The sequence below is a fragment of the Pedococcus sp. P3_C7 genome (assembly GCF_056402615.1).
The window spans coordinates 1-183,915 of record NZ_JBFUHC010000002.1; the positions used below are offsets into that span (position 1 = coordinate 1).

At 70.0% G+C, this 183,915-nt stretch carries 152 protein-coding genes, 4 tRNA genes and 1 pseudogene; 105 read left to right on the forward strand and 52 right to left on the reverse strand.

Annotation, left to right across the window (positions count from 1 at the left end; genetic code table 11):
- Window positions 1–160 precede the first annotated feature (160 nt).
- A tRNA-Arg gene (locus AC1DS4_RS03255) sits at window positions 161–236 on the reverse strand.
- A 228-nt stretch (window positions 237–464) separates the two neighbouring features.
- On the opposite strand from AC1DS4_RS03255, the gene AC1DS4_RS03260 reads away from it, so the two are divergent.
- The 13 genes from AC1DS4_RS03260 to AC1DS4_RS03320 all read left to right on the forward strand — a co-directional run bounded on the left by AC1DS4_RS03260 (window position 465) and on the right by AC1DS4_RS03320 (window position 18,898).
- Window positions 465–1,367 (forward strand): SDR family oxidoreductase, encoded by a 903-nt coding sequence (locus AC1DS4_RS03260; protein ID WP_477632974.1) that lies wholly within the window; start codon window positions 465–467, stop codon window positions 1,365–1,367.
- A 252-nt stretch (window positions 1,368–1,619) separates the two neighbouring features.
- On the forward strand, window positions 1,620–2,291 hold the full coding sequence (locus AC1DS4_RS03265) for a hypothetical protein (protein WP_477632975.1): 672 nt from the start codon (window positions 1,620–1,622) through the stop codon (window positions 2,289–2,291).
- 375 nt (window positions 2,292–2,666) lie between these two features.
- A complete protein-coding gene (locus AC1DS4_RS03270) occupies window positions 2,667–3,245 on the forward strand; it encodes an OsmC family protein (protein ID WP_477616052.1) in 579 nt (192 codons plus the stop codon).
- A 69-nt stretch (window positions 3,246–3,314) separates the two neighbouring features.
- Window positions 3,315–4,637 (forward strand): NAD(P)-binding domain-containing protein, encoded by a 1,323-nt coding sequence (locus AC1DS4_RS03275; RefSeq protein WP_477632976.1) that lies wholly within the window; start codon window positions 3,315–3,317, stop codon window positions 4,635–4,637.
- Complete coding sequence (locus AC1DS4_RS03280) at window positions 4,634–5,857, forward strand: NAD(P)/FAD-dependent oxidoreductase (protein ID WP_477632977.1); 1,224 nt, start codon at window positions 4,634–4,636, stop codon at window positions 5,855–5,857. The genes AC1DS4_RS03275 and AC1DS4_RS03280 overlap by 4 nt, the downstream gene beginning before the upstream one ends.
- Window positions 5,858–5,892: 35 nt before the next feature.
- Window positions 5,893–9,030: an ATP-binding protein gene (locus AC1DS4_RS03285; RefSeq protein ID WP_477632978.1), complete on the forward strand. Its 3,138-nt coding sequence runs from the start codon at window positions 5,893–5,895 to the stop codon at window positions 9,028–9,030.
- A gap of 207 nt (window positions 9,031–9,237) precedes the next feature.
- On the forward strand, window positions 9,238–9,996 hold the full coding sequence (locus tag AC1DS4_RS03290; protein WP_477632979.1) for a matrixin family metalloprotease: 759 nt from the start codon (window positions 9,238–9,240) through the stop codon (window positions 9,994–9,996).
- A gap of 406 nt (window positions 9,997–10,402) precedes the next feature.
- The gene (locus AC1DS4_RS03295) at window positions 10,403–10,882 is read left to right on the forward strand and encodes a hypothetical protein (RefSeq protein WP_477632980.1); all 480 of its coding nucleotides are present in this window, start codon (window positions 10,403–10,405) and stop codon (window positions 10,880–10,882) included.
- 125 nt (window positions 10,883–11,007) lie between these two features.
- Complete coding sequence (locus AC1DS4_RS03300) at window positions 11,008–11,541, forward strand: hypothetical protein (protein WP_477632981.1); 534 nt, start codon at window positions 11,008–11,010, stop codon at window positions 11,539–11,541.
- Complete coding sequence (locus AC1DS4_RS03305) at window positions 11,538–12,002, forward strand: hypothetical protein (RefSeq protein ID WP_477632982.1); 465 nt, start codon at window positions 11,538–11,540, stop codon at window positions 12,000–12,002. Before AC1DS4_RS03300 ends, AC1DS4_RS03305 begins: the two co-directional genes overlap by 4 nt.
- Window positions 11,999–13,084: a hypothetical protein gene (locus tag AC1DS4_RS03310; protein ID WP_477632983.1), complete on the forward strand. Its 1,086-nt coding sequence runs from the start codon at window positions 11,999–12,001 to the stop codon at window positions 13,082–13,084. Before AC1DS4_RS03305 ends, AC1DS4_RS03310 begins: the two co-directional genes overlap by 4 nt.
- A 111-nt stretch (window positions 13,085–13,195) precedes the next feature.
- Window positions 13,196–14,428, forward strand: a complete 1,233-nt coding sequence (locus tag AC1DS4_RS03315) for an MFS transporter (protein ID WP_477645991.1) — start codon at window positions 13,196–13,198, stop codon at window positions 14,426–14,428.
- Between the two features lie 87 nt (window positions 14,429–14,515).
- Window positions 14,516–18,898, forward strand: a complete 4,383-nt coding sequence (locus tag AC1DS4_RS03320; RefSeq protein ID WP_477632985.1) for an AAA domain-containing protein — start codon at window positions 14,516–14,518, stop codon at window positions 18,896–18,898.
- A gap of 109 nt (window positions 18,899–19,007) precedes the next feature.
- On the opposite strand, the gene mscL is transcribed toward AC1DS4_RS03320, so the two are convergent.
- The 3 genes from mscL to AC1DS4_RS03335 form a co-directional block, all read right to left on the reverse strand.
- Window positions 19,008–19,367, reverse strand: coding sequence for a large conductance mechanosensitive channel protein MscL (gene mscL, locus AC1DS4_RS03325; RefSeq protein WP_477632986.1), 360 nt, complete (start codon window positions 19,365–19,367; stop codon window positions 19,008–19,010).
- Between the two features lie 88 nt (window positions 19,368–19,455).
- Window positions 19,456–20,055 (reverse strand): SAF domain-containing protein, encoded by a 600-nt coding sequence (locus AC1DS4_RS03330; protein WP_477632987.1) that lies wholly within the window; start codon window positions 20,053–20,055, stop codon window positions 19,456–19,458.
- 119 nt (window positions 20,056–20,174) lie between these two features.
- Complete coding sequence (locus AC1DS4_RS03335; RefSeq protein WP_477632988.1) at window positions 20,175–21,011, reverse strand: S-methyl-5'-thioadenosine phosphorylase; 837 nt, start codon at window positions 21,009–21,011, stop codon at window positions 20,175–20,177.
- Here AC1DS4_RS03335 and AC1DS4_RS03340 point away from each other — a divergent pair.
- Entirely contained in the window at window positions 21,010–21,354 is a 345-nt protein-coding gene (locus AC1DS4_RS03340; RefSeq protein WP_477633117.1) for a hypothetical protein, read from the forward strand. The genes AC1DS4_RS03335 and AC1DS4_RS03340 overlap by 2 nt on opposite strands.
- A 14-nt stretch (window positions 21,355–21,368) precedes the next feature.
- On the opposite strand, the pseudogene AC1DS4_RS03345 reads toward AC1DS4_RS03340, so the two are convergent.
- Window positions 21,369–21,569, reverse strand: a pseudogene (locus AC1DS4_RS03345) (FmdB family zinc ribbon protein); the annotation flags it as partial.
- Window positions 21,570–21,657: 88 nt separating this feature from the next.
- Window positions 21,658–23,232, reverse strand: a complete 1,575-nt coding sequence (locus tag AC1DS4_RS03350) for a potassium/proton antiporter (protein WP_477624272.1) — start codon at window positions 23,230–23,232, stop codon at window positions 21,658–21,660.
- A 47-nt stretch (window positions 23,233–23,279) separates the two neighbouring features.
- Here AC1DS4_RS03350 and AC1DS4_RS03355 point away from each other — a divergent pair, with 47 nt between their 5' ends.
- Entirely contained in the window at window positions 23,280–25,904 is a 2,625-nt protein-coding gene (locus AC1DS4_RS03355) for a penicillin acylase family protein (protein ID WP_477632989.1), read from the forward strand.
- Between the two features lie 2 nt (window positions 25,905–25,906).
- Here the strand turns inward: AC1DS4_RS03355 and AC1DS4_RS03360 are convergent, their stop codons facing one another.
- Window positions 25,907–26,551, reverse strand: a complete 645-nt coding sequence (locus AC1DS4_RS03360; RefSeq protein ID WP_477632990.1) for a 5-formyltetrahydrofolate cyclo-ligase — start codon at window positions 26,549–26,551, stop codon at window positions 25,907–25,909.
- Between the two features lie 29 nt (window positions 26,552–26,580).
- Between AC1DS4_RS03360 and AC1DS4_RS03365 the strand changes: the two genes are divergently transcribed.
- Genes AC1DS4_RS03365 through AC1DS4_RS03390 form a run of 6 tightly spaced genes read left to right on the forward strand, consistent with a single transcriptional unit; the run spans window position 26,581 to window position 31,788 of the window.
- Complete coding sequence (locus tag AC1DS4_RS03365) at window positions 26,581–27,999, forward strand: UTP--glucose-1-phosphate uridylyltransferase (protein ID WP_477632991.1); 1,419 nt, start codon at window positions 26,581–26,583, stop codon at window positions 27,997–27,999.
- Window positions 27,996–29,216 carry a molybdotransferase-like divisome protein Glp gene (gene glp / locus AC1DS4_RS03370; RefSeq protein WP_477632992.1) on the forward strand — a complete coding sequence of 407 codons (1,221 nt, stop codon included), beginning with the start codon at window positions 27,996–27,998 and terminating at the stop codon, window positions 29,214–29,216. Before AC1DS4_RS03365 ends, glp begins: the two co-directional genes overlap by 4 nt.
- On the forward strand, window positions 29,213–29,716 hold the full coding sequence (gene moaC / locus AC1DS4_RS03375) for a cyclic pyranopterin monophosphate synthase MoaC (protein WP_477616033.1): 504 nt from the start codon (window positions 29,213–29,215) through the stop codon (window positions 29,714–29,716). The genes glp and moaC overlap by 4 nt, the downstream gene beginning before the upstream one ends.
- The gene (locus AC1DS4_RS03380) at window positions 29,713–30,186 is read left to right on the forward strand and encodes a MogA/MoaB family molybdenum cofactor biosynthesis protein (protein WP_477616032.1); all 474 of its coding nucleotides are present in this window, start codon (window positions 29,713–29,715) and stop codon (window positions 30,184–30,186) included. Before moaC ends, AC1DS4_RS03380 begins: the two co-directional genes overlap by 4 nt.
- Window positions 30,186–30,848 (forward strand): GNAT family N-acetyltransferase, encoded by a 663-nt coding sequence (locus AC1DS4_RS03385; RefSeq protein ID WP_477624268.1) that lies wholly within the window; start codon window positions 30,186–30,188, stop codon window positions 30,846–30,848. The genes AC1DS4_RS03380 and AC1DS4_RS03385 overlap by 1 nt, the downstream gene beginning before the upstream one ends.
- Window positions 30,849–30,858: 10 nt before the next feature.
- The gene (locus AC1DS4_RS03390; protein ID WP_477632993.1) at window positions 30,859–31,788 is read left to right on the forward strand and encodes a hypothetical protein; all 930 of its coding nucleotides are present in this window, start codon (window positions 30,859–30,861) and stop codon (window positions 31,786–31,788) included.
- An 89-nt stretch (window positions 31,789–31,877) separates the two neighbouring features.
- On the opposite strand, the gene AC1DS4_RS03395 is transcribed toward AC1DS4_RS03390, so the two are convergent.
- On the reverse strand, window positions 31,878–32,315 hold the full coding sequence (locus AC1DS4_RS03395; protein WP_477632994.1) for a DUF2231 domain-containing protein: 438 nt from the start codon (window positions 32,313–32,315) through the stop codon (window positions 31,878–31,880).
- 130 nt (window positions 32,316–32,445) lie between these two features.
- Between AC1DS4_RS03395 and AC1DS4_RS03400 the strand changes: the two genes are divergently transcribed.
- The 3 genes from AC1DS4_RS03400 to AC1DS4_RS03410 all read left to right on the forward strand — a co-directional run bounded on the left by AC1DS4_RS03400 (window position 32,446) and on the right by AC1DS4_RS03410 (window position 33,960).
- A complete protein-coding gene (locus AC1DS4_RS03400) occupies window positions 32,446–32,958 on the forward strand; it encodes a sigma-70 family RNA polymerase sigma factor (protein ID WP_477616028.1) in 513 nt (170 codons plus the stop codon).
- Window positions 32,955–33,824, forward strand: a complete 870-nt coding sequence (locus AC1DS4_RS03405; RefSeq protein ID WP_477632995.1) for an anti-sigma factor family protein — start codon at window positions 32,955–32,957, stop codon at window positions 33,822–33,824. The genes AC1DS4_RS03400 and AC1DS4_RS03405 overlap by 4 nt, the downstream gene beginning before the upstream one ends.
- 60 nt (window positions 33,825–33,884) lie before the next feature.
- Window positions 33,885–33,960 (forward strand) — tRNA-Ala (locus tag AC1DS4_RS03410).
- A 112-nt stretch (window positions 33,961–34,072) separates the two neighbouring features.
- Here AC1DS4_RS03410 and AC1DS4_RS03415 read toward each other — a convergent pair.
- Window positions 34,073–34,243, reverse strand: coding sequence for a hypothetical protein (locus tag AC1DS4_RS03415; RefSeq protein ID WP_477616026.1), 171 nt, complete (start codon window positions 34,241–34,243; stop codon window positions 34,073–34,075).
- 139 nt (window positions 34,244–34,382) lie between these two features.
- Between AC1DS4_RS03415 and AC1DS4_RS03420 the strand changes: the two genes are divergently transcribed.
- A complete protein-coding gene (locus AC1DS4_RS03420; protein ID WP_477616025.1) occupies window positions 34,383–36,359 on the forward strand; it encodes an amino acid transporter in 1,977 nt (658 codons plus the stop codon).
- A 150-nt stretch (window positions 36,360–36,509) separates the two neighbouring features.
- On the opposite strand, the gene AC1DS4_RS03425 is transcribed toward AC1DS4_RS03420, so the two are convergent.
- A complete protein-coding gene (locus tag AC1DS4_RS03425) occupies window positions 36,510–37,106 on the reverse strand; it encodes a TetR/AcrR family transcriptional regulator (protein ID WP_477616024.1) in 597 nt (198 codons plus the stop codon).
- A 128-nt stretch (window positions 37,107–37,234) separates the two neighbouring features.
- Between AC1DS4_RS03425 and AC1DS4_RS03430 the strand changes: the two genes are divergently transcribed.
- Window positions 37,235–37,912, forward strand: a complete 678-nt coding sequence (locus tag AC1DS4_RS03430) for an NADPH-dependent F420 reductase (RefSeq protein WP_477616023.1) — start codon at window positions 37,235–37,237, stop codon at window positions 37,910–37,912.
- 230 nt (window positions 37,913–38,142) lie between these two features.
- Here AC1DS4_RS03430 and AC1DS4_RS03435 read toward each other — a convergent pair whose 3' ends face one another.
- Complete coding sequence (locus tag AC1DS4_RS03435) at window positions 38,143–39,234, reverse strand: LacI family DNA-binding transcriptional regulator (protein WP_477632996.1); 1,092 nt, start codon at window positions 39,232–39,234, stop codon at window positions 38,143–38,145.
- A gap of 290 nt (window positions 39,235–39,524) precedes the next feature.
- On the opposite strand from AC1DS4_RS03435, the gene AC1DS4_RS03440 reads away from it, so the two are divergent.
- From AC1DS4_RS03440 to AC1DS4_RS03470, 7 genes are all read left to right on the forward strand, one after another.
- The gene (locus AC1DS4_RS03440; RefSeq protein WP_477632997.1) at window positions 39,525–40,523 is read left to right on the forward strand and encodes an SIS domain-containing protein; all 999 of its coding nucleotides are present in this window, start codon (window positions 39,525–39,527) and stop codon (window positions 40,521–40,523) included.
- A gap of 2 nt (window positions 40,524–40,525) precedes the next feature.
- Window positions 40,526–41,551, forward strand: a complete 1,026-nt coding sequence (locus tag AC1DS4_RS03445) for an SIS domain-containing protein (RefSeq protein ID WP_477632998.1) — start codon at window positions 40,526–40,528, stop codon at window positions 41,549–41,551.
- Between the two features lie 11 nt (window positions 41,552–41,562).
- On the forward strand, window positions 41,563–42,417 hold the full coding sequence (locus AC1DS4_RS03450) for a PfkB family carbohydrate kinase (RefSeq protein ID WP_477632999.1): 855 nt from the start codon (window positions 41,563–41,565) through the stop codon (window positions 42,415–42,417).
- Complete coding sequence (locus AC1DS4_RS03455; protein WP_477633000.1) at window positions 42,414–43,769, forward strand: ABC transporter substrate-binding protein; 1,356 nt, start codon at window positions 42,414–42,416, stop codon at window positions 43,767–43,769. Before AC1DS4_RS03450 ends, AC1DS4_RS03455 begins: the two co-directional genes overlap by 4 nt.
- A gap of 129 nt (window positions 43,770–43,898) precedes the next feature.
- A complete protein-coding gene (locus AC1DS4_RS03460; protein ID WP_477633001.1) occupies window positions 43,899–44,786 on the forward strand; it encodes a carbohydrate ABC transporter permease in 888 nt (295 codons plus the stop codon).
- Window positions 44,786–45,736 carry a carbohydrate ABC transporter permease gene (locus AC1DS4_RS03465; protein WP_477633002.1) on the forward strand — a complete coding sequence of 317 codons (951 nt, stop codon included), beginning with the start codon at window positions 44,786–44,788 and terminating at the stop codon, window positions 45,734–45,736. Before AC1DS4_RS03460 ends, AC1DS4_RS03465 begins: the two co-directional genes overlap by 1 nt.
- 41 nt (window positions 45,737–45,777) lie before the next feature.
- Window positions 45,778–46,452 (forward strand): HAD family hydrolase, encoded by a 675-nt coding sequence (locus tag AC1DS4_RS03470; protein WP_477633003.1) that lies wholly within the window; start codon window positions 45,778–45,780, stop codon window positions 46,450–46,452.
- A 338-nt stretch (window positions 46,453–46,790) separates the two neighbouring features.
- Here the strand turns inward: AC1DS4_RS03470 and AC1DS4_RS03475 are convergent, their stop codons facing one another.
- Entirely contained in the window at window positions 46,791–47,075 is a 285-nt protein-coding gene (locus tag AC1DS4_RS03475; protein ID WP_477633004.1) for a TraR/DksA family transcriptional regulator, read from the reverse strand.
- A 241-nt stretch (window positions 47,076–47,316) separates the two neighbouring features.
- Window positions 47,317–49,071: a hypothetical protein gene (locus tag AC1DS4_RS03480; protein ID WP_477633005.1), complete on the reverse strand. Its 1,755-nt coding sequence runs from the start codon at window positions 49,069–49,071 to the stop codon at window positions 47,317–47,319.
- Between the two features lie 626 nt (window positions 49,072–49,697).
- Between AC1DS4_RS03480 and AC1DS4_RS03485 the strand changes: the two genes are divergently transcribed.
- Window positions 49,698–50,255, forward strand: a complete 558-nt coding sequence (locus tag AC1DS4_RS03485) for an NYN domain-containing protein (protein WP_477633006.1) — start codon at window positions 49,698–49,700, stop codon at window positions 50,253–50,255.
- Between the two features lie 174 nt (window positions 50,256–50,429).
- On the opposite strand, the gene AC1DS4_RS03490 is transcribed toward AC1DS4_RS03485, so the two are convergent.
- Window positions 50,430–51,368: an acyl-ACP desaturase gene (locus AC1DS4_RS03490; RefSeq protein ID WP_477633007.1), complete on the reverse strand. Its 939-nt coding sequence runs from the start codon at window positions 51,366–51,368 to the stop codon at window positions 50,430–50,432.
- A gap of 371 nt (window positions 51,369–51,739) precedes the next feature.
- Here AC1DS4_RS03490 and AC1DS4_RS03495 point away from each other — a divergent pair, with 371 nt between their 5' ends.
- Window positions 51,740–52,267, forward strand: a complete 528-nt coding sequence (locus AC1DS4_RS03495) for a cupin domain-containing protein (RefSeq protein ID WP_477633008.1) — start codon at window positions 51,740–51,742, stop codon at window positions 52,265–52,267.
- A 176-nt stretch (window positions 52,268–52,443) separates the two neighbouring features.
- On the opposite strand, the gene AC1DS4_RS03500 is transcribed toward AC1DS4_RS03495, so the two are convergent.
- Window positions 52,444–53,010, reverse strand: coding sequence for a GNAT family N-acetyltransferase (locus tag AC1DS4_RS03500; protein WP_477633009.1), 567 nt, complete (start codon window positions 53,008–53,010; stop codon window positions 52,444–52,446).
- A gap of 1,131 nt (window positions 53,011–54,141) precedes the next feature.
- Between AC1DS4_RS03500 and AC1DS4_RS03505 the strand changes: the two genes are divergently transcribed.
- Window positions 54,142–54,354: a hypothetical protein gene (locus tag AC1DS4_RS03505; protein WP_477616008.1), complete on the forward strand. Its 213-nt coding sequence runs from the start codon at window positions 54,142–54,144 to the stop codon at window positions 54,352–54,354.
- Window positions 54,355–54,434: 80 nt separating this feature from the next.
- Here the strand turns inward: AC1DS4_RS03505 and AC1DS4_RS03510 are convergent, their stop codons facing one another.
- Both AC1DS4_RS03510 and AC1DS4_RS03515 read right to left on the reverse strand, forming a co-directional pair.
- The gene (locus AC1DS4_RS03510; protein WP_477633010.1) at window positions 54,435–55,931 is read right to left on the reverse strand and encodes a glycosyltransferase family 39 protein; all 1,497 of its coding nucleotides are present in this window, start codon (window positions 55,929–55,931) and stop codon (window positions 54,435–54,437) included.
- Between the two features lie 184 nt (window positions 55,932–56,115).
- Window positions 56,116–56,667, reverse strand: coding sequence for a carboxypeptidase-like regulatory domain-containing protein (locus AC1DS4_RS03515; protein WP_477633011.1), 552 nt, complete (start codon window positions 56,665–56,667; stop codon window positions 56,116–56,118).
- 75 nt (window positions 56,668–56,742) lie between these two features.
- Here AC1DS4_RS03515 and AC1DS4_RS03520 point away from each other — a divergent pair, with 75 nt between their 5' ends.
- The gene (locus AC1DS4_RS03520; protein ID WP_477633012.1) at window positions 56,743–57,465 is read left to right on the forward strand and encodes a DUF72 domain-containing protein; all 723 of its coding nucleotides are present in this window, start codon (window positions 56,743–56,745) and stop codon (window positions 57,463–57,465) included.
- Between the two features lie 30 nt (window positions 57,466–57,495).
- Here the strand turns inward: AC1DS4_RS03520 and AC1DS4_RS03525 are convergent, their stop codons facing one another.
- Window positions 57,496–58,494 (reverse strand): molybdopterin-dependent oxidoreductase, encoded by a 999-nt coding sequence (locus AC1DS4_RS03525; protein ID WP_477633013.1) that lies wholly within the window; start codon window positions 58,492–58,494, stop codon window positions 57,496–57,498.
- A complete protein-coding gene (locus AC1DS4_RS03530; RefSeq protein ID WP_477633014.1) occupies window positions 58,491–58,763 on the reverse strand; it encodes a Smr/MutS family protein in 273 nt (90 codons plus the stop codon). Before AC1DS4_RS03530 ends, AC1DS4_RS03525 begins: the two co-directional genes overlap by 4 nt.
- A gap of 241 nt (window positions 58,764–59,004) precedes the next feature.
- Between AC1DS4_RS03530 and AC1DS4_RS03535 the strand changes: the two genes are divergently transcribed.
- The 3 genes from AC1DS4_RS03535 (at window position 59,005) to AC1DS4_RS03545 (ending at window position 61,665) form a co-directional block, all read left to right on the forward strand.
- Window positions 59,005–59,448, forward strand: coding sequence for a hypothetical protein (locus AC1DS4_RS03535; RefSeq protein ID WP_477633015.1), 444 nt, complete (start codon window positions 59,005–59,007; stop codon window positions 59,446–59,448).
- 739 nt (window positions 59,449–60,187) lie between these two features.
- The gene (locus tag AC1DS4_RS03540) at window positions 60,188–61,132 is read left to right on the forward strand and encodes a hypothetical protein (RefSeq protein ID WP_477633016.1); all 945 of its coding nucleotides are present in this window, start codon (window positions 60,188–60,190) and stop codon (window positions 61,130–61,132) included.
- Entirely contained in the window at window positions 61,129–61,665 is a 537-nt protein-coding gene (locus AC1DS4_RS03545; RefSeq protein WP_477633017.1) for a SigE family RNA polymerase sigma factor, read from the forward strand. Before AC1DS4_RS03540 ends, AC1DS4_RS03545 begins: the two co-directional genes overlap by 4 nt.
- Window positions 61,666–61,982: 317 nt before the next feature.
- On the opposite strand, the gene AC1DS4_RS03550 is transcribed toward AC1DS4_RS03545, so the two are convergent.
- Window positions 61,983–62,264, reverse strand: coding sequence for a winged helix-turn-helix transcriptional regulator (locus AC1DS4_RS03550; RefSeq protein WP_477633018.1), 282 nt, complete (start codon window positions 62,262–62,264; stop codon window positions 61,983–61,985).
- Window positions 62,261–62,665: a VOC family protein gene (locus tag AC1DS4_RS03555; RefSeq protein WP_477633019.1), complete on the reverse strand. Its 405-nt coding sequence runs from the start codon at window positions 62,663–62,665 to the stop codon at window positions 62,261–62,263. The genes AC1DS4_RS03550 and AC1DS4_RS03555 overlap by 4 nt, the downstream gene beginning before the upstream one ends.
- A 458-nt stretch (window positions 62,666–63,123) precedes the next feature.
- On the opposite strand from AC1DS4_RS03555, the gene AC1DS4_RS03560 reads away from it, so the two are divergent.
- Entirely contained in the window at window positions 63,124–63,705 is a 582-nt protein-coding gene (locus AC1DS4_RS03560) for a hypothetical protein (RefSeq protein ID WP_477633020.1), read from the forward strand.
- Between the two features lie 161 nt (window positions 63,706–63,866).
- Window positions 63,867–64,499 carry a class I SAM-dependent methyltransferase gene (locus tag AC1DS4_RS03565; RefSeq protein ID WP_477633021.1) on the forward strand — a complete coding sequence of 211 codons (633 nt, stop codon included), beginning with the start codon at window positions 63,867–63,869 and terminating at the stop codon, window positions 64,497–64,499.
- A 549-nt stretch (window positions 64,500–65,048) separates the two neighbouring features.
- Here the strand turns inward: AC1DS4_RS03565 and AC1DS4_RS03570 are convergent.
- Window positions 65,049–66,128, reverse strand: coding sequence for a glycerophosphodiester phosphodiesterase family protein (locus AC1DS4_RS03570; protein WP_477633022.1), 1,080 nt, complete (start codon window positions 66,126–66,128; stop codon window positions 65,049–65,051).
- Window positions 66,129–66,246: 118 nt separating this feature from the next.
- Here AC1DS4_RS03570 and folE point away from each other — a divergent pair, with 118 nt between their 5' ends.
- From folE to AC1DS4_RS03595, 5 genes are all read left to right on the forward strand, one after another.
- The gene (folE, locus tag AC1DS4_RS03575) at window positions 66,247–66,891 is read left to right on the forward strand and encodes a GTP cyclohydrolase I FolE (RefSeq protein WP_477633023.1); all 645 of its coding nucleotides are present in this window, start codon (window positions 66,247–66,249) and stop codon (window positions 66,889–66,891) included.
- 85 nt (window positions 66,892–66,976) lie between these two features.
- A complete protein-coding gene (locus tag AC1DS4_RS03580) occupies window positions 66,977–68,200 on the forward strand; it encodes an ROK family transcriptional regulator (RefSeq protein ID WP_477633024.1) in 1,224 nt (407 codons plus the stop codon).
- A 70-nt stretch (window positions 68,201–68,270) separates the two neighbouring features.
- Window positions 68,271–69,272, forward strand: coding sequence for an ROK family protein (locus AC1DS4_RS03585; RefSeq protein ID WP_477633025.1), 1,002 nt, complete (start codon window positions 68,271–68,273; stop codon window positions 69,270–69,272).
- On the forward strand, window positions 69,269–70,195 hold the full coding sequence (locus AC1DS4_RS03590) for a 1-phosphofructokinase family hexose kinase (protein ID WP_477633026.1): 927 nt from the start codon (window positions 69,269–69,271) through the stop codon (window positions 70,193–70,195). The genes AC1DS4_RS03585 and AC1DS4_RS03590 overlap by 4 nt, the downstream gene beginning before the upstream one ends.
- Window positions 70,192–71,028 (forward strand): class II fructose-bisphosphate aldolase, encoded by an 837-nt coding sequence (locus AC1DS4_RS03595; RefSeq protein ID WP_477633027.1) that lies wholly within the window; start codon window positions 70,192–70,194, stop codon window positions 71,026–71,028. Before AC1DS4_RS03590 ends, AC1DS4_RS03595 begins: the two co-directional genes overlap by 4 nt.
- 62 nt (window positions 71,029–71,090) lie before the next feature.
- On the opposite strand, the gene AC1DS4_RS03600 is transcribed toward AC1DS4_RS03595, so the two are convergent.
- On the reverse strand, window positions 71,091–72,647 hold the full coding sequence (locus AC1DS4_RS03600) for a dolichyl-phosphate-mannose--protein mannosyltransferase (RefSeq protein ID WP_477633028.1): 1,557 nt from the start codon (window positions 72,645–72,647) through the stop codon (window positions 71,091–71,093).
- A 50-nt stretch (window positions 72,648–72,697) separates the two neighbouring features.
- On the opposite strand from AC1DS4_RS03600, the gene rsmI reads away from it, so the two are divergent.
- Window positions 72,698–73,621, forward strand: coding sequence for a 16S rRNA (cytidine(1402)-2'-O)-methyltransferase (gene rsmI, locus AC1DS4_RS03605; RefSeq protein WP_477633029.1), 924 nt, complete (start codon window positions 72,698–72,700; stop codon window positions 73,619–73,621).
- On the opposite strand, the gene AC1DS4_RS03610 is transcribed toward rsmI, so the two are convergent.
- From AC1DS4_RS03610 to AC1DS4_RS03620, 3 genes are all read right to left on the reverse strand, one after another.
- Window positions 73,614–74,384, reverse strand: coding sequence for a CPBP family intramembrane glutamic endopeptidase (locus AC1DS4_RS03610; RefSeq protein WP_477633030.1), 771 nt, complete (start codon window positions 74,382–74,384; stop codon window positions 73,614–73,616). The two genes, rsmI and AC1DS4_RS03610, sit on opposite strands and share 8 nt — an antisense overlap.
- Before the next feature lie 46 nt (window positions 74,385–74,430).
- Window positions 74,431–75,030, reverse strand: coding sequence for a DUF4126 domain-containing protein (locus tag AC1DS4_RS03615; RefSeq protein ID WP_477633031.1), 600 nt, complete (start codon window positions 75,028–75,030; stop codon window positions 74,431–74,433).
- A gap of 168 nt (window positions 75,031–75,198) precedes the next feature.
- Entirely contained in the window at window positions 75,199–75,834 is a 636-nt protein-coding gene (locus AC1DS4_RS03620; protein WP_477633032.1) for a hypothetical protein, read from the reverse strand.
- 203 nt (window positions 75,835–76,037) lie between these two features.
- Here AC1DS4_RS03620 and AC1DS4_RS03625 point away from each other — a divergent pair, with 203 nt between their 5' ends.
- The 3 genes from AC1DS4_RS03625 (at window position 76,038) to AC1DS4_RS03635 (ending at window position 79,898) form a co-directional block, all read left to right on the forward strand.
- Complete coding sequence (locus tag AC1DS4_RS03625; RefSeq protein ID WP_477633033.1) at window positions 76,038–78,152, forward strand: sensor histidine kinase; 2,115 nt, start codon at window positions 76,038–76,040, stop codon at window positions 78,150–78,152.
- A complete protein-coding gene (locus tag AC1DS4_RS03630; protein ID WP_477633034.1) occupies window positions 78,149–78,826 on the forward strand; it encodes a response regulator transcription factor in 678 nt (225 codons plus the stop codon). The genes AC1DS4_RS03625 and AC1DS4_RS03630 overlap by 4 nt, the downstream gene beginning before the upstream one ends.
- Before the next feature lie 217 nt (window positions 78,827–79,043).
- Window positions 79,044–79,898 (forward strand): glycerophosphodiester phosphodiesterase, encoded by an 855-nt coding sequence (locus tag AC1DS4_RS03635; RefSeq protein ID WP_477633035.1) that lies wholly within the window; start codon window positions 79,044–79,046, stop codon window positions 79,896–79,898.
- Between the two features lie 110 nt (window positions 79,899–80,008).
- Here the strand turns inward: AC1DS4_RS03635 and AC1DS4_RS03640 are convergent, their stop codons facing one another.
- Both AC1DS4_RS03640 and AC1DS4_RS03645 read right to left on the reverse strand, forming a co-directional pair.
- Window positions 80,009–80,572: a hypothetical protein gene (locus tag AC1DS4_RS03640; RefSeq protein WP_477633036.1), complete on the reverse strand. Its 564-nt coding sequence runs from the start codon at window positions 80,570–80,572 to the stop codon at window positions 80,009–80,011.
- Window positions 80,573–80,628: 56 nt separating this feature from the next.
- Window positions 80,629–81,378, reverse strand: a complete 750-nt coding sequence (locus AC1DS4_RS03645; RefSeq protein WP_477633037.1) for a hypothetical protein — start codon at window positions 81,376–81,378, stop codon at window positions 80,629–80,631.
- Window positions 81,379–81,425: 47 nt separating this feature from the next.
- Between AC1DS4_RS03645 and metG the strand changes: the two genes are divergently transcribed.
- The 4 genes from metG to rsmA all read left to right on the forward strand — a co-directional run bounded on the left by metG (window position 81,426) and on the right by rsmA (window position 86,569).
- Entirely contained in the window at window positions 81,426–83,303 is a 1,878-nt protein-coding gene (gene metG, locus AC1DS4_RS03650; RefSeq protein WP_477614650.1) for a methionine--tRNA ligase, read from the forward strand.
- Entirely contained in the window at window positions 83,287–84,153 is an 867-nt protein-coding gene (locus AC1DS4_RS03655; protein ID WP_477633038.1) for a TatD family hydrolase, read from the forward strand. The genes metG and AC1DS4_RS03655 overlap by 17 nt, the downstream gene beginning before the upstream one ends.
- Before the next feature lie 286 nt (window positions 84,154–84,439).
- Window positions 84,440–85,567, forward strand: coding sequence for a ubiquitin-like domain-containing protein (locus AC1DS4_RS03660; RefSeq protein WP_477614652.1), 1,128 nt, complete (start codon window positions 84,440–84,442; stop codon window positions 85,565–85,567).
- A gap of 132 nt (window positions 85,568–85,699) precedes the next feature.
- Window positions 85,700–86,569 (forward strand): 16S rRNA (adenine(1518)-N(6)/adenine(1519)-N(6))-dimethyltransferase RsmA, encoded by an 870-nt coding sequence (gene rsmA, locus AC1DS4_RS03665; protein ID WP_477614653.1) that lies wholly within the window; start codon window positions 85,700–85,702, stop codon window positions 86,567–86,569.
- Window positions 86,570–86,584: 15 nt separating this feature from the next.
- On the opposite strand, the gene AC1DS4_RS03670 is transcribed toward rsmA, so the two are convergent.
- Window positions 86,585–89,080, reverse strand: coding sequence for a DUF4153 domain-containing protein (locus AC1DS4_RS03670; RefSeq protein WP_477614654.1), 2,496 nt, complete (start codon window positions 89,078–89,080; stop codon window positions 86,585–86,587).
- Window positions 89,077–89,766: a response regulator transcription factor gene (locus AC1DS4_RS03675; RefSeq protein WP_477614655.1), complete on the reverse strand. Its 690-nt coding sequence runs from the start codon at window positions 89,764–89,766 to the stop codon at window positions 89,077–89,079. Before AC1DS4_RS03675 ends, AC1DS4_RS03670 begins: the two co-directional genes overlap by 4 nt.
- A gap of 110 nt (window positions 89,767–89,876) precedes the next feature.
- Between AC1DS4_RS03675 and AC1DS4_RS03680 the strand changes: the two genes are divergently transcribed.
- Window positions 89,877–90,812 carry a 4-(cytidine 5'-diphospho)-2-C-methyl-D-erythritol kinase gene (locus AC1DS4_RS03680; protein ID WP_477614656.1) on the forward strand — a complete coding sequence of 312 codons (936 nt, stop codon included), beginning with the start codon at window positions 89,877–89,879 and terminating at the stop codon, window positions 90,810–90,812.
- 10 nt (window positions 90,813–90,822) lie between these two features.
- Complete coding sequence (locus AC1DS4_RS03685; RefSeq protein ID WP_477645992.1) at window positions 90,823–92,637, forward strand: ABC-F family ATP-binding cassette domain-containing protein; 1,815 nt, start codon at window positions 90,823–90,825, stop codon at window positions 92,635–92,637.
- Window positions 92,638–92,735: 98 nt separating this feature from the next.
- Here AC1DS4_RS03685 and AC1DS4_RS03690 read toward each other — a convergent pair whose 3' ends face one another.
- Window positions 92,736–93,236 (reverse strand): MarR family winged helix-turn-helix transcriptional regulator, encoded by a 501-nt coding sequence (locus AC1DS4_RS03690; RefSeq protein ID WP_477633039.1) that lies wholly within the window; start codon window positions 93,234–93,236, stop codon window positions 92,736–92,738.
- 63 nt (window positions 93,237–93,299) lie between these two features.
- Here AC1DS4_RS03690 and AC1DS4_RS03695 point away from each other — a divergent pair, with 63 nt between their 5' ends.
- Both AC1DS4_RS03695 and AC1DS4_RS03700 read left to right on the forward strand, forming a co-directional pair.
- Window positions 93,300–94,121 (forward strand): methyltransferase domain-containing protein, encoded by an 822-nt coding sequence (locus tag AC1DS4_RS03695; protein ID WP_477614659.1) that lies wholly within the window; start codon window positions 93,300–93,302, stop codon window positions 94,119–94,121.
- 68 nt (window positions 94,122–94,189) lie between these two features.
- Window positions 94,190–94,528, forward strand: coding sequence for a VOC family protein (locus AC1DS4_RS03700; protein ID WP_477614660.1), 339 nt, complete (start codon window positions 94,190–94,192; stop codon window positions 94,526–94,528).
- A 35-nt stretch (window positions 94,529–94,563) separates the two neighbouring features.
- Here the strand turns inward: AC1DS4_RS03700 and AC1DS4_RS03705 are convergent, their stop codons facing one another.
- Together AC1DS4_RS03705 and AC1DS4_RS03710 are read right to left on the reverse strand one after the other, a co-directional pair.
- Entirely contained in the window at window positions 94,564–95,217 is a 654-nt protein-coding gene (locus AC1DS4_RS03705) for an O-methyltransferase (RefSeq protein WP_477614661.1), read from the reverse strand.
- Between the two features lie 10 nt (window positions 95,218–95,227).
- Window positions 95,228–95,827 carry a TetR/AcrR family transcriptional regulator gene (locus AC1DS4_RS03710; RefSeq protein WP_477615295.1) on the reverse strand — a complete coding sequence of 200 codons (600 nt, stop codon included), beginning with the start codon at window positions 95,825–95,827 and terminating at the stop codon, window positions 95,228–95,230.
- A gap of 83 nt (window positions 95,828–95,910) precedes the next feature.
- Here AC1DS4_RS03710 and AC1DS4_RS03715 point away from each other — a divergent pair, with 83 nt between their 5' ends.
- Window positions 95,911–96,687: an N-acetylmuramoyl-L-alanine amidase gene (locus AC1DS4_RS03715; RefSeq protein WP_477614662.1), complete on the forward strand. Its 777-nt coding sequence runs from the start codon at window positions 95,911–95,913 to the stop codon at window positions 96,685–96,687.
- A 9-nt stretch (window positions 96,688–96,696) separates the two neighbouring features.
- On the opposite strand, the gene AC1DS4_RS03720 is transcribed toward AC1DS4_RS03715, so the two are convergent.
- Window positions 96,697–97,674 (reverse strand): acyl-CoA desaturase, encoded by a 978-nt coding sequence (locus tag AC1DS4_RS03720; protein ID WP_477614663.1) that lies wholly within the window; start codon window positions 97,672–97,674, stop codon window positions 96,697–96,699.
- A gap of 154 nt (window positions 97,675–97,828) precedes the next feature.
- On the opposite strand from AC1DS4_RS03720, the gene AC1DS4_RS03725 reads away from it, so the two are divergent.
- A tRNA-Gln gene (locus AC1DS4_RS03725) sits at window positions 97,829–97,910 on the forward strand.
- A gap of 4 nt (window positions 97,911–97,914) precedes the next feature.
- On the opposite strand, the gene AC1DS4_RS03730 is transcribed toward AC1DS4_RS03725, so the two are convergent.
- Together AC1DS4_RS03730 and AC1DS4_RS03735 are read right to left on the reverse strand one after the other, a co-directional pair.
- Complete coding sequence (locus AC1DS4_RS03730) at window positions 97,915–98,691, reverse strand: maleylpyruvate isomerase N-terminal domain-containing protein (protein WP_477614664.1); 777 nt, start codon at window positions 98,689–98,691, stop codon at window positions 97,915–97,917.
- Window positions 98,692–98,758: 67 nt separating this feature from the next.
- Entirely contained in the window at window positions 98,759–99,382 is a 624-nt protein-coding gene (locus AC1DS4_RS03735) for a hypothetical protein (protein ID WP_477614665.1), read from the reverse strand.
- Between the two features lie 292 nt (window positions 99,383–99,674).
- Between AC1DS4_RS03735 and AC1DS4_RS03740 the strand changes: the two genes are divergently transcribed.
- The gene (locus AC1DS4_RS03740; RefSeq protein ID WP_477614666.1) at window positions 99,675–99,941 is read left to right on the forward strand and encodes a PspC domain-containing protein; all 267 of its coding nucleotides are present in this window, start codon (window positions 99,675–99,677) and stop codon (window positions 99,939–99,941) included.
- 87 nt (window positions 99,942–100,028) lie between these two features.
- Here AC1DS4_RS03740 and AC1DS4_RS03745 read toward each other — a convergent pair whose 3' ends face one another.
- The gene (locus tag AC1DS4_RS03745) at window positions 100,029–100,616 is read right to left on the reverse strand and encodes a glycoside hydrolase family 12 protein (RefSeq protein ID WP_477614667.1); all 588 of its coding nucleotides are present in this window, start codon (window positions 100,614–100,616) and stop codon (window positions 100,029–100,031) included.
- 13 nt (window positions 100,617–100,629) lie between these two features.
- On the opposite strand from AC1DS4_RS03745, the gene AC1DS4_RS03750 reads away from it, so the two are divergent.
- The 3 genes from AC1DS4_RS03750 to AC1DS4_RS03760 all read left to right on the forward strand — a co-directional run bounded on the left by AC1DS4_RS03750 (window position 100,630) and on the right by AC1DS4_RS03760 (window position 104,078).
- Entirely contained in the window at window positions 100,630–100,899 is a 270-nt protein-coding gene (locus AC1DS4_RS03750) for a hypothetical protein (protein ID WP_477633040.1), read from the forward strand.
- Window positions 100,900–101,619: 720 nt separating this feature from the next.
- Window positions 101,620–103,101, forward strand: a complete 1,482-nt coding sequence (gene glmU, locus AC1DS4_RS03755) for a bifunctional UDP-N-acetylglucosamine diphosphorylase/glucosamine-1-phosphate N-acetyltransferase GlmU (protein WP_477633041.1) — start codon at window positions 101,620–101,622, stop codon at window positions 103,099–103,101.
- A complete protein-coding gene (locus AC1DS4_RS03760) occupies window positions 103,098–104,078 on the forward strand; it encodes a ribose-phosphate diphosphokinase (protein WP_477633042.1) in 981 nt (326 codons plus the stop codon). Before glmU ends, AC1DS4_RS03760 begins: the two co-directional genes overlap by 4 nt.
- Window positions 104,079–104,195: 117 nt before the next feature.
- Here the strand turns inward: AC1DS4_RS03760 and AC1DS4_RS03765 are convergent, their stop codons facing one another.
- Both AC1DS4_RS03765 and AC1DS4_RS03770 read right to left on the reverse strand, forming a co-directional pair.
- The gene (locus AC1DS4_RS03765; RefSeq protein ID WP_477633043.1) at window positions 104,196–105,119 is read right to left on the reverse strand and encodes a hypothetical protein; all 924 of its coding nucleotides are present in this window, start codon (window positions 105,117–105,119) and stop codon (window positions 104,196–104,198) included.
- A gap of 124 nt (window positions 105,120–105,243) precedes the next feature.
- Window positions 105,244–105,798, reverse strand: a complete 555-nt coding sequence (locus AC1DS4_RS03770) for a CGNR zinc finger domain-containing protein (RefSeq protein ID WP_477614672.1) — start codon at window positions 105,796–105,798, stop codon at window positions 105,244–105,246.
- Between the two features lie 87 nt (window positions 105,799–105,885).
- On the opposite strand from AC1DS4_RS03770, the gene AC1DS4_RS03775 reads away from it, so the two are divergent.
- The 21 genes from AC1DS4_RS03775 to AC1DS4_RS03875 all read left to right on the forward strand — a co-directional run bounded on the left by AC1DS4_RS03775 (window position 105,886) and on the right by AC1DS4_RS03875 (window position 139,974).
- Window positions 105,886–106,860 (forward strand): EamA family transporter, encoded by a 975-nt coding sequence (locus AC1DS4_RS03775; protein ID WP_477633044.1) that lies wholly within the window; start codon window positions 105,886–105,888, stop codon window positions 106,858–106,860.
- A 151-nt stretch (window positions 106,861–107,011) separates the two neighbouring features.
- On the forward strand, window positions 107,012–107,704 hold the full coding sequence (locus AC1DS4_RS03780; protein ID WP_477633045.1) for a 50S ribosomal protein L25/general stress protein Ctc: 693 nt from the start codon (window positions 107,012–107,014) through the stop codon (window positions 107,702–107,704).
- An 82-nt stretch (window positions 107,705–107,786) separates the two neighbouring features.
- Window positions 107,787–108,389, forward strand: a complete 603-nt coding sequence (pth, locus tag AC1DS4_RS03785) for an aminoacyl-tRNA hydrolase (protein WP_477614675.1) — start codon at window positions 107,787–107,789, stop codon at window positions 108,387–108,389.
- Window positions 108,390–108,448: 59 nt separating this feature from the next.
- Entirely contained in the window at window positions 108,449–109,105 is a 657-nt protein-coding gene (locus AC1DS4_RS03790; protein WP_477624255.1) for a NeuD/PglB/VioB family sugar acetyltransferase, read from the forward strand.
- Between the two features lie 334 nt (window positions 109,106–109,439).
- Window positions 109,440–110,999, forward strand: a complete 1,560-nt coding sequence (locus tag AC1DS4_RS03795; RefSeq protein WP_477633046.1) for a sugar transferase — start codon at window positions 109,440–109,442, stop codon at window positions 110,997–110,999.
- Between the two features lie 131 nt (window positions 111,000–111,130).
- Window positions 111,131–112,225: a Gfo/Idh/MocA family protein gene (locus AC1DS4_RS03800; RefSeq protein WP_477614678.1), complete on the forward strand. Its 1,095-nt coding sequence runs from the start codon at window positions 111,131–111,133 to the stop codon at window positions 112,223–112,225.
- Window positions 112,222–113,214, forward strand: a complete 993-nt coding sequence (locus AC1DS4_RS03805; protein WP_477633047.1) for an NAD-dependent epimerase/dehydratase family protein — start codon at window positions 112,222–112,224, stop codon at window positions 113,212–113,214. Before AC1DS4_RS03800 ends, AC1DS4_RS03805 begins: the two co-directional genes overlap by 4 nt.
- Entirely contained in the window at window positions 113,211–120,044 is a 6,834-nt protein-coding gene (locus AC1DS4_RS03810; protein WP_477633048.1) for a DUF4082 domain-containing protein, read from the forward strand. Before AC1DS4_RS03805 ends, AC1DS4_RS03810 begins: the two co-directional genes overlap by 4 nt.
- Before the next feature lie 48 nt (window positions 120,045–120,092).
- The gene (locus tag AC1DS4_RS03815; RefSeq protein WP_477633049.1) at window positions 120,093–121,226 is read left to right on the forward strand and encodes a glycosyltransferase family 2 protein; all 1,134 of its coding nucleotides are present in this window, start codon (window positions 120,093–120,095) and stop codon (window positions 121,224–121,226) included.
- Window positions 121,227–121,263: 37 nt separating this feature from the next.
- Window positions 121,264–122,400: a DegT/DnrJ/EryC1/StrS family aminotransferase gene (locus AC1DS4_RS03820; RefSeq protein ID WP_477633113.1), complete on the forward strand. Its 1,137-nt coding sequence runs from the start codon at window positions 121,264–121,266 to the stop codon at window positions 122,398–122,400.
- 97 nt (window positions 122,401–122,497) lie between these two features.
- Window positions 122,498–123,613: a DegT/DnrJ/EryC1/StrS family aminotransferase gene (locus tag AC1DS4_RS03825; protein WP_477633050.1), complete on the forward strand. Its 1,116-nt coding sequence runs from the start codon at window positions 122,498–122,500 to the stop codon at window positions 123,611–123,613.
- Between the two features lie 34 nt (window positions 123,614–123,647).
- Complete coding sequence (locus AC1DS4_RS03830) at window positions 123,648–125,165, forward strand: lipopolysaccharide biosynthesis protein (protein WP_477633051.1); 1,518 nt, start codon at window positions 123,648–123,650, stop codon at window positions 125,163–125,165.
- A 229-nt stretch (window positions 125,166–125,394) separates the two neighbouring features.
- Complete coding sequence (locus AC1DS4_RS03835; protein WP_477633052.1) at window positions 125,395–126,717, forward strand: nucleotide sugar dehydrogenase; 1,323 nt, start codon at window positions 125,395–125,397, stop codon at window positions 126,715–126,717.
- Complete coding sequence (locus AC1DS4_RS03840; protein ID WP_477633114.1) at window positions 126,717–128,003, forward strand: glycosyltransferase family 4 protein; 1,287 nt, start codon at window positions 126,717–126,719, stop codon at window positions 128,001–128,003. Before AC1DS4_RS03835 ends, AC1DS4_RS03840 begins: the two co-directional genes overlap by 1 nt.
- Window positions 128,004–128,005: 2 nt before the next feature.
- Entirely contained in the window at window positions 128,006–129,922 is a 1,917-nt protein-coding gene (gene asnB / locus AC1DS4_RS03845) for an asparagine synthase (glutamine-hydrolyzing) (RefSeq protein WP_477624248.1), read from the forward strand.
- Between the two features lie 76 nt (window positions 129,923–129,998).
- Complete coding sequence (locus AC1DS4_RS03850) at window positions 129,999–132,182, forward strand: bi-domain-containing oxidoreductase (RefSeq protein WP_477624247.1); 2,184 nt, start codon at window positions 129,999–130,001, stop codon at window positions 132,180–132,182.
- Window positions 132,179–134,254 carry an alginate lyase family protein gene (locus AC1DS4_RS03855; protein ID WP_477633053.1) on the forward strand — a complete coding sequence of 692 codons (2,076 nt, stop codon included), beginning with the start codon at window positions 132,179–132,181 and terminating at the stop codon, window positions 134,252–134,254. The genes AC1DS4_RS03850 and AC1DS4_RS03855 overlap by 4 nt, the downstream gene beginning before the upstream one ends.
- Entirely contained in the window at window positions 134,251–135,831 is a 1,581-nt protein-coding gene (locus tag AC1DS4_RS03860; RefSeq protein WP_477633054.1) for a hypothetical protein, read from the forward strand. The genes AC1DS4_RS03855 and AC1DS4_RS03860 overlap by 4 nt, the downstream gene beginning before the upstream one ends.
- Window positions 135,828–137,507, forward strand: a complete 1,680-nt coding sequence (locus AC1DS4_RS03865; RefSeq protein ID WP_477633055.1) for a GumC domain-containing protein — start codon at window positions 135,828–135,830, stop codon at window positions 137,505–137,507. The genes AC1DS4_RS03860 and AC1DS4_RS03865 overlap by 4 nt, the downstream gene beginning before the upstream one ends.
- The gene (locus AC1DS4_RS03870) at window positions 137,504–138,754 is read left to right on the forward strand and encodes an O-antigen ligase family protein (protein ID WP_477624243.1); all 1,251 of its coding nucleotides are present in this window, start codon (window positions 137,504–137,506) and stop codon (window positions 138,752–138,754) included. Before AC1DS4_RS03865 ends, AC1DS4_RS03870 begins: the two co-directional genes overlap by 4 nt.
- On the forward strand, window positions 138,751–139,974 hold the full coding sequence (locus AC1DS4_RS03875) for a glycosyltransferase (RefSeq protein ID WP_477633056.1): 1,224 nt from the start codon (window positions 138,751–138,753) through the stop codon (window positions 139,972–139,974). Before AC1DS4_RS03870 ends, AC1DS4_RS03875 begins: the two co-directional genes overlap by 4 nt.
- A gap of 39 nt (window positions 139,975–140,013) precedes the next feature.
- Here the strand turns inward: AC1DS4_RS03875 and AC1DS4_RS03880 are convergent, their stop codons facing one another.
- Complete coding sequence (locus AC1DS4_RS03880) at window positions 140,014–141,162, reverse strand: glycosyltransferase family 4 protein (protein ID WP_477633057.1); 1,149 nt, start codon at window positions 141,160–141,162, stop codon at window positions 140,014–140,016.
- A 214-nt stretch (window positions 141,163–141,376) separates the two neighbouring features.
- Between AC1DS4_RS03880 and AC1DS4_RS03885 the strand changes: the two genes are divergently transcribed.
- Window positions 141,377–142,072, forward strand: coding sequence for a phosphatase PAP2 family protein (locus AC1DS4_RS03885; RefSeq protein WP_477624242.1), 696 nt, complete (start codon window positions 141,377–141,379; stop codon window positions 142,070–142,072).
- Window positions 142,069–143,655, forward strand: coding sequence for a right-handed parallel beta-helix repeat-containing protein (locus AC1DS4_RS03890; RefSeq protein WP_477633058.1), 1,587 nt, complete (start codon window positions 142,069–142,071; stop codon window positions 143,653–143,655). Before AC1DS4_RS03885 ends, AC1DS4_RS03890 begins: the two co-directional genes overlap by 4 nt.
- A gap of 82 nt (window positions 143,656–143,737) precedes the next feature.
- Here AC1DS4_RS03890 and AC1DS4_RS03895 read toward each other — a convergent pair whose 3' ends face one another.
- A complete protein-coding gene (locus AC1DS4_RS03895; protein ID WP_477633059.1) occupies window positions 143,738–144,388 on the reverse strand; it encodes a hypothetical protein in 651 nt (216 codons plus the stop codon).
- 290 nt (window positions 144,389–144,678) lie between these two features.
- Here AC1DS4_RS03895 and mfd point away from each other — a divergent pair, with 290 nt between their 5' ends.
- The 3 genes from mfd to AC1DS4_RS03910 are packed head-to-tail and all read left to right on the forward strand — an operon-like array spanning window position 144,679 to window position 149,859.
- Window positions 144,679–148,275, forward strand: coding sequence for a transcription-repair coupling factor (gene mfd, locus AC1DS4_RS03900; protein ID WP_477633060.1), 3,597 nt, complete (start codon window positions 144,679–144,681; stop codon window positions 148,273–148,275).
- Between the two features lie 36 nt (window positions 148,276–148,311).
- Window positions 148,312–148,836, forward strand: a complete 525-nt coding sequence (locus AC1DS4_RS03905; RefSeq protein WP_477614698.1) for a SurA N-terminal domain-containing protein — start codon at window positions 148,312–148,314, stop codon at window positions 148,834–148,836.
- Between the two features lie 6 nt (window positions 148,837–148,842).
- Entirely contained in the window at window positions 148,843–149,859 is a 1,017-nt protein-coding gene (locus AC1DS4_RS03910; RefSeq protein ID WP_477633061.1) for a MazG family protein, read from the forward strand.
- On the opposite strand, the gene AC1DS4_RS03915 is transcribed toward AC1DS4_RS03910, so the two are convergent.
- The 5 genes from AC1DS4_RS03915 to AC1DS4_RS03935 all read right to left on the reverse strand — a co-directional run bounded on the left by AC1DS4_RS03915 (window position 149,817) and on the right by AC1DS4_RS03935 (window position 167,366).
- Window positions 149,817–153,983: an nSTAND1 domain-containing NTPase gene (locus tag AC1DS4_RS03915; RefSeq protein WP_477633062.1), complete on the reverse strand. Its 4,167-nt coding sequence runs from the start codon at window positions 153,981–153,983 to the stop codon at window positions 149,817–149,819. The two genes, AC1DS4_RS03910 and AC1DS4_RS03915, sit on opposite strands and share 43 nt — an antisense overlap.
- Window positions 153,984–154,073: 90 nt before the next feature.
- Window positions 154,074–154,598 carry a 2'-5' RNA ligase family protein gene (locus AC1DS4_RS03920; RefSeq protein ID WP_477614701.1) on the reverse strand — a complete coding sequence of 175 codons (525 nt, stop codon included), beginning with the start codon at window positions 154,596–154,598 and terminating at the stop codon, window positions 154,074–154,076.
- A 17-nt stretch (window positions 154,599–154,615) separates the two neighbouring features.
- Complete coding sequence (locus AC1DS4_RS03925) at window positions 154,616–158,842, reverse strand: nSTAND1 domain-containing NTPase (protein ID WP_477633063.1); 4,227 nt, start codon at window positions 158,840–158,842, stop codon at window positions 154,616–154,618.
- A gap of 4 nt (window positions 158,843–158,846) precedes the next feature.
- Window positions 158,847–163,040: an nSTAND1 domain-containing NTPase gene (locus AC1DS4_RS03930; protein ID WP_477633064.1), complete on the reverse strand. Its 4,194-nt coding sequence runs from the start codon at window positions 163,038–163,040 to the stop codon at window positions 158,847–158,849.
- Between the two features lie 147 nt (window positions 163,041–163,187).
- Entirely contained in the window at window positions 163,188–167,366 is a 4,179-nt protein-coding gene (locus AC1DS4_RS03935) for an nSTAND1 domain-containing NTPase (RefSeq protein ID WP_477633065.1), read from the reverse strand.
- Between the two features lie 150 nt (window positions 167,367–167,516).
- On the opposite strand from AC1DS4_RS03935, the gene AC1DS4_RS03940 reads away from it, so the two are divergent.
- From AC1DS4_RS03940 to AC1DS4_RS03975, 8 genes are all read left to right on the forward strand, one after another.
- The gene (locus AC1DS4_RS03940) at window positions 167,517–167,828 is read left to right on the forward strand and encodes a hypothetical protein (protein WP_477633066.1); all 312 of its coding nucleotides are present in this window, start codon (window positions 167,517–167,519) and stop codon (window positions 167,826–167,828) included.
- A gap of 31 nt (window positions 167,829–167,859) precedes the next feature.
- Entirely contained in the window at window positions 167,860–168,228 is a 369-nt protein-coding gene (locus AC1DS4_RS03945; RefSeq protein WP_477633067.1) for a hypothetical protein, read from the forward strand.
- Between the two features lie 172 nt (window positions 168,229–168,400).
- Window positions 168,401–169,552: a PfkB family carbohydrate kinase gene (locus AC1DS4_RS03950; protein ID WP_477633068.1), complete on the forward strand. Its 1,152-nt coding sequence runs from the start codon at window positions 168,401–168,403 to the stop codon at window positions 169,550–169,552.
- On the forward strand, window positions 169,549–170,472 hold the full coding sequence (locus AC1DS4_RS03955; RefSeq protein WP_477633069.1) for a pseudouridine-5'-phosphate glycosidase: 924 nt from the start codon (window positions 169,549–169,551) through the stop codon (window positions 170,470–170,472). Before AC1DS4_RS03950 ends, AC1DS4_RS03955 begins: the two co-directional genes overlap by 4 nt.
- A gap of 236 nt (window positions 170,473–170,708) precedes the next feature.
- Window positions 170,709–171,998 (forward strand): phosphopyruvate hydratase, encoded by a 1,290-nt coding sequence (eno, locus tag AC1DS4_RS03960; protein WP_477633070.1) that lies wholly within the window; start codon window positions 170,709–170,711, stop codon window positions 171,996–171,998.
- 58 nt (window positions 171,999–172,056) lie between these two features.
- On the forward strand, window positions 172,057–172,725 hold the full coding sequence (locus tag AC1DS4_RS03965; RefSeq protein WP_477633071.1) for an FtsB family cell division protein: 669 nt from the start codon (window positions 172,057–172,059) through the stop codon (window positions 172,723–172,725).
- Entirely contained in the window at window positions 172,722–173,261 is a 540-nt protein-coding gene (locus AC1DS4_RS03970) for a DUF501 domain-containing protein (RefSeq protein ID WP_477633072.1), read from the forward strand. The genes AC1DS4_RS03965 and AC1DS4_RS03970 overlap by 4 nt, the downstream gene beginning before the upstream one ends.
- Window positions 173,262–173,266: 5 nt before the next feature.
- Complete coding sequence (locus AC1DS4_RS03975) at window positions 173,267–174,211, forward strand: Ppx/GppA phosphatase family protein (RefSeq protein ID WP_477633115.1); 945 nt, start codon at window positions 173,267–173,269, stop codon at window positions 174,209–174,211.
- A gap of 25 nt (window positions 174,212–174,236) precedes the next feature.
- Here AC1DS4_RS03975 and AC1DS4_RS03980 read toward each other — a convergent pair whose 3' ends face one another.
- Window positions 174,237–174,899, reverse strand: coding sequence for a TetR/AcrR family transcriptional regulator (locus AC1DS4_RS03980; RefSeq protein WP_477633116.1), 663 nt, complete (start codon window positions 174,897–174,899; stop codon window positions 174,237–174,239).
- Window positions 174,900–174,954: 55 nt separating this feature from the next.
- Between AC1DS4_RS03980 and AC1DS4_RS03985 the strand changes: the two genes are divergently transcribed.
- Window positions 174,955–176,496 (forward strand): flavin-containing monooxygenase, encoded by a 1,542-nt coding sequence (locus tag AC1DS4_RS03985; RefSeq protein WP_477633073.1) that lies wholly within the window; start codon window positions 174,955–174,957, stop codon window positions 176,494–176,496.
- Window positions 176,480–177,349, forward strand: a complete 870-nt coding sequence (locus AC1DS4_RS03990) for an SDR family NAD(P)-dependent oxidoreductase (RefSeq protein ID WP_477633074.1) — start codon at window positions 176,480–176,482, stop codon at window positions 177,347–177,349. The genes AC1DS4_RS03985 and AC1DS4_RS03990 overlap by 17 nt, the downstream gene beginning before the upstream one ends.
- A 78-nt stretch (window positions 177,350–177,427) precedes the next feature.
- Here the strand turns inward: AC1DS4_RS03990 and AC1DS4_RS03995 are convergent, their stop codons facing one another.
- From AC1DS4_RS03995 to AC1DS4_RS04010, 4 genes are read right to left on the reverse strand one after another with little or no spacing between them, the layout of a single operon-like run.
- Window positions 177,428–177,889: a hypothetical protein gene (locus AC1DS4_RS03995; protein ID WP_477633075.1), complete on the reverse strand. Its 462-nt coding sequence runs from the start codon at window positions 177,887–177,889 to the stop codon at window positions 177,428–177,430.
- A gap of 12 nt (window positions 177,890–177,901) precedes the next feature.
- Window positions 177,902–178,207 (reverse strand): hypothetical protein, encoded by a 306-nt coding sequence (locus AC1DS4_RS04000; RefSeq protein WP_477633076.1) that lies wholly within the window; start codon window positions 178,205–178,207, stop codon window positions 177,902–177,904.
- Entirely contained in the window at window positions 178,204–179,790 is a 1,587-nt protein-coding gene (locus AC1DS4_RS04005; protein ID WP_477633077.1) for a radical SAM protein, read from the reverse strand. The genes AC1DS4_RS04000 and AC1DS4_RS04005 overlap by 4 nt, the downstream gene beginning before the upstream one ends.
- Window positions 179,787–180,581, reverse strand: coding sequence for a prolipoprotein diacylglyceryl transferase (locus AC1DS4_RS04010; RefSeq protein ID WP_477633078.1), 795 nt, complete (start codon window positions 180,579–180,581; stop codon window positions 179,787–179,789). The genes AC1DS4_RS04005 and AC1DS4_RS04010 overlap by 4 nt, the downstream gene beginning before the upstream one ends.
- Before the next feature lie 83 nt (window positions 180,582–180,664).
- Between AC1DS4_RS04010 and AC1DS4_RS04015 the strand changes: the two genes are divergently transcribed.
- Window positions 180,665–180,739: transfer RNA gene (locus AC1DS4_RS04015), tRNA-Leu, on the forward strand.
- 48 nt (window positions 180,740–180,787) lie between these two features.
- Here AC1DS4_RS04015 and AC1DS4_RS04020 read toward each other — a convergent pair.
- On the reverse strand, window positions 180,788–181,579 hold the full coding sequence (locus tag AC1DS4_RS04020) for a hypothetical protein (protein WP_477633079.1): 792 nt from the start codon (window positions 181,577–181,579) through the stop codon (window positions 180,788–180,790).
- A gap of 237 nt (window positions 181,580–181,816) precedes the next feature.
- On the opposite strand from AC1DS4_RS04020, the gene AC1DS4_RS04025 reads away from it, so the two are divergent.
- The 3 genes from AC1DS4_RS04025 to AC1DS4_RS04035 form a co-directional block, all read left to right on the forward strand.
- Complete coding sequence (locus AC1DS4_RS04025; RefSeq protein ID WP_477614719.1) at window positions 181,817–182,683, forward strand: Bax inhibitor-1/YccA family protein; 867 nt, start codon at window positions 181,817–181,819, stop codon at window positions 182,681–182,683.
- A gap of 52 nt (window positions 182,684–182,735) precedes the next feature.
- Window positions 182,736–182,966 (forward strand): hypothetical protein, encoded by a 231-nt coding sequence (locus AC1DS4_RS04030; RefSeq protein WP_477614720.1) that lies wholly within the window; start codon window positions 182,736–182,738, stop codon window positions 182,964–182,966.
- 140 nt (window positions 182,967–183,106) lie between these two features.
- Window positions 183,107–183,915: DUF222 domain-containing protein (locus AC1DS4_RS04035; protein WP_477645993.1), on the forward strand; the 809-nt coding region annotated here is incomplete at its 3' end.

Below are 183,915 nucleotides of genomic sequence, written 5' to 3' on the forward strand. Positions count from 1 at the left end.
CAGACAGAACCGCCTTGTACCGCTGCTCAGCCACGCTCATCTCCCTCATCAAGGGAGTGTCAAGGATCAGCCGAAGTAGGTGTCAACCATCAACCGAAACACTGTCAGGCATCAACCGAAGCCCAAACGTCAAGCATCAGGCGAAGTCGTACAAACGTGGTGGTGCCCTCGGGCAGATTCGAACTGCCGACACCCGCTTTAGGAGAGCGGTGCTCTATCCCCTGAGCTACGAGGGCGGGGCATGGCCGAAACCGTCGCTGTAAGACCCTGCTTAGAGATACAGCAGTCGAGGCCATGCGAGAGGAAGGTTAGCCCAAGCGAAGGGATGCTTGTCCGCCGGTCACCTAATGCGTGGACCGGCTGTGGCCGGCTAGCCCCCTGGCGGGTTGACCTTGGTCGTTGGCCGGGTCGATCCTGATTCGAACCGTGTGATGCCATCACAGGCGATCCAGGGAGGCCGTTCGATGATCCTCGTGGTGGGTGGCACAGGTGACCTTGGCGGCCGGATCGTGCGTCGCCTCCTCGACGCCGGCCAGCAGGTTCGCTGCCTGGTGAGGGCGGGCTCGGACGGGTCTGCCCTTCGCGCTGCCGGGGTCGATGTCTTTCAGGGCGACCTGACAGAGCCGGCCTCGCTGCACTCGGCCTGTGAGGGAGTGGACGTCGTAGTCGCCAGCGCGACCGTCATCGGCCGACGGCTTGCGGGGGCCAAGGGGCCCAGGATCCGTGAGGTCGAGGAGCAGGGCATGGCCGCCCTGATCGACGCCGCCGAAGCCAGCAGCGTCCGACGGTTCGTCTATGTCTCCTATGCCGGCCTTGATGGATCGCCGGACATGCCCATGGCACGGGCAAAGGCCGCAACCGAGCGCCGGCTCGCGACATCGCCGATGCGACGAGTGGTCGTCCGGCCTGACGCCTTCCAGGAGCTTCACCTCGCGCCGCTGGGGCGCTTCGACCTGACGGCCGGCAAGGTCGCCACCTTCGGCAAAGGGGACACGAAGCATCGATGGGTCGGGACCGAGGACGTCGCGGCCCTGGTGGCGGCGGTCGCCACGGAGTCCGACCCGCCTGAGCTCATCGAGTTCGGGGGGCCGGAAGCCATCAGCCGCAACGAATGCGTAGCCGTCGCCGAGCGGGCAACCGGCAGGTCGATCACAGTCCGGCGCGCGCCACTGCCCGTGGCGCGGCTGGTGATGAAGCTCCTCGGCCGTCGTGGCGACGCCATGGCGAGCGTCATCGGTCTCGGCGTCATGATGGACCAGTTCGAGATCACCTGGGATGACGCCCCATTGCGCGAGCGTGGCATCACACCCCGCTCAGCCAGCGACTGGATCAACCAGCAAGCCGCCGCCCTCCCGCCATCGCGCTAGCCAACGGCATACGTCCGGGCAAGGGCCGCGAATATCGGTGACAAACGGCGCGGTTGGCGCCTCAAGACTCACCAGTCACAGCCGAACGTCAAGAAACGACAAATAAGCCACGCAGTCGCAGGGCGTCGGATCATGCTGGGGTCATCGACGGATCGGACGGGGACGCCGACTCGATCCACTTCTGAGCGGGGCAGTCGTGGGGCCCTCTCTCACTCCTGCCATTTTTCATGCCTTGCACGGAGAGGGACCACTATGCGTCTTACCAAACGGACCGCCATCATCGCTGTCGCCGCCGTCGTCGGCCTCGGACTTTCGGGAGGCACGGCCTATGCCGCTGGCCTCATCCCGGGCTCCGACGGAGTCATCCACGCCTGCTACAACAAGACCAACGGCAACCTCCGGGTCGTCGCGGCCGGCACCAACTGTCGCCACCCCGAGAAGACCCTCGCCTGGAACCAGACCGGACCCGTGGGCCCGCAGGGCCCCGCGGGTCCCCAAGGCCCGACGGGCGCCACCGGCGCAACGGGTGCGACCGGGGCAACCGGTGCAACCGGCGCGACTGGACCGGCCGGACCCACCGGTCCTCAAGGACCCGCAGGTGACGACGCCCCGAAGACGTTCGCCGGTGAGTTCCAGGGCGCCAGCCTCGCGATCTGGTCGGGCACGGCTGCCTTCACGGTGACGCACGTGGGCACCGGCTCGTGGCAGATCCACATCCCGGCGGGGACGTTCCCCACCGGCTCCGGCGTCGGCAACGGGTGCCCGATCCCGATGGTCCAGGCCCTTGTGCCGGGCGGTCAGATGATCATCGACCAGAACCTCTGCGGGCCGATCACCGGTGACGGCAGCGTCCGGCTCGACGTGCGCAGCGCTGACGGCAGCGACAACCACTTCGTGAGCTTCGTGGTGACCGCAGTCGGCTGACCCTCGACCGACCAGTCGATCGGCTCCCGGGCAACAGTTGCCCGGGAGCCGATAAGCCGGTCGACCACCGGGACCACCAGTGCGAACGGCCCTCGAGTCGTTTCGCGAGCGCCAGCTCGTAAGCCATCTGCCGCGCCGGGTGAAGGGCCTCCTTGGCCGCCCGGCGGTGTTCTTCGAGCAGAAGCGTTGTCAGCTCAGACATTTCCTCTCCTTGGTTGGGTGCCAAGAAGAGTGACCCCGGGGCCTTCCCGCAACCTTCCGCCCCGGCGGCCTGGCAAGAACGCCACCGGAAGGTCCGCGGAAGGTGCCGTTCCTACCGTCTCTCCTCACATCAACAACCGAGCCCGACCAAGGGCTCACCGGAGGAGAAACACCATGAGCAACACGGCATACGCAACGCGGGCACCCCTCAACGGCGTGGACGTGGCAACGCTTTTCGCCACCCTCGACGCGATCAAGGGGCAGAACGACATCGCGACGTTCCAGTTCCGCGCCGAGAACACCTGGCTGTCCGGCGCCCACAGCCAGTCGCGGATCCACGGCTTCTACGGCGCCGGCCAGGAGCTGGTGCACAAGACTGAAACCGTCGTGGACGCCGACCACCCGGTCGTCCTCACCGGCGCCGACAACGCCCCGACGCCTGTGGAGTACCTCCTCCACGCGCTGGCCGGCTGCCTCACGGCGGGGATCGCCAACATCGCCGCCGCCAGGGGAGTGACCCTCACCAAGGTCACCTCGACCGTGGAGGGCGACATCGACCTGCTCGGGATTCTGGGCCTGTCCGACGGCTCGGTCCGCAACGGCTACCAGGACATCCGCGTCACCTTCCACATCGAGGGCGACGCGGACGACGAGACGCTGCGGGGGATCGTCGAGCAGTCGCGCCGCCGCTCCGCCGTCTACGACGTCATCACCAACCCCACGCCCGTCACCGTCACCGTCGTGACCGGCTGAACGAACCACCCCGGGAACGCCCCCGGGCCGGCGATCCCGGCCCGGGGCGCGACCAGAAGGAGCACCATCATGTCCGCCATCGACACCGTCGTCATCGGCGCCGGTCACGCAGGCCTCGCCGTCAGCAGGCTGCTCGCCCTCGAAGGCCGCGACCACGTCGTCCTCGACCGTGGCCGCGTCGCCGAGAGCTGGCGCACGGCCCGCTGGGACTCGCTGCACCTGCTCACCCCGAACTGGATGGCCCGCCTCCCCGGGTGGGTCCACGTCGGCACCGACTCCGACGGTTTCATGAGCGCCTCCCACTTCGTGCGCTACCTCGAGAGGTATGCCGCGAGCTTCGGTGCGCCCGTCCTGTCCGGTGTGCGCGTGGTGGAGGTGAGCGCCGCGGGGGAGGGCTACCGCGTCGTCACCGACTCGGCGACGTGGCTGGCTCGTCACGTGGTCGTGGCGACCGGGCCGGGCGGGCAGCCGCGCATCCCGGCGGCGGTGGAAGATCTGGACGCTGGGGTGCACCTCACCACCGCGGCCGACTACCGCAACCCCCGGCAGCTCCCCGCAGGCGGAGTGCTGGTGGTTGGCGCGTCGGCCTCCGGCGTCCAGATCGCCGACGAGCTCGCTGCTGCCGGCCGGGAGGTCGGAGTGGCCGTGGGGCAGCACAACCGCATGCCGCGCCGCTACCGCGGGATGGACATCTACTGGTGGCTGGAACGCACCGGTCGCACCGCTCGCACGATCGAGGAGGTCCGCGACCCCGACGCTGCGCGACGCGAGCCGTCCATGCAGCTCGTCGGGCGCAGGGGCCACCAGAGTGGTCCCCGCGACCTCGACCTGGGCATCCTGCAGGCCCGGGGAGTCCGCCTGGCGGGTCACCTCGTGGAGGCGCAGGGGCAGAAGTTGCGGTTCGCCGACGACCTCCTCGACTCGGTGGGTCGCGCGGACAACCGGATGCACCGGTTCCTCGACGTCGTCGACCGGCACATCGAGGAGAGCGGTCTCGTCAGCGAGGTCTGGCCAGCCGAGCGTCCACGAAGCATTGCGCTGCAAGGCAATCCGACAACACTCGACCTCGCGGCCGAAGGGATCGGCACCGTCCTGCTCGCCACGGGCTACTCGCAGAGCCACCTCTGGCTGAAGCTGCCCATCACCGCACCCGACGGCTCGATCCGTCAGCACCGCGGCCGCACCGAGGCGCCCGGCGTCTACGTCGTCGGGCAGCGGTTCCAGCACCGGCGGGACTCGGGGATGGTCGACGGCGCGAGGCACGACGCCGCGATGGTGGTCTCCGACCTCGTCGGAGCGAGCGCGGGTGCCGGCGCCGCGTCCTCAGCCTCGTCCGGATCTGCCGAGGGCCCCGAAGCCCTCGACGAGCGGCTCGAGGGGTGGGCGTCGTGAAGACCTACGACGCCGTGGTCGTGGGCGCCCGCGTGGCGGGCGCCTCGACCGCCCTTCTGCTCGCCCGGGCCGGGGCGAAGGTGCTGCTCCTCGAACGAAGCCCCTATGGCTCCGACACCGTGTCGACGCACGGCCTCATGCGCGCCGGGGTGTTGCAGCTGTCCCGGTGGGGCCTGCTCGACGACGTCGTCGCGGCGGGCACCCCCCCGATCACCCGCACGCTCTTCCACTACCCGGACGCCGCCCCGGTACGGATCTCGATCCGTGCCAGCCAGGGCGTGACCGCCCTCTACGCGCCACGTCGCCAGGTCCTCGACCGGATCCTCGTCGACGCCGCCGCGCAGGCAGGAGCCGAGGTGTGGCACGGGGTCACCGTGACCGAGGTGCTCACCGACACGGTTGGGAGGGTGACGGGGGTGCGCGGGGTGGACGCCGCGAACGGCACGTTCACGGCATACGGGAAGCTGACGATCGGCGCCGACGGGATCAGGTCGACGGTGGCCACCGCTGTGGACGCCGCCGTCGAGCGGCGCTCGCGGGCGCGCGGAGCGGTGCTCTACGGGTACTTCGACTCAATGCCCACTGAGGGTTACGAATGGGCCTACGGCTCGGGGGCCGCGGCGGGGCTCATCCCGACCAACGACGGGCAGACCAACGTCTTTGTCGGGACGTCCCCGGAGCGGCTGCGGCACGTGCGCCGAAACGGTCCGGAGGCAGCCTTCACCGAGCTCTTCGGCACGGCGGCGCCACGACTGCGGCGCCGCCTGCGGGCCGCGACGCTGGACGGGCGGCTGCACGGATGGAGCGGTCAGCACGGCCACATCCGTCGGTCGCACGGCGCGGGCTGGGCCCTGGTCGGTGACGCCGGCTACTTCCGGGACCCCATCACCACCCACGGGATGACCGACGCCCTGCGTGACGCGGAGCTGCTCGCCGACGCCCTGCTCTCGACGTGGGCGGGGGACCAGCCCGAGGCGATCGCCCTCGCGGGGTACCAGGCGAGGCGCGACGCGTTGTCACTCCAGCTCTTCGAGGTGAGCGACCGCATCGCCGGGTACGACTGGGGCGCCACCGAGATCCAGCAGCTGCTGCGCGAGGTCAGCTCGGCCATGAGCGACGAGGTCAGCCTGCTCCAGAGCCTGCCCCCGCGTCCGGCTCGCCCGGTTGCCACCGGTTTGGGCGCACTTGTGTTGGCTGACATGCCCGGCACCGGTCGCTAGCGTTGAAGGCCATCTCGTTGAGATCGGCACCGGCCATGGACGCGCGCATCAGCCTCCTCGGGGGTTTCTCGGTATCCGTCGGCGGCTCCGCGGTCACGGACCAGCAGTGGAGCCGCCGCAATGCCAGCGCGCTCGTCAAGCTGCTCGCCCTGGCCAAGGGACGGCGGCTGCACCGCGAACAGGTGATGGACGCCCTGTGGCCCGACCTGTCGGCGGACCTTGCCGGGCCCCGCCTCCACCAGGCTGCCCACTACGCCCGGCGGGCGCTGGAGGCCGCGGGGAGGGGCATCGTCCTGAGCCATGACTTCGTCGAGCTCCTGCCGGACGACGAGGTCACCATCGACGCCGTCGACTTCCGGGGCGCGGCCGAAGCCGCGCTCGCAGGACACAGCGCCGAGGCAGCCGCAGCCGCTCTCGACCTGCACACCGGGGTCCTGCTTCCCGACGACGTGTACGAGCCGTGGGCAGAGGAGCACCGCGAGTCACTCGAGCAGCTCCGCCGCGAGCTGCTGCGCCTGACCGGCAGGTGGGAGGAGCTGCTGGAGGTCGACCCCGCCGACGAGCAGGCACACCTCGCGCTGGCGCGGTCCCATGCCGACCGGGGTGACGTCAGGGCCGCCATGCGTCAGCTCGAACGACTTGAGCTGACTCTCCGTCGAGAGCTCGGCACCGCCCCGGGCGCGGAGGCCGAGTCGCTGCGCGCCGAGCTGGCCGCGCCGGCGACGCCACCCGGCGCTCCGGCAGCGGGCAGCGAGCAGCGTCGACTGGTCGGACGGCGCGCGGTGGGTGACCTCCTCCGCGAACGGCTGGCGACTGCCCAGGGCGGCCACGGCGGCGCGGTCCTGGTCACCGGACCACCCGGCGTGGGCAAGTCCAGCGTGCTCGACCTCTCCGAGGCGCTGGCCCGGAGGGCGGGCTGGCGGGTCGCCCGCGGCACGGCCTCGGCAGTCGAGGGGCCGTGGCCCTACGCCTCGGTGCTCGAGGCGCTGGGAGACCTCTGCCGCAGGCACCCCGCCCTGTTGGACGGGCTCGACGACCGCTACCGCGAGGAGCTCGACCGAGCCCTCTCGGAAAGTCAGGTGACGTGGTCCGGGGAGAGCGCCCACCAGCGACTCTTCGTGGCCGCGGCCGAGCTGCTGCGGCTCGGCGCCGCGGGGCGCGGGCTGCTCCTCGTCGTCGACGACATCCACGAGGCCGACGAGGCGTCGCTGCGGCTCCTGCACTACCTCGCGCGGTGCGCCGTGACCGACCAAGTCTTGCTGGTGCTGGCGCACCGCACCGCCCACAACGCGGCCCTCGAGGAGGTCCACGCCAGCCTGGTCGCGAGGGGCATCGGCTCGCGGATCGAGGTCGCGCCCCTCCCCGAGGCGGCCACCCTGCGCCTGCTCCAGGAACGCTTCCCCGACCTCGACGAGGCCACCCAGCAACAGATCTGGGCCGTCAGCGGCGGCCTTCCCTTCACCGCCCTCGAGCTCGGCGCGGCCGCGGCCACCGGTCGCGAACCGGCGGCCATCGCCAGCCTGCCCCCCGACGCACTCCGTGCCCTGCAGCGCGCCGCGCTGCTCGGCTTGTCCTTCACCACCGACGAGTTCCTGGCCGTGGCCGGCGCCGACGAGGCGCAGGCCTACCAGCACCTCGAGACCGCCCAGTCCAGCCTCGTGATCGAGTGGTCGGAGACCGGCTACCAGTTCCGCCACGCCCTGGTGCGGGAGGCGGTGCTCGACGCCATGGCGCCAGCGGTCCAGAGCGCAGCCCGGGTCGAGGTGGCCCGGGAGCTAGCCCGGCTGGGCGCCCCGCCCGCCCGGATCGCGCACCAGTACCTCGCGGCCGGCCAGCCGCGACAGGCGATCTCCTACGTCCTCCCCGCCGTCGAGACCGCCGGAGCGCTGGGCGCCTACCGAGACGGGCTCAACCTCGTCGATGCCGTCCGCGAGTACGCGACGGGCGAGATGCTCGGCCACCTGATGGCACGCCGCGGCGACCTGCTCACGGCCCTCGGGGACCCGGCCTCGGTCGCCAGCTATCGCGCCGCGGTGCCGCTGACCACCGGGGTCGAGCACCGGCTCGTGCGCGCGCGACTGGCCCGCGCGGCGTGCTTCGCCAGCGACTTCGACACGGCCCGCTCAGCGCTCGCGGGGCTGGAGCTGCTGGGCGACGACGCGGACGGACCCATCCTGCTGGCCCGGGGCAACATGGCCTACTTCAGCGGCGACATCGACGGGGCGTGGGACCTGGCCGTCGAGGCACGCGAGTCCCTGCTCACCCCCAAGGACCCGTGGCGCTACGTCGACCTCGTGGCGCTGCAGGGACTCATCGCCCACCAGCGCGGCGAGTGGTTCGAACGCTTCCGCATCGAGCTGCGGCGCACCCTGTCCGACGCAGGTCTGACCACCGCCCTCTTCGACGCGCACCTGTGCGTCGCCGAGTACCTCCTCTACGGAGGGATTCCCTACGCCGAGGTCATCGAGCTGGCCCGGGGCCTCCAGCGCCGGTCGCAGCAGTTCGGCGCCCTGCGCGGGGTGGCCTTCTCCACGGCCCTGATCGGGGAGGCGGCGCTGTTGATGGGCGACCTCGACCTCGCCGAACGCGAGCTTCAGGAGGCTGTCGACCTCCACCGCGACGCCGATGCACCGGCGGGAGAGGCGCACGCACTCCAGCGACTGGCCGAGGTGCGACTGGCCCAGGGCGACCGACCCGAGGCCACCAGGTTGCTCAGCCAGGCCTTGCCGCTGGCGCGGTGGTCGGTGATCGGTTCGCACCTGTTGCAGCGCATCCACGGCGCGATGGTCCTCGCCGCCCCCGACCCCGTCGCCGCACGCATCGCGGTCGAGCGGGCCGAGGACAGCATGGGCGACTCCGACTTCTGTCCCTTCTGCACCGTGACCTTCGAGATCCCGGCCACCATCGCCTGCGCGGACGCGGGCGACCTCCCCGCTGCCGAGCGTCACCTCGCGGCAGCGGAGCTGTCGGCCGCGAAGTGGGAGGGCACCGCCTGGCCGGCCGCTGTGAGCGAGGCCAAGGCCCACCTGGCCGCGGCCCGTGGCGACACCGGCGAGGCCCTCAGGCTGCTCGCCGAGGCGGCCGAGCTCTTCCGAAGCGCTGGTCAGGTGCTGGACGCAGCCCGGTGCTCGTCCGGGGCCAGCCTCCCGCTGACGCCGACACCCGTCCGCTGACACCCGTCCGCCGACGCCCGACCGTTGACGCAGGTGACACCTGTCCCGTGACGTCGGCGACACCTCGAGGTCGAACGTCACCGCCATCTGGCTAGGTCAGCCTCAGCCAAATGGATGAGGTCGCACCGTTTCCACCTCCTCCACAGGACGTGCGCTCCTAGGTTCATGCCCGCAGCGTCACGTCCGTGGCGCTCGTACGGAGGTTTCATGCGCAAGCCCATCGCCGTCCTCGGGGCCGTCCTCGCCCCGGCGGCCCTGGCAACCGCTGTGGTCGCCGCGGCGCCGCAGACCGCGGATGGCGCGATCGCGACCTACAAGCTGACGTACGCGTCGCTGCCGGACGGGTCGAAGCGGGTCGTCCGCTGGAACGGCTGCCAGAAGGCGATCACCTACAAGGTGAACCTGGCGGCAGTACCGAGCTCGTTGCGCTCCACGGTCCTGGCCGACACCAAGGTCGCGGTGGCGAAGATTGCCGCGAACACCTCCTTCGTCTTCAGCTACAAGGGGACCACGACCGAGGTCCCCCGCGTGGGGTCGATGGCCTCGCAGTCCGCCGAGCTCGTCATCGCCTTCACCACGCCGTCCAGGACGAACTACTCGCTCGCCGGCTCGACGCTCGGCCAGGGCGGCCTCTACTACGGCTACGTCTCCCGCACGGTCAGCGGCCGGACCACCTACACGGTGGCGGCGCAGCGCGGGTTCGTCGTCATCGACACCCCCCAGGCGCTCCTGCAGACCAAGGGCGGCACCGGCACCGGACTCCGACGCAGCAACCTGCTCGCCCACGAGCTCGGCCACGCCGTCGGGCTCCAGCACGTCACTGACACCCACCAGCAGATGTACCCCTCGATCCGGACGAGCTCGCCCACGCTCTTCTACAGCGGCGACCGCATTGGCCTCGCCAAGGTGGGCAAGGCCTCGGGCTGCATCAACACGGCATACATGCCGTTGAGGGACCTCAGCTAGCCACGACACCAGCGCGGCACCCACGGTGCCCACCACAGACTGCCCGGCGTCACGACCGCCTGGCACACAGACTGCCCGTTCGCCCACCAGCGAGCGGGCAGTCGTTTGTGTATGCCGCGTGCTTGCCGGGACGGGCCGACGGGGGCGAGCCCTCGTGTGTCCACGGGTTGTTCGCGGACGCCAACCAAGGCCCCTGCGTGCGTCTCGCGCTTATACACCACGAATGGCAACTACAGGGGGTTCTTTACCAAATGCAGACCCAACCGGGGGATTTCCAGTAGAACCAATGACCCTTTCGGGGTTCATATTGCTCGATGTCCCGTCCTGAGCCTGTTCGACGCGATCGAATCATCCTCACAGGGGCCACGCACCAGGCCGGCCACCGTCCACGAACAGAGGAACCCCGATGCAGTTCAACCGCAAGCGCGCCGCCGCCGTCGCGACGGGCGCCGCCCTCACGTTCATCGTCGGCGGGGTCGCCTTCGCCTACTGGAGCACCAGTGGCGCGGGCACCGGTTCGGCCTCCACAGGCAGCGTGGTCGCGGTCAAGATCAACGCCACCAGCGCAGCCGTGACCGGCCTCTACCCGGGTGGCCCCGCGCACGACGTCTCCGGCGACTTCGACAACACGAACGCCGGCTCCGTCTACATCAACCAGGTGACCGTTGCCGTGGCCCCGGGCTGGTCCAAGCAGGCCAACGCCCTCAAGCCCGCCTGCACCGCGAGCGACTTCACCATCGTGCCGCCGGCCGCGACGGCCCACGAGATCGCGTCCGGCTCCGGCGTCGACGCCTGGGGTCCGGCCACCATCGCGATGAACAACCTGTCCACCAACCAGGACAACTGCAAGAACGTCACCGTCGACCTGGTCTTCTCCAGCAACTGATCGTGACGTCGCGCCCCTGAACACCGTCCGGTGGCATCAACCCCCCCGATGCCACCGGGCGGCCGGGCCGCCCCTCGACTGCCAGCAGGACCACCGCGCTCATCATCGCCTCGGGAGACAACCTCATGACCACCACCTCGCGTCAGCGCCGCATCCTCGCGGTCGCGATCGGCGTGGTGGTGCTCCTCGGCCTCCTCGCCGCCTGCGGGCACTGGCGCACCAAGGCCGAGCCCGCCCGCCAGCCGGGCGCGCTGCGCGTCGTGGCGAGCAGCGGTGCGGGTCTGGCCCAGAGCCCGCCCGGGCACGCTCCGTTCGCGGCCGTCGGCAACGTCAGTCAGCTGCGCCCCGGCCAGATGCAGACGCTGCAGGTGAAGGTCACCAACCCGGACGCCGTGGACTACAAGGTCCTCGAGCTCACGGCCACGCCCCAGGATGCGAACGGCTCCTGCTCCGGCTCCACCAACCTTGTCGTCAGCAGCTACCAGGCGACCAAGCCCGGCGCGCGCACCTATCTCGTGCCGCGCAAGTCGAGCATCATGATCCCCCTCACGATCATGATGCTCAACACCGCCACGTCGCAGGACGGCTGCAAGAACGTCTCGTTCCCGCTCGCCTTCGGTGGTCTGGCCACCCAGGGTCAGGGCACCGGCAACTCGTGACCACGCACCATCGCTGGCTGCGCCGCCTCGCCGCTGCGTGCAGCGGCACCACGGCCCTCCTCATGGCCGGCGGCATCGCGTATGCCGCGTGGTCCGCTCTCGGGGCCGGCACCGCCACCGCTGCGAGCGGCATACCCAAGGCTCTGGGTGTCTCGGCGACGGTGGCCGGCCTGCTGCACCCTGGTGGCGCCGCGGACGTCCTCGTCACCGTCAGCAACCCGAACTCCGCCGCCGTCACCGTGACCTCGCTCGCGCTCGCCGGGTCGGTCACCGCCAGCGCCGGGTGCACCACGCCGGGCGTCTCGGTCTCGCTGAGCGGCTCCACGTCCCTAGTCGTGCCGGCCGGTGGCACCGCCTCGCTCAGCCTCGCCAACGCCGTGAGCATGACGACCGCGTCGTCGTCGGACTGCCAGGGCGCCACCTTCACCATCCCGATGCAGGCCGACGGACGGCTGCCGTGAACCCGGCCCAGCGACCCACCCGCCGCCTGACCCGTCGTCGCCCGGTGCGCGTGCTCCTCGCCGCCGCCGTCTGCCTCGCCCTCGGTGCCATCCCGGCGTATGCCGTGTGGTCGGTCATCGGCACCGGCAGCACCACCGCGACGGCCGCCTCGCTCGTGACCCCTGCCGCGCCCAGCGTGGGCTCCCCGACCGCGACCTCCCTCGTGGTCAGCGGCACCCTTCCCAGCGGCCAGCTCCCCTCGACCACCTATGCGGTGCATCGCGGTGCGACCACGATCTGTGCTCCGGTCGCCTCTCCGTGGTCGTGCACCGACACCGGTCTGGCCTCGGCCACCACGTACAGCTACTCAGTCGTGGCATCCATCGGCTCGTGGACCGCGTCGTCGTCGTCGACGTCCGGCACCACTGGCTGCACGGGCCCCGACACCTACACGGTCTCCACAGCTGCTGCGACCGCCGGCACCGCCCTCAACGTCACGCTCACTGCGAAGAAGTGCGACGGCACCGTCGACTCCGCCTACGCGGGGAGCAAGGTGCTCACCTGGGCCGCGGTCGCCGCCAGCCCCTCGGGCAAGGCCGCCGTCCTGCCTGCGAGTGCGACCTTCTCCGGGGGCGCCGCCACCGTCTCGGTCACCCTCCATGCCGCCGGGAGCGCCACCCTGACACCGAGCACGGGCACAGTCACCGGCTCCGCCACCACCACCGTCGCCGCCGGGGTCGCCAAGAACTTCGTCCTCAGCGCCGTGACCAGCAAGCTGATCGCCGTCACCGTGACCTGTCAGGCCCTCAGCGAGCCGCCGGCGGCCCGGACCTGCACCGCGAGCAACCCGGCCGTGAACGGCAAGCGTGACTGGGTGGCCACAGCCAACCTGCTCGACACCTGGGGCAACCCGGCGACCACGCCGACCGCCCTCCTCGTCACCGCCACGAGGTCCGGTGCGACGAGCACGGCCACGATCGCTGCAGGCACCGGCGCGACCGCGACCCAGCTGACCATCGCCATCGCCAACAACGAAGCGCCCGTCAGCATCGCCTTCACGGCCACCGGCATCGCGACCCTGACCGTCACCAACGCCACCTGAGGAGTCCGCCCGGTCAGGGGGCCGGGCCCCACGCCCGACGCGAACGCCCCCGACAGGTCGGTCCAACGGCGCACCATCAGCACCCTGATCGGCACCCAGGTCCTGGTCGGCGTGGGGGTGTCCGCCGGGGCGGGCGTCGGCGCCCTGCTCGCCGAGGACGTCGGCGGATCGGCCGACCTCGCCGGACTCGGGGGCACGTTCCAGGTCCTGGGTGGCGCGCTCATCGCGATCCCCATGGCCCACGTCATGGCCGCGCGCGGGCGCCGCTCGGGCCTGCTGGTCGGCTACGCCCTCGGCATCATCGGCGCGCTGACGATGATCATGGCGGGCGCGATCCGCAACTTCCCACTGCTCCTGGCCGGGACCGCCCTGTTCGGGGGGTCCAACGCCGCCAACAGCCAGGCGCGCTATGCCGCGGCAGACCTCGCCGACGAGGCCCACCGCGGGCGCGACCTGTCCACCGTCGTGTGGGCCACCACGATCGGCGCCGTGTTCGGGCCCAACCTGGCCGGCCCGGGCGAGCCCGTCGCGAGGTTCCTCGGCATTCCGGCCCTGACCGGTCCCTACGTCTTCTCCCTCGGTGGCCTGGTGCTCGGCGCCGTCCTGCTGTTCACCCGGCTGCGTCCCGACCCCCTGCTCCTCGCCAGGGAGCGCGCCGCTGCCATCGCCACCGAGCCGCTGGAGCGCCAGCACGGTTCCATCGTCCGCGGGTGGCGCACCCTGCTGGCCCACCCCGGCGCCCTGCTCGGCCTCGTGACCATGGCCCTCGGGCACACCGTCATGGTCAGCGTCATGGTGATGACGCCCCTGCACATGCACCACGGCGGCGCCAGCCTGCGGATCATCGGCCTCGTGATCAGCCTGCACGTCCTGGGCATGTTCGCGTTCTCGCCGCTCACCGGCCTGGCCGTGGACCGGTTCGGTGGCCGGTCGTGCGGCCTCGCAGGTGCAGTCATCCTCGTGGTCGCGGGGCTGCTCTCCGCCCAGGCCCCTACGGGGTGGTCGGCAGGGCTGGCCACCGGGCTGTTCCTGCTGGGCCTCGGCTGGTCGTTCACCCTCGTCGCCGGCTCCACGCTGGTCGTGAAGTCGGTTCCACTCGCCGAGCGCGCCGGAGCCCAAGGCGCAGCCGACCTGGTCATGGGGCTGGCGGCCGGTGGCGGCGGTGCGCTCGCGGGCGTCGTCGTCGGCCACCTCGGGTATGCCGTGCTGGGCGCCTGTGCGGCCGGCCTCGCCGCCGTCGTCGCCCTGGTGTCGCTGCTCATCCGCGTGAACGGCACCGACTCGGGTCACGCCACGTCGATGTCACCTGACCCGGTCCTGCCCGAGACCGTCCTGCCCGAGTGACCGCGGGCTGAGGCGCGGCGTGAGGCTTTCCCGTCCCACCCCGTGTTGCCCGACCGTGGGCACGAGCAGGTTGGTTAGCCTGCTTGGGTGACCCCGCCGACCGACGAGACCCGAGCAGCGCCGCAGCCCAGCGGCGACTCGCTCCCGCCCACCCGGCATACCGAGCAGGAGGGTGCACCCACGGTTGACGCCGACCCGCGCGGCACCCGCGTGGCGGAGGCGGTCAAGGTCTGGCAGCGGCACCTCGTCGACCTCGGCGGTCGCAACACGTTGCTGTGGTACCGCGACCTGCCCAGCGGCACCCTCGACCTGACCACCGCGCACCCCGGCGGGCTGGCCATGCTGCTCGCCGGCCGCCCGACCCGGCTCTCCGACCTGGTCCGGGAGGCCGCGGCGCTCGACGAGGCCCGTCGCCGTGCCCGCATCATCCGTGCCAAGACCCTCGAGCTGTCGGAGGAGCGCGGCATCGCCGCCGGGTTCATCGCGATCGGGATGGCGAGCTGGACCGTGCGCGGCGCCTCGCGCGCCCCCGCCGCGCCGGTGCTGCTGCGGTCCTGCGTCCTCAAGCCGACCGGCGCCGCCCGCGAGGACTTCGACCTCGACCTGGGCAACGACGTCGAGTTCAACCCGGTCCTCGAGCACTACCTGCGCTCCGAGCAGGGGCTGGAGCTCGACACCGGTGCCCTCGAGGAGATGGCCAACGCGAGTGGCGCCTTCGACCCCCACCCCGTCTATGCCGCGTTGACGGAGCTGTGCGCCTCGGTGCCGGACTTCTCCGTCTCGCCGCGCCTCGTGGTCGGGACGTTCTCCTACGCCAAGCTCCCGATGGTGGCTGACCTTGCGGCACAAGGAGATTCGCTGGCCGACCACGACGTCGTGGCGGCACTGGCGGGCGATCCAGGAGCGCTTCGCGCGGTCAGGACGTCGGTGCCGGACTCGCCTGCGGACTCGGACCCGTCCCACGAGCTGCTCATCCTCGACGCCGACTCCACCCAGCAGGCAGCGATCGACGCGGTCCGCTCCGGAGCCCACCTCGTCATCAAGGGCCCGCCCGGCACCGGCAAGTCGCAGACCATCGCCAACCTCATCGCCAGCCTCGCCGGAGAGGGCAAGCGGGTGCTGTTCGTCGCCGAGAAGCGCGCGGCGATCGACGCGGTGCTCTCGCGCCTCGACGGGGTGGGCCTGGGTGACCTCGTCCTCGACGCCTACGACGGCGCGAGCAACAAGCGACGCCTGGCCCAGGAGTTCGGTGCCGCCCTCGACCGCGGCACCCAGGTGCAGGACCCCGACACGAGCGAGATCGAGCACGCCCTCGTCGACCGGCGCGCCACCCTCGTCGCGCACGCTGCCGCCCTGCACGAGGTGCGTCAGCCGTGGGGGGTCTCGGCCCACCAGGCACAGGAGGCCATCTCGAGGTTGGGCAGCCTCGCCCACCCGCCCACCTCACGCGTGCGGGTCAGAGGCGAACAGCTCGCCGGCCTCGACCGACAGAGGGTGCAGGAGCTCGGCCGCCAGCTGACCGAGGCCGCCTCTCTGGGGGCCTGGTCCACGCAGGAGGGGGCCGACCCGTGGTTCGGGGCGCGGATCGCGACGTCGGAGGAGGCGGTGCGCGCCCGCGACATCACCAGCAGGCTCAGTCAGGGCGGTCTGCAGGACCTCGAGCAGACGATGCACGACGTCTTCTCGGAGGTCAGCCTGCCGCAGGCCGACCGCGTGGGGGACTGGGGCCACGTGCTCGACTCGGTGGGCCGTGTCCGCGACACCCTGGAGGTGTTCCGGCCCGAGATCTTCGACATCCCGCTCGGCGACCTCGTTGCGGCGACCGGTGGCAAGGCCTACCGCGACACGAATGGCGTTGCCCTGGGCTGGTACTCGCGGTGGCGCCTGCGCCGCCAGGCTCGATCGCTGCTGCGCCCCGGCCCGCCCCCGCCCGACCTGCACGCAGCCCTGCTCGACGCCCAGGTCCAGCGAAACGCCTGGGCGCAGATGGCCGGAGCCGGTGGCCGGCCCGAGATCCCGGTCGACCTCGACCGGGCGCGCACGGCGTACGCATCGGTGGCCTCGGACCTCGCCTGGTTGGAGGGCAGGCTCACGGCGACCCACCGGGGCGGTGACCTCTTCAGTGCGCCGCTGGTCGAGCTCCGGGAGCGGCTGGCCGAGCTCGACAGCCGCCCCGACCGCCTGACGGTCGTGCCCCAGGTGCTCGGCACGCTCGACGCCCTGCGGGAAGCGGGCATGGGAGCCTTTCTCGACGACGTGGCCCGCCGCGGTGTGGAGCCCGACGACGTCGCTGCCGAGCTCGAGTTCGTCTGGTGGACCTCCCTGTCCGAGGACCTCATCGTGCGCGACCCGAGCTACGGCGCGCACGACGGAGCCCAGCTGCAGCGGGTCGCTCGCGAGTACGTCGCCGCCGACCACGCCCACCTGCGCGCAAGCGCCGACCGGGTGCGCGCCGGGGCCGGGCGTCGCCTGCGCGAGGTGCTGGCCGACCACCCCGACCAGGAGGCGCTGGTGCGCGCTGAGGCGGGCAAGTCCCGCCGGCACCGCCCGCTGCGCGACCTGCTGCCCAAGGCCGCCGAGACGCTGACCGCCGCGAAGCCCGCGTGGGCGATGTCGCCGCTCGTGGTCGCTTCGGTGCTGCCACCCGGGCGCTGGTTCGACGTCGTGATCTTCGACGAGGCCTCGCAGATCCCGCCTGCCCAGGCCGTCTCGGCGATCTCGCGGGCGCACCAGGTGGTGGTGGCCGGCGACGAACGCCAGCTGCCGCCGACCAGCTTCTTCACCGCCGCCGTCGACGAGGAGGGAGCGCCGGAGACGGACGCGCTGACCGAGGGTTTCGAGTCCGTCCTCGACGTGCTGACCGCTGCGCTGCCGACCCGCCGGCTCTCGTGGCACTACCGCTCGCTCGACGAACGCCTGGTCGCGTTCGCCAACCGCGAGATGTACGACGGCTCGCTGGTCACCTTCCCGGGCACCGGCACCGACGCCGTGGTGACCCTCGAGTCGGTCGAGGGGTCGGGCATCGTCCAGGCCGGTGAGGAGGCCATCGAGTCGACCGAGGCGGAGGTGGCCCGGGTCGTCGAGCTCGTGCTCGAGCACGCCCGAACCCGCCCGCACGAGTCGCTGGGCGTGATCGCGCTCGGCATCCGGCACGCCACCCGGCTCGACGACGCCCTCCGACGCGCCCTGGCCTCCGACGCGGCCGACGGCGTCGGTGACTTCTTCGACGAGGACCGGCCCGAGCGGTTCTTCGTCAAGAACCTCGAACGCGTCCAGGGCGACGAGCGCGACGCCATCATCCTGTCGGTCGGCTACGGCAAGACCCCCCACGGGCGAGTGCTTCACCGGTTCGGTCCGCTCAACCTCGAGGGCGGCGAACGTCGCCTCAACGTCGCCATCACCCGCTCCCGCCGTCGGATGACCGTGGTCTCCTCGCTGCTCGCCAGCGACCTCGACCCCGCGCGGCTCAAGTCCCGCGGTTCGGTCATGCTCCGTGACTTCCTCGCGTATGCCGCGGACGGCACCTTCCCCGCGCCCGTCACCGACGATGGGGTCGCCCGAGAGGGTGGCACATCGACCTCTCCCGCGGCTGAAGGGTCGATTTCCCGCCCCGTCGGTGCCGAGGTCGACCCGCTGCGGGCCGAGTTCGCCCGCCGACTGCGTGACTCAGGACTGGTGGTGCACGAGGCCTACGGTTCGGCAGACCAGCGCATCGACCTCGCGGTCGAGGACCCGGACCACCGCGGTCACGTGCTCGTCGCCGTCGAGACGGACGGGCCTGCGTATGCCGCGATGCGCAGCAGTCGCGACCGTGACCGGCTGCGCGGCGAGCAGCTCGGCAGGCTCGGGTGGATGCACGTCCGGGTCTGGACGACCGACCTGTTCCGCGATCCCGCCCGCGACGTCGCCCGGGTGAACGCTGCCGTCCAGCAAGCCGTCGCGAACCGCCAAACACAGGAGCCGATCGTGGCGTCGACTGTGAGTCCCGCGGCCCCAGCGGCCGTAGCGGACAGCGCGGCTCCCGTGCCTCCAGCGGCCCAGGCTCGCGGCCACGGTGGGCAGCAGATGCTGCCCATGGGGGACGAGTCCGAGAGGACGGACGGGGACGACGAATTGGCCCCGTCGGACGCCAGCACGACCCAGGACGAGTTCAGCCCGACCACCGACGAGGGTGCCCGTCAGCGCCGCGCCCGTGGCCGCAGGGCCAAGCGCGGCGCAGGGCCGACGAGCGGCCAGCTGACCGAGCCTGAGCCGGCCGAGCCTGAGCCGGCCGAGCCTGAGCCGGCCGAGCCTGAGCCGGCCGAGCCCGAGCCGGCCGAGCCCGAGAAGAGCAGGCCCCAGAAGGCCGAACGCCCGAAGCCAGAGCAGACCAAGGACGACACCGATGTCGGCTGGGGCGAGCAGCACGAGGAGCTCGCCTACGACCGCTGGCTGCGCGAACAACGCCCACCCCACTGGGGTTCCGACTGACCCGCCCTCCCGATGGACGGTGGTGTCACACGACGAAGGCGCCCGTCCCCTCAGGGCCGGCGCCTTCGCGCTGTGTCAACGGGTGAAGCTCAGGGTCAACGGGTGAAGCTCAGGCGCGGCCCTGGAGGGCGTCGCGGATCTCGCGGAGCAGGATGATGTTCTCGTCCGGAGCGGCGTCCTGCTCGACCTCGGCGTAGCGCGCCTTCGCCACCTCGTACGGCTTCACCACGAAGAAGTACACGACGAACGCGACGATGAGGAACGACACGAGTGCCGTGAGGAAGACGCCCACCAGGAGGCCTCCTGGCTTGTAGGCGCTGAAGTCGGGCTTGCCGCCGATCTTGCCGATGATCCCCATCAGCACGTCGGTGAAGCTCTTGATGACGGTGCCAAAAGCACCGGCGATGATGAAGGCGACGGCAAGCTCCACGAGGTTGCCCCGCATGACGAAGTCCTTGAAACCCTTCATGGGTGTCGCGACCTTTCCCTAGAAGTTGGTCCTACGGCCAACACGCTAGCGACCTCGGCAGTCGATCTGCGGGGGCCAGAACGCGGATTCAGCCGGTTTCGGGCCAGTCATGGGTGAGCACGAGCTCGAGTTGGGGTCGGCCCAGGGCGTCCTCCGGAACGGCGAGGATGCGTCGCGCCTCTTCCTGACCTGCGGAAACGACCACGCCACCCCCATCGAGCGCGTAGCCGCTGGACGACCCCTGACCCTGGATCACCGACCCGAAGTCGGTGGTCGCGGATTGGTCCACACTGAGCACGACGACCGCGCGCGCCACCGGCCCGTCGGAGCTCCACAGGTCGATCCTGTCGCCTGCTGAAACCATCGACACCGCACCGTGATCGGGCACCGTGACATGCACTGCGACCCTGTCGACCGGCTGGCCGGCGAGCAGGGAGCTGCGGTTGACGCGAGCCCTGGTCACCGGTTCGCCAGGAGAGAGGGGCGCCGTCATCGGTCGCCCCACCACCTCGGCAAGCGTGTGGATGCTGGTCGGCGGAGCCAGCTCGGCGGGCCACCAGACCTCGCGCAGCGAACCGGGGGAGGCCACCTCGCCGACAGCCATGGGCCGGGCTGCCACCACGATGCGCACCATCGGACGAGAGTCGGCGGAACGGGCCACCGCGAGCACGCCGAGGGCGGCCCCCATCGCGCAGAGGATGGCGAGCACACGCCGGACCACGCGACGCCGCCACTGCCGTCGCCGGCCCGGACCGTACAGCCACCCCACCGCGCCAGCCACCCGCCCAGCGCCTGCCATCGCGCGGCCTAGCCCGGTAGCGCGAAGGGCAGGGTGATCCCGTCGAGCGCGCGACGGCACCCACAGGTCGCGCCGGCATCCGACTCCTGGGCGGGCATGGCGCCCAGAGCCGAACGCAGCACCTGCTTGAGCCCGTCGACGTTCTGGGCGAACACTGCCAGGACCTCCTCGTGCGTGACTGCCTCGCCACCGTCGACCCCGGCGTCGTGGTCGGTCACCAGGGCGATGGTCGTGAAGCACATCGCGAGCTCGCGGGCGATGGACGCCTCCGGCATGCCCGTCATCCCCACCACGGTCCAGCCGGCCTGCTGATGCCATGTCGACTCGGCCTTGGACGAGAAGCGCGGCCCGTTGATGACCACCAGGGTCCCGGCGTCGGCCACGGACTTGCCTGCGGCAGTAGCGGACTCGACGGCCACGGCCCGCCCGCGCGGACAGTAGGGATCGGCGAAGCCCACGTGCACGACCGGCCCCTCCGCGGCATACACGGTGTGCTCGCGGCCCCAGGTGCGGTCGACCACCTGGTCGGGTACGACGATCGTGCCCGGTCCCAGCTCGGGGCGCAGCGAACCCACCGCGCACGGCGCGAGCACCTGACGCACCCCGACCGAGCGCAGCGCCCACAGGTTGGCGCGGTAGTTCACCCGGTGCGGGGGGAACCGGTGTCCCTGGCCGTGCCGGGCGATGAACGCGACGCGCCGCCCGTCGACCTCCCCGATCACGAGGTCGTCGCTCGGCTCGCCGAACGGGGTGCTCACGCTCACCCGCTCCGCGGCGTCGAAGAACTCGTAGAAGCCGGAGCCTCCGATCAGTCCGAGGTCGGCGCGGGGAGTCGTCGAGGTCATGTCAGCAGACTACGCAGCGCCGGGCCGCCCGCGCCTGTGCGTCACCGGCGCCTGTGGACGGCACCACGACGACGCCCGCCCCTGTGGACAGGGACGGGCGATGTCGGCGTATGCCGCGTGGTCGCCGCGGCACCAAGGGTTGGGTCAGGCGGCCGAACCGTCAGCGGACTTCGACGCGGACGCGGCGGACGACGTGCTCTTCGACCCGGACCCGCTCGAGGTGCTCTTCGACTCGCTGGAGGAGCTGCTCGACGACTCGCTGGAGGAGCTGCTCGACGCACCCGACGCACCCGACGGGGCCGGGACGGAGGCGGACGAGCTGCTCCGGGAGTCGGTGCGGTAGAACCCGCCACCCTTGAAGACGACGCCGACGGCGTTGAAGACCTTGCGGAGCCGGCCGTCGCACTCGGGGCAGACGGTCAGGGAGTCGTCGGTGAACGACTGCACCGCGTCGAAGCGGTGGTCGCACTCGGTGCAGGCGTAGGAGTACGTCGGCACGGGTTCCTCCAAAGGGGCGTTCTGGCTGGCGGTCGCGGGCCGCGACGCTGGCACTGTCATGGCTCGACTGCCAACTATAAGGCCGCGCGAGGCCTGCTTCTTCCCGCTGGACCCGTGAGGAGCCCCCGCCACGGGCCGGTCGGGGCGGCTACTTCTTCCCGCCGCCGTCCTTCCACCCGGCCAGCCGGCCGTGCTGGCTGACCGAGCGGACCCGCTTCTCGGCCCGGCTCCTGGCCTCGGCGGTCGAGACGATGAGCAGCTGGTCGCCGCGGCGGATCACCGTGTTGTTCTCCGGCACGAAGCCCTTGCCCGCGCGCACCACGAGCGTCACGTTGGCGCCTTCGGGCAGCCGCAGCTCGAACACCTCGACCCCGTGTAGCCGGGACGCCGGTCCCACGGTCACCTGCATGAGCTCGGCCTGGAGCTCCTCGAGGGGCGTGGCCTCGACGGCGAGGTCGAGGGTGGCGTAGTCCTCGACGATGCCCAGCCTCTGGGCGACCCACGGCAGCGTTGGCGCCTGGACGAGGGTGAAGATGACCACGAGCACGAAGACGAGCTCGTAGATCCAGGGGACGTTCTTCGCGCCCACGGTGAGCGGCACGGTCGCGAGGACGACGGGAACGGCACCGCGCAGGCCGGCCCACGACAGGAAGACCTGGTCGGGCCACCGGAGCCGAAAGGGCGAGACCGACACCAGCACCGACAGCGGTCGCGCGACGAGCAGCAGCACGAGGCCGATGACGATGGCCGGGACGATCTGGTCACCCATCTCGCCCGGCGACGCCAGCAGTCCGAGCAGCACGAACAGCCCGATCTGGGCGAGCCAGCCCAGGGCGGTCGAGAGCCCGAGGACCGCCGGCCCGTGGGGGAGCCGCAGGTTGCCCAGCACCAGGGCCGCGAGGTAGCAGGCGATGAAGCCGCTGGCGTGCGCACTGGCCGCCGCGGCATACGCAAGGACGGTGAGGGCGACCACCCCGATGCTGAACAGACCCGAGGAACCAGAGGCCGCTCGCCGCATGAACTGCCCGCCCGCCCAGCCCACGGCGAGGCCGATCGCGGCACCGGCGCCGAGCTCGGCGACCGCCTTGAGCGCCAGGGTGACCCAGCTCTCTGCGTCCGCGGGGTCGGCCGACCGGGCGGCGAGGGCGGTCACGAGGATGACCACGGGGGCGTCGTTGAAACCGGACTCGGCCTCGAGCATCCCGGTGATCCGCCGGGGGAGTGGCACGCGGCGCAGCACCGAGAACACCGCCGCGGCGTCGGTCGAGGACAGGATCGCGCCGATGAGCAGGGCGGTGTTCCAGTCGAGGTGCAGGACGAACCGCGCAGCCAGCGCGACCACGCCCACCGACACGATGACCCCGACGGTCGACAGCACGGCCGCAGGCCCGATCGAGCGGCGGATGCCCTCCCACCTGGTGCTGAGACCGCCCTCGCTCAGGATGAGGATGAGGGCGGCGTAGCCCAGCACCTGGGTGAGCTCGTTGGAGTCGAATCGGATCTGGATGAATGGCCCGGCCTCACCGATGGCCAGGCCGATGCCGAGGTAGATCAGCAGGGAGGGCAGTCCGGACTTGAGGGAGAGCCGCACCGCGGCCACCGAGACGAGCAGGACGACCGAGCCGATGAGCAGCGCCGGGGTGAGGTCGTGCAGCGTGAACGAGCCCGACGCGTCGGACGCGATGGACCACGGCAGCCCACTCGGGGGGATCGCAGCGCGCACGGCCCGTCACGTCCTTTCCCTCGGTGTGGTGCGGATAGTCTCGCAGGGTGTCTCGCGCCCTTCTTGCCCGCCGCATTGCCGTGGCTGTGGCAGCCCTGCTCGTCGTCGTCATCGGAATTGTCGCGGTACTCGGGGTCACCTGGGTGCGTCGTCCGTTCCCCACGACCGAGGGGGAGATCAAGGTCCCTGGGCTGACCGGCAAGGTGAGCGTCCTGCGCGACGACCGCGGCATCCCGCAGATCTACGCCGACAGTGCCGACGACCTGTTCAAGGCAGAGGGATTCGTCCACGCTCAGGACCGGTTCTTCGAGATGGACCTGCGCCGCCACATCACCGCTGGACGGCTCTCCGAGCTCGTCGGCCAGGCCGGTCTCAAGACCGACCTCGTGATCCGCACCCTCGGCTGGCGGCGGGTCGCCGAGGCCGAGCTGCCGACCCTCAAGCCCGAGACGCGCCGCTACCTGCAGGCCTACGCCGACGGGGTGAACGCCTACATCCACCGGCAGGGCAGCCCGTCGAACATGTCCCTCGAGTACGTCGTCCTCGGCCAGAAGGTCAACGACTACCGGGTCGAGGACTGGACACCGGCCGACTCCCTCGCGTGGCTCAAGGCGATGGCGTGGGACCTGCGCGGTGACTACAACGCGGAGCTGATGCGGGCGCGGCTCGCGGGCTCGATGTCCACGGCCCAGATCAACGAGCTGTTCCCGCCCTATCCCTACGACACCAACAAGCCGATCCTCTCCCCCCAGGACTGGTCACCCAGCAGCTCCTCGACGTCGGCGAGCTCGGCCGTCCCGGCCGGCGACCTCGCCAAGGAGACCAGCAAGGACGCACAGCGCGCGTATGCCGTGGTGCAGCGTGCGCTCGCGGCGGTCCCGGAGACCATGGGTCGCGGTGACGGGATCGGGTCCAACTCGTGGGTCGTCGGCGGGAGTCGCACGAGCACCGGGAAACCGTTGCTGGCCAACGATCCCCACCTCGGCGTCTCGATCCCCGGCATCTGGTACCAGGTCGGTCTGCACTGCCGGTCGGTCAGCAGCAGCTGTCCCTTCGACGTGGCCGGCTACTCGTTCTCGGGGCTGCCCGGTGTGGTCATCGGCCACAACCAGTCGATCGCGTGGGGCTTCACCAACCTCGGACCCGACGTGAGCGACTTCTTCCTCGAGCAGGTGCGGGGCAACACCTACCTGCGCGACGGCAAGCAGGTCCCGCTCACCATGCGCACCGAGACGATCAAGATCGGTGGCGGCGGTGAGCAGACCATCACGGTCCGCAGCACCGTCCACGGCCCGATCCTCTCCGACGCCCTCGAGAGCGTCGCGAGCGCCGGTGAGAGTCCACCCGTCAACGGGCGCCCGAGCCCGGGGTCCTACGAGGTCGCGCTGCAGTGGACCGGCATCGAGGTGAGCCAGACCGCCGATGCGATCTTCGGTCTCAACACCGCCCAGAACTTCGACCAGTTCCGCACTGCCGCAGAGCAGTTCGCCGTTCCCGCGCAGAACCTCCTCTACGCCGACACGGCCGGCAACATCGGCTACCAGGCGCCGGGGCGGGTCCCGATCCGCAGCCGCTACATGGAGGCCGCTCCGGGCTACTGGATCAGGCCGGGCTGGGTGTCGTCGTGGGACTGGCAGGGCTACGTGCCCTTCGACTCGATGCCTCACACCTACAACCCGTCCGAGGGTTTCATCGTCGCGGCCAACCAGGCCGTCACCGAGAGCGGAAACCCCTTCCTCACGACCGAGTGGGACTACGGCTTCCGGAGCCAGCGCATCCGCTCACTCCTGGAGAAGAACACCAAGGTCACCCCGGCCACGATGTCGTCCATCCAGGGCGACACCCGCAGCCAGTTCGCACCCACCCTGGTCAAGGCGCTGCTCAAGGTCGACCTCGGGCGCGACGACTTCACCAAGCAGGCACAGGAGCTGCTTCGTGGCTGGGACTACACGAACCCGGTGGGGAAGAGCGAGTCCGGCGCGGCTGCCGCCTACTACAACGCGGTCTGGTCGAGCCTGCTGGACCTGACGTTCGACGACGAGCTCCCGAAGGACCTGCGCGCCGATGGTGGCGACCAGTGGATGCAGGCGGTCTCGGTGCTGCTGAGCAAGCCGCGATCCGCCTGGTGGGACGACAAGCGCACCCCCGGGGTCGCCGAGGGCCAGTCGGAGATCCTGCGCAAGGCGATGGTCAAGGCACGGCTCGACCTGACGATGGAGCTGGGCAAGGAGCCCGGGGAGTGGCAGTGGGGCCAGCTGCACCAGCTCACCCTGACGCACCAGGTGCTCGGCGGCGAGGACGTGCCCGGCATCGTGGCCAAGCTCTTCAACCGCGGACCCATCAACATGCCGGGGGGTTCGGCCATCGTGGACGCCAACGGCTGGAACGCCGCCTGCACCACGACCGAGCCACCCGAGGACTGCACGAAGGGCCAGGGCTACGGCGTCGACTGGGCGCCGTCGATGCGGATGGTGGTGGACCTGTCCAACCTGGACAAGTCGCGCTGGGTCAACCAGACCGGCAACAGCGGTCACGCCTTCGCCGACCACTACAACGACCAGACCGACGCCTGGGCCAAGAACGAGCTCTTCGACTGGCCGTTCAGCGAGAAGGCCGTCCGGGATGCCGGTGGCGACGAGCTGAGCCTGGTGCCCAGCGGCTCGTCGAGCTGAGCTCAGTCGCCCGACTGAGCCGGCAGCGTGGGCAGGGCCCTCGAGGTCCCCGGTCCGACTTCGACGACCCCCGTCTCGGCCGTCATGACCGCGTGCACGCGGCGGTCGTGCGGCTCGCTCGGCAGGTCTTCGTCCAGCAGCTCCCACGGGTGGACCACCGCGACCAGGTGCGCGCTGGTCCGGGGGATCACCCGGTCGTAGCAACCCTTGCCCCGCCCGATCCGGGTCCCGGACCGGTCAACCCCCTGGGCCGGCAGGAACACCACGGCGGCCCGGGCGATGGCCTCCTTGCCGAGCGGCTCCTCCGCGCCCCGGGCCTCCTCCGCGCCCTGGGCCTCCTCCGCGCCCTCTGCCTCCTCGTTGCTCACCTGGCGCCAGTCCAGGTCCCAGTCCTCGAGGGTCACGGGCACCATCACCCGTATGCCGCGCGCGGACAGCGCCTCGATCATCGCCTCCGTGGGCGGCTCCAGCGGGGTGGACTCGTAGGCGGCGACCCAGTCGCCGCGAACCAGCCCACCGGCATACACGAGCTCGAGGGCGGACAGGGCGAGCTCCTCCGCGTCGCGGGCGCGGTCGCGCCCGGGCACGCGTTCGCGCCGCAAGGCGCTCAGGCGCTGTCGCACGGCGGTCTTGGTGGACAGGGGCACCTCCAGATCGTCCCACTAGGCTGCCCGTCATGAGCAAGGAAGGGTTGGCGCAGGCGGTCGCACGCATGACCGAGCGGGGGGTCGACCCGATGGCGATCCACGTGTTCGAGGACGCCTACGCCCAGCTCGAGGCGGGCAGGACCGGCCTGATCGCTGAGGACGACATCGAGCCCCTGGGCGACGTGACGACGCTCGAGAGCATCACCGCCGACCCAGCCGACCCAGCCGACGGGGACGAGGTGACGGAGGCGCTGTCCCACACGGCCGTCATCAAGCTCAACGGTGGCCTGGGCACCAGCATGGGGCTGTCCGGTCCGAAGTCGGTGCTCGAGGTCCGCGACGGGCTGACCTTCCTCGACGTCGTGGCCCGGCAGGTGCTGGCCCTGCGCGAGCGGCACGGGGTCAAGGTCCCGCTCGTCCTGATGAACTCCTTCCGCACCCGGGACGAGTCCCTCGCGGCCCTGGCGGGCTACCCCGACCTCGCCATCGACGGGCTGCCGCTCGACTTCCTGCAGAATGCCGAGCCCAAGCTGCGGGCCGACGACCTCGCGCCGGTGTCGTGGCCCGACGACCCCGACCTCGAGTGGTGCCCTCCCGGGCACGGAGACGTCTATGTGGCCCTGGTGGCGAGCGGTGTGCTCGCAGCGTTGCGGGACAAGGGATTTCGCTACGCGTTCCTGTCCAACTCCGACAACCTCGGGGCCACGTGCGACCCCGCGATCCCGGCCTGGATGGCACGGGAGTCCATCCCCTACGTGTCCGAGGTGTGCGAGCGCACTGCCAACGACCGCAAGGGTGGCCACCTGGCCCTGCGTCGCAGCGACGGCAGGGTGGTGCTGCGCGAGAGCGCCATGGTGGCACCGGAGGACCAGGAGCATTTCCAGGACACCCAGAGGCACTCGCTCTTCCACGCCAACAACCTGTGGGTGGACCTCGACGCCCTCGACGCCCAGATGTCGGCCAGGGACGGCGTCCTCGGCCTGCCCATCATCGTCAACCGCAAGACTGTCGACCCAGGTCGCAAGGACTCGACCCCGGTGATCCAGGTCGAGTCGGCCATGGGGACCGCGATCGAGGTGTTCGACGGGTCGCGCGCCCTGCACGTGCCCAGGCGCCGGTTCCGACCGGTGAAGACGACCAACGAGCTGCTCATGCTGCGCTCGGACCTCTACGGCTTCGGTGACGGGTTCGACGTGGTGGCCCAGTCGCCGCGACCCGACCCGCGGGTCGACCTCGACGACCACTACACGCTGATCCACGAGTTCGACTCCCGCTTCCCCGGCGGCGCCCCCTCCCTGATCGAGTGCACGTCCCTCACGGTGCGCGGTGACGTGACCTTCGGCGCGGGGATCCGGTGCGTGGGCGACGTGGTGGTCGAGGCGGACGAGCCGCGCACCATTCCCGACGGCAGCACCCTCCCTCAGGCAGAAGGAGCGACCACCCCGTGATCAGCGTCGAAGAGCACCTGGACCGAATCCTGAGCACCGTCAAGGTGATCCGTCCGTTCGACCTCGGGGTTCTCGACGCCCAGGGCTGCATCCTCGCGGCCGACGTCGAGGCCCGTGGGTCGCTGCCGGGCTTCACCAACTCCGCGATGGACGGGTATGCCGTGCACGCCGCGGACATCGCGACCGCCAGTGCCGAGTCCCCGGTGGTCCTGCCCGTCGTCAACGACATCGCGGCGGGCAACACCAAGGCGTGGTCGCTGGCCACCGGCCAGACCATGCGGATCATGACCGGCGCTCCGATGCCCCACGGCGCAGACGCCGTCGTGCCGGTCGAGGCGACCGACGGTGGGGTGGTGCGGGTGGAGATCCGGGAGCGCCGTCCCGTGGGTTCGCACGTGCGCGAGGTCGGTGAGGACGTCGAGGCCGGCAACGTCGTCCTGCGCCGGGGCACCCTGCTCGGTCCCGGACAGATCGCCCTGCTGGCGGCGGCCGGGACGGCGCGCGTGCGGGTCGTCCCGCGGCCGAGGGTCGTCGTCATCTCGACCGGGGACGAGCTCGTCGAGGTGGGTCGGACTCCGGGTTTCGGCCAGATCGTCGACTCCAACTCGGTCATGCTGACCGCCGCCGTGACCGCTGTGGGCGCCACTCCGTTCCGGGTCGGCGGGGTCCCGGACGACGCCCGGACGCTGATGGAGACCCTCGAGGGCCAGCTCGTCCGCGCCGACGTCATCATCACGACTGGCGGCGTCTCGATGGGAGCCTTCGACACCGTCAAGGAGGTCCTGTCCCGCGTCGGCACGATGCAGTTCGACAAGGTCGCGATGCGCCCCGGCATGCCCCAGGGCTTCGGGGTGCTCGGCGAGGAACAGGTCCCCGTGTTCACCCTGCCCGGCAACCCCGTGAGCGCACTGGTGTCCTTCCACGTGTTCGTCGCACCGGCGCTCCGGGCCATGGCCGGCCGCCCCGAACCGTCCTACCCGCCGGGCTACGTCCCCGCCGTGGCCGCCGAGCCGTTCGGCTCGGTCAAGGGCAAGATGGAGTTCGTGCGGGTGATCCTCGATGACGACCGGGCCCGACTCGCCGGTGGCCAGGGGTCGCACATGCTCGGTGCGCTCGCAGCGGCCGACGCGCTGGCTGTCATCCCCGAGGACGTCGTCGACGTCGCAGCGGGCGACGAGCTGATGTGCCTGCCACTGCTGGGCCGGGAGGGGATGTGAGCCTCGACCCCGCTGAGCGTCCGCAGCCTCCTGGGCTGACGCACGTGCGACCGGACGGGTCGGCGCACATGGTCGACGTCTCCGCCAAGGACGTGACTGCCCGACAGGCCTCGGCAGCGGGTCGGGTCCTGCTGTCGCCCGAGGCGGTCGCAGCGCTCCGCGGCGGGAACGTGCCCAAGGGTGACGCGCTCGCGGTCGCGCGGATCGCCGGCATCCAGGCCGTCAAGCGCACCCCTGAGCTGATCCCGCTCGCCCACCCGATCGCCGTCCACGCGGTCGAGGTCGACCTGGCGGTGGCCGACGACGGCGTCGACATCGGCGCCACCGTCCGCACCGCCGACCGGACGGGCATCGAGATGGAGGCCCTGACCGCCGTCGCGGTCGCGGCCCTCGCCCTCGTCGACATGGTCAAGGCGGTCGACAAGCACGCCCGGATCACCGACATCCGTGTCACCGCCAAGTCCGGCGGCCGTTCCGGTGACTGGGTGGAACAGCCGTGAACACGGCGGTCGTCATCACGTGCTCGACCCGCGCCGCTGGTGGCGTCTATCCCGACCGCGGCGGCCCCCTCATCGTCGAGGCGTTGCGGCAGTGGGGATTCGAGGTGGGCGACGCCGTGGTCGTGCCTGACGGCCCAGCGGTCGGTGAGGCGCTCGCGGAGGCCCTGGCCGGCATACCTGGGGTGATCGTCACCACGGGTGGCACGGGGCTGTCGCCCACGGACCGCACCCCCGAAGCGACGCGGGCCGTGCTCGACCGCGAGGTGCCCGGGTTGGCCGAAGCCATCCGCGGCGCCGGGCTCGCGGGCGGCGTGCCGACGGCGGCCCTGTCGCGCGGCCTGGCGGGAGTCGCGGGCAGCACCCTGGTGGTCAACCTGCCCGGGTCGACCGGAGGGGTCCGCGACGGGCTGGGGGTGCTCGAAGCCGTGCTGCCGCACGCACTCTCGCAGATTCGCGGCGGCGACCACTGATGGCCGTCTGGCCCGTCGAGCTCCGGGGAAGGACCCCGGGCGGGGAGCAGCTGCTGCTCGACCCGCTGCGTCGTCGGGACCGGGCCGAGTGGACTGAGGTGCGCAGCCGCAACCGCGAGTGGTTGGGGCCCTGGGATGCGACCTCGCCCAGCCAGGAAGCGCACTACGTCTCGTTCGCCGGGCTGGTGCGGCACTACCGCACAGAGGCGCGGGCCGGGCGGATGCTGCCGCTCACGATCCGGCTCGAGGGTCGCATCGTGGGTCAGATGGTGCTGTTCGGCATCTCCTACGGGTCACTGCTGTCGCTCTCGGCGGGGTACTGGGTGGACGAGTCGGTCGCCGGGCGCGGCGTCGCCCCGGTGGCCCTGGCCCTGGCCGGCGACCACGCCCTGGGCTCCATGAAGCTGCACCGCATCGAGGTCAACATCCGCCCCGAGAATGCCAATAGCCTGGCCGTCGTGCGCAAGCTGGGCTTTCGCGACGAGGGCGTGCGGGCGGCATACCTGCACATCGACGGGGCGTGGCGCGACCACCGCACTTTCGCCCTGACGACCGAGGACCTGGGCGGACAATCCCTGCTCGAGCGATTGCACACCAACCACACCAGTCACATTGGCGACACACCGCCCCACGTCCCCGGTGCGCCCGCGCAAGAGACCTAGCCTCGTATCCGTGCAGCCCAGCAGTCTTGTCTTCCTCGTCATCATCGCGGTTTGGGCTGCCTATTTCGTGCAGTACTGGGTCCGTCGTCGCGAGCACCTCGCCACCGCGCGCTCGGTCGACCAGTTCTCCGAGTCGATGCGGGTCCTCGAGCGCCGCAGCCCACTGCCCGCGACCAACCTCTCGACGCCGCAACCGCGTTCGTATGCCGTGACTCCCGCGCGCGCCGCGCGTCCCCAGGTGCTCGTGAAGCGTGCCGAGACCGCCCACGTCGAGGTGCCGACCCCACCGGAGGCCGAACGCCCGGCTCCCAGGACCAACCCCGCAGTGGCCCGGCGCAACCGGGCCCTGATCATGCTGGGCGCCCTGTCGACGGTCGTCGTGGCCGTGCCGCTCGTGGCGCTCTCGCTGCTCCCGCTGCTCACCCTGCTGGTGCCGCTGGTCTCCGTCGGCGGCGCCGTGGCCTGGGCCCGCTCCGCGGCGCAGGCCGAACGTCGCTCCCGTGTCGCGTCCCGCCCCGCCCGTTCGGAGCGCTCTGAGCAGGTGCAGCGTCCGGTCCAGTCGCGACCGATGGCTTCCCACGCGGTCGACGCCGTCGAGGTCGACGTTGCCGACCGCGTCGACGTCGAGGCGGTCGTCGACGCCGAGCCCGTCGCCGCGCAGCCGGCCAAGCCGGAGCTGTTCGACTTCCAGGCAGGCACTGTGGAGGTGGCCGCGCCCGCCGCGGTCACGCCCGAAGCCGGGCGCGTCCCGGCCCGCATGCTCGTGGACGAGGACGACATCCCGCTGACCTGGGATCCCGTGCCCGTGCCGCGTCCGACCTACACGATGAAGTCTCGCGTGACCCGTCCCGCCCCCACGTCCGCGGACCTGGTCGGCGACGCGGACACCGAGTACGCGGCATACGAGGACCTCCCCGAGCGCCGGGTCGCCGGCGCCTGACCCGCGCGTCGCCTGACCCGCGCGTCGCCTGACCCGCGCGTCGCCTGACCCGCGCGTCGCCAGAGGCGCTGCGGTGGGGGACGGGTGGACTACCTGTTGCCCCACACCGCCTGCGCGCCCGAGTCGCCGGTGAGGACCACCATGGTCCCGGTGCCCACGGCGCTGGCGACCACGAGGACCCCCAGCAGGGCCCGCGGCACCGTGGCCGTGCCACGACGCAGGTAGAGCCACTGGGCGAGCGTCGTCACCGCGAGGGCCGCGGCCCAGGGGAGCACCTTGTCGCCGTAGTTCTCGTGCTCCTTGAGGAAGGGCGGGTTGCCGAGCTTGGCGGCGAGGTCGTTGCCGGCCCGGGTCGTGACGGGCACGGCGAGCGCGCCGATCACGGCGCCGAGGGGGACCAGGAACGTCAGCTTGCGCTGGGCGGCAGGCCAGGCGCTCACGAGCACCGCGGCGGCGGAGGTCAGCGGCAGGAGCACGACGACGAGGTGCACGAGCAGGACGTGGGCCGGAAGTCCGTTGATCTCCATGACCGAGGAACGTAGCCGAGCCCCCCGGGGTTCACGCGCTGAACCACGCGCCTCGCTGTCTCGTCCTTTACGGCGAGTCCCCGGTGCGGGGAGGATCGGTGGTGTCGACTGGGCGGGAGGAATGCCGGACGTGGCGACGAGTCAGCGGGAAGTGGCTCTGCAGGGCCTGCACGACCGCCATGCGTCGGAGCTCTGGCGTTTCGCGCTGCGGCTGACCCGGGACCCACAGGTCGCCGAGGACGTCGTGCAGGAGTCGTTGCTGCGTGCTTGGCGCGACCCCGGGCTCGGCACCCGCTCGGAACAACAGGCGCGAGCCTGGCTGTTCACGGTGGTTCGCAACCTGGTGGTGGACCGCTGGCGCAGTGCCGCGTCACGGCACGAGGTCGCGGGAATCGACTTCGTCGAGCCGGGCGTCGGCGACCGGTCCGGTGAGGTCCTGGACCGCTGGCTGCTCACCGATGCGCTCTCCTCCGTCTCACGCGAGCACCGGCAGGTCATCGCTGCCGCCTACTACGAAGGGAGAACCGTGGCCGAGATCGCGGCCGAGCTGAAGGTGCCGGAGGGGACCGTGAAGTCGCGGCTCCACTACGGGTTGCGCAGCCTGCGACTGGTCCTGCAGGAGAAGGGGGTGACCGGACGATGAGCGCCCCCGACGAGTACACCGACTGGGATGCCGCCTACGTGCTGGGAGCCCTGGCCGTGGCGGAGCGCCGCGAGTACGAAGAGCACCTCGCGGGCTGTCCCGCCTGCCGTGCCGCGGTGGCCGAGCTGGCCGGGCTGCCGGGCCTGCTCGCGCAGCTGCCACCCGGCGAGGTCCTCGCCATGGACCTTGGCGGCACAGGAGGTTCCGGAAGTGCCGCCGGCGTGGATGCCGATCGCGACGTCCTCAACCTCGAGCCCCCGGCCTCATTGATGCCCGCCCTCCCGACCCGTCCCACCGGACTCGGTCGCAGCACCTGGTTGGCTCCCGTGGCCGCCGCAGCGGCCGCCCTCCTCATCGGAGGCGTCGGCGGGTATGCCGCCTCGAACGCCTGGCGGGACGGCCCACCTTCCGGCGGCACCGGTTCGACGACCGGGTCGACCCTGCCCGGGGGTGCGGTGGCGGGGCGGTTGGCGTTCACCGCGGTCGAACCGTCCCTGATGACGGCCGTCGTCGACGTCGTGCCCATCGCGAACGGTACCGAGCTGCGTGTCGAGTGCCAGTACGCCCGCCTGACGGGCAGTGCAGGGAGCACGACCGGAACCGGCAGCCCGAGCGGCACTCGGACCTCCAGCAGCTCCGGTGGTTCAGGAGGCGCTGCTGGTTCCGGTGGTGACTACCGCATCAACTACGCGATCTGGGTCGTGGACCGGGCCGGGCGAGCCACCGAGCTGCGGGACTGGACCGCACGGCCGGACCGCATCATGCACCCGGTCGGGGTGTCCACGCTTCGGGTGGCGCAGATCGCGGCGGTGGAGATCCGCCAGGTCGACACGGGTCACACGGTGATGCGAGCGAGCCTGACCTGAGCTGCGGAACGACCGTTTTCCGTCGCGCGCCGTGCGGGTGTTATTGTTTCGTCCGCATCAGGGGCTGTGGCGCAGTTGGTAGCGCGTCTCGTTCGCAATGAGAAGGCCAGGGGTTCGAATCCCCTCAGCTCCACCAAGAGGTGACGACACAAGGTGTCGTTTTCACCGACAGAAGGCCCGGCCCGGTTCACCCCGGCTGGGTCTTCTGCGTTCCCCCGGCGGCAACGCGGGCTCGGGCTCAACGCCGTCTACACGGACAGGGCGACGGTGATGTACACGGCGAGCAGCGCCACGCCGACGCCGACGGTCATCGGCACCGACATCCGCTGGTTGTCCTCCCGGGCCGAGGCTGCCCTGCCGATGGCGAGCGTTCCGAGAGCTGCCGCGACGGCCAGAACCAGACGGACTGCCGTGCTCATGCTTGCTCAGCCCTTCGCCTCATGCCGCGAACGTAGCAGCGCTGCCGTGGCGCAGTGCGGGCACCGTGGCGGGCGGCACTGGCCACAGCCCCGTCGCCCGTAAGGTGGCCCCGCCCCACCTTCACAGCTGAGAGACGACATGAACGCTTCAGACCCGCTGGTCATGCCCGCCCGCGTGCCAAGTCCCGCCAAGCCCGCGGCCTCAACCAGGCCGGGAGCCAAGTGGCTGCTCGAGCACCGGGTGCAGCCGGTCGGGCCGGAGTCGGGCGAGGAGCACGCGAAGCCGCACGCGTGGTGGAAGGTGATGACCCTGACCGGGGTCGACTACTTCTCCACCTTGGCGTACCTGCCCGGCATCGCCGCACTGGCCGCCGGGGCTCTCTCGCCCTTGGCGACGCTGCTCATCGTCCTGCTGACCCTCCTCGGGATGCTGCCGATGTACTCCCGCGTCGCCAAGGAGAGCCCGCACGGCCAGGGGTCCGTGGCAATGCTGGAGGACCTGTTGCCGTTCTGGCGCGGCAAGGTCTTCGTGCTGGTCCTGCTCGGTTTCGTGGCCACGTCCTGGATCATCACCATCACCCTGTCCGCCGCGGACGCGTCGGTGCACGTCCTGGAGTCCCCGTTCTTCCCCGACGCCCTGCACGGGCACGCCGTGGCCATCACTGTGTTCCTCCTGCTGGTCCTGGGTGGGGTGTTCCTGCTCGGCTTCAGCGAGGCTGTCAGCGTTGCCATCCCGCTCGTGGCCGTGTTCCTGGCCCTGAACGCTGTGGTCGTCGTCAAGGGCATCGTCGAGGTCTTCACCACCGACGGCGCCCTGTCCGCCTGGACGTCCGCCCTGTCAGACAGCGGCGGCCTGAGCGGGGCGATCGGGCCCGCCGTCATCGCGTTCCCGCTGCTGGTGCTTGGCCTGTCCGGGTTCGAGACGGGGGTGTCGATGATGCCGCTCGTCGCTGCCGACGGCGAGAACGCCAAGGAGAAGCTGGCCTCTCGGATTCGCAACACCCGCAAGCTCCTCGCAGGTGCCGCGCTCATCATGTCCGTCTACCTGCTGTCGACCAGCTTCGTCACGACGGTGCTCATCCCGGCGGAGGCGTTCAAGACGGGCGGGGAGGCCAACGGGCGCGCCTTGGCGTACCTGGCGCATGAGTTGTTCGGTGACGGGTTCGGCACCGTGTACGACATCAGCACCATCCTCATCCTGTGGTTCGCCGGCGCGTCCGCCATGGCGGGGCTGATCAACATCGTGCCCCGCTACCTGCCGGCCTACGGCATGGCGCCGGAGTGGGGCCGGGCCGTGCGCCCGGTGGTGCTTGTCTACACGGTCATCTGCATCGTCATCACCTTCGCGTTCGGCGCCGACGTCAACGCCCAAGCGGGCGCCTACGCCACCGGAATCCTGGCCATGATGGTCTCCGGCGCCGTCGCCGTGACCATCTCCGCCTACCGGCACGCCCAGAAGGTCGCGGGAGCGGGGTTCGCGGTCCTGACTCTCATCCTGCTGTACGCGCTGGTGGAGAACATCCGCGAGAAGCCGGACGGCATCGCCATCTCCGGGTTGTTCATCCTGGGCATCGTGGTGGTGTCGCTGGTGTCGCGAATCAGCCGGACCACGGAGCTGCGGGTCGATCACATCGAGTTCGACGAGGACGCGCGCCGATTCATCGAGGAGTCCGTCGCCCATGACGGTTTGCTGAACATCATCGCGAACAAGCGCCAGGCCGGCGACGAGGCCGAGTACGTCGCCAAGGAGGCCGAGCAGCGGTCCATGAACCCGGTTCCGGGCCGTTCGGACGTGCTGTTCCTGGAGGTCGACATCGACGACCCGTCCGACTTCGCTGACGTGCTGCGGGTGCAGGGCGTCGAGGTGGCCGGCTACCGGATCCTGCGGGTGGCGAGCCCGGCGGCGCCGAACGCCATCGCCGCCGTGCTGCTGGCCTTGCGTGACGCGACCGGGTTGCACCCGCACTGTCACTTCGAGTGGTCCGAAGGGTCCCCAGTCGTACACCTGCTGCGCTACCTGCTTCTGGGACGGGGTGACACCCCACCTGTGGTCCGCGAGATCATCCGCAAGGTTGAACCCGACCCGACCCAACGGCCCAGCATCCACGTCAGCTGACCGCTACCCGGGGCACGCGGCCACCCGCTCTGCCCACACCACGGACACGACCGTGGCCGACACCTTCGGCATGGTCACCAGGAACACCAACTGGCAGCTGGCCAGCAAGCTGAAGCTGAACTTCCCCACACACCTTCTGACGGTTGGCGGTCAGTCGGCGCGGCCTGGCACAACCGCAGCATCGACCAGTGCTTGTGCCGAAGCCTTCGCTGCCTCAGGCGCGTCAGGGCTGGCGTCGAGGGCGCCGCTGGCCAGCCCGCCGTCGAGCAGCAGGGTGAGAGAGCGAGCCAGGCTGTCGGGGTCGCGCGCCCCGGCCTGCTCGGCCAGCCCTCGCACCCACGAGAGGACGGCCGCCTTGTGGGCCACGGTCCGGTCGTGGACCGGGGTGCCCGGTTGCGACTCGGCCGCGGCGTTGATGAACGCGCAGCCGCGGTAGCCCTCCCGGCGGCACGCGCTGCCCAAGGCGTCGAACAGGCCGACGAGCTGATCGGCAGGGTCGGGGCCGGCTGCTGCGGCTGCGTCGTGGAGCTGCCCGGACCACACGTCGTCGACCTTGCCCAGGTAGGCGACCACGAGGTCGTCCTTGGCTGGGAAGTGCTTGTAGAAGGTCGCCTTGGCCACCCCCGACTCGGCGATGATCAGGTCAACCCCCACGGCCCGGATGCCGCGGGCGTAGAACAGCGCGAAGGCGGAGTCCAGGATGCGCTCGCGAGCAGCGCTGGGGCGCGTCGGGGTGGCGATGGACATCGGGCTCCTCGTGCGGCGGTAGGGGCGTGTCACAGCATACCTTGCAAGTAGACAGATCTGTCTGTTAGGTTCCGTGGCGAGGTAGACAGATCTGTCTATGAAGCACGCAACCGCTTCCAGGAGTCATCATGAACATCGCAGTCCTCGGTACCGGCATGGTCGGACAGGCCCTCGCAGGCCGCCTCCTCGAGCTCGGCCACGACGTCGTCGTCGGCACCCGCGACCCCGAGGCCACGCGCCTCCGCGACGAGGCCGACGGCATGGGCAACCCGCCGTTCAGCACCTGGCTCGCAGCACACCCTTCGGCCGGACTGGCCACGTTCGCCGACGCCGCCGGCGCGGCAGAGCTCGTCGTCAACGCGACCAGCGGCTTTGGCGCCCTCCCCGCCCTCGAGGCCGCGGGTGCCGACAACCTGGCGGGTAAGCCGATCCTCGACATCTCGAACCCGCTCGACTTCTCGGCCGGCTTCCCTCCCACCCTGTGGGTCAAGGACACCGACTCGCTCGGCGAGCAGATCCAGCGCGCCTTCCCGCAGGCGCATGTCGTCAAGACCCTGAACACGCTCACCGCCGCGCTGATGGTCAACCCCAAGGACCTCGGCCAAGAGTCGTCGGTCTTCGTCTCGGGTAACGACGAGGCGGCCAAGGCGACGGTCACCGAGCTGCTCAAGAGCTTCGGCCACACCGACGTCATCGACCTCGGCGACATCACCACCGCGCGCGGCACCGAGATGCTGCTGCCCGTCTGGCTGCGGCTCATGGGCGCCCTTGGCACTGCCACCTTCAACTTCAGAATCGTCCGCTGAAGTTGTAACCGCCGCACGGCCGGGGTTCGACGATGGAGCACACGGCCGCAGAACCTGGAGCGAACAGCTCGCGCGGCAGCCCAACGAGCGCTCCTGACATCACACGTAGGACCGCACACGAATGACGAAGCGTCCCCTGCCCGACAATGCGGGCAGGGGATGCTGTGGTGCAACCGTCTTGCCATGTGACCGCTAGGCGGTGTGTCCCCATCGCACCCCGAGCTCGCCCCTCAGGACGAGGGCCAGGGGCCTACCGAGCCGCGTTCGATGAGCTCGGTCGGCAGCCGTCGATGCGCCACCGCGCCCCCTGCTCCCTCGATGCGTGACAGCAGCAGGCGGCACGCCGCCACCCCGATCTCGTAGGTCGGCTGGGAGACGACAGTCAACGCCGGGCTGACCAGGTCAGCCCACTCGGTGTCGTCGAAGCCGAGCAGGGACACGTCCTCCGGGCAACGAATCCCCGCGCGCGCTATGGCGTGGAACGCCCCGAGCGACTGCATGGCGTCGAAGGCGAGGATCGCAGTGGGCCGGTCCTCCAGTGCCAGCAGCCTGGCCGTCTCAGCCTCCCCGTCCTCGCGTCGGTAGCCACCGGAGGAGATCAGCTCCGGTCGGATCGGGACACCTGCCGCCGTCATCGCGTCGCGGAAACCGGCCGCGCGGGCGCCGACAGTCGTTGCCGACGCCCGCTCGACGCCCTTCATGTCGGGACGCAGCATGCGTTCCAGCATCGCGTGCGTCCCACCCGTGAGGATCGCGATGTCGCGGTGGCCATGGGCCAGCAGGTGCTCGGTGGCAGTTCTCGCGGCCTTGCGGTTGTCGATGCCGACGGTGTCGGCCTGCAGTCCGGCCACGCTCCGGTCCAGCAGAACCACCGGTATGCCGGCCGCGATCACTTCGCTGAGATGTGACCTGTCGCCGCCGTCAGCCGGGCACACCACCAAGCCATCAACTCGTCGCTCAGTCATCACCCTGACAGCGGTCTCCTCCTTGTCGAGCTCCTCGTCGGTGTTGGCCAGCAGCACCTCGAACCCCTGAGCCCGCGCCGTGTCGGCGATGCCGCGCAGTGAACGACGAAAGAAGGGGTTCTCGATGTCTGACATCACGACGCCGAGGGTGCGCGTCGACCCGGTGATCATGCTGCGCGCCAGGCTGTTGGCTCGATATCCAAGCTGTTCCGCGGCGGCCAACACCCGCTCGCGGGTGCTCTCGCGCACGGAGCCGTAACCGCCGAGCGCCCTGGCGGCGGTGGCCGTGGAGACTCCCGCTTCACGCGCGACATCTGGCACCGTGGCGATGCCGCGCGGTTCCACGCTCCTGCTCACAGCGCTCCTTCGAATGCGTGTCGTACCAACGGTTTTGGCGTTCTGTCGAGTCATCCGGTATGCCGGTCGGCCGCCGCGAGCGCGCGGGTCCCGGGTGGCCCGTCCGCGGCTCACGACCGACGACTTCCTGGCCTGACCTTAGCCGGTGTCGGACTGCCTTGACGCAGGGGATCTGACCAATTTCCGGGAACCCTCTTGACAGGAGCCGAGTGGATTGAGAACGTTCTCACTCATCAGGTTGAGAACGTTATCAAAAGCGAGCTACTCGCGGATTGGAACCAGGAGCACCGATGACCGAAACCCTTCCCCTCAAGCCGATCGACGCCGACATCGTCGACAAGCTGACGGCCACCGTCGCGGAGCGCGAGGCGATCGCGACCGTGGTCCGCGACGTCGTGGAGCGCGGTCTGCGCAACGTCTACTTCGTCGGCGCCGGCGGCTCCATCATCTGCAGCTACCCGGCCCACTACCTGCTCCAGCAGAAGGCGTCGTTCCCTGCCTTCCAGGTCCAGAGCGACGAGCTGAACACCGCCGTCCCTGCACTCATGGGTCCCGGCTCACTGGTCGTGCTGGCGTCCTACACCGGCACGACCAAGGAGACGGTCGCCGCCGCCAAGACCGCCAAGGCCACCGGCGCGACGGTCATCGCTGCGGCCAAGCCCGGCAGCCCCCTCGCCGAGGCGGCTGACAAGGCGTTCACCGGCAAGAGCGACCTGTTCGAGCTGGTCGTCGCCTTCGAGCTGCTCGCCGCCACCGGCGCCGAGCTGAACACCGACGCGGTCGACCAGGCCCTTGCGGCTCTGCCCGCCGCCGTCCGGCACGCGGTCGAGCAGGCCGAGCCGGAGCTCGCCGACATCGCCGACGCGTTCAAGGACGAGCCGATCACGTACGTCCTGGGCTCCGGACCCAGCTACGGCTGGGCCTACGGCCTGGCGATGTGCTTCCTTCAGGAGATGCAGTGGAAGCACGCGGCAGCGTTCAACTCCGGTGAGTTCTTCCAGGGCGCTTTCGAGATGGTCGACGACGACACCGCCGTCCTGCTGTGGGTCGGCGACGACGCCTCGCGGCCCATGGGGGAGCGGGCCAAGGACTTCCTGGACCAGTACTGCAAGAAGGCGCAGTACGTCGACGTGCGCGACCTCGAGCTGCCCGGCATCCCCGAGTCCGTCCGAGGCGACGTCTCGCCGATCGTCGTGGGTGCGCTGGCCAACCGCCTCGCCCAGCACTACGAGTCGGTCCGCGGTCACGACCTCGAGACGCGTCGCTACATGTTCAAGGTCGAGTACTGAGCATGACCGCTGACCTGCTCAACTTCGACCCGGCACGCTACCTGCGCATCCAGACGGGTGCCGTTGGCCTTGCCGAGCAGCTCGACGCCGTGGTGGCTGACGCCCTCGGCTCCGGCGTGACCAACGTGGTCTTCGCCGGAGCCGGCGGCGCGGGCATCCTCATGCAGCCCGCTGCCGCCCTGCTCCGCGACCGTTCGACCTTCCGCGCAGACGTCGTGCTGCCGGCCGAGCTCGTCCTGACGGGCTCGGCCACGGTGGGTCGTGACACCTTGGTGGTCATCCCGTCGCTGTCCGGAACCACCGCCGAGAGCATCGCGGCCCTCGAGTTCGTCAAGGCTGCCGGCGCACGGGTGCTGGTCCTCACCGGCCACCCGGACACCCCGCTGGGCATCAAGGCCGACGTCAGCCTCGTGAACTTCGCCGAGGACGACACGTCCTGCGAGTCGTTCTACCTCCAGTCGCTCCTGCTGTCGCTGTCGATCCTGGCGCGCACGGGCATGCTCGAGGACCACGCAGCCGTCGTCGCCGAGCTGACACGTCTGCCCGAGCTCCTCCTCGACGCCAAGGGCGCCTTCGAGGGGCGAGCGTCCGCGTTCGCCGAGGCGATCGCGGCCAACCCGTGGCACATCGTCACCGGGTCGGGCACCACGTGGCCCGAGGCCTTCTACTACGGCATGTGCATCCTGGAGGAGATGCAGTGGATCCGGACGCGCCCCGTGCACGCCTCGGACTTCTTCCACGGCACCCTCGAGCTCGTCGAGGCTGAGGTGAGCGTCATCCTCCTCAAGGGCGAGGACGTCACCCGGCCCCTGGCAGACCGGGTGGAGCGCTTCGTGTCGGGCCTCACCGAGAAGCTGCTCGTCCTCGACACGGCTGACGTGGAGCTGCCCGGGATCTCGCAGACCACGCGGGGCCTCGTGTCGCCGGTCATCCTGGCTGCCCTGCTCGAGCGGGTCAGCGCCCACCTCGAGGTGCTCCGTGACCACCCGCTGACGACCCGCCGCTACTACCGCCGCATGGCGTACTGAAGGACGGCCTCATGAACGTCACCCTGCTCACCCTCGGCGACAACGTCGTCGACCGGTACCTCGAACGGGGGGTGCTCTACCCCGGGGGAAACGCGGTCAACGTGGCCGTGCACGGGCGTCGGTGCGGCGCCGGCGCGGCATACATCGGTGCGGTTGGCACGGACCTGGCCGGGCGCGCCGTCCTGGACGCCCTGGTGGCCGAGGGGGTGGACACCTCGATGCTGAGGATCGTCGAGGGCCCGAACGCCTCGGCGGACGTGCGGGTCGTCGACGGGAACCGCGTCTTCGACCACGGGGACCCCGGGGTGTCGAGGTTCCTGCTGACGCCGGCGGACTTCGCTGCCGTCGCAGCGGCGACCATCGTGCACACCGGGGAGTGCTCCATGGTCGAGGGCCAGCTGGCCGACATCTCCGCCGCGGCGCCACGGCTCTCGTTCGACTTCTCCGAGCGCCCGCACGACTACATCGCGGAGTACGCACCGCTCGTCGACATCGCCATCCGCTCACTGCCCTTCGCCACTGTCGTCGAGGCCGTCGACGAGGCCCGGCGCATCCGGGACCTCGGCCCGAGCCTCGTCGCGGTCACGATGGGCGCCGGCGGTGCGGTGGCACTCCAGGGCGAGCAGGTGGTGCACGCCCAAGCACCAGCCACTCCCGTCGTCGACACCCTCGGAGCCGGAGACGCCTTCATCGGCCGGCTCCTCACCGGCCTCATCGCCGACACGCCGCTCCCGATGCTCCTGAGCGCCGCGACGGCATACGCCTCAAGCACCTGCGCCACCTTCGGCGCCTTCGGGTACGAGACCTCACTCGAGGGACTCACTGCACCGCTCAACCCCATCCACAAAGGAGTGGACCTCACATGAAGCACACCACGCGCAGCGCATCCTTCGCCGTGCTCGCCGCCGCGACCGCGGTGGCCCTGGCCGCCTGCGGCGCGCCCGGGACGGCCAACCCTGGTGCGGGAGGAGCCAGCAGCCAGAGCCTCACCGCACCAGCCGAGAAGTCGGGCACCATCACCATGGTCACCAAGTTCGCCGACCCCAAGTACGCCCCCTACTTCGAGAGCGTGACCAAGGCCTACGAACAGGCCAACCCCAAGGTCACCATCAAGCTCGAGCAGGTCGGCGACCAGCCCTACAAGGACAAGATCCGGGTGCTCTCGGCGTCCAAGCAGCTGCCCGACATCTACTTCTCGTGGGCCGGTGACTTCGCCAACAAGTTCGTCCGTGCCGGTCTGGCCGCCGACCTGACGTCGGTCATCGGGCCCGACACCGAGTGGGGCAAGACCTTCTCGCCGGCCGCCCTCAAGGCGTTCGAGACCAAGGGTAAGAACTTCGGTGTGCCGATCGACCTCGACGCGAAGTACCTGGCCTACAACAAGGCAGCCTTCACCAAGGCCGGGATCAGCGGCGCTCCCGCCTCCCTCGAGGAGCTCATCGGGGCCTGCGACAAGCTGAGGACGGCGGGCTACACGCCGATCGCCTTCGGCAACCAGTACGGCTGGCCCGCGATCCACTACATCACCCAGCTCAACGCGTACAACGTCGCACCAGCCACCCTCGCCAAGGACTACGACCCGGCCACGGGTGCGTTCACGGATCCCGGCTACGCCAAGGCGGTCGACCAGTTCAAGGACATCGTCACGCACTGCTCCAGCAAGGACGCCAACGGCGTCTCGCACGAGGCCGGGCAGGCGAACTTCCTCAACGGCAAGGCCGCCATGCACTACCTGGAGTCGGTCGAGTTCCAGGTGCTGACCGCCAAGGGCGGTGCCCCGAAGGAGCTGGCCGACAACTGGGACTTCATGCGGCTGCCCGCACCCCAGGGGGCGGCCGGTGACGTCGGAGCCCTGACGGGCGCACCGGACGGGTTCATGGTCAACGCGCAGAGCAAGAACGCGGCGCTCGCCGTCGACGTCCTCAAGTTCATCACCACCCAGCAGAATGCCGCGAAGCTCACGGCTGACATCGGCTGGCTGAGTCCCGTCCAGGGCTCGGCGACCTCGGCGAACTCGTTCCCGCAGCTCCAGTCAGCACTCGCCGACATCAGCAAGGCCAACCAGTTCGCGATCTGGCTCGACACGGTGACCAACGCTGAGGTGGCCAACGCCTACCTCTCCGGGATCGAGGGCGTCATCTCCGGCTCGAAGACGAGCAAGGACGTCATGACCGGCGTCCAGGAGGCCGCTGCCAAGGCCAAGAAGCAGGCTGGCTGACCTCACCCCCCAGGTGGGGCGGGCGGATCATGGGACCTGCCCGCCCCACTGACCGAGGACCACCCGGTCCGACCTCGACACGGTTGGTCAGCGTCGACCGACCAACGCCCACCCCGAGGAGGGCATGACATGAGCACCACGTTGATGCGATGGCGGTCGCTGGCCTGGGTCCTGCCCGCGCTGGTCCTGCTGCTGGTCTTCGTCTACTACCCGATCGTCGACAACCTGCGGCTGAGCCTGTTCTCCTGGAACGCGTTCTCGGTAGCGCCGACGTTCGTCGGGCTCGACAACTACCGCACGGCGTTCCACGACCCGATCTTCTGGACGGCACTGCGGAACAACACCGTGTTCGCGATCGTGTCACTGGTCTTCCAGGTCGGGTTCTCGCTCGTCCTGGCGGCCCTGCTCGAGGAGTTCGTGCACGAACGACTGCGGGGCATCCTCCGCACGATCTACTTCATCCCCGCTGTCATCTCGATCACCGTCGCGGGCATTCTCTTCTCGTTCCTCTACAACCCCGAGATCGGGCTCGTGAACCGCCTGCTCGGCGCAGTGGGGCTCGAGAGCTGGCAGCACTCGTGGCTCGGGGAGCCCGCCACCGCCATGGGCAGCATCATCGCGATGAGCCAGTGGCAGTCCATCGGCTACACCGCGATCTTGTTCGTTGTCGGAATCCAGCGGATTCCCAAGGAGTTCCACGAGGCTGCGAAGGTCGATGGCGCTGGCCCGATCCGGAGATTCTTCTCGGTGACCGTGCCCATGGTCCGCGAGATGACGACGCTCATCATCATCCTCACCGTCTCCGGCGCCTTCCTCGTGTTCAACGAGGTGATGGTCATGACCGCAGGTGGGCCCTCGAACTCCAGCCAGGTGCTCGGCACCTGGCTCTACCGCAACGCGTTCCTCAACGACGACATGGGATATGCGTCCGCCATCGCCACGGTCATCTTCGTGATCACGCTCGCCATCGGCGCCATCCAGATCGTCGTGAGCCGCCGACGGAGGATCCAATGGTGATGTCAGCCTCCAGCCCGACCCCGACCCCGAGCCCGACCCCCACCCCCACCCGCCGGAAGGCGGCTAGTTCGACCCCGGCCATGTCGGCGGACACCCCGGCAGTGCGGAGGTCGACGCGGGCAGCTCGTCGCGTCGGAGCCCGCGCAACGCGCCTGGCCGTGTGGCTCGGGCTCGCACTGCTCGTCGTCGCGGTCCTCTATCCCTTGCTGTGGATGGTCTTCAGCAGCTTCAAGAGCAACCAGGAGGTCTTCGCGAGCCCATGGGGCCTGCCGGGCGAGCTGCGCTGGGGCAACTTCGGCAGGGCCGGCAGCGCCGGGGTCGTGCGCTACTTCGTCAACAGCGTCCTGGTGACGTCCGCCTCGATCCTCACCACGGTCCTCCTCAGCGCCTGGGCTGCCTATGGGCTGGTGCGTCTGCGTGTCCCCTTTGGGGGGGCGATCCTCGGGCTCCTGCTCGGCGGGCTCATGCTCGCACCGACCGTGGCGCTCATTCCCCTCTTCGGCCTGCTGCAGCGGCTGCACATCTACGACAGCTACTGGGCACTCATCGTGCTCTACACCGCCTTCCGCATTCCCTTCACGACCTTCCTCATCCGGGCCTACATGATCGACATCCCCTCCGAGGTCGACGAGGCGGCCACGTTGGACGGATGCTCGCCCACCCAGGCGTTCTGGCAGGTCATCCTGCCGATGTGTCGACCCATCCTCGTCTCCGCGGCACTGTTGCAGGCGCTCTTCGCGTGGAACGAGTTCGTGTTCGCCCTGGTCTTCATCAGCACCGGAGATCTCAAGACGCTGCCGGTGGGGCTGATGGACATGCAGAGCCGGCTGCTCACCGACTGGCCGGTGCAGTTCGCCGGGCTGACCATGGCCGCGCTGCCCATGATCGTGCTGTTCCTCATCGGCCAGCGGCAGTTCCTGCGCGGGCTGACCGACGGCATCGGCAAGTAGCGCCCCGTACACCACTCCGAGACTGAAAGGGCCGCCTGGCTGTGGACCTGGTCATCTTCGACTGTGACGGCGTGCTCGTCGACTCCGAGCCGATCGGGGCGCGGATAGGTGCCACGGTTCTGACCAGCCTGGGGTGGGAGCTCAGCGCCGACCAGGTGATGCAGCGGTTCCTGGGCTGCTCGGAGGCGTACTTCCAGGCGGAGGTCGAGCGGGAGCTTGGCCGACCGCTCCCGAGCGGCTGGGACGACGAGTTCGAGTACCTCTACGACGCCGCCTACGCCACCGAGCTCGAACCGGTCGAGGGCATCGTCCCGCTGCTCGACGAGCTGACCGACAGGGGCATCGCCACCTGTGTGGCCTCCAACGGCGGCCATGACAAGATGCGGCGCACGCTGGGCGCGACGGGACTGCACGAACGCTTCCAGGGGCGGATCTTCAGCGCCCAGGACGTGCCACGCGGTAAGCCCGCACCGGACCTCTACCTCCACGCCGCCCGCACCATGGGAGTGGGGCCAAGCGGGTGCGTGGTGGTCGAGGACAGCCCGCCCGGCGTCGCAGCGGCCCGGGCAGCAGGCATGCGCTGCATCGGGTATGCCGCCTCCACGCCGGCCGAGCGCCTGGCCGGTCCGGGGGTCACGGTGTGCTCGACGATGGCGCAGGTAGGGGACGAGCTGCTGCTCGCAGCGGGCCTCGGCAGCCGCTCAAGTGGGGCCTAGCGGGAAACGGGCATGAACTCCGCGATGCTGCCGTGAGCACGCATGGCACGGATTCGTTCACCGACAAGGTCATAGGCGACGCAGTAGGGGATTCGGCCATCTCCCGTAGCAGCCGCGCCGCTGCCTTCGATGTAGGCGGCTCTCTCAGCGAAGACCAGTTGGGAGGTCCGCAAGTCCTGGAGTCGAGCGTGGAGGACGTTGATCGCGTCCTGAACTGCCTCGGGTCAGCAGTCACTGCTCTCTCCATCGCTCCTGAAGATCGTCCGATTTCTCCCGCCAAGATTGTCCCTGGTCTCGAGATCGGCGCCCACCAAAGGACTCAGCTACCAGCGTCTCCCTCAACCTCTGATGGGCGCGGCGTGCTGGATGCAGGTTCGTGCGGTTGGTCTGGCGTCCAGCCGCGCGGCGGGAATGGGTTCCTGGCACACCTCACAGATCCCGTAGGTGCCCTGCTTTAGTTGGAGCATGGCGGCCTCGATGCCGGCGAGATGGTCCCGCGCCCCCTCAATGAGCGCCGCCAATTGTGAGCGTTCGTAGGCGATGGTTTGACCCTCGGGGTCGTGTTCGTCATCGGCATTCGAGTCAGCCGATGCGGCGAAGAGGGATTCGAGATCCGTTGTCATGCTTGCAAGTCGGGCGCAGACTTCGTCCCGCTCCTCGCGCAATCGCTCAGCAGCGGACCCAAGCTCAACCTCCGGCCTGGTGCCACCGGGGGCGCGTTCGACTGAGGAATCGTCAGGTGGGTGGCCCATCTCCACAGCCTCCCCCAACGAGTCATCCGACGCCATCGCCATCAGCGGGTGGGTTGGAGCCCCGCCCGAGTGGTGCAGTAGTCGGATGTTGTGCCGCAGGGGCGCCCGGGTGTCAACAGCCGGGCAGCTTGAAGCTGGCGATCCGAGTCGTCCACCCGTTTCCGTTAGGTGCCGACGCCGCGCTGGCCGCGGTGTAGTACTCGTTGACGTACCAGAACGTGCAGTCGTCGACGGGGTCCACGGTCAGGTCGGAGTAGTCGCCCCAGCGCGAGTTGGCTGTGGTCTGGGCTGCGGTCCCGTTGACGATGGTGCCTTCGCCCAGTGGCATCTGGCCGAGCGGGTCAGCCGCCATCCGCCCGGTGTAGCGAATGCCCGGAAACACATTGGTGCCGTTGACCACGCTGTAGCCCAGCCCGAAGTTTCCGTTCTTGTCGGCCGCGATGCTCCCCATCCACCGGTGGACGCCGTCGGCGGGCGCGTAAGTGCCCTGCTGGCGCACGCTGTAGACGCCGTTGGTGCGCCGGATCTCATACCAGCGCACGCCGGCAACCCCCGGCATGGCCTCGACCGACTGGTTCGTCAGCAGTGACTCAGAGGTTCCGAGGTTGCGGTAGGCCAGCCGGAAGGTCGGCCGCTGTCGGTAGGACAGGATGTCGAGGTACTGCGCCGTGTTGGTGATGCCCGGCTGGGGGAGGCAGTCCCTGGAGCCGAAGCCACCGATACACGGGAAGTCCGAGTCGAACGAGGCGACAGGCAGCTGCGTCTTGAGGACCATCGACGCCGTCGGGGTCGAGCGCCACTTGACGTCGAACTCCCAGATGTTGAGCGCGTCGAAGGTCGCCCCATAGGGAGCGTTGTCGTCCTGGGTTCCTACAATCGGCGCGGGGGCATCGTTCTTGGGCTTGGCCTTTCCGTCCACGTCCGGTGGCAGCAGCCCGTCGCCGATCAGGTTGAGCGGCACGGCGCTGTCGGTCATCAGGAAGCTCACCGCACGCGCGCCTGGATCGCCCAGGATCATCTTGTTGCGCTCGAGCCCGTAGACGCCGATGCCGTAGATGCTCGGATCGAGAATGCCGAACTCGCGGGTGGTGATGATGTACGAGTCCTTCCACACGCCGTACTTGGGGTAGTCGGGGAAGTTGAACCCGGTGGTAAACGCGTAGCGGTAGTACGAGCCGGTCGGGTCAGGACTCGTCGAGACGGCAACGCAGTTGTAGAACTGGTTGAGCGGCTCGTCCGGGTAGTCGATCCCGCGCGTGGTGAACTGGGTCAGGATCCAGCGGTCGGCCACCTGGTCGTACATGACCACCGGGTCACCGGACGGCTCCGTGCACTCGTCGATCGGGAAGTTGTTCCACAACGTGCCGGTGTCCACGGGTCCCAGCAGCCGCGTGCCGCTCTTGGAGTAGACCGCGAAGACGAGGTTGACGATCTCCACGTAGTGGTTCGGGCCGACCTCACCATTGGGATCGGGTGGGTTGACCCTGCCGCCGAAGACGTCGAAGTTGTCCTGGTTGCTCAGACCTTCGAAGTTTGCCTGGGTGCCCGGGATGGCGAGGGCGCTGGGCGAGGCGTCGGACTGCAGCGCCCCGTCGGCCGCGCTGCCCCGGGTGATAGCCGACCTCAGGTTCGGGTCTCGGCCCACCACGTCGGGCCGCGCTGCGCCGTGCTTGGCGGCCTTTGCCAGTTCACGAAGTGACGGCGACACGTCGAACGCCGCTGCGTTCGTGAACTTCGGCTTCAGCTTCTCGGGCGCCTTCGCCGAGGCGGCCTGTGTCGTGGCCCCGGGCAATACCAGGGCCGCGACGAGCGCAGCCGGGACGAACAGCCATAGCGGCCGACGGACGAAGTGCGGGGCGGCGTTCATCGACGATCCTCCCGATCCAGCCTGCCAGCGCATCCTCCCGCGAAGGGATGACCCGCACCTCCAGCAAACTGCGTAGCTCTGCCCCACACTCGCGCTCACCGGTCTCGATGACGGTTCAATCGATCGCTGAACCCGTGCATCCGTCAGACCCCCAGCCGACACCACCTTTCACTCGAGGGGTGGATCCTCGACCAGCGCCTCGCCGCAGCCAAAGCCAACCTGGCACTTCGAGGCTCACTTCCGAGCCACGTAAGGGCTTACCCACACCGACTGGCGCGTCGCCAACGGCTCGCCGACGTAACCCGGATTCCACTCACTTTCGACTCTTCGATGAGTTCTTCCGTCTCGCCGGCGAAGGTCGGGTCAACGCCAGGGGGATGCCTTAGCTCCCGATCACCGCTCGACTGGGTCTCGCTCACGACATGTACCTGGCGGGTCCGCCCGTGCCTCTGCATCGCACTGTCTTTCGGGTGCTAGCAACGACGGAGAGACTGCTTCCGCGTTCTGGCTCCTGAGCGGCCAGAACGCGGGGGTATGACGCGGGGTGCAGGACTCGTCCAGCTGTCTTATCAATGAATCATCGGATTCCCAAGCGCTAAGCCAACGGGCACCCGTAGCCTCGATCCATGCCCGAGGAACCTCGCCCGACGTACGTCCTCGTCGACGGGGAGAACATCGACGCCACCTTGGGCTCCATGTTGGGACGGCGTCCCCGCCCTGAGGAACGTCCTCGGTGGGAGCGTCTTCTGGAGTTCGCGCGGGAGCGATGGGGACATCCCGCGAACGGTTTGTTCTTCCTTGCCGCGAACGGCGAGCTTCCGATGGCCTTCGTGCAAGCCTTGCTTGCGATGGGTTATCGACCAATTGCGCTTTCCGGCGACAGTGCCGTGAAGGTTGTGGATGTCGCCATTCAGCGAACCCTTCGAGAACTTCGCAAGCGCGACGCGGATGTGCTCTTGGTCAGCAATGACGGGGATTTCGTCGAGCAAGTGCACGACCTGCTCGACGGCAGACGGGTGGGCGTCGTCGGCTTCGTCGAGTTCCGAAGTCTCGCATTCTCGGAACTGCGCGAGAAAGGGCTCGAAACCTTCGACCTGGAGTACGACGTACGGGCCTTCAACGAACGGATGCCACGCGTCCGCATCATCCCCATCGAAGAGTTCGACCCGACTCAATTCCTGTAGATCCCAGAGGAGCCGGTCTGCGATGCCAGTAGGCACCAGGGATCCGTCTCCGGACAGCTCGTCAGCAGCGCCCTAGTGTCGCCTGTCTCGCGACGAAAAGACCCACCTCCGGGGGGCCTGGTCGACATGCATGGACGCCATTGACCGTGGTTGCTCTGAGCACCCACAGCGACACTAGGCCCCCTGGCGGGCCGCCAGCTTCGCCGCACGCTCCTCGCGGCGGGCGACGAACCGACCGGCCTCCTCATCGAGGGAGGCGACGGCGGCCGCGAGCTCCTCCCGGGCCTGCTCACCCGCGGCGTCAAGGCCCTCAAGGTCCCAGACGCCCCACTGACGCAGCATCGGGGCCACGATGTCGTCGTGGTGGATGCGCAGGTCGTAGATGCCAGCCATGGCCATCTGCACGGCTTTGCGTCCGAACCCGGGGATTATCGAGCCGGGCATCTGGAACGTCACGACCTCGTCGGTGATCGCCCGCATGGTTTGGCTCGGCGTCAGCTCCAGCGCCGCTTGGACGAGGTTCCGGTAGAAAATCATGTGGAGGTTCTCGTCCTTGGCGACCCGCGTGAGCAGCTTCTCGGCGATGGGCTCTTCCGTGTAGCGGCCCGTGTTCCTATGCGAGACACGGGTGGCCAGCTCCTGGAACGAGACGTAGGCGCAGAGGTTAAGCAGCTGCTTGTCGCCCGAGTCGTAACCGGTCTCCATCGTGTCCATCCGGGCCCGCTCGAGCTCGTTGGGGTCGACGCCTCGGGTGACGAGCAGGTAGTCACGGATGCAGAACGCGTGTCGCCCTTCTTCGGCGGTCCAACGGTTGACCCAGGTCCCCCACGCGCTGTCGCGGCCGAAGGCCTGGTCGATCACCCGGTGGTAGCTGGGCAGGTTGTCCTCGGTGAGGAGGTTGACCTCCAGCGCCGTCCGGGCGATCGGCGAGAGCTGCGACTGGTCCGGCGACCACGGGTCGCCCCCAAGCTCGGCGAAGTCGCGGCCGCGCGACCACGGGACGTACTCGTGCGGCATCCAGTCCTGAGCGGCTTCGAGGTGACGGTTGAGGTTCTCCTCGACGGTCGGCTCGAGGGCGGCGAGCAACTGGGTGCTGTCGAGTGCGGCGGCCACGGGGTCCTCCTCGTTAACGAGCGCGTAGTCGCGCCCACCCCTGCTTACACCCTCCGAGCTCGCCGATACACAGTTGTGAGCAGGGCCGTGATGGCCGAACGTCAAATTCGTCAGTCGGTGGACGGCGGGACGAGCGCCTGGCAGCTTCGGATGGATGCCGGGGAAGTCGTCGGACGTCGCGTTCAGCGCGTCCACGGGCATGCCAGCTGCACACGCCAACGTCGCCTCGGCAGGGAAGGACGCACGCGGCGGTTAGACGCACGTCGTCGTCGTGCAGCCTTGGGGCATGGAACGCTTCCTGAAGTGCCGTACCCATGGGGCAGCGCCGCATCCGCCGAGCGGGTACGACCGGCCTCTGTTACGTTCCGATGATGGTCAATGTCGGTGATGTGATTGAGAACCCGGTCACCGGGGAGCGGATCACGTTCGTGCGGACGAGCGAACAGACCGGTGGTGCGCTCGCGGAGCTGGACCTCGAGTTGAGCCCCACGGCCTTCTTGGCAGCGGAGCACATCCATCGTTCGCAGGAAGAGAAGTTTCACGTCCTTGAGGGCCGCATCCTGCTGCGGTGTCGCGGTGAAGAGTCGCTGAGCGGCCCAGGGGACACCGTGGTCGTGCCTGCGGGCGCCCCGCACGCGTGGGCGCCGCACGGCGGCGCGGCGGCCAGAGTGCGCATCACCTTCACTCCAGGGGCCGGCATCGAGCAGTTCTTCGATGAGTTCTTCCGTCTCGCCCGCGAAGGTCGGGTCAACGCCAGGGGGATGCCCTCGCTCCCGATCACCGCTCGACTGGGTCTCGCTCACGACATGTACCTGGCCGGTCCGCCCGTGCCCCTTCAACGCACTGTCTTTCGGGTGCTAGCAACGACGGACAGGCTGCTTCACCGTTCTGGCTCCTGAGCGGCCAGAACGCGGCGGAAAGGCGCAACCCCTGGATCGCAGCAAAAGGGTGCCTTGCGTTGAACACCTTCAGGAAGTCGGGTAGACGATCGACGGAAGGTGACTGCGCGTTGCCAGCGCGGCAGCATCCTGCTTGAAGGCGCTGGATCGGCCGCGCAGGTTCAGGTCCGGCAACATCATCGCCGTGCCCACTGCTCTCTCGTAATCTCGAACCGGAAGCCACCACGCTCCGCGCCCTCGACGCCCTGCATGTCGTCGGGCGTGGGGATCGACTCGACGACCGACATGCCGACCTTCTCCATCACTCGCTGTGAGGAGACGTTCAGCGCCATGGTCTCGCCCCAGATGGTGCTGACATCCAGCTCCGAGAAGCCTTTGTCCACAAGGGCATTCGAGCCCTCGGTCGCGTACCCCTTCCCCCATGCGTCCCGGCGGAGCCTGTAGCCGAGCTCGACCTCGTCCAGCGGACCGGTGCGCTGCGGGCGCAGGCAGAACCAACCGATGAAGGCGCCGGTCTCCTTCTCGTAGGCCGCGAACAGGCCGAACCGACCGTTCCACCGCTCATACGCGGCGAGGAGGCTAGGTATGACCTCGTCACGAACGACGTCGTCCGACAGCGACGGCTCGCCACCGGTGAGGTACCGCATCACTGCGGGGTCGCTGTCCAGCTCGATCAGCAGGTCCGCGTCCTGCGCTGTGAACTGGCGCAGGACCAGGCGCTCGCTCTCGACGTAGTCGCTCATGCTGGAAGCATGCCCAGGGCGATCCGCATCGCCAAACGAGTTTCGGTCGGGCCGGCCCTTCCCCCGTCCCTCGCAGGGATGGCTGGGGGCGATCAGACACCGGTTCGCGGCGGAATGACGCATCCCACCGGTGGAGGCTTCTCCGCATTTCTCCTGTTCGCCTTCGGCTACCGGTTCTTTGACGGACTAGCGCACCGCGTCGCGCTGGGGTGAGGGATAGCGGTCGCCTGCTGCGTCATCAACTGACTCGAGCCAGGAAAAGGGTCACTCCTGGGGTCGTGAGCGTGCATCCCCTGGGGCAGTATCTGCGCACCTCGGCGGCCACGATGCCGTGCTCTACGACATGCAGGTTCGTGCCGCACTCGGGGCACGGCGTCACAGTGACTCGCACATGGTTGGGCATGTGCACGAAGCTACTTCGTAGGCGGGACAGAAGCCCCCCATAGATGCAGTAGCCCGTCCCCACACCATCTGACATAGACCGTTCCCACGACGACTAGGCAGACACGTAGGCCCGGGGACCGAAGCTCTCTGTGATGGAAAGTCGCAAGGAACTGCCCGACACAGCTGTGAAGCCGGCTCAAACAGCCCGAGAAGGTTCCACCGTTCGGATGAGTCCGTGTCAGCTAGATAGACGATGAGCCATCACCCGAACGGCCTGTATATTTGGGGCAATCGGGACAGTGAGGGATCTGGCTTTACCAAGCCTTTACGCGATGATGACTGCTTCTTGACCAGGCACTAGTGTTCGAGATGTGCCCGCAGGACGATCTTGGGGAAGGTCGCCTCGGGGCCAAACAGGGGGTAGGGCTTTGGCTGGTCTGGTCGCTGCAGGGGGATCGCGACCAGACCAGCCAAAACCCGAAATGGGGAAGCTCCGCAGCCGCTGAAGGTCTGGCGAGGGACATGCGAGTCCATGTCACCTCCCCGCCAAGTGGGCTTGGGCACCGGATCGCGGAATGCTAGGACGGTGACTTCAAAGTCGTGCACGGACGCCTCGGCGCCTCTCCAGTCTGGCGCGCAACCATCCGTGTGGCTGAAGCACAGTTTCGCCTGGGCAGGCCTGGCGTAAACTGAACCGGCGGACATGCGCGGGCCGCGGTCGATCTAGCTGGATCGTGGGGAGGGCCGATGGCGGACAACTTGTTTGAGGGATTCTTCATCGTCGCGTTCGCGGTCGGAGTCGTGTCGTTTCTGTGGTTGGCGATTGCCGGAGTGGTGTCGCGGCACCGCGATCACCGGACGGCAGAGGAGCGTTGGGCTGACGATCACGGGGACGAAGACCCCGACAAGGTGAAGCTGTATGGCGGGCCGAGCTGGACTGGTCCTGGTCCAGGCTTCTGATCTCTGACGGCAACCAGGCCTCTAGCAGGTTTCTGGGTGAAGCCATGTCGGTGATGAGTCCCCCGTCGCGGGTGGGTCGCTCAGTCGTAGTGCTGCAGGGTCGGCCACAGGGCGGCCCACCCGGTGGAAGGGACTCGGCATAGGGCGACCACGCTGCCCTGCTCCTCGTTGTCGACCCCAACACCGTTGTCCATGGTGTCCATCCACTGACAATCGTCGAAGTGCCTGTTCAGGTCCGCGAAGTCCTCGGTCCAGGCGAGCACGACGTCACGGTTGTGGGGCGGCGGCCCTTGGAAGTACAGCTCGTTCTGACCGCTGAAGACGGGGGGCAGGTCGCGCCCGTATCGCGCGACGGCTCCTGCCTCACCGTAGTTGCCGGTGAAGACCACCACTCTGGGGCGCTGCCCGGGCGGGATCCGCTCATAGGCGGCACGCAATGTGTCGACGTATGCCGGCCAGCCGACTTGGTCGCCGATCGTCGGGTTCAGCGCGGCTTGGACGCTGACGTGTGACAAGGGAAGGAGCGGCAGCGCAATGAACGCGTTCACGGTGCCGTTGAGGGCGACCGCAGCGACGAGCAGCCAGGTGGGGCCTCGGTCAGTCGCCCAGCCGGCGGCCAGGACGAACGCAAGCAGCCCGAAGGCGTAGTAGATCTGCCCCCCGGCCAAGAAGGTGACGGCCAGCGCGACCAAGGTAGCCAGCGCTAGGCCTCGCAGCGGCCGCCAGGCGGAACGGCGCAGCAAAGAAACGAAGCCGAGGACTACGACCCCGAACAGCGGTGGCCCGATCAGCAGAACCTGGTAGGGGATCAGCTGTGCTCGGACGTCGCTGGCGTTGTTGTGGTTCAGCGCGCGAGCCATGGTCAGCTGCGGGAAGTGATGGGTCGCCTGGTAGAGCAGTGTGGGCGCGGCCAGCACAAGGGCGATGACCACTCCGGCGAGGAGATGGTGTGAGCTGAGGACCGACCGTGGTCCCAGACCCAGGATTCCGGCCGCCAGGGATAGCAGCAGGATCGCGACGAGCAGCTTGTTGTCGGCTGCGACGCCGAGGACGGCTCCCGCAGCGAGCCACCACCGGGAGTCGCGCAGCAGCGCGCGAGTCACCGCCAGCAGTGCGGCCGCCCAGAGGGTGAGGTCGATGGTGCCGGTGACGAAGTAGTGGCCGCCCAACAACGGCAGCGCAGTGGAGGCGTAGCCCCAGGCGGCCAGCCCCTGAGCGCGGCGACTTCCGCCGAGCTCACGCGCGGTCAGGGCCGCCAGCACGACACCTACGGCGGTGACAAGTGGCGCCAGTGCCCGCAACCCGAAGACCGTGTCACCAAACAGGCGGATCGACACTTTCGCCAACAGCGGAGTGAGGAACGGCTGGTCTACGTAGCCCCATCGCGGGGGCAGCATCCGGAAGTACAGCTCGTCGCGGTGGTAGCCGTATCGCGACAGGGTGGCGTAGAGCAGGGCGCAGACAACGGCTACCGCCGCCGCGATCCAGCGCCATGGTGGGGGCGTCAGGTCGGTGACGATCGCATCACCGCCGCCGTCTGCCGACCGTGCCCCACCCGACCAGGACGTCATAGCCATACTCGCCTCGCCGCCTAACGGGTTTCCGGCGCAGAGCCTAACCGGCACAACCGAGTCCTGCGTCGTCCGGACGCGCCGAGCTCACGCTCCCCACGGCGATAGCTCGCCGACGGGCGGCCAGGGCCGCCGGATACCCCTCCTCCACCAAGCCGTCCCGGCGCTCAAGCTGATGCTCACCCGACGGTCAGCGAATGCCTGTGTCGCAGGAAATGTCGACCTTCGAATACGCACCGGCCCCGACTCGCGCGTCCTTCCGCTCGCAGGACATGCCGGCGTCGGCTGTGACGACGTACTTCCCCGGTGCCACGGCGACGCGGTAGCTGCCGTCCGCGTCGGTCGTGGTGCGCGCCACCACTTCGCCACCGGCATACGAGTCGCCGGGCCGCTGCTTGGCAACGGTGACCTTCGAGCCTGCGGCCGGCTTGTCTTCGCATGGCTCACCCTCGGTCTCGACGGGACACTGAGGCCCCAGGTGGACGCGGCCAATAACGCCCGACTGGTCGAGAGTCGTCCCGGGGCTATGGTCGCCGCAGCCGGCGAGAAGCAACCCGGTAAGGGCAACGGTGAGTACTCCGCCTACGCGCACGTCGATGAGACGTTCAAGCGCACACTGACGCTCCACGAACGAGGTCCGTGACGGCGACAAACCGCGGGGCGCCTCAACAATGCAGGCGAGCGAATGCGGGCGGATTGACGCACCCCCGCCGGTGGCGACGACGTACCCAGTCGCGATCACGGATACTCGGACGTATGGCCCCCTGTAACCCTGTGCTCCGGCCGTTCACTCACCACGGCCAGGGCCGGTAGCAGAGTGGACGTTCGCGTCGGGCTGTGTGGGTGGACGGTCTCCCAGTCGTCGTATGCGCGTCGCTTCCCCGTGGTCGAGGTGCAGCACACGTTCTACGATCCGCCAGCGGACGCCGTGCTGACGCGCTGGCGGAGCGAGGTGCCGGCCAGTTTCGAGTTCACCATGAAGGCATGGCAGGTCGTGACCCACGAGTCCAACAGCCCCACCTACCGACGACTCAAGAAGCCTCTGCCGGACAGCGCACGCGATCAGGTCGGCGGCTTCCGGACCACGCCCCAGGTTCTCGCGGGCTGGCAGCGCACCCTCGAATGCGCCCGGATCCTGCGAGCCACTGCCGTGCTGCTGCAGTGCCCGAAGAGCTTTAACCCGACGACCGAGAACGTCGCCCGGTTGCGGACCTTCATGGGGCAGGTCGAGCGGCCAGCGGGGCGGCTGCTCTGGGAGCCGCGGGGTGAGTGGCCCACGAACTTGCTCATCGAGCTGTGCGCCGAGCTGGACCTGGTGCACGTCGTCGACCCCATGCAGAGCGAGACCGTGACGCCAGAGCAGACCTACTACCGGCTGCATGGGACCACGGGCTGGCGGCACGTGCATACCGATGACGAGCTGCGCCGGCTGCGCGACCTGGTCGAGGGCCGGCCCTCGCCGTACGTGATGTTCAACAACATCCCCCGCGCAGGCGACGCCGACCGGTTCATCAGCCTGCTTCGTCATCAGGGTGCGTGACCGCGGCAGGTTGGCCAGAGGCGGACCGCGTCAGTGCAGCGGCAGAGGCGGCTCGGCCCACCATGGGCGCTCGTCGTGGTTGATCCGAACGACCCACTTGACCCAGTGGAAGCCGCGGCGACCAGGGACCACCAGGCGGACCGGCGACCCGTGGGCTGGGGAGAGACTTTCGCCGCTGATGCCGGTTGCCAACAGGAGCTTGTCGGTCAACGGAAGCCGTCGCGAGTATCCCGTCGCGCTGGTCACCTCGACGGTTCCCTTGGCCTCCGGTGGCAGCAGTCGGCTCAGGCGCACACCCGACCACTCCTGCTCGGTCCACCACCCGCCCGTGCAGTCCAGGACCGCCACCTGCCGGTCGTCCCACTGGGCGAGCTCAGCCAGTGACCAGTCGCGCGACGAGCCGCCCGTCGCCACGGTCAACCGCCAGCGCGCCGCGTTGAGAGTGGGCACCTGGTCGAACAGCCACGACGTGGCGGGGATCGCGGTGACTGCGGACGAGGTGAGCTGGAACGATCCGGTCGGCCGACGTATGCCGGGCTGCGCCGTGAGCGCGCCGGTCGCCTGGACGCTCGCCTCGAGCGCGGCTGCCACGGAGGTCAGCACCGTCAGTCGAACGAACGAGCGACGCGACAGGTCAGTCCGGCGCGGGCGGACCCGGCGCTGCCGCGCGTGAGCAACCGTGAGGACCCCGGCCAGGACGCCGGCACCCACGTGCACCTGCATGGTCGTCAGGGGCGAGCTGGCGAACAGCACGCCGGCCACGTGCGCGACGCCCGTGATCAGGGCGAGCAGCACGCCGAAACCCAGAACTATCGACGTGACCCGCCCACGCCGCCCCGGCCGCCGTAGCCCTCTGCGGACGACCATCGACTTCCATGGCACGAGCACTACCACCAGGAGCGCGACGACTCCGTGGATGATGGCGACCGGCCAAACCGGCCCACTGCCCAGCACGAACATCGTGAACCCGGTCGCGACCGCCAACGGGACCGCGACCAGCAGGGTCAGGTTGGCCAGGCGACTGCTCATCGGCGTCGGGCCGGGCCCTTCCACTTGAAGTGGACGAAAATTCGGCCGTGGTTGTCCACGTCCTTCTCGACCCGGTGATAGAGCGCGCGGATCTCCTTCTGGTCGAGGAAGCGCAGCACCCGCTTCTTCAGCGCCCCAGACCCCTTGCCCGGGATGATCTCCACCAGGGGAGCCTTCTTCGCCACGGCTTCGTCCATGACGGCACGCAAGGCGCGGTCGATGTCCGTGCCGCGGTTGTAGATGTCATGCAGGTCGAGCGAAAGCTTCACCCTGCCATCCTGCACCCGACCCTCGCGGTCGACACCATCCCCGGCTGCCCGACTCCTTCCGATGAGCGATCCGCAGATGCCCGCCTCGCGGCGAAATGACGCGCCTTCGCGACAATTGCTTGACTGGGCGGATCACGCCCGGAGCAAGGATGGAGTCCACTGAGGCCCTTCAGCACAGGACTGGGCGGTCAGCTCGATCACCCAGCCCGGGTTTGCTAAGGGTCGACGTCAAGGAGGAGCGATGCGCAGCCAGGCCATGGAGCGTTTGAGTGTCCTAGTCGGACCGTGGCGGACGACGATGCGAAATGCGTGGTTCCTCGAGCCGGCGGGATTGGAGGTGCCAGGCTCGGCGACGGTCGAATGGCTCGGCGACGCGTTTGTGGTTTTCCGCTGGACAATGGAGGGCGATGTCGGAAGCGCAACGAGCGAGATGGTCCTCGTTCTCGGTCGTAGTGACGCGCGCGAGGCGTACACGGCCCTCTATCACGACGAGCGAGGCGTCTGCCGGGTCTTCGCAATGACCTTCGACGACTCGCAGTGGGTCCTTAGTCGCGAGGACCCCGACATGTTCCAGCGATTCACCGCTGACGTAGGGCCGCATCGAGTAGTGGGTCGCTGGGAGGCGTCCGAGGATCACGGGGCCACCTGGCGCAAGGACTTCGACCTCATCTTCGAGCGCGCGTAGGAACTCTTCGCGCGTAAGCACTTGGTCATCCGATAAGTCAGGGCTAAGCCGCTACGCGGCGGGAAGAAGCGCATGCGGCCAACCGCTGGGTCAAGCCCACACGCGCAGTTCAGCGCAAGAGCAAGTTTAGCCCGACCGTCAGCACGACCGAGAGAAGCACTGACACGAGGATCATCGTGAGGCAGCCCGCAGTGCCCCCGAGGGGCTGGACGTCGACACCTCCCATACGCATGCGGCCTCTATACCCCGCCATACCTACATCCACACAAGTGCGCCTAAGTCGGGGAGCCCGGTGGGCACCGTCACGGCTGCGGTCGTCCTCCAGCGGAGGCTTGCCCTAGCTGCCCCTACCGCGGCGGTAAGACGCGCCGCGCCGCTCAGAGCGTGGCATGGGCGGACGCTCAGATGGCGGGACATGGGCGCCCATCTTCGGCTGGCCCGCGACGGCACCCTTCGGCCGTGCCGTTCACTGGCTCTCAGGCTCGGCGAGCCACCAGCCGCAACCCCTGTGACTGCGAGGACTGTTGTTTCGGGTAGCGCACCCCTCCGAATGCCTCTCCCGTGGCGTGTTCCTGGGTGAGACTCTGGATCGGAGAAGCCCATGGACACGTTGCGCGACCTACTGTTGGACCTGGCCGACGATGCACCGACGGGAGGTGCGCCACCGGCGGAGCTCTGGGCGCGCGGAAAGCGGACTCAGCGCAGGCAGCTCGTGGCCCTCACGGCCGCTGCCCTGGTCGTGGGCACCATCGGCACGGGAGTCGGTCTACGACTCGGCGATCGCGATCAAATCGACCTTGTGCCGGCGACGAGCGTTGCCTTTCCGCTTCCGATCCAGTACCCGACGGGGGCGGTACTGCCGGAGCTCGGCGAAGCTCCGGGACCGCTGGCCGCAGTCTGGCTGGTCCCGCACGAGGGTGGCGGCTCGCCCGAGGCCGTCGGCCTGGTCGCCCGGACCGGGAGGTTCGGCAAGCTCTCGATCGACCTGCCTCGTGACGATCCCGAGGCGCTTGACAGAGTGAGGGTCGCGCTGTCGCCCGACGGACACAGGCTGGCCTACACGCACCTGACGTCGCGTCCGGGGGCAGAGGATGTGGTCCTGCAGCCGGTCGTCCGCGACCTGGTCAGCGGCCAGACCCACACGTCCGCGTTCGGGTTCGGTACGCGCGTGGGGGGTCTGTGGGTCGACAACAACCACCTTTACGGCCTGGTCGCGGGAGGCAGTGACGGCGACGGATGGCTGTGGGAGCCGGGTAAGGCGCCCACCCGAGTCAACCCGTATCGGTTGCCCTACAGCGGTTCTGACGTTGCGGTCGCCAGTTGGCCCGCGCAGGGCCCACCGACGAACTTCGGCGACGACTCGAAGTCATGTTCAACGCTCAACGTCTATGACGCCAAGACCCTGAACAGTTCGCCGGCTGACGTACCAGCACTCTGCAACCTCCTCGGCGTCATCGGTCCCGACACCCTGCTCGGTCACCGGAAGGACCCGACGAATGGCGAAGTCACAGTGGTTGCCGAGGAGTTCCACGCCGCCGTTCCGTTCTGCCCCTCGATCCAGCGCTGCGAACTGCCGGTCAACGATGCGAACCGTCGTCTGGTGGTCGCATCGGGGGCTCCCGATCGGGTCAGCTTCGCCACCGCCCTGATCGGTCAGGCGCTCCGCACGGGCGGCCGGTCATGACCGGCTACGGCAACTTCGAGGAATTCGTGGTCGCTCGCCGAGGAGCCCTGCTGCGGACCGCATACCTGCTGACCGGGAACCATCACGATGCGGAGGACCTCGTTCAATCAGCCCTGATCAAGGTGGTGCCCAAATGGCAACGGATCGAGGACCGACCGGAGGGCTACGTCAGGCAGGTCCTCGCGCGTGAGTCCGTGAACCGCTGGCGCAGTCGCCGCTGGCGCGAGGTCCCGACTGACCTGATGCCCGAAGCGTCGTCCCACGCCAGCGACGAGAACCTTGACCGCATCGCACTCCTCGACGATCTCCGCGGGCTGTCGCCGCGCCAACGAGCGGTCCTGGTACTGCGCTATTTCGACGACCTGACCGAGGCCGAAACGGCTGTGGCTCTCGACATCTCCGTGGGAACGGTCAAGTCACACGCCCGGGAGGCGTTGGCACGCCTGCGCAACCAGCCATCGGGCCAGCAGGAGGCTGCGGTCACGCCGTCAAGCGCCGCATCCAGTCGTCCAGCAGCCTCGGCTACTCCCTAACTGCCGGTGAATCCCATCGATCACCACGCCCAACCTGGGGGGCGCCGAAACGTCCGAACCCCTTCACGCCCGGGGATGGTCGACCACCCCAGTCGGGAGCTGCGGTTGGGGGGCACCGTCACGGGCTTCGGCCGACCTCGGTCCGGCAGCCTGCCCGGACCGGTCCTAGGCGGTGGTAAGACGCACTTCACGCATGGTGGCATGTCCGATGAACGGAGCGCCGGCTATCGAGTCAGAATGGAAGATCACCTCAACACGCCACCGACCGTGTCCCCCGGGCGAGGAGACCGGTTTGGGTGGGAGGGCAAGGTGCCGGACTAATACCGTTCGGCACCCCAACTTCCGAGTTCAGTGATCGCCTCGCGCAATGCGAGCCCTCGATCAGTTAGGGCATAAGCGCGTGTGTTGTGCCGAAGGGGCAGGCGGATCAGCACTCCAGCGGCTTCCAGCTCGCGCAGGCGGGTCGCAAGCATGTTCGTCGGCGTTCCGAGGTTGCGCTGTAGGTCGCCGTAGCGCTGTGGCCCGTCGAGCAGCTGCTCCACAATCAGCAGTGCCCACCGGCTTCCGACGATGTCGAGGGCCGCGGCGAGGCCGGTCACTCGGTGGAATCGGTGTTGGGCTTCATCCAAAACGGCGAGTAGTGGTAGCCGTCCGGATCGTCGAACTGGCGCTGGTACATGAAGGGGTAGTCGTCGATGTCGCCGATTCGCCCACCCGCAGCAGCGGCGCGGTCGACCAGATCGTCGACCGCCTCGCGGCTGCCGAGGTCGAACGAAACCGTGACCTTTGAGGGCGTATCCGGTCCGCCGATCAGCTCCTCGACGCCGCCGACGCTGGCGTACATCTCGCGGCTGCCAAGCATGAGGTACTGCTCGGGCGCGATAGCGAAGCACGACACGTTGTGATCGGACATCTCCGCGTTGAGCGTCCAGCCCAGGGCGGTGTAGAAGGCGGTCGCACGCTCGACGCTCTGGACGGGGCAGGTGATGAAGAGGCTCATGCGGGCATACTTGCAAAATGCAAGTGAGCCGTCAAGACCTTGATAGCCCGCAGCTGCTGAGTAGGAGCGGCGATCACAAGGGGCTGACCTTCGACCTGTCCGATTTGGCGGCTGTGGCAAACGATCTGATGCGTTGGGAGGGGGAGCAGCGGTGGCCCCGTTGGCCGCGATGGGTCCTCGGTATGTTCGGCGGCAAGGGCCCGCCTCAGGTGTAGCCACGCTCCACGAGCACGCAACCGTACGCACTCATTTCGGCGTGAGCGGAGGTTATTGACTGGTCGACAGGCGGCGGAATGGCGCTCTTTCGTGAACCGACGCAATGCTCACGGTGCCAGTGAGGCTCTCGACACAACGCCGGCGCCCTGTCAGGCTCGGCTCACCACGCAGTGGCTCGCCAAGGCGTGAACCGGGTGGCAGGGCCGCGGCCGAGAACGTCATAACCCCGAGTAGGAGAGCTCATGGCGGAGTACGTGGTGGCGGCACAGATCAGCGTTCAACCAGACGTCGATTGGGCTCCGCAAGACGGCATCGCGAGCGACCCCACTTACCTGAAGCACCTTTCGTACGAGAGGGCTGCCGGCACCTACGTGGAGGTCGAGGGCATAGGCGAGGTGGTCTTCGACGCCCGCGGCCGACAGCAGGACGCGGACGCCAACCCGTGGGCGCGGGAAGTCGTCCATGGCCTGCCCCCGATCGTGGAGGAGTGGGGCCCGGATGACTGGGCCTTGGAAGCTCCAGCCGATGCGCGGGGGCGGTGGACCGTTCCGGTGTCCGGGCGACCGGTCGTCCTCCTTGCCGTCGCTGGCGGCAACCAGGTCTTCGACCACTGGGAAGGTGAGGCGTGTCGCGGCCAAGGCGCTCGCTGCGAGGTGGCCGAGCCCGCGGGACGCAGTGAGATCTACTCGATCGACGTCGAGGCCAAAGCCGTGTTCCTCAAGGCTCCGGAGACCAGTGATCCACGAACGGAAACCCTGGAGCAAGCCCTGGCCGCGGGCATGACCAATCCGAGGGTCCGTCGCCCAAATCCGCTCGGTGGCTGAGCCCGGTCCCCCGGAAGGCGTTGCCACACCTCGGTAGGGCCCAAGGGCGATCGCGGCGGAATGGGACAGGCGAGTCGAGAGCGATTGGTGGATCAGCCCCATGCCTCTCCTCTCTGGTCTGTACTGGTGCCTTGAAACAACATGGTCGGTAGTCTCGAGCGGTGACGAGCGAGCCATTCGGCATGTTCGAGGGGATGTACGCCGGCGCGGAGGCGGGCGGGGCCAAGCCGCCCTGGGACTACGGCGCCCCTCGTCCACAGCTCGTGGCGTGGGCTGAGGCGCAGAACCTAGCCGGGGGTGGCCGCGAGGCGCTGGTCGTCGGGTGTGGCTACGGAGCTGACGCCGAGTACCTTGCCTCGCTGGGATATCGCACCACCGGGTTCGACTTCGCGCCGACCGCGATCGCTGGAGCGCGGCGGAAGTATCCCGCCAGCGAGGTGAAGTACCTCGTTGCCGATGTCCTGGATCTTCCTGGTGAGTGGCGGCGTCGGTTCGACTTGGTCGTAGAAAGTCTCACCGTGCAATCGATGCCGCCAGAGCAGCACACCGAAGCTGCGCAGAGGATCGGCTCGCTAGTGGCACCAAAAGGCACGCTACTGGTCCTTGCGACCACCCGGGACGAAGGGGCCGAGGTGAAAGGACCGCCGTGGCCGCTGTCCCGCGTGGAGCTTGAGGACTTTGCCCACGGCGACCTCATCTTGCGCCGGGTCGAGCGAATCGAGGGCGGCGCTTGGTGGCGAGCCGAACTCTCAAGAGGAGAGGCACATTCGACCAATAGCGCGGGCGGCTCATAGATCGGCTCCTGCCTGTGGTCACCTCGCGGCGGAGTGCCGCATGCAGAGGGCATCCCCTCTAGTCGTACGGGTGTGCTCGAAAAGGCGCCGTCTGGCGTCGAGTGTCTGAGGGGGAGCGCGGTGTAACTCGCTGGCGAGCCGAGAATCCGAAGGTAGGAGGACGGCATAAGCCGGTCTGTCAATCCGTCCTGAAGCGCAGTGCCTGGCGAGCCGGGGCGCAGTCTCGGCGTGCCGGTTTGCTCCCGCGCTCCGACGCGATGCAGCCCGTGCACCCCATGCACGCGCACTGAGCACGTCGCCACTGCTTGGCTTGACCCTTGGAAGCCTTGGCAATGAGAAGGCCAGGTCTTCGAATTCCCTCAGCTCCACCTACTGGAACCTCGTCTGACCACCGCAAACGTGCTCGGTCGGGCGGGGTTCTTCCGTCGTCATTCGGACGCCACCGCCCGCCTGCCGATGACACCGCCGCGTGGCCCGGAAAGGGAAGCACATGAATGACAAGGCGAGGCACCTCCAACCGCAAGGTGCCCCGCCTCGACTCGACCAGGATCAGGGAGCGGGATAGGCCTTCGGCAGTCGCATGCCGCGCTCGGCCATGATGTCTCGGACATGGTTCGGGTAGTCGGTGATGATGCCGTCGACACCCAGATCCATGAGCGCCTCGATCGTGGCGTTGTCATCGCACGTCCACGGGATGACCTTCAGGCCGCGCTGGTGCGCCTCGGAGACCATCTCCTTGTCCGGGTAGAAGCGGAACATGGGGTCGCTCACCGTGCCGTTCTGCGGGAAGCCGTAGTTCGGCGACACCGCCGTCAGACCGGGTACCGCAGCCTCGGCCGTCTTGACCAGGTCACCTCCGTAGGTATCGGAGTCGACGCCGCCCAGCCACGGAGAAGCACCAGGCTTGCCGACCTGCAGGAAGTCGTAGTTCGTCAGGGCGACGAGCGGCCAGGTCGGGGCGAGGGTGTGCATCAGCTTCAGTGCACCCCAGTCGAAGGACTGGATGGTCACCTGTCGCTCGATGCCAGAGGCGTGGATCTCCTCGTAGACCCGGCGGACGAACTGCTCACGTGGGGCCGTCTGCTCAGGGGCACCGGCTTCCACCTTGGTCTCGATGTTGAGCTTGACCTGGTTGGCCCGGTACTCCTTCACGAGGTTCAGGACGTCCTTGAGCTCCGCCATGCGCCAGCCCTTGATCTGCTCCTGCTGTGGGAAACCCGGCAGCTGCTGGTAGCCGCAGTCCATGGTCCTGATCTGGGCGAGCGTGAGGTCCTTGATGTACTTGCCCACGTAGGGATACGTCGGGTCGCCCGGGAACGCCGGCGCAGTGTCCTTGCACTTCTGCGCGCTGATCTGCCGGTCGTGGTTGACCACGACCTTGTCGTCCTTGGTGACGTGGGTGTCGAGCTCCAGGGTGCTCACGCCCAGCCGCAGCGCCTTGGCGAATCCGGGCAGGGACTCCTCCGTGGTCATGCCAATGCCGCCACGGTGGGCCTGGAGGTCGAACTGTGTCTTCTGTGGCAACACGCCCAGGCCAGCGGTGTCGGGAGTGGCCTGGGCCACGCCAGTGGCGGACAGACACAGGCCAGCCGCAATGGCTGTGGTCGCAACAACTCGTAGTGCTCTCATGCCCCGGACGCTAAGCGGACAAATCGACGAGTTCGCTACCCCTGGGTGAACCCCGGCACAACCAGCGGTGTCCCGGTGCCGCATTGCGCTTTCGTGCATCATCTTCTAATGTCTAATCATGTCTCTTTTAGAATCCGTCGCAGCGCGGGACGCCGATCAGGACGACCACCCCCCGGCGGGCCGGCTACGGGTGGTCCACGAGCGAACAGCCGTGGACCTGGGAGCGGCCGAGCGAGCGGTGGCGGACCTGCTGCTGGCCCTCGGAAAGGACCCGGCGTCGGTGCACCTCACTGACACGCCGCGTCGCGTGGCCGCCTCGTATGCCGAGCTGCTCACCCCTCGCGAGTTCGAGCTGACCACCTTCCCCAACGACGAGGGCTACGAAGAGCTGGTCCTGGCCAGGGGCGTCCCGATCCAGTCCCTCTGCGAGCACCACCTGCTGCCCTTCCACGGGACTGCCACCGTCGGCTACCTGCCGGGCGACCGCATCCTCGGGCTCTCGAAGCTGGCTCGCGTCGTCGAGCTCTTCGCCCGCGACCTGCAGGTCCAGGAGCGGCTCACCAAGCAGGTCGCGGTCTGGTTGCAGGAGCACCTGTCGCCGCGTGGGGTCGGGGTGGTCATCGAGGCGGAGCACCTCTGCATGTCACTGAGAGGGGTGCGCGCCGCCGGCTCACGCACCGTGACCTCGGCGCTGCACGGCCAGCTCCGCGACGATCCCGGGTCTCGACAGGAGTTCTTCGCGCTGGCGGGGATGGGCGCCTGACGAGTTGGACCACGCGGTGAACTAACTCTTGCTAGCCTTGTCCGGTAGGGGTCGCCGAGACCCGTGCCAGGTCAGGAGGCTGTGCGTGCAGGAGGCCGAAGGTCGCACCGACCCCGCCTCGATGCGTCGCGCGAACATGGGCCTGATCCTGCGGCACCTCCGTGACCGAGGGGGCAGGTCGCGGGCGCGACTGGCCGCCGAGACAGGCCTGTCCAAGGCCACCATGTCAACGCTCATCGCCGACCTGGTCGACCGGGGTCTGGTCGTCGAGGGGGAGCCCGACAGGGCCGGGGCCGTGGGCCGTCCGGGGCTGACGGTCAGCCTCGACGGACGACGGGTGTGCGGGCTCGGGGTCGAGATCAATGTCGACTACCTCAGCCTGATCGCGGTGGACCTCTCGGGCACCGTCATCCGCGAGTCGACGCGGCCGATCGATGCCGCCAACCTCCCTGCAGGCGACACCATCGCCCGCGCGTCCGAGCTCCTCGGCGAGGCCCTGGCCTCACTGGGCGCAGCAGGAGTGCAGTGCGTCGCCATCACCATCGCCGCTCCCGGCTTCATCGACAGCGGCGGCGGTGTCGTGCGGCTCGCGCCCAACCTGGGATGGCGCGACGTGGGCCTCGTCGATGAGGTCGAACGCCTTCTGGGACAAGGACATCCACCCATCTCGATCCAGCACGACGCCAAGCTCGCTGCCGTGGCCGAACACGCCCTGCGGGCGGGAAGCGGAGTCAGTGACCTGCTGTACATCTCCGGCGACGTGGGGGTCGGTGGAGGCATCATCTCTGGCGACCACATCCTGCGTGGCGCCCACGGCTCTGCCGGGGAGATCGGTCACCTGCCGCTCGACCCGGCCGGCCGCCAGTGCGTCTGCGGACGTCGGGGCTGCTGGGAGACGATGGTCGGGCTCGCCGCCTTCCTCCGACTCGCCGCGGACGAGTCGGATGTGGTGCACAACCCGGGACGGCCGCTCGAGGACCGCCTGCGTGAGCTCCGTCGACGTGCCCTGGACGGCGATGCCCGCACCCTGGCCGCGCTGGCCACCATCTCCGAGGGGCTCGGCACGGGTGTATCCATCCTCGTCGACGTCCTCGACCCCGGCCTGGTCGTCCTCGGCGGCTACTTCGCGTGGTTCGAGGAGCAGCTGGTCGTCCCTGTCGCCGGGCTCGTGCTCGAGCGCCGCCTCAACACGACTGCCGAGGTATGCCGCGTGGTCGGCTCCACGCTCGGCCTCACCTCCGCGGCCCGGGGCGGGGCGCACTACTCGCTCGACACGGTCTTCCAGGATCCGAGTGTGGTCGCGCCCTGACATCCCCCTGACACCGGGCCTTGACAACCGACGGTGCGATGACGAGATAATTCAGGCACCGAATGAATCAATGAGCGCGAGGTCCACCATGGCGGGGCAGTCCCAGAAGCGCCCCGCTGCCGCTGCGGTGGTGGCCGCCGTCGACATCGGGGGCACCCGGATCAAGGCCGCCCTCGTGGACCGCGACTACAGCGTGGTCGTCCAGACGACGACGCCGACCCCCAGCGACATCGGTGCCGACCTCGGCGGAGTGGTCGCCGCCACGGTGAAGGAACTCCTGGCCGCCGCTCCTCGTGACCGCGCGGTGCACCTCGTGGGGTGCGGTGTGGTCGTCCCCGGCCTGGTCGACGAGGTCCGCGGGTTCGGCGTCTACTCCGCCAACCTCGGCTGGCGGGACCTCGACATCCGCGGCGGCGTCGAGTCCCTGCTCCAGGTGCCCGTCGTCGTGGGGCACGACGTGCGGGCCGGCCTGCTGGCCGAGTCGCGCCTCGGTGGCGCGCGCGGCCGCAGGCAGGCCCTGTTCATGCCCCTCGGTACCGGGATCGCCGGAGCCCTCCTGCTCGACGGCGCGGTGGTCTCCGGCGACGGCTGGGCCGGCGAGCTGGGTCACGTCGTGGTCGACCCGTCGGGGCCCGCCTGTCCGTGTGGCCAGCGCGGCTGCCTCGAAGTGCTGGCCTCCGCCGGCGCGATCGAGCGGACCTACGCCGAGCGCTCCCGACGACAGTCCCAGGCGCAGTCCCAGGCGCAGCCCCCAGAGCAGCCCGCAGAGGCGATCACCGCCGAGGTCATCGCCGCCCGCGCCGCGGCGGGGGAGGCGCTGGCCTCGTCGGTCTGGGCCGATGCGATCAGCGCGCTCGGCCGGGCGGTGGTCATGACGGTCACCCTCACTGGCATCGACCTGGTCCTCGTGGGAGGTGGGCTCTCCCAGGCTGGCGAGGTGCTGCTCGCGCCCCTGCGCGACGAGGTCGCCGCCGGGCTCACCTTCCAGCGTCCCCCGGCCATCGAGCGTGCTTCCCTCGGCGACCGGGCCGGTTCGCTCGGGGCCGCCTGCCTCATCTGGGACGCCCTGTGATCCTCACCGTCACCCCCAACGCCGCGCTCGACGTGACCTACGAGGTCGACGCGCTCACGCGGCATACCAGTCACCGGGTGCGGGCCGTCACCGAGCGCGCGGGTGGCAAGGGAGTCAACGTCGCCTCGGTCCTGGTCGCGTGCGGCCACGACGTCGTGGTCACCGGGTGCGCCGGTGGGGCGACGGGCGCACGGATCCGGGCGGACCTCGAAGCCCGAGGACTGCGCCACTCCTTCGCCGACGCCGACGGTGAGGCGCGGCGCACCCTCACGGTGGTCTCGGCCTCGGACGGCGACGCGACCGTGTTCAACGAACCCGGGCCGGAGCAGTCGCCGGAGTCCTGGCGCGCCCTGCTCGACCACGTCGGCGACCTGCTGGCCGAGACCGGTGCGTCCGTCGTGGTGCTGGCCGGCAGCCTGCCTCCCGGCATCCCCGACGACGGCTATTCAGTCTTGGTGCGTCTGTGTCGCGACGCCGGGGCCGCCGTCATCCTCGATGCCGACGGCGAGCCGCTGCGCAGGGCCCTCGAGGCCGGGCCCGACATCGTCAAGCCCAACCGCGTCGAGCTTGCCGAAGCCACGGCGACCGACGACGTGGTCGCCGGCGTCGCGGCGCTGCGCGCTCTCGGTGCCCGTGACGTGGTCGTCTCCGCCGGCCCCGACGGACTGACCTGGTATGCCGCGGACGGCACCGCCGTACACGCCCGCCTGGACGCCTCGCTGGCCGGAAACCCGACGGGGGCCGGCGACGCGGTGGTCGCCGCCCTCGCCGCCGGCCTCGCCGAAGGTCGCCCGCACGACCTGGTCCTGCGCCATGCCGTGGCATGGTCGGGCGCAGCGGTGCTCCAGCCAGTCGCAGGCGTGGTGGAGCCGACGGACATCTCCCGGTTGGAGACCCAAACCCTCGTGGAGGACGTTCGATGACCCTGGTGAACCTCGCCGACGTGCTGACCGAGGCATCGACCCGCGACCGCGGTGTCGGAGCCTTCAACGTCATCCAGCTCGAGCACGCCGAGGCCCTCGTGGGCGCCGCCGAGGAGACCGGCTTGCCGGTGGTGCTCCAGATCAGTGAGAACGCTGCTCGCTATCACGGCGCCCTGACGCCGATCGCCTTGGCCACCAAGGCGATTGCCGAGGCGTCGTCGGCTCGCTGCGTGTTGCACCTCGACCACGCGGAGAGTGTGGCGCTGGTCGACGAGGCCGTCCGGCTGGGCTTCACCTCGGTGATGTTCGACGGTTCGAAGCTGGACGACGCGAGCAACCGCTCGACGACCCGCGAAGTCGTGGTGCGGTGCCACGCAGGCGGGGTCTCGGTCGAGGCCGAGCTGGGTGAGATCGGAGGCAAGGACGGCGTGCACGCGCCGGGGGTCCGCACCGACCCGGCGGACGCCGCCGCCTTCGCCGCTGACACCGGGGTGGATGCCCTGGCCGTCGCGGTGGGTTCGTCCCACGCGATGACGAGCCGCACGGCGACACTCGACCTCGACCTGATCGCCCGAATCCGTGCCGCCGTGCCGGTTCCCTTGGTGCTGCACGGTTCCTCGGGCGTCGCGGACGAGTCCCTGGTTGCCGCCGTCGCCCACGGCATGACGAAGGTCAACATCGCGACGCACCTCAACTCGGCGTTCACCGCGGCCGTGCGCGACCACCTCGCCGACAACCCGACCGTCGTCGACACCCGCCGCTACCTCGGCGCCGGACGGGCGGCTGTCCAGGCCGAGGCCGCCCGGCTGCTGCGCCTGCTCGCCGGGGAGTGACCGGCTGAGCCGCCTTACTACCTGCCCGACCTACCGGCCCGACCCACCTGCGAGCCGATCCGCTAGACCCAGCTGGGGAACCACATCCGCAGCGACCACTGGCTCTGCGGGATCACCTGCGCCGTGTAGACCGGCCAGAAGAACGCGAAGATCGCCAGCGTCAGCACGCAGTAGGCGCCCACGGCATACAGGCCGATCTCCCGGCGTCGCCACGAGTCGGTGCGCTTCCCCAGGGCCAGCCCCAGCACGAACACCACCGCGAGGATGATCCACGGCTCGAACGCCACCGTGTAGAAGGAGTAGATGGTGCGCTCCTCGAGCCCGAACCAGGGCAGGTAGCCGCCAGCCAGCCCGGCGAGGATTCCGCCGGCGCGCCAGTCGCGCTTGAACAGCCAGTAGAAGACCAGCACCAGGATGGCAGCCGCGCCGAGCCACCAGATCGAGACGGTGCCGATCGACGTGATCGCCTTGGAACACTGGGCGACCGGGCAGCCGTCCACCCCGCGCTTCGGGCCCTCGTAGAAGAACGACGTCGGACGTCCCTGGATGACCCACGACCATGGGTTGGTCCGGTACGGGTGGTTGTCGTGCAGGTTGACGTGGAACTTGTAGATCTCCTGGTGGTAGTGCCACAGCGAACGCAGCGCATCGGGCGCCCACGGAGTGTCGTGCGAGGGGTGGATCTTGCCCCACTGACGGTCGTAGCCGCCGCTGGACGCGAACCAGCCGACCCACGACGCGAGGTAGGTGGCAAGAGCCGTCGTGCACATGACCAGGGCTGCCCACAGGCCGTCCCGCACGACCATTCCCGAGAACCAGTGCCGCACCCCGACGGCGCGACGGGCCCCCATGTCCCACAGGACCGTCATCAGCCCGAACGCCATGAGGAAGAACAGCCCCGACCACTTCGTCCCGGCGCAGAGGCCGAGGCAGATGCCCGCCACCCAGCGCCACGGACGGGCCCCGAGCCACGGACCGAGCCCTGAGGCGAGCGCATGGTTCGACAGCCCGGCCGCGCGCTCGGCGAGCAGGGCCCGGGCCCGGTCACGGTCGATGAGCAGCGCGCAGAACGCCGCCAGCGCCCAGAACATCACGATGAGGTCGAGCAGCCCGGTCCGTGACTGGACGAAGTGGTGGCCCTCGAAGGCGACGAGGAACGCCGCGATCGTGCCGAGCAGTGACGACCCGAACATCCGTCGCGCAGCACGCCCGATCATCAGGATCGACAGGGTCCCCAGTACGCACACCGAGAACCGCCAGCCGAACGACGACGTCTGCCCGAACAGGTGCTCCCCGGCCGCGATGATCCACTTGCCCACGGGTGGGTGGACGACCAGATCCCCTTCTGTCCCAAAGACATCCGGAGTGCCTTGCGTGAACAGCTCGTCCGGCTTCTTGATGGTGCCCGGCACGCGCATCTCGACGCCGTACTCGAGCATGGAGACACCCTGCTTGACGTAGTACGTCTCGTCGAAGACCAGCTGGTGCGGACGGCCCAACGACCAGAACCGCATGCCACCGCCCACGACCGCGAAGAACAGCGGGCCGAGCCACCCCCAGAGGGTGTCCGATGGCCTGAATCCGAGCAGCCGTGATCGCAGCAGCTCGATCCGGGTCATGCGCGCCATCGTATGCACAGGAACTACGGCACCCCTGACAGGATGGCGACGTGACCTCCGCCGCGACTCCCGCCGCAACCTCGGGCGCGACCACGGCCGCGACTTCGGGCGCGACTTCGGGCGCGACTTCGGGCCTCGGCGTCCTCGTCCTCGCAGCCACCCCGATCGGCGACCCCCGCGACGCCGCCCCGCGTCTCGCCGAGGAGATCGCCACTGCCGACATCGTCGCGGCGGAGGACACGCGCCGGCTGCGGCGGCTGTGCTCCGACCTCGGCATCTCCCCGGCCGGTTCGGTGCTCAGCTACCACGAGCACAACGAGGCGTCGCGCACCCCCGACCTGGTCGAGCGCCTTCGCGCCGGCGCGCGGGTGGTCGTCGTGACCGATGCCGGTATGCCGTCCGTGTCGGATCCCGGGTACCGGCTCGTCGACGCCGCGGTCACCGCGGGGATCCGCGTCACGTGCGTGCCCGGCCCGAGCGCAGTGCTCATGGCGCTCGCCGTCTCCGGTCTGCCGGTCGACCGGTTCTGCTTCGAGGGCTTCCTGCCGCGCAAGGCGGGGGAGAAGGCGCGCGGCCTGGCTGCCCTCGCGGACGAACGGCGGACGATGGTCTACTTCGAGGCGCCGCACCGCATCGATGCCACCCTCGTCGCGATGGCGGACGCCTTCGGCCCGGATCGCCGCGCGGCGGTCTGCCGGGAGCTCACGAAGACCTACGAGGAGGTCCGCCGCGGAGGGCTCGCCGAGCTGGCGGCCTGGGCGGCCGACGGGGTCCGGGGCGAGATCACCGTGGTGGTGGCCGGGGCGACGCCGACGGTGACCACCGTCGAGGAGGCCCTGCCCGGCATACAGGAGCGGGTGGCGGCCGGTGAGCGGCTCAAGGACGTCTGCGCCGACGTGGCGGCCACCACGGGCCTGAAGAAGAAGGCGCTCTACGACGCGGCCGTCGCGCGGGGGAAGCCGGCTCTCAGCTGAGCCAAGCGAGGTGGTCCTTCAGCAGGGCATAACCCACGAAGGCGACCACGTCGAGCAGGGTGTGGGCCACGACGAGCGGGCCGACCCGTCGGGTGCGGGTGTAGACCCAGCCGAACAGCAGCCCCATCGCGAGGTTGCCGACGAACCCGCCGAAGCCCTGGTAGAGGTGGTAGGACCCGCGGATCAGCGCCGAGGTGACCATGACGACGGGCAGCGACCAGCCGGCCCGGAGCCACCGGGTGTAGAGGTAGCCGATCATGACGACTTCCTCGAGCACGGCGTTCTGCACGGCGGCGAGGACGAGCACCGGGATGGTCCACCACTGGTCCGAGAGGTTCGCCGCGGCGATCGTGGTGTTGAGCCCGAGCGCCCGCGCCGCCGCGTAGAGGCCGAGCCCCGGCAGCCCCACCGCGGCGGCGAGCAGCGCGCCACGGAGCAGGTCGCGCCCCGGTTGCCGCAGGTCCGCGCCCATCGCGTGCCGGGCGTCCGGGCGGTCGCGCGACAACAGGTGCAGGGCCAGGGCCACGGGGACGAGGGCGAGGACGATGCCCACGAGCTGGTACGTCAGGTCGAGCCACGGCCGGTCGGGCGTGACGGAGGAGTTCATGGCCGTCGTCTGGCGGTTCAGCGCCACGGGTTGGGTCAGCTTGTTGACGAGCGACAGCAGGGCCCAGACACCGCTCGCGCCCAGGCTGACTCCCAGCACGAGGACCGTCTCGGAGACGAGCGATTGGCGCGTGGGGGCTTCGGCGGCGACGGTCATGCGCCCAGTCTGCTGGTGCGGGCTGGACGAACCCTGACGGGTGGGCTCATACGAGTGCGGCGCGGCGATCTCGTCTCCTGCGCCATCGCCGCACCTTGAGCCACAGCCAGACGAGCAGCCACGCCAGCAGGACGAGGAACAGGACCACCAGCACGGGGATGAAGACCGCAACCAGGCTCAGGCCGATCGATGCACCGTCCTCGACGGTCGACGCCACCGGCGCCCCGAACCCGAGCGTGCCGGCGTTGATGGCCGGCCTCGCCACGGTCTTCCCACCGTGCACCAGACCCGAGGTGACCACGCCCAGGATGACCCCGACCCACGGGTTGTTGGTCATCCAGGACGAGTGGTCGAGGCCCTCGGCGGCCGACGTGGCGGCAAAGATCAGGCCACCCATGCTCGGCCGGATGAACGTCTGAACCGCGTCGTTGACGGTGTCGATCGCGGGGATCTTGTCGAGCACCACCTCGGTGAGCAACAGCACCGCGCCGATGCCGATCGCCCACCACGACTCGATCCACGCATACGACTGCGGCAGCGTGATGAAGTCCGTGAAGCGGGCGATCAGCGCCACGACGAGGAACGGGATGTAGGCGTTGAGCCCCGCTGCCGCGGACAACCCCATGCCGGTCAGTGCAGCGATCATCGGCCACCTCCTGTGCGGGTGCGGCGCACCTGTGAAGACATGTCTACTCGACGCCGGTGCGAAATGCGCGGTTCCGCCTCCGCGGCTGTCACCTTCTCCGGCCACCCGACGCAGGTATGCCGCGCGCGGAGTCCGCGCGCGGCATACCGATAGAGGTGGGAGGCGGGTTCAGCTGCCGTCCGCCCGCTTGCGGGCGACGATCTGTCCGAGGACGGCGTAGCCGACGACGAGGTGGGCCGCGCCGACCCAGCGGGCTGCGCCCTCACCGAAGATGCCCATCGTGGGCACCGTCACGACGGCCCAGCTCTCGGCGACCAGGGGGTAGAAGCGGGACAGGCCCTTCCAGCGGCCCGCGATGGCGATGCGGATGCCGATGAGGAACATGCCGAGCATCGAGATCGGCCAGAACATGTCGAGCGCCAGCGACGCAGGGTTGTCGAGGTTGGTCAGCCCGAAGAAGTCTGAGGCGGTGGAGGCCATCGCCAGGGCGAGGGCACCGGTCTCGATGCGCAGCACGCTGCGGGCGACCTTGCCGGAGCCGATGGCCTTGGTGCGCCACAGGACCCGCACCAGGCTGAGGACTCCGACCTGGAAGAGGAACGAACTCGCGTTGTGGGCGTACTGGTAGGCAGTCGTCTCGCTGTTGAGCCCGAACACGACGATCATGCTCGACCAGGCGAGGGCCCCGACGGTGAGCATCGTGCCGTGCCGGAAGTACGGACGCGGGTTGGTCGCCTCGGGCGCCTGGGTGGTCGCGGCGGCGACGTCAGAGCGAGCGGGGGCGGAGGTCTTCGTGACCGACATGGTGGGTCTCCTTGCTGGGTGGTGGTGTCTGTGGTTGTGATGGTGCGGCCGGCACGTGGTCGGTGCCGTTGCCGAGAACTCTGTGGCGCCCCGCGACCCGGGCGGCAGGGGTCGGCGTCCCGTCTCCGGTCCCCGAAGGTGTCCCGACGGATCGGGACACCAATCCCCTGACGGCGGGACACCGGCGTTGGCACACTGGCGAGGTGACCGCTGTGCCTGCCCTGCGCGCCGAGGCGTCGAGCCCGCCCGCGCCCGGGGAACCGGGTTCTCGAGGCGTCGACGCCGGCCCGCGGCACGCCCTCGTGCCCGCGCTGCTCGTGCTGGTGCTGGTGGCCCTCGTGGTCGGCTGCGTGGTGCTCGACGCGCAGTCCACGGACGCCCAGCGCGCGCTCTACGTCTCCGAGCGCGGCGTCGTGAGCGGCGCGATCGGCGCCCTCGTCGGGTTGTGCGGCGCCGCGATCCTCGCGTTCCGCCCGTGGCACGTGGTGGGACTGGTCCTCGCCGGCGCCGGCGCCTTCTGGGCGCTCGACGGTTTCTGCGAGTCGTATGCCGTCGTGGGACTGCACGACCGGCCGCCACTGCCGCTCACGGGACTTGCCTACTGGGTGGTCTCCGAGGCCGGGTCGCTGCTGCTCGTGGCGCTTCCGCTGGTGCTGGTGCTCTACCCGACCGGTCGCCTGCCGTCCGGGCGGTGGCGGTGGGTCGGCCTTGCCGCCCTCGTCATGTCGCTGGCCCTCCCGCTCAGCCTGGTCCTCGCGCCCGACACCGTGATCTACGACGGCCGTCTCCCCGACGAGGTGGTGGCGCTCCTGCCGCAGATCGCACTGCCGCTGTCGGGGTCGGCTGCGACCGCGACCATCCACGTCAGCCAGGTGCTGACCATGCTCGCGATGCCGCTGGCCGCCGCGACCGTGTTCGCGCGACACGCACGCTCCACCGGCGTCGAGCGCACCCAGCTGCGCTGGCTGCTGTGGGCCGCGATCGTCTGCCTGCTGGCCGGCGGCGTCATGCTGCTCGACCTCAACGGGCCGGTCGGGTTCGCTGCCCTGGTGCTCGCGCTGGTGGCGACCAGCGTCTCCGTGGTCATCGGCGTGGTCCGACCCGAGACCGGCGACGTCGATGCCTTGGTCGGCGGCACGCTCGTCTATGGCGGCATCGCCGCCCTGTTCGTCCTCCTCGATCTGGCTGTCGTGGCGGCGGCCGCCTCGCTGCTCGGCGACCGCTTCGAGGAGCGGCAGGTGACCGTGCTCGTCCTCGTGCTGGCCGTCGCCGCGTACGGGCCACTGCGGTCGTGGCTCACCGCGCAGGTGCGTCGCCGGGTGCTGGGCAGGCGGGGGGAGCGGTACGAGGTCGTCTCGGCCCTGGCCGAGCGCCTCGAGGAGTCGGGTGGTCTCGAGGAGCAGCTGCCGATGCTGGCCGCGACGGTGGCAGAGGCGTTCCGGGTGCCGTTCGTGCGGGTCGAGGTCCTCGGGCCCGGCGGCCAGGGGCTCGCGGCGACCCACGGGACGGAGCCGTCAGCGAGCCGCTCGTTCCCCATCTCCTACCGGGGTGAGCGGATCGGGTCGATCGAGCTGCCCGACGGGGGGATCCGCGGCATGCTCTCGCGCCGCGACCGCGTGCTGCTGGTCGACGTCGTCCGGCAGGCGGCCATCGCCGTGCGCAGCAGCCTGCTGGCGCGGGAGCTCCAGGAGTCGCGCGAGCAGCTGGTGCTGGCGCGGGAGGAGGACCGCAGGCGGATCCGTCGCGACCTGCACGACGGCCTGGGCCCGGTGCTCGGCGGAGTGGCCATGCGACTGGATGCCGCGGGCAACGCGGTGGCGACCGACCCGCAGACTGCGCACCGGCTGGTCGTGCAGTCCCGAGCCGAGATCACTGAGGCGCTCGCCGACGTGCGACGGCTGGTCCACGGGTTGCGGCCGCCGGCGCTCGACGACCTCGGCCTGCTCGCCGCTGTCGAGCAGCAGGCGGACCGCACCCGCGCAGCGGGGCTCGACGTCTCCGTCCGCGCCGACGACGTCGCCGGCCTGCCCGCGGCCGTGGAGGTCGCGGCATACCGGATCGTGTCGGAGGCGCTCACCAACGTGGCCCGCCACGCGCACGCGCGCACCTGCACCGTCTCGCTCGCGACCGGTCCGGCCGATCTCGCCGTCGAGGTGCACGACGACGGCCGCGGCATCGCCGCGGACGTGGTCGCCGGGGTGGGTCTGCGGTCGTTGCGTGAGCGGGTGGAGGAGCTGGGTGGTCGCTACGAGGTGCTGTGCCCGCCTGGCGGCGGCACGACGGTTCGGGCCTGGTTGCCGACGGGTGGGGGCGCATGAGCGACGACCGTGAGACCCCGCGTGGCGGCGCCGTCAGGGTGCTGATCGCCGACGACCACCCGATCTTCAGGGACGGCCTGGCGACCCTCCTCGCACCGCACCCCGACATCGAGGTCGTCGCGCGCGCCGCCGACGGCGCCGAAGCCGTGGCGCTGGCGGCCGAACACCGTCCCGACGTCATCGTCATGGACATCCAGATGCCCCACGTCAACGGCATCGAGGCCACCCGTCAGGTGCTGGCCGCGCAACCGTCGGTCGGCGTCCTCGTCTTCACGATGGGTGAGGACGACGGGACCCTGCTGTCGGCGATGCGGGCCGGAGCGCGCGGCTACCTCGTCAAGGGGGCCGCGCAGGACGAGGTGGTCCGCGCCATCATCGCGGTCGCGGGGGGAGGCGTGGTGTTCGGCGCGTCGCTGGCCGCAAGGATCGGCGACCTGCTGTCGCCGTCCTCGCAGCACCGGGCCCCCGAGTTCCCGATGCTCACCGACCGAGAGCGCGAGGTGCTCGACCTCATCGCCGCAGGGCGCAGCAACGGCCAGATCGCGGCCGAGCTCTACCTTGCGCCCAAGACCGTCCGCAACAACGTGTCCGCGATCCTGTCCAAGCTCCAGGCCACCGATCGCGCCGAGGTCATCATCCGGGCCCGCGACGCCGGGATGGGCCAGCGCGACTGAGCTTTCGGCGCGTGCGCGAGTGCGCGTCTGGCGCGTGCGCGTCCGGCGCGTGCGCGACGGACCGTTCGGCGGTCCCTCGGGTGCTCGGGGACGACCGCTCACCGATTGGCGCGGGGGTATCTCCCCGGATCGGCTCTCCTTCTGGAAGGGTTCCCGGGATCCGGATGTAACCGCTTACATCCGGACAATCCACCACACCGAAGGAGTTGTGGACCCCATGAAGGGAACGCACAGAATCGCCCTCGTGCTGGCGGCAGCCGCCGCAGTGCTCGGTATCGCGCCCGGGACGGCCACCGCAGCCGACTCGCCGCAGGTCGCCGTCATCGCCCACCGTGGCTCCGGCGCAATGGCGCCGGAGAACACCCTCGCCTCGGTCGAGCTCGCCCTCAAGCAGGGTGCGGACTACATCGAGAACGACATCATGCGCACCAGCGACGGCGCGCTGGTGATCATGCACGACCTCACCCTCGCCCGGACCACGAACGTCGAGCAGGTCTTCCCCGACCGCTCGCCCTGGAACGTGTCCACCTTCACGCTCGCGGAGATCAAGCAGCTCGACGCCGGCTCGTGGTTCAGCGCCAAGTACGCCGGCCAGAAGGTGCCGACCCTGCGCGAGTGGGTCGAGGCGGTCGGCTCCCGGGCCGGCATGCTGCTCGAGGCCAAGGACCCGTGGGCCTTCCCCGGCATCGAGCGCGACACCGACAAGAACCTGCGCTCGATCCCGGCCTTCACCAAGGCGCTGGCTGCCGACCGGGTCATCATGCAGGCCGGTGACGAAGGGTGGCTCCGCGCCTACCACGACCTGGCGCCTGACGTGCCGGTCGGGCTGCTCTACTACACCCGCCCCACAGACGAGCAGCTCGTCGCAGCGAGCACCTGGCTCGACTCGGTCCATCCCGCGCTCGGCAACATCGACCAGGGCATCGTCACCCGGGCCCACGAGCTCGGCCTGGACATCCACGTGTGGACGGTCAACTTCGGTGGCGACATGAGCCGAGGGATCTCCTGGGGCGTCGACGGCATCATCACCGACTACCCCTCGGTGCTGCGGGACATCCTCCGCAAGAGCTGACCTCGCCCGGCACCCCCTGCAAGCCATGCCCCGGTATGCCGCCCGCGCGGCATACCGGGGCATCGTGCGTCCCAGCGGTGGCGCCCAGCCCACTGCTCAGCCCACGTCGCTCAGCCCAGGAGGGGGCCGACCAGGTCGGCGCAGAAGTCGACCTCGGTGAACCGGCCGTTCATCGCGGTGATGACCGGGTCGCCGACCTGTTCACCGCCGGGCTGTGCGTCGCCGAGCAGGTCGTACATCGTGACCATGCGCAGGGTGCCGGAGTCGCGGGCGACGACCTGACCCGAGTCGTCGCGCACCGTGAACGAGGCGCCCGAGAGCTTGGAGTCGAAGGCCCAGATGTTGCCCTCGACGTGCGTGCCCCGGGTTTCGCGGAACGTGCTGCGGTCGCTGATCGTGAAGAAGCGGCCGTTGGCCGGGTTGGTGAACGTGTCCACGGCGGACAGGTTCTGCCAGCCGAGGTAGGCCTCGTCGGTGCCCTTGATCGTTCGGATGGAGAAGCCCGCGTGACCTGAAGCCGTGTGGTCGATGGTGATGCCGCACTCGTCGAAGGTCTCGGCGAAGGTGAAGTCGAAGCGGTCGTGGCTGTAGAGCGCGGCCTGCGCAGGTGCGGCGACGACGAATGCGACGGCGGTGGCGGCCAGGGTGGCGATGACCTTGAAGCGAACGTGCATGTTTCCTCCCGGGTTGGCTGATCCCTTCACGGTCCTCAGCGCGCCTGCCGCCCACATCAGGGAAAGCCACTACACCGGCCGGCGTGGCCCCCGACTTTCGGGCGAGTGCCCACGAACTTCCAGTCGTCGGCCTCGAGGTCCTCGCGGCGCACCAGGTCGCCTTCCCACTGCTCGACGCGTTCGATGTGGTGGCGCCCGTCGAACTCGATGCCGACCTTGTGCTCAGGGAAGGACAGGTCGATGCGGTACTTCACCCGGCCACCGGAGTTCACCACCTCGAAGTTGACGACGGGCTCGGGTAGGCCGGCCAGGACCAAGAGCATCCGCAGTCGGCTCTCCATCGGAGAGTCGACGCGCTCACGGACCAAGGAGGCCGCGCGGCATACCAACGAATGGTGGGAGCCGCCCCACTTCGCGGCCGCTGCAACCAGCGCGTCGAGTGTGGTGGCGCCCGCTCTGACCAGCGAGTCGCCGAGCACCACCAGATCGACCAGGCTGCACGACCGGCCCAGGTCCAAGAACGTCCTCTCGGCGGACGTGACGGGAAGGCCGCGTCGGGTCGCCTTCGACGGCATGGCGACGACACGGTGCGGACGAATGCCCGCCACCTTGGGGCGGTGAACACGCGGGACGGTCACGTGGATGTCGGACGAGTCGGGCGCGATCCCACCCCAGAGCCGAGCTGCCGTGTGGTGCGTGATGAGGGCCTCTGCGGGACAGATGGTCAGAGCGGCCAGCGACCTCAGCTGGAGGGTGGGGGTCACGCCGGCGGCATACCGGCGCGCGCCGTGGTGAGCGGGCGGCATACCGAACGGAGGGAAACCCGTTTGGCACCCACCCCTAGGATTCGCACGTGAGCAAAGTCCTGTCTGCAGTCGCCTGGCCGTATGCCAACGGCCCCCGGCACCTCGGCCACGTGGCCGGGTTCGCCGTGCCCTCCGACGTGTTCAGCCGCTACATGCGGATGGCGGGCCACGACGTGCTCATGGTCAGCGGTTCGGACGAGCACGGCACCCCGATCCTCGTCCTCGCCGACCAGCAGGGCGTGAGCGCGCGCGAGCTCGTCGACCGCAATCACGCCATCATCGCCGCCGAGCTGGCCGACCTCGGCTGCTCCTACGACCTCTACACACGCACCACCACTGCGAACCACTACTCCGTCGCGCAGGAGCTGTTCACCCAGGTCTGGAAGAACGGCTACATGGTCGAGCAGACCACGAGCGGCGCGATCAGCCCCTCCACCGGTCGCACGCTGCCGGACCGCTATATCGAGGGCACCTGCCCGATCTGCTCCTACCCCGAGGCCCGCGGCGACCAGTGCGACAACTGCGGCAACCAGCTCGAGCCCACGGACCTGATCGACCCGAAGTCCAAGATCAACGGTGAGACGCCCGAGTTCATCGAGACCCAGCACTTCTTCCTCGACCTGCCGGCGCTGGCCGACGCGCTGCGCGAGTGGCTCGAGGGCCGTGAGGCGAGCGGCACGTGGCGGCCCAACGTCATCAAGTTCAGCCTCAACATCCTCGACGACATCCGCCCCCGCGCGATGACCCGCGACATCGACTGGGGCATCCCCGTGCCGCTCGACGGTTGGCGCGACAACCCGGCCAAGAAGCTGTACGTCTGGTTCGACGCCGTCGTCGGCTACCTGTCCGCGTCCATCGAGTGGGCCCGCCGCCAGGGCGACCCCGAGCGGTGGCGCGAGTGGTGGAACGACAGCGAGGCGCTGTCGTACTACTTCATGGGCAAGGACAACATCACCTTCCACTCCCAGATCTGGCCGGCCGAGCTCCTCGGGTATGCCGGTCGCGGGGCTCGCGGGGGCGAGCCCGGTGAGTTCGGGGTGCTCAACCTGCCGACCGAGGTCGTGTCGAGCGAGTACCTCACGATGGAGGGCAAGCAGTTCTCGACCTCGCGCGGCTACGTCATCTACATCCGCGACGTCCTCGACCGCTATGGCCCCGACGCGATCCGCTACTACATCTGTGCGGCGGGCCCGGAGAACCAGGACGCCAACTTCACCTGGGCCGAGTTCGTGCAGCGCAACAACTCCGAGCTCGTCGCGGGGTGGGGCAACCTCGTCAACCGCACGGCCTCCATGGTCGCCAAGAGCTTCGGCGAGATCCCGCAGCCCGGCGTGCTGGAGCCGGTCGACGAGGCGGTGCGGGCCAAGGTGCTCGCGGCGTTCGGGGTCGTCGGGGACCTGTTGGCCAGGCAGCGGATCAAGGCGGCGGTGGCCGAGGCGATGCGCACCGTCGGCGAGGTGAACAAGTACGTCACCGACACCGCACCGTTCAAGCTCAAGGGCGAGGACGAGCGCGAGCGCCTGGCGACCGTGCTGCACACGCTGACGCAGTGCGTGGCCGACCTCAACCGCATCCTCGCGCCGTTCCTCCCGTCGTCGTCCAACGCGGTGCACGCGACCTTCGGCGGCGAGGGCACCTTCATGCCCATGCCGGTGCTGCAGGACGTCTCCGGGCTCGACCCCGAGGATGCCGACCGGAGCTACCCGGTGGTGACTGGCGAGTACACCCGGACGCCGCGGTGGGAGTCGGTTCCGGTGCAGGTCGGGGCCACTGTGGTCAAGCCCACACCCATCTTCACCAAGCTCGACGAAGCGGTGGTGGACGAGGAGCTCGAGCGACTCCGTGACGACGCTCCGGAGGCTCCGGAGGCCGACCCGCAGGACCCCGCTGAGGGCTCCGGGGGCAACGGTGACGGCGACGCCTGACCCGGGTCAGCGCAGCGGCCCCACCAGGGTGCCCGACGCCCCGGACCCGCTCCCGATCCCGGTCGTCGACAACCACACGCACCTCGACATCGCGCGGGATGGAGAGGAGGCTCCTGACGTCGCCGCGGTCATCGCCGACGCCGCGGCCGTGGGTGTCGACCGGCTGGTCCAGATCGGGTGTGACCTGCCTGGTGCCCGGTTCACCGTCGAGATGGTCGACCGCCACCCGGCCATGCTGGGTGGTGTTGCCCTCCACCCCAACGAGGTGCCCAGGCTGGCCGAGGCTGGAAGTCTCCAGGCGGCATACGCGGAGATCGAGGAGCTCGCTGCGCACCCAAGGGTGCGGGTCATCGGCGAGACAGGTCTCGACTACTACCGCACAGGCCCTGAAGGTGTTGGGGTGCAACAGGATTCGTTCCGCTGGCACATCGACCTGGCCAAGCGCACGGGCAAGGCCCTGCAGATCCACGACCGCGACGCCCACGACGACGTCCTGCGCATCCTCGAGGAGGAGGGCGCGCCGGCCACAACGGTGATGCACTGCTTCTCCGGCGACATGGCGATGGCCAGGACCTGCGCGGAGCGTGGCTACTACCTCTCGTTCGCGGGCACGGTGACGTTCAAGAACGCCAAGGGCCTGCGCGATGCACTCTCGGTGACCCCGCTCGACAGGGTCCTGGTCGAGTCCGACGCCCCCTACCTCACGCCGGCGCCCTGGCGCGGCGCGACCAACGCCCCCTACCTCGTGCCCCACACGATCCGGGCCATGGCGGGGGTCCTCGGCGTCGCCGTGCCCACCCTCTGCCAAGCCGTCAGCGACACGTCCGAGGCGGTCTACGGCCCCTGGTGAGCCCTCCAGTTCGGGGGCGGGGATCGCCGGTATCAGGCCGGGCGAATGCCACGCTTGTGACTTGGCCAAGTGCTGAACGTACCGTTATCAAAATTTGACCTTTGCCGAAAAGGCGGTCATGGTTGATGACTGTTGGCCGGGGTCGGACACTCCGGCGACGCGATCAGGGGTTGTTCAACCGCCACGACGGCGGCTCGGAGCGGCCCCTCATTCTTTGCCCCTTGCACCTCCGGGCACAGGACGCGCCGCCACACCGATGCCCGGGGAGTACGAACTCTGGAGCATCGTGATCACCCGTCCCGTTCGTCGCATCGCCCAAGCCGCGGTCGTGACCAGCCTCATCGCTGGCGCCGTCGGCGTCTCGCACTTTGACAAGTCCGTCACCCTCTCGGTCGACGGCAAGGCCTCGACGGTGCACGCCTTCGGCAGCACCGTCGGCGACGTCCTCAAGAAGCAGGACATCGCGATTCGTGAGCACGACGTGGTCGTCCCGGCGCCCGGCACCCAGCTCGCCGACGGCCAGAAGATCGTCGTCCGGTACGGCCGCAAGCTGACCGTCACCATCGACGGTCGCACGCAGGACTACTGGACCACCGCCACCACCGTGGCTGCCGCGCTGCAGGAGCTCGGCATCCGTGCCGACTCGGCCAAGCTGTCGGCCTCTCGCTCGATGTCGCTCGGCCGTCAGGGCCTGGCCCTGTCCGTGACCACGCCCAAGGACGTCGTCGTCCGCGCTGACGGCAAGAACCGCTCGGTCACGAGCACCGGCGCCACCGTCGCCGACGTGCTCTCCGAGCTCCACATCACCAAGGACGCCGACGACCGGGTGAGCCCGGCCCCCACCACGGCCGTCACCGCCGGTCTGAAGATCGCCGTCCTGCGCGTCAGCGCGACGCAGGTCAAGGCGACCGAAGCCATCGCGGCACCGGTCACCAGGAAGAGCGACTCCACGCTCTACAAGGGTCAGACCAAGACGCTCAAGGCCGGCTCCGCGGGCGCCAAGGTCGTCACCTACAAGATCGTCAAGGTCGACGGCAAGGTCGAGAGCAAGAAGGCCGTCGCCACGACGGTCACGCAGGCACCCGTCGCGGCGCTGGTCGCCGTGGGCACCAAGGCGCGGGCGAGCACCCCTGCTCCCAGCGCAGGCAACACGTCCGGCGCGGGCATCAACCTGTCCAACGCCGCCATGTGGGACCGGATCGCCCAGTGTGAGTCCGGTGGCAACTGGTCGATCAACACCGGCAACGGCTACTACGGCGGCCTGCAGTTCGCGACCTCCTCGTGGCTGGCCAACGGTGGAGACGACTTCGCCCCGCGTGCCGACCTGGCCTCGCGTGCGGAGCAGATCACCGTGGCCAACCGCTACTACGCCAAGGCCGGTCTCGGCCCGTGGGGTTGCGCGCACGCCGCCTGACCTGGACGTCATTACTCCCGGCTTCACCCCGGAACGGTCCGCCTCACCCGAAAACGTTTGTCGGGTGAGGCGGACCTTTGTCCCATGACCCGATAAAGGTGGGGCGGGGGAGAGTCCCCTAGAGTCGGCGCCATGGTCGAGCAGAGCGGGTTCCTCGGAGCCGCCCAGATCCGGGAGATCGCGGCCGAGCTGGGGCTGCGCCCGACCAAGCAGTGGGGCCAGAACTTCGTCATCGACGCCAACACCGTCAAGCGGATCGTGCGGCTGGCCGGGGTGAGCGCCGCCGACTCCGTGGTGGAGGTCGGCCCCGGCCTCGGGTCGCTCACCCTCGCGCTGCTCCCCGAGGTCGGGCACGTCACGGCGGTCGAGGTGGACCCGAACCTCGCCCAGGCGCTGCCGGGCACCGTGAGCCGGCTCGCACCGGCATACGCGGACCGGCTGACGCTCGTGCAGGCGGACGCGATGCAGGTGCGCGAGCTGCCCGACCCCCAACCCACGGCGCTCGTCGCGAACCTGCCCTACAACGTCTCCGTGCCCGTCGTCCTCAACTTCCTCGAGGCCTTCCCCACCCTTGAACGGGTGCTCGTCATGGTGCAGCTCGAGGTGGCCGAGCGCCTCGCCGCCAGCCCCGGCTCCAAGGCCTACGGCGTCCCGAGCGTCAAAGCCTCCTGGTATGCCGCGGTCCGGCTCGCGGGAACCGTGCCCCGCAGCGTCTTCTGGCCGGTGCCGAACGTCGACTCGGGCCTCGTGGCCCTCGAGCGCCGGCCTGCCCCGTCCACCACCGCCAGCAGGCGCGACACCTTCACGTGCATCGACGCGGCTTTCGCCCAACGACGCAAGACGCTGCGTGCCGCGTTGGCCGGGTGGGCCGGTTCGGCCCCCCGTGCCGAGGAGTGCCTGCGTGCGGCCGGCATCGAGCCTCGGACCAGGGGAGAGCAGCTCGGGATCGACGAGTTCGCGGCGATCGCGGCCGCCCGCTCAGCCCTCCCGGTCCTCTCCTAGCTCCCCGCCGCGAGCTCAGCCCACGAGGCAGCGCGCTATGCCAGCGCCGGGGTGCGCGGCCAACAGTCCGCGGGCACGTGACCGTGAGATGTTCCACGACAACCAGTCGTCCGTCTTCAGTCCGCTTCCCGGGTCGCAGCTGACCGAGGGGTTCCGCAGGTCGACCAGCGCGGGCGCGGCATCGGCCGAGAGCTCGGCGAGGTAGGCGTAGTCGATCGGGGCCGTCGCGTTGGTGCGGGAGAGGTTGTGCTCCGCGATGTAGAGGTCGGGGTTGAGGACCGCGAGCCCGAGCAGACCAACCGCTCCGAACCGCACCGCCAGCGGGACCAGCCAGCCACGCGCCCGGACCAGGCCTGAGGCCATCACGAGCACGACCACGACGCCGAGCCAGCCCTCGAAGACCGAGACGAGCAGCCGGAGCCGGGTGAAGCCGTAGGCCTCTTCGTAGAGGTGCATCCGGTAGAGCGCCGACACGACCACGACGATCGTCATGAGGCACAAGGCGCCCAGCGCCAGGTCGCGGGCGCGCCCAAGGGTGGCCTTGCGCGCGGCCCAGCCGACGACCGTGAGGGTGAGGATCGTGGCCACCGTCAGCTGGCCGAAGCCTTCGTGGACGTAGTCGGCGTAGGTCAGTCCGGTGGTGCGCTGGAGGTAGTCGTGGCCGCCGAACATGGCGGTCGCCTGCGCGACCAGGAAGAGCGCGAAGACGGCGTTGACGGCCATCACGGGTGCCATCCACTCGAACTGCCGCCGGCTGGGTCGCAGGGGCAGCCGCAGCCGGTCGACGGCTGGGGGAGCAAGACTCACGTATGCCGCGGCGAGGGTGCCGGCCGCGATGAACACCGCGAGGACGATCCGGGCGGGGAGGTCGTGCCAGGTGATGTCGGGCGTGATGGCGTCGACCCAGGATGCGAACAACGCGTCAGCGGAGGCGAACAGGGCGCCGAAGACGAGGAGCAGAACCACCGAGACGATCGTCGCGCGGGCCGCGGGAATCCAGGCCTGGACGCTGGTGCGGGGCTTCAGCGTGCGGCCGAGCCACGGAAGGCCGCGGATGGAGGCCAGGGGAACGGATGCCGCCGTGCCCAGCAGACCCAGGATCGAGGAAGCGCGCGTCGAGTTCACGGCCACGAGCGCCAGGCCTGCCAGGAGGCAGAGGATGGTGATCCACGCGGCGTCCCTGACGAAGAGGGTCGCGAGGAGCAGGGCCACCAGGGCCGCGTCGACGCTGTCCAGCCGGTTCCACCGACGAGACCCGGGGCGCAGGGCGCGGGCCCCCAGCGCGGTGGCGGCGACGGCACCGAAGACGAGGGTGGTGCCGACCCCGAGGTTGCGGTTGGGCACCACGACGGCCGCGAGGACACCGGCAGCCACGGCGCAGGCCACGATGCCGGGGCCTCGCCGTGGTGCGTCCGGCCAGTAGGACCCGAGCCCCTCGTGCGGTGGTGCGGCGGGAGGCAGCGGCGCGGGGGCCGGTGGGGTCAGGGTGCTCATGATGGGCTCCTTCGTCGTGATCGGACGGGTCACGTCCGCGGGCAGGGTCACCTCGATGCGGCAGCCGTGGTCACTGTCGGCGACGGCGATGGTCCCGCCGTGCAGCTGGGCGACCCAGCGGGAGATGGCGAGGCCGAGACCGGTGCCGCTGTTGTGTGCGGCACTGGTCGTGAACCGCTCGAACACCGCGCGCCGGTCCGAGGCCGCGATCCCGGGCCCGTCGTCAGCGACGGCGACCAGGACGTCGCCGTCGGCGAGCTCGGCGCTCACCCGGACCAGGCCACCAGCCGGACTGTGGCGGGACGCGTTGTCGAGCAGGTTGGCGAGCAGCTGGTGCACGCGGTCGGGGTCGGCCGGGACCGTGAGGGACTCCGGTCGCACCACCACCGTGTAGCGCAACCCGTCGACCCGGGCCTGGGCCACGGCCTCCTCGAGCAGGTCGGCGAGCCGCACGTCCTTGAACCGCAACGGCGTCACGCCCTCCTCCACGCGCGACAGGTCGAGCAGGTCGCTCACGAGGCGGCCGAGGCGCTCGGTCTGGGCGAGCGCGAGGCGCAGCTCGTCCGGGCCGGGCTGCGAGACGCCGTCGACGAGATTCTCCAACACTGCCTGCAGCGCGGAGATCGGGGTGCGCAGCTCGTGCGAGACGTTGGCGACGAGGTCACGCCGGTGCCGGTCGACCAGCTCGAGGGTCGCCGACATCCTGTTGAAGGCGCGGGCCAGCTCGCCCACCTCGTCGCCGGACGTGGCGCGCACGCGCTGGGAGTAGTCGCCTTGCGCCATCTGCTGGGCCGCGTGTGTCATCTCACGCAGCGGCGAGGTCATCCCCCGTGCCAGGAGCTGGGTGATGCCGAGCGCTGCCAGGACCGCGACCGGCACGGTGGCCCACGGCGAGAGCCCCGCGCGGGTGCCGACGACGGCGAGCACCGACGCCACGGTGATCGTGACCGCCACGAGCAGGCCCAGCTTCACCTTGATGGAGCGGACCGCGTCGAGGGGGCGAAGGTCGTACCTCACGCGCCCACCTCCAGGGCGTAGCCGACTCCGTGGACGGTGCGCAGGAGGTCGGCCCCGAGCTTGCGGCGCAACGACTTCACGTGGCTGTCGACCGTGCGGGTGCCCGATGCGTCCGCCCAACCCCAGACCTCGGCCAGCAGCGCCTCTCGGGTCAGGACCGTGCCGGGTCGCGCGGCGAGGCACGCCAGCAGGTCGAACTCGGTCGGCGTGAGGTGCACCTCGTCCTCCCGGGACCACACCCGCCGCTGGGCGCCGTCGATGCGTAAACCGTTGACCTGCACCGTCGGTGCAGGGGACTGCCTCGTCGCCGCGGCCCGCTCCACCCGCCGCAGCAGTGCCCTGATCCGGGCCACCAGCTCACGCATCGAGAACGGCTTGGTCATGTAGTCGTCGGCCCCGATCCCGAGGCCGACCAGCAGGTCGGTCTCGTCGTCGCGCGCGGTGAGCATCAGGACAGGCACCGGTCGCGCGGCCTGGAGCCGCCGGCATACCTCGTGGCCGTCGAGGCCGGGGAGCATCACGTCGAGCACCACGACCTCCGGGTCCCAGGCTGCGGCGCGGTCGAGGGCGACGAGGCCGTCGTGCACCTGCTCGACGTCGAAGCCCTCGGCGGCCAGGCGCGCGGCAATCGCGTCGGCGATGGTGGGTTCGTCCTCGACGACGAGGACGCGGGGCTTGGTGCTCACGTTCTCGAGACTAGGAGAGTGTCCCGGTGGGGGAGGGGTAGATGGTGTGAAGGTTCTGTGCAGATGTGCTGGTCCGCGTCGAACCCGTTCACCCCGTTAGGGTGGCGGCCATGACCTCAGCCGCCCTGCCGCCGTCCTCGGTGACGGTGCGCGTCCCGGCGAAGGTCAACCTCGAGCTGCTCGTCGGGCCCCCCCGCGAGGACGGGTACCACCCGTTGTCCACGATCTTCCACGCGGTCAACCTCTTCGACGAGGTGACCGTGATGAGCGCCCCCCAGTGGGGGCTGGCGGTGTCGGGGCCGCAGTCCTTCGGCGTGCCCGTCGACGGCACCAACCTCGCCGCCCGCGCCGCGCAGCGGCTGGCCGAGGTGAGCGGCATCGACGAACCCGTGCACATCACCATCCGCAAGGACATCCCCGTGGCGGGTGGCATGGCCGGCGGCTCGGCTGATGCCGCGGCCACGCTGGTCGCGTGCGACCTGCTGTGGGGCACCGGCCTGACCCGTCCCGAGCTCGAGGAGATCGCGGCGGGGCTGGGCAGCGACGTGCCCTTCCTGCTCGGTGGGGGCACCGCCATGGGGTCGGGGCGCGGCGAACGGCTGGCGCCGGTGCTGGCCCGGGGCAGCTACCACTGGGTCTTCGCCCTCAGCGAGGACGGCCTGTCGACCCCGGCCGTGTATGCCGAGTGCGACCGTCTGAGGGGTGACCGCACCGTGCCCGACCCCTCGCCGAGCGCCGAGATGATGACGGCGTTGCGCTCGGGCGATGCGCGCGCCCTGGGTGCCGCCCTGTCGAACGACCTTCAGGCAGCAGCGATTTCGCTGAGACCGGCCCTGGGGGACGTCCTCGACGCCGGGCTGGAGTTCGGTGCGCTGGGCGGCGTCGTGTCCGGATCGGGCCCGACGGTCGCCTTCATCGCCGAGTCCAACGAGGCCGCCCTCGACCTCGCGGTCTCCCTGACGGCGTCGGGCGCGGTGCAGGACGTCCGCCGCGCGACCGGTCCGGCGCACGGAGCCCACGTCATCAGCGCCCCACGGCCGGGCTGAGCGGCAGCAGATGGCCAACCTCATCAGCGTCGAGCGCGCCACCCTCGCCCTCGGCACCGCCCACGTGCTCGACGAGGTCTCCCTCGGCGTGCTCGGTGGTGACCGGATCGGTGTCGTCGGACGCAACGGTGGCGGCAAGACCACGCTGCTGCGGGTCCTCGCCGGCCACCTCCAGGTCGACTCGGGTCGGGTGACCCACGCGGGGGTGTCGCGGGTCGGCGTCCTCGCCCAGGACGACGTCCTCGACCCCGCTCACACCGTGCACGAAGCGGTCCTCGGCGACCTGGCCGAGCACGTGTGGGCCGGCGACCCTCGCATCCGCGACGTCCTCACGGGGCTCCTCGGCGGGATCGGTGCGGAGGCCGTCGGTGGTTTCGACGCGCTCGTGGGGCCCCTGTCCGGTGGGGAGCGTCGGCGCCTCGCACTGGCTGCGCTGCTGGTGCAGGACCCCACGGTGCTGTTCCTCGACGAGCCGACCAACCACCTGGACGTCGAGGGCGTGGCCTGGCTCGCCGAACACCTGGTGCGCCACCGTGCCCGCCCGGACAACGCCGTCGTCGCCATCACGCACGACCGGTGGTTCCTCGACGAGATCGCCACGACCACGTGGGAGGTCGTCGACGGCAAGGTCAACGCCTTCGACGGTGGCTACGCGGCCTACGTCCTCGCGAAGGCCGAGCGCGAGCGGATGGCGGCGGTCACCGCCGAGCGGCGCGACAACCTGCTCCGCAAGGAGCTCGCCTGGTTGCGACGCGGTCCGCCGGCGCGGACCACCAAACCGAAGTTCCGCATCGACGCGGCCAACTCCCTCATCGCCGACGAACCACCCGCGCGCGACGACGTCGAGCTGATGCGGTTCGCCACGACCCGGCTGGGCAAGGACGTCGTCGACCTCGTCGACGCGTCGGTGACCCTCGGTGAGCGGCTGCTGCTCGACCGGGTCACCTGGCACCTCGCTCCGGGCGAGCGCGTCGGCATCGTCGGCGTCAACGGCGCCGGCAAGTCGACCCTGCTGCGCGCCATCGCCGGTCAGGTCCCGCTCTCCTCGGGCAAGCGGAAGGAGGGCGTGACCGTCAAGCTCGCCTACCTCACCCAGGAGGTGCGTGAGCTGGAGCGGTATGCCGACTGGCGCGTCATCGAGGCGATCGAGGACGTCCGCAAGTACATCCGTCTCGGACGCAAGGAGATCAGCGCGTCGCAGCTCGCGCAACGGCTCGGCTTCACCGGCGGTCGCCAGCAGACTCGCGTCTCGGACCTGTCCGGTGGCGAGCGCCGCCGGCTCCAGCTCACCAGGCTGTTGATGGACGAGCCGAACGTCCTGCTGCTGGACGAACCGACGAACGACCTGGACATCGAGACGCTGACCTCCCTGGAGGACGTCCTCGACGGCTGGGCGGGCACGTTGCTCGTGGTGTCGCACGACCGCTACCTGCTGGAGCGGGCGKGCGACAAGCAGCTCGCCCTGATGGGCGACGGCAAGCTCCGTGAGCTGCCCGGTGGCGTCGAGCAGTACCTCGAGCTGCGACGAGCCGCCCCCGCGCCGACGCTGCCCACCCCACCCAGCTCGGCGCAGACACCTGCGGCACCTGCCCCGGTTGTCACGAACAGCCCAGCCGAGCTGCGCGACGCCCGCAAGGACATGGCGCGAATCGAGAAACAGCTCGCCCGGCTGGCGCAGCGCGAGGACCGGATCCACGCCGAGATGGCCGAGTCGGCGACGGACCACGCCAAGGTGCTCACCCTGAACGGCCAGCTGCGCGAGATCGTCGACGAGCGTGAGGGGCTCGAGCTGGAGTGGCTGGCCGCAGCCGAGATCGTCGGCTGAGCTCGCGTTCGTCCTGGGGGTGGCCGCGTCGAGAGTGCGCGACACGCTGAACGGGCAGCCCGGTCGTCAGCGTGTCGTGCACTCTCGACCGAGTCGGCTCAGGCCTCGAAAGGGGACAGCAGGCGTCGCAGCATGGCGGCCAGCTCGTCGCGGTCACTGCTCGACAGCTCTGCGAGCAGGTCGCGCTCGCGGTCGAGCAGGTCGGCCATGGCGTCGTCGACGGTGCGCTGCCCCGTCGCTGTGAGGCGCACGATGACGCCGCGGCGGTCGTGGGGGTCGGGCGTGCGACCGACCAGCCCGCGGCGCTCGAGCCGGTCGACGCGGTTGGTCATCGTGCCGCTGGTGACGAGTGTCTGGCGGATCAGCTGGCCGGGCGAGAGCTGGTAGGGCGAACCAGCGCGCCGCAGGGCCGAGAGCACGTCGAACTCCCACCCCTCGAGCTGGTGCCGGGCAAAGGCCTGGACGCGGTCCAGGTCGAGCCGTCGGGCCAGCCGGGAGACGCGGGACAGGATCTGCAGCGGCGCCACGTCGAGGTCCGGGCGCTCACGACGCCACGCCTCGACGATCCGGTCGACGTCGTCGGGCGGGGGAGTCGACATGGTGACAACTCTACCTTCCGTCAAGTATCTTGATGTCAAGACAACCGTTGAGAGGTCGCCGTCATGAGCACCACGTGGGATCCCCAGCAGTACGCCAAGTTCTCCGACCACCGGTCGCGTCCGTTCGGCGACCTGCTGGCGCGCGTCGGTGCGAGGCATCCTCGTCTGGTCGTCGACCTCGGCTGCGGCAACGGTCCGCTGACCCTCTCACTCGCCGAGCGCTGGCCCGACGCCCGCATCGTGGGCGTCGACCACTCCCCCCAGATGCTTGCGGTGGCACGGTCCCTGGATGTGACCGATCGCATCGAGTGGGTGGAATCCGATGTGGCGCAATGGGATCCGATGACCCTGGGGGCGGCCCCGGACGTCATCGTCACCAACGCCACGCTGCAGTGGGTGCCGGGCCACCTCGACCTCCTGACCCGTTGGGCGGCTGCCCTCGCTCCCGGGGGATGGCTGGCGATGCAGGTGCCGGGCAACCTCGACGCCCCCTCGCACGCGCTGATGCGCGACGTCGCCCGCGACCACCCGGACGCCGACCTCCTCCGACCCGCTCTCGATCGGCTGGCCGTCGAGCAGCCGTCCGCCTACGTCGAGCTGCTCGGGAGTGTCGGACTCGAGGTCGACGGGTGGGAGACGACCTACCAGCATGTCCTCGATCCCGAGGCGCGACAGGCGAACCCGGTCCTGGAGTGGGTGCGCGGGACCGGGCTGCGACCCGTGCTCGACGCACTGACGGACGAGACCCGGCGCGAGGCGTTCCTGGCGGACTACGACGCGAGGCTGCGCGCGGCATACCCGCGGACGCCGATAGGCGTGATCTTTCCGTTCCGCCGCATCTTCGCCGTGGCCCATCGCCGGGACGGTGGCGGACCGGAGGTCTGAACCGGGTAAAGGGTCGGGGCCAGAGCTCCTTGCTGCCCCTGGAGCGCGAGACGTTCTACGGTCGGGGTATGACCTCCTTCGTGAAATCCGTGACCTTCGACTGCTCCAGCGCCCTGCTCGTCGCCGGTTTCTGGGCGGCCGCGCTCGGCTCCAACGTCGACGAGGACAGCACCGACGACCGGGCGTGGGTCGAGCCCGCGGGGTGGGGCGGTCCCACCCTGTGGTTCCAGCGCGTCCCTGAAGGCAAGACCGCGAAGAACCGGCAGCACTTCGACCTGCGCGCCGTGGGGTCGGTCGGTGCCGAGGTCGAACGACTGGTGGCCCTGGGCGCCTCCGTCATCGGCGGCGACGGCGAGCTCGTCGTCATGGCTGATCCCGAGGGCAACGAGTTCTGCGTCGAGTCCTGACGCCGACCCCCGCCCCCGCGGGCATCGGCGACGTGTCAGAGCTTGCGGGCGATGGTGAGTCCGTCGAAGGCCGTGAGCACGACCGTCTCGACCCGGTCGTCGGCGGCAACCAGGTCGTTGAAGGCCCGGAGGGCGTCGAGGTTGTCGCCGGCGGCGCTGTCGTCTGCGATCTCACCGCTCCAGAGCACGTTGTCAGCCAGCAGCAGGCCGCCCGGCCGGACCCGGGGCACCAGCTCGTTCCAGTAGTCCACGTAACCGCCCTTGTCGGCGTCGATGAAGACCAGGTCGATGGTGGCGTCTGCAGGCAGTGCCCGCAGGGTGTCGAGCGCCGGTGCGATCCGCAGGTCGATGCGGTCGGCCACCCCGGCCTCCTGCCAGGACTGCCTGCCGATCGCCGTCCACTCCTCGCTGATGTCGCAGCAGACCAGGGTGCCTCCGTCAGCCAGCCCGCGGGCGATGCAGAGGCTCGAGTACCCCGTGAAGGTCCCGACCTCGACGGCCGACCGCGCTCCGACGAGGCGGGCCAGCATGGTGAGCAGCTGCCCCTGGTCGTCACCGATCTGCATGCTGGCAGGCCCGCCGAGGGCGCGCGTGCGTTCCTGCAGCCGGCGCACCACCGGGTCGGGCCGCCACGAGCTGTGCGCGGAGGCGTAGTCGCGAACGGCGTCGGTGACCAGGAACGAGCGCATGCCCGTCAGGCTAGTCCGCGGTGAGCAGCCCCGGTTTCTTCTCGAGTCCGGCGAGGCCGTTCCAGGCGAGGTTGACCAGGTGGGCCGCCACGTCGGCCTTCTTCATCTTGCGAGAGTCGAGCCACCACTGGCCGGTGAGGGCGACCATGCCGACGAGCATCTGCGCATAGAGCGGAGCCGTCTTGGGATCGAGCTTGCGACGCTTGAACTCGGCCGCGAGGATGTGCTCGACCTGGCTCGCGACGTCGGAGATGAGGCTGGCGAACGATCCGGTCGACTGACCGGCAGGACTGTCCCGCACCAGGATCCGGAAGCCGTCGGTGTTGCTCTCGATGTAGTCCAGCAGGGCGCCCGCAGCCCGCTCGAGCGTCTCGCGACTGTTGAGCTCGGCGCTCAGCGCGCCAGTGATGCCCCCGAGCAGTGCGGCGATCTCTCGGTCGACGACGACGGCATAGAGCCCCTCCTTGCCGCCGAAGTGTTCGTACACCACCGGCTTGGACACGCTGGCCTTCGCGGCGATCTCCTCAACTGTCGTGCCTTCGAAACCCTTGTCCGCGAACAGTTTCCGACCGACCTGGATGAGCTGCTCGCGGCGCTGCTTGCCCGTCATGCGGGAGCGGGAGCCGGAGGCGGTGGTCTTGTCGTGGGCGTCGGTCACACGGTCCATCATGCCGCCTGCGTAGCGTGGTGGTCGTGAAGGGCAACGCCCGGTATGCCGGTGGAGCGCGGCGGTTGGCGATGTCGGCTGCCGCCGTGGCCGCCTTGCTCCTCCTCGGTGTGGCTCTCGACCAAGGGCCCCTGGGGCCTGCCGAGTCCGCCCCACCGCCGGTCGCTTCTCCCTCACCGCCGGTCCCGTCGGTGACCACGGCCGTGCCGGGTCTCGACGTCCCCACTGCGCCACGGATAGTGACGGACCACCTGACCTTCGGTGCCGAGCGCAGGGCCGAGACCGCGGCATACGCGGAACGCCACTATGGAACGCGCACCTGGCGGCTGGATCCGAGCGTGATCGTCCTGCACTACACGGAGAGCGACACCTACGCCTCCGCTCGCTCGCTCTTCGAGGCGGACCTGCCCAACCGGGGTGAGCGCCCGGGAACCTGCGCCCACTACGTCATCGACCAGGACGGGACCATCCACGAGCTCGTGCCGCCGACCGTGATGTGCCGGCACACGGTGGGGCTGAACCACCTCGCCATCGGCATCGAGTTCGTCCAGTCCTCCAGCGGTCACGACCCCCGCTGGGCGGTTCAGCAGGTGCTCCGCCGCAGGGCGCAGGTGGCCGCGGGCGTGGCGCTCGTCGAGGACCTGCAGAGGCGGTTCCCGATCGCGGACAGCGACGTCATCGGGCACGCGATGGCCAACGACACCAAGGGTTTTCGCGACCGCGAGGGCTGGCGCAACGACCACACCGACTGGCAGGAGGCGGAGGTCGTGGCATTCCGCCGGCTGCTCACCACTGCCCCCTGACGCGAGACCTCAGGCGGCGAGGCGGCGGGCGTCGATGCGCTTGGCCACCGGCCACCTGACGTCGGTGGCCCAGCCGAGCTTCTCGAGCGCCCAGATGACCCGCGCCGTCGAGTCGACCTGACCCTTCTCGACCCCGTGACGGGCGCAGGTCGGGTCGGCGTGGTGCAGGTTGTGCCACGACTCGCCCATCGACAGGACCGCCAGCCACCAGACGTTGCCGGACTTGTCGCGGCTCTTGAACGGCCGCTCGCCGATGGTGTGGCAGATCGAGTTGATCGACCAGGTGACGTGGTGCAGCAGGGAGACTCGCACCAGGGACGCCCAGAAGAAGGCGGTCAGCGCCCCCTGCCAGCTCATCGACCACAGCCCGCCGACGACGGCAGGCAGGAGCATCGAGCCGGCGACGATCAGCGGGAACGCCCGGTCGACCTTCTGCAGGTCCGTGTCGGCCATCAGGTCGGGTGCGTACTTGCTTCGCGGCGTCTGCTCGACGTCGAAGAGCCAGCCCGTGTGCGCCCACCACAGCCCCTTGGCCAGTGCCGGGATCGTCTCGCCGTAGCGCCACGGGCTGTGCGGGTCGCCATCGCGGTCGGAGAAGGCATGGTGGCGGCGGTGGTCGGCAACCCACCGCACCACCGGTCCCTGGATGGCTAGGGAGCCGGCGATCGCGAGTGCCACCTTCAGCCCCCGACTGGCCTTGAACGAGCCGTGCGTGAAGTAACGGTGGAAGCCGACGGTGATCCCGTGCCCCGCAACGGCATACATGACGACGGCGATCACGATGTCGTGCCAGCCGAGGCCCCAGCCCCAGGCGACGGGCACCGCCGCGAGCAGCGCCAGGAACGGGATGCCGATGAACAGCGCCAGCGCGACCTGTTCGCCTCGGGCCTTCCGTTCGGGTGCCACGGACGGCGTCTGGTCCTGGGTGGTCGGCGCCGTCTGCGCGGGAGCGGGCGCGGTCTGCGCGGCTGAGTTGGGGGGCGTCATCGCAGGGGGAACCTTCCTTCGGTTCGTCGCCACGGAGGCATCATCAACGTACGAAACCGTAACCTACGGAACCGTAGGTTGTCATCGGTGTCGGCGGCGATGCCCAGGTATGCCGCGTGCTTGGCTACCCTTGGCGGGTCCCCGCAGGGGGCGTTCCCCGGTTGGTCTGCTGGCAGGGCCCGCCTGACTTTGAATCAGGACAAGCGACGTAGGTTCGATTCCTACCCGGGGAGCCAGGTCCTAGGCGCCGGGGTCCCAGGCGAAGAGCTGGTCGAAGACCCGTGGGTCACCGCCGAGCTCGAGGGACTCCGGCGGGATGCGGCCGTAGAAGAAGAGGACCAGCTCGCTGGCTGTGCCCCGGGCGGAGGCATCCACCGTGTCCGGGTCGTCGCTGCCGGAGTCGGGCAGGCGGGCCGCCCGTGCGCCGTCGGCGGAGAGCCAGACGCGCCAGGAGCGGCCCTCGGTGGCGTGGTAGTCGACGACAGCCGGCTGGTGCGGCCAGGCGCTCGTCGTGGCGCAGCAGGTGAACAGGAACTCCTCGACCCCGTCGAGCGCCGCCTCCTCCGGGAGTGGCTCTGCGGCGTCCGCGGTGAGCTGGGCGTCGTAGGTGTGCACCGCCATCTGCTGCACCTGGTGCCGGGCGACGGCACCGCTGGTCGGCGGTGACTGCGAATCGCCCCACCACATCCAGACACCTCGATCCGGGCCGGCATCGTGCAGGGCGTCCACCAGCTGCTGCGTCGACTCGGCCATCCAGACGAGCAGCGCCTCGCGGTCACGAGGCGCCGGCGCGCCGTCTCCCGCGGACTTTCCGGCTGCGTCGGGTCCGGCGGCGACAGTGGCTGCCCACGAGCGACGCCCCTCGCCCAGGTGCTCGACCAGGTCGAAGAGCGTCCACTCGGGGCAGCTCGGCACCTGCGCGTCGAGGCTCGGCGCGGAGGAGACCGCGGCGCAGAAGGCGGCTGACCTTTCGTCGATCAGCCGCAGCAGGTCTTGGTACTCCACGATGTTCTTCACTCGCGCTGTCTATCACTGTGCCGTGGGTGACCGACATCGAATTTCCCGCCCGCGGGAGCCTGAGACCTCAGCCGCGCGGGCCACCGCCGTGGTTGTCGGTGTCGACCGTGATGGTCTTGAGGTCCTTGCTGACCTCGAGCCTGACGTTGGCGCCGGCCTTGGTACCGAAGACGTCGTAGGAGCCGTCGGGGTCCTTGCGTACGGACGTGACGGTGACGGCCGAGTCCTTGGCCTTCACGGCCGCCTTGACGTTCGCGAGCTCGGTGCCGGTGACAGGGGTGTGGTTGCCGCCCCCGGGGCCGCCGCCGGGGCCATGACCCCCGCGTCCGCCACCGGCGTTGGTGGTGATGGTCTTGAGGTCCTTGCTGACCTCGAGCATGACGTTGGCACCGGCCTTGGTGCCGAAGACGTCGTAGGAGCCGTCGGGGTCCTTGCGCACGGACGTCACAGTGACGGCCGAGTCCTTGGCCTTGACGGCTGCCTTGACGTTGGCGAGCTCGGTGCCGGTGACCGGGGTGTCGTTGTTGGGGTTCGCCGAGCCGTCGGGTGCCTCGGTGTTGGCTGCGTACCCGACGGCGGCCGATGGAGCAGAGGACGGTGAGGCGGCGTTGGACAGGGCGGCGCCCGTGGCGACCAGCCCGAGGGCCCCGACGAGGGCGCACGCGCCGGTGATGATCCTGCTGTTGGCCATGGTGGCTCCTAGGGGTCGCTCACGGCCACTGTGGCCGAGTAGATGCTGCGAGCCTCGGGGGCGCACCTGTGCTGAACCTGTGGTGACCCTTCGCCGCACCTAGGAACCCGCGCTCAGCCCAGCTCCCGGCGAGTGCCCCGACCCTGACCCGGCCGTTCGCCGACCCCGAGGGCCGTGACGGGCAAACCGGGGTCGGGTCAGGGCTGCACCCGATGGGCGGCGAGGTCCCAAGAGCGCACAGTGGAGGAGTCCGGGAAAGGCCCGGCGCGACACCGAAGGAAGTGCTCCACCCATGAACGACATCCACTCCACCTTTGCCCAGCAGGGCTTGGTCCGACCGCGCGGCGAGCGCGTCCTGGGCGGCGTGGTCGCTGGGCTCGGACGACGCTTTGGTATCGCCCCGTGGCCGGCCAGGATCCTCTTCGTGCTGCTGCTCATGGTGATTCCCGGCAGCCAGATCCTGATCTACCCGATCCTGTGGATCCTCATGCCCTCCGAGGCCACGACGGTCGCCCCGGCGTACCAGGGTCCCGGCCCCGCCGCCGCCCCGGCCTCCTGAACCCCAGCACCGGACACGCAAACGCCAGCACCGGTCATGCCCACGCCGAGAGCGTGGTCATGACCGGTGCTGGCGTTCAACCGCCTGCTAGGGCAGCGACAGGGTGTAGTCGTTCAGGGTGAAGGTCGTCGGCTCGCCGGTGTACGAGACCTCGAAGCCGTACTCGACCTCGCCGAGCACCTGCGACGACTTCAGCCAACCCTGGGCAACAGCCCACTTCAGGATGTGCGCCAGGTCGACGCTGCCCTGGTTGGTGACGTTGTCGCGGATGAACCACAGGCCGGACCCGTTGGTGTACGCGTGGTAGGCGACGCCGTCGATCGTGGCCTGGACGCCGTGGTTGACCCCGTACCAGTACTGCCAGTTCATGGTCCAGTTGTTCCAGACCATGACCTCGGTGCCGAAGTTGTCGAGCCACAGGTCGTAGGCGGCGTTCCACTGCTTCCCCTTGGCCGGAACCGTGCCTCCCCCTGCGGGAGTCGTCACGTTGAAGGTCGACGGCAGCGAGGTGAGCGACGACAGCGGGTAGCTGACGTGGCGCTGGGTGTCCGGGTAGGTCTTGACCGAGTCGTCGGTGCCGGTGCCCGGCTGGTTGGACGTCACGGACCACCGGTTCCACGCGCAGGCCGAGATGCTCTGGGGTCCGGCATCACCGCTCCACATGTTGTTGTTCACGAGGTAGCCGTTGTTGTTCCAGGACCCGTACGAGGCGGACGACGTCCACGCCGGCGTGCACGCGGCCGGCGAGGTCGCGGTGCTGCTGCTGGTCGTGGTCGGCGGCGTGCTCGTCGTGCTCGACGTGCTCGACGTGCTGGACGTGCTGGACGTGCTCGTCGTGCTCGACGTGCTCGTGGTGCTCGAGGTGCTGCTCGTCGTGCTACTGGTGGGCGTCGTGGTGCTGCTGGTCGGAGTCGTGGTGCTCGTCGACGCGGTCTGGAAGCTGACGTCGTTGCCGTAGACGGTCCCCTTGGTCGTCGGCACGACCACGCGGTAGTGGTAGGTGGCGCCGCTCCTGAGGCCTGCGAGGCGCTCTGAGACCGGGACGGTGGTGCTGCTGCTCCGCGAGAGGGACTTGAGCGCGGTCGAGGCTCCGTAGGCGGAGGTCGTGCCCCACTGGAAGTAGGCGCCCTTGGCGCGGATACGGGTTCCGACCTGGCCGTTCAGGCTGGCCGCGGTCGTCGAGACCTGGGTCGCCGGCATGGTCGTCGCCGGGGCGGTTCGGGACGTGGAGGAGTGGTGGCCCGTTCGGCCCCAGCTGGCTCCCGTCATGGGGAGGGCCAGCGCAGATACCGAGGCGCCGCCGGCTAAAGCGGTCGCGACGAGGGCGGAGATGGGCAGGGTCAAGATTTTCACAGGGTCTCCAGGGGGTGTCTCTGTGTTTTCGGGGGAATAGCTGTCCGCCGTGCGGACCCTGCATGGCGCGGCGCGGACAGTCGAAGTGCCCTACCATGTCGGACGCTCACGGCATACGCAAGTTGCATGAGGACGATGCAGTCCATTTGGATGAGGCCGAGCGGGCCGTTCGAAGGACATTCCTCGTGGTCAGCCCACCATTCGAAGCGATGCGTGCCCTGGACCCGCGCGCAAGGGTCCGCGCAGGCCGTCGGGAGCCGGTCAAACCGACGGGTAGCATGACGGCGTCCCCGTCGCACCCGACCAGATCGCTGGAGTCTCGCGCGTGAGCACCCCCACCGGATCGCACCGTCTTGCCGCAGTCATCGTCCTGGCGGCCGGTGAAGGCACCCGGATGAAGTCCGCCACCCCGAAGGTCCTGCACAGGATCGGGGGACGCACCCTCGTCGGGCACGCGATCGCCGCCGCGCGCGCGGTCGCCCCGGAGCACCTGGCCGTCGTGGTGCGCCATGAACGCGATCTCGTGGCCGCCCACGTGGCCGAGCTCGACCCGCACGCCGTGATCGCGGACCAGGACGAGGTGAAGGGCACCGGCCGCGCCACGGAGTGCGCGCTCGAGGCACTGCCCGCCGACCTCGACGGCACCATCCTGGTGACCTACGGAGACGTGCCGCTGCTCGCCGGCGACACCCTGCGGTCCCTGGTCGACGAGCACGTGGGCACGCGGAGTGCGGTCACGGTGATCACCGCGCACCTCGAGGACCCCACCGGCTACGGCCGGATCCTGCGCGGCGCCGACGGGGGCGTCGAGGGCATCGTCGAGCAGAAGGACGCGACCGACGCCCAGCAGGCGATCACCGAGATCAACTCCGGGATCTACGCCTTCGACGCGGCAGTGCTCGTCGACGCCCTCGGCCAGGTCGGCACCGACAACGCCCAGGGCGAGAAGTACCTCACCGACGTCCTCGCCATCGCGCGCAAGGCAGGCGGACGCGTCAGTGCCCACCTCATCGGCGACCTGTGGCAGACGGAGGGCGTCAACGACCGGGTGCAGCTCGCCCGCCTCGGCAAGGAGCTCAACCGCCGTACCACCGAGCGCTGGATGCGCGACGGCGTGACGATCGTCGACCCCGACACGACGTGGATCGACAGCGACGTCACCATCGGTCGCGACGCGACCATCCTGCCCGGCACCCAGCTGCTCGGCGCCACGACCATCGGCGAACGCGCCACCATCGGGCCCGACACGACGCTGACCGACACGGAGGTCGGCCCGGACGCCGAGGTCAAGCGCACCGAGGCGCTGCTCGCGGTGATCGGCGAGGGTGCCTCCGTGGGTCCGTTCTCCTACCTGCGCCCCGGCACCGAGCTGGGTGCGAGGGGCAAGATCGGCGGTTTCGTCGAGACCAAGAATGCCAAGATCGGCGACGGCGCCAAGGTCCCACACCTCACGTATGCCGGTGACGCCGTCATCGGGGAGGGCGCCAACATCGGGGCGGGCACCATCTTCGCCAACTACGACGGGGTCGCGAAGCACCAGACCACGATCGGTCGACACAGCTTCATCGGGTCCGACACCGTCCTCATCGCGCCGGTGAACGTCGCGGACGGGGCCTACGTCGGCGCCGGCTCCGCGCTCACGGGGGACGTCGAGCCCGGCCAGATCGCCGTGGCCCGCGGCCGGCAGCGCAACATCGACGGCTGGGTCGCCCGGGCCCGCGCCGGCACGCAGACCGCCAAGGCGGCCGAAGAAGCTGCAACCACGCGGCATACCAAAGACTCCACGGAAGGGCAGGCCAACGCGTGACCGGCATCACGAAGACCACCGAGAAGAACCTGATGGTCTTCTCCGGGCGGGCCAACCCGGAGCTCGCCGAGGAGGTCGCCAGCATGCTCGGCACCAACCTCGTGCCGACGAGCGCCTACGACTTCGCCAACGGCGAGATCTACGTGCGTTATGAGGAGTCGGTCCGCGGGTCCGACGCGTTCGTCATCCAGAGCCACACGACGCCCATCAACGAGGCGATCATGGAGCAGCTCATCATGATCGACGCCCTCAAGCGGGCCAGCGCCAAGCGGATCACGGTCGTGCTGCCGTTCTACGGCTACGCCCGGCAGGACAAGAAGCACCGCGGTCGTGAGCCGATCTCGGCCCGGCTGATGGCCGACCTGTTCAAGACGGCCGGCGCGAACCGGCTGATGGCGGTCGACCTGCACACGGCCCAGATCCAGGGCTTCTTCGACGGTCCCGTCGACCACCTCATGGCGCTGCCGATCCTGGCTGACCACGTCGCCAAGAAGTACGGCGACGAGAAGCTCGCGGTCGTCTCACCGGACGCCGGCCGGATCAAGGTGGCCGAGCAGTGGTCACAGCGGCTCGGCGGCGCCCCGCTGGCCTTCATCCACAAGACGCGAGACATCAACCGCCCCAACGAAACCGTGGCCAACCGCGTCGTCGGTGAGGTCAAGGGCCGGGTCTGTGTCCTCGTCGACGACATGATCGACACCGCCGGCACCATCACCAAGGCGGCCGACGCGCTGATGGCCGACGGCGCCGCCGGGGTCATCATCGCCGCGACCCACGCGATCCTTTCCGGTCCGGCCATCGACCGGCTCAAGAACTGCAGCGCCGTCGAGGTGATCGTCACCAACACCCTGCCGATCGACGAGGCGCACGAGTTCGACAAGCTCACGGTGCTCTCGATCGCGCCGCTGATCAGCCGCGCGATCCAGGAGGTCTTCGAGGACGGCTCGGTGACGAGCCTTTTTGATGGCCACGCCTGAGAGCAGTGATGGCCACGCCTGAGAGCAGTGACGGCCACGCCTGACCTCCGGCCACAGCAGTCGGGCGGCTCCCGAGGGTGCCGCCCGACCTGGTGTTCGTCACTCTGAGGGACTGACCTAGCCGCAGGTCACGTCGATGAAGGTGGTGAACGACTTCGACGTGTTCGCCACGCGCACCGCCACCGAGGCGGGGCCGCTCGCGATCCACTTGCCACCGGTGGTCACGCCCTTGACGGTGCACCCCGCCTGGTTGGCGATGGTGATGGTGTGGGTGCCCGGCTCGACGTTCTCGACGTGCGCCTCGTGGTTCACGGACAGGCTCGGTGCGTAGTACGACCACTTCTTGTTGGACGCCCCGTGCGTGTCGGTCCAGGTGATCCCCAGCCCGTCCAGGACCCGACCGGTGCTGTCGTAGAACCTGGTGTCGATCTCCTGCGGCACCTCTTCGCCGACCTTGAAGTTGTCCGTCTTGCTGTTGGCACCGACGAATCCGTGCTTGTTGCCGCCCGTGCTGCCGCAGTTGACGACGTTGAGTCCGTCGCTCTCCCCGAGCGCGACACAACCGGCCTTGAAGTCCGCGACCTTGGTGGCCCAGGCCTTGTACTCGCCACCGTTGTTGGGGGTGTCCAGGTAGGGCATCATCTTCACGGTCTTGGCGCCGTGGTCGACGTCCGTGCCGGTCACGTGCTCGCAACCCCCGGCGGCGACGACGCCGGTGATGATGCCGCCGGCGACGGTGAACTGCCGACAGACGGCCTTGTCGGTCGACAGCAGCACCTTGCCCGAGGGGTCGGTGATCTGGAAGACGTAGGTGCCGTCGTCGAGGCCCGCCGCAGTCTGCGGTGCCCCTGGGCCGGGTCCGCCGTCGAGGTAGACGAGGTCCTTGGACGAGTAGATGTTGAAGTTCACCTCGCTGCCATCGGGCAGCGTCGTGAAGATGGCTCCGGACGGAGCGTCTGCGGATGCCGGCAGCGCGGGTACCACCGCTGCTGCCACGGCCAGTGCGGCCGCCCCCACGAGGGCGGTGACCTTGCGGTGCATGATTGCTCCAAGCTGCCGAAGGGGTGGGAGGGAACTGAGGGAACCGAGCGTAGAAAGGCACAACCGCAAGGGGATCGCCCCAATGTCCTACGCCGGGCGTCCATCCGGCAGCCCGCGTGCCTCCTCAGCCCTCCGCGCCGGCCTTGCGGGCTCGGTATGCCGCGACGTTGGCCCGGTTGCCGCACCCTCCGTCGCAGAACCGCTTCGAGCGGTTCTTGGACAGGTCGACGACCACGTCCTCGCAGTCCTCGGCAGCGCAGACCCTCAGCCTGGCCAGCTCGTCCGCCCTGATCACGTCGACCATCGCCATCGCGGCCTCCACGGCCATGCGGGTGGCCAGCGGCGCCTCCGGGGGCGTGGCGTGCAGGTGCCAGGACCACTCGCCGTGTCGGACCAGCTGGGGGAGGGCCCCGGCCTCGGCCAGCAGGGCGTTGACCAGGGCGACCGCCTCATCGGTGTCGCTGGTCCAGAGCTGCCGCAGCCGCGGGCGCAGCTCACGAACTGCGTCGAGCTCCGCGCGGTCACCCGTGTGCGAACCCGTCCACTCCCAGTCGCGCACGAACTCGTCGAGGTGAGCGACCGTGGCGAGGTCCTCGGTGTCGGTGGGCAGCGTCGGCGCCGTGTTGACCAGGGCGGCTGCCGCCCGGAGCGCCACCTCCGTGTCATGGGCAAACAGCATCTTGACTCCTGTCGGTACCGATCACTACTGTCAGGAGTATAAGACGGTTTGCTGGTTACGGTTGGTGGATGTGGACGGAGTGAGGTCATGAGGACACGGTCGACGGGCTTCGGCCTCTGGCTCGCCCTCGCGTCCGCCGCGACCTTCGGCAGCAGCGGGCCGTTCGCCAAGTCCCTGCTGGTCGAGGGCTGGAGCTCCGGGGCCATCGTGCTGCTCCGCGTCGCGGGAGCCACGCTCGTCCTGGCGGTGCCCACGTTCCTCGCCCTGCGCGGGCGGTGGTCCCTCGTCCGTGAGAACCTGCCGGCGGTCCTCGCCTACGGGGCTGTCGCCGTGGCCGGCTGCCAGGTGGCCTACTTCTACGCCGTGCAGCGGCTCGACGTGGGTGTTGCGCTCCTGCTGGAGTACCTCGGGGTGGTGCTCGTCGTCCTCTGGGTCTGGCTGCGCACCCGGAGGGCGCCCAGCGCCCTGACGGGGTTGGGGGTCGTCCTCGCAATCCTGGGCCTCGTGCTGGTCCTCGACCTCTCCGGGCAGGCTCGCCCCGACCTCGTCGGGGTCGCGTGGGGGCTGGTCGCCGCCACCGGGCTGGCCACCTTCTTCGTCCTTGCCGCCGAGGAGAGCAGCCTGCCGCCAGTCGCCCTCGCGGGTCTCGGGATGGGTGCCGGTGCGGTCGCCCTCGGCGTGCTCGGTGCCGTCGGCATCATCCCCCTCACCTTCGCCTCGGCTCCGGTCGAGCTGATGGGCCGGGAGGCCCCGTGGTGGGTCGCGATCGGTGAGCTGGCCCTCATCGCGGCCGCCGCGGCATACCTGCTCGGGGTGACGGCGGCCCGGGTGCTGGGTTCGACGGTCGCCTCCTTCGTGGGCCTGACGGAGGTGCTCTTCGCTGTGCTCTTCGCGTGGGTTCTGCTCGACGAGCTCCCGGGCCTGATGCAGCTGGCCGGTGGCGTCTGCATCGTCGGCGGGGTGGTTGCGGTCCGGCTCGGGGAGCTGCGTCGTGACCGCGCAGCCAGGGCCACCGCGGCGGTCGACGAGGTGGATTTCCCACTCCCGGCAGGCGTCGCCTAGACTCTGCGGGTTGCCTCGGCGAGGGACACTGCACGGCTGCCACCACCTGGGGGCCGGTCACGTCCGTAATTCGACGCGGTGTGGTCTCCGTGCTGCGCCCCGCGTCGAGGCCCACCGCATCCTCGAGTCCCCCACCGCACAGGAGATTTCCGTGTCTGACAACAAGCTCGTCGCAGAGACGCGCACGCAGTTCGGCAAGGGCGCTGCCCGCAAGATTCGCCGCGACCACAAGATCCCCGCCGTCATGTACGGCCACGGAGCCGAGCCCGTGCACATCACCCTCCCGGGCCACGACACGATGATGGCCCTCAAGGTCGCCAACGCCCTGCTCACGATCGTCATCGACGGCAACGAGCAGCTGGCCCTGGCCAAGGACGTGCAGCGCGACCCGATCAAGCCGGTCATCGAGCACATCGACCTCGTCGTCGTCCGCAAGGGCGAGAAGGTCACCGTCGACATCCCGGTCCACATCGAGGGCGAGGCCGCTCCCGAGACCATCGTCACCGTCGACGCCCAGACCGTCCAGCTCGAGGTCGAGGCCACCCACATCCCGGAGAACGTCGTCGTCTCCGTCGAGGGCCTCGAGGCCGGCACGCAGATCAAGGCGTCCGACCTTCAGCTCCCGGCCGGGTCCACCCTCGTCGTCGACGCGGACACCCTGGTCGTCAACATCACCCAGCAGATCTCGCAGGAGGCGCTGGACGCCGAGATGGCCGAGGCAGAGGCCGAGGCCGGCATCGAGCACGAGGCGCCCGGCGACGCCGAGGCCGCCGAGGGCGAAGCCGCCGAGGCTGCCGAGGGCGAGGCCCCCGAGGGCGAGAAGGCCGAGTCCGAGGACGCCTGAGTCCCGCTCACCGTTGTATGCCGGAAGGCCAGGTCCCCTGCGTGGTTCATGGGGACCTGGCCTTCCGGCATACTTGCGCCCCGTGAGTGACGACGGCACCTGGCTCGTGGTGGGCCTCGGAAACCCCGGTCCCAAGTACGCCGGGAACCGGCACAACGTGGGCGCCATGGTGGTCGACGAGCTCGCCTCGCGCAGCGGCTCGAAGCTCTCAGCACACAAGGCCCGCGCTGCTGCTGCCACGGTGCGGATCGGCATGCTGCCCGGCGGGGCACCCGGACCGGCCGCCGTCGTCGCTGTCCCCTCGTCATACATGAACGAGTCGGGTGGACCGGTCAAGGCGCTGATGAGCTTCTTCTCCGTGGAGGTCGACCGGCTCCTCGTCGTCCACGACGAGCTGGACATCCCTGCCGGCGACGTCCGGCTCAAGAAGGGCGGGGGAGAGGGCGGCCACAACGGGCTGCGCTCGATCAGCTCGGCCCTCGGCACCAAGGACTACCTGCGGGTCCGGGTCGGGATCGGCCGCCCGCCGGGCCGGATGGACCCGGCCGACTTCGTGCTCCGCGACTTCGGGACCGTCGAGCGCAAGGAGCTGCCGTTCCTGCTGGACGAGGCCGCGGATGCCGTCGAGATGGTCGTCGCGCACGGTCTGGTCGCGGCCCAGCAGAAGTTCCACAGCCCGGCCTGAGGTCGCGGGTCTGACGGTTGTGGCTGCGCGGTGCGGAGCAGTCCATCTACGGTGACGGGGTGGGCAAGGAACTGATCCTCGTCGCGGCAAGCGGCCTCGCACTGGAAGCCGCCGAGGCCGCGCGTGCCTGCGGAGTGCGCGTCGAGGGCTGCGTCGACGACGACGAGTCGCGCTGGGGGTCGCTGGCGGGCGGCTGGCTCAAGGTGCTGGGTGGACTGGATTCCGTTGCAGCGCAAGATGATCGACAGTTGGTTCTGTGCGCTGGACGTGGTGTGGTGCGCGAGCGGCTGGCCGGGCGGCTGAGAGACCTTGGCATCGGGGACGACCGCTACGCCACCATCGTGCATCCGTCCGTGTCCGTGCCCGAGTCCTGCACGATCGGAGCAGGCTCGGTCGTCCTGGCCGGATCGGTCCTCACAGCGGCGGTGGTCGTGGGACACCACGTGGTCGTGATGCCCGGTGTCACGCTGACCCACGATGACGTCATCGAGGACTTCGCCACCCTCTGCGCAGGGGTGACGCTGGGCGGGAGCGTGCGCGTGGGACGCGCCGCCTACCTCGGCATGGCCTCGAGCGTCCGCGAGAAGGTGACGGTGGGCGCCGAGAGCACCCTGGGCATGGGCGCGGTCCTGGTGCGCGACCTGCCTGCCGGCGAGGTCTGGGCGGGTGTTCCAGCGCGGGCTCTGGGCCGCGAGCAAAAAATGGTCACTGACTAGTCCCTGACTAGTCTCGGGCCTTCCGTCGGGCCCCACGTCGGGTCCCGCAGGCAGCCGTGTCCGCATCGCACACGACGGCGAATGGACGCTGTCGGAACCGTCTGGAAGGTGGCGGGGCGAACGGCCCCCAGATGGCTCCATCAACCGGATGAGACGGCTACGCCCAGCGTCGTAGTTGACCTGTCTAGGCCACCCTCGCCTGCGCGGTGTAGTTGACGAAATCCCTTGAGCCTTAACCTATTTCACAGGGTGCAGATGACTCCTCTGGGGGCTGTCGGAGGTCCGCGTTGCGGGTCTACGGTGCCCTCTGAAGGTGGGTCCGGGGGAGAGGGTCATGGCGGAGATTGCAGGGGCAGGACGGCACCAGATGGGTATGACGGAGTACGCCGAGGCGGTGACGGGCACAGGCCTGTCCCGACGCCTTCGGCGTGCTGTCTCGTTGGGGCAGCCGCGCGAGACCGACCGGACGACGGAAGCGCCTCAAGCGCCTGTCAAGCGTCTCTCGTGGAACGTCGCCTATCGGCGACGGGCCATCCTCGGCGACCTCATCGTGGCCGCTGCCACCGCCATCTTCACGACCGTGGTGGCCATGCAGGACCGTCCTGCCCTGGAGCGGGTCGTGGTCCTGGTGGCCCTCCCTGTCCTGTGGCTCGGGGTGCTCGCACTGTCGCACGGCTACGAGCGCCGCTTCGCCGGATCGGGTCCGGAGGAGTACCGGGCCGTGATGCGGTCGGCGGTCTACCTCATCGGGGCTGCCGCGTTCCTCTCCTATGCGGCGGACGTCCAGGTGCCCCGGATGGCCAGCCTGGTCGCAGCCTCGTCGCTCTTCGTCCTCGGCCTCTGCTCCCGCAAGGTGGTCCGCGGCGACCTCTACCGGCGGCGCGCGTCCGGTGAGGAGACCCAGGCGACCGTCATCATCGGGAACGCGAAGTCGGTGCTGCCCATGATCCGCGAGATCAGGCGGGCGCCGGAGCAGGGCCTGCGCGTTGTCGCGGCGTGCGTCTCCGGCCTCGACCTGAGTGGCGACAGTCGCTCCGAAGTGGAGGGTGTGCCGGTCTTCGGCTACCCAGAGGAGGCCATGTCGGCGGTCGACCTGTTCGACGCCGACGTCGTCGCCGTGTCCAGCGACCCTGACCTGCACGGGCCGGAGCTGCGTCGGCTGGCCTGGTCCCTCGAGGAGCGTGACGTCGAGCTGGTCGTGTCGCCGGGCCTGCTCGGCGTCGCCGGTCCGCGCCTGTCCATCCGACCGACGGCAGGTATGCCGTTGCTGCACATCGAGCGCCCCGTGATGTCCGGGGCCCGTCGCGTCGTCAAGTCGGTCGTGGACAAGAGCCTCACCGCTTTGCTGATGGTCGTGGCGCTGCCCGGCATCGCGGCCATCGCCGTGGCCATCCGGTTGGACTCGCCCGGCCCGGTGCTGTTCCGCCAGACCCGCGTCGGCGCCCGTGGCGAAGAGTTCCAGATGCTCAAGTTCCGGACGATGTGCGTGGACGCCGAGCAGCGCCTCGACCAGATGCAGGGCGATGCGGGCAACGTCGTCCTCTTCAAGATGAAGTCCGACCCCAGGGTGACCCGGGTCGGGAAGGTGCTGCGTCGGTTCTCGATCGACGAGCTGCCGCAGCTGGTCAACGTGGCGAGGGGCGAGATGTCGCTCGTGGGTCCTCGTCCGCCGTTGCTGCGCGAGGTGCAGGGCTACGAGTCCGACGCCGTGCGACGGCTCAGGGTGAAGCCGGGTCTCACGGGCTTGTGGCAGGTCAGTGGTCGCAGCGACCTCTCGTGGGACGAGTCCCTGCGGCTCGACCTCTGGTACGTCGACAACTGGTGCCTGGCCCTCGACCTGCAGATCCTCTTCCGCACGGCCCGAGCGGTCTTCCGCGGAACAGGGGCGTACTAGGTGAGTGCACGTGCTGGAACGCACCCGAACGGGTGCAGTAGGAGTGGGCTACCGCAAAAGTACGAGTCGCCACAGCCCACTCCGGTGCAGTGTTTCCACAGAGGCCGGGCTGGATCGAGAGGAGCTGTCGCATGACGCTGCGCATCGCTGTCGTCGGGGCAGGGTACTGGGGTCCCAACTTGGTCCGGAGCTTCCGAGGGAGCCCTGACTGGGACCTCGTCGCGGTGTGCGATGTCGACCGCGAACGCGCCGAACGGGTCATTGGCGCCCGCAGCACGGTCGAGGTCGAGACCTCGCTCGAGGCGCTGCTGGCACGCCCGGACGTCGACGCGGTGGCTGTGGCAACGCCGGCCGACACCCACTGCTGGATGGCGCTCGCCGCTCTCGAGGCGGGCAAGCACGTCCTGGTGGAGAAGCCACTCGCCTCGACGCGACTCGACGCCGAGCGCATGGTCGCCAGGGCCGAGGAGCTCGGCCTGGTGCTGATGTGCGACCACACCTACTGCTACACGCCGGCGGTCCAGCACCTCAGGGCGTTGGTCCAGAGTGGCGAGCTCGGTGACATCCTCTTCGTCGACTCGGTGCGCATCAACCTCGGCCTGGTGCGACCGGATGTCGACGTGTTCTGGGACCTGGCTCCCCACGACCTGTCGATCCTGGACTTCATCCTCCCGCAGGGGTTGTCTCCGCTCGAGGTGTCCGCGCACGGGTCGGACCCGATCGGCAACGGCAGGTCCTGCCTGGGTTACCTGACCATGCCGCTGGCCGGCGGGGCCATCGCGAACATCCACGTCAACTGGTTGAGCCCGACCAAGATCCGGCACATGGTCATCGGCGGCAGCCGCCAGACGGTCGTCTGGGACGACCTCAACCCGCAGCAGCGACTCGCGATCTACGACCGAGGTGTCGACCTGGACCTGACGTCGGACACGGCCGACTCCGCCGAGAAGCGGCTGGTCAACGTCAACTACCGGTTGGGCGACATGCACGCACCCGCCCTCCCGGAGCGCGAGGCGCTCGGCGTGATGGCCAGTGAGTTCGCCGCGGCGATCACGGAGGGGCGCGCCCCGCTGACCGACGGCCGTGCGGGCCTCAGGGTGCTGTCCGTGCTCGAGGCCGCGTCCGAGAGCCAGCGTCGCGCCGGTGCCATGGCTCCGGTGAGCATGCCGATGAGCCGCGAGTTCGCGTCGATCGCCTGGGGCGCCGGTCCGGCAGGTGCGTGGTGAGCGCCCTCGATGGAGCCACGGTGCTCGTCACCGGGGGTGCGGGAACGATCGGCTCGACCATCGTCGACCAGCTCATCGAGGCGGGCGTGGCGCACGTCGACGTCCTCGACAACCTCGTGCGTGGGCGCCACGAGAACCTGGCGGATGCCATGCCCTCCGGCACCGTGACGCTGATCGAGGGCGACCTGCGTGACCGTGACCTGGTGCACGACCTGACGCGCGGCAAGGACCTCGTCTTCCACCAGGCCGCGATCCGGATCACCCAGTGTGCCGAGGAGCCCAGGCTCGCCCTCGAGGTCCTCGTCGACGGGACCTTCAACGTGCTGGAGGCGGCGGCGCAGCACCGCATCGACAAGCTCGTGTTCGCCTCGTCCGCCTCGGTCTACGGGCTGGCGGAGTCGTTCCCGACCGATGAGCGCCACCACCACCACAACAACGACACGTTCTACGGCGCCGCCAAGTCGTTCAACGAGGGCATGGTGCGCAGCTTCCGAGCGATGACCGGGCTCGACTACGTCGGCCTCCGGTACTTCAACGTCTACGGGCCACGGATGGACGTCCACGGCCTCTACACCGAGGTGCTGGTCCGCTGGATGGAGCGCATTGCGGACGGGCAGCCTCCTCTCATCTTCGGCGACGGGCAGCAGACCATGGACTTCGTCTTCACGCGGGACATCGCGCGGGCCAACCTCCTGGCGGCCTCGAGTGACGTCCGAGAGGGTGTCTACAACATCGCGAGTGGCACCGAGACCAGTCTCCTCGGCCTCGCGGAGGCACTCCTGCGAGCGATGGACTCCGACCTGTCCGTGGAGCACGGCGAAGATCGCGCGGTCAACGGCGTCACCCGGCGTCTGGCCGCGACGTCCGCTGCCCGGCGTGACCTGAGCTTCGAAGCCGAGGTCGAGCTCGAGGACGGCCTGCGCGAGCTCGTCGAGTGGTGGCAGCCGCAGCGTGAGGCTGTCGCTGCCGGCCGGACGGTCCGGTCATGAACGGCCGTCACCACCGAGGGCCGGTCCGGCGCAAGGGCTGGGTCGCCGCGCTGGTCGCGACCCTGATGGTCGCGCTTCCCGTGCCCGTGCTGGTGGCGGCGGCAGGCCCCGCGGCGGCCGCCGGACCGTGCGAGGCGCCAATCAAGGTCGTCGCCTGCGAGAACACCAAGACGGGGACTCCCTCCAGCGACTGGGACGTCAGTGGCTCGGGTTCGGCCACTCTCCAGGGGTTCGCCACGAAGATGAGCGTCCAGCCCGGTGAGACCATCCAGTTCAAGATCAAGTCGACCGTGACCAACTACACCTTCGACGTCCTGCGGCTCGGCTACTACCAGGGCAACGGTGCACGCAAGGTCGCGGCGGGCCTGACCCCCAGCGCCACCCAGCCGCAGACGCAGCCGACCTGCGTCAGCGTCCCGGACGCCACCGGGCTGATCGACTGCGGGAACTGGTCTGTGTCCGCTTCCTGGGCCGTGCCCGCCACCGCCGTGTCCGGCGTCTACATCGTGCACCTGATGGGCACCGGAGGGGCGGAGAGCCACATCGTCTTCGTCGTGCGCGACGACTCCAGCCACTCCGACATGCTGTTCCAGACCTCGGACGAGACCTGGCAGGCCTACAACACCTACGGCGGCAACAGCCTGTACACCTGCGGCACGGTCAACTGTCCGACGGGGAACCCGGCCGCCTACAAGGGCGCGTCGAAGGTCAGCTACAACCGGCCGTTCACCTCCGCGGTGGACGACCAGGGGCGCAGCTGGATCATGTACAGCGAGTACCCGATGATCCGCTTCCTCGAGGCCAACGGGTATGACGTCTCGTACACCTCCGGTCTTGACATGTCGCTGTCGGGAGCGACCTCGATCCTGACCCAGCACAAGGCCTTCCTGTCCGTGGGTCACGACGAGTACTGGACCGGCACCCAGCGCTCCAACGTCGAGGCGGCCCGCGACGCGGGCGTCAACCTGGCCTTCTTCAGCGGCAACGAGGTGTTCTGGAAGACACGCCTCGAGCCGAGCGTCGACGGCAGCGCCACGGCCAACCGCACCCTCGTCTGCTACAAGGACACCCACTACGACGCACCGAGCGACCCGGTTGCCTGGACCGGAACGTGGCAGGATCCTCGCTTCAGCCCACCCGGCGACGGTGGCAAGCCGCAGAACGCGCTCACCGGACAGCTCTTCAAGGTCAACTCGGGGACGACCGACATCAAGGTGCCCGCGGCATACTCCAAGCTGCGGTTCTGGCGAAACACCGCGGTGGCGAACCTGACGACGGGACAGACGCAGACCCTGGCGCCGGGTGCGGGGACCCTGGGCTACGAGTGGGACGTCGACTCCGACAACGGCTTCCGACCAGCAGGCACCTTCCGGATGTCCGCGACCACCTCCACCTCCACCGAGTCGTTCACCGACTACGGAAGCACGACGCAGGCCTCGGCCACGGCGACACACAACCTGACCCTCTACCGGGCGGCGAGCGGTGCCCTGGTCTTCGGCTCCGGCACCGTCCAGTGGCCCTTCGGCCTGGACTCGGCCGGGGGCAGCACGCCGGACAAGAACATGCAACAGGCGACGGTGAACCTGTTCGCCGACATGGGCATGCAACCGTATGCCGTGATCGCCGGGCTGACGGTCGCGACGGCTTCGACTGACGTCACCGCGCCGACCTCGACGATCACCTCACCGGCAAGCGGCGCGACCGTGGGTGACGGCGCGAAGATCACGATCAGTGGGACCGCCTCCGACGTGGGAGGCGTGGTGGCCGGCGTCGAGGTGTCGACCGATGCAGGGGCAACGTGGCACATGGCCACGGGCACGACCAGCTGGACGTACTCCTGGGTGGTGCACGGCTACCCCAACGCCACGATCAAGGTGCGCGCGGTGGACGACAGCGGCAACCTCGAGACCCCGTCAGCCGGGAGGACCGTGACGGTCGGCTGCACGTGCACCATCTTCGGTACCGGCCTGGTTCCGACTCGCAGCGACTCCGGCAGTGCCACGGCAGTGGAGGTCGGCGTCAAGTTCAAGTCGGACGTGTCCGGTTCGATCACGGGGATCCGCTTCTACAAGGCGACCACCAACACCGGAACCCACATCGGCAACCTCTGGACTGCGTCGGGCACCAAGCTGGCGGGTGCGAACTTCACGGGGGAGACCGCCTCGGGTTGGCAACAGGTCACCTTCGCCACCCCCGTCCAGATCAACGCGAACAGCACGTACGTGGCGAGCTACTTCGCCCCGGTGGGGCACACGGCACAGGACGACGGGTACATGTACCCCAACCCGTCCCCGAACCCGTACGCCTACAGCTTCCTCGACGGCGCCCCGCTGCACGCGCTCCGCAACGTGAACTCCACGACGAACGGGGTGTCCCGCACCACGACCACCAGTGCGTTCCCCTCGGCCAGCACTGGCGCCCGGAACTACTGGGTCGACGTGGCCTTCAGCCCGAACACGGGGCCGGCAACCGCGCCAGGTGCACCGACCGCCGTGACGGCCACCGCGGGTGACGGCTCGGCGAAGGTCACGTGGAACACACCCTCGGACGGGGGGAGTGCGATCACGACCTACACGGTGACCCCGTTCATCGGCGCGACCGCCCAGACACCGACGACGGTGAGTGCGGCCGATGCGGACGCGGGCGTCAACGTCATCGGGCTCACCAATGGCGCGACGTACACCTTCAAGGTCTCGGCAACCAACGCGATCGGGACCGGGGCCGCCTCCGCGGCATCGAACGCAGTCACTCCAGCGGAGCTGGTCTGCGCCCCCTGCACGATCTGGCCGACCACGGCGGCGCCGACCCTGCCCGACGACAACGACCCGAGCGCCATCGAGGTGGGGGTCAAGTTCAAGTCCGACGTGAACGGGCAGATCAAGGGCATTCGTTTCTACAAGGCATCGGCCAACACCGGAACCCACATCGGGAGCCTCTGGACCCTGGCCGGAGCGAAGCTGGCCTCAGTCACGTTCAGCGGTGAGACGGCGTCGGGCTGGCAGCAGGCAAACTTCGCCACTCCGGTGGACGTCACCGCGGGCACGGTGTACGTGGCTTCGTACTTCGCTCCCAACGGGCACTATCCCGGTGAGGACGACTTCTTCGCCGCCGCCGGTGTAGACCGCTATCCGCTGCATGCGCTCCAGGATGGCATCAGCGGGGGCAACGGCGTCTACCGATATGGCACCGCCAGCATCTTCCCCAACAACACCTACCGCTCCGAGAACTACTGGGTGGACGTCGACTTCCGGAAGGCCGCCGCGACGGTTCCGGCCGCGCCCGGGAACGTGACGGCCCAGGCCGGCAGCGGGTCCGCATCGGTGAGCTGGACCGCGCCGTCCAACGGTGGCAGCACGATCACCAGCTACACGGTGACCCCCTACATCGGGACCACCGCCCAGACCCCGACCACGGTCAGTGGCAACCCGCCGGCGACGACGGCGACCGTGTCCGGGCTGACGAACGGCACGGCCTACACGTTCAAGGTGTCGGCGACCAACGCCACCGGCACTGGCCCCGCCTCGGCCGCATCGAACTCCGTGACCCCGAGCGCGGCAACAGCACCCGCGGCGCCATCCGGCGTGACCGCCACGGCAGGCAACGCCTCGGCGTCGGTGAGCTGGACCGCCCCGTCCAACGGTGGCAGTGCGATCACCAGCTACACCGTGACCCCGTACATCGGGACGACCGCGCAGACCCCGACCACGGTCAGCGGCAACCCGCCCGTGACGACGGCCACCGTGTCCGGCCTGACGAACGACACCGCCTACACGTTCAAGGTGTCGGCGACCAACGCGATCGGCACGAGCCCGGACTCAGCCGCATCGAGCTCCGTCACCCCGAGCGCGGCTACCGCGCCCGCGGCGCCGACCAGCGTGACCGCCACGGCAGGCAACGCCTCGGCGTCGGTGAGCTGGACCGCCCCGTCCAACGGCGGCAGTGCGATCACCGGCTACACCGTGACCCCGTACGTCGGGACGACCGCGCAGACCCCGACGACGGTCGCGGGCAGCCCGCCGGCGACGACGGTGACGGTCTCCGGGCTGACGAACGGCACGGCATACACGTTCACGGTGTCCGCGACCAACGCAGTCGGCACGAGCCTCGACTCGGCCGCGTCGAACTCCGTGACGCCGTTCGTGCCCACGGTTCCGGCGGCTCCGACATCCGTGTCGGCCACGGCGGGCGACGCCTCGGCGTCGGTGACCTGGACGGCGCCGTCCAACGGTGGCAGTGCGATCACCGGCTACACGGTGACCCCGTACGTCGGGACGACCGCGCAGACCCCGACCACGGTCACGGGCAACCCGCCCGTGACGACGGCGACGGTCTCCGGGCTGACGAACGGCACGGCATACACGTTCACGGTGTCGGCGACCAACGCGGTGGGCACGGGCCCCGCATCGGCAGCGTCCGCGGCGGTCACGCCGGCGGCGCCCACCTGCTCCTCGTGCACGCTCTGGCAGTCGACGGCGACGCCGGCCGACGCGGACGTCGCGGACCCCTCGTCCGTAGAGGTGGGTGTGAAGTTCCAGTCCGACGTGAGCGGGTCCATCACCGGCATCCGGTTCTACAAGGGAGCGGCGAACACCGGCACCCACATCGGCAGCCTGTGGAGCGCCTCCGGGACCAGGCTGGCGTCGGCGACCTTCGTCGGCGAGTCCGCCTCGGGGTGGCAGCAGGTCAACTTCGCGACCCCGGTGGCGGTGACGGCTGACACGACCTATGTCGCCTCGTACTTCGCCCCCGACGGGAACTACGCGGCGGATGGTGGGTACTTCAGCGCCTCGGGCACGGACGTCGACCCGCTGCACGCGTTGGTCAACGGAGGGGCCGCCGGAGGCAACGGTGTCTACGCCTATGGCGCCACCAGCACCTTCCCGTCCAACTCCTACAACGCGACCAACTACTGGGTCGACGTCGTCTTCTCCAACGCACCCGCGACCGCGCCGGCCGCACCGACCAGCGTGACAGCCACGGCAGGCATCGCCTCGGCATCGGTGAGCTGGACCGCGCCGTCCGACGGTGGCAGTGCGATCACCGGCTACACGGTGACCCCGTACATCGGGACGACCGCGCAGACCCCGACCACGGTCACCGGCAACCCGCCGGCGACGACGGCGACGGTCTCCGGACTGACGAGCGGCACGGCATACACGTTCAAGGTGTCGGCAACCAACGCCGTCGGCACGGGACCCGCCTCGGCCGCGTCGAACTCCGTGACGCCGACTGCGGCGCCGACCGCGCCGGCGGCACCGACTGGCGTGAGTGCCACGGCAGGCAGTGCTTCCGCGTCGGTGACCTGGACCGCCCCGTCCAACGGTGGCAGCGCCATCACCGGCTACACGGTGACCCCCTACGTCGGGACCACCGCGCAGACGCCGACCACGGTCAGCGGCAACCCGCCGGCGACGACGGCGACGGTGTCCGGGCTGACGAACGGCACGGCATACACGTTCAAGGTGTCCGCGACCAACGCGATCGGCACGAGCCCGGACTCGGCCGCGTCGAACTCCGTGACCCCGACCGCGGGGACGGTCTGCACCGCCTGCACGCTCTGGCCCTCGACGACGACGCCGGTCAACGTGGACGTCGCGGATGACTCGTCGGTGGAGCTGGGCGTGAAGTTCAAGGCGGACATCAGCGGGTCCATCACGGGCATCCGGTTCTACAAGGGAGCGGCGAACACCGGCACCCACATCGGGAGCCTGTGGAGCACGTCGGGGACGAAGCTGGCGTCGGCGACCTTCGTCGGCGAGTCGGCCTCGGGGTGGCAGCAGGCCAACTTCGCGACCCCCGTCGCGGTGACGGCCGGCACCACGTACGTCGCCTCGTACCTGGCCCCGGACGGCAACTACGCCGGAGACGGCGGCTACTTCAGCACCGCTGGCGTGGACGCCGGTCCTCTGCACGCCTTGGTCAACGGAGCCAGCGGAGGCAACGGTGTGTACGCGTACGGCACCACCAGCACCTTCCCGTCGAACTCCTTCAACGCCACCAACTACTGGGTCGACGTCGTCTTCTCCAACGCCGCGGCGACACCGCCGGGAGCTCCCTCCGCCGTCACCGCGACGGCAGGCGACGCGTCGGCGGTCGTGACCTGGAACGTGCCCTCCACCGGCGGAAGCGCCATCACCAGCTACACGGTGACGCCCTACATCGGGAGCACCGCGCAGACTCCCGTCACGGTCAGCGGCAACCCGCCCGCGTCCACGACGACGGTGTCCGGGCTGACCAACGGAACGGCCTACACCTTCACGGTGTCGGCGACCAACGCGGTCGGCACAGGTCCGGCCTCGGCGGCCTCCGCTGCGGTGACTCCGCGGTCCTCCACGTGCACCGCCTGCACCATCTGGGATGCGACGGCAACCCCTGCCACCGCGAGCATCACCGACGCCTCGCCTGTCGAGGTGGGCGTGAAGTTCAAGGCCGACGTCAACGGGTCCATCACCGGTATCCGCTTCTACAAGGGAGCCTCCAACACCGGCACCCACATCGGCAGCCTGTGGACCACGGCGGGGACGAAGCTCGCCTCGGCGACCTTCAGCGGCGAGACGGCTTCGGGCTGGCAGCAGGTCAACTTCACGACCCCGGTGGCCGTGACTGCGGGAACCATCTACGTCGCCTCGTACTTCGCCCCGGCTGGGCACTATGCCGCGGACAGCAACTACTTCAGCTCGGCTGCGGTTGACCGTGCTCCGCTGCATGCCTTGAAGAACGGAACGAGTGGTGGCAACGGTGTCTACCGGTACGGCAGCACCAGCGCCTTCCCGTCCAGCTCGTTCAAGGCGACGAACTACTGGGTCGACGTCGTGTTCGCGAGCGGATAGGTCTTCGAGGAAACGGCGACTGGAGACACGGTGAACGAGGGGGCGAGGATGAGTTCGGTCAGTGTGGTCATGCCGTGCTACAGGTACGGCCACTACCTCGAGGAGGCCGTGGGCAGCTGCCTGGACGACCAGCCAGGCGTCGACGTCAAGGTGCTCATCATCGATGACGCATCCGGTGACGGCAGCGCCGAGGTCGCGCTGGACATCGCTGCTCGCGACCCACGTGTCGAGGTGATCGTCCACGAGACCAACAGGGGACACATCGCCACCTACAACGAGGGACTGCTGGGTTGGGCCGACGGCGACTACACCGTCCTCCTGTCGGCAGACGACCGGCTCGCTCCGGGTGCGCTCCGGCGTGCAGCCGACCTGCTGGACGCGCACCCCAACGTGGGCTTCGTCTACGGCAACGTCCTCTGGTTCACCGACGCCGCTCCGTTGCCCCGTGCCCGGGCCACCCTGCGCGGTTCGTCGGTGTGGCCCGGTCAGGTGTGGCTCGAAGAACGGTTTCGGCGAGCCCAGAGCGGCGTGTCCTCGCCGGAGGTCGTCGTCCGTACCTCGCTGCAGCAGAGCGTGGGCGGTTACGACCTGCGGCTGCCCCACCTGGCCGACACGCAGATGTGGATTCGCCTGGCAGCACGGGCCGATGTCGGCTACCTGCACGGGGTGGACCAGGCCTACTACCGGCGGCACGGAAGCAACATGTCGACCGCCTACACCCCGTTGCCGACGCTCTACCAGTACCGACTGGCCTACGAGTCGGCGTTGGCGAGCATCGGCCCGGACGTCGTGGACGCGGACCGGCTGTCAGAGCTCGTCCACCGGAAGCTGGCACGCGAAGCGCTCCTGGCGGCTGCACGGGCCTACGACAAGGGACGCGTCTCCGAGACCCCGGTGGACGACCTGATGGCCTTTGCTGTGAGTTGCTGGCCGGCGGCGAGGACCCTCCCGGTCTACCAGAGCCTGCAGCTGCGACGGCGCATCGGAACGCGCATGATGCCCTACCTCCAACCCTTGGTGCTCCCGGCCGCGGCCGCGCGCAAGGCGGAGTCCTGGTGGCAGCGCCGGGGCGAACAGTCCTTCGGCGAGCAGTTCCGCAGGTGGTGGTTGAGAAACCGTGCCGTGAAGCACCAAGGGCTCACGGCCGCCCCCGCGCTCAGCGCGATGAGGCCCACGCCATGACACGAGGAACGCCTCGGAGCAGCCTGAAGGGGTGCCAATGATTCCCGTGATGAAGCCATGGCTGGGCGAGGAGGAGGCCGCAGCGGCCGCCGAGGCCGTGGCCTCGGGGTGGATCGCCCAGGGACCGCGAGTGGCCGAGTTCGAGGCCGCGTTCGCCGCGCATGTGGGCGCGCCCCACGGCGTGGCGGTGTCGTCGTGCACCTCGGCGCTGCACCTGTCCCTCCATCTCCTGGGCGTTGGCCCGGGCGACGAGGTCGTGGTGCCGTCCTTCTCCTTCATCGCGACCGCGAACTGCGCCGTGTATGTCGGCGCGACCCCTGTGTTCGCGGACGTGGAAGCCGCCGACGGCAACCTCAGTGTGCGGACGGTGGAGCCGCTGCTGACCGAGCGCACCCGCGCAGTCGTGGTCGTCGACCAGGGCGGGATGCCGGCCGATGTCGAGCCGCTGCGACGGCTGTGCGACAGCAGGGGGATCGCCCTCGTGGAGGACGCTGCGTGCGCGGCTGGTTCCCGCTACCGCGGTGGGCCCACCGGTTCGGCAGCGGCTCTGGTTGCGTGGTCGTTCCACCCCAGGAAGCTGCTCACGACGGGCGAGGGCGGCATGCTGACCACGTCTGACCCCGCGCTGGCAGAGCGGGCCCGTCGGCTGCGAGAGCACGGGATGAGTGTCAGTGCCGCTGCCCGCCACCTGAGCCGGCAGCCGGTGATCGAGAGCTATCTCGAAGTCGGCTTCAACTACCGGATGACCGACGTGCAGGCAGCAGTCGGCCTGGTCCAGCTCGGCAAGCTCGACGCGATGGTGCAACGCAGACGTGAGCTCGCGCGTGCCTACCAGGAGATGCTCGTCGACGTCCCCGGGCTGCGCACGGTCGAGGACCCGCCCTGGGGCGAGTCCAACTTCCAGTCCTTCTGGATCGAGCTGGACGCCGGCTTCCCGTTGAGCCGCAACGAGCTCCTGACGGCCCTTGCGGCCGACGGGATCTCCGGTCGCGCCGGGATCATGGCCGCCCATCGGCAGCCTGCCTACGCCGAGCACACGCGCGTCGAGCTGCCGGTGACGGACCGGTTGACCGACAACACCCTCATCCTCCCGATGTTCCACACCATGACCGAGCTCGAACAGGAGGTCGTGGTCTCCGCCGTGCGTCGAGCGGCCGGGCTGCGAGCGGCCTGATGCCTGTTTCCGTCGAAGACCACGACACCACCGTCGAAGACCGCGACAACACCGTCGAAGACCCGGCACCACCGTCCGCGCCCAGGAGGCCGAACCCGTGAACTCGATCCCGCTCGTCGACCTGTCCCTGCAACACGCGCTCATCGCCGAAGAGGTGGCGTCGGGCTTCGCCGACGTGCTCGAGACGGGCGACTACATCGGTGGCAAGGCTGTCGCTGCCTTCGAGCACGAGTACGCCGAGTTCATCGGCGGCCACTCCTGCATCGGTGTCGGCAACGGGACCGACGCCTTGGAGATGGCGCTGCGCGCGACCGGCGTCGGCCATGGGGACGAGGTGATCGTTCCGGCGAACACCTTCATCGCGACCGCCGAGGCCGTCGTGCGCGCGGGCGCCAGGCCAGTCTTCGTGGACGTGGACGAGGACGCCCTGCTGATCGACCCTGCCGCGGTCGAGGACGCTGTCAGCGATCGGACGCGCGCGGTGATCCCGGTGGACCTCTATGGGCAGGTGGCGCCGTTCGAGCAGCTCCCGCCGTCCCTGGCGGAACGGGGGATCTCGGTGATCGAGGACGGCGCGCAGTCGCAAGGGGCCACGAGGTACGGGCGTTCGGCGGGCACCTTCGGCGACGCGGCGGCAACGAGCTTCTATCCCGGCAAGAACCTGGGCGCCTATGGCGACGGCGGTGCGGTCACCACCGACAACGAGCGGATCGCGCAACGGGTGCGGCTCCTGGGGTCCCACGGCAGCCCGGTCAAGTACGAGCACACGGTGTTCGGCTTCAACTCCCGCCTCGACACGCTCCAGGCGGTCGTGCTGCGCGCCAAGCTGCGGCACCTCCCGGAGTGGAACCGCGAGCGCCGTGCGGCAGCAGCGGCCTACGACCGGATGCTCGGCGGGACACCACGGCTGCGCCTCCCGACCACGTTGCCCGGCAACGAGCACGTCTGGCACCTGTACGTCGTGCGGGTGCCCGACCGCGACGAGGTCCTGCGACGCCTGCAGGCAGAAGGCGTGGGAGCCGGAGTGCACTATCCCGTGCCGGTGCACCTCGCGCCGGCCATGGCCGAGCCGGGTCTGCGACCCGGCCAGTTCCCGGTGAGCGAGCGGGCCGCCCGGGAGATCTTGTCCATTCCCATCTTCCCCGGCATCTCGACCAGCCAGCAGGAACGTGTCGTCGAGGTCCTGCTCACCGCGATCAGCCGCGCCTCGTGAGCCTGGCGGGGAACCCCGGACGGTGTCGTGACGAATGAGCGTTGAGGAGCGGGTTCTGGAGGGAGACCTCGGCAAGCGTGCCGCGGCCGGGGTCCTCTGGCTGGCCGCGCAGAAGTGGGCGGTCAGGGCGAGTGGTTTCGCCACCCTCGTGGTGCTGACCCGGCACGTCTCTCCCCGCGAGTTCGGGGTGGTGGCGGCGGCCATGACCGTGATCCCCACGATCTACCTCCTCGCGGACCTCGGCTTCTCCACCTACCTGCTGCAAGCCGAAGAGGTCGACCGGAAGAGCCTGAGCACCGCCTTCTGGGCCTCGGTGGCAGCAGGGCTCGTCCTCGGTGCCGGTCTGTGGGCCCTGGCGCCCCTGCTCGCGGAGGCCTTCCGCAGCGCCGAGCTCGACCAGGTCCTGCGGGCCCTGGTCCTCGCAGTCGTGCCGACCGTCCTGGCGGCCGTGCCACTCGCGCTGCTCCGGCGAGCCATGAAGTTCCGCGCCGTCGCGGTGCAGACCCTCGTCGCCGCCTTGCTGGCGCAAGGGGTCGCCGTCGTGGTCGCCCTGAACGGTGGCGGCGTCTGGGCGCTCGTGGCCCAGGTGGTCGTCACCCAGTGGGTGATCGCCATCCTCGCCTGGTGGGGCGCCCGATGGGTGCCTGCCCTGTGGCTGTCGCCGCGCCAGTTCCGCCAGATGGCTGCCTTCGGGGTGCGGGTGTCGAGCGTGGACCTCGTGTCTGCCTCGCGGCTCTGGGCGGAGAGCTGGGTCATCACGGTCACCCTGGGACCGGCGGCGCTGGGCCTGCTCAGCATCGCCCAACGACTGGTGCAGGTGGCCCAGGAGCTGACGGCCGTCTCGCTCGTCCCCGTGTCGACGGTCGTCTTCGCCAAGGTGCGTGAAGCGCCCGACCGTCTGCGTGCCTCGTACGTCAAGGCACTGGGCATCGCCTACGCAGTGGTCTCCCCGCTGATGGTCGTCATCGTCGTGACGGCTCCGGTGCTGGTCCCCATGGTGTTCGGTCAGGCCTGGGGTGCCAGCGTCAAGCCCGCCCAGGCCCTGTCCATCGCGGGGATCGTGACTCTGGGCGCAGCCCTCGACCACGGCCTGTTCTACGGCCTCGGCCGTCCGGGGCGCTGGCTCGTCTACGCGGTGGTCGTCGACGCGGCCACGTTGGCGACGACCGTCATCGCGGTCCGCTGGGGCCTGGCTGGTGTGGCGGTCGGTTTCGTGGTCGTCGCGGTGCTCGCCACCGTGGCTCGTTGGATCATCGTCGGGCGGATGCTGGCGCTGTCGACCCGGGTCGTGGCCAAGCCCTTCCTGACGGTCCTGGTGCCGACCGTGACGGCGATGCTCGTCGGGACGCTGCTGATGCGCGCCGTCTCGGGCATGGACCCGCGTGCCGGGCTGGCTCTTGCGGTCCTCGGCACCCTGGTGGTGAACCTCGCGGTCCTGCGGTGCGCGGCGGGAAGCATCATCCGCGACGCCCTCGGCATCTTCCCCGCGCCCCTGAAGTACACGCGTCGGGTCGTTCGGCTGATGCGGCTCGACGAGGTCGTGTCCTCCTGACGTCGTGAGGACCACCCAGAACGACATCGCCGGGCGCGCGCCCGGTGCCCCCCAGAGGGCGGTCTCCACCATTTGACCCAGAGGGCTCTGGCCAATCCGGACGACCCGCGTCATGTGTGTGCAGGTGTTGTATTGAAAACGCAGTGGAGGGGACGCATCGAACGATGCGGCAGCTACCGAGGGAGGCCCGCATGACAGTGATCCGAGGGATGTGGACCGGGAGGCCGGCATGAAGGTCGCGGTGTTCGGTCTGGGATACGTGGGCACCGTCACGGCGGCGGGACTGGCCTCGCGCGGTCACGAGGTCTTCGGGGTGGACGTCGACACGCTGAAGGTGGACGCCATCAACCGCGGGCAGAGCCCTGTCGTGGAGCCCGGCGTCGACACGATGGTCCAGGAAGCCGTGGCAGCGGGTCGGCTCCAGGCCACGACCGACGCCAGGCTCGCCGTCGAGGGGGCGGACGTGTCACTGATCTGCGTCGGCACCCCGTCGTCGCCGCGAGGCGACACCGACCTCACGTACATCAGCCGCGCGCTCGCCGACCTGCGCGTCGCGATGGAGGTTGCCCAGCCGCCGGCTTCGGGCGTCCACTCCGTCGTCGTCCGCTCGACCGTGCCGCCCGGCACCGTCGCCACTGTGGTGGCTCCCGAGTTCGTGGAGGGCCGCGTGCCCGCGAACTGGTCCGTGCGCACCGCCATGTGTCCCGAGTTCCTGCGCGAGGGCTCCGGCATGGCGGACTTCTTCGCACCTCCCTTTGTCGTCGTCGGAACCGATGACGCGCAGGCGCGGGCGTCGCTCACCGAGCTCTTCGCCTTCCTCGGTCAGGAGATCCACCACGTCGACGTGGCGACGGCCGAGGCACTGAAATATGCCTGCAACGCCTTCCACGCGGTCAAGGTGACCTTTGCCAACGAGATGGGTCGCGTGTTCGCCCCCTACGGCGTGGATGCCCGCAGGGTCATGGAGATCTTCTGCGAGGACCGCAAGCTCAACATCGCGCCGACCTACCTGCGGCCGGGCTTCGCCTTCGGCGGCTCGTGCCTGCCGAAGGACCTGCGCGCGCTACAGAGCATGGCCCGGCACACCGGTGTCGAGATCCCGCTCGTGGGGTCCACCATGACGAGCAACGAGATCCTCGTGCGCTCCGTCGTCGACCGGGTGCTCCAGACCGGGTACCGCCGGGTGTGCCTGCTCGGCCTGAGCTTCAAGATGGACACCGACGACCTGCGCGAGAGCCCCAACCTGGAGGTGGCCGAGCGGTTCGTGGGCAAGGGCCTCGACGTCCGCATCTACGACCCGATCGTCAATCCCGACAAGCTGATCGGCGCGAACCTGCGTCACCTCCAGAGCAAGCTCGCCCACGTGAACCGGCTCCTTGCCGCCACGCCCGAGGAGGCCCTGGCGGACGCGGAGGTCGTCATCGTCTCGTCGTCCGATGCCGCGACCCTGAAGGCGCTCACCATGGCCGACCCGCGTGTGGTCATCGACCTCAACGGCAGGCTGGGCGAGGCGGTCGAGCAGCTCCCGGCATACGAGGGGGTCAACTGGTGATGCGGCGCCACGGCTCGCCCGCGTCACCGACGCGGGTGCTCATCATCGTCCAGAACCTTCCGGTGCCCTTCGACCGGCGGGTGTGGCTGGAGTGCCAGAGCCTGGTCCGGGCCGGCTACGACGTCAGCGTGATCTGCCCCACCGGTGACGGCACCGGCCGCGAACAGGTCATCGACGGCGTACGCATCCTGGCCTACCCGCCGTACGCCCCGGGCGGCGGCGCGGTGGGGTTCTTCATCGAGTACGCCTACTCGTTCCTGGCCACCGCCTGGCTGGCGTTCAAGGCCAGGCGGCGGGGCACCTTCCGCGTCGTCCAGGCCTGCAACCCGCCGGACATCTTCTGGCCGCTGGCCAGGGTGCTGAGGCTGCTGGACGGCTCGCGATTCGTCTTCGACCACCATGACCTCTGCCCTGAGCTCTTCGAGTCGCGGTTTCCTGACGGTCCGCGGCCCTTCCTGCGAGGTCTTCTGCGCCTCGAGCGGGAAACGTTCCGCGCAGCCGACCGGGTCACCTCGACCAACGACTCGTATGCCGCGATCGCGAGGTCGCGGGGCCACAAGGCGCCCGAGCACGTGACCGTGGTCCGGACCGGTCCGGACCCGGAGCGCCTGCGCCGCCAGGAGCCTGACCCGGGGCAGCGACGGGGCCGGGAGCACCTGGTCGCGTACATCGGTGTGATGGGCCCCCAGGACGGGGTGGACATCGTCCTCGAAGCCGCCGACGTCATCGTCAACACCTTCGGGCGGCACGACATCTCCTTCACCCTGATGGGCAAGGGTGACTGCTACCCCGACCTCGTCGCGCAGCGCGACCAGCTCGGCCTCGCCGACTACGTGGACATGCCTGGCCGGGTCCCCGACGAGACCGTGAAAGCCGTCTTCTCCACCGCCGAGGTGGGCCTCTCGCCGGATCCGCTGAACCCGCTCAACGACGTCTCGACGATGAACAAGACGATGGAGTACATGGCGTTCGGCCTGCCGGTCGTCGCCTTCGAGCTCAGGGAGACGAGGGTGTCGGCGCAGGACGCCGCGCGCTACGTGGAGCCCGGAGACGTCGAGGGCTACGCGCGCGCCATCGTCGAGCTCCTCGACAACCCCGAGGAGCGCGAAGTGATGGGCCGCCGTGGCCGCGAACGGGTCGAGCAGCACCTGGCCTGGGAGCACCAGCGCGTGGGGTACGTCGCGGTCTTCGACGAGCTGAGCGGTCGCCTGCCCGCCCCACGCAGCCAGACGTCCTCCGCCTCCGAGCCCCAGCCACCCACCGAGCTCCTCCGCGCGAAGGCCTAGTCATGTGCGGGGTGGCGGGCGCGTACCAGCAGCCTGACGGCAAGGTGGTGGTCTCGACGATGGTCGACCGGATCGACCACCGCGGCCCCGACGCCCGCGGTGTGGTGGAGCTGGTCGACCCGGAGAGCTCCGTCGTGCTCGGTCACCGACGGCTGTCGATCATCGACCTCTCCGCCGCGGCCGACCAGCCGTTTGCCAGGGGCGGCCTGACGCTGAGCTACAACGGCGAGCTCTACAACTTCCTGGAGATCCGCCGCGAGCTCGAGTCCCGCGGGGTGCGCTTCGCGACCCGGTCCGACACCGAGGTCGTCCTCGAGGCCTGGCGCGCGTGGGGCCCGGGCGCACTGCGCCGTTTCCGCGGGATGTACGCGTTCGCGATCCACGACGAGCGCACCGGGGACCTCAGCCTCGTCCGGGACCCGCTCGGCATCAAGCCCCTCTATGTCATGCCCAGGGGTGCGGGAATCGTCTTCGCCTCGGAGCTCAAGGCGATCATCGCGGCCGTCGGCCCGGAGCTGCGGGTCAATGCGGCGGGCATGGTGGCGTCGGCGCTCTACTACTGGCTGCCGCAGGAGTACGACGCGGTCGAGGGCGTCCACAAGCTGCCTCCGGGAACGTGGCGGACCTACCACAAGGACGGTTCGGTGAGCTCCGGCGAGTTCTGGAACACCGCCGAGGAAGCTGCCCGTGCCGCCGCCACCGGGCCGACAACGGACCTGCGCGAAGTGCTCAAGACCGCCGTCGAGGCCCACCTGATCTCGGATGCCCCCGTCGCCTCGTTCCTGAGTGGGGGGCTGGACTCGAGCATCATCACCGCGCTGGCCCACCAGGCGGATGCGGCGATCGAGGCGTACACGATCGCCTTCCGGCCGGAGGACCAGCGGCTCGAGGCCATGCCCGATGACGCGCGCTACGCGCGCATGCTCGCCTCGCACCTGGGGATCCGGTTGCACGAGATCGAGATCAGCCCCGACATCGTGGACCTGTTGCCGCGCATGGTGGACATCCTCGACGAGCCGATCGGGGATCCCGCAGCCATCAACACGCTCCTCATGTGCGATGCCGCCCGCTCCGCCGGCGTCAAGGTGCTGCTCTCCGGCATGGGGGCCGACGAGCTCTTCGGCGGCTACCGCAAGCACCTGGCCACGCTGATGACTGCGCGTTACCGCCGGGTGCCGCGCACCCTGCGCACGGGAGTCATCGCCCCCGCGGTCCGGGCCATGCCCGTCGCCGTCGGGCAACGCGGCATACGAACCGTCCGTTGGGCCCAGCGGTTCCTGACCTTCGCCGAGCTGCCGGAGGAGGAGGCCTTCCGCCGCAGCTACACGATGTACGACCGCGACGAGCTGGTGGACCTGCTCGACCCGAGCCTGGCGGGCCAGGTCGACGGGGTGATCGACCACCACCGCGCCGTCTACGAGGACAACGACCTCGCCGACCAGGTCAGCCGCATGTGCCTGGCCGACTCGCGGATGTTCATGGTCGGGCTGAACCTCACCTACACGGATCGCGCGAGCATGGCCGCCTCCACGGAGGTGCGCGTGCCGTTCGTCGATCCCGTCGTGTTCGCCGCGGCGTTCGCGCTGCCCGGGTCGGACAAGATCCGCGGACGCGTGCAGAAGGCGGCGCTCAAGGACGCCGCCCGGGCCTGGCTGCCCGACGAGATCATCGACCGTCCGAAGGCCAGCTTCGGGGTCCCGCTGCGGGCCTGGGTGACGAACGACCTGCGGGAGCTGGTCGATGACGTGCTGCTCGGCGGCGAGCTGGTCCAGACCGGGTTCCTGCGTCGCGAACCGCTGTCGAGACTCGTGGACGACCAGCGCAGCGGGCGTCGGGACGAGTCCAAGCAGATCTGGCAGCTGCTGTGCCTGGAGCAGTGGTACCGCAACGTGCGGTCGGCAGGGGTGAGTGCGGGGTGAGCAGGGGGTTGTCTCCCGCCGTCCGGGGAGGCCACGGGCAGGGGCCCGGTCAGAACGCAGGGATGTGGAAGAGGACATGAAGCAGGTAGCCCAGAACTATCGCTCCGGTGAGCTCGTGGTGCTCGACGTGCCGGCTCCGGCGTGCAAGCCCGGCGGGGTGCTCGTGCGGACGCTGTACTCGTTGATCTCCACGGGGACCGAGATGATGAAGGTCACCGAGGCCCGGCTCTCGCTGATCGGCAAGGCGCGGGCCAGGCCGGACCAGGTCAAGAAGGTCCTCGACTCGGTGGCGCAGCAGGGTCCGGTTGCCACGTACAAGAAGGCCATCAACACCCTGGACAGCTACACCCCGCTCGGCTACTCGCTCTGCGGCGTCGTCGTGGAGGTGGGGGCTGGTGCCGAGGAGTTCGCCGTCGGGGACCTGGTGGCCGCGGCCGGCAACGAGTTCGCGCTCCACGCCGAGGTGAACTGGGTGCCCGTCAACCTGTGCGTCGCCGTGCCCGCCGGGGTCGAGCCGGAGCACGCCGCGTTCGCGACCGTGGGCGCCATCGCGATGCAGGGTGTCCGGCGCAGTGAGGCCCAGCTCGGGGAGATGGCGTGCGTCATCGGGCTCGGGCTCATCGGGCAGCTGGTCGTCCGGCTGCTGGTGGCCTCCGGCGTCCGGGTGGTCGGCGTCGACACGGTGCCGGAGCGGTGCCGGATGGCCGAGGCCGCCGGCGCCCTGACGTGCGGAGCCCCCGACGACGACGGTGCGGCCCACGTCGAACAGGCCATCCTGGCGGCTACCAGCGGGCTTGGCGCCGACCACGTGTTCCTCGCCGCCGGCGGCGACAGCAACGGACCCGTCGAGCTGGCCGCCCGCCTCGCGCGGGATCGCGCGCGGGTCGTCGACATCGGCAAGACCAAGCTCGACCTGCCGTGGAACGCCTACTACGAGAAGGAGCTCGACGTCCGGTTCTCGCGCTCGTACGGTCCCGGCCGCTACGACGACCGGTACGAGCTCGAGGGCATCGACTACCCCGCCGGCTATGTGCGGTGGACCGAGCGTCGAAACCTCCAGTGCTTCCTCGACCTCCTGTCGGGCAAGTCCCTCGAGGTGGCCTCCCTCGTGTCCGGGACGCGGCCCATCGCAGACGCGCCATCGGTCTACGAGGAGATGCGCACCGGGTCGATGCGCGGCATCGGCTTCCTGTTCGAGTACCCGCGCCCCGCGGTCGATGCCGACGGTTCCACGGGTGAGTTGTTCACCCGCACCGTGACCCTTCCGCGCTCGTCCGCTCCGAGGACGCGGCTCGAGGGAGCCACCGCGCGGCTGGGCTTCATCGGTGCCGGTAGCTACGCCAGCTCCATGTTGCTGCCCCACCTCGCGAAGCACCCGGCGGCGACGTTGGCCACCGTGGCGACGACTCGTTCGCTGTCCGCCGTCAACGCGCAGCGCAAGTTCGGGTTCGAGGCGCTGACGACCGACGCCAGTGTGGTCCTCGAGGACCCGACGATCGACGCGGTGTTCGTCGTCACGCGGCACCACTCGCACGCCGACTTCGTCTGCCGGGCGCTCGAGCAGGGCAAGGCCGTCTTCGTCGAGAAGCCCCTGGCCCTGACGCCCGAGCAGGTGGACCGCATCCTGGAGGTCGTGGAGAGGACCGGTAACGACCGCGTCATGGTGGGGTTCAACCGCCGCTTCGCGCCCCTCTTCACCGATTTGCGCGGACGCTTCGGCCGTCCGACCGGACCCATGAGTGCCCGCTACCTCGTCAACGCGGGATCCCTCGACGCCACGAGCTGGTACCTCAACGAGGAGCTCGAGGGTTCAAGGTTCCTCGGTGAGGGTGGGCACTTCATCGACACCCTCAGCGCCTGGATCGGGCACGACCCGGTGCGGGTGATGGCGCAGCAGACCTCCAACGGCGCGGATCTGCACGTCCTGCTCACGTATGCCGACGGCTCGCTCGCGAGCATCACCTACGCGACCGATGGCGACAGCCGGTTCCCGAAGGAGACGCTGGACGTCTCCGGTGGTGGCAGCAACGCCCGTCTCGACAACTTCTCCCGCGCCACCCTCTGGAGCCGCGCGGGCAAGGACGTGAAGCGCTCGTATGCCGGTCAGGACAAGGGACAGCGCGCGGAGGTGGCCGCCTTCGTCGACGCGGTGGTCGCAGGTCGGCCGATGCCCATCTCGCTGGAGTCGCTGGTGGCGACCACCCGGGCGACGATCGCCGTCGGCCAGAGCCTTGTGTCCCACGAGGCAGTGTCACCATGAGCAGGTCCGCGCAGTGGTACCTGCGTCGGCTGCGCGGAATGACGCCAGACGAGGTGCTGCAGCGAGTCGCAGACCGGGGACGCCAGGCCCTGTGGGCGCGCCGGCGGGTGGAGCTGGGCGCAGCGCCCGGGACCGTCGCGGGACTCCTGCCTGATCGTCGGTTTGCCAGTGCGCTGGAGCCGGACGTGAGGGGACAGGTGCCGGCAGCGGCTCGGGACGCGGTGGTCACCGCGGCCAATCGGCTGCTGCGAGGTGAGTATGCCGTGCTGGGCACCAGCCGTCGCGACATCCTCGACCCCGACTGGTTCCACGACCCGGTGACGGGTCGCCGCGCTCCCCAGGACGTGCTGGCCTTCCGCGTCGACCATCGCGACGAAGGCGTGACGGGAAACATCAAGTCGGTGTGGGAGCTGTCGCGACACCACCACCTGACGGTCCTCGCGGCCGCCTGGTGGCTGACCGGCGACGAGCGGTACGCCGACACCGTGGCTCGGCAGCTCAGGTCGTGGTGGGCCGCCAACCCCTTCCTCTCCGGGGTGCACTGGACCAGCGGTATCGAGATCGGGGTCCGGCTCATCAGCTGGGCATGGGTGCGACGGCTGCTGGACGGCTGGCCGGGGGCAGCCGGCCTGTTCGAGGACAACGCCGACGCCCTCCAGCAGCTCAGGTGGCACCAGGAGTTTCTCGCCGCCTTCCGAAGCACTGGGTCGTCGGCCAACAACCACCTGGTTGCCGAGGCGGCCGGGCAGCTGGTCGCGGCCTGTGCCTTCCCCTGGTTCCGCGAGAGCGACGAGTGGCGCACTCGCGCGACGGTCGAGCTGGAGAACTCGTTGGCCGCCAACACCTTTTCCAGTGGGCTGAACCGAGAGCAGGCCTCCGACTACCACCGCTTCGTGACCGAGCTGGGCCTGGTGTCGCTGGCCGAGGCGGGTCGTGCGGGCCACCCTCTGAGCCCCTCGACCAGGTCGTTGCTGGTGTCGTCCCTGGACGCTGCGGCCGCCATGCTCGACGCGAGTGGTCGCCCACCTCGACAGGGCGATGGTGACGAGGGTCGCGCCCTGGTGGTCGACGGCCCGGACGTCGATCCGTGGGCAAGCCTGCTTGCAGCGGGTGGTGCCGTCGTCGGGCCTCTTGGCTGGTGGCCGCCGACGGTGGCCGGTGTCCAGAGCACCGTGCTCCGCGCCGTCGCCGCCGGCACGTCGACGGCCGCGGGCGCCGAGAGCACCCCACTGCCTGAGCGGGCCGCGAGCGCCCCGCTCGCCTTTCGCGACGCGGGCCTCTACGTGCTCCGCACCCCCGCCGGCCAGGGGCCCGAGATCTGGTGTCGCTGTGATGGAGGCCCACACGGGTTCCTGTCCATCGCGGCGCATGCCCACGCGGACGCCTTGTCGGTCGAGGTCCGCTGCGACGGTGTCGAGCTGCTCGTCGATCCCGGGACGTTCTGCTACCACGGAGACCCCGTCTGGCGGCAGTACTTCCGCTCCACTGCCGCGCACAACACCATCGAGGTGGACGGCGTCAGCCAGTCCGTCGAAGGCGGGCCATTTCTCTGGAGCAGCCAGACCGACGCCGTGGTCGACCACTTCGAGCCGGACGGCCCGGTGCAGGCGTGGACGGCTCACCACGCCGGCTATGCGCGACTTGATCCTCGACTTCGTCACGAACGTACGGTGACGCTGGACCCGGTCGAGCGCGCGCTCCGCGTCACGGACACCCTGACGGGGTCCGCGTCCGCGCGCCATACCCTGCGCCTGGCGTGGCACCTTGGACCGGAGGTCCGGGCGCGGCTCACTGACGGAGGGGCGCAGCTGTCCTGGACGGGGGAGTCGGGTCCTGGCCGCGCCCTGCTCCGCCTGCCTCAGTCGCTGACGTGGTCGAGCCACCGCGGTGAGGTGGACCCGGTCCTGGGGTGGTACTCCCCCCGCTTCGGGGAGAAGGTGCGGACCACCACCCTGGTGGGCTCCGGCTCGTGGACGGGCGCACTCACCCTGCAGACCGGTCTCGATCTCACCGAGAGTGCCGCGGCGGTGCGGGCCGCCTCCTTCTCGTCGCCCGGTGAGGAGGAGTCGTGAGCGAACAAGCCCTCGACCTGAGAGCGACCTGGGCGATCGCCCGCCGTCGCGCGTGGATCCTCGCGCTCGCGGCCGCCATCGGGGCGGTCGACGGAGGTGTCGCCCTGTCGATGCGTCCTCCGGAGTACAGCAGCACCAGCAAGGTCCTCCTCCCCGTGGCCTCGCAGGGGTCGACCGTCGCACTCCCCGCCCACGGCATCGACACCCAGGTGCAGATCGCCCAGAGTGAAGCGGTGCTCGGGCCTGCCGGACAGGCAGTCACCCCCGCACTGACCGCGACCCAGGTGGCCAAGCGGGTGACCGTCAAGGCCGCGACGACGGACCTGATGAGCATCACGGCAACCGGGACCACTCCTGAGCGGGCGCGGGCACTGTCCGGCGCCGTCGCCCAGGCGGAGCTCGACTACCTCAAGGCCGCGGCGAACACGCTGCAGGCGCAGGCCAGAAGCGCCCTCTCCACCCGAGTCGCCGCGCTGCAGGCCAGCCTCGCGGCGGTGAACTCCGAGATCAAGAAGACCGATGTGCGACTTGCCGGCGAGTCCCCGGCCTCGCCTGCGGGCAAGGCGGACGCGGCCGCGCGCGCGCAGCTGACAGCGCAACAGGGCAGCTTGGTGCTCCAGGTCGACAAGCTCCAGCAGGAGACCGCGAACCAGTCCCTTGCCCAGCCCGGTGCCGTTGCCACCCTGATCGAAGCAGCCTCGCCGGCCGTGACCACGTCGCCCTTTGTCAGCGCTGCCCTCTTCGGGGTGGGGGGTGCCGCAGCGGGTGCCCTCCTGGTCCTGCTCATCCTCGTGCTGCGATCCCGTCGCGAGCGGGCCGTTCGTTCCCGGGACCAGATCGCCGATGCCGTCGGAATCCCTGTCGTGGCGTCCATCGAGAGCCATGCCCCGCGCTCGGTCGCGGGATGGACCGGACTGCTCAAGAGCTACGCGCCGCACAACGTCGAGACGTGGACACTGCGCCAGCTGGTGCGCCTCGTGACGCCGGGCCACCCGGGAAGCCTCGCACCCGAGTCCGACGATGACACCGGGCCGACGGGGGTCGTCTTCCTGACGCTGTCCGGAGACGTCAAGGCCCTGGCGGTCGGTCCACAGCTCGCGTCCTTCGCGGCATCGTCCGGTCTCCAGACCCAGCTGCTCACCGCACAGATGCATGAGTCGGCGAACGCGCTCCGGGTCGCGTGCGCGGGCCTCGCGCACGATGAGCAACCGCGTCCCAGGCTGTCGGTCGACGGGAGCGCTCACGCCCAGCGTTCCGCGGACCTCGTCGTGCACATCGCCGTGACCGACCGTCAGCGTCCTGAGCTGCGCCTGGGGGTGGGCAAGGCCGTGATCCTGCTCGCGGTGACAGCAGGATCAGCCACGGCGGAGGACCTCGCCAGGGTTGCGCTCGCCGCTGACGACTCGGGCAACTCCATCGCTCGAATCGTCGTCGTCGACCCTGACCCCCTGGACCGCACCACGGGACGCCTCCTGCCCTCGGAACGCGCAGCCCAGGTGCCACTCCCGTCGCTCATGACCGGCACCGCGGCCACGGCCGAGGCGACCGCCCTGAGGACTCGCCGGAGGCTGCGATGATCGACGTCTCCTGGCGCATCGAGGATGAGGACCGCGACTTCGAGATCACCGGAGCGCCGCGACCGCTTCTCGGCACCTGGCACTACCTGCGCAACTCCCTCCGCCGCGCGTGGCGCACCTGGAGCGTCCTCGCCGTGCTCGGGGCTGCGCTCGGCCTCGCCGTGATCGTGCTGGTACCCCCGGCCAGCAAGGGCACCGTGATGGTGTTGATGGCCCACCCCGCGAACCTCGACGCGCAGTCGGCCATGGCGACCGACCTCAGCCTGCTCAACACCCGAGAGGTGGCCTCCCGCACCGTCAAGGCACTGTCGCTGGACATGTCGCCGGAAGCCTTTCAGTCGACGATCACTGCCGAACCGGTCACCCCCGAGGTGCTCACCATCTCGGTCTCGGCACCGGACGACGGGTCGGCGGTGACCCGGGCTGATGCCCTGACCGAGCAGTACCTCACATTCCGTGCCCAGCAGCTGAAGTCCCTCAGTCGTGGCCTGATCGACGGGTACAAGTCCCGGATCGACACCCTCCGAGCCCAGGTCACCACCCTCACGGCCTCCTACAACGAGGAGCTCCTGAAAGGCGCGGACGGGCAGAGCCAGGCTTCCGACATCCTCACCCGTCGCACCCAGCTGAACTCGCAGATCGTCGAGCTTCAGTCGGCGTTGGAGGATGCCTCGCTGAGCGCGGACGCCGCCATCGCGTCCACGCACGTGATCGACCCCGCGACGGTCGAGAGACGGTCCCTCAAGAGGCTGCTGGTCCTCAACGTGGCGTCAGGTCTCATCGCGGGAACCGCCCTGGGAGTCGGTTTCGTGCTGTTCCGGGCTCTCACGTCCACCAGGGTGCGACGCCGCCAGGACGTGGCGCTCGCCCTCGGCGCCCCGGTTCGGTACAGCGTGGCCTCGCGGGGACCCACGGAACGCCGCTTCGCGCCCCTGCGGTGGATCTCAGGGCCGTGGCACGCTCGTGACCTTGCGACGCTCGTCCACGGCTTGGCCTCAGCGCTGCCGGACCGCAGTGACACCACACTCGCGGCGTTGCCTGCCGCTCCGGTCCGAGCCGGGTGGGTCGACGACCGGCAACAGGTCGTGGCCATGGTCGCCATCGGCAACGCGGGCGTGGCCGCCGAGGTGATGGCTGCGCTGGCACTCCAGCTCAATGCCCTCGGAAGGGGTGTGTTGCTGGTCGACCTCAGCCCGTCCGGAGCGCTGGTCGCCCACCTGTCGTCCAGGCGGTTTGCCAGGCGCGCCTCCCGCATGGCGTCGAGGGAGGCCTCCGAAGCAGCTCGGGCGCTTGGTTCGCCGACGGTGTTCCGTCCCACCGGGGCGGTCGGGCTGGCACGCGGCCCTCTGCGCGCGGCTCGCGGCGACTCGGCAGCCCTTCGTGGCGACGACGATTTCCCGGGTGACGCGTGGGCCGCGGCGGACGTCGTCCTCGTCCTGGCCGACGTCGACCCGGGGATCGATGCCGAGAACCTCGCGTCATGGGTCGGGCGGGCAGTGCCGCTCATCACCGCCGGCCAGTCCTCCCCGGAGCTGTTGCAGACCACGGCGGAGCTGGTCCGGGCGGCCGGTCTCGAGCTCCCCTTCGCCATGATGGTCGGGTCCGACGACACCGACGAGAGCCTCGGCCTCAAGGGCTCCCATGACTCGGGGTCCATGGCAGGGAGCCAGCGGTGAGCACTACCGCAACGGCGGGCCGCTGGGTCAGGCCATGGCCTCGCACGGATGAGCTCCGGCCGACCTCGTCCCTGCGGACCCGCGCCTCGGAAGTGCCGAGACTCCTGTTCCTGGCGTGGGGGGCCCTGTTCTGCAACGTCCTCACGCCGACAGGGGTGTCGACGATCGTGCCGATCCCGGGCCCAGTCACCCAAGCCATCGCGCAGGGTTCCCTCATCCTCGCCGTGGTGCTGGCGTTGTTGGTGAATCCCCGGATCGTCATCCGGCCGCACCTCTTCCTGGTGCTCCTGTCCGTCATGGCTGTGGTGGCCCTGGCCGTCAGCATCCACAGCGTCTTCTTCCTGGGGTCGACCTATCGCGCCATGCGACTGGTCGGCTTCGTGGCCTGCCTGTGGCTGCTGTCCCCTTGGTGGGGCGCTCGGGACCTCCTGCTCCTGCGGGTCCACCGCCTCTGCCTGTGGGGAGCCCTGATCCCCGTTGCCCTCGGAGCCCTGATCGCGCCCGGCAAGGCGTTCGCCTTCGAAGGACGCCTGTCCGGGGTGATCTGGCCCATGTGGCCGACCGCCGTGGCGCACTACGCAGCAGTGCTGCTCGGCACGTCGGTCGTGCTGTGGCTGTGCCGCACCATCGGTGGGAGACATGCCCTGGTGGCCGTCGTGCTCTCGACGGCCTGTCTCCTGGGTACGCACACCCGCACTGCACTGCTCGGTGCCATCACGGGGCTCATCGTGGCCGCGGGCAGTCTCTTCCTCGGGCACGCACGCGTCCGGCGGACCTCGGTGACCACGCTCGTCGCCGTGATCGTCGGCGCCACCCTCTTTGCCCCGCAGGTGCTGCGCTGGGCTGCTCGCGGCCAGTCGGCGGAGCAGGCGACTGACCTGACTGGTCGGGCCACGGTGTGGACCGCAGTGTCGAACACCAGCCGCCCACGAATCCAGGAGCTCTTCGGATCGGGCCTGTCGGACAAGTCCTTCACCGGTCTGTCCGTGGACAGCAGCTGGGTGGCCACGTATCTCGACCTCGGATGGTTCGGCGTGGTCCTGCTCGTCACCTTCCTGTGCGTGCTGTTGGGGATGGCCGTCACCCACCCGCGGGGTCCGCGGCGCGCCATCGCCCTGTTCCTGATCACGTACTGCGTGTTGTCCTCGATCACGGAGACCGGCCTGGGTGACGCCTCGGCATACCTGCTCGACCTCGTGGTTGCGGCGTCGCTGGTCGTTCGTCCTGCACGTCGAGGGGCCACATGAGGATCCTGGTCATCCACGGTCGGTACCGGTCAGCGGCTCCCAGTGGGGAGAACATCGTCGTCGACCAGGAGGGAGCCGCGCTCCGCGCCGCCGGCCACGACGTCGAGCTCTTCGAACGGCACAGCGACGACATCGCCGGGTGGTCGCTGCCGCGCAAGGCAGCACTCCCCGCCACGACGCTGTGGAACGGCGAGGTCAAGCGCGACCTGGCGGCCCACCTCGTGGCGACGCGACCTGATGTCGTGCACGTCCACAACACCTTTCCCCTGATCAGCTCCTCGGTCCTGTATGCGTGCCGCGATGCCGGGGTGCCTGTCGTCGCGACGATCCACAACTACCGGCTCCTCTGCGCAGGGGGTGGCTTCTTCCGCGACGGCGAACCGTGCCATGACTGCTCAGCCGGGCGCGGGGGGCCAGCCCTCCTGCACGGCTGCTACCGAGGGTCGCGTCTGGCAACGCTTCCGATCGTCGCCGCCAACCTCATCCATCGCCCGGCGTGGCAGCGTCTCGTTGCTGCCTACGTCTTCATCTCGGAGTCGCAGAAGAACCTGATGGAGGACCTCGCCCTCCCCCCGGAGCGGGTCTTCGTGAAGCACAACTTCGTCGTCGGCGGCGAGCTTCGCACGAAGGAGCGCGAGCACGTGGTGACCTACGTCGGCAGGCTGGACGCGGCCAAGGGCGTACCCCTCCTCATGAGCGCGTGGGACGCCTTCCGGGCCGAAAACCCCCACTCCGCACTGCGACTGACGGTGGTCGGTGGGGGTCCGCTGGAGGCGGAGGTGAAGGCCTGGGGCGCCAGGCACCCGACCGTGGAGCTGGCCGGCCTGGTGTCGCGCGAGCAGGTCGGCGACATGCTGGCCCGGTCGGTGGCGAGTGTGGTGACCTCACAGTCGGAGGAGACCTTCGGGCTGGTGGCCGTCGAGGCGATGGCGGCGGGGGTCGCATCGCTCGCCCCGGCAATGGGGCCCTTCCCGGAGCTCATCACGCATGGGCTCGACGGCGTCCTGTTCCGAGCCGGAGATGCTGCTTCGCTTGCGGGGACCTTCGCCCAGATCGACCGGGATCCGCAGCGATTCGTCGCCATGGGCCTGCAAGGACGCGCGACCTACGAGCGCCGCTTCCAGCCGGAGAGCAGCCTCGAGCGTCTGCTCGAGATCTACGACTTCGCCATCGCCAACCCCGTCACCGCGCCCCCCAGGGTGGCTTCGAAGGGCCGCTGACGCGTCGCCCCGTCAACGCGGCCTGGTCGCCACGGCCGGTCAGTCGCGCACCACGGCTCCGCTGAGGAAGTCGAGCAGCCTGGGGCCCTGCACCGCCGTCGTGAACTCGGTCCGGGCGCGTGCCTTGGCGGCGACACCCATGGCCACGCGCCTCTCGGGGTCCGACATGACGGCGATGAGCCGGTCAGCGCCGGCGCCCGGGTCGTCGAGTGGCCAGAAGTCACCCTCCACTCCGGGGCTGAGGATCTCGGGGATGCCCCCTACAGGCGCCGTGAGGACGGGGAGACCCTCGGCCATTGCCTCCACGAGAGCTATCCCGAAGCTCTCCATGCGCGAGGCGTGGCAGTACACCTGATGGCCCGCGACCATGGGCCGGGGATCGGGTTGGTAGCCGACGAAGCTCACCTGCGTGGTGAGGCCGAGGAGTGCGGCCCTCTTCTCCAGGCCGGCACGGTCCGGTCCGTCGCCGATGACCGTGAGCGTGTAGCGATGGCCACGTTCGGCGGCGGCCGCCAGGACCTCGAGGAGATAGCCCTGGTTCTTGCGCGGCTCCAGTGCTCCGACGGTGACGAGGTCCGCGATCGGGGTGACGGGTGGCCGGTCCACGACGTCGACGGCATTGGGTATGACGACGCCTGGGACCGCGCGCAGCGCTGGCAGCCGCTCCTCCAGCAGGGATCGCATGAACTGCGAGACGTAGACGACGCCGTCGAGCCGAGGCAGGACGTCTGCCTCGAACGACCGGATCGACGAGTAGGTCCGACCAGCTCTGGGGATCTCGCCCTTGTCCGCCCACTCGTCGGCCTGCGAGATGTTGAAATGGACTGCCATGACTACGGGTTCGTCATTGCGCACGCGCATCGCCGCACTGGCGGACACCGGGCACTGGGCATACACGACAGCTGGTCCGGCGGTCTCGGCGAGGCGCGCTGACAGCCCGCCCCGGAGGTAGGTCTCGTGCCACTGCCGGTACCACCACACGCCCAACGGTCCGCTCATCCGACCCAGGACCAGGCGTGCCCCGAACACCGGCATGCGGGTCAGGGACCTCTGGGAGAACGGTGTCACCACGGTGGCGGCACGCCCGCTGGACCGTGCGTACGAGCGAACGGTGGCAACGTGGCTCTGGACCCCGGAGCCGCCCGCCTCACGCAGGAGGGTCGCCAGGACGATCGTGGGTTCCGGCACTGGAGCTGGCTGCACGAGTCCCCTTGAGTGGTGTGGTGTTCCGGGCCGGGCGCCCGGTCTGCGATTCTCTCCGAACGCCGGGTCGGCCGCCACCCGCATCCAGCGAAGTCTGCTGCCCTGGCGGGTAGACTTCACGTACTCGATCGTCAGGTGACACGGACCCCGCGGACCCTGGAACCTGCCGGTTCGAGGTCCAGGTGGGGGAGGTCTCCGGATGACACAGGGGGGAAGCCGCTCGGCGAGTGGCGCCGCGACGTCGGTGTCATCTGCGGCGGCCGTGTCATCGACGCTCGCCATGGGGGCGGCACTGGCCTACCTGGCGCTCGCGGCACTCGTGACGACTGCGCGAACTCGCGGAGTCGACTCCAGCGTCTACTGGTTCTTCCGGCCGGGCGGGGTCTGGGGACGTACCCAGCGGATCAATGCAGACCTCGTCGACGGACTGGAGCCCCGCGTCGTCTTCTCCACTCTCGCTGTCGTGGCTGTCCTCTTCGCGGTTCGCCGGCGCTCCTGGCGCCCGTTGACGGTCGTCGCCGTGTTGTCAGTCGTGACGGCCCTGATCACCATCGTGACGAAGGTGGTCGTCCAGCGAGCAGACACCGGGGGAGCCTTCGGAGTCGGTGGGGGCAGCTTTCCCTCTGGGCACGCTGCGGCCATCACGGTCTGCATCTTCGGCCTGCTGATGCTCTTCCGGGTGCGAATTCGCCTCTGGGAGTGGGCAGTCCTGCTGTTGGTCGCCATGGTGGTGACCGTCCCGCTGCTCTTCGTCGGCCTGCACTGGTTGACCGACGTGGTCGGCGGCATCCTCGTCGGGCTCGCCGTGAGCTCCGCTCTGAGCTCGGTCCTCCTGCTGCGTCCGCGTCCCGGCGTCCGGCCTGGGTCTCCGCGGGATTCGCAGGATTCGCGGTGACAGGGTCGAGACTCGTCCTCATGGCGGTCGGCGTCCTGCTGGTGGGATCACTCTCCGCCAGCCATCCGCGCGACGTCCGAGCCGGGGTCGGACCACGGCCGGCCAACGGGTCGACCACCCAGCCGGCCGGCGTCGGGCCCCCGGGAGGTGCCGCGCCTGTGGCGCCCACGCAGGCACCTGCCCGCCCGCCTGTGGCGGTGTGCGACTCCGTGCTCCTGCGCGGCCCGGCCGCAGCGCCCCAGGGTGCGGTGGTCGTGGGGCTGTCCGACGACCTCGAGTCCGTGACCGACAGCAACGACCCCGGGACGACGTTCTGGTTGGCCGCAGGCACCCACCATCTCGGTGACGGGCAGTACAACCAGGTCCACCCGAAGGCCGGCAACCGCTACGTGGGAGCGCCGGGGGCCATCATCGACGGTCGCCACCTCAACCAATATGCCTTTGGTGGACAGGAGACGGGGGTCCACATCTCCTACCTGACGATCCAGGGGTTCGGCTCCGCGGGCGAGAACTTCAACGAGGGCGTGGTCAACCACGACTTCGCCACCGGGTGGGTGTTCTCGCACGTGACCGTGCAGGGCAACGCAGGGGCGGGGTTGCTCCTGGGCACTGACAACGTCCTCGAGCTGAGCTGCATCCGAGGCAACGGTCAGTCCGGGTTCAACGCCTATCGACCCGACGGTGTCCGGAACCTCGTGGTCGACCGCAACGAGATCACGGGCAACAACACCGACGACTGGGAGGAGAGCCAACCCGGCTGTGGCTGCACGGCCGGGGGGAAGTTCTGGGACACACGAGGTGCCGTCGTGACCAACAACTACGTCCATGACAACCGGGGCGTGGGACTGTGGGCGGACACCGACAATGTCGGCTTCCGCTTCCAGGGCAACTACTTCTCGGAGAACGACGGCGAAGCGCTGTGGTACGAGATCAGCTACAACGCCGAGATCATCGCGAACACGTTCATCCGCAATGCACTGGTCAAGGGGCCGGCCAACCCTGGCTTCCCGGCCGGGGCGGTCTACCTCTCCGAGGCGGGCCAGGACTCCCGCGTCGAGCCCACCGTGGGTGCCTCGTTCGTCATCGCCCGCAACACCTTCATCGACAACTGGGGTGGGGTCGTCCTCTGGGAGAACGCTGATCGGTTCGCCGGATCACCCAGCAACACGAGCAGCGACTACGGGACGCTGGTGAACCCGGAGGCGACGGTGGGGCAGTGTGCCAAGGAGGACGTGGTGAGCCGCCTGCCCTACCGCAGCGACTGTCGGTGGAAGACGCAGAACGTCCAGGTCCATGACAACTCCTTCTCGTTCGACCCGAGCCGGCTCGGCGCAGCCTGCACGGTCGAGAACACGTGTGGCTACCAGGGGTTGTTCTCCAACTCCGGAAGCTCCCCTGACTGGTCGCCATACCTCGGCGATGTCGTCCAGCGCGCAATCACCTTCTCGCAGAACAACAAGTGGTTCGACAACACCTACGTGGGCCCGTGGTCGTTCATGGTGCTCGCGCAGGGCAACACCGCGACCTGGGACGTCTGGCGAGCACAGCCCTATGGACAGGACGTCGGCAGCTCGATGCGGTGAGGTCCCCACCGATGCTTCAGCCAGGCCCTGGCTCCCCGCTGAACCTGCAGGGCGGCGCTGAACCTGCAGGGCGGCGAAGGGCTCACTGCTTGAGTGGGGCTGACCTCACTCCTTGGGCCAGCGCGGCCAGGTTCGGTGAAGTGCCGTCCCTGTAGACGAGGGTCAGCTGGTCGTCCTTGAACCAGGCCGCCACGGCGGGCGCACCCGTGGTGAGGGCCATGACCCCGTCCTTCGTCCTCACGAACCGCGGCGCCGACTTCGACGCGGTGACCGCGTTGAGCAGCTGCACGACGTACTGGTCCTGGAAGGTCGTGCTCTTCGCGACTCCGCGCTTGGTCGTGTACACCGCGACAGCGCCCACGTCGCGGCCGGCGACCGTCAGCGAGTGGATGGCCGAGGAGGTGATCACGTGGGCCGAGGCCTTGCTGACCGCAGCGAACCGCTGCTTGTCCTTCGCGGAGGGCGCGCCGTAGCCGATCGTGCCCACCCTTCCGGGCGTGATGACAGGCATCGCCGCCCGCGGGTCCCTGACGGTCCGGGCACTGGTGGCGGACGCCTTCCCGGTGGCGGGCGCCTTGGCGGTGGGGGCGGCCGAGCCTGCTGTCCCCTGCGTTGACGCAGCTGCCGACGCACCGGTGGCTCCCGAGCCGGTGGACGAGCCGGAGTCGGTGCAGCCGGTGAGCGTGGCGACGACGAGCGCGCCAACCACCGGGAGCCAAGCAGTCCTGCGCATCAGCAAAACCTCCCTCGTGCCCCGGCGGCCGCGCTCGTCGCGCCCCGGCGGCTCCCACCACGGTCTCGTCGACCATAACCAGCGCGCAGGGCCCCCTGACACCTGCGAATGCTGTAGACACCCCAGCGTTCAACCAGGCGTCGTCGTCGCTGGATGAGGCCGTCGGTGGCGGCGGTTAGAGTGGTGGACACTCCCCATTCGTCGTCCACCCGCACGTCGTTTGATGTGGGGCTTTCGTGCTGTCCACGCGGCCGCTGCGCCCCCGCCAAGCTGTCTCCAGGAGCCTCGTCATGACCCTCGCCCCGCTGCTCGACCTCCTCGGTGCCGATGCCGCCGTCGGTCGGGCTCTCGCGGTCGCCCGCGCGGGAGAGCCGGTCGCCGACCTGGCCGTCACGGCCGGTGCCAGGCCGGCCCTCATCGCGGCGCTGGCCCGCGACAGTGGTCGGCCGATCCTCGCGGTGACGGCGACGACGCGCGAGGCCGAGGACCTGGTCGCGGCGCTCGGGTGCTTCCTCGACCACGACCGCGTGGCCGAGTTCCCGGCCTGGGAGACCCTGCCCCACGAGCGGCTCAGCCCGCGCAGCGACACCGTCGGCAAGCGGCTGGCCGTGCTGCGCCGGCTCAAGCACCCCGACTCCTCCGACCCGACCTACGGCCCGCTCGACGTCGTCGTGGCCCCGGTGCGGGCCGTGCTGCAACCGGTTTCGCAGGGCCTGGGTGACCTCGCCCCGGTCGCCCTCAAGGCCGGCGACGACGCGCCCCTCGAGGAGGTCGTCGAGCACCTCGCGGCCGCGGCATACACGCGCACCGACCTCGTGGAGCGGCGCGGGGAGTTCGCGGTCCGTGGCGGCATCCTCGATGTCTTCCCGCCCACCGAGGACCACCCGGTGCGGGTCGAGTTCTGGGGCGACACGGTCGAGGAGATCCGCTGGTTCAAGGTCGCCGACCAGCGCAGCCTCGAGGTCGCCGAGCACGGGCTCTGGGCCCCGCCCTGTCGCGAGGTGCTGCTGACCGACTCGGTGCGCGCTCGAGCCGCCGCCCTGATGGACCAGCTGCCCGGAGCGGTCGACCTGCTCGCCAAGCTCGCCGAGGGCATCGCCGTCGAGGGCATGGAGTCCCTCGCCCCAGCCCTGGTCGACGGGATGGAGAGCGTCCTCGACACCCTGCGCGACGGCACCGCCGTGGTCCTGTGCGACCCCGAACGCGTGCGCACCCGCGCCCACGACCTCGTGGCCACGAGCCAGGAGTTCCTCGAGGCCGGCTGGGCCAACGCCGCCGTCGGCAACACCGTGCCGATCGACCTGCAGGGGATCCTGGGCACCGCCTCGTTCTGGAGCCTCGCCGACCTCCGCGCCCACGCCCAGGGCTCCGGTATGCCGTGGTGGGACCTCGGCCCGTTCGTCGCCGACCAGGAGCTCGCCGTGGGCGACTCGGTGGTGGTGAACACCGGCCTGGAGGAGGCGCCGCGGTACCGCGGCAGCACCCCGGATGCCGTCGCCGACCTCCAGCGCTGGGTCGCCGACGGCTGGCGGGTCGTGGTCGTCACCGAGGGGCCGGGGCTGGCCCGGCGCGTCGCCGAGGTGCTGGCCGACGAGTCCGTCGCCGCGCGGCTCGACGCCGACCTGAGCGACCTCTCCGACGGCGTGGTTCACCTGACCACGGGCAGCGTCGGCAGCGGGTTCCTCTCTCCTGCAAGCAAGTTCGCCCTCATCACCGAGACCGACCTCACCGGCACGCCGGGGCAGGGTGGCTCCACCAAGGACATGCGCAAGATGCCATCGCGTCGGCGCAACCAGGTGGACCCGCTCCAGCTCAAGCCGGGCGACTACGTCGTCCACGAGCAGCACGGTGTGGGCAAGTTCGTCGAGATGGTCCAGCGCACCATCGGTGCCGCCACCCGGGAGTACCTCCTCATCGAGTACGCCCCGGGCAAGCGGGGTCAACCGGGCGACCGGCTCTTCGTGCCCACCGACCAGCTCGACCAGGTCACCCGCTACGTGGGTGGCGAGATGCCCACGCTCAACAAGATGGGCGGCAGCGACTGGGCCAAGACCAAGGGCCGGGCGCGCAAGTACGTCAAGCAGATCGCGGCCGAGCTGATCCAGCTCTACTCGGCCCGGATGGCCACCAAGGGCCATGCCTTCGCGCCGGACACCCCCTGGCAGCGTGAGCTCGAGGACGCGTTCTCCTACGTCGAGACCCCCGACCAGCTCAGCTCGATCGACGAGGTCAAGTCCGACATGGAGCGCACCGTGCCGATGGACCGCCTCATCTGCGGAGACGTCGGCTACGGCAAGACCGAGATCGCCGTGCGCGCCGCGTTCAAGGCGATCCAGGACGGCAAGCAGGTGGCCGTGCTCGTGCCGACCACGCTGCTGGTCCAGCAGCACCTGCAGACCTTCACCGAGCGCTACCAGCAGTTCCCTGTGGTCGTGCGCCCGCTGTCGCGCTTCCAGAGCGACAAGGAGGCCCGCGAGACGATCGCCGGCCTCGCCAACGGCAGCGTCGACCTCGTCATCGGAACGCACCGGCTGCTCGGCGGCACGATCCAGTACAAGGACCTCGGGCTCGTCGTCATCGACGAGGAACAGCGCTTCGGCGTCGAGCACAAGGAACAGCTCAAGACCCTGCGGACCGCCGTCGACGTGCTCGCCATGTCGGCCACCCCCATCCCGCGCACGCTCGAGATGGCCGTGACCGGCATACGCGAGATGTCGACGCTGGCCACGCCTCCTGAGGAGCGGCACCCGGTCCTGACCTATGTCGGTGCCTACGACGAGAAGCAGATCGTGGCCGCCATCCGGCGCGAGCTGCTCCGCGAGGGGCAGGTCTTCCTCGTCCACAACAAGGTGTCGACGATCGAGCGCGCCGCCAGCCGCATCCGCGAGCTCGTGCCGGAGGCCCGCGTGGCGACCGCCCACGGCAAGATGGGCGAGCACAGGCTGGAGCAGGTCGTCCTCGACTTCTGGGACAAGAAGTTCGACGTGCTGGTCTGCACGACGATCGTCGAGACCGGCCTCGACATCTCCAACGCCAACACGCTCATCGTCGAGCGCTCCGACGTCCTCGGCCTCTCCCAGCTGCACCAGCTCCGCGGCCGGGTCGGGCGAGGCCGCGAGCGGGCCTACTGCTACTTCCTCTACCCACCCGAGAAGCCGATGACCGAGACGGCCCACGACCGGCTGCAGACCATGGCCAGCCACACCGACCTCGGTGCCGGCATCCAGATCGCCATGAAGGACCTCGAGATCCGCGGCGCCGGCAACCTGCTCGGCGGGGAGCAGTCCGGGCACATCGCCGGCGTGGGCTTCGACCTCTACGTACGCCTCGTCGGAGAAGCGGTGGCCGACTTCCGGGGTGACGGCGAGACGGCGCCCGGCGAGATCAAGATCGAGCTCCCGGTCGATGCCCACCTTCCCCACGAGTACGTCCCTGGGGAGCGGTTGCGCCTCGAGGCCTACAAGAAGCTGGCCAGCGTCCTCGACGAACAGGCGCTCGCCGACATCGAGGCCGAGCTGGTCGACCGCTACGGCCCGCTGCCCGAGCCGGTCCGCAACCTCATGGAGGTGGCTCGGCTGCGCACGGTGGCCCGGCAGGCAGGGGTCGCGGACATCTCGGTGCAGGGCAACTTCGTCCGGTTCGGGCCGGTCGACCTCCCCGAGTCGGCGCAGCTGCGGCTGCAGCGGCTCTACCCGAAGTCGCTCGTCAAGGACGCGCTGCATACCATTCTGGTGCCGAAGCCGATGACGGCTCGGGTGGGTGGCCAACCGCTGCGCGACACGGCAGTCTTGCAGTGGGCCAGTGACCTCATCCGAGGAGTGCTGCTGGGCAGCGTCGCAGACGCCGCCCGGGTCGCCACCGGTCAGGACACGGTTTCGGCCCGCTGAGCCACCACACGTTGTACCGAGTGAAGGATGTAGTCCGTGAAGGCATTGAGTGCGCTGCGTGGGTCGATCGTGACGGCAGTCGTCGTCGGGGTGCTGGCCGTGTCCGGCTGTGCGACCGCCGACACCGCCGCGGTCGTCAACGGACACCGGATCAGCGAGCAGGAGGTCCAGGAGGCCACCACCCAGATCACCAAGGCCTACCCCGACTCGTCGCTCAACACGGCCAGCGCTCTCTCGAGCCTGGTGATGGCCTCCTTCATCAACCAGGTCGCCGAGGAGTCCGGCAAGGGCCTGTCCGACTCCGCGGCCAAGGCCGCCATCGCCAACATCGTGGACCCGGTGCCGGCCACCCTCGAGCTCGTGAAGTCGAGCCTGTCGTCCCAGCAGCTGACCAGCGTGGAGCAGGGCAAGGTCGTCGAGCTCGCCTCCAAGGCGAAGGTGACGCTCAACCCGCGCTACGGCACCTTCGACGCCAAGAACGTCCGCTTCGACGTCAGCCAGCCCAACTGGATCAAGGCCGAGCCGACGCAGCCGGCACCTGCCACCACCCCCGCGGGCTGAGACCAGGTGCCGGGTCGGCTGACCCTGCTGGTCGGCAGCCCGAGGATCGCAGCCGGCCTCTTCACCCGAGCCGCGTGGCAGGCACTGGACGCCGCGGACCAGATCCTCGCGCGCGACGAGAGCGAACCACTGGCCGACGCCGTGTCAGAGGCGGGTATGCCGGTGCGTCACCTCGGTGACGTCGCCCCGCCCGAGCTGGCGCGCACCCTCATGGATGCCGCTGCACAGCCGGCCGACGTCGTCTGGGTGTCCTCGGCCCACGGGGACCCGGGGCTCACCGACGCGATCGCCTCGGAGGTGTCCCGGCTGGGTGCGCCGCCGGAGGTGGAGGTGCTCGTGGCGTCCTGGGACGTTCCCGGCTCGCGGCTGCTCGACCTCGTGGCCGTCATGGACCGGCTCCGGTCGCCCGGCGGCTGCCCCTGGGACGCCGAGCAGACCCACGAGTCGCTGGTGAAGTACCTCATCGAGGAGAGCCACGAGGCAGCGGAGGCGATCGAGTCCGGCGACCGCGACCACATCCGCGAGGAGCTCGGCGACGTGCTGCTCCAGGTGGTCTTCCAGGCCCGCGTGGCCCAGGAGCACGACACCGAGCCCTTCGACGTCGACGACGTCGCCGGCGCGATCATCGAGAAGCTGGTCCGCCGGCACCCCCACGTCTTTGCCGACGGCGACGCCTCCACCCCGGCGGAGGTGGAGCAGGCGTGGGAGCAGATCAAGGCCGCCGAGCGCGCGGCGAAGGCGCCGCACGGCGGCGGTGAGGACGGGCACCAGGGGCTGCTCCACGGCATACCCAGGTCGTTGCCCAGCCTGCTCGCCGCCGACAAGGTGCTGGCGCGCTGGGAGCGGACCGGAGGCGACCTGTCCGCGGTGGGTGACCCCGAGGGGGACCTGGCGGCACGGCTGCTCGCCCTCGTCGCCGAGGCGCGGGCTCAGGGTGTCTCGGCCGAGGAGGTCCTGCGGCAGGCGCTGCGCGACCTCGGTCAGGACGAGCAGACCGGCACGAACGGGCGATCCGGCAGGTAGTTGCGCCACTCCTGCTCGGTGAGCGGACGCCCGGCCAGTCGGCAGGCCGTGGCCAACCAGGACTGGGGGGCAATGGTCCAGGTGAGCACGGTCCCGCTGCTTCCGGCGAAGAGGATGTGGCTGTTGTCCTTCGTGAAGGCAGGGTCGCCATCCTCATTCACCGTCGCGGAGCCGAGGTACGCCCCGGTGCGGGCGTCCCAGTGGCTCAGCTTGCCCTCGGCCACGCTCGCCACGAGGGTGCCGTCGTCACTGAACTTGGTGAAGTAGCCGACCAGGTGCGCCTGTGCGGCGTTGGGACGGGAGATCCACGTCAAGGAGGCGGCGTCGAGCAGGCCGACACCGGCGTCGCCCAGGTCCACGAGCAGGCGGCTGCCATCCGGCGAGGGGACCGCGAGCTGCACGGTGGCGCCGAGGTCGGGCATCGGCCAGACCTTTCCGGTGACGTAGTCCACGATGAGGTCGTTGGTGTAGACGCTGTGGAGGTCGCCGCTGGGCATGAACCCTGACAGGGCCAGCCCCTCCGGCGGGCCCGGCTTGTGCTCGCGCACCTGGATTGGCTCACGTGCCGGCGCCAGGGTGTGGGCGTCCAGGACGTGCAGCCTCCCGGTGGTGCTGCCGACGAGCAGGTACTTCCCGTCGAGGCTGAAGAAGGCGATCGCGGCGCCCTCGCTCGAGTCCGTCGACGCAAGCTGGTGTGCGGCAAGCACCCGGCCGGTGGCGGCGTCGAACGTGCGGACCACCGGGTCACCGGTGGTGATGTTCAGGGTCTTGTTGTCGCGGTGCCAGGCGAGGTCGATGTAGCTCCGCTGGCGCATCTCGGGCCGCATCAACGGACCCAGCTTCCCCGTGGCGGCGTCGCGGATCCGGAGCGCTGGGCCCCCCTCGACATAGCCCACCTTGTCGCCATCGGGGGAGACCCGGACGAGGGGTTCGCCCATGCCCGGGGACTCCCCGGCCCTCGAGGCGAGGAACCGCCGGTCCCCCTCGAGGTCCCAGGCCTGGACCAGCCCGGCGAACGTGCTGGTGTACAGGGTCCGCCCGTCGAGGCTGAACCGTGGGCTGCCGACGGGGCTGTCCTGGGCGAGGATCTCGCGGGCACCGTGCCCTTCGAGCGCCCAGACCATCAGCCGGTCTCCCGCGGCCGCCACCCGCGTGCCGTCGCGGGAGAAGGCCACTCCGCTCCGCGGGCCCTGTCCGGACAGGTAGGTCTGCGGCCGGAGCGTGGCAGTGTCCACCAGGACGGTCTCCACCCCGGCACCGACGGCCAGCAGCCGACCGTTCGGGCTCAGCATCAGCGACTCCTCGAGCTGGCGCACGCCGAGATCACGGGCCTCGATCACCCGTCGCGTCCGGCCGCTCGGGAGCTCGGTCACCACCAGCCGTCCGCCGCCCGGGTTGGTCGAGTAGAGGGTGCGGCCGTCGGGACTGACATTCGGGACTACCCCGTCGCCCAGCTGCAGGGTTGCCACGGGTTGGGCAGGCGAGCGCAGGTCCCACACTGCGGTGACGTCTCCCTTCTCGCCGTGCAGGTGCGACATCGAGACCACCAGCCAGCGGCCGTTGGGGCTGAATCCCAGGTTCTGGAACGCGTGGTACCCGGGCGGGAAGCCGCCGAGCTGCGTGGCAGACCGAGCTCCGGACTTCTCGAGGAGGACGACGGGGGGCTCGCCGCCGCTCTCGACCAGGTCCGTCCACATCGACACGGCGTAGCGACCGTCGTCCGGGCTGGCGGCCACCGCGACCCCGAGGATCTTCGCCGGGGTGGAGACCGGGTCCAGGGTCCGGCCGTCGCGCAGCTCGAGCCCCACGTCGTCGGACGCGGCGGTCGCGACCTGGCCGGTGGAGTTGTTGACGTCCATGCTGAAGACGCGACCTCTGCTGCGCACGCTGCCGATCAGCGCCGGGGCCCGGTCCAGGGTCGCCAACAGCGCGTTCCGGGTGTCCACCGTGTCGTCGAGCGTGACCGCCGCGGCGGCGAGCAGCAGGGAGCGGTCGAGGTCGTCGGTCCGCAGCGCCTCGGCCCCGAGGCGTCGGGCGTCGGCCACGAGGGCCTGTTGGTCGGCCCGGTCCGCGGCGGTCTTGGCCAGCGCCCCGGCCACGATGGCGACGGCCAGCAAGGCGGCGACGGCAGCCAGCCCGGCGCGGAGACGCTGGTTGGAGCGGCGTTCGCGTCGCACCTGTTCCTCGGTCGCACGCTGTTCGGTGTCGGCAAGAGTGGCTCCCGCGGTCAGGAAGTCCTGCTCTGCGCTGGTGAGGGACGGGTTGGCACCGTCGCGCCACTCGACCGCCCGGGCCTGCCTCACGCCCCGGTAGAGCTCGCTGTCGGGACGGCCGAGGTCGTCCCAGCTGGTCGCCGCGACGGAGAGGTGGCGCATGATGCGCAGTCCGTCGACGTCGTCGTCCAGCCACGACCGCAGCCGCGGCCACGCCATGGCCAACGCCTCGTGGGCGATCTCCACCGTCTCGCCGTCGGTGCTGAGCAGGCGGGCGCCAACCAGCCGCTCGATCAGCAGGGTGTGGTCTTCGTCGGTGGCGACCGAGCGGCGTGGGACCCGCTGGCGGACCGGTTCGCCGAGGTCGTCGGGGGCGACGAGCCGCACCATGAGGTCGCGGAGCACCCCCTGCTGCCCGGGCGTGAGGTCGCGGAAGAGGCCCTCGGCCGACTGGGAGACCGCCTCCCGGATACCGCCCGTGGCGGTGTAGCCGGCAACGGTCAGCGTCTGGCCCTCGCGTCGTTTCCAGGTCTGGCGCAGGACGTGGGACAGCAGCGGGAGGGCAGCCGGTTCGTCCTGGACCTCGCGGACGAGCAGGTCGACGAGGCCGGGCTCGAGCCGCAGTCCGGCCTGCGCTGCTGGCCCCTCGATCGCGAGCCGCAGGTCGGGCTGGGTCATGCCACCGAGCAGGTACAACCCGCGTTCGACGAGTCGGGCGAACTCCGGGTGCGCGGAGAGCTCGCCGAGCCGGTCCGCCCGGAGCGAGATGACCAGGACGCCGCGCCCTCGCGTGGCGAAGGCGACGAGCTGGTCGAAGAACTCCGTGCGCTCGCTCGAGTCGGGGTCGAGCGAGAGAGCCTCCTCGCACTGGTCGACGACGAGGACGTCGGTCGCGCGGGGGTTCGTGGCGGCCAGTGAGTCGGTGGGGTGAATGCCGGGAGAGAACACCCTGACCCGGCGTCCGTCCCGCTCCAGCGCGGCCGCGACGCCGGCACGGGCCAAGGATGACTTGCCACATCCAGAAGGCCCGACCACGGCTAGGACGTGGCCTTCGTCAAGGCGCCGCAGGCACGCGGAGATGTCGGCTTCGCGACCGAAGAACGCCGGGGCGTCGGCGACGTCGTAGGCAACCAGGCCGAGGTAGGGGCACTCGGCACTGGTTGGCGGCAGGACCGTCTCGGCGGCCAGCGAAGGGTCCTGGCGCAGGATCGCCTGCTCCAGCTGGGCGAGCTCTGGGCCGGGGTCGAGGCCCAGCTCGTTGACGAGGGTTGCCTTGGCGCGGTGCAGGGTCTGGAGGGCATCCCCCTGCCGACCCGCCTGGTACTGCGCGAGGGCCAGCAGGCCCCAGCGCCGTTCGCGGGTCGGCTGCTCGGCCACCATGCGCAGGGCGTCTCCGAGGACGTCCTGGTAGCGACCGGACCTCAGGCCCGCTTCTGCGTGGAGGTCCTCGGCGTCGCGCCAGAGCTCGACGAGCCGCTCGGCCTCGACCCTGCCCGGGCCCCAGTCCGCGAGCTCGACGAGCGGCTCCCCGCGCCAGAGCTCCCGGGCCTGTCCCGACACGTAGAGGGCCCGCTCGGGCTCCCCGTTCGCCAGCAGCTCGCGAGCCCGAGAGAGGAGGTGCTCGAAGTGGAGGTGGTCCACCTCGTCCTGGTGCAGGACCAAGCGGTAGCCACGCGGTGAAGTCTGGATCGCCTCCGCGCCGAGGGACTTGCGAAGCCTGACGATGCAGCCCTGCACGACCTTCTGCCAGGTCCCGGGCAGGTCCTCGCCCCACAGCGTCTCCGCGAGAGCCTCGGCACTGAGCTCGGTGCCGGGTCGGGTGGCCAGGGCTTGGAGGATGACGCGGTCGCGCGGACCGAGAGTCGTCCGACCGTCGTTGACCTGCAAGGATCCGAGCAGCGCGATGCGCATGTCCCGACAGTGACCCTCCCCAACGGTGGCGTCAACAGGCCTGACACCGGGTTGACACCGGCGGAGCACGAGGGCGACACCGGCAAGGGGTCAGGGGAGGGTGGCGAGTGGCCAGCGCTGGCCGGTGCCGCTGTCGATCAGCGCTGCCGACTCCGCCCGCCCGACCAGGGGCAGCACGTCGAAGGCGCGGACAGCGGCGGTGGGCAGAAGCTCCTGGCTGGTCCCGGTGGTGAGGCTGCAGTGGGGAATCCATCGCCCCGGCCGGTAGTGCCAGTGCAGATCCGCCCCGGTGCCGTTGACGGCCGTGACCACGGCCTGGTGGCGGTCGAGCAGCGCCCGGGTGGCCGGCGTCAACAGTGCGCCTCGCCCACGGGTGAACAGCCCCACGGCGTCGAACCGCAGGTCGAGGGCCGGGCCACCGGCAAGACCTCCGACAACCCCGGCCACCGCCTCGACGTCGAAGGTGCGGAGCACGGCATACGAAAGGTGTGGCACGTGGCGCTGGTGGGTGTGGCTCAGCAACGTGCCGATCCCGGCGTCCTCCAGCGCCGTCCAGAGCTGTCGGATCGCCCGGTCGGTGTCCGGGTCGAAGAGGAGGCAGACGGCGAGCGCCACACTGGCATTCTGCTTGGTCAGGAGGCGCAGACCGGCTGGAACGAGCGTTCCGGCAGGTAGTTGTGCCACTCCTGCTCGGTCAGGGCGCGCCCTGCGAGCCGGCAGGCTGCCGCGACCCACGAGCGGGGGTCGAGGTCCCAGCTGAGGAGGGAGCCGTCGTCGCCCGCGAAGAGGAGTCGTCTGTCGTCCGCGGAGAAGGCCGGGGCCCCTGGCGACGGCACGCTCGCCGTGCCGAGGAAGGTGCCCTTCCGTCCGTCCCAGTAGCTCAGGTGGCCGTCGTTGACACTGGCGACCAGCGCCCCGTCCTCGCTCCACGAGGTCAGGTAACCCACCAGCCCGGCCTGGGCCGCGCTCGGTCGGGAGATCCACGTCATCGTCGTGGCGTCGAGCAACCCGGTCCCTGTCGGGCCGGTGCCCACGATCAAGCGCTTTCCGTCGGGCGACGGATACAGGTCCACCACCGGGAAGCCGAGGTCCGGCATCGGACGGACCGTCCCGGCGACATAGTCCACGATGGCGTCGTTGAGGTATGCCGTGTGGTGGTCCCCGCTCGGGACGAAGTTCTCGACTGCTTGCGGATCAGGCTCGCCTTCCGCCTTCTTGTACACCTGGATCGGTTCTCGGGCGGGGACGAGCGTGTGGGCGTCGAGCACGTGGAGCCGCCCCGCACTGCTGCCGACGAGCAGGTACTTCCCGTCGAGGCTGAAGAAGGCGACGGCGGCAGCTTCGTCGGACGGAGCGGGTGCAAGCCGTCGTTCGGCGAGCTGACGGCCTGTGGTGCTGTCCCAGGTCCGGACCGACGGGTCACCGGAGGTCATGTTGAGGATGGTGCTGTCGGGGTGCCAGGCGATGTCCATGTAGCCCCCCTGCGCCATGGCGGGGGCGATCTCCGGACCGAGCTTGCCGGTCGCGACGTCACGGACGCGGAACCGAGGTCCGTTTCGCACGTAGGCGACCTTGGACCGGTCAGGGGAGAACCGGCCCCAGTAGTCGGGCCAGTCCAGGTGCTCACTGGGCCCCGCCGGGAGGAAGCGGCGGTTGCCGGCGAGGTCCCACGCCTGGATGAGTCCCCCGATGGTCTTGGTGTAGAGGGTCTTCCCGTCGCGGCTGAACGCAGGGTCGTCGGCGTCCCCGTCCTGGGCAAGCACCTCCACCGGATCGTCCCCACTCAGGTCCCACACGGTCAGGCGGTCGCCGCTCGCCGCCAGGTGGGTGCCGTCCGGCGAGAAGGCCAGGGCCTGGGTCGCGCCCTGTCCGGAGAGGTGGGCTCGCGCCTTCAGGGTGGCGGTGTCCACCAGGACCACCTCGACGCCGGCACCCACCGCCAGGGTCCGGCCGTCGGGGCTCTGCGCCAGCACGTCGTCCAGCTGACGGACCGCGAGGTCGGCCGGGGCCAGGGACCGGCGCGTCCTGCCAGTGGGGAGATCGGTGACGAGGAGGCGGCCCTTCCCACCGGGCACGAGGTCCAGGCCGTAGGCGCCCGAGAACAAGGTGCGCCCGTCCGGGCTGATGGTCGCCGCGCTGCCCACCCACCCGAGCTCGAGCCGTGCCACCGGCCGGCTGGGGGACTTGAGGTCCCAGACGAAGGTGAGGGTGCGTCCGTCCTCCGGCATGCGCACGAGGGACACCGCGAACCATCGACTGGTGGGGGAGTATCCGAGGTACCAGCGGCGGGGGAAGCCCATGTCGAGGACCTGGTACCGGGCGGGGATGCCCCCCAGCTGGACCGCGGACCGGGCGCCGGTTCGGTCCAGCAGCAGGACGGGCGGCTCCTTCCCGTCCTCGACCAGGTCGCCCGAGATCGTCACCGCGTAGCCCTGTCCATCCGGTCGGGCGACGACCGATCCGCCGACGAGCTTCTCCGGCAGCGAGACACGGCGCAGGGTCGGTCCGTCATAGAGCTCGAGTCCGGTGCCGTCAGCGGCCATGACCGCCACCTGGTCCGTTGCGGTGTTGACCGCCAGGTGGAAGATCCTGCCGGCGCTTCGAGCGCTTCCGGTGAGCGCCGGGGCGCGGTCGAGGGTGGCCAGCAGGTTCGTCCGCGTGTCCACGGAGTCGTCCAGCGAGACCCCCGCCGCGGCGAGGAGCAGCGACCGGTCGACCTCGTCGGACCGCAGTGCCTCCGCACCGAGACGACGGGCGTCCGCGGCACGCGCCTTCGCGGACGCCGCCGCGGCTTGGCGGTCGGCTTTGTCCCGGGCGGTGAACGCCACAGCCCCGGCGACGATCGCGACGGCCAGCAGGGCCGCGACAGCCGCCAGACCGAGGCGGAGCCGCTGGTTGAGCTGCCGCTCCCGCCGCACCTGCGCCTCGGTGGCCCGTTGCTCCTTCTCCGCCAGCGCGGCAGAGTCGTGCAGGAAGTCACGTTCGATGTCCGTCAGCGTGGCACTGGCCCGCTGGTGCCATTCAGCCGCGCGCGCCTGGCGGACGCCGCGGTACAGCTCGCTGTCAGGGCGACCGAGCTCGTCCCAGCTCTCGGCCGCGACCGTGAGGTGGCGTAGCGTGCGCAACCCGTCGACGTCCTCATCCAGCCACAACCGCAGGCGCGGCCACGCCGCCGCGAGGGACTCGTGCGCGATCTCCACGGTGTCCCCGTCCGTGGCCAAGAGCCGAGCTCCGACCAGCTGCTCCACCAGCTTCAGGTGTTGCTCGTCCCCGGTGACCGACCGACGAGGAACCCGGGTGCGCACCGGGTCACCGCCCTCGTCAGGCGTCACCAGCCTCAGCATCAGGTCCCGGAGCATCGCCTGGCGCTCCGGGTCCAGTGCGCGGAACACCCCCTCTGCGGACTGGGCCACCGCCTCGCGAAGGCCACCCGTCGCGGCATACCCCTCGACCGTCAGGGTGCCGCCCTCGCGGTGGCGCCACGTCTGGCGAAGCACGTGGGACAGGAGCGGGAGGGCGGCGGGCTGCCCCACGACCTCGCGCACGAGCAGGTCGACCAGCCCCGGTTCGAGCCGCAGACCCGCCTGGGCGGCGGGGCCCTCGATGGCCCGCCGCAGGTCCGGTTCGGTCATCGGGCCCAGCAGGTAGAGGCCAGACTCGACGAGCCGTGCGAAGTCGCCGTGGGGAGACAGCTCACCCAGCCGGTCCGCGCGCAACGTGACCACAAGCGAGTGGCGCTGGGCGAACTCGACCAGGGCCGCGAAGAACTCGACTCGCTCCGGCGAGGCCTCGTCGACGGCGAGGGCCTCCTCGCACTGGTCCACGACGAGCACCGTGCCCGGACGGGTGGGGACGCCGCTCAGGGACTTCATCGGGTGGATGCCCGGCGTGAGCACGTGCACGACCCGGCCGTCGCGTTCCAGCGCGGCAGCAACGCCCGCCCGGGCGAGCGACGACTTGCCCGATCCCGACGGTCCCACCACCGCGAGCACGCCGGCCTGGTCGAGGCGGCGCAGACAGGCTGCGGTCACCTCCTCCCGGCCGAAGAAGGCTGCGGCGTCGCTGACGTCGTAGGCCACCAGCCCGAGGTAGGGGCACTCGGACGTCGCCTCGGGGATGGCTGCCGCCACGGCAAGGGAGGGATCCTGGTTGAGGATGGCCCGCTCGAGCGCGACGAGGTCGTCACCGGGGTCCAGTCCGAGCTCGTCGACCAGCACCCGGCGGGCCTGCTGCAGGGTCTGCAGGGCGTCGCCCTGGCGGCCGCCCTGGTACTGCGCCAACGCGAGGAGGCCCCAGCGGCGCTCGCGCATCGGCTGCTCGTGGACGAGGCGCAGCGCCGGCGCGATGGCCTCGCGGTGGTGTCCGGCACGCAGCTGCGCCTCGGTGAGCAGGTCCTCGGCGTCGTGCCGCAGCTCGACCAGCCGCTCGGCCTCCGCGCGCCCCGGTGCCCACTCGACCAGCTCGGCGAACGGCTCGCCTCGCCAGAGCTCGAGCGCCTCACGCAGCAGGTATGCCGCGCGGTCCGGTTCGCCGCCAGCCGTCAGCTGACGCGCCCGGTCCAGGAGGTGTTCGAAACGAAGGTGGTCGAGGTGGTCGCGATGGACCTGGAGCCGGTAGCCCTGCGTCGAGGTCTCGATGGTGTCGGCGCCGAGCGCTTTGCGCAGTCGGACGACGCATCCCTGGACGACCTTGGTCCACGAGGTCGGAGGGTCGTCGCGCCACAGTGCCTTGGCGAGGGTGTCAGCACTCACCGGTCGGCCGTGACGCACGGCCAGGGCCTGCAGCACGACGCGGTCTCGCAGCCCGAGAGCGGGCTCCGCTCCGTCGAGCTCCAATGGACCCAGGACGCCGATTCCCACTGTCTCAGCAGACCTTCACGCGTTCGCGGTCGGGCAGGTAGGTGTTCCACTCCTCGTCGGTCAGGTCGCGTCCCGCGATCCGGCAGGCGGCCCTGATGGTTGCATCGGGGTCGGGATCCCATCGGTAGACCGTGGCGGCGGGCGAGGCCAGGACGACGGTGGTCCCATCCTGGTCGAACCCACCGGCCGTGCGGGCGTCGACGCCGACGGCGCGGAGGAGGTCGCCGGTCGTCGCATCCCACAGCGCGACGCGGTCTCCCGCGGCGGTGAGGAAGCGTTTGCCGTTGGCCTCGAGCCTGAGCTCCCCTCCGCCGGCTGCGGTTCGTCCGGTCGTGGTGGTCCGGCGTGCCAACGTCGTGGCGTCCACGGTTGTCACGACACCCACGCCCCCCTGTCGGAAGTCCGCTCCGCTCAGGGCGATGGTCGCTCCGTCGAGAGTCCAGGCGGCGGCGTTCGCGGTGTAGCCCAGTTCGGCGCGACGGGTGACCGTGCCGGCGGCAAGGTCGAGGACCCTGATGCCGTCGTCGGTGCTGGCGACGGCCCGGTCTCCGTGTGCGTCGACAGCCACGGTCGTCACCGGTCCGGATGTGCTGACCTGGACGGCGCGACCGCTGCGGCGCCCCGCGCCCGCGACCGACTTGACCCAGCCGTTCCTGGTGCCGATGACCAGACGAGATCTGTCGCGGCTGAACTCTGCCGTGGTGATGCGGTCACCGGGTTCTCGGTACTCCTCGATGAGCTCTCCCGTGAGGCGGTCCCAGACGCGCAGCCGCTCAGTGCCCAACGTGGTCGCTACCGCCGAACTGTCCGGCCGCCAGGCCAGGCCGATCCAGTAGTCGAACCTGTCGCCGGTCCCGATGGCCGGCCCCAGCGTGTGGGTGCGCACGTCGAGGAATTGCAGGAACACCGTCCCGTCGACTGCCGAGGTGGTGAGGTAGGCGACGGTCTTGCCATCAGGAGACACCCGAGACGATGAGTAGACGGCCTCCAGTCTGCCTGACTGGGGCGGGGTGGAGGGCAGGAACCTGCGGCTGCCGCTGGCGTCCCAGGCCAGGAGCAGGCCGTCGTTCCGTGCTGCGAACAGGGTGCCGCCGTTCTTTCCGAATGCCAGCCCCCACGGCTCGAACGCATCTCCCGAGGGGTAGCGGATGCCCGGGCTGTCGGGGTCGGTCAGCGAGCGCACCACAGGGGTCCCGTCCACCATGTAGGCCATGGTCTGGCCGTCCGGGGCGATGGCTATGGGCAGACCGATGGTGCCCTCCTCCCGAAAGGCCGCAGTGGTGGTCAGCGACTCGGCGTCCAGCAGACGCACCTGGCCTGCGTCCCGAACCGCCAGCTGCGCTCCGTCAGGAGTCGGCGCGACTGCAACCGGCCCGAAGGGGATCGTTGACGCCTTGGCTGTGTGGATCGATCGCAGCTCACGACGGGCGGACGGATCGAGGAGGTGAAGGTCGCCGTTGTCCGAGGTGGCGTAGATCCGGCTGGATCCGCGGCTGATCTGGAGGGACGAGATGATGTACGGGACGGTGAACGAGGACTTCGGACGTGCGAGGGCGGTGGTGTCCCAGACCTGCACGACGGAGTCGGCTGGGAATCCCATCGGGGAGATGAAGCCTGCGGCCAGCCAGCGCCCGTCGGGACTGAACCCGAACGAGTGGTGCAGGACGCGACCCTTGGGGGTCCCGCCCGGCTGATCCGGTAGCAGTCGTGCCGTGGCAGCATCGAGTATCCGCAGCGGCACAGGGTCCACCCGGGCAACGCTGGTCGGAGTCCACGGATTGACGGCCACGGCAAGGGTCGCCCCGGCTGGGTTGTAGCGAACCCCCGCCACCGGGATGTCATGGTTCCGCGCCTTCTCCTCGAGTGTCACGGCGTCAAGGATGGTCACGCCCCGGATCACCTCGCCGATCGCAACGTGAGCCCCATCTGGGCTCACCGACACGGAGGACTGGGCGGTCCTGCGGACGGCACCGACGAGCTGCGGCACGCGGTCGAGCACTCCGGTCAGGTTGTTCACCGTGTCGGTCGTCTGGTCGAGCCGCGCACCTGCGACCCCCAGCAGCAGTGCCCGGTCTATCTCCTGTGACCGGAGGGCTTCGGCCCCGAGGCGGCGAGCGTCAGCCGACTGCGACTGCCGCTCGGCTTGGTCGGCTGCGGTCTTCGCGAACGCCCCGGCGACGATCGCCACCGCGAGGAGCACGGCGACCGCGGCGAGTCCGGCGCGAAGTCGTTGGTTGGAGCGGCGTTCCCGGCGGACCTGCTCCTCCGTCGCGCGCTGCTCGGTCTCGGCCAGCTCGGCGGAGGCGTCGAGGAACGCCCGCTCTGTCGGCGTCAGCTCCGGGTCGTGTCCGCGTCGCCACTCCGCTGCGCGGGCCTGCCGGACCCCGCGGTAGAGCTCGCTGTCGGGTCGTGCCAGCTGGTCCCAGCTCTCGGCGGCCACGGTGAGGTGCCGCATGATCCGCAGTCCGTCGACGTCGTCGTCCAGCCACGAACGCAGCCGCGGCCAGGCGACGGCCAGGGACTCGTGGGCGATCTCGACGGTGTCTCCGTCGCTGCTCAGCAGCCGAGCGCCCACCAGCGCCTCCACCACCGCGGTGTGCTCCTCATCCGAGGCCGCGACCCGTCGCGAAACCCGGGTGCGCACGGGTTCACCGGCATCGTCCGATGAGACCAGCCGCACCATGAGGTCGCGGAGCATGCCCTGCTGACTCACGGACAGCTCGCGGTAGAGCCGCTCGGCGGACTGGGCGACGGCTTCGCGCACACCTCCGGTCGCTGCATACCCCTGCACGGTCAGCGTGCCGCCCTCGCGGCGCCGCCAGGTCTGGCGCAGCACGTGAGACAGGAGCGGCAGCGCCCCCGGTGACCCCTCGACCTCGCGCACGAGCAGGTCCACCAGCCCCGGCTCCAGCCTCAGCCCCGCCTGCGCGGCAGGACCCTCGATCGCGCTGCGCAGCTCGACAGCTCCCATGCCGCCCAACAGGTAGAGCCCCTTCTCCGCCAGGTGCGCGAACTCGGGATGCACAGCGAGCTCCCCGAGCCGGTCGGCGCGCAGCGAGAGGACGAGCCGACCACGTGCAGCGAACTGGACCAGTCCCGCGAAGAACGCTTCGCGCTCCGGGGAGGCCTCCGGCAGGCTCAGGGTTTCCTCGCACTGGTCGACCACGAACACCGCGCCGGCCCGCGACGGCGCCTGGGCCAGCACCTCCTCCGGGTGGGCTCCTGGCGTGACGATCTTCAGGGCGTGGCCGTCGCGCGCCAGCGCCGCGGCGACCCCTGCCCGGATCAGCGAGGACTTGCCACATCCGGACGGCCCCACCACGGCCAGGACGCCGACCGCGTCGAGCCGTTGCAGACAGGCCACCACGTCCGCTTCGCGACCGAAGTATGCCGAGGCGTCATCGACGTCGTAGGCGACCAGTCCGAGGTAGGGACAGACCGCCTCCGTCTCGGGTGCGGCGCCCTCGCTGACCAGGGCGGGGTCCTGGCGCAGGATCGCCTTCTCGAGCTCGGCGAGCTGTGGTCCCGGGTCGAGCCCGAACTCGTTGACGAGGGTGGCGCGGGCACGCTGGAGGGTCGCCAGCGCCTCCGCCTGACGGCCGGCCTGGTACTGCGCGAGGGCGAGGAGGCCCCACCGCCGCTCACGGGTGGGTTGCTGGATGACCATGCGGTGCAGCTCACCCAGGACGTCGCCGTAGCGCCCGGCCAGCAGCTGGGCTTCGGTGAGGAGGTCCTCGGCGTCGTGCCGCAGCTCGACGAGCCGCTCGGCTTCCGCGCGACCGGGCGCCCACTCGACCAGCTCGGCGAACGGCTCGCCTCGCCAGAGTTCGAGCGCCTCACGCAACAGGTATGCCGCGCGGTCGGGTTCGCGGGCGCCCGTCAGCTGACGGCCCCGGTCCAGGAGGTGTTCGAAGCGGACGTGGTCGAGGTGGTCACGGTGGACCTGGAGCCGGTAGCCCTGGGTCGAGGTCTCGATGGTGTCAGCGCCCAGTGCCTTGCGCAGTCGGACGACGCATCCCTGGACGATCTTGGTCCAGGAGCTCGGAGGGCTCTCGCCCCACAGCGCCTCGGCGAGGGTGTCGGCGCTGACCGGCAGTCCGTGGCGCACAGCGAGTGCCTGCAGCACGACGCGGTCTCGCAGCCCGAGAGCGGACTCCGCTCCGTCGAGCTCCAGGGGGCCGAGGACGCCGATACCCATACCCCTGACGGTCGACCCATGCTGGTCCGCCGTCAACCACCGCGTTACCGCCGTGATACCGCCAGGCTCGGGGCGCCGAAACCGCTGAGCCGGGGCCGGAATCGGGCGAACGTCGCTCATCGCCCCAGCCCTGGCTCAGAAGCGGGGTCAACAGACCTTCACGCGTTCGCGGCCGGGGAGGTAGCTGCGCCGCTCATGCTCCGTCAGGTCCCGCCCGGCAATGCGGCACGCCGCCTCTCGTGCTGCCTCGGGCCGCGGGTCCCAGATCGAGACCTCCCCGTCCACCGAGGCGATGAGCACTTCGGAGGTGCCTTGGACGAACCCTGCGTGGCTGTCACCCTCAGTCGGCACGAAACCGAGGTAGTCAAGCGTCCGGACGTCCCAGAGCCCCACCCGGCCTGACCCGGACGTCGTGAACCGCTCTCCATCGGGGGAGAACTGGATCGCCCCCTCAGCGGCAATGTGCGGTCCCGAGGTCCTGGACCTCGTCGACAGGCTCGCCGGATCCAGGAAGGCGACCGTGCCGTGGCCCTCCTGGGACGGGTCGCTGCCGACCACGACGACGGTCTTGCCGTCGGGGACCCACGCCAACCCCCCGACGTCGAGGCCAGGATCGGCGGTCTTGAGCACCCGCCCCTGCAGGAGGTCCAGCAGCCGGAGCTTGCGGTCGATCCACACGAGCGCCCGAGCCCCGTCATGGTTCGCGGCGAGGCCGCGCATGGGCACGCCGGCCTTCACCTCGACAGGCGTGCCGAGGATCTTCAAGGTGGAGGCGTCGACGGTGTAGACCCAGCCCCGTTGTGTTCCCACCACCAGTCGAGCGCCGTCGCCGCTGAACTTCACCGACTCGGCGACTCCGTAGCGGTCGGGCACGCGGTGTTGAGCCGCAGGCCGCCCTGTGACTCCGTCCCACAGGTCGACCCACTGGTCGTTCCAGGCGCTGGCGAACATTCGGCTGTCCGGCCGCCAGGAGAGGTCGGCGTTGTACGTGTTGCTTTCTCGGAAGGCAGATATCGGGGTCCGGGTGCCCGACTTCACGTCGAGGAACTGGACAGCGAACGACTCAGGTTCACCGCCGATGAGGTTTGCCACGGTCCGTCCGTCCGGAGAGACGATCGTCCCCACTCTTTCGGATTCTTGCTGTTGCTCCACTGGAACGGAGCGCACGAAGCGACGGTCGCCCACGAGGTCCCACATCAGCAGCCGGTCATCGCCCCTGCTGTAGAGCGTCCGCCCGTCGGGGCTGAAGCCGATCGAGCCGGGGCCGGCCCTCGGACTGAGACGCACCCCGGACGCGTCGGGATCTGCGAGTGATCGCACGACCAAGGTGTCTTCGGCGACCTCGTAACCCAGCTGGTCGCCCGTCGGTGAGAACGCGAGCTCGCCGATGCCGGCTTCCTCCTCGATCACCGACTTCAGCGTCAGCCGTGTCGGGTCGAGCAACGCGATCTGGCTTCCCCGGACCACCGCCAGGGTCGAACCATCCGGGCTCAGGGCGATCTCCCCAGGGCCCGGAGCGGACCTGATTTCGCGACCCGCCGCCACGTCCAGGGTGTGGACCCGGTCGCCAGCCGAGACGTGGAGCCTCGCGCCGTCATCGCTCACGGCGAGGCGGCCGACGAGGAGGGGGACGGTGAACGCCGCCGCCGGACGGGCGAGGTTGCCGGTGTCCCACACCCTGATCGACGTGTCCTCGTCCAGCTCGGTCGGATGGATGAAGCCGGCCGCGAGCCATCGGCCGTTGTTGCTGAAGGCGAGCTGCCCATGGACCACGCGTCCTTGCGGCTGGCCACCCAGCTGGCTCGGGGCCAGGGCCGCGGTCTGGGGGTCGAGCATCCGAACGGGGATGGGGTCGACCCGCCGTTCACCGCTCGCCATGAACACGTTCACTGCGACGGCGAGCTGGGTGCCGTTCGGGTTGAAGCGCACCCCGTTGAGTGGGATGTCGTGGTTGCGTGCCACTTCCTTGCGGGTCTCGGTGCTCACGATGGTCACCCCGATGTCCCAGCCCGTGACGGCCACGGCTCGCCCGTCGGGTCGCACCGAAAGGCCGATCGGGTGGAGAACCTTGCTGACGCCGATGAGCTCTGGCGCACGCTCGAGGACGGCTGCGAGGTTGTTCCGTGTGTCGGGGGAGTCATCGAGACGGGTCCCGGCCACCGCGAGCAGCAGAGCGAGGTCTGGTGCGGAGTTTCGCAACGCCTCGGAGCCCAGGCGCCGCGCGTCTGCCACCCGCGACTGCCGCTCGGCTCGCACACTCTCCTGGTCGGCCTTGTCTGCGGCGGTCTTCGCCAGCGCGCCCGCGACGATCGCCACCGCGAGCAGCGCAGCGACTGCTGCGAGGCCGGCGCGAAGGCGTTGGTTGGAGCGGCGTTCCCGGCGGACCTGTTCCTCCGTGGCGCGCTGTTCGGTCTCGGCCAGCTCGGCCGAGGCGTCGAGGAAGGCTCGCTCCGGGGGAGTCAGCTCCGGGTCGTGTCCGCGTCGCCACTCCGCGGCCCGGGCCTGCCGGACCCCGCGGTACAGCTCGCTGTCGGGTCGCCCCAGCTCGTCCCAGCTCTCGGCGGCCACGGTGAGGTGTCGCATGATCCGTAGTCCGTCGACGTCGTCGTCCAGCCACGACCGCAGCCGCGGCCACGCCACCGCCAGCGACTCGTGCGCGATCTCCACCGTGTCGCCGTCGCTGCTCAGCAGCCGAGCTCCTACCAGCGCCTCGACCACGGCCGTGTGCTCGTCATCCGAGGCCGCGACCCGTCGGGAAACCCTGGTGCGGACCGGTTCGCCGGCGTCGTCAGACGAGACCAGCCGCACCATGAGGTCGCGGAGCATGCCCTGCTGGGTCGGGGTCAGGTCGCGGTAGAGCCGCTCGGCGGACTGGGCGACGGCTTCGCGCACGCCTCCGGTCGCGGCATACCCCTGCACGGTCAGGGTGTCGCCCTCGCGGCGCCGCCACGTCTGGCGCAGCACGTGCGAGAGCAGAGGCAGGGCCCCGGGCGAACCCTCGGCCTCGCGCACCAGCAGGTCGACCAGCCCCGGCTCGAGCCGGAGCCCGGCCTGCGCCGCGGGGCCCTCGATGGCGCTCCGCAGCGCGGCCGGGCCCATGCCGCCGAGCAGGTACAGGCCCTTCTCCGCGAGGTGGGCGAACTCTGAGTGGGCGGCGAGCTCGCCGAGACGGTCGGCGCGCAGCGAGATGACGAGTCGCCCCCGTGCGGAGAAGGCGACCAGCCCGGCGAAGAAGGCCTCGCGCTCGGCGGACGTCTCGTCCAGGGCCAGGGCCTCTTCGCACTGGTCGACGACGAACACGGCGCCTGCCCCGGGCGGTGCCAGGGCCAGGACCTCCTCGGGGTGTGCCCCGGGCGTGACGATCGTGAGGGCGTGGCCGTCGCGTACCAGGGCCGAGGCCACGCCGGCCCGGATCAGGGAGGACTTGCCACACCCGGACGGCCCCACCACGGCCAGCACGCCCACCTCGTCGAGCCGTTGCAGACAGGCCACCACATCCGCTTCGCGGCCGAAGTATGCCGGGGCGTCACCGACGTCGTAGGCGACCAGTCCGAGGTAGGGACAGACCGCGGCTGTCGCTGGTACGGCATCGGCTGCAACGAGCGCCGGGTCCTGACGCAGGATCGCCTTCTCGAGCTCGGCGAGCTGTGGTCCCGGGTCGAGGCCGAACTCGTTGACGAGGGTGGCGCGGGCGCGTTGCAGGGTGCCGAGGGCCTCCGCCTGTCGGCCGGCTTGGTACTGCGCGAGGGCGAGCAGCCCCCACCGACGTTCGCGGGTGGGCTGCTGGGCGACCATGCGGTGCAGCTCTGCGAGCACCTCCTGGTGGCGCCCGGCCCGGATCGCGGACTCGGCATAGAGGTCCTCCCCGTCGCGGCGGCGCTCGCCGAGCCGCTCCGACTCGATCCGGCCCGACTCCCACTCGGTGAGCCGTTCCAGCGGGTCCCCTCGCCACAGGCCGAGCGCCTGCCCGCTGGCGTACCGCGCACGCTCCGGCTCGCCGGTGGCGAGCAGCTGGCCGGCGCGCAGCAGCAGGTCCTCGAAGCAGAGGTGGTCGAAGTCGTCCCGGTGCAGGACCAGCCGGTAGCCCGCGCCGGATGTCGTGATCGCCGGGGACCCGAGCGCCTTGCGCAGGCGGGAAACGCACCCCTGGACCACCTTGGGCCACGAGGGCGGGAGGTGTTCGCCCCACAGGGCCTCCGCAAGGGCTTCGGCCCGGACGGTCTCACCGGGGCGGGCGGCCAGGGCCTCGAGGACCACCTGGTCCCGGGGGGCCAGCAGGATCCGTCCTTCGTCGACCTCGAGGGGGCCGAGCACCGCGATGCGCACACCTTGAATGTGACCCTCCACTGGTACCCCGTCAACGGTCCCGATACCCGGCTGATACCGGGGTGGCGCCGCCCCGGTACCGGTGGGTGCGACAACGGTCGTGGACAACCCGTCCGGCACGAAGCACCAGCAAGCAAAGGATTCAGGACCATGTCGCACACCACCAGCATTCGCCGGTCGGCCTCCATCCTCGGAGCCACCGGACTCATCGCCCTTTCGATGGCCGGTCCGGCCAGCGCCCGCGAGGTCCCCGGAAACGGCGATCCGACAGAGCAGTACTGCTCCACCTCCTGCTACGAGGGGGGTACCACCCTCGTGGACACCAGCTCCGGGCCGACCCGAGGCGACGGCGGCACCGTCGAGTACCTGCAGCTGGGCGCCGGCCTGCTTGCCGGCCTTGCCCTGGCCGGTGCCGGTGCTGCCGCGTTCTCGCGCCGAACCCACACCCACGCAACCGCCTAGTCCCACCCGAACCGATTCAGGAGATGTAGTCATGTCACACACAGTCCGACGCCGGGGCGCACAGGCCCTCGGCACCGCGGCGATCTTCATGCTGGCCTTCGGTGGTCCTGCGACTGCCAGGCCCGACGAGGCCGGCGGCACCCAGCAGGGGTCGAACGCCACCGCACAGATCAATGCCACCGCGCCGATCACGGACGAGCAGCGGAGGAACGAATGCCACTACCAGAACAAGTGCTCGGGCACGCCGTCGCCGACACCCCCGTCACCCGGCGGCGGTAACGGCTACGACGTCGAGTACCTCCAGCTCGGCGCTGGGGTCCTCGCCGGGATCGGCCTCGGTGGGGCAGGCATGGCTGCCGCCTCGCGGCGTCGTCACGGGCATGCCGCACTGCTCGCCTGATGGGGGACGCAGATCCCTGCGGAGGGGGACACAGGTCCGGTGCACCCTGCGGGTGCGCCGGACCTGTGTCTGGAAGGGGTGGACCCGAGCTGCGGGCTGGGGCGCATCGTGGGGTGACAGCCGCGCTTGCCGTACTTGCTTGGAGAACCAAGGATGCTTTAACATTCCAAGGATGACCCTTACCGAACGCGAGCGGGACATCGTCGACCTGCTGCGGGCTGAGCCCCTCCTGGACGCGGCAGCCATCGCGGAGCGGACGGGTTCGACGAAGGCAGCCGTCTCCGTGCACCTGTCCAACCTCACCCGCAAGGGAGCCATCCTCGGGCGGGGCTACGTGGTTCGCCCGGAGGCACACTCCGTGGTGGTGGTGGGCGGCGCCAACATGGACATCAAGGCCCACTCCAGCCACGCCATCGAGCTGCGCACCTCCAACCCCGGAGCGGCCATCAGCACCCCCGGGGGCGTGGGGCGCAACATCGCGGAGAACCTCGCCCGGCTGGGCAGCCCGACGCATCTCGTGGCCCCGGTCGGCCACGACGCCTTCGGCGACGAGATCGTCGCGGCCACCCGTGCCGCAGGCGTGGTCGTCGACCACATGATCGCCTCGGACGACCCCACCGGCAGCTACCTCGCCGTGCTCGACGCCTCTGGCGAGCTGGTGGTCGCGGTGTCGAACATGAGGGCCACCGACCGGTTGACCGTCCGTCAGCTGATGCGCTCGCGCGACCTGCTCAGCCATGCCGACCTGCTGGTGCTGGACGGCAACATCCCGGAGGCGCCCGCCGCCTGGCTGCTCGACTTCGCTGCGGCGGTGAAGGTCCCGGTGGTGATGGACCCCGTCAGCGTGGCCAAGGCCCGGCCGCTGCCGCACCTGCTGTCACCGCAGCGCCCCCTGTTGGCCCTCACGCCCAACCTCGACGAGCTGTCCGCCATCGTGGGGGAGGCCGTGCCGCAGACCCGCGCCGACATCACGCGTGCTGCACGACGGCTGCACGACGTCGGCGTCACCAACGTCTGGGTGCGCCGCGGCGTGCGCGGCAGCCTGCTCAGCAGCCTGGGTGACACCGGGCGCGCGACCGTCGTCACCCTTCCCGCGCCGCCCGTGAAGCCCGTGGACGTCACCGGCGCGGGCGACTCGATGACAGCGGCCTTCGTGCACGCCCTGATGCGGGGTGACGCGCCAGCGGACGCGGCCCGGTTCGGGCAGATGGCGGCCGCGCTCACCGTTGCCAGCCCCGAGACCGTCCGTCCCGACCTCACCGCCCGCCTCATCGACGCAGAGCTCAGAAAGGCGCTGCGCCGCAAGTCCAAGGAGAACCGATGAACGCCCCCCACCCCTCGCTCCAGCTCACCACCGAGGTGGCCGAGGCCCTCGCGAACGGCCGGCCGGTCGTCGCGCTCGAGAGCACGATCATCAGCCACGGCATGCCCTACCCCCGCAACGTGGAGATGGCCCTCGAGGTCGAGCAGATCATCCGCGACGGCGGAGCGGTGCCGGCGACGATCGCGGTCCTCGACGGCATACCGCGCATCGGCCTGACGCGCGACGAGCTCGAGACCCTCGCCACGCACCCCGATGTCGCCAAGGTGAGCATCCGCGACCTTCCCTATGTCGTGGCCCGCAAGGCCCACGGCGCCACCACGGTGGCCAGCACGATGCGGCTTGCCGCCCTCGCGGGCATCCGCGTCTTCGTGACAGGCGGCCTCGGGGGAGTGCACCGCGGAGCCGCGACGAGCTTCGACATCTCGGCCGACCTCACGGAGCTCGGCCAGACCGACGTCGCGGTGGTCAGCGCGGGCGTGAAGTCGATCCTCGACATCGGCCTGACCCTCGAGTCGCTCGAGACGCTGGGTGTGCCGGTCGTCGTCGTCGGCTCCGACGAGTTCCCCTCCTTCTACTCGCGCGAGAGCGGCCACCCTGCCCCGATGCGGGTCGACTCGGCGCAGGACCTCGCGGCGATGATGCAGGCCAAGTGGTCGCTGGGCCTCGCCGGAGGAATCGCCGTCACCAACCCGGTCCCCGCCGAGGACGAGATCCCGGCTGCCGAGATCGGTGTGCTCATCGACCAGGCGCTCGCGGAGTGCGACGAGCGCGGCATCCACGGCAAGGACATCACCCCGTTCCTCCTCGGCCGCATCGTCGAGCTGTCGGGTGGCGCCAGCCTGGAGACCAACATCGCGCTGGTGCGGAACAACGCCCGGCTGGGAGCCGCGCTCGCGGCGGCATACCAGCGCCTCGCCTGACCTGAACCACTCCTCCCACCTTTATCGGGTCTAGGGACAAACGCCGGCTTCACCCGCTAACCGTTCCCGGTGAAGCCGACCCAAGTCCCTAAACCCGATAAAGGCGGGACAAGCCGGAGGTATGCCGTGGGGCCGGCTCCACGGCGTGCGTCCACGGTGCGGGTCGGTCGTCGATGGGTGGGCCGGGGGCGGGTAGCCTCATCGGGTACTCATCCGGCACCACGATGGAGAAGTCTGTGGCCACGATTGACGCAGTAGGCGCCCGCGAGATCCTCGACTCCCGCGGCAACCCCACGGTCGAGGTCGAGGTGGCCCTCGACGACGGCACCCTCGCACGCGCGGCTGTTCCGTCGGGCGCCTCGACCGGCGCGTTCGAGGCCGTCGAGCGTCGTGACGGCGACAAGAACCGCTACCTGGGCAAGGGGGTCCAGAAGGCCGTCGATGCCGTCCTCGACGACATCAACCCCAAGCTCGTCGGCTACGAGGCCAGCGAGCAGCGGCTCATCGACGGCGTCATGCTCGGTCTCGACGGCACCGACAACAAGGGCAAGCTCGGCGCCAACGCCATTCTCGGGGTGTCGCTCGCCGTGGCCAAGGCCGCCGCCGAGTCCGCCGGGCTCCCGCTGTTCCGCTACCTCGGTGGCCCGAACGCGCACGTCCTGCCCGTCCCGATGATGAACATCCTCAACGGTGGCAGCCATGCCGACTCCAACGTCGACGTCCAGGAGTTCATGATCGCCCCGATCGGCGCCGAGTCGTTCCGTGAGGCGCTGCGCTGGGGTGCAGAGGTCTACCACTCGCTCAAGGGCGTGCTCAAGGAGCGCGGCCTGGCCACCGGCCTGGGCGACGAGGGTGGCTTCGCGCCCAACCTCGACTCCAACAGGGCCGCCCTCGACCTCATCCTCGAGGCGATCGAGAAGGCGGGCTACGAGGCGGGCACCCAGATCGCCCTCGCCCTCGACGTCGCGGCGAGCGAGTTCCACAACGAGGACGGCACCTACCAGTTCGAGGGCGTGGCCAAGTCCTCGGCCGAGATGGTCGACTACTACGCCGACCTCGTCGACTCCTACCCCCTGGTGTCCATCGAGGACCCGCTCGACGAGGACGACTGGGACGGCTGGAAGGCGATGACCGACCGGCTTGGTACCCGCGTCCAGCTCGTCGGCGACGACCTGTTCGTGACGAACCCGGTGCGCCTGCAGCGTGGCATCGAGTCCGGCACGGCCAACGCCCTGCTGGTCAAGGTCAACCAGATCGGCTCGCTCACCGAGACCCTCGACGCCGTCGACCTGGCCCACCGCAACGGCTACCGCTGCATGATGAGCCACCGCTCCGGCGAGACCGAGGACGTCACCATCGCCGACCTCGCGGTTGCCACCAACTGTGGCCAGATCAAGACCGGCGCGCCGGCACGGTCCGAGCGGGTCGCCAAGTACAACCAGCTGCTGCGCATCGAGGAGGAGCTCGACGACGCCGCTGTGTATGCCGGTGCCGGCGCCTTCCCGAGGTTCGTGGCCCAGGCCTGACGGCCGGCGGCCAGGCACACCAGGCACGACACCAGGCAAGACACCAGGGGAACTCAGGATGGCTGACTCGGGACACGGCACGAGCGGGCAGGGCAAGCCCGTCCGTCGGCCTGCCCCGGCGCGCGCCGGGTCGCCCCGGGCCGGCCGTCAGGGCGCGCCACGGTCCACCTCGGCGCGACCGGGGGCCGGACCGGGCCGGTCACGGGCCACCGCCTCGGGGGCCGCGCGCAAGGTCGCAGGGGCCCCGGTGTCTCCCGAGCGACGCAGCTCGCGGGGCGTCCTGCGAGTGGTCGTGCTCGCGTCGATCTTCGTCCTCCTCGCGGTGACCCTCGTCCCGACACTCCGCTCCTACCTTCGGCAGCAGGGCGAGATCGACGCTCTTCGCGGACAAGTCACCGAGCAGCGCCAGGGGGTCAGCGACCTGCAGAAGGAACAGGCCCGCTGGAACGACGACGAGTACGTCATGCAGCAGGCGCGGGAGCGGCTGAAGTTCGTCAAGGTCGGTGAGAAGTCCTACACCGTGATCGACGGCAAGCCCTCGACCAAGGCGCTGCCGGGGGTCGCGAAGGCCTCGGCGGCTTCGAACGACAACCCTTGGTACGGCCGGCTGTGGGAGTCCGTCCAGGTCGCCGACGCCGGCCCGGCCGCGAACGGCACCGCCGGGCCCGGAGCGTCGTCGGGCGCAGGCGCGAACGGCGCGACCAGCTCGACCAGCTCGGCCAAGTGAGCGACCAGCCGACCCGGGCTGACCTGGCTGCCGTGCAGGCCCAGCTCGGCAGGGTGCCGCGAGGCGTCGCGGCCGTCGCGCACCGCTGTCCCTGCGGCGCACCCGACGTCCTCAAGACCGAGCCGCGCCTGCCGGATGGCACCCCGTTCCCGACGACCTTCTACGCCACCTGCCCCAAGCTGACCGGAGCCATCTCGACCCTCGAGTCCGTCGGGGTCATGAAAGAGATGACCGACCGGCTCGCCGAGGACGCCGACCTGGCCGCCGCCTATGCCGCAGCCCACGACGACTACCTCGCGCGGCGCTCCGAGCTTGGACAGGTCGCCGAGATCGAGGGGATCTCGGCGGGCGGCATGCCGACCAGGGTCAAGTGCCTGCACGTCCTCATCGCGCACTCCCTCGCGGTCGGTGCGGGCGTGAACCCGCTCGGCGACGAAGCCCTCGCGATGCTCGACGACTGGTGGGCGTCCGGCTCGTGCGTGCCCGACGAGGAGCTTGCCGCGGTCCGCGCGGGGCTGCCTGCGGACGGGGCGTGAATGCGGTGACCCGGGTCGGGGCGATCGACTGCGGCACGAACTCGATCAGGCTGCTCGTCGCCGACGTCGACCCCGAGACCGGATCCCTCGTCGACGTCCTGCGCCGCATGGAGGTGGTCCGCCTCGGCTACGGCGTGGACCGCACTGGGCGCATCGACCCGGTCGCCATGGAGCGCACCTTGGCGATGGCCGGCGAGTATGCCGCTCAGTGCCGCGAGCTGGGCGCGGAGCGGGTCCGCTTCGTGGCCACGTCCGCGTCCCGGGATGCGTCCAACGCCGACGAGTTCGTGGCCGGTGTCCGAGAGTCCTTCTCCCACTATGGAATCGCGCCCGAGGTCATCTCCGGTGACGAGGAAGCAGCCCTGTCGTTCGGGGGATCGACGGGCGAGCTAAAGGCTCACGGCATACCCGGTCCCTATCTCGTGGTGGACCTCGGAGGCGGCTCCACCGAGTTCGTCCGCGGCGAGGACGCTGTCGAGGCCGCGCGCTCGGTCGACATCGGGTGCGTCCGGATGACCGAGCGGCACCTGCGGTCCGACCCACCCACCGGCGCCGAGATCGCCGCAGCCGTCAGCGACATCAACGCCGCGATCGACCTGGCAGCCGAGCGGGTCGAGTTCAGGGGGGTGAGCGCGCTGGTCGGTCTGGCCGGGACCGTCACCACCATCACGGCCCATGCCCTGGGACTCGAGACCTACGACCCCGAGCGGATCCACCTCAGCGAGCTGACGTCCACCGAGGTCCTCGCCGCCTGCGAGTCGCTCCTGCACATGACGCGCGCGGAGCGGGCGGCCCTGGGCTTCATGCACCCCGGACGCGTCGACGTCATCGGTGCCGGGGCGCTGATCTGGCACGAGGTGGTGCGCAGGTTGGCCGGCCTCGGCCTGGAGCGCGTCATCACCTCCGAGCACGACATCCTCGACGGGATCGCCCTCTCCGTCGCAGAGTGAACCTCGACTTGTTGCGTCCTCGTGGTCACGGGGCGGGGGTTTCGGGCCTCTTTTGACGACCTGCCGGCAACAAGTCGGAGAGGCCACTCCAGACCGTCGACACGACGATCTCGGTGGCGTCCTGCGCGGACACATCGGGGCGGCGGATGCGCCACACGGCCACCCGTTCGCAAGCGCCGATGATCACCTCGACGTAGCCCTCGAGCAGGTGGTCGGGGACGCCGGCCAGGGCGGGTGCGGCGCGGAAGGTAGCCATGGTCGCGGCCGACTGCTGCTCGCGGATGCTCTCGATGAGCGGGCTGGCCTGCGTGGCCACCACGCCCTCCTGCTGGATGAGGACGAAGGCCGTGGCGTGCTCGTCGATGAACGCGAAGAAGGCGGCGACTCCCGCCCGCAACACCACCTCGAGGGGCGCCTCGTCGCCGACCCCCAGCCAGGCCGCCTCGGTGGCCACCCGCAGCTGGGTCCTGGCGTTGGTGATGCACGCCGAGAGCAGGCCCTCCTTGGAGCCGAAGTACTCGTAGATCAGCGGCTTGGTGACGCCGACGCGCTCCGCGATGTCCTCCATGGTGGTTGCCTGGAAACCGCGCTCGGCGAAGACCTCCTCGGCGACCCGAAGGATCTGCTCCTCGCGCTGGGCGCGGGGCATCCGCACGCGCGGTGCCTGGGGGGCGGCCGAGGTCTTCATCACTCGCGAACTGTACCCCGGGAGGGCTCAAACTTACTGATGGTAAGTTGGCCGCATGGCGACCCCTCACCACCGAGTGGCCATCATAGGGACCGGCTTCTCCGGGCTCGGTATGGCGATCCGGCTGGCTCAGCGCGCCGACCACGACTACGTCGTCCTCGAGAAGGCGGACGACGTCGGCGGCACCTGGCGCGACAACCGCTATCCCGGGTGTGCCTGCGACGTCCCCTCGCGGCTCTACTCCTTCTCGTTCGCCCAGTTCCCTTCGTGGTCCAGGGACTTCGCGACCGCGCCGGAGATCTGGGGCTACCTGCGCGACGTCGCCGATCGGTATGCCGTCCGCGACCGGATCGAGTTCGGTGCCGACCTGCGGGCGGCCGAGTTCGACGAGGACGCGAGGCGGTGGACGCTCACCGCTGCCGACGGAAGGCAGTGGACGTGCGACGCGCTGGTCCTCGGGGTCGGCGCGCTGCACGAGCCCAAGCTGCCCGACATCGAGGGGCTCGACGCCTTCGAGGGCGAGGTCATGCACACGGCGCAGTGGCCGGCGCAGGCCGAGCTCGATGGCAAGCGGGTGGCTGTCGTCGGCACCGGTGCGAGCGCCGTGCAGCTGATCCCCGAGGTGGCGCCGCGCGCCGCACACACCACCGTCTTCCAGCGCACGGCCGCCTGGACGCTGACCAAGCACGACCAGGAGTGGAGCCCTCGACGCCAGCGGTTGTTCGCCCGCTGGCCCGCGGTGCAGCGACTGGTGCGCTGGCGCACCTACTGGGCGCTGGAGGCGCGGGCGCCGATGTTCGTGCGACTGCCGGGCCTGGCCAGGCTCGTCCAGCGCCTGGCGCTGCGCGAGCTCGCCCGCGCGGTGCCTGACGCGGTGACCCGGGCGCGGCTGACCCCCGACTACACGATCGGCTGCAAACGGATCCTGCTGTCCAACGACTACTGGCCGACCTTCGCCCGCGACGACGTCAGCCTCGTCACCGAGGCGATCACGCGCGTCGAGCCGCGGGCCGTGGTCACCTCCGACGGTCGTCACGAGGTGGATGTCCTCGTCCTGGGCACCGGCTTCGACGTGAGCGGCAGCACGGACCGCATCGACATCCGCGGGCTGGACGGTCGCACGCTCAGCGAGGCGTGGAGCGGGGGGATGCACACCCACCTCGGCATCACCGTCGCCGGTTTCCCCGAGCTCTACCTCCTGCTCGGGCCCAACACCGGGTTGGGCCACAACAGCGTCGTGACGATGATCGAGTTCGCGACCGGCTACGTCCTGAAGGCGATCGAGCAGGGGCGTCGTGGTGCGCGCGTCACGACCCAACAGGCGCAGGATGCCTTCACCCGCGAGATGCTGTCCCGGTCCCGGCACACGGTGTGGGCGACAGGGTGCCGCAGCTGGTACCTCGACCGGTTCGGCAACAACACCAGCCTGTGGCCGGGGACCACCGTCGGCTACTGGTGGCGCACCCGCTCCGTCGATGGTTCCCACTTCGCCCGAGTCGGCGACAGTCCCCCCACGCCGCCACGCCCCCAAGAGCCGCCCGCGGAACAGCAGTCCTCCGAACAGTCAAGGGATTCCGTTGATGCACAAGCGATCTGAGCGCCACACCTTCGCGCCGAAGGTCTCCATCGTCACGGGTGGGGCCTCGGGGATCGGCCGGGCCATCGCGGCCGAGTTGATCGCCAGGGGCAGTCACGTGGTGATCGCCGACGTCAACGGCGAGGCAGCCGCCCGCACCGCGACCGAGCTCGGCGCCCGGGCCAGTGCTGCCACGCTCGACGTCGTCGACGGGGCGGCCGTCAGGGCACTCGTGCAGCAGGTGGTCACGGACCACGGACGGCTCGACGTGATGGTCAACAACGCCGGAGTCGCCATCGGTGGGCTCCTCGAGGAGCTCGACGAACGGCACTGGACCAAGGCGCTGGACGTCAACCTGCGAGGCGTGATCAACGGGGTCACGGCGGCATACGAGGTCATGCGTGCGCAGGGGAGCGGACACATCCTCAACACCGCGTCACTGGCCGGGCTCATCCCGGCGCCGGCGATGCTGCCCTACACGACCACGAAGCACGCCGTCGTCGGCCTGTCGACGGCCCTGCGCGCGGAGGCCGCGAGCCAGGGCGTGCGGGTGAGCGTGCTGTGCCCCGGCTTCGTCGACACCCCGATGCTCGACGACCTCTACGAGGCGCCCGCCAGCTTTGGCGGCAGCAGCGTGCGCTCGCGGGTCCGCCTGCTCCAGCCCAGGTTCCTGACCGCCGAGGGCACGGCGACCCGAGCCGTCGACGGGCTTGCGGCCAACAAGGCGGTCATCCCCGTGGGGGCGATGGCCCACGTGACCTGGCGAGGACTGCGCTACGTGCCAGGGCTGACCCGGGCGCTCATCCAGGCACAGGCAGGCGGCGCCCGGAGGCTGGTCGAACGGTCCGCGGACAGGGCTGCGTCGCGCGCCTGACGTCAGCCTGCAGGAGCTCGGCGCGGCACGCGCACGCGGCGGGCCGCAGGGTGCGCGCGGCTGGCCGGTGCAGGTGCGTCAGTTGCCGTTCGAGAGACCGACGAGCAGCAGGACGCAGGCCCCGGCGGCGAGCACGAACAGCACCGCGATCCCAGCGACAACTCCCAGCACGATGAAGCGGGTCTTCTCCACCACCAGGCCCGCGATGAACGCCGCGAACAGCCCGAGGTCGAGCCCGAGCGTGGAGAACTGACCCACCTCCGGGGGCAGCGACAGGGCATCGCCGACGGCGCGCGGGACCGCCTGGAGCGCGCCTGCGACGAACAGCACGGGCAAGCAGAGCAGCACGCCCATCCAGAACTTGAAGACGTTGGACCGGCCGCGGCGCGGTGGCTTCCACGCCCCACCCGGAGGGTGGGCGGGCGGCAGGCCCGGCGGCAGGCCCGCGGGCTGGCCGCCGGGACCACCCCCACGCGGCCGGCCGTACGGGTTGGCCGGATGTTGCTGTCCGTACGGGTTCTCTGGTGGTTGCTCTGACATGACCGGTCCCTCTCACACGATCCACAGGTAGATGCCGGTGCAGGCGGCTATAGCCAGCAAGACCAGGTAGGCCAGGACGAGGCGGGTGTCGCCGAGCTTGCACTTGGAGCGCAGCAGCCCGTCGCGCCGGGCGCGGGCATAGCCGACGATGGCCAGCACCGCGAAGCCGAGCAGCGCCACCGGTCCCAGCACCCAGCCGAGCAGCGCGACCGTCGCGAAGACGCACAGCCGCAACGGGTCGTACGGCGGCGCGGGCTCGGCGGCCGACTGGTCGGCGTGGGGTGGCGAGACCTGGCGCGGGTCAGGTCCGCTGGTCATGACCTGGCCCCCTGAGCCATCGGCAGCCCCGCCGCCGTCGAGATCCGTTGCTGCGACAGGGGACGCCACGCCTGGACGGCGCAGAAAGGCGCGCACTGGTGCCCGCCCTCGTCACTCACCGTCGCGACGTGGACGCAGCACTGGGTGAGCCGCTCCTCGATCATCGTGTTCATGTCCATGAACGGCTTCACCGTGATGCGGAGAACGCGTTCGCCGAGCAGCGCCCGGAGCTTCTCGCGCTGGCCCGGGAGCCGTCCCGCGGCCAGCGTCGCGAGGGTGCCGATCCCGAGGTCACAGCCGCTGCAGACGTCGCGCCAGATGTCAGCCATCGACGGGTGGGACAGCGATGACTGCTCCGAGAGCAGGTCGAGCAGGGACTGCTTCACCGCCGTCCGCAAGGAGACCGGCAGCGCGTCGTCGGCGATCCGGTTGGCGAGCACGTCGGGCTCGAGGTCGAGCCACTGCTTGAGGCGTTCGTGACCGACGAGGGAGACGAGCGAGCGCCACGTGCCCGAGTCGTCGCGCAACAGGTAGCCCACCGAGCAGCAGTGCGGGTGCGAACAGGGCAGCGCGGTCAGGTCGCGCCAGGTCACCACGCCCGCGGTCTGTCCTTCCAGCCGGGCCAGCACCCCGGTGTGCGTGAGCCGGTCGTGCGCGTCGATTCCGGCGCTGCGCCCGGAGCCGAAGACCGGCTGGATCGTCACCCCGCCGACGTACGGCGTGTCGAGGGCACGCTTGACCACGAACCCGATCTCGTCGTCGTTCACCCCCAGCGCCGCGGTCATCGTCAGGGTGGTGAAGACGCCAGCGCCGGAGAGGCGGTCGATCGCCTGTTCCTTGAACCGGCGCAGGTCCGCGCCCCGGTGGTGGGTGGACGCCTGGGCCGACTCGCCGTCGTACTGCAGGTAGACCTCGACCCGCTCGCGGTGGCGCCGCAGCAGGTCGAGCATGGCGTCGTCCCTGGCGATGGTCAGGCCGTTGGTGTTGACCAGCACTCGCACGATCGGCCGGGCCGCGACGGCGTCGAGCAGCTCGGCCAGCCAGGGGTACAGCGTCGGTTCGCCCCCGCTGAGCATGAGGACGTCGATGCGACCGTTCTCGCGGGAGAGGCGCGCATCGATCGAGGCCAGCACCTGGGCCAGCGGCACCACCGAGGCCAGAGCCGGCGCCGACGCGGCGAAGCAGGTCGGGCACTTGAGGTTGCAGTGGTCGAGCAGGTCCTCGAGCAGGATGCAGGTGTGTTGGGTCTGCATCTCCGGCAAACCGTCGGCATAGGCCGCAGGCACCGGCGCGAAGTTGCCCAAGACATCCGGCGTGTGCACCTTGGTCGGCGCGGTCCACTGCTCGAGGTAGGTCAGGATCTCCGGTGACTCGTCGTACAGAGTGCGCACCAGGCCGTGCGAGGCGCAGCCGCGTTCCAGCCAGATCCGACCGTCCCGTTCCACGAGCCACCCCGACAGCCGGACCACCTCGGCCAGGGGACGGTCTGGTCGCTCCTCGTGGCACAGCGGGCAGAAGGCGTTGACGTAACGGTGGATGCGGTCGCCACGCAACGGCATACCGGGACCGGTGCGGGTGCTCACGCGACCACTGTCTCGTGCCGCAGGCCCCGGAAGGCGCCACGACGCGCCTGCACCACGATGCGGGCGAGCACCAAGGGCACCGTCACCGCCAGGAACAGCTGGGGCCGGGTCAGCCCGAGCCAGACGACCTCGTTGCCCCGGACGTACTCGAGCAGGAAGCGGGCGATGCCATAGGCGGCGAGGTACCAGACCAGCAGCTCGCCGCTCGGCACCGGCCGGTGGCGCAGCCACCACCAGATCGCTGCGAACGCGGCGGCGTGGAAGACGATCTCGTAGACGAAGGACGGGTGCAGGGGTATGCCGGCCGGCCCGCCCGTGCGCGCCGCCGCGGCCTGGTCGAGGGTGATCCCCCAGGACGTGCCGGTCGGAGTCCCGGGCAGCTCTGTGAGCAGGCAGCCGACCCGCCCCACGGCCATCCCCAGGGCCACGGCGGGGGCGAACAGGTCACCGGTGCGCGGCTGGTAGCCGCACAGGCGCTTGGCGACGTGGACGCCGGCCCAGGCGCCGACCAAGCCGCCCAGGATGCTGCGGTTGCCGTAGGCCCACTGCTCGGCCAGCGAGGCGTTCTCTCGCAGGTCGACGTGCTGCAGCCAGGTGCCGAGGCGCATGAAGACGGCACCGCCGACCAGCCCGCCGGTGACCACCACGAGAAGCCGCTCGTCCGTCGCGCCACGCCGTCGCGCCTCGAGCGCGAAGATGCCCATGGCCGTGAGCACCCCGAGCGCGACGAAGACAGCGTGCGTGTCGACGTCGAGCTCGAACCCGAGCAGGTCCCCGAGTGTCGGAAACACGGCCGCCCCCTTCTGGTCGGGGCCCCAGCGTGGCACGGATGAACCATGGAACGACGGCGGCGCGCGCGCGGCATACTTGGCCCGCCCCCGTGGCCCAACTGGCAGAGGCAGGCGACTTAAAATCGCCACAGGTGCGGGTTCGATCCCCGTCGGGGGCACCGTCGGCGGCTCGCGCCCGTCAGCCCAGACCCGTCAGACGAGACCCGTCAGTCCAGGGAGCACGGGATCTTGGTGGCCTGCGCTGCGGCCTTGTCAAAGGCGGCGAGCTGCTTCTCGCCGGTCTTCCAGTTCTTGCGCCACGCGGCTGTCGCCTGGGCAGGAGTGATGTGACCCATGCGCAGCATCTCCATGTCGTGCACGTGGTGTTCCCACGTGGACACGGCGGAGCGCGCCTTGGCGAGTGCCTTACTGCGGGCTGTGATGGCACTGCCGCAGCTCTTGATCGCGACGACCTCCCCGTAGGGCGCGGCGTTGGCAACGGTCGGATCGAGCGCGGGACAGACGGCCGCGTTCGCTGCGAGCTCCTTGTCGGCTTGGCGGAAGGCCTTGGCGTTCTGGGTCGCCTTGACGCGGGTCTCGTCCCAGAAGGTCGTCGCCACCGAGAGGGAGATCTTGCCGGCGACCAGCAGGTTCATGGCGTCGATGTGCTTGTCGAACTGGGCCAGGGACACCTCTGCCGCGCTCAGCGGAGCCTGTTGGCGCAGGTTGGCCAGCCGGCACGTCTCAGCGGCCGCCGCCAGCCCCACCGCTGCGGTCGGTACGGCCGCCGGCGTCTGGCTGGGCGTGGCAGCCGACGGGCTGGAGGTGGCGGGGGTGGTGGCCCCGAGGGGCGCGGCATACCCCGTGGTGGGAGCCGGGGGGCGAGGGCTGGCTCCGTCGTCGCCGCCGAAGACCTGGCGCATCGCGACCAAGGGCAGGACCAGCGCGAGAACGCAGGCGAGGACCAGGAGGATGACTCGGCCCGGGGTGTACGGTGCCGGCTCGTCGTCGAAGGACATGGCTCTCACCTGCTCTCAAAGGGGGACGATCCAGTATTTGCACTCTCCCGGCCACACCACGTCCCTCAGAAGGATCAGGGCACGTCACCCAAATGGTGGACAGGTCACCCAAATGGCGAAAATGGGACCACGGCGCTGGCCTCGACCCTGTGGATGGGAACTTCCAGGGTGTCCCCGCACGTACTCTGGGGTGAGCGGCCGACCGCAGGACCGCCCTACGCCTCCAAGGAGACACGCATGGCCAGCAACCCGGTGTTCGACCGGATCGAGAAGGAATCCCGTCAGGGCTACGCCGGGTTCGGCCGCGGTGGAGCACCCGCCCAGCAGGCTCCGGCCGGCATGGCCGCGACGGACGGCATGACCAGCCAGCAGCTGCAGGACCTCTACAACCAGCCCGCCGCCGGCCCGGTCCAGACCAAGCGCCTCACCATCGACGACGTCGTCATGAAGACGACCGGCCTGTTCGCGATCGTGCTCGTCATGGCTGTCGTCGGCTGGCAGCTGACCCCCCGCTACGGCATCGGCCTCATGCTGGGCGGCATCGCCGTGACGCTCGTCCTCGGTCTGGTCATCGCGTTCAAGAAGACGATCAGCGTGCCGCTCATCGTCACCTACGCCGTGGTCGAGGGCCTGTTCGTCGGTGCGATCAGCAACTACTACAGCCTGGCCTTCGACCCGCCCGAGCAGACCGACATCTTCCGCGGAATCGTGGCCCAGGCGGTCATCGCGACCCTGTCCGTCTTCGCCGGCACCCTGCTGGCCTACAAGACGGGGCTCATCAAGGTCACCGCGAAGTTCCGCCGCATCGTCACCATGGCCGTGATCGGCTACGCGATCTTCTCGCTGATCAACCTCGCCTACGCCTGGATCGGCAACCACGCCTTCGGGATCGGTGGCACCGGCGCGTTGGGCATCGGCATCTCGCTGTTCGCCATCGGGCTGGCCGCGGCGATGCTCGCGGTCGACTTCGACTCGATCGACCGGGCCATTGCCGCTGGAGCTCCCGAGAAGTACTCGTGGCTGCTGGCGCACGGCCTCATCGTGACGATCGTGTGGCTCTACCTCGAGATCCTGCGCCTGCTCGGGCGTCTGCGCAGCAACTAGCGTGGCCCCGAAATCACCTGTCCCGCAGGAGGTTTCGGCGCAACTTCAACGCGTGGTCCGGCGGTGGCAGCAGCTGCCGCTGGACCGCGCGTTGTCGGGTATGCCGCGGGTGCGGGTGCTGCTCGCCGACCTCGCCGGCGCCGCTGGCCCGGTTCCGGACCTCGGACCAGCGGTGGTCATGGACCAGCTGACCGTCCTGGTCTACGACGCGTGCGAGGCGGGCGGGGCGGCGGCGCCCCCTCTGGCCCAGCGCCTCGGTGAGCTGCTCCGCGAACTCGCCTGACCCGGCACGCCTGGTTGCCTTGGGGCTTCGGCTGTGGACAACTGGTGCCGTAACGGCGCCGTATCTGCTGCCGTATCTGGTTGCGCTGCAACGGGTTTCGTGATCGGTGGAGTGTCAGACCTGGTTGTTAGGTTGGGTTCATGGGTGGGGGGATGTCGTTCGAGGAGCGGCGCGCGGCGGTGGAGCTGGCGTGCCGTGCCCTGATCGGTGTCGAGGGTGAGCTGTGGGCGGCGGGCGGGGCCGAGCTGGGTGGGTTCGCGTCGCTGGTCGACCCGCTGGGGGTGCGGGCCGACGCGGCCCGGGTGGAGGTGCTGGCCGAGGCGGTCGACCGGGGTGAGGCGGGGTCGGGCCGGGCCGGGGCGCACGCCTGGCTTCTGGAGCGGTCGCCGTCGCTGCGGGCGGGTGGGTCGGCGCGGGTGGTGCGGGTGGCCGAGGCCGCGCACGACGACCGGTATGCCGGGTTGACCGCCGCGGTGCGTGAGGCGCGGGTGCCGTTGGTGACGGCGGTGGTGGTGGTGGAGGAGTTCGAGCGGCTCGCGCCGCGGCTGGCGGTCGGGGCGGACGGGCCGGTCCTGGCCGGGCTGGTCGAGGTGGCGTCGTGGGGGCGTCCCAAGGATGTGCGCGGGCTGCGGGAGCGCCTGGTGGCGGAGTACGGGGCCGAGGGTGAGTTCCAGGGTGAGCAGGACCGGGCGCATGAGCAGCGGTCGTTGTCGCAGCCGTCCGCGCACGGCACCGGGGTGTTCGAGTACTCGATGGTGGTCGACGCCGAGGCGAAGGCAGTCATCGAGGCCGCCGTGCAGGGGTTGTCGGCGCCCCGGCCGGCGCAGGGTGAGCCGGACCGGCGGCCGTCGGGGCAGCGGCGGATGGACGCCCTGTTGGAGGTGCTGCGCCGCGGGGTCGCCTCGGCCGGTGGGGTGGCCACCACCCCGAAGGCGGAGCTGTTCGTGAC

Bases quoted from the DNA above. Each gene is read 5' to 3' on its own strand.
- AC1DS4_RS03525 (WP_477633013.1), bottom strand. From the start codon at position 58,494: ATGAGCAGTCGCCTGGCCAACCTGACCCTGCTGGTCGCGGTCCCGTTG.
- AC1DS4_RS03300 (WP_477632981.1), top strand. From the start codon at position 11,008: ATGACCACCACCTCGCGTCAGCGCCGCATCCTCGCGGTCGCGATCGGC.
- AC1DS4_RS04000 (WP_477633076.1), bottom strand. From the start codon at position 178,207: ATGACCAGCGGACCTGACCCGCGCCAGGTCTCGCCACCCCACGCCGAC.
- AC1DS4_RS03690 (WP_477633039.1), bottom strand. From the start codon at position 93,236: ATGTCGACTCCCCCGCCCGACGACGTCGACCGGATCGTCGAGGCGTGG.
- AC1DS4_RS03740 (WP_477614666.1), top strand. From the start codon at position 99,675: ATGAACGACATCCACTCCACCTTTGCCCAGCAGGGCTTGGTCCGACCG.
- AC1DS4_RS03430 (WP_477616023.1), top strand. From the start codon at position 37,235: ATGAACATCGCAGTCCTCGGTACCGGCATGGTCGGACAGGCCCTCGCA.
- folE (WP_477633023.1), top strand. From the start codon at position 66,247: ATGTCTCTTTTAGAATCCGTCGCAGCGCGGGACGCCGATCAGGACGAC.
- AC1DS4_RS03535 (WP_477633015.1), top strand. From the start codon at position 59,005: ATGCGCAGCCAGGCCATGGAGCGTTTGAGTGTCCTAGTCGGACCGTGG.
- AC1DS4_RS03385 (WP_477624268.1), top strand. From the start codon at position 30,186: ATGGCCGTCTGGCCCGTCGAGCTCCGGGGAAGGACCCCGGGCGGGGAG.
- AC1DS4_RS03795 (WP_477633046.1), top strand. From the start codon at position 109,440: ATGGCGGAGATTGCAGGGGCAGGACGGCACCAGATGGGTATGACGGAG.
- AC1DS4_RS03420 (WP_477616025.1), top strand. From the start codon at position 34,383: ATGAACGCTTCAGACCCGCTGGTCATGCCCGCCCGCGTGCCAAGTCCC.
- AC1DS4_RS03460 (WP_477633001.1), top strand. From the start codon at position 43,899: ATGAGCACCACGTTGATGCGATGGCGGTCGCTGGCCTGGGTCCTGCCC.
- AC1DS4_RS03820 (WP_477633113.1), top strand. From the start codon at position 121,264: ATGATTCCCGTGATGAAGCCATGGCTGGGCGAGGAGGAGGCCGCAGCG.
- AC1DS4_RS03465 (WP_477633002.1), top strand. From the start codon at position 44,786: ATGTCAGCCTCCAGCCCGACCCCGACCCCGAGCCCGACCCCCACCCCC.
- AC1DS4_RS03950 (WP_477633068.1), top strand. From the start codon at position 168,401: ATGACCCTTACCGAACGCGAGCGGGACATCGTCGACCTGCTGCGGGCT.
- AC1DS4_RS03775 (WP_477633044.1), top strand. From the start codon at position 105,886: ATGAGGACACGGTCGACGGGCTTCGGCCTCTGGCTCGCCCTCGCGTCC.
- AC1DS4_RS03600 (WP_477633028.1), bottom strand. From the start codon at position 72,647: ATGACCCGGATCGAGCTGCTGCGATCACGGCTGCTCGGATTCAGGCCA.
- AC1DS4_RS03855 (WP_477633053.1), top strand. From the start codon at position 132,179: ATGAGCAGGTCCGCGCAGTGGTACCTGCGTCGGCTGCGCGGAATGACG.
- asnB (WP_477624248.1), top strand. From the start codon at position 128,006: ATGTGCGGGGTGGCGGGCGCGTACCAGCAGCCTGACGGCAAGGTGGTG.
- AC1DS4_RS03885 (WP_477624242.1), top strand. From the start codon at position 141,377: ATGACACAGGGGGGAAGCCGCTCGGCGAGTGGCGCCGCGACGTCGGTG.
- AC1DS4_RS03495 (WP_477633008.1), top strand. From the start codon at position 51,740: ATGGTCAATGTCGGTGATGTGATTGAGAACCCGGTCACCGGGGAGCGG.
- AC1DS4_RS03930 (WP_477633064.1), bottom strand. From the start codon at position 163,040: ATGGGTATCGGCGTCCTCGGCCCCCTGGAGCTCGACGGAGCGGAGTCC.
- AC1DS4_RS03895 (WP_477633059.1), bottom strand. From the start codon at position 144,388: ATGCGCAGGACTGCTTGGCTCCCGGTGGTTGGCGCGCTCGTCGTCGCC.
- AC1DS4_RS03865 (WP_477633055.1), top strand. From the start codon at position 135,828: ATGATCGACGTCTCCTGGCGCATCGAGGATGAGGACCGCGACTTCGAG.
- AC1DS4_RS03735 (WP_477614665.1), bottom strand. From the start codon at position 99,382: ATGGCCAACAGCAGGATCATCACCGGCGCGTGCGCCCTCGTCGGGGCC.
- AC1DS4_RS03335 (WP_477632988.1), bottom strand. From the start codon at position 21,011: ATGACCTCGACGACTCCCCGCGCCGACCTCGGACTGATCGGAGGCTCC.
- AC1DS4_RS03810 (WP_477633048.1), top strand. From the start codon at position 113,211: ATGAACGGCCGTCACCACCGAGGGCCGGTCCGGCGCAAGGGCTGGGTC.
- AC1DS4_RS03570 (WP_477633022.1), bottom strand. From the start codon at position 66,128: ATGAGAGCACTACGAGTTGTTGCGACCACAGCCATTGCGGCTGGCCTG.
- AC1DS4_RS03440 (WP_477632997.1), top strand. From the start codon at position 39,525: ATGACCGAAACCCTTCCCCTCAAGCCGATCGACGCCGACATCGTCGAC.
- AC1DS4_RS03510 (WP_477633010.1), bottom strand. From the start codon at position 55,931: ATGGCTATGACGTCCTGGTCGGGTGGGGCACGGTCGGCAGACGGCGGC.
- AC1DS4_RS03425 (WP_477616024.1), bottom strand. From the start codon at position 37,106: ATGTCCATCGCCACCCCGACGCGCCCCAGCGCTGCTCGCGAGCGCATC.
- AC1DS4_RS03450 (WP_477632999.1), top strand. From the start codon at position 41,563: ATGAACGTCACCCTGCTCACCCTCGGCGACAACGTCGTCGACCGGTAC.
- AC1DS4_RS03850 (WP_477624247.1), top strand. From the start codon at position 129,999: ATGAAGCAGGTAGCCCAGAACTATCGCTCCGGTGAGCTCGTGGTGCTC.
- AC1DS4_RS03645 (WP_477633037.1), bottom strand. From the start codon at position 81,378: ATGCCGCCCGCTCACCACGGCGCGCGCCGGTATGCCGCCGGCGTGACC.
- AC1DS4_RS03695 (WP_477614659.1), top strand. From the start codon at position 93,300: ATGAGCACCACGTGGGATCCCCAGCAGTACGCCAAGTTCTCCGACCAC.
- AC1DS4_RS03395 (WP_477632994.1), bottom strand. From the start codon at position 32,315: ATGGAGATCAACGGACTTCCGGCCCACGTCCTGCTCGTGCACCTCGTC.
- AC1DS4_RS03340 (WP_477633117.1), top strand. From the start codon at position 21,010: ATGTCAGCAGACTACGCAGCGCCGGGCCGCCCGCGCCTGTGCGTCACC.
- AC1DS4_RS04020 (WP_477633079.1), bottom strand. From the start codon at position 181,579: ATGTCCTTCGACGACGAGCCGGCACCGTACACCCCGGGCCGAGTCATC.
- mscL (WP_477632986.1), bottom strand. From the start codon at position 19,367: ATGAAGGGTTTCAAGGACTTCGTCATGCGGGGCAACCTCGTGGAGCTT.
- AC1DS4_RS03555 (WP_477633019.1), bottom strand. From the start codon at position 62,665: ATGAGCCTCTTCATCACCTGCCCCGTCCAGAGCGTCGAGCGTGCGACC.
- AC1DS4_RS03285 (WP_477632978.1), top strand. From the start codon at position 5,893: ATGGACGCGCGCATCAGCCTCCTCGGGGGTTTCTCGGTATCCGTCGGC.
- AC1DS4_RS03475 (WP_477633004.1), bottom strand. From the start codon at position 47,075: ATGACAACGGATCTCGAATCCCTCTTCGCCGCATCGGCTGACTCGAAT.
- rsmA (WP_477614653.1), top strand. From the start codon at position 85,700: ATGGTCGAGCAGAGCGGGTTCCTCGGAGCCGCCCAGATCCGGGAGATC.
- AC1DS4_RS03265 (WP_477632975.1), top strand. From the start codon at position 1,620: ATGCGTCTTACCAAACGGACCGCCATCATCGCTGTCGCCGCCGTCGTC.
- AC1DS4_RS04025 (WP_477614719.1), top strand. From the start codon at position 181,817: ATGGCCAGCAACCCGGTGTTCGACCGGATCGAGAAGGAATCCCGTCAG.
- AC1DS4_RS03415 (WP_477616026.1), bottom strand. From the start codon at position 34,243: ATGAGCACGGCAGTCCGTCTGGTTCTGGCCGTCGCGGCAGCTCTCGGA.
- AC1DS4_RS03995 (WP_477633075.1), bottom strand. From the start codon at position 177,889: ATGTCAGAGCAACCACCAGAGAACCCGTACGGACAGCAACATCCGGCC.
- AC1DS4_RS03365 (WP_477632991.1), top strand. From the start codon at position 26,581: ATGAGCAAGGAAGGGTTGGCGCAGGCGGTCGCACGCATGACCGAGCGG.
- AC1DS4_RS03610 (WP_477633030.1), bottom strand. From the start codon at position 74,384: ATGACCGTCGCCGCCGAAGCCCCCACGCGCCAATCGCTCGTCTCCGAG.
- AC1DS4_RS03290 (WP_477632979.1), top strand. From the start codon at position 9,238: ATGCGCAAGCCCATCGCCGTCCTCGGGGCCGTCCTCGCCCCGGCGGCC.
- AC1DS4_RS03705 (WP_477614661.1), bottom strand. From the start codon at position 95,217: ATGCGCTCGTTCCTGGTCACCGACGCCGTTCGCGACTACGCCTCCGCG.
- AC1DS4_RS03985 (WP_477633073.1), top strand. From the start codon at position 174,955: ATGGCGACCCCTCACCACCGAGTGGCCATCATAGGGACCGGCTTCTCC.
- AC1DS4_RS03965 (WP_477633071.1), top strand. From the start codon at position 172,057: ATGGCTGACTCGGGACACGGCACGAGCGGGCAGGGCAAGCCCGTCCGT.
- AC1DS4_RS03560 (WP_477633020.1), top strand. From the start codon at position 63,124: ATGGCGGAGTACGTGGTGGCGGCACAGATCAGCGTTCAACCAGACGTC.
- mfd (WP_477633060.1), top strand. From the start codon at position 144,679: ATGACCCTCGCCCCGCTGCTCGACCTCCTCGGTGCCGATGCCGCCGTC.
- AC1DS4_RS03500 (WP_477633009.1), bottom strand. From the start codon at position 53,010: ATGAGCGACTACGTCGAGAGCGAGCGCCTGGTCCTGCGCCAGTTCACA.
- AC1DS4_RS03640 (WP_477633036.1), bottom strand. From the start codon at position 80,572: ATGCACGTTCGCTTCAAGGTCATCGCCACCCTGGCCGCCACCGCCGTC.
- AC1DS4_RS03330 (WP_477632987.1), bottom strand. From the start codon at position 20,055: ATGGGGGCCGCCCTCGGCGTGCTCGCGGTGGCCCGTTCCGCCGACTCT.
- AC1DS4_RS03875 (WP_477633056.1), top strand. From the start codon at position 138,751: ATGAGGATCCTGGTCATCCACGGTCGGTACCGGTCAGCGGCTCCCAGT.
- AC1DS4_RS03620 (WP_477633032.1), bottom strand. From the start codon at position 75,834: ATGTCGGTCACGAAGACCTCCGCCCCCGCTCGCTCTGACGTCGCCGCC.
- AC1DS4_RS03295 (WP_477632980.1), top strand. From the start codon at position 10,403: ATGCAGTTCAACCGCAAGCGCGCCGCCGCCGTCGCGACGGGCGCCGCC.
- AC1DS4_RS03260 (WP_477632974.1), top strand. From the start codon at position 465: ATGATCCTCGTGGTGGGTGGCACAGGTGACCTTGGCGGCCGGATCGTG.
- AC1DS4_RS03505 (WP_477616008.1), top strand. From the start codon at position 54,142: ATGGCGGACAACTTGTTTGAGGGATTCTTCATCGTCGCGTTCGCGGTC.
- AC1DS4_RS03455 (WP_477633000.1), top strand. From the start codon at position 42,414: ATGAAGCACACCACGCGCAGCGCATCCTTCGCCGTGCTCGCCGCCGCG.
- AC1DS4_RS03405 (WP_477632995.1), top strand. From the start codon at position 32,955: ATGAGCGCCCCCGACGAGTACACCGACTGGGATGCCGCCTACGTGCTG.
- AC1DS4_RS03945 (WP_477633067.1), top strand. From the start codon at position 167,860: ATGTCACACACAGTCCGACGCCGGGGCGCACAGGCCCTCGGCACCGCG.
- AC1DS4_RS03940 (WP_477633066.1), top strand. From the start codon at position 167,517: ATGTCGCACACCACCAGCATTCGCCGGTCGGCCTCCATCCTCGGAGCC.
- AC1DS4_RS03275 (WP_477632976.1), top strand. From the start codon at position 3,315: ATGTCCGCCATCGACACCGTCGTCATCGGCGCCGGTCACGCAGGCCTC.
- AC1DS4_RS03990 (WP_477633074.1), top strand. From the start codon at position 176,480: ATGCACAAGCGATCTGAGCGCCACACCTTCGCGCCGAAGGTCTCCATC.
- AC1DS4_RS03595 (WP_477633027.1), top strand. From the start codon at position 70,192: ATGACCCTGGTGAACCTCGCCGACGTGCTGACCGAGGCATCGACCCGC.
- AC1DS4_RS03765 (WP_477633043.1), bottom strand. From the start codon at position 105,119: ATGCACCGCAAGGTCACCGCCCTCGTGGGGGCGGCCGCACTGGCCGTG.
- AC1DS4_RS03915 (WP_477633062.1), bottom strand. From the start codon at position 153,983: ATGCGCATCGCGCTGCTCGGATCCTTGCAGGTCAACGACGGTCGGACG.
- AC1DS4_RS03710 (WP_477615295.1), bottom strand. From the start codon at position 95,827: ATGACGGGCAAGCAGCGCCGCGAGCAGCTCATCCAGGTCGGTCGGAAA.
- AC1DS4_RS03635 (WP_477633035.1), top strand. From the start codon at position 79,044: ATGAAGGGAACGCACAGAATCGCCCTCGTGCTGGCGGCAGCCGCCGCA.
- AC1DS4_RS03680 (WP_477614656.1), top strand. From the start codon at position 89,877: ATGACCTCAGCCGCCCTGCCGCCGTCCTCGGTGACGGTGCGCGTCCCG.
- AC1DS4_RS03815 (WP_477633049.1), top strand. From the start codon at position 120,093: ATGAGTTCGGTCAGTGTGGTCATGCCGTGCTACAGGTACGGCCACTAC.
- AC1DS4_RS03955 (WP_477633069.1), top strand. From the start codon at position 169,549: ATGAACGCCCCCCACCCCTCGCTCCAGCTCACCACCGAGGTGGCCGAG.
- AC1DS4_RS03830 (WP_477633051.1), top strand. From the start codon at position 123,648: ATGAGCGTTGAGGAGCGGGTTCTGGAGGGAGACCTCGGCAAGCGTGCC.
- AC1DS4_RS03270 (WP_477616052.1), top strand. From the start codon at position 2,667: ATGAGCAACACGGCATACGCAACGCGGGCACCCCTCAACGGCGTGGAC.
- AC1DS4_RS03585 (WP_477633025.1), top strand. From the start codon at position 68,271: ATGAGCGCGAGGTCCACCATGGCGGGGCAGTCCCAGAAGCGCCCCGCT.
- AC1DS4_RS03630 (WP_477633034.1), top strand. From the start codon at position 78,149: ATGAGCGACGACCGTGAGACCCCGCGTGGCGGCGCCGTCAGGGTGCTG.
- AC1DS4_RS03445 (WP_477632998.1), top strand. From the start codon at position 40,526: ATGACCGCTGACCTGCTCAACTTCGACCCGGCACGCTACCTGCGCATC.
- AC1DS4_RS03480 (WP_477633005.1), bottom strand. From the start codon at position 49,071: ATGAACGCCGCCCCGCACTTCGTCCGTCGGCCGCTATGGCTGTTCGTC.
- AC1DS4_RS03835 (WP_477633052.1), top strand. From the start codon at position 125,395: ATGAAGGTCGCGGTGTTCGGTCTGGGATACGTGGGCACCGTCACGGCG.
- AC1DS4_RS03800 (WP_477614678.1), top strand. From the start codon at position 111,131: ATGACGCTGCGCATCGCTGTCGTCGGGGCAGGGTACTGGGGTCCCAAC.
- AC1DS4_RS03545 (WP_477633017.1), top strand. From the start codon at position 61,129: ATGACCGGCTACGGCAACTTCGAGGAATTCGTGGTCGCTCGCCGAGGA.
- AC1DS4_RS03485 (WP_477633006.1), top strand. From the start codon at position 49,698: ATGCCCGAGGAACCTCGCCCGACGTACGTCCTCGTCGACGGGGAGAAC.
- AC1DS4_RS03770 (WP_477614672.1), bottom strand. From the start codon at position 105,798: ATGCTGTTTGCCCATGACACGGAGGTGGCGCTCCGGGCGGCAGCCGCC.
- AC1DS4_RS03615 (WP_477633031.1), bottom strand. From the start codon at position 75,030: ATGATCGCTGCACTGACCGGCATGGGGTTGTCCGCGGCAGCGGGGCTC.
- AC1DS4_RS03720 (WP_477614663.1), bottom strand. From the start codon at position 97,674: ATGACGCCCCCCAACTCAGCCGCGCAGACCGCGCCCGCTCCCGCGCAG.
- AC1DS4_RS03980 (WP_477633116.1), bottom strand. From the start codon at position 174,899: ATGAAGACCTCGGCCGCCCCCCAGGCACCGCGCGTGCGGATGCCCCGC.
- AC1DS4_RS03840 (WP_477633114.1), top strand. From the start codon at position 126,717: ATGCGGCGCCACGGCTCGCCCGCGTCACCGACGCGGGTGCTCATCATC.
- AC1DS4_RS03700 (WP_477614660.1), top strand. From the start codon at position 94,190: ATGACCTCCTTCGTGAAATCCGTGACCTTCGACTGCTCCAGCGCCCTG.